179 protein-coding genes, 6 tRNA genes, 1 other RNA gene and 1 pseudogene (1 of these 187 running past the window's edge) are annotated in these 200,234 nt (G+C 47.8%); 25 read left to right on the top strand and 162 right to left on the bottom strand.

The genetic code is table 11. The annotated features are described in order from the left end of the window. Positions 1–155: 155 nt before the first annotated feature. The 3 genes from FYJ59_RS01760 to FYJ59_RS01750 form a co-directional block, all read right to left on the bottom strand. The gene (locus FYJ59_RS01760) at positions 156–572 is read right to left on the bottom strand and encodes a hypothetical protein (protein ID WP_154495009.1); all 417 of its coding nucleotides are present in this window, start codon (positions 570–572) and stop codon (positions 156–158) included. Between the two features lie 41 nt (positions 573–613). Next, positions 614–1,348 (bottom strand): ATP-binding protein, encoded by a 735-nt coding sequence (locus FYJ59_RS01755; RefSeq protein ID WP_154495008.1) that lies wholly within the window; start codon positions 1,346–1,348, stop codon positions 614–616. 211 nt (positions 1,349–1,559) lie between these two features. After that, positions 1,560–1,883, bottom strand: a complete 324-nt coding sequence (locus FYJ59_RS01750; RefSeq protein ID WP_022154036.1) for a cupin domain-containing protein — start codon at positions 1,881–1,883, stop codon at positions 1,560–1,562. A gap of 101 nt (positions 1,884–1,984) precedes the next feature. Here FYJ59_RS01750 and FYJ59_RS01745 point away from each other — a divergent pair, with 101 nt between their 5' ends. Next, positions 1,985–2,632, top strand: a complete 648-nt coding sequence (locus FYJ59_RS01745) for a Crp/Fnr family transcriptional regulator (protein WP_154495007.1) — start codon at positions 1,985–1,987, stop codon at positions 2,630–2,632. On the opposite strand, the gene FYJ59_RS01740 is transcribed toward FYJ59_RS01745, so the two are convergent. From FYJ59_RS01740 to FYJ59_RS01630, 23 genes are all read right to left on the bottom strand, one after another. Continuing rightward, positions 2,629–3,579, bottom strand: coding sequence for an L-lactate dehydrogenase (locus FYJ59_RS01740; RefSeq protein ID WP_154495006.1), 951 nt, complete (start codon positions 3,577–3,579; stop codon positions 2,629–2,631). The genes FYJ59_RS01745 and FYJ59_RS01740 overlap by 4 nt on opposite strands. Before the next feature lie 19 nt (positions 3,580–3,598). Then, positions 3,599–4,222 (bottom strand): flavin reductase, encoded by a 624-nt coding sequence (locus tag FYJ59_RS01735; RefSeq protein WP_148445230.1) that lies wholly within the window; start codon positions 4,220–4,222, stop codon positions 3,599–3,601. A 261-nt stretch (positions 4,223–4,483) separates the two neighbouring features. After that, positions 4,484–5,092, bottom strand: a complete 609-nt coding sequence (locus tag FYJ59_RS01730) for a flagellar basal-body rod protein FlgG (protein ID WP_154495005.1) — start codon at positions 5,090–5,092, stop codon at positions 4,484–4,486. Continuing rightward, the gene (locus FYJ59_RS01725) at positions 5,076–6,431 is read right to left on the bottom strand and encodes a putative glycoside hydrolase (protein ID WP_205839426.1); all 1,356 of its coding nucleotides are present in this window, start codon (positions 6,429–6,431) and stop codon (positions 5,076–5,078) included. Before FYJ59_RS01725 ends, FYJ59_RS01730 begins: the two co-directional genes overlap by 17 nt. Positions 6,432–6,518: 87 nt before the next feature. Then, positions 6,519–7,487 (bottom strand): Gfo/Idh/MocA family protein, encoded by a 969-nt coding sequence (locus FYJ59_RS01720; protein ID WP_154495003.1) that lies wholly within the window; start codon positions 7,485–7,487, stop codon positions 6,519–6,521. After that, positions 7,488–8,612, bottom strand: coding sequence for a GGDEF domain-containing protein (locus tag FYJ59_RS01715; protein ID WP_154495002.1), 1,125 nt, complete (start codon positions 8,610–8,612; stop codon positions 7,488–7,490). It abuts the gene before it with no gap. A 312-nt stretch (positions 8,613–8,924) separates the two neighbouring features. Then, positions 8,925–10,118 carry an MFS transporter gene (locus FYJ59_RS01710; RefSeq protein WP_154495001.1) on the bottom strand — a complete coding sequence of 398 codons (1,194 nt, stop codon included), beginning with the start codon at positions 10,116–10,118 and terminating at the stop codon, positions 8,925–8,927. 27 nt (positions 10,119–10,145) lie between these two features. Beyond that, positions 10,146–11,150, bottom strand: a complete 1,005-nt coding sequence (locus tag FYJ59_RS01705) for a TRAP transporter substrate-binding protein (RefSeq protein ID WP_154495000.1) — start codon at positions 11,148–11,150, stop codon at positions 10,146–10,148. Then, the gene (locus tag FYJ59_RS01700; RefSeq protein ID WP_154494999.1) at positions 11,147–11,929 is read right to left on the bottom strand and encodes a response regulator transcription factor; all 783 of its coding nucleotides are present in this window, start codon (positions 11,927–11,929) and stop codon (positions 11,147–11,149) included. Before FYJ59_RS01700 ends, FYJ59_RS01705 begins: the two co-directional genes overlap by 4 nt. A gap of 25 nt (positions 11,930–11,954) precedes the next feature. After that, positions 11,955–13,340 (bottom strand): sensor histidine kinase, encoded by a 1,386-nt coding sequence (locus FYJ59_RS01695; RefSeq protein WP_328597186.1) that lies wholly within the window; start codon positions 13,338–13,340, stop codon positions 11,955–11,957. 168 nt (positions 13,341–13,508) lie between these two features. Then, a complete protein-coding gene (locus tag FYJ59_RS01690; protein ID WP_205839425.1) occupies positions 13,509–13,988 on the bottom strand; it encodes a YcxB family protein in 480 nt (159 codons plus the stop codon). A 24-nt stretch (positions 13,989–14,012) separates the two neighbouring features. Next, a complete protein-coding gene (locus tag FYJ59_RS01685; RefSeq protein WP_154494997.1) occupies positions 14,013–15,305 on the bottom strand; it encodes a TRAP transporter large permease in 1,293 nt (430 codons plus the stop codon). Next, positions 15,305–15,829: a TRAP transporter small permease gene (locus tag FYJ59_RS01680; RefSeq protein WP_154494996.1), complete on the bottom strand. Its 525-nt coding sequence runs from the start codon at positions 15,827–15,829 to the stop codon at positions 15,305–15,307. The genes FYJ59_RS01685 and FYJ59_RS01680 overlap by 1 nt, the downstream gene beginning before the upstream one ends. Before the next feature lie 125 nt (positions 15,830–15,954). Continuing rightward, a complete protein-coding gene (gene dctP, locus FYJ59_RS01675; RefSeq protein WP_154494995.1) occupies positions 15,955–17,043 on the bottom strand; it encodes a TRAP transporter substrate-binding protein in 1,089 nt (362 codons plus the stop codon). 181 nt (positions 17,044–17,224) lie between these two features. Next, positions 17,225–17,509, bottom strand: a complete 285-nt coding sequence (locus FYJ59_RS01670) for a DUF6171 family protein (protein WP_235897873.1) — start codon at positions 17,507–17,509, stop codon at positions 17,225–17,227. Positions 17,510–17,524: 15 nt separating this feature from the next. Continuing rightward, a complete protein-coding gene (locus tag FYJ59_RS01665; RefSeq protein WP_205839424.1) occupies positions 17,525–19,033 on the bottom strand; it encodes an alpha-N-arabinofuranosidase in 1,509 nt (502 codons plus the stop codon). Between the two features lie 27 nt (positions 19,034–19,060). After that, positions 19,061–20,371, bottom strand: coding sequence for a glycoside hydrolase family 28 protein (locus tag FYJ59_RS01660; protein ID WP_154494993.1), 1,311 nt, complete (start codon positions 20,369–20,371; stop codon positions 19,061–19,063). Positions 20,372–20,442: 71 nt separating this feature from the next. Next, positions 20,443–22,593 carry a 1,3-beta-galactosyl-N-acetylhexosamine phosphorylase gene (gnpA, locus tag FYJ59_RS01655; RefSeq protein ID WP_154494992.1) on the bottom strand — a complete coding sequence of 717 codons (2,151 nt, stop codon included), beginning with the start codon at positions 22,591–22,593 and terminating at the stop codon, positions 20,443–20,445. 66 nt (positions 22,594–22,659) lie between these two features. Next, positions 22,660–24,072 (bottom strand): rhamnogalacturonan acetylesterase, encoded by a 1,413-nt coding sequence (locus FYJ59_RS01650; RefSeq protein WP_154494991.1) that lies wholly within the window; start codon positions 24,070–24,072, stop codon positions 22,660–22,662. Beyond that, positions 24,073–25,125, bottom strand: coding sequence for a glycoside hydrolase family 88 protein (locus tag FYJ59_RS01645; protein WP_118692094.1), 1,053 nt, complete (start codon positions 25,123–25,125; stop codon positions 24,073–24,075). It abuts the gene before it with no gap. Positions 25,126–25,310: 185 nt separating this feature from the next. Further along, a complete protein-coding gene (locus tag FYJ59_RS01640; RefSeq protein ID WP_154494990.1) occupies positions 25,311–27,032 on the bottom strand; it encodes a type 2 periplasmic-binding domain-containing protein in 1,722 nt (573 codons plus the stop codon). Between the two features lie 84 nt (positions 27,033–27,116). Continuing rightward, positions 27,117–28,046: a carbohydrate ABC transporter permease gene (locus FYJ59_RS01635; RefSeq protein WP_154494989.1), complete on the bottom strand. Its 930-nt coding sequence runs from the start codon at positions 28,044–28,046 to the stop codon at positions 27,117–27,119. A 12-nt stretch (positions 28,047–28,058) separates the two neighbouring features. Next, positions 28,059–29,012: an ABC transporter permease gene (locus FYJ59_RS01630; RefSeq protein WP_154494988.1), complete on the bottom strand. Its 954-nt coding sequence runs from the start codon at positions 29,010–29,012 to the stop codon at positions 28,059–28,061. A 427-nt stretch (positions 29,013–29,439) separates the two neighbouring features. Between FYJ59_RS01630 and FYJ59_RS01625 the strand changes: the two genes are divergently transcribed. Then, the gene (locus FYJ59_RS01625) at positions 29,440–30,438 is read left to right on the top strand and encodes an AraC family transcriptional regulator (protein ID WP_154494987.1); all 999 of its coding nucleotides are present in this window, start codon (positions 29,440–29,442) and stop codon (positions 30,436–30,438) included. Positions 30,439–30,468: 30 nt separating this feature from the next. On the opposite strand, the gene FYJ59_RS01620 is transcribed toward FYJ59_RS01625, so the two are convergent. From FYJ59_RS01620 to FYJ59_RS01605, 4 genes are all read right to left on the bottom strand, one after another. After that, positions 30,469–31,803, bottom strand: a complete 1,335-nt coding sequence (locus FYJ59_RS01620; protein WP_154494986.1) for an MATE family efflux transporter — start codon at positions 31,801–31,803, stop codon at positions 30,469–30,471. Positions 31,804–31,864: 61 nt separating this feature from the next. After that, the gene (locus FYJ59_RS01615) at positions 31,865–33,895 is read right to left on the bottom strand and encodes a beta-galactosidase (protein WP_154494985.1); all 2,031 of its coding nucleotides are present in this window, start codon (positions 33,893–33,895) and stop codon (positions 31,865–31,867) included. Positions 33,896–33,950: 55 nt separating this feature from the next. Beyond that, positions 33,951–37,280 carry a DUF5107 domain-containing protein gene (locus FYJ59_RS01610; protein ID WP_154494984.1) on the bottom strand — a complete coding sequence of 1,110 codons (3,330 nt, stop codon included), beginning with the start codon at positions 37,278–37,280 and terminating at the stop codon, positions 33,951–33,953. Between the two features lie 50 nt (positions 37,281–37,330). Then, the gene (locus FYJ59_RS01605) at positions 37,331–40,213 is read right to left on the bottom strand and encodes a glycoside hydrolase family 2 TIM barrel-domain containing protein (protein WP_205839423.1); all 2,883 of its coding nucleotides are present in this window, start codon (positions 40,211–40,213) and stop codon (positions 37,331–37,333) included. A gap of 208 nt (positions 40,214–40,421) precedes the next feature. Between FYJ59_RS01605 and FYJ59_RS01600 the strand changes: the two genes are divergently transcribed. Then, positions 40,422–41,240 carry an AraC family transcriptional regulator gene (locus tag FYJ59_RS01600; protein ID WP_154494982.1) on the top strand — a complete coding sequence of 273 codons (819 nt, stop codon included), beginning with the start codon at positions 40,422–40,424 and terminating at the stop codon, positions 41,238–41,240. A 93-nt stretch (positions 41,241–41,333) separates the two neighbouring features. On the opposite strand, the gene ppdK is transcribed toward FYJ59_RS01600, so the two are convergent. The 3 genes from ppdK to FYJ59_RS01585 all read right to left on the bottom strand — a co-directional run bounded on the left by ppdK (position 41,334) and on the right by FYJ59_RS01585 (position 47,011). Continuing rightward, positions 41,334–43,958 carry a pyruvate, phosphate dikinase gene (ppdK, locus tag FYJ59_RS01595; protein WP_154494981.1) on the bottom strand — a complete coding sequence of 875 codons (2,625 nt, stop codon included), beginning with the start codon at positions 43,956–43,958 and terminating at the stop codon, positions 41,334–41,336. Between the two features lie 341 nt (positions 43,959–44,299). Continuing rightward, complete coding sequence (locus FYJ59_RS01590) at positions 44,300–46,279, bottom strand: oleate hydratase (protein WP_154494980.1); 1,980 nt, start codon at positions 46,277–46,279, stop codon at positions 44,300–44,302. Between the two features lie 162 nt (positions 46,280–46,441). Next, on the bottom strand, positions 46,442–47,011 hold the full coding sequence (locus FYJ59_RS01585; RefSeq protein WP_154494979.1) for a TetR/AcrR family transcriptional regulator: 570 nt from the start codon (positions 47,009–47,011) through the stop codon (positions 46,442–46,444). A 199-nt stretch (positions 47,012–47,210) separates the two neighbouring features. Between FYJ59_RS01585 and FYJ59_RS01580 the strand changes: the two genes are divergently transcribed. Beyond that, a tRNA-Pro gene (locus tag FYJ59_RS01580) sits at positions 47,211–47,285 on the top strand. A gap of 151 nt (positions 47,286–47,436) precedes the next feature. Beyond that, positions 47,437–47,511 (top strand) — tRNA-Pro (locus FYJ59_RS01575). A gap of 116 nt (positions 47,512–47,627) precedes the next feature. On the opposite strand, the gene FYJ59_RS01570 is transcribed toward FYJ59_RS01575, so the two are convergent. The 20 genes from FYJ59_RS01570 to rho all read right to left on the bottom strand — a co-directional run bounded on the left by FYJ59_RS01570 (position 47,628) and on the right by rho (position 63,915). Next, positions 47,628–48,164 carry a BUD32 family EKC/KEOPS complex subunit gene (locus FYJ59_RS01570; protein ID WP_154494978.1) on the bottom strand — a complete coding sequence of 179 codons (537 nt, stop codon included), beginning with the start codon at positions 48,162–48,164 and terminating at the stop codon, positions 47,628–47,630. 179 nt (positions 48,165–48,343) lie between these two features. Further along, positions 48,344–49,387, bottom strand: a complete 1,044-nt coding sequence (locus FYJ59_RS01565; RefSeq protein WP_154494977.1) for a threonine aldolase family protein — start codon at positions 49,385–49,387, stop codon at positions 48,344–48,346. 139 nt (positions 49,388–49,526) lie between these two features. Next, entirely contained in the window at positions 49,527–50,981 is a 1,455-nt protein-coding gene (locus tag FYJ59_RS01560) for an aminoacyl-histidine dipeptidase (RefSeq protein ID WP_154494976.1), read from the bottom strand. Positions 50,982–51,146: 165 nt separating this feature from the next. After that, positions 51,147–51,217, bottom strand: a tRNA-Gly gene (locus tag FYJ59_RS01555). Positions 51,218–51,288: 71 nt separating this feature from the next. Further along, complete coding sequence (locus FYJ59_RS01550; RefSeq protein WP_154494975.1) at positions 51,289–52,077, bottom strand: HAD family hydrolase; 789 nt, start codon at positions 52,075–52,077, stop codon at positions 51,289–51,291. After that, complete coding sequence (locus tag FYJ59_RS01545) at positions 52,074–52,304, bottom strand: hypothetical protein (protein WP_022153563.1); 231 nt, start codon at positions 52,302–52,304, stop codon at positions 52,074–52,076. Before FYJ59_RS01545 ends, FYJ59_RS01550 begins: the two co-directional genes overlap by 4 nt. A gap of 87 nt (positions 52,305–52,391) precedes the next feature. Next, on the bottom strand, positions 52,392–52,748 hold the full coding sequence (gene rplT / locus FYJ59_RS01540) for a 50S ribosomal protein L20 (RefSeq protein WP_022153562.1): 357 nt from the start codon (positions 52,746–52,748) through the stop codon (positions 52,392–52,394). A 23-nt stretch (positions 52,749–52,771) separates the two neighbouring features. Continuing rightward, positions 52,772–52,969 (bottom strand): 50S ribosomal protein L35, encoded by a 198-nt coding sequence (rpmI, locus tag FYJ59_RS01535; RefSeq protein WP_022153561.1) that lies wholly within the window; start codon positions 52,967–52,969, stop codon positions 52,772–52,774. A 66-nt stretch (positions 52,970–53,035) separates the two neighbouring features. Continuing rightward, positions 53,036–53,530, bottom strand: coding sequence for a translation initiation factor IF-3 (gene infC, locus FYJ59_RS01530; RefSeq protein ID WP_022153560.1), 495 nt, complete (start codon positions 53,528–53,530; stop codon positions 53,036–53,038). A gap of 392 nt (positions 53,531–53,922) precedes the next feature. Next, entirely contained in the window at positions 53,923–54,243 is a 321-nt protein-coding gene (locus FYJ59_RS01525) for a DUF1540 domain-containing protein (protein WP_154494974.1), read from the bottom strand. 277 nt (positions 54,244–54,520) lie between these two features. Further along, positions 54,521–56,284, bottom strand: a complete 1,764-nt coding sequence (gene thrS, locus FYJ59_RS01520; RefSeq protein ID WP_154494973.1) for a threonine--tRNA ligase — start codon at positions 56,282–56,284, stop codon at positions 54,521–54,523. 375 nt (positions 56,285–56,659) lie between these two features. Beyond that, a complete protein-coding gene (locus FYJ59_RS01515) occupies positions 56,660–57,163 on the bottom strand; it encodes a CarD family transcriptional regulator (RefSeq protein WP_205839422.1) in 504 nt (167 codons plus the stop codon). Between the two features lie 171 nt (positions 57,164–57,334). Then, positions 57,335–57,817 carry a GNAT family N-acetyltransferase gene (locus FYJ59_RS01510; RefSeq protein WP_154494971.1) on the bottom strand — a complete coding sequence of 161 codons (483 nt, stop codon included), beginning with the start codon at positions 57,815–57,817 and terminating at the stop codon, positions 57,335–57,337. 4 nt (positions 57,818–57,821) lie between these two features. After that, positions 57,822–58,499, bottom strand: coding sequence for a GDSL-type esterase/lipase family protein (locus FYJ59_RS01505; protein ID WP_328597185.1), 678 nt, complete (start codon positions 58,497–58,499; stop codon positions 57,822–57,824). A gap of 52 nt (positions 58,500–58,551) precedes the next feature. Further along, the gene (locus FYJ59_RS01500; protein WP_154494970.1) at positions 58,552–58,800 is read right to left on the bottom strand and encodes a hypothetical protein; all 249 of its coding nucleotides are present in this window, start codon (positions 58,798–58,800) and stop codon (positions 58,552–58,554) included. Between the two features lie 217 nt (positions 58,801–59,017). Further along, complete coding sequence (gene prfA / locus FYJ59_RS01495; protein WP_117465028.1) at positions 59,018–60,094, bottom strand: peptide chain release factor 1; 1,077 nt, start codon at positions 60,092–60,094, stop codon at positions 59,018–59,020. Between the two features lie 2 nt (positions 60,095–60,096). Further along, a complete protein-coding gene (gene prmC / locus FYJ59_RS01490; protein WP_154494969.1) occupies positions 60,097–60,951 on the bottom strand; it encodes a peptide chain release factor N(5)-glutamine methyltransferase in 855 nt (284 codons plus the stop codon). Between the two features lies 1 nt (position 60,952). Further along, entirely contained in the window at positions 60,953–61,948 is a 996-nt protein-coding gene (locus FYJ59_RS01485) for a DUF1385 domain-containing protein (RefSeq protein ID WP_154494968.1), read from the bottom strand. 116 nt (positions 61,949–62,064) lie between these two features. After that, complete coding sequence (gene rpmE, locus FYJ59_RS01480; protein WP_022153877.1) at positions 62,065–62,265, bottom strand: 50S ribosomal protein L31; 201 nt, start codon at positions 62,263–62,265, stop codon at positions 62,065–62,067. A gap of 138 nt (positions 62,266–62,403) precedes the next feature. Continuing rightward, the gene (rho, locus tag FYJ59_RS01475; protein WP_154494967.1) at positions 62,404–63,915 is read right to left on the bottom strand and encodes a transcription termination factor Rho; all 1,512 of its coding nucleotides are present in this window, start codon (positions 63,913–63,915) and stop codon (positions 62,404–62,406) included. A 278-nt stretch (positions 63,916–64,193) separates the two neighbouring features. Here rho and FYJ59_RS01470 point away from each other — a divergent pair, with 278 nt between their 5' ends. Genes FYJ59_RS01470 through FYJ59_RS01460 form a run of 3 tightly spaced genes read left to right on the top strand, consistent with a single transcriptional unit; the run spans position 64,194 to position 66,859 of the window. Continuing rightward, the gene (locus tag FYJ59_RS01470; protein ID WP_154494966.1) at positions 64,194–65,345 is read left to right on the top strand and encodes an NAD(P)-dependent malic enzyme; all 1,152 of its coding nucleotides are present in this window, start codon (positions 64,194–64,196) and stop codon (positions 65,343–65,345) included. Next, positions 65,345–66,301 (top strand): TIGR01212 family radical SAM protein, encoded by a 957-nt coding sequence (locus FYJ59_RS01465; protein WP_154494965.1) that lies wholly within the window; start codon positions 65,345–65,347, stop codon positions 66,299–66,301. Before FYJ59_RS01470 ends, FYJ59_RS01465 begins: the two co-directional genes overlap by 1 nt. Before the next feature lie 42 nt (positions 66,302–66,343). Continuing rightward, positions 66,344–66,859, top strand: a complete 516-nt coding sequence (locus FYJ59_RS01460) for a DUF4364 family protein (RefSeq protein WP_154494964.1) — start codon at positions 66,344–66,346, stop codon at positions 66,857–66,859. Here the strand turns inward: FYJ59_RS01460 and FYJ59_RS01455 are convergent. The 15 genes from FYJ59_RS01455 to FYJ59_RS01385 all read right to left on the bottom strand — a co-directional run bounded on the left by FYJ59_RS01455 (position 66,851) and on the right by FYJ59_RS01385 (position 86,469). After that, positions 66,851–68,185 carry a replication-associated recombination protein A gene (locus FYJ59_RS01455; protein WP_154494963.1) on the bottom strand — a complete coding sequence of 445 codons (1,335 nt, stop codon included), beginning with the start codon at positions 68,183–68,185 and terminating at the stop codon, positions 66,851–66,853. The genes FYJ59_RS01460 and FYJ59_RS01455 overlap by 9 nt on opposite strands. Before the next feature lie 19 nt (positions 68,186–68,204). Then, positions 68,205–68,342, bottom strand: a complete 138-nt coding sequence (locus FYJ59_RS01450; RefSeq protein WP_154494962.1) for a hypothetical protein — start codon at positions 68,340–68,342, stop codon at positions 68,205–68,207. A gap of 63 nt (positions 68,343–68,405) precedes the next feature. Beyond that, complete coding sequence (locus tag FYJ59_RS14020) at positions 68,406–68,897, bottom strand: diguanylate cyclase domain-containing protein (protein ID WP_235897872.1); 492 nt, start codon at positions 68,895–68,897, stop codon at positions 68,406–68,408. 165 nt (positions 68,898–69,062) lie between these two features. Continuing rightward, positions 69,063–69,767, bottom strand: coding sequence for a polysaccharide deacetylase family protein (locus tag FYJ59_RS01440; RefSeq protein ID WP_235897871.1), 705 nt, complete (start codon positions 69,765–69,767; stop codon positions 69,063–69,065). Positions 69,768–69,886: 119 nt separating this feature from the next. Further along, a complete protein-coding gene (locus FYJ59_RS01435) occupies positions 69,887–72,103 on the bottom strand; it encodes a methyl-accepting chemotaxis protein (protein WP_154494961.1) in 2,217 nt (738 codons plus the stop codon). Between the two features lie 101 nt (positions 72,104–72,204). Further along, entirely contained in the window at positions 72,205–73,434 is a 1,230-nt protein-coding gene (locus FYJ59_RS01430) for an ASKHA domain-containing protein (protein ID WP_205839421.1), read from the bottom strand. Further along, positions 73,427–73,600, bottom strand: a complete 174-nt coding sequence (locus FYJ59_RS01425) for a DUF4250 domain-containing protein (protein WP_154494959.1) — start codon at positions 73,598–73,600, stop codon at positions 73,427–73,429. Before FYJ59_RS01425 ends, FYJ59_RS01430 begins: the two co-directional genes overlap by 8 nt. 95 nt (positions 73,601–73,695) lie before the next feature. Then, positions 73,696–76,296, bottom strand: a complete 2,601-nt coding sequence (gene clpB / locus FYJ59_RS01420) for an ATP-dependent chaperone ClpB (protein ID WP_154494958.1) — start codon at positions 76,294–76,296, stop codon at positions 73,696–73,698. A gap of 353 nt (positions 76,297–76,649) precedes the next feature. Further along, positions 76,650–79,544, bottom strand: a complete 2,895-nt coding sequence (locus tag FYJ59_RS01415) for a heavy metal translocating P-type ATPase (RefSeq protein WP_154494957.1) — start codon at positions 79,542–79,544, stop codon at positions 76,650–76,652. Positions 79,545–79,640: 96 nt separating this feature from the next. Beyond that, positions 79,641–79,988: a metal-sensing transcriptional repressor gene (locus FYJ59_RS01410; protein ID WP_235897870.1), complete on the bottom strand. Its 348-nt coding sequence runs from the start codon at positions 79,986–79,988 to the stop codon at positions 79,641–79,643. 205 nt (positions 79,989–80,193) lie between these two features. Continuing rightward, the gene (locus FYJ59_RS01405) at positions 80,194–81,033 is read right to left on the bottom strand and encodes a class I SAM-dependent methyltransferase (protein WP_154494956.1); all 840 of its coding nucleotides are present in this window, start codon (positions 81,031–81,033) and stop codon (positions 80,194–80,196) included. Positions 81,034–81,239: 206 nt separating this feature from the next. Then, positions 81,240–81,800, bottom strand: a complete 561-nt coding sequence (locus FYJ59_RS01400) for a hypothetical protein (protein ID WP_154494955.1) — start codon at positions 81,798–81,800, stop codon at positions 81,240–81,242. 247 nt (positions 81,801–82,047) lie between these two features. Next, positions 82,048–83,352, bottom strand: coding sequence for an O-acetylhomoserine aminocarboxypropyltransferase/cysteine synthase family protein (locus FYJ59_RS01395; protein ID WP_118547921.1), 1,305 nt, complete (start codon positions 83,350–83,352; stop codon positions 82,048–82,050). A gap of 142 nt (positions 83,353–83,494) precedes the next feature. Beyond that, positions 83,495–84,823 carry an MATE family efflux transporter gene (locus FYJ59_RS01390; protein ID WP_235897869.1) on the bottom strand — a complete coding sequence of 443 codons (1,329 nt, stop codon included), beginning with the start codon at positions 84,821–84,823 and terminating at the stop codon, positions 83,495–83,497. A gap of 104 nt (positions 84,824–84,927) precedes the next feature. Then, positions 84,928–86,469 carry a glycoside hydrolase family 43 protein gene (locus FYJ59_RS01385; RefSeq protein ID WP_235897868.1) on the bottom strand — a complete coding sequence of 514 codons (1,542 nt, stop codon included), beginning with the start codon at positions 86,467–86,469 and terminating at the stop codon, positions 84,928–84,930. 162 nt (positions 86,470–86,631) lie between these two features. On the opposite strand from FYJ59_RS01385, the gene FYJ59_RS01380 reads away from it, so the two are divergent. After that, positions 86,632–87,474 (top strand): AraC family transcriptional regulator, encoded by an 843-nt coding sequence (locus FYJ59_RS01380; protein WP_205839420.1) that lies wholly within the window; start codon positions 86,632–86,634, stop codon positions 87,472–87,474. On the opposite strand, the gene FYJ59_RS01375 is transcribed toward FYJ59_RS01380, so the two are convergent. Both FYJ59_RS01375 and FYJ59_RS01370 read right to left on the bottom strand, forming a co-directional pair. Beyond that, positions 87,420–88,049, bottom strand: a complete 630-nt coding sequence (locus tag FYJ59_RS01375; RefSeq protein ID WP_154494952.1) for a PTS glucose transporter subunit IIA — start codon at positions 88,047–88,049, stop codon at positions 87,420–87,422. The two genes, FYJ59_RS01380 and FYJ59_RS01375, sit on opposite strands and share 55 nt — an antisense overlap. 39 nt (positions 88,050–88,088) lie before the next feature. Then, a complete protein-coding gene (locus FYJ59_RS01370; protein ID WP_235897867.1) occupies positions 88,089–88,934 on the bottom strand; it encodes a DUF368 domain-containing protein in 846 nt (281 codons plus the stop codon). A gap of 265 nt (positions 88,935–89,199) precedes the next feature. Between FYJ59_RS01370 and FYJ59_RS01365 the strand changes: the two genes are divergently transcribed. Continuing rightward, positions 89,200–89,415 carry a cold-shock protein gene (locus FYJ59_RS01365; RefSeq protein ID WP_022154211.1) on the top strand — a complete coding sequence of 72 codons (216 nt, stop codon included), beginning with the start codon at positions 89,200–89,202 and terminating at the stop codon, positions 89,413–89,415. A gap of 114 nt (positions 89,416–89,529) precedes the next feature. Here the strand turns inward: FYJ59_RS01365 and FYJ59_RS01360 are convergent, their stop codons facing one another. After that, positions 89,530–90,360: a glycerophosphodiester phosphodiesterase family protein gene (locus tag FYJ59_RS01360; RefSeq protein WP_154494950.1), complete on the bottom strand. Its 831-nt coding sequence runs from the start codon at positions 90,358–90,360 to the stop codon at positions 89,530–89,532. 142 nt (positions 90,361–90,502) lie between these two features. Beyond that, the gene (locus tag FYJ59_RS01355) at positions 90,503–91,891 is read right to left on the bottom strand and encodes an MFS transporter (protein ID WP_154494949.1); all 1,389 of its coding nucleotides are present in this window, start codon (positions 91,889–91,891) and stop codon (positions 90,503–90,505) included. Between the two features lie 159 nt (positions 91,892–92,050). Here FYJ59_RS01355 and FYJ59_RS01350 point away from each other — a divergent pair, with 159 nt between their 5' ends. Both FYJ59_RS01350 and FYJ59_RS01345 read left to right on the top strand, forming a co-directional pair. Next, positions 92,051–93,688 (top strand): ABC-F family ATP-binding cassette domain-containing protein, encoded by a 1,638-nt coding sequence (locus FYJ59_RS01350; RefSeq protein ID WP_148445306.1) that lies wholly within the window; start codon positions 92,051–92,053, stop codon positions 93,686–93,688. 57 nt (positions 93,689–93,745) lie between these two features. Next, a complete protein-coding gene (locus tag FYJ59_RS01345; RefSeq protein WP_154494948.1) occupies positions 93,746–94,627 on the top strand; it encodes a PHP domain-containing protein in 882 nt (293 codons plus the stop codon). Between the two features lie 692 nt (positions 94,628–95,319). On the opposite strand, the gene FYJ59_RS01340 is transcribed toward FYJ59_RS01345, so the two are convergent. The 28 genes from FYJ59_RS01340 to pgmB all read right to left on the bottom strand — a co-directional run bounded on the left by FYJ59_RS01340 (position 95,320) and on the right by pgmB (position 125,542). After that, positions 95,320–96,093: an ABC transporter ATP-binding protein gene (locus FYJ59_RS01340; protein ID WP_154494947.1), complete on the bottom strand. Its 774-nt coding sequence runs from the start codon at positions 96,091–96,093 to the stop codon at positions 95,320–95,322. Beyond that, positions 96,087–96,968, bottom strand: coding sequence for an ABC transporter permease (locus tag FYJ59_RS01335; RefSeq protein ID WP_022154474.1), 882 nt, complete (start codon positions 96,966–96,968; stop codon positions 96,087–96,089). The genes FYJ59_RS01340 and FYJ59_RS01335 overlap by 7 nt, the downstream gene beginning before the upstream one ends. 9 nt (positions 96,969–96,977) lie before the next feature. Continuing rightward, positions 96,978–97,979, bottom strand: a complete 1,002-nt coding sequence (locus FYJ59_RS01330) for an ABC transporter substrate-binding protein (RefSeq protein WP_022154475.1) — start codon at positions 97,977–97,979, stop codon at positions 96,978–96,980. A gap of 514 nt (positions 97,980–98,493) precedes the next feature. Beyond that, entirely contained in the window at positions 98,494–100,926 is a 2,433-nt protein-coding gene (locus tag FYJ59_RS01325) for a sensor histidine kinase (RefSeq protein ID WP_154494946.1), read from the bottom strand. Positions 100,927–100,974: 48 nt separating this feature from the next. Beyond that, complete coding sequence (locus tag FYJ59_RS01320) at positions 100,975–101,667, bottom strand: response regulator transcription factor (protein WP_154494945.1); 693 nt, start codon at positions 101,665–101,667, stop codon at positions 100,975–100,977. A gap of 276 nt (positions 101,668–101,943) precedes the next feature. After that, positions 101,944–102,897, bottom strand: a complete 954-nt coding sequence (locus FYJ59_RS01315; RefSeq protein ID WP_328597184.1) for a putative ABC transporter permease — start codon at positions 102,895–102,897, stop codon at positions 101,944–101,946. Between the two features lie 84 nt (positions 102,898–102,981). Beyond that, a complete protein-coding gene (locus FYJ59_RS01310; RefSeq protein WP_154494944.1) occupies positions 102,982–103,752 on the bottom strand; it encodes a YlmH/Sll1252 family protein in 771 nt (256 codons plus the stop codon). A 58-nt stretch (positions 103,753–103,810) separates the two neighbouring features. Then, positions 103,811–104,587, bottom strand: a complete 777-nt coding sequence (locus FYJ59_RS01305) for a ZIP family metal transporter (RefSeq protein WP_154495022.1) — start codon at positions 104,585–104,587, stop codon at positions 103,811–103,813. 108 nt (positions 104,588–104,695) lie between these two features. Then, entirely contained in the window at positions 104,696–105,970 is a 1,275-nt protein-coding gene (locus FYJ59_RS01300; protein ID WP_154494943.1) for a hypothetical protein, read from the bottom strand. Between the two features lie 14 nt (positions 105,971–105,984). Further along, on the bottom strand, positions 105,985–106,917 hold the full coding sequence (locus tag FYJ59_RS01295; RefSeq protein WP_154494942.1) for a TIGR03943 family putative permease subunit: 933 nt from the start codon (positions 106,915–106,917) through the stop codon (positions 105,985–105,987). Between the two features lie 62 nt (positions 106,918–106,979). Further along, positions 106,980–108,065, bottom strand: a complete 1,086-nt coding sequence (locus tag FYJ59_RS01290; RefSeq protein ID WP_154494941.1) for a CobW family GTP-binding protein — start codon at positions 108,063–108,065, stop codon at positions 106,980–106,982. Positions 108,066–108,120: 55 nt separating this feature from the next. Next, positions 108,121–108,858 carry a S1 family peptidase gene (locus FYJ59_RS01285; RefSeq protein ID WP_205839419.1) on the bottom strand — a complete coding sequence of 246 codons (738 nt, stop codon included), beginning with the start codon at positions 108,856–108,858 and terminating at the stop codon, positions 108,121–108,123. A 58-nt stretch (positions 108,859–108,916) separates the two neighbouring features. After that, an RNA gene (gene rnpB, locus FYJ59_RS01280) (RNase P RNA component class A) lies at positions 108,917–109,255 on the bottom strand. 498 nt (positions 109,256–109,753) lie between these two features. Then, positions 109,754–111,409 carry a nucleoside kinase gene (locus tag FYJ59_RS01275; protein ID WP_154494939.1) on the bottom strand — a complete coding sequence of 552 codons (1,656 nt, stop codon included), beginning with the start codon at positions 111,407–111,409 and terminating at the stop codon, positions 109,754–109,756. A gap of 47 nt (positions 111,410–111,456) precedes the next feature. Next, a complete protein-coding gene (locus FYJ59_RS01270) occupies positions 111,457–112,242 on the bottom strand; it encodes a class I SAM-dependent methyltransferase (protein ID WP_148445343.1) in 786 nt (261 codons plus the stop codon). Next, positions 112,242–113,354: an RNA polymerase sigma factor RpoD gene (gene rpoD / locus FYJ59_RS01265; RefSeq protein WP_118546459.1), complete on the bottom strand. Its 1,113-nt coding sequence runs from the start codon at positions 113,352–113,354 to the stop codon at positions 112,242–112,244. The genes FYJ59_RS01270 and rpoD overlap by 1 nt, the downstream gene beginning before the upstream one ends. An 81-nt stretch (positions 113,355–113,435) precedes the next feature. Continuing rightward, positions 113,436–115,205 (bottom strand): DNA primase, encoded by a 1,770-nt coding sequence (dnaG, locus tag FYJ59_RS01260; protein WP_022153214.1) that lies wholly within the window; start codon positions 115,203–115,205, stop codon positions 113,436–113,438. A gap of 28 nt (positions 115,206–115,233) precedes the next feature. After that, a complete protein-coding gene (locus tag FYJ59_RS01255) occupies positions 115,234–116,238 on the bottom strand; it encodes a deoxyguanosinetriphosphate triphosphohydrolase (protein ID WP_022153215.1) in 1,005 nt (334 codons plus the stop codon). Between the two features lie 90 nt (positions 116,239–116,328). After that, positions 116,329–117,237, bottom strand: a complete 909-nt coding sequence (locus tag FYJ59_RS01250; RefSeq protein WP_154494937.1) for an alpha/beta hydrolase — start codon at positions 117,235–117,237, stop codon at positions 116,329–116,331. Between the two features lie 12 nt (positions 117,238–117,249). Then, entirely contained in the window at positions 117,250–117,954 is a 705-nt protein-coding gene (locus FYJ59_RS01245) for a DUF6320 domain-containing protein (RefSeq protein ID WP_154494936.1), read from the bottom strand. 30 nt (positions 117,955–117,984) lie between these two features. After that, positions 117,985–119,277, bottom strand: a complete 1,293-nt coding sequence (locus FYJ59_RS01240; protein ID WP_118550579.1) for an alcohol acetyltransferase — start codon at positions 119,275–119,277, stop codon at positions 117,985–117,987. A 243-nt stretch (positions 119,278–119,520) separates the two neighbouring features. Continuing rightward, positions 119,521–119,604 (bottom strand) — tRNA-Leu (locus FYJ59_RS01235). 129 nt (positions 119,605–119,733) lie between these two features. Next, positions 119,734–119,817: transfer RNA gene (locus FYJ59_RS01230), tRNA-Leu, on the bottom strand. An 85-nt stretch (positions 119,818–119,902) separates the two neighbouring features. Then, a complete protein-coding gene (fliD, locus tag FYJ59_RS01225) occupies positions 119,903–120,673 on the bottom strand; it encodes a flagellar filament capping protein FliD (RefSeq protein WP_154494935.1) in 771 nt (256 codons plus the stop codon). A gap of 140 nt (positions 120,674–120,813) precedes the next feature. Continuing rightward, a complete protein-coding gene (locus FYJ59_RS01220) occupies positions 120,814–122,625 on the bottom strand; it encodes a bifunctional homocysteine S-methyltransferase/methylenetetrahydrofolate reductase (RefSeq protein WP_154494934.1) in 1,812 nt (603 codons plus the stop codon). Between the two features lie 288 nt (positions 122,626–122,913). Next, entirely contained in the window at positions 122,914–124,059 is a 1,146-nt protein-coding gene (gene fucO, locus FYJ59_RS01215; protein ID WP_154494933.1) for a lactaldehyde reductase, read from the bottom strand. 171 nt (positions 124,060–124,230) lie between these two features. Beyond that, positions 124,231–124,803 carry a TetR/AcrR family transcriptional regulator C-terminal domain-containing protein gene (locus FYJ59_RS01210; RefSeq protein ID WP_154494932.1) on the bottom strand — a complete coding sequence of 191 codons (573 nt, stop codon included), beginning with the start codon at positions 124,801–124,803 and terminating at the stop codon, positions 124,231–124,233. Positions 124,804–124,894: 91 nt separating this feature from the next. Continuing rightward, positions 124,895–125,542, bottom strand: a complete 648-nt coding sequence (gene pgmB, locus FYJ59_RS01205) for a beta-phosphoglucomutase (RefSeq protein WP_154494931.1) — start codon at positions 125,540–125,542, stop codon at positions 124,895–124,897. Positions 125,543–125,625: 83 nt separating this feature from the next. On the opposite strand from pgmB, the gene FYJ59_RS01200 reads away from it, so the two are divergent. Further along, complete coding sequence (locus FYJ59_RS01200) at positions 125,626–125,844, top strand: LacI family DNA-binding transcriptional regulator (RefSeq protein ID WP_154494930.1); 219 nt, start codon at positions 125,626–125,628, stop codon at positions 125,842–125,844. A gap of 15 nt (positions 125,845–125,859) precedes the next feature. Here the strand turns inward: FYJ59_RS01200 and FYJ59_RS01195 are convergent, their stop codons facing one another. Then, positions 125,860–126,249, bottom strand: coding sequence for a C-GCAxxG-C-C family protein (locus FYJ59_RS01195; protein WP_154494929.1), 390 nt, complete (start codon positions 126,247–126,249; stop codon positions 125,860–125,862). A gap of 231 nt (positions 126,250–126,480) precedes the next feature. On the opposite strand from FYJ59_RS01195, the gene FYJ59_RS01190 reads away from it, so the two are divergent. Next, positions 126,481–126,564: transfer RNA gene (locus FYJ59_RS01190), tRNA-Leu, on the top strand. Positions 126,565–126,712: 148 nt separating this feature from the next. On the opposite strand, the gene FYJ59_RS01185 is transcribed toward FYJ59_RS01190, so the two are convergent. From FYJ59_RS01185 to ftsH, 13 genes are all read right to left on the bottom strand, one after another. Beyond that, complete coding sequence (locus FYJ59_RS01185) at positions 126,713–127,135, bottom strand: hypothetical protein (RefSeq protein WP_154494928.1); 423 nt, start codon at positions 127,133–127,135, stop codon at positions 126,713–126,715. Further along, complete coding sequence (locus FYJ59_RS01180) at positions 127,135–127,785, bottom strand: DUF3990 domain-containing protein (RefSeq protein WP_154494927.1); 651 nt, start codon at positions 127,783–127,785, stop codon at positions 127,135–127,137. The genes FYJ59_RS01185 and FYJ59_RS01180 overlap by 1 nt, the downstream gene beginning before the upstream one ends. Positions 127,786–128,135: 350 nt before the next feature. Continuing rightward, the gene (locus FYJ59_RS01175; protein WP_154494926.1) at positions 128,136–129,041 is read right to left on the bottom strand and encodes a DUF6508 domain-containing protein; all 906 of its coding nucleotides are present in this window, start codon (positions 129,039–129,041) and stop codon (positions 128,136–128,138) included. 42 nt (positions 129,042–129,083) lie between these two features. Continuing rightward, positions 129,084–129,302, bottom strand: a complete 219-nt coding sequence (locus tag FYJ59_RS01170) for a hypothetical protein (RefSeq protein WP_022154569.1) — start codon at positions 129,300–129,302, stop codon at positions 129,084–129,086. 74 nt (positions 129,303–129,376) lie between these two features. After that, on the bottom strand, positions 129,377–129,847 hold the full coding sequence (locus FYJ59_RS01165; protein ID WP_154495021.1) for a YaiI/YqxD family protein: 471 nt from the start codon (positions 129,845–129,847) through the stop codon (positions 129,377–129,379). 54 nt (positions 129,848–129,901) lie between these two features. Further along, positions 129,902–131,005 (bottom strand): hypothetical protein, encoded by a 1,104-nt coding sequence (locus FYJ59_RS01160; RefSeq protein ID WP_154494925.1) that lies wholly within the window; start codon positions 131,003–131,005, stop codon positions 129,902–129,904. Positions 131,006–131,017: 12 nt separating this feature from the next. Further along, positions 131,018–131,374: a hypothetical protein gene (locus tag FYJ59_RS01155; protein ID WP_154494924.1), complete on the bottom strand. Its 357-nt coding sequence runs from the start codon at positions 131,372–131,374 to the stop codon at positions 131,018–131,020. Then, the gene (locus FYJ59_RS01150) at positions 131,371–132,156 is read right to left on the bottom strand and encodes a M48 family metallopeptidase (protein WP_154494923.1); all 786 of its coding nucleotides are present in this window, start codon (positions 132,154–132,156) and stop codon (positions 131,371–131,373) included. Before FYJ59_RS01150 ends, FYJ59_RS01155 begins: the two co-directional genes overlap by 4 nt. A gap of 10 nt (positions 132,157–132,166) precedes the next feature. After that, positions 132,167–132,739, bottom strand: a complete 573-nt coding sequence (locus FYJ59_RS01145) for a hypothetical protein (RefSeq protein WP_154494922.1) — start codon at positions 132,737–132,739, stop codon at positions 132,167–132,169. Between the two features lie 3 nt (positions 132,740–132,742). Continuing rightward, entirely contained in the window at positions 132,743–133,864 is a 1,122-nt protein-coding gene (locus tag FYJ59_RS01140) for an ATP-binding protein (protein WP_205839418.1), read from the bottom strand. A 38-nt stretch (positions 133,865–133,902) separates the two neighbouring features. Continuing rightward, on the bottom strand, positions 133,903–134,178 hold the full coding sequence (locus tag FYJ59_RS01135; RefSeq protein WP_154494920.1) for a hypothetical protein: 276 nt from the start codon (positions 134,176–134,178) through the stop codon (positions 133,903–133,905). A 283-nt stretch (positions 134,179–134,461) separates the two neighbouring features. Beyond that, positions 134,462–136,735, bottom strand: a complete 2,274-nt coding sequence (locus FYJ59_RS01130) for an extracellular solute-binding protein (RefSeq protein ID WP_154494919.1) — start codon at positions 136,733–136,735, stop codon at positions 134,462–134,464. Between the two features lie 178 nt (positions 136,736–136,913). Beyond that, positions 136,914–138,737, bottom strand: coding sequence for an ATP-dependent zinc metalloprotease FtsH (ftsH, locus tag FYJ59_RS01125; RefSeq protein ID WP_154494918.1), 1,824 nt, complete (start codon positions 138,735–138,737; stop codon positions 136,914–136,916). A gap of 195 nt (positions 138,738–138,932) precedes the next feature. Here ftsH and FYJ59_RS01120 point away from each other — a divergent pair, with 195 nt between their 5' ends. Next, positions 138,933–140,012: a lysylphosphatidylglycerol synthase transmembrane domain-containing protein gene (locus FYJ59_RS01120; RefSeq protein ID WP_154494917.1), complete on the top strand. Its 1,080-nt coding sequence runs from the start codon at positions 138,933–138,935 to the stop codon at positions 140,010–140,012. Positions 140,013–140,111: 99 nt separating this feature from the next. Here the strand turns inward: FYJ59_RS01120 and ftsZ are convergent, their stop codons facing one another. The 12 genes from ftsZ to pheA form a co-directional block, all read right to left on the bottom strand. Next, positions 140,112–141,308: a cell division protein FtsZ gene (gene ftsZ, locus FYJ59_RS01115; protein ID WP_154494916.1), complete on the bottom strand. Its 1,197-nt coding sequence runs from the start codon at positions 141,306–141,308 to the stop codon at positions 140,112–140,114. Positions 141,309–141,409: 101 nt separating this feature from the next. Then, on the bottom strand, positions 141,410–142,108 hold the full coding sequence (locus FYJ59_RS01110) for a cell division protein FtsQ/DivIB (RefSeq protein ID WP_328597189.1): 699 nt from the start codon (positions 142,106–142,108) through the stop codon (positions 141,410–141,412). A gap of 28 nt (positions 142,109–142,136) precedes the next feature. After that, complete coding sequence (murA, locus tag FYJ59_RS01105; RefSeq protein WP_154494915.1) at positions 142,137–143,414, bottom strand: UDP-N-acetylglucosamine 1-carboxyvinyltransferase; 1,278 nt, start codon at positions 143,412–143,414, stop codon at positions 142,137–142,139. Between the two features lie 69 nt (positions 143,415–143,483). Continuing rightward, positions 143,484–144,650 carry an FtsW/RodA/SpoVE family cell cycle protein gene (locus tag FYJ59_RS01100; RefSeq protein ID WP_022154579.1) on the bottom strand — a complete coding sequence of 389 codons (1,167 nt, stop codon included), beginning with the start codon at positions 144,648–144,650 and terminating at the stop codon, positions 143,484–143,486. 56 nt (positions 144,651–144,706) lie between these two features. Next, positions 144,707–146,074 (bottom strand): UDP-N-acetylmuramoyl-L-alanine--D-glutamate ligase, encoded by a 1,368-nt coding sequence (gene murD, locus FYJ59_RS01095; RefSeq protein ID WP_154494914.1) that lies wholly within the window; start codon positions 146,072–146,074, stop codon positions 144,707–144,709. A 180-nt stretch (positions 146,075–146,254) separates the two neighbouring features. Continuing rightward, complete coding sequence (locus FYJ59_RS01090; protein WP_154494913.1) at positions 146,255–146,518, bottom strand: glyoxalase; 264 nt, start codon at positions 146,516–146,518, stop codon at positions 146,255–146,257. A gap of 103 nt (positions 146,519–146,621) precedes the next feature. Further along, positions 146,622–147,275: an HAD family hydrolase gene (locus FYJ59_RS01085; RefSeq protein ID WP_154494912.1), complete on the bottom strand. Its 654-nt coding sequence runs from the start codon at positions 147,273–147,275 to the stop codon at positions 146,622–146,624. A 9-nt stretch (positions 147,276–147,284) separates the two neighbouring features. Continuing rightward, on the bottom strand, positions 147,285–147,911 hold the full coding sequence (locus tag FYJ59_RS01080; protein ID WP_154494911.1) for a Maf family protein: 627 nt from the start codon (positions 147,909–147,911) through the stop codon (positions 147,285–147,287). After that, the gene (locus tag FYJ59_RS01075) at positions 147,904–150,030 is read right to left on the bottom strand and encodes an RNA degradosome polyphosphate kinase (protein ID WP_154494910.1); all 2,127 of its coding nucleotides are present in this window, start codon (positions 150,028–150,030) and stop codon (positions 147,904–147,906) included. The genes FYJ59_RS01080 and FYJ59_RS01075 overlap by 8 nt, the downstream gene beginning before the upstream one ends. Positions 150,031–150,048: 18 nt before the next feature. Then, positions 150,049–151,599 (bottom strand): Ppx/GppA phosphatase family protein, encoded by a 1,551-nt coding sequence (locus tag FYJ59_RS01070; RefSeq protein WP_154494909.1) that lies wholly within the window; start codon positions 151,597–151,599, stop codon positions 150,049–150,051. Between the two features lie 8 nt (positions 151,600–151,607). Continuing rightward, positions 151,608–152,894: an ATP-binding protein gene (locus FYJ59_RS01065; protein ID WP_118692470.1), complete on the bottom strand. Its 1,287-nt coding sequence runs from the start codon at positions 152,892–152,894 to the stop codon at positions 151,608–151,610. Positions 152,895–152,981: 87 nt separating this feature from the next. Continuing rightward, positions 152,982–154,106: a prephenate dehydratase gene (pheA, locus tag FYJ59_RS01060; protein WP_154494908.1), complete on the bottom strand. Its 1,125-nt coding sequence runs from the start codon at positions 154,104–154,106 to the stop codon at positions 152,982–152,984. A gap of 309 nt (positions 154,107–154,415) precedes the next feature. Between pheA and FYJ59_RS01055 the strand changes: the two genes are divergently transcribed. Then, positions 154,416–155,441 (top strand): DUF5050 domain-containing protein, encoded by a 1,026-nt coding sequence (locus FYJ59_RS01055; protein WP_154494907.1) that lies wholly within the window; start codon positions 154,416–154,418, stop codon positions 155,439–155,441. A 69-nt stretch (positions 155,442–155,510) separates the two neighbouring features. Here the strand turns inward: FYJ59_RS01055 and FYJ59_RS01050 are convergent, their stop codons facing one another. After that, the gene (locus FYJ59_RS01050; protein ID WP_022154707.1) at positions 155,511–155,861 is read right to left on the bottom strand and encodes an ArsR/SmtB family transcription factor; all 351 of its coding nucleotides are present in this window, start codon (positions 155,859–155,861) and stop codon (positions 155,511–155,513) included. A gap of 81 nt (positions 155,862–155,942) precedes the next feature. Next, positions 155,943–157,034 (bottom strand): FAD:protein FMN transferase, encoded by a 1,092-nt coding sequence (locus tag FYJ59_RS01045; protein ID WP_154494906.1) that lies wholly within the window; start codon positions 157,032–157,034, stop codon positions 155,943–155,945. Between the two features lie 65 nt (positions 157,035–157,099). On the opposite strand from FYJ59_RS01045, the gene FYJ59_RS01040 reads away from it, so the two are divergent. Both FYJ59_RS01040 and FYJ59_RS01035 read left to right on the top strand, forming a co-directional pair. Continuing rightward, positions 157,100–157,516, top strand: coding sequence for a NusG domain II-containing protein (locus FYJ59_RS01040; RefSeq protein WP_205839417.1), 417 nt, complete (start codon positions 157,100–157,102; stop codon positions 157,514–157,516). A gap of 67 nt (positions 157,517–157,583) precedes the next feature. Next, the gene (locus FYJ59_RS01035; protein ID WP_022154709.1) at positions 157,584–158,081 is read left to right on the top strand and encodes a Gx transporter family protein; all 498 of its coding nucleotides are present in this window, start codon (positions 157,584–157,586) and stop codon (positions 158,079–158,081) included. On the opposite strand, the gene folK is transcribed toward FYJ59_RS01035, so the two are convergent. Genes folK through FYJ59_RS01010 form a run of 5 tightly spaced genes read right to left on the bottom strand, consistent with a single transcriptional unit; the run spans position 158,059 to position 162,237 of the window. Beyond that, complete coding sequence (folK, locus tag FYJ59_RS01030) at positions 158,059–158,916, bottom strand: 2-amino-4-hydroxy-6-hydroxymethyldihydropteridine diphosphokinase (RefSeq protein WP_154494904.1); 858 nt, start codon at positions 158,914–158,916, stop codon at positions 158,059–158,061. The genes FYJ59_RS01035 and folK overlap by 23 nt on opposite strands. 39 nt (positions 158,917–158,955) lie before the next feature. Then, positions 158,956–159,768, bottom strand: a complete 813-nt coding sequence (gene folP, locus FYJ59_RS01025; RefSeq protein ID WP_154494903.1) for a dihydropteroate synthase — start codon at positions 159,766–159,768, stop codon at positions 158,956–158,958. Positions 159,769–159,819: 51 nt separating this feature from the next. After that, entirely contained in the window at positions 159,820–160,302 is a 483-nt protein-coding gene (locus FYJ59_RS01020) for an HD domain-containing protein (RefSeq protein ID WP_154494902.1), read from the bottom strand. Positions 160,303–160,360: 58 nt separating this feature from the next. Further along, a complete protein-coding gene (gene folE, locus FYJ59_RS01015) occupies positions 160,361–160,918 on the bottom strand; it encodes a GTP cyclohydrolase I FolE (protein WP_154494901.1) in 558 nt (185 codons plus the stop codon). 2 nt (positions 160,919–160,920) lie between these two features. Continuing rightward, complete coding sequence (locus FYJ59_RS01010) at positions 160,921–162,237, bottom strand: bifunctional folylpolyglutamate synthase/dihydrofolate synthase (protein WP_154494900.1); 1,317 nt, start codon at positions 162,235–162,237, stop codon at positions 160,921–160,923. 47 nt (positions 162,238–162,284) lie between these two features. On the opposite strand from FYJ59_RS01010, the gene FYJ59_RS01005 reads away from it, so the two are divergent. After that, positions 162,285–162,707, top strand: coding sequence for a putative ABC transporter permease (locus FYJ59_RS01005; protein WP_235897865.1), 423 nt, complete (start codon positions 162,285–162,287; stop codon positions 162,705–162,707). Between the two features lie 14 nt (positions 162,708–162,721). Here the strand turns inward: FYJ59_RS01005 and FYJ59_RS01000 are convergent, their stop codons facing one another. Next, entirely contained in the window at positions 162,722–164,095 is a 1,374-nt protein-coding gene (locus FYJ59_RS01000; RefSeq protein WP_154494899.1) for an MATE family efflux transporter, read from the bottom strand. Positions 164,096–164,169: 74 nt separating this feature from the next. Then, entirely contained in the window at positions 164,170–164,550 is a 381-nt protein-coding gene (locus tag FYJ59_RS00995) for a PH domain-containing protein (RefSeq protein ID WP_154494898.1), read from the bottom strand. 248 nt (positions 164,551–164,798) lie between these two features. Between FYJ59_RS00995 and FYJ59_RS00990 the strand changes: the two genes are divergently transcribed. The 3 genes from FYJ59_RS00990 (at position 164,799) to FYJ59_RS00980 (ending at position 166,973) form a co-directional block, all read left to right on the top strand. Beyond that, complete coding sequence (locus FYJ59_RS00990) at positions 164,799–165,338, top strand: nitroreductase family protein (RefSeq protein WP_022154718.1); 540 nt, start codon at positions 164,799–164,801, stop codon at positions 165,336–165,338. Between the two features lie 203 nt (positions 165,339–165,541). Next, positions 165,542–166,453, top strand: a complete 912-nt coding sequence (gene pyrB, locus FYJ59_RS00985) for an aspartate carbamoyltransferase (protein WP_154494897.1) — start codon at positions 165,542–165,544, stop codon at positions 166,451–166,453. A 91-nt stretch (positions 166,454–166,544) separates the two neighbouring features. Further along, positions 166,545–166,973, top strand: coding sequence for an aspartate carbamoyltransferase regulatory subunit (locus tag FYJ59_RS00980; RefSeq protein WP_117465826.1), 429 nt, complete (start codon positions 166,545–166,547; stop codon positions 166,971–166,973). A gap of 95 nt (positions 166,974–167,068) precedes the next feature. Here FYJ59_RS00980 and FYJ59_RS00975 read toward each other — a convergent pair whose 3' ends face one another. The 5 genes from FYJ59_RS00975 to kduI form a co-directional block, all read right to left on the bottom strand. Continuing rightward, positions 167,069–168,100, bottom strand: coding sequence for a sugar kinase (locus tag FYJ59_RS00975; protein ID WP_022154725.1), 1,032 nt, complete (start codon positions 168,098–168,100; stop codon positions 167,069–167,071). Positions 168,101–168,392: 292 nt separating this feature from the next. Next, the gene (locus FYJ59_RS00970) at positions 168,393–169,358 is read right to left on the bottom strand and encodes a bifunctional 4-hydroxy-2-oxoglutarate aldolase/2-dehydro-3-deoxy-phosphogluconate aldolase (RefSeq protein WP_154494896.1); all 966 of its coding nucleotides are present in this window, start codon (positions 169,356–169,358) and stop codon (positions 168,393–168,395) included. Positions 169,359–169,454: 96 nt separating this feature from the next. Further along, positions 169,455–170,093 (bottom strand): RpiB/LacA/LacB family sugar-phosphate isomerase, encoded by a 639-nt coding sequence (locus FYJ59_RS00965; RefSeq protein ID WP_118550534.1) that lies wholly within the window; start codon positions 170,091–170,093, stop codon positions 169,455–169,457. A gap of 105 nt (positions 170,094–170,198) precedes the next feature. Further along, positions 170,199–171,002: a gluconate 5-dehydrogenase gene (locus FYJ59_RS00960; protein ID WP_022154728.1), complete on the bottom strand. Its 804-nt coding sequence runs from the start codon at positions 171,000–171,002 to the stop codon at positions 170,199–170,201. Between the two features lie 58 nt (positions 171,003–171,060). After that, positions 171,061–171,921: a 5-dehydro-4-deoxy-D-glucuronate isomerase gene (gene kduI, locus FYJ59_RS00955; RefSeq protein WP_328597183.1), complete on the bottom strand. Its 861-nt coding sequence runs from the start codon at positions 171,919–171,921 to the stop codon at positions 171,061–171,063. A gap of 287 nt (positions 171,922–172,208) precedes the next feature. Here kduI and FYJ59_RS00950 point away from each other — a divergent pair, with 287 nt between their 5' ends. After that, positions 172,209–173,102, top strand: coding sequence for an AraC family transcriptional regulator (locus FYJ59_RS00950; RefSeq protein WP_148445586.1), 894 nt, complete (start codon positions 172,209–172,211; stop codon positions 173,100–173,102). Between the two features lie 32 nt (positions 173,103–173,134). Here the strand turns inward: FYJ59_RS00950 and FYJ59_RS00945 are convergent, their stop codons facing one another. The 10 genes from FYJ59_RS00945 to FYJ59_RS00900 all read right to left on the bottom strand — a co-directional run bounded on the left by FYJ59_RS00945 (position 173,135) and on the right by FYJ59_RS00900 (position 184,996). Next, the gene (locus FYJ59_RS00945; RefSeq protein ID WP_154494894.1) at positions 173,135–173,998 is read right to left on the bottom strand and encodes a YitT family protein; all 864 of its coding nucleotides are present in this window, start codon (positions 173,996–173,998) and stop codon (positions 173,135–173,137) included. Between the two features lie 13 nt (positions 173,999–174,011). After that, the gene (locus tag FYJ59_RS00940) at positions 174,012–176,705 is read right to left on the bottom strand and encodes a YfhO family protein (RefSeq protein ID WP_154494893.1); all 2,694 of its coding nucleotides are present in this window, start codon (positions 176,703–176,705) and stop codon (positions 174,012–174,014) included. Beyond that, positions 176,689–178,551, bottom strand: coding sequence for an LTA synthase family protein (locus tag FYJ59_RS00935; protein WP_154494892.1), 1,863 nt, complete (start codon positions 178,549–178,551; stop codon positions 176,689–176,691). The genes FYJ59_RS00940 and FYJ59_RS00935 overlap by 17 nt, the downstream gene beginning before the upstream one ends. 130 nt (positions 178,552–178,681) lie before the next feature. After that, positions 178,682–179,098, bottom strand: coding sequence for an ATP synthase F1 subunit epsilon (gene atpC / locus FYJ59_RS00930; RefSeq protein WP_022154734.1), 417 nt, complete (start codon positions 179,096–179,098; stop codon positions 178,682–178,684). A gap of 17 nt (positions 179,099–179,115) precedes the next feature. Further along, complete coding sequence (gene atpD / locus FYJ59_RS00925; protein WP_022154735.1) at positions 179,116–180,528, bottom strand: F0F1 ATP synthase subunit beta; 1,413 nt, start codon at positions 180,526–180,528, stop codon at positions 179,116–179,118. After that, a complete protein-coding gene (atpG, locus tag FYJ59_RS00920; protein WP_154494891.1) occupies positions 180,525–181,454 on the bottom strand; it encodes an ATP synthase F1 subunit gamma in 930 nt (309 codons plus the stop codon). The genes atpD and atpG overlap by 4 nt, the downstream gene beginning before the upstream one ends. A gap of 36 nt (positions 181,455–181,490) precedes the next feature. Then, positions 181,491–183,506: a F0F1 ATP synthase subunit alpha gene (atpA, locus tag FYJ59_RS00915; RefSeq protein WP_118550598.1), complete on the bottom strand. Its 2,016-nt coding sequence runs from the start codon at positions 183,504–183,506 to the stop codon at positions 181,491–181,493. Then, the gene (locus tag FYJ59_RS00910; RefSeq protein ID WP_118692485.1) at positions 183,499–183,987 is read right to left on the bottom strand and encodes an ATP synthase F0 subunit B; all 489 of its coding nucleotides are present in this window, start codon (positions 183,985–183,987) and stop codon (positions 183,499–183,501) included. Before FYJ59_RS00910 ends, atpA begins: the two co-directional genes overlap by 8 nt. A 36-nt stretch (positions 183,988–184,023) precedes the next feature. Continuing rightward, positions 184,024–184,239: an ATP synthase F0 subunit C gene (gene atpE, locus FYJ59_RS00905; RefSeq protein ID WP_022154739.1), complete on the bottom strand. Its 216-nt coding sequence runs from the start codon at positions 184,237–184,239 to the stop codon at positions 184,024–184,026. Positions 184,240–184,285: 46 nt separating this feature from the next. Continuing rightward, positions 184,286–184,996 carry a F0F1 ATP synthase subunit A gene (locus tag FYJ59_RS00900; protein ID WP_154494890.1) on the bottom strand — a complete coding sequence of 237 codons (711 nt, stop codon included), beginning with the start codon at positions 184,994–184,996 and terminating at the stop codon, positions 184,286–184,288. Positions 184,997–185,172: 176 nt separating this feature from the next. On the opposite strand from FYJ59_RS00900, the gene FYJ59_RS14015 reads away from it, so the two are divergent. Then, the gene (locus FYJ59_RS14015; protein ID WP_154494889.1) at positions 185,173–185,796 is read left to right on the top strand and encodes a gamma-glutamyl-gamma-aminobutyrate hydrolase family protein; all 624 of its coding nucleotides are present in this window, start codon (positions 185,173–185,175) and stop codon (positions 185,794–185,796) included. Between the two features lie 214 nt (positions 185,797–186,010). On the opposite strand, the pseudogene FYJ59_RS14010 reads toward FYJ59_RS14015, so the two are convergent. Further along, a pseudogene (locus FYJ59_RS14010) lies at positions 186,011–186,709 on the bottom strand (Mbeg1-like protein); the annotation flags it as partial. A gap of 336 nt (positions 186,710–187,045) precedes the next feature. On the opposite strand from FYJ59_RS14010, the gene FYJ59_RS00885 reads away from it, so the two are divergent. Continuing rightward, positions 187,046–187,567, top strand: a complete 522-nt coding sequence (locus FYJ59_RS00885; protein WP_154494887.1) for a TetR/AcrR family transcriptional regulator — start codon at positions 187,046–187,048, stop codon at positions 187,565–187,567. Positions 187,568–187,622: 55 nt separating this feature from the next. Here FYJ59_RS00885 and FYJ59_RS00880 read toward each other — a convergent pair whose 3' ends face one another. From FYJ59_RS00880 to FYJ59_RS00830, 11 genes are all read right to left on the bottom strand, one after another. Continuing rightward, positions 187,623–188,969, bottom strand: coding sequence for a citrate/2-methylcitrate synthase (locus FYJ59_RS00880; protein WP_154494886.1), 1,347 nt, complete (start codon positions 188,967–188,969; stop codon positions 187,623–187,625). Between the two features lie 66 nt (positions 188,970–189,035). Then, positions 189,036–190,436, bottom strand: coding sequence for a glycosyltransferase (locus FYJ59_RS00875; protein WP_154494885.1), 1,401 nt, complete (start codon positions 190,434–190,436; stop codon positions 189,036–189,038). Between the two features lie 53 nt (positions 190,437–190,489). Next, positions 190,490–191,620: a DUF362 domain-containing protein gene (locus FYJ59_RS00870; RefSeq protein ID WP_154494884.1), complete on the bottom strand. Its 1,131-nt coding sequence runs from the start codon at positions 191,618–191,620 to the stop codon at positions 190,490–190,492. A gap of 34 nt (positions 191,621–191,654) precedes the next feature. After that, positions 191,655–193,058, bottom strand: a complete 1,404-nt coding sequence (locus FYJ59_RS00865) for a cobyrinate a,c-diamide synthase (protein WP_154494883.1) — start codon at positions 193,056–193,058, stop codon at positions 191,655–191,657. Further along, complete coding sequence (gene cobK / locus FYJ59_RS00860) at positions 193,055–195,250, bottom strand: precorrin-6A reductase (RefSeq protein WP_154494882.1); 2,196 nt, start codon at positions 195,248–195,250, stop codon at positions 193,055–193,057. Before cobK ends, FYJ59_RS00865 begins: the two co-directional genes overlap by 4 nt. Before the next feature lie 23 nt (positions 195,251–195,273). Next, on the bottom strand, positions 195,274–196,020 hold the full coding sequence (gene cobJ, locus FYJ59_RS00855) for a precorrin-3B C(17)-methyltransferase (RefSeq protein WP_154494881.1): 747 nt from the start codon (positions 196,018–196,020) through the stop codon (positions 195,274–195,276). A 23-nt stretch (positions 196,021–196,043) separates the two neighbouring features. Further along, the gene (locus FYJ59_RS00850; RefSeq protein ID WP_328597182.1) at positions 196,044–197,147 is read right to left on the bottom strand and encodes a cobalt-precorrin 5A hydrolase; all 1,104 of its coding nucleotides are present in this window, start codon (positions 197,145–197,147) and stop codon (positions 196,044–196,046) included. Then, positions 197,137–197,940, bottom strand: a complete 804-nt coding sequence (gene cobM, locus FYJ59_RS00845; RefSeq protein WP_154494880.1) for a precorrin-4 C(11)-methyltransferase — start codon at positions 197,938–197,940, stop codon at positions 197,137–197,139. The genes FYJ59_RS00850 and cobM overlap by 11 nt, the downstream gene beginning before the upstream one ends. Beyond that, on the bottom strand, positions 197,898–199,028 hold the full coding sequence (cbiD, locus tag FYJ59_RS00840) for a cobalt-precorrin-5B (C(1))-methyltransferase CbiD (protein ID WP_154494879.1): 1,131 nt from the start codon (positions 199,026–199,028) through the stop codon (positions 197,898–197,900). The genes cobM and cbiD overlap by 43 nt, the downstream gene beginning before the upstream one ends. 4 nt (positions 199,029–199,032) lie before the next feature. Next, complete coding sequence (locus FYJ59_RS00835; RefSeq protein ID WP_154494878.1) at positions 199,033–199,680, bottom strand: precorrin-8X methylmutase; 648 nt, start codon at positions 199,678–199,680, stop codon at positions 199,033–199,035. 3 nt (positions 199,681–199,683) lie between these two features. Beyond that, positions 199,684–200,234 carry the 3' portion of a pyridoxal phosphate-dependent aminotransferase gene (locus FYJ59_RS00830; protein ID WP_154494877.1) on the bottom strand. The gene runs 514 nt beyond the window's last position, so 551 of the gene's 1,065 nt are visible here — the last part of the coding sequence; its start codon lies beyond the right edge, outside the window; it ends in the stop codon at positions 199,684–199,686.

The following is a 200,234-nucleotide window of genomic DNA, read 5'->3' as shown; positions in this document are numbered from 1 at the left end:
ACGTAAAGGCGGCCCCGTCATGACGAGAAACACTTGGCCACTTTCCTTTAGAAAATCCACAGTTGTAGCTAGCATCCGAGTCCGGGGCGGGCAGTCCTTTCTGCGTGGATTTTAAAGCAACTATTCATTTAATTTTCAATTTACTGAATCAAATCTTAGCACATAATCTTCTGCTGTATCTGCGCATAAGCCTCCGATTCCAGATCATACCCAAGATAGGCAATTCCCTGATAAACATCCTCCGGGACATTTTCCGATGAACCCAGCTTTTTACAAACAGTTTCGACCAAATCCCGCTTCGCAGAGATGACCTTCGCATCTGCTGCATAAAATTGCGCCATGTCATAATCCGAAGTATTGCCGCAGGGATTGAGGCAGGTGGCACAGTCCGGCGCAATGATGAATTTCTCTGCATGTATCTTCTGTACAATTTCTTCCTCACTGTCTGCGTCCTTCAAACACAGAAACGCTTCCCGGATCACGCTGTCGGTCTGCTCTGTTCTTCCATTATTAGATACGGCCCCCACCAGTCCGATCAGGGCACTGATGATGCTGTCTCCCTGCATTTTCATACAATCTCCTTTTTCAGACACTTGCTTTCAGCAAAAACATTTTATTCCAGAATCTCTCCATCAATGGCGATGGTCACAACCTGCCAGGGCAGAAACTTTCCGCTGTCCTGTATAGCCTTTTTTGCCGCCATTTCCAGACCGCCGCAACAGGGTACTTCCATGCGCACAATGGTCACGGACTGAATATCGTTGTTCCGCAGAATCTCCGTCAGCTTCTCACTGTAGTTCACTGCATCCAGTTTCGGACAGCCGATCAAAGTGACTTTTCCGCGAATGAATTCCTTATGAAAATTTGCATAAGCATAGGCGGTACAGTCTGCCGCAATGAGCAGCTTTGCCCCATCAAAATAAGGTGCCTGCAACGGTGCCAGTTTGATCTGGACCGGCCAGTTGCACAGCTGAGATTTGATTGCGTCATTAACGTAACTGTTTTCTGTCACTGCCGCATCTTCCTTCCGGTGCATCTGACGCATACGGCTTCCCGGGCATCCCCCATGTGGAATCTGCATACCCTCCCGCTGCATTTTTTCCTGCTGTTTTAACTGCTGTGCCTGTTTCACCGCCGCCTCATCATAGGCAGGTGCCTCCCGCTCTTCGAAAGTAATGGCTCCCGTCGGACACCCGGGCAGACAGTCGCCAAACCCATCACAGAAATGCTCTCTGACCAGCTTTGCCTTGCCATCAATAATATCTATCGCACCCTCATGACATGCAGACGCACAAATACCGCAGCCATTGCATTTTTCTTCATCAATATGAATGATTTTTCGGATCATATTTTCCTCCTCGGTTTTTCTATGCTCTTAGCTTGTCTCTAAATCATCATTTACTTTTCTAAACATCTGACCTTAATTATTCGTCTTATGTTTCATCACAAGATCAGTATTGCAAAATCCAGAATTTCATTATGTTGTTTTTCCAACAAAGAAATCCAAACAAACGGTATTTTGCACAAACCTCAAAAGAGAACCGCATTTTTTCTACAACTCAGAAAGATACTGTCAGCTGCATCTTGAATCTCTCCTCACCGTATACTGCGTGAGGTATATCCTTGGGCATGATCAGAGTCTCGCCCTCTTCCACGTAGAATACTTCGCCGCCTACGGTGAATCTGCCCTTGCCTTCCAAAACGGTTACCATAGCATCACCGCCTGCTGCATGGGTGGAGATTTCCTCGCCCTTGTCAAAGGAAAAAATCGTCATACTCACATAGTCGTTCTGTACAAGAGTCTTGCTGACTACCTGCCCCTCCTGGTATTTCACCAGCTCCTTCAGATTTAATTTCGTCTGTTTTTCAATATTTTTATACATCGTTATCCTTCCTTTCCTGAACTCTCCTTGACTTTCTGAGGGGATTATACTAGAATCATCCCATCAAGTATGTTGGTTTTCCAACAAAAGGAGATTTTATTATGAGCAATCCTCTTTTTCAGAACATTTTACCCGAAGATATTCCCATTATGCTGAAGCGACTGCACGCCTATACAAAATCCTATCAAAAGGAGGCGTATATCAGGCATGCCGGTGATCCGGCGGATTTTATCGGAATCATTGAATCAGGTTCCATTCACATATTGCAGGATGATTACTACGGCAACCGTAATATCACCGCTTCCATCTCCGAGGGTTCCCTGTTCGGGGAGGCCTTTTCCTGTGCCGGGATTCCTTATCTTCCTGTGGATATCGTGGCTGCGGAGGATTGCAATATTATGTTTTTAAATGGGAAAAAACTGTTAAATACCTGTGACAACGGCTGTGAGTTTCACCATACCCTGATCCGCAATCTCTTGGGGATCGTGGCACAAAACAACATGTATCTGAACCAGAAAATCAAATATACCTCCCGCAAAACCACCAGAGAAAAACTAATGGCGTACCTGACCGATCAGGCAAAAATGAAAGGTTCCAACGATTTCACCATCCCCTTCAACCGTCAAGAACTGGCGGATTATCTGGGAGTAGAAAGAAGCGCCATGTCCGCGGAACTCGGCAAGCTTACAAAGCTTGGGATCCTGCAGACACAGCGCAGTCATTTCACATTATTAAAACCTTCAGACTAATCCGGATAAAATTCCGCTATCACTTTCTTCAATACAGCTGCCGATTGCTGCAGTTTTGACAGTTCTGTCTCATTTAATTCAATAGGAACCACCGTCTCAATACCGTTTTCATCCACCACAGCGGGAATGCTTAACACCACATTCTCCAGTCCGTACTCTCCCGTCATCAGGCTGGATACCGGCAGAATGGACTGCTCATTACGGACAATTGCTGCGCAGATCCTGCATACCGCCATGGCAATTCCGTAATAGGTTGCGTGCTTTCTCGCAATGATCTCATAGGCACTGTTTTTCACGCTGTTAAATATTTTCTCCATGGATGCCTCATGGTCATAATGTCCCCGCAGTTCACAGAAATCGTTGATAGGCATGCCACCGACTCTCGCCTCGCTCCAGGCTGCCAGTTCGCTGTCTCCATGTTCGCCGATAATAAAAGCATGAATACTTCTGCTGTCCACTCCCAGATGTTCTCCCAGTTCATACCGGAATCTGCCGGTATCCAATACCGTTCCTGAACCGATGACCCGGTTTGCCGGATAGCCGGATTCCTTCAGGGCTATATAAGTCAGAATGTCTACCGGATTGGAGACAATGAGCAGGATTCCTTCAAAGGGTCTCTTTTTGATCTCCCCGATAATGGACTTCATAATGGCACTGTTTTTCCGGATCAGATCCAGTCTCGTCTCGTCGGGCTTCTGGTTGGCACCGGCGGTGATCACAATGACTGCGGCGTCCGTAATATCATCATAAGAACCTGCATAGATCTTCATGGGGCTGGCAAATGCCATACCATGACTGATATCCATAGCTTCTCCTTCCGCACGATCATGATCGGCATCGATCAATACCATTTCCGAAAAAAGCTTACTCTGCATCAGGGCAAACGCGGAAGAAGATCCCACAAATCCGCAGCCCACTACAACTACCTTTCTACTGTCAATACTCATAATTCTGACCTCCTGTCATTTACTTTATCACTTTTTCAAAATCAGATGCCGGATGCTTACACAATGGACAGATAAAATCCTCGGGCAGTTCCTCTCCCACATACTCATAGCCACAGATGGTGCAGCGCCATACTGTCTGACCGTCCACAGTCTTCCCTGTATCTACCGGCTTGGGTTTTACATTTTCCTGATAATACTCATAGTTTGCGGATGGCTCTTCACTTAATACTTCCATCTCCGTCACTTCTCCGATGAACATAGTATGAGATCCCAGATCCACGGTCTGAGTAACTTTCACTGCAATATATGCGTTAGTGCCTTCTGTGATATAGGGCACGCCGTTCTCTGCATTTTTATATGCTGTATAATCCGCAAATTTATCCACTTCCCTGCCTGACTGAAAGCCAAACCGCTCATACAGTGGAAACTCTGCCGTCCTGCTGAGTACGGATACATTAAACACACCTGTTTTTAACAGCATATCGTGGGTATAGTTTGCCTTGTTAATGCAGACGCAGATCTGATTCGGAGTGGAAGCCGCCTGGATCGCGGTATTGACGATACAGCCGTTTGCTTTCTCTGCATTTCTCGTAGTTACCACATATAATCCATAACTTAATTTGTACATTGCTTTTTTATCCATAAGATCTCTCCTTTTTCTATTTTCTATCTTCCATACTGCCTACGCTATTTCTATGTAGTATGACACTCCTGATCTGTTTTATTTATTTCTTTATTATGATTATATCGTATTCATAATTATTAGTCAATAATATTAGTAATGATTCTTAATATTATTCATTAAATATTATATATTCTTACAATGCAAACAAAAAAGAACACTGAAATCCTTTTTTTAATAACAGTGTTCCTCTTGATTGATTTTCTCTGAACCATCAAATCTCTAATAAGTCACCACATTGTGATATACTCTGTAATACCCATCCCCGAGATCTACCAGTTGCAGCTGAATCGCAAAGTTGTCCATGCCAAGCTTTTTCAGTACCTCCGACACATATCCCTGCTCATAGGCTCCGGTATTATACGCCTGCTCAATGGTACTCCACAGACTCTTGGGAACCACATTGTCAAAATGCTGATCTCCGCTCCCCAGAATGCTTAACTGTGTAATACAGTTCTCATAATAAGAGTTTAAATCCGTCACAGCGTCACTTCTGGGAGCCGGTGTGACTACAGTACCGCTGTCGGAGCTTCCGGTATTACCGCCGGGATATCGCAGAGGTTCCTGGGGATTCGGATTGATGTAATCGCTCAGACTGTTTTCAGGCTGATCCGGCAGCGTTACCGAAATACTTCCATCTGTACCTATATTGCTGGGATTTCCGATTGCCTCTGCTGTCTCTGTTACAGTCTCCGCATTATTTCCGTTTCCATACAGCCTCTGTGCCAGAGCATCGGTCATATCCGGATTCAGTGCAAATACCAGGATACCGCCACATAACAGCAAACAGATCACTGCAATCCCTATCATGATCTTATTGATTACTTTCATTATCTTCTACCTCATCTGCACCAAGCAATCCCTCCGCGGAGTAGCGATTCGTTGCATTCCACAGGATCCATTCTTCATAACCGGCATCATAAACTGCCTGAATCTGTTCCCTGATCTGTGTTCCGTTATAAGAAATATGCCCCGGAACCCAGGTAGCGGTAAACGCCTGCAGCCAGGGACGCACCACAGCCCGCTCTGCCTCCGGAATCTCCTGCAGTTCTTCGACAGACCCCTGCATTGCCGCCAATACCGTCTCGTAAGGATTCGCATCCGGTACCTTCAGTCCGAATACCCCGTTCGCATAATGAGAAGGATACACCATAGGACTGATGGCATCCACGGTCTGTCCCAGCGCCGTGTAATCCTGCCCTACCGTCTGCACGTCGGTCTCACTTCCGATGATAGTGCCGAAGACATCCGCCGTAACCACGCATCCCTTTTCGTGAAGTCTGTCTCCTGCATAGGCGAGAAAATCCTGTATTGCCTGCCTCTTCGGATAGGCATCCATATCCACACCGTAGTCCGCTGCATTGGCATCTGATCCCACCGGAAAACGCACATAATCGTACTGGATCTCATCGAATCCAAGGTCTGCTGCCATCTCGGCAAGTTCTGTCAGATATTCCCAGACCTCCTGCCTGTATGGATTCACCCATGCCAGGCCGTTGGCATCCGTCACCGGCTTGCCGTCCGGTTTCGTCAATGCCAGTTCCGGTCTCGCCGCCGCCAGAATGGGATCCTTGAAACATACGATCCTCGCAATGGTATAAATATTATGATCCTTCAGTTCCTGCATCAAAGCCTGAATATCCCGGATGTAGCGCACTCCTGCCTGCATTTCGGATATCTGGTCCAGTACGGGAATGTTCTGTGTAATCTCCTCATTCGTCAGCCGGAACGTCACATTTCCTTCATCGTTTTTCACATCAATGACCATAGCATTCAGTTCCGTCTCATCCACCAGTCCGATCAGATCTTCCATTCCGGTGCTGCCGGCCTTGGGACCGGTGACATAGATGCCTTTCACTTTCGTCCGGTCCGCCATGCGGTCCGCAGTAGTAAGCTCCTGCCGAGGCGCCGGGGCAGGAGTCGGTGCCGTTTTATTCGTATCCTCCGCAGTTCCTGTGGATGCAGCATCTCCACCCGTGACATCCGATGCCGTTTCCCCGGCAGCGGTCAACTCAGCAGAATCCACCGTTGCCGCAGCTTCTATTCCATCACTTCCTATTCCATTCCCTGTTAACTCTATCTCATTGTCTGTTCCGCAGCCGCTCATACTAAATATCAGCATAATCCCCGCCGCCAGAAGTCTCTTCCCCAGACTCTTGTTTCGTATCATCAGTATTCTCCCCGCATACCGACGGTTGGTCATATTTTCTTCGGCTCTTTTTACCGCCGGAATACTGTTATCAGATTTTTTCCTGGTCTACTCTTCCTCTGGATAGGTCAGTCCCCACTGTTTTCGGATCTCTGTCATCATGTGCATGACATCTTCCGTATAATTCAACTTCATGACCTCCGGTTGTCCGGCAATTGCCCGCTCCATATCCTCTACCTCATAGGCCAGGGCATCCGCTGTGGCTCCTGCCCGGAGTTCCTCAGTATGACCGTCCTCCGTGTAGGTGATCACTGCCTTCTGTCCTCTGGGATATTCATACATCTCCACATAAGCCTTGTCAAAAGAGAGCATGCCCCGCTTGGGCTGCTTGGCATGCAGAGATAATGTCACTGTCGCCATCTCCTGCTTCGGATTCATTAAAAGGATACCCGCCTGTTCGTCCACTCCCGTAGGTGCAAATTTCACCTGAGAGGCGATCTGATCCGGACAGGAGCTTAAGAACATTCTTACAAAAGAGAGCGCATATACGCCGATATCCAATAATGCACCGCCCGCCAGATTCCGGTTGAAGAACCGGTTCTTCATGTCGTATTCCTTATAGCTTCCGAAGTTCATCTGTATCACACGAAGTTCTCCGAGGTCTCCCGCATCCACTCGCTTTAACAGTTCCTTATAGATTGGCATATGGTAGATTGTCATAGCTTCCGCCAGAACTACGCCATGCTCCTTCGCCAGCTGTATGGCTTCTTCCAGTTCTTCAGAGTTTAACGTAATGGATTTCTCGCACAACACATGCTTACCTGCTGCCAGAGCTTTTCGTAAAAATTGAATATGCGTATTATGAGGCGTAGAGATATAGATGATATCCACTGCCGGATCTTCACAGATTTCCTCAAAACTTGTAAATACATTCTGCACACCGTATTTCTCTGCAAAAGCTACTGCTTTCTCCTGCGTACGGTTCACGACACCATACAGCTTCTGCCCTCTTTTTTCCATAGCCTGTGCCAGTTCATTGGCAATGACACCGCAGCCTGCACTCACCCAGTTTGCCATCTATTCTCTGCCTTCCTTTCCGCGTTTTTTATTCTCATACATCTTCGTATCTGCCTCATTGACGATCTTGCGAATATCCACGCCGCAGCCCTCCGCCCAGCCTACTGCGCTGGAGATCGGTATGTCTCCCTGCCCGTCTTTTTCCATGAGATCGGCTTTTACAGTCTCTAACATGGACTCTATCTCGGTTTCTACCGGATTCTCGATAATCATAACAAACTCATCCCCGCCCACACGATAAACCTTGCGTCTGTCCGTAGACAATTCATACAGTACGGAGGATAATGTCTGAATCAGAACATCCCCGGCGGCGTGACCGTATTTATCATTGACATATTTTAAATTATTCACATCCCAGAAAATAGCAGCCAGTCTGTGTACCTCCGGATAATACGTCTCGATCATTTCCTCATATTTGTTCTTATTGTACACATGCGTTCCCAGGTCAGTCTCTTTGCGATAAGTCAGATCCGCGATTCTTTGTGCATCCTCATGGCTGCTGATACTGATATAACACAGGATGACAGTGAATACCAAAAGGATCACTGCCCGCGGTAGTACTCCATAGAATAATATTACAAATACCGGATCCGGCTCAAGGTCAAACTGCAAAGTTCCTGCACTCCACTGCTCCAGATACCAGCTTCTTGTATGATTGCTTCCAAGCAGCAGGTTCAGATCACATATACCGTGATAAAAGCCTGCCAGCATACTGATCGTCATGGTGATATTATTCACGAAATACGTGATCCACAGACTCCTCTTCTGTCGGTACTGCACCGCCAAAAGCAACGGCAGCACATAGATAAGAACTGCGTGAAAAGATAAAAAAGCAGCAAAAATCGCTGAAATCATGCAGATCAGCGTCAGGAATACATATTTGACCCATTGCTTCGACAAGTCCACTTTCTTATAAATATAAACTATAGGGATTCCTATGACCGCAGACATTCCCACTGCCATTGTAAAAATCCCGGCATCCACGATAAAGATCCGTAGCAGTGTCAGTGCCCAGATCACCAAAATGGTCGCAAAGATCCAAAAAAAACCCTTCAGCGTCTGCAAGTTGGAGTGGATCTCCTGCTGATGTAATTCCTGTTTATACTGTTCCTGATAATTTTCCATTGTAATATCCTATGTATTTCTATTAAGTGTTTCCTGTGCTTAGTACAATAGATACAGTATAACATATTTTCTCTTTTTTGGCATTGTTTCCCTTAAAAAATTACGCCCAGCTCCGACCCCCTGTTAGAGGAAGCCCGTCAGTACGTTGCTACTTACGAACTGAGTGCCGCTCCCAAGGATATGCCAAAGCTGGACGCATTACCTGCCAATCACAAAATATTCGGTGTTAATCTCCACGTCTTCGGCATGGATACATTGGTAAAACAGTATTTTTCAGAATTAAGCTCCGTACTGGGGCCGTGGGTGCAACACTTAAGAAATATGTTCCTTCTGAGATCTGACGGAATACATACACAGGGCAATGATACATACAAAGTCAATGACAAGCACCACTGCCACAGAACTCATCCCCACAGTGATGCCGGCACCTGCCGCGATCTTTCCGATCACGGAAGGCATCAGAATAGACCCGAAGCTCGCTGTGGTCAGGATGAAACTCCAGGCCATAGAATATTTCTGAAGCAATTTTCCCGCAAAGGATACTGTGGTGGGATAAATTCCCGCCATGCTGTATCCGAATCCCACGATTCCAAACATAATCCAAAAAGTCGTTTTACTGAAGATCAAAATAATGAAAAAGACAACCAGTCCCACACCCATTGCCGGCAGCAGCTTTTCCTTGGCAATCCTTAAAGACAAAAATGCCGCAGACAAACGTCCCAGCAGGATCATCAGCCACTGTACACTGGCTGTGATGGTGGACACGGAAGGGCTCAGAAGCTCTGTGTCCTTAAAATAAGTTATCATCCATCCAATGACGCCCTGTTCCGCACACAGATAGAAAAACAGCGTCAGGATCACCAGATAAAAAAGAGGCTCCTTTAAAAATCCCCAGTTGCTCTCCTTTTTCTCTCCTGCCGCAGGAGCCTCTACCACATCCTCATCCTCCGGGATCAGCAGATACAAAATCCAGGTAAGTACCCCCAGTGCTATCATGAGCATACAGGCGTACACCCAGTGGTCCGCATAGGTTCCTGTGATCAGGGTGAGCAGAATCGGGAACACAAAGGCACCGATGGAAAACATGGCATGCAAACCGTTAATGATCCACGCCTTCCCAGGTGCCAGATTGTTGATCTTGGAATTACAATAGTTACTTGCCGCTCCCCTAGCCAGTCCGGTCATGAGAAAAGCTGCAGCCAGTACCAGATTTCCTTTTCCAAACAAAATCATGCAATAAGAAATAGCAAAAGCCGACTGAAAGAGCAGAATACTCTTCTTTTTTCCGATGGCAAGCGGCAGCGTCCCCGCCAAAAAGCTGGAAAACAGATTGCCCACAGAATGAAGGCTAACGATCAATCCACAAAATCCGTAATCAAGTCCTCTGGCGTCCCGTACAAAGGGAAGCAGGGATCCAATGGACAATGCCAGCATACCGTTCATTAAAAATACGGCATAGGTCAGTCCCAGCTGCTTATTCTTCTTCCTGTTTGCAAACACTTTCATAACAACATTCTCCCATTTTTAATTCTATTATTGCTCCATAATTTTTTTGATCAATTCTGCACTGTCCGAACAATATGTTTCATAAAGATTACTCATGGCTTTACGGAACCGTTCTTTTTCTTCCGTAGGAAGGGAAATCACACAGGTTCCGTTGGCAATGGCAGTCTGTCTGGACTGTTCCTCTCTGTCTTTCCAGAGTTCTCTTTCATACTCCGCAGACTCTCTGGCACATTTCCGCAGGATCTCCTGATCCTCCTCTGACAGTTGTTCCCAGATCGACGCAGAACAGATCTGCATCTCTGGCACTCTCGTATGCTCATCTATCGTAAAATACGGTGCCACTTCATAATGATTCATAGCCTCATAAGAGGGCCAGTTGTTCTCCGCCCCGTCAATGGTATGGCGCTGTAATGCAGAATACACTGAGGAATATGCGATCTTTACCGCTTTAGCGCCCAACGCCTCCACCATATCCGCCATCATGTCCGATTCCTGCACACGGATCGTCATTCCCTGAAAATCCTCGAGACAGGTGATGGGCTTCTCCACACTGTAGAAGCTTCTGGCACCGGCATCATACCAGGACAATCCTGTATATCCGTACGCAGAAACCTTCTTCAGAAATTCCTCTCCGATTTCTCCGTCCAATATCCTCCACATGTGCTCCGAGTCTCTGTACAGATAAGGCAATTGCAGTACATTCATTTCCGGTGCCTGTTCCGCAATCTGTGACAGGGAAACTCTTGCAAAAGCAATGCCGCCGTATTTGATCTGTTCCAGTACTTCGCTTTCCGAACCCAGTTTTGCTTCACTCTCCACGATGATGTGGATTCGTCCTCCGGTACGCTCCTGCACCAGTTCGGCAAAACGCAGTGCCCCCAGCGTCGTCGGATAATCCGCCGTCTGATTCTCCGCATAGAACAGTACATATTCCGGTGCTTCTTCCGGTTTTTTTGTAATAAAAAACAAGCACGTCGCTACTATGACCATAATAGCAAAAACGCCCCATGACAATATCAGTTTTTTGTTCATGGCATCTCCTTTTTATTCCGGAACTCACTAGGTGTCATACCCATTTTTTTCTTAAAAATTCTGGTGAAATAGTTGGCATCTCTGTACCCCACTCTCTCACTGATCTCCTTGATGTTGATGGAAATATCTTTCAACAGTTCCACTGCCTTTGTCATACGTAGATCATTCAGGTACATAATAAAGGTCTTGTCAAAACAATTCTTAAACAGTCTACAGAAATACACTTCCGAATATCCCATTCGTCCGGCTACCGATTGCAGGGACAGATCATCCTGGTAATGGGTTTCCAGAAACGAAGCGATTTCCGAGGCAATCGCATTCACCCGGGCATGATCCAAGTCCTCGTCTGCCGCTGCTATCTGTGACGAATTCTCCGGTGCTTCTTCCACTGTTGGTGTCCGGTTGCAGTCGATCAGACTGAAGGCTTCCTCCAGCGTTTCCTGAAGTTCATCATCCCGGCCCGGTTTTAACAGATATTCCAATGCTTTCACTCCGATTGCCTGCTTTGCATAATTAAACTCATCATACGCCGTCAAAAATATAATGATACTGTCTGGATATTTTTCACGGATATATTTCGCTGCCTCCAGTCCGTTGATGCCGGGCATGGAGATATCCAGGATTGCGATCTGACAGTTCTCATGCTCAAAAGTCTCCATTGCCTCCCGACCGTTTTGCGCCGTAAAAATCTCTATCTGTCCGGGAAAATTCTTTTGTATGCGTTTTGACAACACCTGTCGTTCAATTGGTTCATCATCTGCTACCAAAATACGATACATGACCTTCTCCTTCTGCTTTTCTCGTTTATCTCTCCATAGAAGCCTTATCCTTATGGAAAGGAATCACCACTTCTACAGAGGTTCCTTTTCCCTTTTCACTTTCTATATAAAAATTACACTTTCCATACATGGAATGGATTCTTGCATAAATATTGGAAATGCCAATCCCTACACCTTCATTGGTGCCGTTGGCTAGATTCCCTCTTATCAGGATCACTTCCATCTGTGTCATACCGATGCCACTGTCTTCCACTCGGATATGCAGCATATCTTCCTTACGAAAGACCTGCATTTTAATACTTCCGCCTTCTTCCTTCGGTCCCAGACCATGTATGATAGCATTTTCCAATAAAGGCTGTATCGTAAAAGTCGGCATCAGGACATGCTCCGCATCTTCCATACACTCCAGTGTAAAGCTGACTCTGCTGCCAAAGCGCATCTGCTGGAGATACATATAGTCCTTTGCCACTTTGATTTCCTGATTTAAGAACACTTCCGCCTGCTGCGTCTTCAGATTGTAGCGGAACAGAGAACTCAGTGCATTGATCATCTTCTCCGTAGTCGCAGCATCTTCCAGATCCGCCATTCCCGCTATCACATTCAGCGTATTAAATAAAAAGTGGGGCTGTATCTGATTCTTCAACACTTCCAGATTCATGGTTTCCAACTGCTTTTCTGTTGCCAGATTTTCCAGTTCCTGCTGATGCAGCCGGTCCAGCACTTCTCTTTTTTCCTCCAACGCCTTGATATATTCTCCAGTGGCATATTTCATTTTGTTGAAAGCATGTACCAGTTCTCCCAGTTCATCCTCATTGTCGGTCTCCACGTCCTCCACAAAAAACTCATTGGCAGCAATCTGCTTGGAGGCAGCTACAAGTTTAATAATCGGATCCATCATAGAATGGTTCAGCATCTTTGCGATTTCAAACATGGTAAATGCCAATAAAATACTCAGAATTACGGCCAGCACTACAATGCCGGATACAGAGGGCAACAGTTCCTGATAACGGAGATTTCCTTCCTCGATGGTGGCCGACAGAAATCTCTGCATATACTGTTGCAGATAGGTCTGCATGCCATACACCCTGTACAGTTCCTTGATATAGGCATCCCCCTGATATTCCCCCTGTATTACCGCATCTCTTGCCCTGGTATAGATCTCGTAGCTGTTACGGATTGCCTGCAGCTGGGCAAACCGCCGCTCTCCCAGCGCTGCATAATCCAGATCACAGGCATATACCTTTTCTTTGGTTTCCGCTATTCTGCTCTGGAGATCAGAAGCATTTTCTTCGGTATCCAGTCGGGAAAAATTTTCAAAGGAAGTAACTTCCGCTTCCAATGCAGTGATCATCTCTCCGCTGACCACATTGTTTTCCAGGATCCGGTTAAAATCCACCATGAAATATTTCACAATCCAGACATCAAAAAGAACGACAACTGTAAAAAAAGCAATACAGTTCCCACATATACCAGAATCTTATTTTTAATGGATAATTTTTTCCAGACCTTCATAACCCCTCAACCACATCTATAAAGAAACAGCGTCATGCTTTTTGAAAACACAACGCTGTTTTCCTCTTTATCTCTTTTGATTTTTCAATAGTGCCACCAAATCATTGTAGAATGCATCCTTCTGTTCTCCCATGACCCGGTTCATGATCATATAACCGTAAGAATCATCTGTCTTGATGACGATCATAGAGTCCTGACGGATTACTCTGGTGACACGGCTCCAGGGAATCTTCTCCTCTTTGCCATCACAGGTCACCACAATACCGCTATTTAGAAATAGCAGTTCTACACCTTTAGGCTGCTGTTCCACCTGTTTATAGCTTCTGCCCCAAATTGCCAACGGCTGAAACACCGGGAAGATCAGACAGCACAGAATCTCCATTACTCTGAAAAAATCTTCGGAACCCGGCCATAGTTTCACCGTCATGGCTATCATGGACACGGTAAACACAATATTGATCACTCCCAAAAAGGAACGATAGGTCCGCACCATAGACATTTTCCACAGATCCGACGCTTTCACATCGCAATTAAATTTGTATTCCATGCTGTCACACATCCTTTTCTTTCCTTAGCTAAACAAATTTGGCAGGAACATACTGATCTCCGGGATAAAGGTAAGTAAGAGCAGTACTATGATCATGCAGAGATAGAACGGCAGGGTTGCCTTTACCACTCTCTCCATCTTTACTTTGCTGACTGCAGATCCGATAAATAATACCGCACCTACCGGAGGTGTCAGAAGTCCAATACCACAGTTTAAGATCATCATAATACCGAACTGGATTGCATTGATACCGATAGAATTGGCAATAGGAAGCAGGATCGGTGTTGCGATCAGAATGATCGGTGCCATATCCATGATACACCCCAGTACCAGAAGTATCAAGTCCAAAAGCAGCGCGATCAGTACTGGATTTTTTGTCAGACCGATAATGGCATTGGCTGCCAGATCAGGTACATGTAAAGTAGTCAGGCAGTATCCGAAAATGCTGGATGTGGAGATCAGGATCAGTACGATAGACAACGTATCAATACAGGATTCCAGAATTTTCCATACCCCCTTCCAGTCCAGTCCTTTATAAATATACACACTGACGATCAGACTGTAAATAACAGCGATGGCTGCAGACTCGGTTGCGGTGAACCATCCGCCTACGACACCCACCACGACGATAATCACCGCCGCCAGTGCCCAAAAAGAAACAGATAACTGTTTTCCCAATCTCTTGAGGCTGAACTTATCTCCCTTTGGATATTTGCGCTTCTTGGAAATAATGTAAGAACCGATCATCAGGGAAACTGCCAACAATGCTCCGGGTACATATCCTGCCAGGAATAAGCTTCCTACCGACACTCCACCGGCACTCATTGCATAGATTACCATGTTATGGCTGGGAGGAACCAAGAGCCCCTCACAAGAAGATGTAATAGTAACTGCGGTAGAGAAATCATCATCATATCCTTGCTCTACCATCATAGGAATCAGTATGCTTCCCAGCGAAGCAGTATCTGCTGATGCAGAACCGGAAATTCCACCGAAAAAATAAGATGCCACGATATTCACCATGGCCATACCGCCGGTCATCCACCCTACGCAGGCATCCGCCAGTGCGATCAGCTTCTCCGAAATACCGCCCGATCCCATCAGGCATCCCATAGTAATAAAGAAGGGAACCGCCATCAGACTAAAAGAGCTGATACCTTTTACCATCTGCTGGCAAATGGTAGTAAAGGGCAGCTGCTGATACCACAGACATAAGAGGGAAGATAATGCCACTGCATAGGCAATGGGGAATCTTAAAAAGATCATGACCAGAAAGCTGATCAGTAAAATTGCTATTGCTGTACCATTCGCTGTCATTATTTATCACCCTCCTTTACAAAAATATTCTTAATATGGTTGTATAGTGCTTCCAGTTCGAACACGATCATTGCCACACCGGCAATGGGAATCGGAAAATACATCCAGAATCTGGATACGGAAGGCATGCTTACATAGCTTCCCTTGGCTCCCAGGGTAGAAGCATATTTCCAGCCAACCACTACCATTACAATGGCCAGTGCAAATATACAGAAATCAGATAAAATATCCAGTGCCTTGATCGCTGCAGAAGGCAGATATCTGTCAAATGCTGTCATACGGATATGTGCATTTCTGCGGATGGCCAGTGCTGCGGAAAGTACTGCCATATAGGACATCAAAGTAAGTACCACCTCTTCCGACCATGCAGGATCGGGAATAAACGGAACATATCTTCCGAGAACGCTCATGCAGGTAATCAGAATATCTGCGACCAACAATAGTTTGCATAAAAACAGAACGATTTTGTATGCAACATCGTAGACCGGTTTGAACTTATCCACTGCCTTAAAAAAACCTGACATACTCCTTCAACCTCTTTCTGCCGGTATCCACCGGCGTTTTCACATTAATAGGGCACAGGAAGTGAACTTCCCGTGCCCTTCGTCACTCCTCGCTTATTACGAGTCTTACTGCGTTCAGCGTCTGCTTACTGCATATCAACGATCTGCTGATACAGATCTTCCTGACCCTTTATATTCTCAGCGATGACATCCTTAACGGCATCCTGCCAGGGTGTCTTGTCATCTACATCGATTACAGTCACGCCGTCTGCCTTCAGCTCTTCCAGAACCTCGTTCTCCTTCTGCTCGGAGATCTCACGGTTGTACTGGGATGCGGCTGCGCCGGCTTCCATCAGAATGTTCTGCTGCTCTGCGCTTAACTTGTTCCATGCATCATCGGTAATGATGACCTGTACGGCGCCCAGGGTATGTCCGTCTAATATCATATAAGGTGCTACCTCAGGGAATGCGTTGGACTTATAGTTGGCGATCGGCTGTTCTGCACCGTCTACCACGCCGGTCTGCAGTGCGGAGTACAGTTCACCGAAAGATACCACGGTGGGAGATGCGCCTAAACCTTCTACCAGACCGTTCATAACAGGGTCATTGGATACACGAAGTTTCATTCCCTTAAAGGATGTGATATCTTTAATCTCACTCTTGGTAAAGAAATGACGGAAGCCTTCCTCTGCATAGAACAGACCTCTTACACCGCTGCCGTTCTCAGAAGGCTCCAGCAGGAACTCCTTCGCCAGATCAGAGGTTGCAAAGTTCCAGAAATGCTCACGGCTTACAAAGGTGTACGGCAGTGACAGAAGCATGGACTTCTTTCCGCCGTAAGAAGTAAGTGCGAATGCGGAGATACGGGACATATCAATGGTACCGCCACCGCCAAGCATGGTATCCAGAACATCATTCTCGGAACCGAGAACACCGCTGGCCTGCAGGTCAATTATGATAGAGCCGTTGGAACGGGACTCTACTTCTTCCTTGAACTTCTGGTCCGTCATACCTACGATGGTATCCAGAGGATTTACTTCAGCCATTACCAGTGTGATAGCATCTGCTGCCGGTGCCTGTTCCTGTGCCTCTTCCTTGGATTCAGTGGTTGCTGCTGTAGTGCCCTCCTGTGCAGGGGTGCTTGCTGCCGGTGTCTGAGGAGCACTGACGCCGCAGGCTGCCAGTCCGCATACCATGGTTACACATAATAGAGCTGTTAAAATCTTTTTCTTCATTTGGATTTCCCTCCCAATATTTTTGCGACCTTACCGGTCTTTATGTACTTATTATACCGATAATGATTAGGATAGAAAATCGGACATTCTTAAGTTTCCTAGCACGTTCTTAACATCTTTTTAACAGTTTTTTTATATTGTTTTTACAGAATCTTTATTCCCTCAAGGTACCTGACACTTATTACCATTTTTCATAAGGACAAACATTATTTTTCATGACAGCCCTCAGTTCCACAAAGCAGCCACAGGCACCGCACAGGCCCTCATTCAGATATTTACATTCCTTACATACAGCAAGGCGGTCTTCATAGACCGCCTTATCTGCTTTACTATCCTCTTCGATCCTGTCTATGTAGACGTACAAATTCTCCATATAGGCATTTTTGTCCATTTCCCGTAATAGACATTTCCGACAGGAATATTTTCTTGTGACATCCATCGTTTCTATTGTTTGCTTTTCTTCCATAACTATTCTTATCGCTTATTTTATCCGTAACATAACGACGCTGCATGCCGGCATGGTAAATATGATCTTTCCATTTTCAATCTTATAATCTGTAAACACTTCCTCGTGCACCTTGTCGGGATCCTCAAAAGTATTGTAAGCATGCATATCATTGGTAAGAATCGCAGCGGACACGTACTTTGGATTACACTCTGCGAAAGCGATCTCCACCTCTTCTGCCTTATCAATGGACAGGTTGTTCAGGGTGATGGTCACAACACCGTCCTTATCCACGGAAGCGGATTCCTGTAAATGGGGAACCTTGAACTTTTCGTCTTCACCGATCTGTTCCACACCATCGATATAGCTTTCCACCAGATCCGCATCCTGATGGTATTTGTACATATGGAATACATGGTAAGTCGGGGTACGCAGCATCTTCGGTCCCTCGGTCAGGATCACTGCCTGCAGTACGTTGATAAGCTGTGCGATGTTTGCCATCTTCACACGGTCACAGTGCTTGTTGAAAATATTTAAAGACAGTCCGGCCACCAGAGCATCACGCATGGTACTCTGCTGGTATAAAAATCCGGGATTCGTGCCGGGCTCCACATCATACCAGGTGCCCCACTCATCGCAGATCAGGCCGATCTTCTTCTCAGGATCATATTTGTCCATGATCGTAGAATGCTTATGAATCAGTTCATCCAGCTTAAAAGCCTTTGCCAGCGTCTTATACCATGCTGCATCGTCGAAGTCCAGTGCACTTCCCTTGTGAGACCAGTCATCCTCCGGCAGTGTATAGTAATGCAGGGACAGTCCGTCCATAAAGCCATGCATCCATTCCGGTGCATTTTCAAAACAGGTCTTCAGCACATTTTCAGTCCAATAAGTATCTCCCGCATTGGGGCCGCAACAGACTTTGAAAATTGGGTGCTTCTGATCATAATTTCTCACATAGGTCTGGTATCTGCGGTACAGATTGCCATAGTAGGATGGGGTCATATTGCCGCCGCATCCCCAGTTTTCGTTACCGACACCGAAGTAATCCACCTTCCATGCTTTCTCTCTGCCGTTTTTTCTACGCAGGTCTGCCATAGGAGATACCCCGTCGAAAGTCATGTACTCTACCCACTCGGACATCTCCTGTACGGTACCGCTTCCCACATTGCCATTGATGTAGGTCTTACAACCGATCTGTTCACACAGTTCGAAGAACTCATGGGTACCGAAGCTGTTGTCCTCGGTCACACCACCCCAATGAGTGTTGATCATTTTCTTGCGGTTCTCCTTCGGTCCGATACCGTCTTTCCAGTGGTATTCGTCCGCGAAACAACCGCCGGGCCAGCGAAGCACCGGAAGCTTCATCTCCTTGAGTGCTGCCACTACATCGTTACGCATACCATTGGTATTGGGGATCTCGGAATTCTCACCTACATACAGTCCTTCATAGATACATCTGCCCAGATGCTCGGAAAAGTTGCCGTAGAGTTCCGGGTTGATATGTCCCTTCTTGATCTTTTCGTTAATATACACCTTTGCCATATTAATCTCCATTCCTCAAAGCGTTTATTATTGGAAGCCTTTCACTTCATGCCAGCTCTCCGCGGGCTCCGTACTTTCTTCCACATGTACATTCTCATATACTACACTTCTTAACTTGTCTTCTGAAAAATTATCCACTCTTGCCCGGATCCGCAGATCCTTCAGGGTAAAATCTGTAAGAAGATACTGTTCTTCATCCGCGATCACATCAAAAAATGTATCGCAGACGCAATCACAATCCCGCATAGTGATATGATCGGCATAGGACAGCGGCCTGTCCTTTCGGTCCTTCAGATCAAAAAACTGGGTCCATGGATATATCTTAAGGAATTCCTTTACCCTGCCTTCGATCTGTTCCACGGTAATATATTCATAGCGCTGCGGTGTGTCCGGCCGCATTTTCAGCCACAGCAGTCTCGCTGCTCCCTTGATCTTAATTCTGCGCATAAGAATATTCCGGTTATGTACCGATTCCGAACCGCAGGTGAGACACCCATGACAAAAACCGTAGACACAATCCTCCACCAGAATCCGTTCATTGATGCCGTTCTCCGGCTGGGTATCCGCCCAGGGCCCCTTGCCGCCTTTTAATACCACAGAATCGTCATTGACTTCCATATAGCAGCCCTTGACCAGCACATCCGTACAGACATCTATGTCGATGGCATCCGTACTGGGTGCGGGAACCGGTCCTGCCGGGGAATAGATCTGACAATTTAAGTATTTCACATGATCGCATTTATAAATATGTGTAGTCCAGAAATGAGAATTCTGTAAACGCAGATCCGCGATCAGGACATTTTTACAATTCGACAGATAGACAAGGCGGGGGCGCTGTTCCTCCTTGTTGCCGCCACCTCCCCATTGCCAGCGGAGCCAGCAGGCTCTCCATGCCTTAAGACCGTTACCGTCAATCGTACCCGGTCCGCACATGGTAAAACCATCCACCCCGTCTGCATTGATCAGTGCCGTATAGTAAAGGCAGGTCTCTCCCTCGATACGGGTCTCACACAAATCATAATCCCAAATATCATTGCTGCCCTTTAAGGTGGCTCCGGCGGAAACATAGAGCTTCACTCCCTGTTTGAAATAAATTGATCCTGTCAGATAGGTTCCGGGCGGTACCACCAGGACACCGCCGCCTTCCTCTGCCGCCAGATCAATGACCTTCTGGATCTCTTTGGTATAGATCTTTCCATCATCCCAGATCCCGTATTCCGTCAGAACATACTGTTTTCCGAGCTCTGACAGCTGTGGAATCTTCGTCTCATAGAACCAGTCGTCTATCGGGGTCCCGTCTGGAAAATATTCTGTAGGTCTTATTTTTTGGCTATCCATTTCCAGCTCCTTTGCGTTCCGTTCCACAGAATCCGAATGCCGGACTGTGGTCTCTGATCGTTGCTATCTGGTTATCCGATTTCCAAGAAAGTAGTATCGTATGGTGCAATGGTTACCGTATATGCCCCAGCTTCCGTAGGGATTGTGGTGGTCTGCTCGGTATCACTGTTATTGATAACTACCAATTTCCTGCTCTCCGGATAATAAGCACACTCCGTATACAGGTTATCAGTCATATAACTGCCGGAAATACCTTCTCCGCCCGCATAACGGATCAGTTGGTACAGCATTCTGGTATTCCACAGGTTCACCTGGAAGGAAGACAGATAGATCCCCAGTCCCCTGCCGAAACGGTTCACGGTTACTTGCGGCTTCCCGCCGTCTGACAAAAGAACCTGTGCCCTGCCGTCTGTCAGGTAACAATTCTCCTTCGCTTCCACACCGGCACCTTCCGGGATCAGTCTCTCCGGATCCACTGCCTCGAAAGCCCATTTTCCATGGCAGACTCTCGCACCGGTATCTTCATCGATTCCCAGCACATGAGCCATACGGAAATACGTATCGTATCCTTCCACAGCAGAAGGCTCATTCACACCGATAAAACAGCCGCCCTCGTGTACCCACTTTGTAAGTGTGGTAACAAGTTCCTCATCCTTCCAGGCATCCCCGCCGCTCCAGGCGCTTCCGGCCCGGCCTGCATTGATTACCACATCCACGTCTTTCAGTATACCATTTTTCACATCCTCAAAGGAGATAAATTTCACATCCACGGGAAGTCCGGACAGGGCTTCGTTAATGTGGATCAGGTCATGCATATACGTCTCATGGAAATGTCCGGATAATGTCCAGGAACGTAAACTTCCCCAGTAGTGCAGTACTGCCACACGGGTCTTGATACGGTAAGGCTCACCCTCATCGTGGAAGCTGCGGATCAGACGGAATTCGTCTGCCACCTTTTCCATATAATCGCAGAAGTCCGGGAAATCCTCTACCAGATGCAGATATCCGCCGAGACCGATCCGGTCGATCCTGGCCCGTAAAAGTGCGCGTCTTACACTGTTCCAGTATTTTTTCGCATCCAGCGTGGGATCGCCGCCTTCCATGAAGGTCGGTGCTCCGCCCAGTCCCACCGGGAACAGGTACGGATGCAGACGCAGTTCATGTACCGGCACATCCACGCCTGCGCACAGTCTCGCTTCGTAACCGGAGAAGACACATTTGATCAGTCCGTCGAAGCCAAACTCCCCAAATCTTCCGTTGTAAGGCTCCACACCCACCCAGCTGTCATCATAGAAGACATACGCCTTTTTACCGTAGGAATGCACCATATCGATCAGTTTTCTGCCGAAAGAAATAACGAAATCATTGATAAATGCCATCCAATCCGCCTTCTTCGCATTACCCGGCATATGGGTCACATGAAGCTGTCCTTTATTGATGAAATCTTCCGCTGTCATACGGTAACCGTATTGTTTCTCGAATTCCTGCAATGCCGGAACACTGACGGTGAAATCATAAGACCCCCAGTCAGAGAACAGATTCCGATTTCTCTCGTTGCTGCCCCAGATCCACACAAAATTATAGAACATGGAGGTAAAACGTACCACGGTGGTATCCGGATGGGTCTCACACCAGTTCTTCATCCAGCCAAGCAGATACTCCTGATTTTCAGGGTATCTGGGATCGATCTGCATCAGATGCTCTTTGTCCCAATGGTTCGTAGTGTGGTTGTACATGGAGATCTCTTCCCAGATACGATAGGCTAAGAAGCTCACCGTATACTTATGAAAAGGCGTGATGCCGCACAGGATCACACTTCCTTTCTCTTTGTCATAGTTCCAGTGGGAATTGTCGATCTTAACGTTGGCTGTTCTGTCGTACACTTCCCAATATTCCAATGCTGCCGCACTATCATTGATCCGGAACTGCTCCGCAAAAAAGCTGTCCATCAATCCGATGACCACCGTATCAGACTCCGCCACACAAGGAGGGGTACACAGAAAAGTCTGCTGCAATTTGTCCTGATTCTCCTTTGCCCAGGCATTATGATCTCTGATAATACAGATGGTGGAGTAGATGCCGTAGCCGGCATGGGTGATCTCATCGGAAAGCACGGTGCCGTCACTGTCACGGATCACATCTGCGCCCCATTTTCCCGCCATTTTCAGAGTCAGTTCTTCATATCCTGATTCTCCCGGTAAGGTAAAACCACCTTTTCCCATTCTGAGTTCCTCCTCATATTCCTGTTTTTTTCTGGTTATTCTTGCTTATTTTCTTATCTGATCCCATTACAGAAGCTCTTCCTTCAGGCACAGTCTTACCACACGTTCCAACTGCTCTGCCTCAGACAACAATACCTGATCTCCCGCAGGATCCGGAATGTCTTTGTAGATCTCCGGCTTCTTCGGCACTTTTATCTGCCCCACAGGTTCCCATGCGCCGAAGCCTTTCGTCACACACTCTGCCAGATATGCATAAGCTCTCTCAGAATATCCGGAGCATTTTTCACGAATCTCCTCCGCCACATAACCGGCCATTTTGTAAGCGCCGAAGTCATTGGTATGCGTATAATCTCCCGGGAAAAAGATGGGTTTTGCATCCTGTAATCCCTTTTCCAGAACGTATTCCTTACTGTGGGCATGGAGATCCAGCACGGGAATATTGTACTGTGCTCCCAGCTCCAGACACACATCTGCGAATTCCTCCAACAGATCCAGATAGGTCTGGTCCCGCAATCTCCAGGTATTTCTTGCAATGGGTGTTACCAGTACCGGATAGACACCCCTTGCCTGATTCTCTTTGATATAGCGGTGCAGATTCGCCTGATAGCCGTCCTTTGCCTGCAACTTTGGAAGCTTCTGGTCATTGTGACCGAACTGGTAAAATACATAATCGCCGGGTCTGCTGTACTGTTCGATCACCGCATAATGTCCCTCCTTGCGGAACGTATCTGTGGTCAATCCCGAATGAGAATGGTTCGACACGGGAAGTCTGGCATCCAGATATGCCGGAAGCATCTGTCCCCAGCCACAGTAACAGGTACCGGGATAATAGGGATAATCTCCGGGCTGATCCGTCACTGTGGAATCTCCTGCCAGATATACGGTGGGACAATTCATCTCTTCCACCGTAAGAGCACTGATTCTTGGTCTGTCTGCCAATACCGCAATGTCCACTGTCTTATCCGCAAAAATATGCGAATGCCCAACCGGTACAATATCGCAGACATTCACCGCCATGGTATAAGTGAACTCTCCTGCCTGTACGCAGCCGTGAAAAGCAAGACGTCTTCTGCCGGTAAAGATCAATACCTCTCCCATCTCCTCCTCGGAGCGGATAGTCAGAGTAACCCTATAATTGCCCTGTCTGGGTACATCCACTTTGAAGAGTAACGGGATCCGTCTTGGAGAACCCGGCATTTTTTCTCCTGCCTGTGCCTCCAGGGCTGCAACTTCTTCTGCGGAATCCAGATAGCAGCCATTCTCATCTTCTCTAAGGAAGGTCAGATTCTCGTTCTGATACCAGTACATCGGTTCAAAAGACGAATTCAGTTCCCGGATCTGCAGTCCTTCCTGTTCTCTTCTGTTTTTCTCTGTTACAAAGCCATAGCCTTTTCCGGGCTGATAGAGGTCGTCACTGCCCACATCGATCAGATTGGCAGTTCCTCCGTCCTTCCCGAACAGAAAATTTCTGCGAAACATTTATAACGCACCATCCTTCTCAATCTCGTCGGATACTAACAAAGTTGCAAAAAATGATAATGCCAGTCCCTGTCCCCAGCCCTGGATATACGCCTTGGGGATTCCTCGGTAGCCTTCCTTGTCTCTCATAACAGCGGTACCGCCGGAGACATTCATTACCTTACCGTCCTCACTGACGTTGGCAAGCAGCCCTTTGATTGCCTTATTGATGTATTTGCTATGTAAAGGATTACCTCTGGTCAGCATTGCTGCGGCAATTCCTGCGGATGCGGAGATCTCTTCATAAGACTCCGGATCATCCACCACAGTTCTCCACAGCCCGTTCTCTGTCTGGTATACCTTCAGTGCTGCCAGCTGCTCATTCAGAGAACCTGCCACATCAATATACTTGGGATACAGATAGCACTGGGGCAGGATGCCTCCTACCTGTGACATGGTAAATGCTGCCCAGGCATTAGCTCTTCCCCAATAGATACCGGACATATGGTCTCCTGCAATATTGTCATAGCCGTGATACCAGAGCCCACTGCTGGGGTTCTGTAAATATTTGATATGCCAGTAATACTGGTTCAGTGCATCATCAATTAACTCTTCATCGTGTTCCAATACCCCCACACGCAGCATCAGAAACGCCGCCATGAACAAGGTGTCGCACCAGCACTGCTCCGGGAAATCATTGTTGGCAGATACCGTATGCTGTAATACATGATCTCCAAAGCGCAGGGCATCTTTTCTCAGATAAGCGATCTTGCTCATGAGAATATCGTGATACTGCTGCTCTCCCGTTGCCCGGTATAAGGTGATCAGACAATGTCCCATAGCACAGGCATTTACGGTCCATACCTTGGGCAGTCCCAGATCGATCAGTTCGTCAATTCGATCCTTTAACAGTTCCAGATATTCCTTTTTCCCGGTCTTCTCATAAGCATCACTGATGCCGTAATATGCCACACCACAGGGCCAGTCCCAGGTGAGATCCATATTCATGGTCTTTTTCACAATTTTATCAATGACTTCCTCTATTTCTTTCTTATCATATTCCAGCTTTAACATAATTCCTCCGTTTCTGCCTTTTAGCGGTTTATATTCTTTTCCCACATCTGTTTTTATTGTAAAACAGGTCCTCGGAAAAAAACATAAAACATCTTCAACGATTCAAAATAATTGTATTTCTAATATAGCCCCCAAGCCATTCATGCCTGGGGGCCGTATGTACTTACTGTAATAATACTTTTTACTTACTGAAGTCTGGTGGTATTACCTGCATCCAGTGCAGCCTGTCTCTCATCGATAACTTCCTGGTAACCTGCCTCCAGGTACTTCTGGCTCAGTTCGTCATACAGAGCGTCGAACTGATCCTTAGGGCACATGGTCAGCTTATCACGATACTCGGTGTACAGATCATACAGAGTCTGATTGTACTCAGTTACTGCATCGATAGAAGTTGCGAACAGACAGTCGGAGTTAGCCTTGCCTGCTTCGTAGATAGCAACCTGTCCGTTATAGTTAGCCAGAATCTGGTCATAGAAGTCCTGAGGAATACCCTGAGGGGTGATTGCCTTGATGTCCTTCTCGATAGAACCAAGGGTCTTAACTGCGGTTACTGCACACCAGTAGTCTACGTTGTTGTTGTGTCCCTGCTGCTCAGCCAGACCGGTCTGATCTGATACTGCTACGGGATCGCCGTTGTCATCGTAGTTGAAGTTCACGCCTTCAATACCCCACTGCATGGTGAACAGATTCTCGGGCTGGTTCAGCCACTCAAGATACATCATAGCTGCTTTTACTTCATCCTCGGTAGCATCGTTAGCAAAGCCGATCATCATACCGAAGTTGGTTCCAGGTCTGTAAGAAGCGGATGATCCCCAGGTCTCATCCTGTGTCCATGTAGAAGGAGTAACTGCTACTGCCAGCTTGCCATCGGGGTTAGCATCATAGAAAGAGTTCAGCACATTCATGCTGGAAGATACATATCCGGTCCAGGTAAATGCTTCACCGTTGATGAAATCTGCCTCTGCCTCGGAAGCATCTCTTAAGTAGTACTCAGGATTGTAGTAACCATCGTTGTACAGCTCGTTCTCCCATTTTAAGAATCTCTTCTGAGCTTCGGTGGACAGTGAGGGAATCTGATAGTCACCGGTGGTTGCCCATGTAGTCTCATCCTGAGGATAATCTCTGTAACCGTAGTTCTGGTCGATACCTGCACCGCTTACTTTCTTACCGCTTAAGGGATACTTGTGACCATTTTCTACCAGTTTTTCATACAGCTCTAACAGCTTGGTGTTGTCGCCAACAGGATACTCAGAAAATCCTGCTTCCTCCAGCCAGTCCTGACGATAGAAAGTACACCAGGTATAAGTGGTATTGCCGTAAGGTCTGTAACCAAGTACCAGATAATCTTCATCAGAGAGCTTGGTGTAAGCGTCGTTGCCATGCTCTACCATGGTCTCCCAGTAGGTGGGAGCAATCTGCTTGAACTCTTCTACATCGTAGGTCTGCAGATAGCCGTCTGCCTGCCAGCTTGCCAGCTTATCATAGTCATATTCCATACAGATCGTAGGAAGGCTCTGGCTTGCTGCCAGCATAGCGTAATCGGTCATAACGTCGCTACGGGTAATTCCTACATATTCTACAGTGATATTGTACTTGTCACCGAAATTCTCCTGTACCCATTTGGTCCAGTAGTTGTTCTCTACGTCGGAGCATCCGTTTCCGGAAGAGCCACGATCATATACGGGAATCTGTAAAGTAACATTACTTGCGAAAGGCTCCCAGCCATCCATGCCTGCTACTGCTGCAGTTGCTGCATCTGTGCTTGTTGCTGTGCTTACCGCTGCGGTATCCTTTGTGGAAGCATCCGCACCTGCGTCAGTGCTCCCGCCGCATCCGGTCAGAGTCCCCATTGCCATAGCACCAACCAGTGCCGTTGCCATTACCTTGTGAAGAGTATTCTTCTTCATAAATCAATCCTCCTTATTTAAAATACATAGTTTTATGTGTACCCCTGCTTTCGGGGAAAACTAACATGGTTGCTTTTGTTTCTCTTAACCCTTTACCGCTCCGATCATGGTACCCTGTACGAAATACTTCTGCAGGAACGGGTAGATGATAATGATAGGAATTGTTACGAACATGATGCTGGCTGCCTGTAACACTTCGGGAGTGGACTGAATCGCACTACCGGTATCTGCCAGGGAGGAAGTCTGCGCTTCTGCTGCGGATGCCACCAGCTGATATAGCTTGTACTGGATCAGCTTCAAGTTCGCGTTCTTGGTGTAGTACATATTGTCTGCATAGGAGTTCCAACGGCCTACAGCGTAGAACAGAGACAATGTTGCCAGGATCGGTTTGGACAACGGTAATACAATCCTGCTCAAGATCTGGAAGTTACTTGCACCATCCAGGAAAGCAGATTCCTCTAAGCTGTCAGGAATCGTGCTTTGGAAGTAGTTCTTCATGATCAGCATGTTATACGGGGAATAGATCAGAGGTAAGATCAATACCCACATGGTATCCAGCACATGCAGCTTCTGATATAGCAGGTAGCTGGGGATGATGCCGGCACTGAAGTACATCGGTACCATCAACAGGAAGGTCAGTAGCTTTTTACCCTTTAATCTCTTCTTGGAGAGAGGGTAAGCGGCACAGGTACATACCAGCATTCCCAAAGCCGTGAAGATCACGGTAACGATCACCGAGAAGATCATGGAATAGGTCATGGAGCTGTCTGCAAACACCTTCTTATAAGCATCGAAGGTGATATCCTTGGGCCAGAAGTAAACGCTCTTGGACATTACTGCGGTATTGCCGGAAATGGATTTCACTGCTACATGCAGGAAAGGTAATACGCAGCTGGCGCAGAGGATAACGATCACTGCCATCATGACAAAATCACTGATGCGGAATTTGTTGACCGCATGAGCTCCGCCTGTGGAGGCAGATTCTTCGTTGATATTTACTTCTTTTTTCTTCATCGCTCTCACCTCCTACAGTAATCCGTCTTCGCCAAGCTTCTTGGCAAATTTATCAGATAACAGAACCAGGATCAGTCCGATCAGTGACTGGAACAGACCAACCGCGGTCGCCGCACTGAATTTTCCAGCTCCAATACCTTTATTGTATATGTAGACAGCCAGCTGATACTGGAAGTCCTTGACCTGCGAATTTTCTAACGCCGTCAGTCGCTCTAAGTTACTTCCCATGACACGTCCGAGGTTTAGGATCAGTAGTGTTACTACTGTGCTCTTGATACCGGGAAGTGTGATGTGCCACATTCTCTTCCAACGGTTTGCACCGTCGATCATGGCTGCTTCGTACAGTTCTCCGTTGATACCGGTGATCGCTGCCAGGTAGAGGATGGTGCCCCATCCCATTGTCTGCCATACACCAATCAGCAGATAAGTGATTGCCCAGTGCCATTTCTCATTCAGGAACGGAATTCCTTCGGAGATCACTCCCATGTTGGTTAACAGGATATTCACCAGACCGGAGTTGGGGCGGAACATTGTCATCGCTACGCTTCCGATGATTGCCCAGGAGAGGAAGTGCGGCAGATACAGGATCGTCTGGGATACCTTTTTGAATCTGGGATATCTTAATTCATTCAGGATCAGTGCCAGAATGATCGGCATCGGGAAACCAACTAACAGGTCTGCCAGATTGAACACTACGGAGTTGCGGAGTGCTCTCATGAAGTCGGCATCCTTGAATATTTTAATGAATGTCTTCATTCCCACCCATTCACTGCCTGCATATCCCTTCGCCGGTTTGTAATCCATGAAGGCCATCCGCAGTCCCGGGTAAGCACCGTAGCTGAATACAATTACCATGATCAGTGGAAACAATAACAACAGATACAACTGCCAGTCTCTTTTAAAAGCTTGTTTCCAAGTGGTTTTCGTTTTGATACCCGCCACATTGGCTGCATTCTTCTTTGCCATATCGAACCTCCTCAAGTGCCAGTTATATTTCCTCGTCATTTTGTACACTTTCTATAACCTTGTAAGCATATTATCATACATGTTGTCACATTTTTCTAATCAAACGCTATAAAAAACTATGCAAAAACAACCATTATAAATCATGTTCGTTTTTCGTTAGTTTTATTATTTCGTTTATTTTTGTAATTTATAACGTATATTCTTTGAAAAAGAACCGTTTTTTTCAATATTTTTAACTATTTTTAGCCACATTTTCGGAAACGGTTCCAAAAGTGCACTTATTATTTATACAATATAATGGTTGATTTTGTCCAGTTTAATTGTTATATATAATGTATAGGTATTATTTCCATGGCAGTAAGTCGTTTTTTCACAGTGTCATACAGGATGCACAATGGATTTATGCAAGATTCACAGGAGGTTGAAAATGGCGAAAACCAAGCGAGTGGTTACAGAATACAGAAGCTACTATCTGCCCATGCAGTTCCCCGTACTGCTTCTGTCCGGTGATTATTGGAAGATCTCGGATATTCCCAGCGGAAGTCTTCACTTCCATAATTGTCTGGAGATCGGACTCTGTCATTCCGACAGCGGCACGTTAGAGATCAACGCTGAGAAGCAGTCCTTCCATGCCGGTGATGTCACCATCCTGCCCCGTAACGTCCCCCACACCACTTACAGCACTCCCGGTACCAGGAGTCACTGGTCTTATCTGTTTCTGGATCCGAGGGAGCTGTTCCGCAATCTCCTTCCCGCTTCCTGGAAAAATTATGATCTGTCCACAGACGGCTTCCCGGGATTCCGCTATATTTTCAGCAAAGAGGATTTCCCCCATATCAACTATCTGGTGTCCTATATCATTCATGAGCTGGAGGAGCAGAATCCCTGCTACCAGATCAGTGCCAGAAGTCTGTTGTGTTCCCTCTATATCGAGCTGTACCGGATTGAAAGCCTTGGCGGTGTCAACCCCGGCACTGCGAAACCGGGCTCTCCCGAGATCTTAGCCCTACAGGACCGCAAAAAAGAGGGTGAGATCGCCGAAAACTCTCTGGTGATCTCACCCGCTCTGGAATATATTGAGAAAAATTATATGCAACAGTTTACCATCGAATATCTGGCAGAGCTGTGTCATTGGAGTCCCACCCATTTCCGCCGGGTCTTCCACGATATCATGGGCACCTCCCCGTTGGACTATGTGAACAATACCCGGATTCTGAAATCCTGTATCCTGTTACGAAGCACGGAGCATTCCATTCTCGACATCTCCGAAATGGTGGGCTTCCATTCTGTGTCCAGCTTTAACCGCTACTTCGCCAAGCTGATGCAGATGTCTCCCAGAGAATACCGCAAGCAGATGCAGCAGAGCGAGAAAAAAGCGGAAAACCAGTCCATTCTGGAATTCGCCGGATGGATGCGTCCGGAATAACTGCATTCTGTATTCCGGTAGCTCCGGCCATTAAGCCAGGCGTTTGTGTTTCCATTTGCCGGAGTAATACCGGATCACGGGAATGATGCACCCGCAGCTCCAGGACAGAGGTGTGGCGATCCAGATTCCCGTCACGCCTAAGATTCCGGACAACAGATACGCGAACACGATTCTGCCGGTCAGTTCCGTTAAGCCTGCTACCATGCAGGTATTCACATCTCCGGCGCCACGTATCACATTCTGATAGCTCTGCATCACGCCGGCGATCACATAGGCCACGCCGATGATCGTCAGATACGTGCAGCCGATGCCGATAGCTTCTCCCGATTCGTTTGCATCCAAAAACAGCAGCATTAACTGCATCCGGAAAATAAGTACCATGGAGGCAATAAAAATACTTGCTCCCACCATGACACCCAACGTCTTATAGAGAGCTTCCCGGATCCTGTCATACTGATTTTTCGCAATATTCTGCCCGGTAAATACCGAAAGTGCCGTTCCGATAGAGACGATGACCTGAATCGCCACACTGTCCACACGATTTGCCGCCACGTAAGCTGCCATGGTGGATGAGCCAAAGGAATTTACCAGTCTCTGTACGCTCATGCCGCCTAAAGCGATCATGCAGGACTGAAACGCCGCCGGAAATCCGGTCTTTACCACCAGCTGGATATAACCGGCTTCCGGCTTCCACTTCATCAGGGATAATCCGATCTTTTCTCTCACTTTCCACACTTTCGCAAAACAGATCACCGCCGAAGTGCACTGCGCCAGAATCGTCGCATAAGCGGCTCCCGACACTCCCATCTTACACACAATAATGAAAAATAAGTCAAAGGCAATATTCACCACAGAGGAAGCGATCACTGCCCGCAGCGGAGTCTTGGAATCTCCCACACTGTTTAAAATCGCCGCACAGCCATTGTAGATCACGCTGCCAAACACAAAGGTGTAGATGACATGCAGGTACTCTGCGGAATAGCTGATGACATTCTCCGGCACGCTTAAAAGCCGAAGGAAAAATTCCGCACCGAAGATTCCGATGAGTGACATGATGCAGGTCAGCATCCCTGCCACCCAGACAAGTGCCGTCACAGTCTTCGCCAGTCTCTCTTTATTGCCACAGCCAAAGCACTGCGCCACCACCAGTCCGGCACCGTTGCACATGCCGCTGACCAACGCCAGCAGAAAATAGGTCAGCGTTCCTGTGCTTCCCACGCCTGCCAGTGCACTCTCTCCCAAAAATCTTCCCACGATCACTGTGTCTGCCACATTATATATTTGCTGGAATATGTTGCCGATCAACATCGGTATGGCAAACCCAATGATCAGTTTTAATGGTTTACCCTGTGTCATATCTTTCATGTATGTGTCCTCTTTTTTATCCTTCTGTTTCCAAAGTAAGTCCTGTCAGACCGAGTTCCGGTCAACTCAACTGCAGCAGTCTCGCCCCTGCCAGACGGTTCTCCCGCTTCGGAGGCAGATCGTAATAGACATCCATTTTGAACGAATCCAGTTCCAGGGTCAGATGTGTCGGGCAGTCGTAACGCTTCAGAGCCACACGCCATAGTTCACCATTGGAGAACCAGTCGTCAATCAGTTTTCCGTCCTGATACAAGCGTGCGCAGTCCCCGCCGAAATCCAGTTCCAGCCAGACATCACCTGACAGTGCATCCGCCGGGTGATACTCATATTCCAAGGTTAATTCATAGACGTTCGGTTCTGTTTGACCATATACGTTCCAGATACTTTCCACTGCCTGTCTGCCATCCGTGATCCGCACCTTACCGGCTTCCGCAAAGTGCAGATCCGGCAGCAGACTCACCTTGCCCTTTTCATCTGCCCCTTCCTGCACATAACAAAAATGCTCCGCATCGTGTATGGTAAGGATTCTTACCGCTTTCGCATGATCTTTGCCATCACTCCACTCGAAATAAATATCCTCCGGCTTCTCATCCGCATAGAAATAATAAGTTCCGCCGAAGCATCCCAGATAAGAGGCATTGGTTTTTCGAAGTCTTAACTGCTCTCCCCGTATCACCACCGGCAGATTGTAAGGCAGCACCAGAATCGCATCCGTCCGCACATGGATCCGGTCGAAAATAATCTGTCTCTGTGTTCCTTCAACATCTGTCACCGTAAACTGTAATGGCTTTTCCGGTGTGATCTGTTTCTCCGTCATTTTCCGTTTTCTCTGGTGATTATTGATAAATAAGAACCCGCAATCCGCCGTTTTATTATAGCGGAATGCTGCCCGCAATGTCTCCATATCTTCTGCACCCATGGGCTCGGGAATATTATCCGGCAGATACACTTTCGCCGGTGCCAGCAGTTCTTCTGTATTTTTGATAAAAATATGGTGTTTGCGCAGTCGATAATAACTTTCTGACGGCAGACCGTTTTCCCGCAGGCACGTCTGAAAATCATAGCTTTTCACAGGAAGATCATTGGCATAGCCGGTTGCCTTCGACTCCTGCAGGGTGGTATATTGTCCGTCGGGGTTCACGCCGCCGTGGTACATATAATACCCGATCAGATTTGCCCCTGCTCCCAACATGCAGATTGTTTGTGCCTCGATATCCTCCGGGTAAGGGTAGGTGCGTCTGTGCGCCGTCACCTGCAGTCCCCCACCCAGTTCCGCCGTCAGGTATGGGAATTTTGACGTATCAAAGGTAAAACCACTCTGTCCTTCGGCGAAATCCGATGCAATATTTGCATCGTCGTGAAAAGGCTGAAACAGGAAATTCTCGCTTGCCGCAAGTTCGTGGGTATGATTCGCCCACGGAGCATCCACATACCCGCCAAGCACCGGCAGGAAGCTTTCCGGTACATAAGCGCCTCCCCATCCGGTCGCTGAAAAATAGGGAGCGGTCAGTCCCTTTTTCTCCGCCATAGCTCTGAGTGTGCGCATATGCGCCATGCCCTCTTCCCTGTCGGAAGGGCCACCGGCATGCCCGTACTCATTCTCGATCTGAATGCCGATGACGGGACCATCGTCCTTATGCATATACCCATCCGCCTGCTCGGCAATCTTGGTAAAAAAGAGGTCCACATACTTGAGATACTGCGGATCATCTGTTCTAAGAGACAGTTTGCCCCGCTTTTCTTTCTCCACCAGCCAGTCTGGGAAACCGCCGTTCCTGCACTCTCCGTGTGCCCACGGACCGATACGCAGCCATACTTTCATCCCGGTTTCCTGACAGCAGCTCAAAAACGCCTTCAGATTCCTTCTACCGGAGAAATCCCACTCACCTTCCGCTTCCTCATGGTGGATCCAAAACACGTACGTAGCAACGATGTCTACACCGCCCTGTTGCATATTCTTAATTGCTGTTTTCCATTCCCCTTCCGGATAGCGGGAGAAATGGAATTCTCCCATGATGGGCAGGATCGGTCTGTCGTTGCAGGTTAAGTATTGGTTATTATAGCTATATACTTCTTTTTCCATGTTTTTCATTTTGTATTCCTTTCCTCAAAAGCCTTCCTATTCAAGTCTTTCTTTTCAAGCTTTTTTACAGATCATGTACCCGGATTCCCTGATGAGCATTGTCCATAGCAAGTAGTTCTTCCGCACACTTTTCCGCTTCGTCTGTCTGTCCCAGTCCTTTAAGTCCCAGGCTCATCATGAACAGACAATGCTTTCGGTTCCGCTCGTCCAGGTTCTCCTCAAAGATCAGCAGATCCGGCAGGGATACCGCAAAATAATCTATTTTTACATTCTCCTCTATATGCTCTCTGCCATACTCCACCAGCTTTCTAAATCTGCGAACCGCCTGTTCTTCGTTTCCAAGCTTTCTGTACGCCAGACCCTGATAATAGATCATCTCAGGGGGCTGATCATTGTAATACATCATGCCCACCGGCTCCGACTCTCCGTGACAGGCTTTCGTAAGACTTGCGAAAGCTTCCTCTGTCTCTCCCAGCTTTTCCTGCACCAGTCCCAGCAGATAATACAGATTATTCTCCTGTGCAGACTCCAATTTCCCTTCTCCCAGGTTATGAGGATATTCCCCGGCTGCCCGCAGAAGAAGTTCCTTTGCCTCAGCATAATCCTGTTTTGCTGCAGCCGCTTTTGCCAGCTGATACAGGGCGGTCAGGTACTGGGCTGCCACTTTGCCTTCGCCGCCTTCCCACTGATGGAACTTCCTTGCTTTGATCAGATCGAGAGCCTTCGCAGGTTCTCCCAGAGTGTTTAAAAGTGTCACATACTCCAGATACAGATCATCCCTGCTTTCCACCAGGTCAAAATGTCTTTCCATATCACTCCATCGTTCCTTCATGGGAACATTCAGACGCTTTTTCAGCTGATCCAGTTCCAGATACACTCTGGCATCCGTCTCATCCAGTGCAAAAGCTTTCTCCATTTCCTCGTACGCTCTCTGCGGCTGCTTTTTCACATTGTAATATGCCAGTGCCAGATTCCTGTGTACCGTCGGGAAATCCGGGTACCTAAGCGCAGCTTCTTCATAATCCGCTATGGCTTCGCCGTACGCTCTCCTGTCATAGAGCAGGCAGCCCAGATAATAGTAAACCATATCCAGATAATAATCATCTGCCAGACTCTTTAATACGATATAATCTTCCGTTCTGTGAGGGAAACAGCCGTCCGCTACCGCATTTTCTCCCAGTGTCACATACGCTGTCATGTAATGATTTGTCTGTTTCGTATTTTCTTTCCTATGCAGGTTCTGGTATCCGTAAGCAATATAATAATATACCAGCGGATAAATATCCTCTTGCCGTGATACGTTCTGTTGTTCCACCCATTTTTTTGCAAGGGCGATTCCCTGTGCGTAGTTTCCTGCCTCATAGAGATCGATCATCAGCTCCAGCAGGGTGTTATGGTTGATCTTCTCCGGCTGTCTGTCATAGAGCGGATCGATCTTCAGGCTCTCCTTATGTAATTCTTCCGCTTCCAGCACTCTGCCCATTTTTCTTAAAATATTTTCCTTCAATGCCCGGGCTTTCATGCACTGGTACTGTCTGAGAATAGATTCGTTTACATGCTCCAGAGCCTCTGCAAATCTTCCCGCTTTCGCATCCAGGCAGGCAAGTTCATAGAATCCGGGAGCCTGGAAACTGTCGCCCCAGATGGCTTTGTAAAAAGCATCGTAAGCTTCTTTTTCTTTCCCCTGATATTTCAGAGAAAGTCCCAGATTATAGTATGGCTCATAATCGTAAGGGTTCGGATTGGAACGAATAGCCTTCTCCACTGCCTTCCGAAAATACTTTTCCGCCCCGGCAAAATCACACTTTTTAAGCAGACATCTTCCATAGGCATTGTTCAGGCGGATATCAGTGGGATCCCTGCGTAATCCTTCCAGATAATAGTTCTCTGGATGATAAGTGGCATGCCGGTATTGTTCCACATGCAGACCGTAGAGGAACAGATCCTCCGTGGTTTCACAGTCTTCAGGAAGTGGTGCTGCCTTCGCCGGTTCCGGCACTTCTGCTTCAATTTTTTTCGGAAAATGGTAAGAGACCAGTTCTCTCCCATCTGCGGCACAAACACATACCCGTAGGCCGCAGAGTACCTCTGTGCCATTCTGCTCTCCCTCTGTATATGCCGGTATCTGTTGCAATTTTTCACGGTCAATCTTCACTTCATAAGTTTTCTCCGGTGACAGATCTGAGGTTTCCTCATACAGTACCTTTTCCTGTCTTCCGTTTTCTCCCGGCAATGTCAGCAGTATCCGTGCTCCTTTTTGCACGGACGTTGTATAGGCCGATACCGTAAGCTGTCCCTCTGCCTCATCATATTCCGCATTCACCGCCGCATCGATGGTGGCATTTTTCACATACCCGATATTTTTATAGGGCATAAAATACTGTTTGAAATTCTTGGTCTCCTGAGGCCAGATCCATGTAAAATCCGGCTGATTATCCGTAAAACAGCCTGTCATCAGTTCGATATACGGACCATCCTCGTCGGTCAGTGCAAGGTCCCATGCTTTGCCGAATTCTCCGCATCCCCAGGTCCACTGCTTTTTCCCGGGAGCAATATGATGATCCGCCACGTGCAGAAGTCCTGCCTGTTTTCCGTAATCATATTCCCCGATAAAATTATAATCCGAACGGTATGCCATATAGGAGGTGGGCACCGGAATATTTTTATACTGCGCGATATTCACATGATCGTATTTGTGCTTATAGTAGGTTCCCTCCGCATAGGGGAAACTGATAACATCCCGCTTGCCGTGGTCATATACCGCCGTCACATCCTCCGGAAATACGGAGATGGTGTCATCATTTACCGCTACTGCAGGGTTCGCCCACCACAGGAAGGTCTGGGGCATTTTCGTGCGGTTATACAGCTTTGCCGACAATTCGATATATGCCTTATCCGGATACAAAGTCACGCCCAGCACGCCCTCTGTCCGGAACATATTCTCGATCTCTCCCATCCAGACTGTCGCACTTCCGTCCTCATTTTCCGCATAGGTATATTCCACCGGATCAAAGGTACTGGGTCTGTGATGCTGCGGCCAGTTGAACTCAATACCTCCGGAGATCCAGGGTCCCGCCAGTCCCACTAACGCCGGTTTGATGACATGATTGTAATAGATAAAATCGTAGCCATTTGTCTTGTCATAAGCTCTCTGGATCCTGCCTCCCAGCTCCGGCAGCATCATTACTTTCAGATAATCGTTCTCCAGAAAAAGTGCTGTATACTCCTTATCCACTTTCTCATCACTGATCTTTTCGATTACCATGTGTGGATAGATCCTTCCCGAGCTTCCCTGATAGACACGTTTCTCCAAAAACATCGGATTCTTATCCGGTTTTCCTGCTTCGTATGTGGGAATGATCACTTTTTCTTCCCAGACCTGAACCTTATTCATGGTTTCCTCCTTTTATCTACGAACAGCTTCTTTGGGCCGCCCGTATATTTTTAACCTCTCACCAGTGTGCTTAACTCCTCTTCCGTCAATTCCTCCGCCGGTTCAAAACTCTCTCCCGACAGATATGTATAAATTGCCGCCTGCAGTGCCCTCGCCTCCGGATACCGCTGACTCTTATGCAATTCCATGGTGGATAGCAATACTTTTCCCTTCAGGCATCGAAACTCTATCAGTTGTGCCATGGGACGTAAAAAAGCATAGCTGTCCATCTCCGTAATGATCATCTTCATGGGATGCGGCAGAATCACCGCCCGCTTCGTTGCCATGATCCACCATTGCCAGTCCGTGTGAAAATCCGTGGGGAATTCCTTAAAAATCGGATGTTCCGTATCTATGAGCTGCCCCATACCGCCCTCCTGATCCGCGAAAGTTCCCACCGACCAGAAATCTGTCGTAAACTGTGTTTTTATGGAATACGGCAGGCTCTCTTCGTCCGCGTCCGGAGACAGATAGACTCTTCCGCCGTTTTGAAGCACCTCTTTTGTCCGCTCATCAAAAATTCTGGCTTCATATACATTTTCCGGGCAGACCGGGGTTGTCTTCTGATATACCCACACCGGATAGAAGCCGGTGCTGTTGCCGATACTCACCGCAAGGGTGAGTGCTGTATTCTTTGACGTCACATCCAGTGGAATATCCAGAATCCCTATCGTAGTATAGCTGCCCGGAGGACAGCTTTTGGTCTCTGTATCTGCTCCGGCTGCTACCACCGTATTTTCGCATTTTACCGTTGCTTCCTGTTTACTGTTTCCGCCCTCAGATGCACATTTTCTTTCTGTAAGTGTCCAGTGCAATACTCCTGTGATATTTTTCCTGCCGAAATTCGCCACTTCCACTTCCGCGGTCAGCCGTTCTCCTGCCTCATAGGTATAACGTGGGAGTTTCACCAGAATCCTGCACTCTCTGAAAAACTCACGGAATCGTTCCGGTCTGGCAAAATCGTACGGCTTCGGTTCCAAATGGGAATTCATCATGCCCACCAGTGCCGTCCCCTGTCCCGGGAAGTCCTGCAATCCCAGAAGTGAAATCCCGGAAAGTTCTCTCGTCCGCATGGCTGCTTCAATTTCCTCCCGGTATGCCAGTCTGGACAGTTCGCCGGTGGCTTCCACATATTTTTTCCATACGGGTAAAAGTCCCCGTTCCTCAACCCGCTTCCGGATCAGTTTCAGATTCACCGGATCCGATATTCCATGAAAGCTTTCCAGCTCCTCAAAATCCGGCAACACTTCGAACTGCCCCACTTCAAAACTGAATACCGGCTTCTGATACTCTTTTCGTATCTCTGTCATTGCCTCATCATAGGTTCGATCTGCGGAGGGATAGTTTTCATTGAGATACCCCCGCATACCGGAGAAAGTTCCCCGGATCACCGCATCCTTACAGCTTTGGGAAGTATAGAAATCGTTCTCCGGGTCACAACCTTCTTCGCCATAGAACGCATTGGATCCGTCCGCATACAGTCTGGTATGATCCAGTCTTTTCGCTATTCTGACCAGTTCCCGCATCCGCTCTCTGCCCTCGCCCTGAGTCTGCAATTCATTGCCCAGCGTCAGCATTACAAAAGAGGGATGATTGGCATAGGTTTTCAATATTGCTGTGAGCTCTGCCCGGTAATACCGGTAACTTTCCTCCGTTCCAAAGGCATTCTTCGGATCCCAATGAGACAGCTCCGGCTGCAGCAGCATTCCCAGCTCATCCGCTGCCGCAAAAGCTGCTTCCGGCTCACAGTGGGAATGGAATCTTACACAGTTTATTCCATAACTGCGATATTTTAATAACATCTCTTTCCATTCCGGAATCGTCATGGGTGGATGTCCGGTCTCCGGATATTCTGCGCAGTTCGCCTCACCCCGCAGGAAAATTGTCCTGCCATTCAGCGCCAGCCTGCCACTGCCGTTATCGCCAAAGGAGCGGATGCCGAAACGGATCCGGCACTCAGCATCGCTACCAACTTCATCTTCTGTCGACATACCGCTATCCAGGATTGCAACCATCTCATAGAGATTGCCTTCGGCTTCGTCCCACAGCTTCACATTCTCCCGCAGGGGCAGATCGCGGAACCAGATTTCCACTATTTCCGGATTCTCCTGTTTATCTGCTTCGGCTTCCGCTAATTTCTCCCCGGAGCAGCTGAAAATTTCCGTCAACATCTGTGTGTTTTCTAACTTTCCTGCTACCAGAGTCTCTGACTGCAATACGATTTTCGCATCTTTATATATTTCCTTTGCGCCCGGTGCCAGCTCCACACAGACATCTATCACATAGCTATCTGCTTTATTTTTCTCTTCCTTTTTTACCGCTCTCGGATATACTCGGAGACTGTCTATAAAATTCTGCGGTCGGGTATACATGCTGCATTCGCCAAGTATCCCATTCCAGTTCGTCTGTGTCTCATCTGTTGCCGCGGAAGAATAGCAGATAGCAGTTTTTGGCATTCCCGGGTAGCTGTTATCCGAAAGAAACGTAAATTCATGTTCTCCCGGTGTCACTCCGGTCAGTTCAAAAATGTAAGGTGTACTCAGCGTTCCCTGCCGAAAGATGCAGCTTTCTGCTCCATCCACAAACAATCGCAGCGCACGCGCCCGTTCCACTCGTACGAACAGCCGCTCCATGCCATATTCCGTTATTTTTATCCTGCGGCTGATCCGCGCTTTTCCTTCATAGGTATGCCGCCTGGTAAATCTTGTAGCGATCGGTGCATCTATGTCTATCTCTCCCGCAGCATTTCCCAGCGCAGCGTCTGGGTGCCACTGATTGGCTCCCACATCTCGATGTCCGATCCCGTTCTCATCCAATGTTCCCGGCAGATCCATCTGTCCCGTGGTTCCGTCCTCCAGTTCCACGTGCCAGCTTCCATCCAACAATATTTTCATATATGACTCCATCCCACAAGCGCTTTTCGGTACAGAAAAATTCCATAGTAAATCCACAGTAATTTTTCTGATATTTTTCTTCTTCATTACGGAATCATTATATAGCTTACTTTTAGTGTTTTAAATTCATTATCATGAACTATTCTTTATATTTATTGCATTATCCTGAACTTTTTTGATATAATATGTGTGAAGGAGTGAATCAGAAATGACAGATAGAAGAACTTTTTTATATGAAGATTTTGAAATATCCTATGAAGATACAAAAAAAGGGTGGTCCATGCCCTATTCGCATCACCACACCAACTATGAAATCTATATTCTGCTCTCCGGAGAGCGTCTGGTTACCATCGGCGATATCACCTACCGGGTAGAAACCGGCATGGCAAGCCTGTTTGAGAGCAATATCTCTCACCGAAGTGTCGGTGACACGGATTATACCGGGATCTGCATTCATTTTTCAAAAGCCTACCTGGAAAAATACTTTTTACCCGTCGTAATATCTTCCTATCTGACTTGTTTCAAGTCACCGATCATTTTCATACCTGAGGATTACAGACAAAAGCTCCTCGACTGGAACGCAGCTTCCTGCTGCAAATCTCCCACTGCCTACCTGTTATTGGCACAGATTCTTACAGATCTCAACGATTTTCGGCATCAGCATCCGTTAGATAATGAGATTCCCGTCAGTGAAAATAAAGCCTCCGGTTTTCAGCGGATCATTCATTATATTACCACCAACTACACCACGATTCAGACCGTCCGGGATATCGCCGAATCCTGTGGAGTCTCCGAGAGCTATGTCCACCGGGCTGTCCGGCAGACGGAATCTCTCACCGTAAAAGAATATATTAATAAGCTTCGCCTCCGTCACGCCATACACCAGATGGAACAGGGCGGCAATTCCCTCTCTGTCATCAGCAAGACCTGCGGTTTCCAGAGCGTGTCCTATTTTTACCGGGTTTTCAAAAAATACTACGGTATGACACCCACACAATATTTTTCCAAAAAAGAACCCCATTACTGATATTTCTATCAGTAATGAGGTTCTCGTCATATTCTCATATACCCCAATTTATTGCTTGTGTAATACCCTCTCAGATCGTCTTTCCGACTTTCCTTACTTATCAGCAATAGCAGCCTGTGCAGCAGCCAGTCTTGCGATAGGTACACGGAAAGGTGAGCAGGATACATAATCCAGACCGATCTTGTGGCAGAACTCTACGGAAGAAGGATCTCCGCCGTGCTCACCACAGATACCAACGTGCAGCTTAGGATTTACAGGCTTACCAAGCTTGATAGCCATCTCCATCAGCTTGCCGACACCGGTCTGATCCAGCTTAGCGAACGGATCATTCTCGAAGATCTTGGTGTCATAGTAAGCGTTCAGGAACTTACCTGCATCATCACGGGAGAAGCCGAAGGTCATCTGGGTCAGGTCGTTGGTACCGAAGCAGAAGAAATCAGCTTCCTTAGCGATCTCATCGGCAGTCAGAGCTGCTCTGGGGATCTCGATCATGGTACCTACTTCGTACTTCATATCTACACCGGCAGCTGCGATCTCAGCATCAGCGGTCTCGACAACTACCTTCTTAACGAACTTAAGCTCTTTCACTTCACATACCAGAGGAATCATGATCTCGGGCTCTACATTCCAGTCGGGATGTGCCTTCTTAACCTCGATTGCCGCACGGATAACAGCCTTGGTCTGCATCTTGGCAATTTCAGGATAAGTAACAGCCAGACGGCATCCTCTGTGACCCATCATAGGGTTGAACTCATGCAGGGAAGCGATGATGGTCTTGATGGTCTCTACGCTCTTGCCCTGTGCCTTAGCCAGCTTCTCAATGTCAGCTTCCTCGGTAGGAACGAACTCATGCAGAGGCGGATCCAGGAAACGAATGGTAACAGGGTTACCCTCCAGAGCCTCATACAGCTGCTTGAAGTCGTTCTGCTGATAAGGCAGGATCTTCTCCAGTGCTGCTTCTCTCTCCTCTACAGTATCGGAACAGATCATCTCACGGAATGCTGCGATTCTGTCCTCTTCGAAGAACATATGCTCAGTACGGCACAGACCGATTCCTTCAGCGCCCAGCTCACGAGCCTTCTTAGCATCTGCGGGAGTATCTGCATTGGTACGAACTTTTAACTTACGATATTTGTCAGCCCAAGCCATTACACGGCCGAACTCACCTGCGATGGTAGCGTCAACAGTCTTGATCTCGCCATCATAGATGTTGCCGGTAGTACCATCGATAGACAGCCAGTCACCTTCATGGAAGGTCTTGCCAGCCAAAGTGAACTGCTTGTTCTCCTCATCCATAGCGATGTCGCCACAACCGGATACACAGCAGGTACCCATACCACGAGCAACTACTGCTGCGTGAGAGGTCATACCACCACGAACGGTCAGGATACCCTGGGAAACCTTCATACCGGTGATATCTTCGGGAGAGGTCTCCAGACGTACCAGAACAACTCTCTCTCCTCTTGCATGCCATTCTTCTGCATCTTCTGCGGTGAATACGATCTTACCACATGCAGCTCCGGGAGAAGCACCAAGGCCCTTGCCGATAGGAGTTGCAGCCTTCAGAGCAGCGGTGTCGAACTGAGGATGTAACAGAGTATCCAGGTTACGAGGATCGATCATTGCAACTGCCTCTTCCTCGGTTCTCATGCCCTCATCTACCAGATCACAAGCGATCTTCAGAGCTGCCTGAGCGGTTCTCTTACCGTTTCTGGTCTGTAACATGTACAGCTTACCATGCTCAACGGTGAACTCCATATCCTGCATATCTCTGTAGTGATCTTCCAGAGTCTTACATACTTCCTGGAACTGAGCAAATGCCTCAGGGAATTTGTCAGCCATCTCAGCGATCTTCATAGGTGTACGAACACCTGCTACTACGTCCTCGCCCTGTGCGTTGGTCAGGAACTCACCGAACAGTCCCTTAGCGCCGGTAGCCGGATCTCTGGTAAATGCAACACCGGTACCACAGTCATCACCCATGTTACCGAATGCCATAGACTGAACGTTAACAGCAGTACCCCAGGAATAAGGGATATCGTTGTCACGACGATAAACGTTTGCACGAGGGTTGTCCCAGGAACGGAATACAGCCTTGATAGCGCCCATCAGCTGTTCCTTGGGATCATCAGGGAAGTCTACACCGATCTTAGCCTTGTACTCAGCCTTGAACTGACCAGCCAGTTCCTTCAGATCGTCAGCGGTAAGCTCAACGTCCTGCTTAACACCCTTCTTCTCTTTCATTGCATCGATCAGCTGCTCGAAGTACTTCTTACCTACTTCCATAACAACGTCGGAATACATCTGGATAAATCTTCTATAGCAGTCCCAAGCCCAACGGGGGTTGCCGGACTTCTCAGCGATTACGTTAACAACGGTCTCATTCAGACCAAGGTTCAGAATGGTATCCATCATACCGGGCATAGATGCTCTCGCGCCGGAACGAACGGATACTAACAGAGGATTCTCGTGGTCGCCGAACTTTTTGCCGGTGATCTCTTCCATCTTAGTAATGTACTCGTTGATCTGACTCTGGATCTCTTCATTGATCTCGCGTCCATCTTCATAATACTGTGTACATGCCTCTGTTGTAATGGTGAAGCCCTGAGGAACCGGCAGACCAATGTTGGTCATCTCAGCCAGGTTCGCACCCTTACCACCAAGCAGTTCGCGCATGTTTGCATTACCTTCGGTAAACAAATATACCCATTTCTTCATACTTCTTTGTCTCCCTTTTTATAATATTTTTGACAAAACTTTGTAACCCAAACCACTACCGGAGCATTTCGGCTTCGGTTTTTAGTACTTTGATATTGTAACAATCTGCCAAAGGAATATCAAGACGAAATTGATAATTTTTTGACAGAGTACCGATTTTCGTGCACAATGTCGAAAACATGCATAACTTTTTTGTTTGTTTTGTATAGTACTTTAGTATTATGTAAACGCTTACATTTGTTCAACTTTCTTTATATGATTTTTAAAAAAGCTTTTTGCATAAAAAACTCCCACCGGATTTTTCCGATGGGAGTCTTCGCACTTTTATTCCATATACAATTCTAATCCAGCATGCCGTCTTTGATCACATTGTGGTCACGCAGCAGTTTTTCCACTACAGTGCCTTTCACTACGCGAAGCAGCGGCTTCTTCAGTGCATTTAAAGGTCCGGGCAGTTCGATCTCCAGAGGAGACATACCGTCCATCAGCTTCACGCTGCTGTCCAGAAGCTCTCTGATATCATAGACACTGCCCCATACCTCAGGCACACCTCTGTCTACACCCAGCAGTCCGTAGACAGCCTCCATAGCGGTTCTCACGGAATACTCTGTGGTGAATACGGTGTCCCTCGGGGTCTCTGCGAACTGACCTAAGAAAGCGAAGTTCACGCAGCCATCGGGGATGACATTGGGACGGTCACCCTTGGTTCTGGGCATGAAGAATGCGGTAATGTAAGGCATCATGGTAGGAACGCAGACTGCGCTGTGCTCTGCCAGATCCTCAATATCTTCTACGGGCACACCTAAGTGATACAGCCACTCTTCGGTGATCTCCTTACCGGTACAATCCTTCATGGGTTTCTTAATATAATCGCCGGGTACGTCGGTAAACAGACCGTATACCCATACACATACCTGATTCTTGTCCTGCTCCTTGAACTGTCCCTGACGGTTGATGGTCCAGCTCATGAGCCACTTGGAATCCTGGCAGCTTACGATACCACCGGTTACGACTTTACCGGTTCTGGGATCACGCTTACAGATATTGGTGATATAAGGAATGATCTTGTCATCCAGTGTAGTCACAGTAGCGGATTCCCAATTGGTCTTGGAAACATCGGAACAGAACTTCTCGGGATGTCCGAAGGAAGGATCCTGTTTTGCGATATTTTTCCACAGGCTCCATACACCGCTGGTACGAACCTCTGCGTCACCGTTGGGTGCATGGTTCTGGTCGCCGTAGATGGTGCCCTCGGTACAGCTTCCGTTGGTAACGAATACCAGGTCGTTCTCGGTGAGAACAATGCCCTTCTCTACACCTTTTACTTTGCACTCGATAGCCTTTGCTACCTTTTTACCGTCATTGATATCAAAAATAACATTTGTCACTTCGGTGTTGAACTGGAAGTCCACACCTGCTGCCTCCAGATACTTCTTCATGGGAAGGATCAGAGACTCGTACTGGTTGTACTTGGTGAACTTCAGGGCACTGAAGTCAGGCAGTCCGGAAATATGATGGATAAATCTCTGGAAGTAAAGCTTCATTTCCAGTGCGCTGTGCCAGTTCTCGAAAGCGAACATGGTTCTCCAATATAACCAGAAGGTGGAGTTAAATACTTCATCATCGAAAACATCTTCAATGGTCTTGTCATACAGATCCTCGTCCTTTGTCATGAACAGCTTCATGATCTCCATGCAACCCTTCTGGCTTAAATTGAATTTACCATCGGTATGGGCATCCTGTCCACAATCTTTCGTTGCACGGCACAGAGAGTAGTTGGGATCTTCCTTGTTCAGCCAGTAATACTCATCCAGCACGCTGGCTCCGGGTACTTCCAGAGAGGGAATGCTGCGGAATAGATCCCACAGACATTCGAAATGGTTCTCCATCTCACGTCCGCCACGCATGACGTAGCCTCTGGTAGGATCATAGATACCATCACAGGCACCGCCTGCGATATCCATTGCCTCTAAGATATGGATGTGGGAACCGGGCATCTGTCCGTCACGTACCAGGAAGCATGCTGCTGCTAAAGATGCCAGTCCGCTGCCTACGATGTAAGCGTTCTTCTCGTCCACTCCAGCAGGCTTCTTAGGTCTTGCGAAGGCCTCGTAGTTACCATTGGAATAATAGATGCCTTTGCTGTTCTTGTCGTATCTTCCAAGCTCAGTGTTTCGATAATCTTTCTTGGCTGCCTTGACGGCTGCCTTTCTCTCCTCTTTCTTCACCTCTGCCTTATGTCCTTTGGTTACTGCTGCCACTGCGCCTGCACCTACGGCCAGTGCTGCCAGGCCCAGTCCAATATTATTCTTTTTTGCCATAATGATTACCACCTTTCTTTGATGACTCTCAAATGTTTTTCTGTTTACAAATAGTATCCTACTTCTTTTTTATAAGAAAACCAATTTACAAAAGAGGGCAAATGATAAAGTTTTTATCATCCTGCCCTTTTTGTAAAGTACTTATACTATTTCAGTACTATTTCAGAATTTCTTTTCCGTGTGCTCAAAATTCTCGATGGAGCGGCTGATATTTCCGTAAAGAGTGATTGCCAGCTCTTCAACGATCTTATGATAATCGTCCTTCATTCCCCGATCGATCCAGTCTAACATCACACCCACAAAACCGTATTTGTAAAATCCGGCAATGAATTCCTTGTGCTCCTCCGCTATCTGCATGCCGGTGCATTTTTCCTCCACCACGTCCGCAATGAGCTGGTAGGTCAACTTGTTTAAGTAGCTTTCGATCTTCTGACGATCCACGCAGCGGTAGACATTCATAATGAAAGGTTTGTTCTCCTGCACTGCCTCGAAAATCTGACAGAAGCCTTCCTGCCAGTTCTCGTAGGTCTTCTTCCCCTGCAGTGCCTTCGTGCCGTCTTCCACACAAACCCACTCTACCAGATCGTAAATATCTTTGAAATGATAATAGAAAGCCATGCGGCTGATACCGCAGTCCTCTGCAAGTTCGTTAATGGTGATCTTATCCAGAGACTTCGTGAGAAGTTCTTTTTTCAAAGCTGCTTCCAGTGCCAGTTTCGTTGTATTGGTCATAGCCTGTCCTCCACTGTTTTTATGTATTAGCTTCACAGGATATTATTCGCTAAGGTTGTCGTTCGTCAATCATGTAAACATGTTGATTTCCTTATACTCATTATATTGTACGACAATAGACTCAAAATGGGCAAATTAACTTTTTATAAAAAAACTCTTGCTTTTTGTAAAATTCCATGGTATCATCTTACTTGCGTTTCGGGGTGTGGCTCAGCTTGGTTAGAGCGCCGTCTTAGGGAGGCGGAGGTCGCGAGTTCGAATCCCGCCACTCCGATTCATGTATAGGCGTCAAAATCTTTTTACGAGGTTTTGACGTTTTTTGTTTTGTATTTTATTTGCTGCTTTGGAAAATTGTAGAAAAAATTTGAAAAATTTAAAAAATGGCTTGCTTTTTATAAAATTCTATGCTATGATAGTCTTCGTTACGGGGTGTGGCTCAGCTTGGTTAGAGCGCCGTCTTAGGGAGGCGGAGGTCGCGAGTTCGAATCCCGCCACTCCGATTCATTAAAAAAGTCCTTGATTTTCAAGGACTTTTTTTGTGTTACGTTTCATGTTGCAATCCGGTATTCACTTTTTGTAACGCTTCCGGCATAGCTTCTTTACATGGAAAGACATGTCATGAATGTTCTTTCACATACTGCAAAAATTCCGGTGTCTTTGACCAGTATTTTACACCCCAGTTTTCAAAATTCCATTCTTCCATGTAATCATTGCACTCGAAATCCACATAATATATTTCTTCGTTATGTACAACAAAATTCGTTGGAAAATAATCAATATTCGTATTGGCAGCATATAACAGTGCACACATTCTATGCAATTGCTCGATATAGTCAGTTTTCATCTTGTCTTCTAAAACCAACTGATAGATCGTGTCACCGTCAATAAACTCCTTTAAAATGCGTTCATTTTTCACATCTGTTTCAAGCATGACTGGCATTTTTATTCCGATTTCTTTTAATTTCCTGTAATCCCTGATTTCTGCCTCAAGCTTGTTTCCGAACTGATAATAATCACAAGGTTCATGATGTATCTGCTTCAAAACATACCTGTTATTTCCAGACTCTGCCAAGTAAGAATATCCACCTTTCCCCTTTCCCAGCAATTTAATTATTGTATAGCTTTTCCCATTTACGGTCATTTCTTTATTCATGTGTTTTCTCCTCTGTTCTATACCTCATTGATTACGGATTTTTATATTCTAGTTCAATATTACAATAGAAATATAATTTTCACAAAGGTTAAGCGCGTAACCAACCACATTTTTTTAGTAATGGTAATTGCAAAAAAATTCCGCAAACCTTTCCCGGCTTGCGGAATCTTCTAAACATATTATAATTTTTCCACGCACCGGATCAGTGCATCCACATTTTCTTCCCTCGTGGCCCAGCCGGTACAGAATCGCACGCAACTGTGTGTGGCATCGATCCGCTGATCATAGCTGTACCCGAACTGTTCTGAAATCTTTGCCAGGTGTGCATCCGGCACAATGACAAAGATCTGGTTCGTCCGGTTGGGTGCCAGATAAGTGTAACCCTTTGCCGTAAATGCTTCCCGCAGCTTCTCCGCCATGGCAATGGCATGGGCGGAGATCTCCTGATAGAGACCATCAGTGAAAAGAGCGTCAAACTGCAGACCCAGCAGTCTTCCCTTGGCAAGCATGCCGCCGTTCTGCTTGATGAGATATCGGAAATCCTGTGCAAGCTCCGGGTTTTTGATCACTACTGCTTCTCCAAACAATGCGCCGACCTTGGTTCCACCAATGTAAAAGACATCGCAAAGCGCCGCGATATCCGGCAATGTCAGATCATTGTCTGGCGCTGCCAGTCCGTAGCCCAGTCTGGCGCCATCTAAGAACAGATACAGTCCGTATTTGTGGCAGGTCTCGGACAGAGCAGTCAGTTCTGCTTTGCTGTAAATAGTTCCAACCTCCGTGGGATTCGAAATATATATCATTTTCGGCTGTACCATGTGTTCAAAGCTGTCGTTTTGAATATGGGCTTCGTAAGCCTCTGCTACCTGCGCTGCCGTGATCTTACCGTCAGGACTGGGCAGTCCCAGTACCTTATGTCCGCAAGCTTCCACCGCACCGGTCTCATGGACATTGATATGTCCTGTGACAGCGCAAAGCACGCCCTGGTGCTTGCGAAGTGCTGCATTGATCACGGTGACATTGGTCTGGGTTCCGCCTACCAGGAAATGGACTGCCAGACTGTCATCCCCACAGGCCTTACGGATCTTCTCGCGCGCCTCTTCGCAGTATTTATCCTCGCTGTAGCCCGGTGTCTGCTCCATATTGGTCTGCACCAGACGCTCCAGCACCTTCGGATGCGCTCCCTCATTATAGTCACACTGGAATAAAATCTTATCGCTCATTTTTTTATTGACACCGCCGTGACAGTGTATTTCCTCCAACGTTATTTATATTTTAGCTTTTTCTATTTGCTAACTCTTTACATTTTTCGATTGTTTCTATCTTATTTGATTCTCTGGACTTTCTGTTACTCAAATTCAGTCAGTCCTTCGTCTCCAGAACCCTTACCAGATACTCCCACACTCTCTTCGTGGAAGAAATGCTTAAGGTCTCCTCTGTCGTATGAATGTCCTTCATATCCGGTCCCATGGATACACAGTCAAGGTCTGAAATTTTGCTGCCTAACAGTCCGCACTCCAATCCTGCATGGATAGCCTCCACCCTGGGCTCATTGCCGTACATTTCCGCATACAGTTTCACCATTTTTTCCCGCAGTGGAGAATGGACGCGGTACTTCCAACCGGGATAATCTCCGGTCACCACGTAATCGCCGCCTGTCAGTTCCACCAGTGCAGAAAGCTTTGCGATCAGGTTATCCTTCTCACTTTCCACGCTGCTTCTGACAGAATACTCTGCCCGTAAAACTTCCGCATCTGCTTTCAGTATACCCAGATTCAGAGAAGTCTGTACCAGCCCCGGCATATCTGCGCTCATCGCCTGTACACCGTTGGGCGTTGCCTGTAAAAAGGCTGCCACTCTTTTTGTCTCTTCCGGTGCGGCACAGGTGATTGTCTCTATAGCGTCTGTTAACCTTTTCGCAGTTACCTTTACGTCCGGATCCTTGGTGGCAAGTTCGTCAGCCAGTTCTGCTGCCAAAGCTGCTACCTGCTGCGCTAAGCTTTCTGTATCTTTTTCCTCTACTACGACAACCGCTTTCGTCTGTCTGGGAATGGCATTGTCTGCCAGCCCTCCGTCCGCAGATACCAGTCCTACGGGCATTTTCTCAGACAGCTTCCACAGAAGTCTTCCCAGGATACAATTGGAATTGCCTCTTTCCTTGTGGATCTCTCCGCCGGAATGTCCCCCTAAGAGACCTGAGACTTCCAGTTCATAGCACACGCCCGTAAGCTCCTGCTTTTTCATCGGAAAGCGGCAGTTCACTCTGGCACCGCCGGCACAGCTGGTCAGGAAAATGCCTTCATCCTCGGAATCCAGATTGATCATGCGATGTCCCTGTAACATAGACAGGTCGATCTCTCTGGCTCCGTCCATACCGACTTCCTCATCCACTGTAATGATGACTTCCAAACGTGGATGCCTGATGTCCTCAGAATCCAATAATGCGAGTGCATAAGCCACAGCGATACCATCATCGCCGCCGAGGCTGGTATTCTCCGCATAGATGCTGTCTCCGTTGATCCCTACTTTCAGTCCTTCCGTCTTCATATCCATGGTGCAATCCGGTGTCTGCACCGCAACCATGTCCATATGTCCCTGCAGGATCACCACCGGTTCCTTCTCGTATCCGGGAGTTGCCTCCTTGACCATAATGATATTTTTCATAGCATCCTGTATATAGAAAAGCTTATGTGCTTTCGCAAATTCCACCAGGAAATCGCTGATCTGCTCCACATTGCCGGAGCCGTGAGGGATCTTCGTGATCTCTTCAAAATAGTAAAATACTTTCTTCGGTTCTAAGTTCGATAAAACACCCATTTTCATTTCCTCATTTCTGCGCTTTTATAGAGAACAAAGTGCACTTTCAGTATAAGTATTTGTCATTTTTCTGTCAAGGAAACAATCTGGGGCGGACTGTTTTGCAAATTAAAAATGCGCAAAAACCCATTCAACAGGTTTTGCGCATTTTTCATATATACAATAAGCAGATAACGGGAATCGAACCCGCCTTTCCAGCTTGGGAAGCTAGCGTTCTACCGATGAACCATATCTGCAAAGGAACATAAGATATTATACTCCATGTTCCTTTATTTTACCAGTCCTAATTTTTACTATTTTTATCATTCTAATTATCCAGCACTCCCAACCACTTCAGAGCGTTCCAAATGCCGTCTTTATCCACGTCCGTGGTGATATAATCTGCTGTTTCCAACACCTGTTTACTGGAATTACCCATGGCAATGCTGGTGTGGGCATACTTTAACATCGGCAAGTCGTTATTGCTGTCTCCGATGGCCACAGTGTCTTCCATGGAGATCTTCAAATAGTCCGTAATGTAACGGATTGCTGTTGCCTTGGAATATCCTTTGGGAACAATCTCGTAAAACCCTTGTTCTCTGTCGATAAAATCCAGTATTTCCGACAGGTCATGCTTCATTCCGACCATTCCCGCCGGAGTCTCTGCATAAGCATATAATTTATCGTAGTTGCCCGGTGCATTGGCATAACGATCGTATTTCCGATTTTCAATCTCACGTGCCATATGACGGAAAGTCTCGGTAAATACTTCTTCTCCTCTGGGAGCATAGTCTTCCCTGCTGCCTTCCAGGACGGCATCCACATGATACTTTTTCATGGCTGTCAGAATTGCCTTAGACTCCTCCATGGAAAATGTCTTGTGCATCAGCTGTTTTCCATGATATTCAATCTCCGTTCCGCAGCCCAATAACAATCCGTCGAATTCCACCTGTCCGGTAAGATTTTCCCCTACCAGCCGTTTCGTACGCCCGGTGTTGATCATGCAAATATGACCGTTGGATCTGGCGATGCGGATGGCTTCCTTCGTGCTCTCTGACATCAGTTCACTTCCTCCGCATATTAAGGTTCCGTCAATATCAAAAAATATTATCTTCATCTCAGATTCTTAAGCTCCTCTACCAGATCCAGATCGGATTTCTGTACCTTCAGATTCGTGGACACGGGCTCTTCACCGGGTCTTGTGATCGTGATCTCGATAATGGTTCCTTCCGTGATCGCTCCACCCATAAAAAATCTGCTTACAAACGCTGCAAATTTGGGATGATTACTCTCGAAGGTATTCTTCGCATTCATCAGTTTCATCATCATTCCGGGATTTATCATAATGGTCTCCTTCCAAATAGTTACAAAAAAGAAAGGCCGTCCGCACCATCCGAAGATAATGTGTCCAGCCTTAACAGTTGCTATTATTTACGCGATCTTGGACTTAGCCAGCTCTGCAAGAGTCTTGAAACCTTCTGCATCGTTAACTGCCAGGTCTGCCAGCATCTTTCTGTTCATATCAACGCCTGCAAGCTTCAGACCGTACATGAACTTGCTGTAAGATAAACCGTTCATTCTGGCTGCTGCATTGATACGAGCGATCCACAGCTGTCTGAACTGACGCTTTCTCTCTTTTCTACCTGCATAAGAGCTGGTCAGAGCTCTCATAACAGACTGCTTTGCTACTCTGTACTGCTTGCTTCTTGCGCCTCTGTAGCCCTTTGCAAGCTTTAATACTCTATTGTGCTTCTTCTTGGCATTTAAGCCACCTTTAATTCTTGCCATGTCTTATTTCCTCCTCGCCTGAATTATAAATAAGGTAAAATCTTCTTCATATTCTTAACATTAGTTGCATCCGTAATTGCAGGCTTTCTCAGATTACGTTTTCTCTTGGTAGACTTCTTGGTTAAGATATGGCTCTTGTAAGCTTTAGATCTCTTTAACTTACCGGTTCCTGTTGCTTTAAAGCGCTTAGCTGCTGCTCTGCTTGTCTTCATTTTGGGCATAACGAGTTCCTCCTAAACTTTACTTAATCTATCGTGTCGGAATCCGACACTTTTTAACTGTACGAATTAACGCTTCTCAGTTAAAAACATTGTCATGCTTCTGCCTTCTACCTTGGGAGCTTTTTCCACTACCGCAATATCGGACAGGCTCTGCGCGATATCATCTAAGATATGCTTGCTGTTGTTCATGTGTGCCATCTCTCTGCCGCGGAATCTCAGGGTGATCTTCACTCTGTCTCCCTTAGTCAGGAACTTTCTGGCTGCACCGATCTTGGTGTTCAGATCGTTGGTATCGATATTGGGGGAAAGTCTGATCTCCTTGATATCGATGACTTTCTGCTTCTTCTTTGCTTCCTTCTCTTTTCTCACCTGCTCGTATTTGTACTTACCGTAATCCACGATCTTACAAACAGGAGGCTTTGCCGTAGGAGCAATCTTCACCAGGTCGAGTCCGGCTTCCTCTGCCATCTTCAGGGCATCTCTGGAAGAAACGATTCCAAGCTGTTCTCCGTCTTCTCCAATCAGTCGTACTTCTTTGTCTCTGATCTGTTCATTAATCATTAAATCGCTAATGGTTGTGTACCTCCATAAGAAAATGTGTTAAACAATAAAAAAAGCAGGTAGCATAACTATCCACCTGTTCCCTTCACGGACTGCCCTCATTCAAATAAATTCCAAACGAGTTCTCTGTCTATGAAAAATCTGAACGCTTACCAGCCTGCGCCGTAAGGTGAGAGTGGATACTCTGCTTGTTGTATCGTGTTCTTCACACGCTTAAATAGAATACCACGAAGTTTTTCTGATGTCAACCCCGTTTTTACAATAATATTACATTTTTTCAGCTTACTGTATTCTATGTACCGGCGGTCTCCCGCCGAATCCGATTACTTGCTCTATTATCCGCAGTTTCGGAACATTTGTCAAGCCGGAATACTGATTTTCTTTTCCGTGATTTACTTTTCCGAAAAAGTAGCACAGGCGGTCTCTCTGCAGTCGCAGGCTCCGCAGCCCTTGATATCCACATGATCCGCCACGCACTTGTAATTGCTGTTATAAATACATTTTACCGCCTCACAGTCGATGCTGATCGTATGACTTGGATGAGACAGGGAATTACTGAAAGATTCTCTTCCCTCTCTCTTCTGCGCAAAGCTCTCACAGCAGGTGCCGTCACAGTCACAAGCGTGCTTGCCGCCCACCATGATGTCTCCCTTGCTGCACAGACAGTCCTTATTATAGGTACAATTTTCCACAACGCATTTTAAATCTGCCATGTTTCCCTCGCCTTCTGCCGCTTTCTGCGGCGTCTCATCTTCTTTTTTGATTTTAAAATTTTAAAAGAGGACACGCGGCAAAAGAGCAGTTGCAGTCCCACCACGCGTCATGGATAGTCTGTGCAGATTTGAAATTCTTATTCCTTTTACTGGTTTTTTTATAAAATTCGAGATGCCACTGGCTCATCTCGTTGCCCATAAGAAATAAATAAAGCGCCACCCCCATTTCTATGGGAAGTGACGCTTTTTCATGTTTTTCTTTTATCTGACTGCCAAATTACTTGCTCAGCTTCTTGGTTGCGATCTCATCCTTTAGCATGGCAAGGAACTCATCCTTAGATACGGTAGTGGTGTTCTGCTGTCCATGCAGACGATAGCTTACGGTGCCGTCCTGTGCTTCCTGTTTTCCTAAGATGATCAGGTAAGGGATCTTCTTCACCTGTGCTTCTCTTACACGGTAGCCCAGCTTCTCTGCTCGCTCATCGATGTCTACTCTGATGTTATTGTCCAGCAGATAACCGTACAGATCATGCGCATAGGCATTCAGCTCCTCGTCGTCGTTCTTGACCGGCAGGATCATTGCCTGTACGGGAGCCAGCCACAGAGGCAGGTTACCCTTGGTCTCCTCCAGGATATAAGCCATGAATCTGTCCAGAGATCCTAAGATTGCTCTGTGCAGGACCACGGGAGTCTTCTTCTGTCCATCCTTGTCCACATAGGTCAGATTAAACTTAGCAGGCAGGCAGAAATCCAGCTGACAGGTAGACAGGGTGTACTCATTACCTACAGCGGGCTTTACGTTTACATCCAGCTTCGGTCCGTAGAATGCAGCTTCACCGATCTCCTCGGTGTACTCGATGCCCAGATCATTCAGAACCTTACGCAGAGCATTCTCCGCATTGTTCCACATCTCATCATCATCGTGATATTTTACCTTGTCCTCCGGATCTCTCAGAGACAGGACACATCTGTAATCGGTAATACCGAAATCCTTGTAGGTATTGAAGATCAGGTCTACTACCTTGGAGAACTCGGACTCGATCTGCTCCGGTGTTACGAACAGATGGGCATCATTCTGGCAGAAATGTCTGCCTCTCTCGATACCCTTCAGGGTACCGCTGGCTTCAAAACGGAAGTCATGCGCGATCTCACCGATACGGATGGGCAGATCCTTGTAGGAGTGCTGTGTGTTAGCGTAGATCATCATGTGGTGAGGGCAGTTCATGGGACGCAGTACGAAGGACTCTCCTTCTACTTCCATGGGAGGGAACATGTTCTCCTTGTAGTGATCCCAGTGACCTGAGGTCTTGTACAGATTTACAGTACCGACGCAGGGAGTCATAACGTGCAGATATCCCAGTCTTCTCTCTTTGTCCTTAATATAATTCTCCAGCTCCTGCCATACGGTGTAACCCTTGGGAAGGAACATAGGCAGACCACGGCCTACCAGATCATCGGACATGAACAGCTCCATTTCCTTACCGATCTTTCTGTGGTCACGCTCTTTGGCCTCTTCTAACTCCTTCAGATGCGCTTCCAGTTCCTCTGCGGTAGGGAAGCAGACACCGTAGATACGTTGCATCACGTGGTTGCTGGCATCGCCCTTCCAGTAAACGCCGGAGTGTTTTACCAGCTTGAAGTTCTTACACAGCTTGGTGTTGTCTACGTGAGGTCCACGGCACAGATCGGTGAAATCTCCCTGATCGTATACTGTGATGTTGCCGTCTTCCAGATTGCTGATCAGGTCCAGCTTGTACATATCGTCCTTGAACATTTCCATAGCTTCTGCCTTGGAGACTTCTCTTCTGTAGATCTTCTTGCCTTCCTTGCAGATCTTCTTCATCTCTTTTTCGATGGCAGCGATCACTTCATCGTTGACCACATCGTTGCCGAGATCGATATCATAATAGAATCCTTCCTTTACCACAGGTCCTACCCAGAATTTTGCATGAGGGTACAGATGCTTTACTGCCTGTGCCATGACATGGGCGCAGGAATGATTGAGAGTTGACAGTCTTTCGTCTTCCTTAAAATTTACCATTTTCGTTCTCCTTTTTGTTGTTTTCTAAACTATTCAGAACCTCCATTTGCGAAATCGCTCTTTCAGAGCTTTGCTGAATAGTCACAAAAAAGTCCCTTGCAACAATCTGCAAGGGACGTATCACACGCGGTTCCACCCTGATTGCAATTATATAAAATAACTGCCACTCATTTACTCGTAACGGGAGCTGCCGGGCTGTATTAAAGCCACTCGGAGATGGTCTTCGTCCGCATTCGGCAAAACCGCTCACAGCACTTGTACATAATCACAAGGCGGTTCTCTCTGGTACCTTTCTATGCGTCCTACTCTTCTCTTCAACGTTTTCTGATCTTAAAATCTGTTGCTTTAGGACTTATGTTGATATCATAGACCTTTTCACACGGATTGTAAAGAGGTATTTATATAGCTTTCCACATTTTCTCTGGACATATCCAGTGCCACCGCCAGTTCTCCGTACAGATGATCCTCCGCGATGCGGAAATATCTGGCGTCCACTGCTGTCTCCTTGCGTCCGGCTTCCTCTCTGGCACGTTTTCTTAAATAGATCGTCTTGATGATCCGGATCAGGTCCTGGCAGCTGCTGGTCTTTAAGCAATTCTTATATTCCTGCTCTAACAGTTTATCATTGGCAATGGTGATCAGCGGGATCTCCGGGATCCTGTGGATCAGATTCTCCGCTTCCTCGTGCGCAAGCACCTTACGCATGGAACCTTCCGCCGTATCCACCGGAATATATACCGTGCTGGAGGACAGATACAGAGGTTTTAAAATATAATACTCTCTCTTCCTATCCACTCCCGCAATGTCTAATGTCGTGATCTCTTCCACCACACAGACTCCCTTACTGCCGCATACTACACGTTCGCCCTTCTGAAACACCTTAACCTTCCTTTCCTCTGCCCATTGCAGAAAATTGAAAACACAATTTCCGTTTACTACCAATAGTATACCCATATTTTAACAGAAAAAACGCCGAAATGTCAGTATCTTTCGGCGTTTCTGATTATTTTCGTGAATATTGCTCATAGGAAATCGGTCAGGTGTTGTGCATTATTTCTGATAGGCGATGCGTGGATCTCCGTTTTTCAGGTAAATAATGCCTCTGCGTTCAAAGCCGTTCTTCTCCAATAAGTGCTGCATGGTGTGATTATCGAAATGGGTGTCGGCCCGCAGATATTTCACTTTGCTCTCACAAAAAGCAACACATTTTGCAAACAGGCCACTTACTTCCCCGTCTCCTGCCAGGCGATGGATCGTGCCGTAAGGGGTCTCCTCCCGCCAGCTGCCATCCTCAATATAGGCATAGGTTGGTTCCTCCTCCAGCAAAAGCATGAATACCCCATGTATCCTTCCGTCCTTCTTATATACATACAGCCGCTGTTTCTCTATGTCTGTCCGCAGCGTCTCCGGATCCGGGTAGGCACCGTTCCACTGGTTCGGATTGCCGTTTGCCCGCATGTAAGCTTTGGCGATGTCATAGATCTCCAGAATCCGGGGCAGGTCTGCCTCTTTTGCCGTTACGATCTCCTCCATCCCGTCACTCTCTCCTCTCTTCCACTGCCTCCGGTGCCGTTTTCCCAAGAATGTCCCGCACGGCGGTCTCCATCCGCTCTGCCATCTGTCTGTGGCCCTTCGCTGTCAGGTGCACATGATCCGCCTTCGTCAGTTCACAGCCTCCCGCATCTAAGAAATCCGTCCTCTCAGCCACTGCCAGCAAAGCATATTCTCTTGCCAGTGCCCTCGTTGTCTCCACGCTTTTTTCATTAAAATCAGGATAAATCACACCCTCTTCGATGGGAGCCGGCGCCACGATCAGGATCTTCGGTCCGTTCTTCCCCCAGCAGGGAACAGATTTTGCCTCTTCCACAAGGATCTGCATGCCTTTCGTGATCTTCTTCGCATCCGTATTGAATTTCACTTTGGAATCATTGGTACCTAACATCAGGATCAGCAGGTCTAACGGCTCGTGGCTGTTCAACAGGGCATGCAATACCGGTAGCAGATTTACCGAATCCATGTCCGGATCATCATACACACAGGTTCTGCCGCTTAAGCCTTCCTCAATGACCAGATATTCCGCTCCCAGTGCTTTCTGTAACAGACAAGTCCAACGTTCCTCTTCATTATATCTGCTGCCGTGGTCGGCACTCTCCGACGGATCGGTGCAAAGCCCATGGGTATTGGAATCTCCGATGCACAAAATATGTTTTTTCACTGTTTAACTCTCCGTTTTCTATTTCCGTCTGTAAACATCCAGGATCAATACGTCAGGCTTCAATATTAGGGAAAAATACAATAACATCATCCCCCTGGCATTCCACGTACATGCCTTCCAGTTCCATGTTCACATCATCCACATCGTGATCGTCGAAATATCTGGTCAGATCCATGATCGTTTCCATATAGGAATTGTCACCTTTTACCAGAATTCCCAAGCCATTTTCCGGCTCCTGCTCATAGAGCTCCAGACCTTCGGTTTCATTGACATATTCACGTATTGCTTCTGCTATGGTCATTTGATTTTTTCTCCTTCTACTGTTCCTTTGTTCATATTTGCTGCTTCTCTTTATTATATCATGATTCGCACCTACGGTGCTTACCGTTGCTTCGCAACGATCATGATCAAATTCGCCGTTCGCCAATTATGCAAGCATATTGGCTCACTTGCGCTCATTATATCATAAAAGGCGAACCTTGGCACCGCCAAAGTCCGCCCTTCATCATTTTCTTCTCTTATTCCTCATTCATCTTAGCCAGCTTGGCTGCCTGGTCGGCTGCGATGCAGGCGTCGATGATCTCTTCGATATCTCCGTTCATGATCTTGTCTAACTTATACAGGGTCAGACCGATACGATGGTCGGTGACACGACCCTGGGGGAAGTTGTAGGTACGGATTTTTTCGGAGCGGTCTCCGGTACCGATCTGGCTGCGGCGCATCTCTGCTTCCGCGTCGTGTCTCTGCTGCTGCTCGATGTCATACAGCTTGGACTTTAACAGTGCGAACGCTTTCGCCTTGTTCTGGATCTGAGACTTCTCGGTCTGGCTGTATACCACGATTCCGGAAGGATAGTGAGTCAGACGTACTGCGGAGTCGGTAGTGTTGACACACTGACCGCCGTTACCGGATGCTCTCATGACATCAATACGGATATCCTTGTCCTCGATGACGATATCAATATCATCATCCACCTCCGGCATAACAGCTACACTGATGGTGGAGGTGTGGATACGTCCGCCGCTCTCGGTCTCCGGCACACGCTGTACACGATGTACACCGCTCTCATACTTCATCTTGGAGTAAGCACCCTGCCCGCTGATGGTGAACTGTACTTCTTTCATACCGCCGATGCCGATCTCATCCACGTTGATCAGCTCTACCTTCCAACGCTGCTTCTCGGCATAATGCACATACATACGATAAATCTCCGCTGCAAACAGTGCAGCCTCATCACCGCCGGCGCCGGCACGGATCTCCACGATTACATTCTTGTCATCATTAGGATCCTTGGGCAGTAACAGGATCTTCAGCTCCTGCTCCAGCTCTTCTACGCGCTTCTTGCTGTCGTTTAACGTCTCCTTGATCATCTCGCGCATTTCTTCGTCTTTTTCCTCTTCCAGCATGGAAAGAGAATCTTCGATATCCTGTTTGCACTTTTTGTACTCTGTATACGCATCCACGATGGGAGTCAGATCACTCTGCTCCTTCATCAGCTTGCGGAAACGTTCCTGGTTATTCGTGACCGTGGGCTCATGCAGTTCGCCCATGATCTCTTCAAAACGAATCAATAAATCTTCTAACTTGTCAAACATAACTAATTCCTCTCAACATAAGTCCCTAGTACTACCCGGTCCAGACCGGCATAATCCTGCACCACTTGTACCTCGCAGTACCCTTCGGTGCGCATCAGCTCCGATACAGCCTGTCCCTGGTCATATCCGATCTCGAAAAAGAGCATTCCACTGCTCACCAGATGTTTTCCTGCTTCTTCGATGATACGGCGATAAAAATATAAACCATCCTCTGTACCGTCCAGTGCCATCCTGGGTTCATGATCCCGTACCTCCGGCATCAGTTTCTCCACTTCCGCACTGGCGATATAAGGCGGATTCGACACGATGATCTCGAATTTTCCCTCCACCTTTTCAAACAGATCGCTCTGTAAAAAATGCGCATGCTCCGCTTTTTCCGGGGTAAGCACCTTCAAGACATTCCGTCCTGCCACTTCAAGTGCCTCAGCTGACAGATCCACACCCAGTCCTTCACAATCATTGCTGTAATGCAGCAGGCTTAACAGAATGCATCCGGATCCCGTACACATGTCTAACACACGCATCCCGTCATGGAGTTCCTTAAGGACCTCCTCCACCAGAATCTCGGTATCCTGCCTCGGGATCAGCACATGCTCATTGACGTTAAAAGTCAGCCCCATGAAACCCTGTTCACCAGTCAGCTGCTGCAGAGGAATATGCTCCGCGCGCTGACGGATCCAGTTCAGATACTTTTCTTCCGCTTCCGGTGCCACCTGCTGTTCGCCGTGCACCAGCAGATCGTTGCGGTCCGTACCGCACACGGCTTCCAGTAAAAGTCTCGCATCCAGTGCAGCTTCCTCGATTCCCGCTGCCTGTAAGGTGCGGCAGCCCTGTTCGTAACATTCCCGATAGGTCATCTTAATCCTCCGGCTCTACGGAAGCCTCATCTTTCATCCAGCTCTCGTCCACTTCGTAGCCGAAGGTATCCTGTAAATATTTCTTCCAGTCGAATACTGCTTCTACAGATGCAATAGCTACCTCTGCCATGCTCTCATCCGGCTCCTTGGTGGTCATACGCTGGATCCACATACCGGGAGCCGACAGAATCTTAATAAAGATATTGTCCGTGCGCCCTGCCAGGCGGATGATCTCGTAAGAGATTCCTGCCACAACAGGCATCAGCAGAATACGAAGGATCACCTTCTCCGCTACATTGTCCACCTGAATAAAGAAAAACAGCACAATGCTTACCAGCATAACAAAGAAAATAAAGCTGGTTCCGCAACGCTTGTGCAGCCTGGAGCTATGCATCACGTTGTGCACCGTAAGGGGTCTGCCTTTTTCGATACAGTTAATACACTTGTGTTCCGCACCGTGATACTGATACAGTCTGCGGATATCCTTCATGGCACTGATGCCCCATACATACAGTAAAAACAGGGCAATACGGATCACACCCTCGATGATCGACATCAGAGAACGATTGCGGATAAAGCTCTCAAACAGAGATGAAATAAAATAAGGAAGTACAATGAAGAGTCCCACTGCCAGTACGACAGAGATCACCGTCACTATTCCGGATAATAATTTCTCTCCGTTACCGCCGCTCATTTTATCCATTGCTTTATCGAACTTTGTCTCTTTACTGTCCTCCTCTTCATAAAAGGAAGCAGAATAATTTAACGCCCTGGTTCCCAGGAGCAGAGAATCCAGGAAATTAAAAATACCGCGGATAAAGGGAAGCTCCTTGATCTTACTGCCGTGAGCCAGCCCCTGATAAGTCTCAACTTCCACTTCAATCTCGCCGTCTGGCTTACGGACCGCCACCGCGTATTTTTCTTTATTTTTCATCATAACGCCTTCCAGTACAGCCTGACCGCCGATTCCGGAATAACGACTTTTCCTTCTAGCCATAAACTTTGTCCTCGTAATGCAATATAAAACAGAATCCTTTTTGTCGTATAGGAAAGCACTTTCTGTACGACAAGAAACGGTTGAGATAAGAATACCTCAACCGTTCGCTTGCAATCTTATTTAACACCGTATTTCTTATTGAACTTATCAATACGGCCATCGGTTCTTGCAGACTTCTGCTGGCCAGTGTAGAATGAATGACACTTGGAGCAAACTTCTACGTGAAGCTCGGGCTTGGTGGAGCCGGTTACAAATGTGTTACCACAGTTGCAGGTTACAGTTGCCTGGTAGTAAGCGGGATGGATTCCTTCTTTCATTTCTTTCACCTCTCTATAAAAATGTCGTGTATAAGTTCTTGTTCTCATCCTCACTGCTTATGGAACCACAAACAGCGGTATTATTGTACCATAAGAGGAGATACGGTGCAAGACTTATTTTAACATTTTTTGCGATAATTAAATAAAGTGATTTTTCTTCACCATGTTCACAAATTCCACATTATTTCGTGTATGGGCAAACATATCCAGAATCCGGTCGGTTGCCTCATCCGGCTTCAGTCCATTCAGTGCCTTACGCATGATATTGATGGCTTCCATCTCTTCCGGAGTTAACAGCAGGTCTTCTCTTCTGGTGCCGGACTTTGCAAGGTCGATCGCCGGGAAGATACGCTTCTCGGACAGTCTTCTGTCCAGAACCATTTCCATATTACCGGTACCTTTGAATTCCTCATATACCACATCATCCATCTTACTTCCGGTCTCTACCAGTGCGGTCGCCAGAATTGTCAGGCTTCCGCCCTCACGCATATTACGGGCTGCACCGAAAAATCTCTTGGGCATATGGAGTGCTGCAGGATCCAGACCACCGGACAGAGTACGTCCACTGGGAGGAACCACCAGGTTGTATGCACGGGTCAGACGGGTGATACTGTCAAGCAGGATCACGACATCCATTTTATGTTCAACGAGACGCTTTGCACGCTCGATCACCATCTCGGATACTCTCTTGTGATGCTCAGGAAGTTCATCAAAAGTGGAATAGATCACTTCCACATTATCTCCGTGGATCGCTTCCTTAATATCGGTAACTTCCTCGGGACGCTCATCGATCAGCAGGATCAGCATATGCATCTTGGGATTGCCGCGCAGAATAGATTTTGCCACTTCCTTCAACAGCGTTGTCTTACCTGCCTTGGGCGGGGATACGATCATACCACGCTGTCCCTTACCGACGGGACTCACCAGATCCATAACTCTCATAGCAATGCTACAGCCGGGAGTCTCCATTTTGATCCGCTCATCGGGGAAGATCGGAGTCATATCTTCGAATGCCATTCTCTTGGAGGATTCTTCTACGGTATATCCGTTAATGCTCTTAACAAACAAAAGCGCACTGAACTTCTCCTGCTGGGTCTTGATCCGCTTGTTACCCTTCAGAATATCTCCTGTCTTCAGTCCGAAACGGCGGATCTGACTGGGTGCCACATAGACATCATTCTCACCGGGCATATAATTCTCGCAACGGATAAATCCATAGCCATCCGGCATGACTTCCAGAATACCGCTGGCTTCGATACCGCTGTCCAGTTCCTTGGGATACTGACTCTCATCATATGCCACATTATTGGGATTGAAAGTACGTTCTTTGGTGTAGGCTTCGCTCCGCACGCCTACGTTCTCCGCACTCTCCCCACGATAATTGCGATCCGGTCTGTAAATCCTCTCCTGTCTGACAGGACGTTCCGATCTCTCCTGCTTTTGCGGTTCTTCGCTTCTGACGGTCTCTGTCGCAGACTCCTGCTTCTGCTCTGCTGCTTTAGCCTCTTCCTCTTTTTTCAGCCGCTCATCCTCTGCCAGCATAGCTTCTACCAGCTCTGCTTTTTTCATCGTAGAAGTACCCTTCAGACCGCGTACTTTTGCCAGTTCTTTTAACTGAACTAACGGCAATGATTCATATTTTTCTCTCATAAATTCCTCCTCTATTATTTCTTACATTATTGTCCATAAAACTGTTAACTAAGGGGATTTACATCTTGATCTACCTATGATGTATGATGAATTAAAAAGATATAAAAACAACATCTGCGTCTATTATAATAGATTTTTTTTCAAATAGGAAGTCCCAAAATTATTTTTTTACAAATCCTTGCTAAGACATCGATTCTATTATATCATTACTAATAGCTGTCAAACACAGAAATCTGTATGACAGATCAACTATTAATACAATTAAGAGAGGTATTGTCATGACAACCAACGAAAAAGCATTACTGATGCACGAAAAATGGAACGGCAAACTGGAAACCGTCTCCAAGACTCCCGTCAAGACCCGTGAAGATCTTGCGATCGCTTATACTCCCGGTGTTGCGGAACCCTGCAAAGTAATTGCAAAGGACAAAGAAGCCGCTTACAAATATACCATGAAAGCCAACACCGTTGCTGTTGTCTCCGACGGAAGTGCGGTTCTCGGTCTCGGTAATATCGGTCCCTATGCGGCAATGCCCGTTATGGAAGGCAAGGCAGTCCTCTTCAAGGAATTCGGCAATGTCAATGCAGTTCCCATCTGTCTGGATACCCAGGACACCGAAGAGATCATCAAAGCCGTAACTTATCTGGCACCCGGCTTCGGCGGCATCAATCTGGAAGACATCAGCGCTCCCCGCTGCTTTGAGATTGAGGAACGTCTGAAGGAGATTCTGGATATTCCGGTATTTCATGACGATCAGCACGGTACCGCTATCGTTGTTCTCGCCGGTGTGATCAATGCCCTGAAGGTAGTCGGCAAGAAAAAAGAAGACTGCCGTGTCGTGGTAAACGGTGCCGGCAGCGCCGGTGTAGCTATTACGAAGCTGCTTCTGACCTATGGATTCCCCAATATTATCATGTGCGATAAAGTAGGCATTGTCTCCAGGGACACCGAAGGTTTAAACTGGATGCAGAAAAAAATGACGGAAGTAACCAATTTAAACAACGAAACCGGATCTCTGGCAGATGCTCTGAAGGGAGCCGATATCTTTATCGGTGTATCCGCTCCAAACATTGTCACTCCGGAAATGGTGGCTTCCATGAATCACGATTCCATCCTGTTTGCCATGGCGAATCCTGTTCCCGAGATCATGCCGGATGTAGCCAAAGCTGCAGGTGCCCGTGTCGTTGGAACAGGACGCAGTGATTTCCCCAATCAGGTGAACAATGTGGTAGCTTTCCCCGGTATCTTTAAGGGTGCTCTGGAAGGCCGCGCTACCCAGATCACAGAGGAAATGAAACTGGCCGCTGCTGAAGCCATCGCCGGCCTGGTTCCCGCAGACAAGCTGTCTGACGACAATATTATGCCGGAAGCTTTCGATCCTCAGGTAGCCGAAGTTGTGGCTGACGCTGTGAAAAGTCATATTCACTGATGCAACGGACAAACATAGCAAGAGACTGGCACGGTAAACCCTACTACTCTCTGGATTCCTATTGTAAAAATACGTTTCACCATAAATGTTATAAAATAGCCATGAATGCCCGGATGTCCTGTCCCAATCGGGACGGCACCCTGGACACTCGGGGCTGTATCTTCTGTAGTCGCGGCGGCAGCGGCGATTTTGCCGTAGACATCCTCGGCAAATCGATGGAAGAACAGATTGCGGAAGGCATTTCCAACTTCGGCAATAAATCCATCGGACAGGATCTGATCGCTTATTTTCAGGCATATACCAATACTTACGCACCTCTCCCGTATTTAGAAGAGGTCTATCGTTCTGCCCTGGATCATCCGGACATCTGCGGTATCTCCATCGCCACGAGACCGGACTGCCTGGGACCGGAGGTACTGGCACTGCTCTCTCGCCTGAAGGAAGAATACCATGATAAATTTCTCTGGGTCGAGCTTGGTCTTCAGACCATTCATGAAGAGACCGCTTCCTATATCCGCAGAGGCTACCCTTTATCCTGCTTCGAAAAAGCCTGTGCTGATCTGAGGACGCTACAGATTCCCATCATTGTTCACACGATTTTGGGGCTTCCCGGGGAGTCTGATACACAGGTTCTTCAGACCATAAATTATCTGAACCGTATCTCTCCGTTCGGCATCAAGCTGCAATTACTTCATGTTCTGGCAGACACGGACCTGGCCGAGGATTACGTTGCCGGGAAATTTGAGGTTCTGACATTGGATGCCTACCTGGATCTGGTCATCTCCTGTCTGGCTCATCTGTCACCGGAGATTGTGATCCACCGTGTCACCGGTGATGGGCCGAAGGATCTGCTGATCGCTCCGAAATGGAGCCTGGATAAACGTGGGGTGTTAAATGCTTTGCATCATCGCATGAAAAAACAGGGCATCCGTCAGGGTGACCTGTATCAAATATAAGATCGTAATACAAGATTGTATAAGAAAGGCTGTTATGACATTATGTTACAAGATCCGCTTACCCTATATAAACTCATTGTGCTCTATATGCTGAATCGTGTCACCTTCCCTCTCACAGCCGCGCAGGTCAGCGATTTCATTTTAGGAAAAGAATATACCAACTTCCTGACGCTGCAGCAGGTGATCAACGAATTGACCGATGCCGGTATGATCGCCACGCAATCCATCCGTAACCGTACGCATCTGTCCATCACTCCCGAAGGAAAAGAAACTCTGAATTTCTTCGAAAACCGCATCGGCGATACGATCAAGCAGGAAATCGATACCTATTTCCGCGAGAACGAATTCACACTTCGAAATGAAGTATCTGTTCTCGGAGATTATTATAAATCCACTTCCGGCGAATACGAAGCTCACCTCGTGGCAAAAGACAGAGGTATCAGCCTGGTAGACATTACTCTCTCCGTACCTGTGGAAGAAACCGCCGCAGCCATCTGCGACAACTGGCAGAAAAAAAACCAGGAAATCTACAAATACTTGATCAAGGAATTATTTTAATTCCGCGGCTTCTTTTTTAATTCTCGCCATGTGTTCGCGGATCTTCACTTCGTAGCCGTTGCCGGATGGCTGGTAGAACTCTCTGCCGCTCAGTTCATACGGCAGATACTGCTGTTCCACATAATCATTCGGATAATCATGTGCATATTTATATCCTGTGCCATGTCCCAATTTTGCTGCTCCTTTATAATGTGCATCCTGCAAGTGTGTCGGAATCGGCAGATCTCCGGTGGCATGTACCTCCTGCATTGCCTGAGATACCGCTTCATAGCTGCGGTTGCTCTTAGGCGCTGTGGCAACATAGGTTACTGCCTGAGCCAAAATGATCTGTGCCTCCGGCATACCTACCCGTTCCACCGCCAGAGATGCATTTACCGCTACCAGCAGTGCCTGTGGATCTGCATTTCCCACATCCTCCGAAGCACAGATCATGATACGTCTTGCGATAAAAGTCACGCTCTCTCCTGCATTCAACATTCTCGCCAGGTAATATACCGCCGCGTCCGGGTCAGACCCCCGCATACTTTTGATAAATGCGGAAATGGTATCGTAATGATTGTCACCATTTTTATCATATCGTGCTGCTCTCTTCTGAATACACTGTTGTGCCACATCCAGAGTAATGTGAATCTTCCCGTCAGCGGAAGGTTCAGTAGTCATAATTCCCAGTTCAATGGCATTCAGCGCGTGTCTGGCATCTCCACCGGAGATATCCGCGAGAAAATCTAACGCATCTTCATCTATGGTTCCGTTATAGGCACCCATTCCGCGGTCCGTATCGTAGACCGCTTTTTTTAACAGTTCTTTGATCGCTTCCTTTGGAATCGGCTTTAATTCAAAGATCACCGAGCGGGAGATCAGAGCTCCGTTCACTTCAAAATAAGGATTCTCTGTGGTTGCACCAATGAGGATGATCGTACCGTCCTCCACATACGGGAGCAGGTAATCCTGCTGTCCTTTATTAAAACGGTGGATCTCATCGATAAACAGGATCGTACGTTTTCCGTACATTCCCTGCAGTTCCTTAGCCTTTTCCACCACTTCTTCCATGTCCTTTTTACCGGCTACCGTGGCATTGATCTGCCGGAATTCCGCACTGGTGGTATTGGCAATGACCTTCGCCAGCGTCGTCTTGCCAGTGCCGGGCGGTCCGTAGAAAATAATGGAGCTGATCTTGTCTGCTTTGATGGCGCGGTACAACAGCTTATCCTTACCGATGATGTGTTCCTGCCCTACGACCTCATCCAGTGTCCGGGGACGCATTCTCGCCGCCAGAGGAGCCTCTTTTTCCATATTGGTACTTCGCATATATTCAAATAAATCCATATGATTACATCCTCTGTTTCTATTTTTGCGTCCAAATCTTCAACCGCCACTTCAGTACATTTGCCTCCAGAGAGGCCAGCAGCAGATCCTGGATCCCTTCCGTCTCCAACGCACATTTCATCTGTGCAAGATTCCTTTCCTTGCAGATGGCGATCATGGAAAGCGCATGTTCTCTCTGTAATCCTCCAAGCTCCTGCCAGCGTGCCTGTCCTCCGTCCTCTTATTCTGATACATCCACGAACAGGCCCAGAATGTCTTCGCCGGTCTTCTCTCCCATGTTCTCTCTGATCTCTTCCACCGAGATTACTTTCTTCAGATGAACAAACTCCGGCAGTGCAAACTCCAGCATGCTGGTAACATTACGGGAGGATGACCACACAAAAGCCTGTAATTTCTGATCAGGGGTCTGATTTTCCTCACCGATAGTATGACCGTATACATCATTTATGGATTTGAAATTATCGATATCTATCACCATAAGAGCATGCAGACCATCCTCATGTTCTGTCAGAGTCTTCGTGATCATCAAGCTGTTTTCCTTATCTTTGTGGCATTCCGAAAGTACAGAATCCATCAGGCGGTAAAAACTTTCCTGCCAGATAGGCTTCAACTGGTAGAAATAAGCGCCTACCGAATAAGAATCCACAGCATACTCTGCCGAAGATGTCAGATAGATAATCTTTACCGAAGTATCATACTGCCGGATTTCCATGGCCGTACTGATACCGTTCTACCCGATACTTGTCCATCAGCGCACCAAGTTCTCTCAGTACCGACAGAGCATCATCACAAAATGCTATTTTTATCATAGGTTTTCTTTCTCAGTTTCCAAACTCATCTGTAACTTCCATAACAATTATACGCACACTTGAAGCTTTCAGTCAAACAATATTTCCTCCACTGTTACGAATTGGAATCCACGTTTCTGCAAAACATCCACCACTTCCAGTGCAGCAGTCACAGAAGTATCATAATAATCGTGCATTAAAATAATATCACCGTCTCCGGCATTTTCCACCACTTTTGCCGCAATACACTCTGCATTGTGGGAGCACCAGTCCAGTGGATCAATATTCCACAGCACCGGGAACATATTTAATTCTTTTTCAAAACTTTTGTCCCAGCTTCCATAGGGCGGACGAACGAAGCTCACCTTTTCCCCGGTAATATTTTCCAGGATCTCATTGGTCTTTACCAGTTCCTCCCGGAACGTTTCCCTGTTCCCGGAGGTGAGTTGGATATGACTGTACGTATGGTTTCCGACCAGATGTCCTTCCTCCTGTTCTCTCCTAATAATATTGGGATAATTCTGTGCGTTCTCCCCGGTCACAAAAAAAGTTGCCACCACATTTCGTTCTTTTAAACCATCCAAAAGCTGTTCTGTATACCTCGGATGCGGACCGTCATCAAACGTCAGCGCAATCTTTTTCGCCACATCTTCCTCTCCGGTGATCTTCCCGGTCGATACTTCCTGCGAAGCAGGTGCTGTAGTATCCTGACGTTTTCCTCCGGCCCACAGGCATAACATTCCCATGATCATATCAAAGACCAGAATTCCCACCAGCGTTTTTTTCATTTTCATCCATCCGCTTACTGCTTTCACAGAAAATATATGCATCCGGACAACCGGCAATTCCTGGCAGCAAAAAAGGAACTTCGGAGCACAAAACTCCAAAGTTCCTTTCTGTTCTATGTCTGTCATCAAATCTTGAATACAGAAATCTCTTTCTTGAGGCCTTCCATATTCTCATCCAGTACACTTGCCGTATCGCTCAGCTTCTCTACATGCTCAAGCAACTTATTAGCCACATCATTAACAGTCTCGGCACTTCCTGCAGTCTCTTCGATGATATCCGAAATATTCTTCACTGCTGCTACCGCTGCACTACGTTCGCCATCAGCCTTTTCTGTACTTGCTGCAATATCCTTCAATCCCTCGATCAGTTGCCCCATGCGAGCCTGCATCTCACGGAATACTGCAATTACCTCGTCCACTGCCTTGGTCTGAAGCTCTACCATCGCCTGTGCCTGGCTTGCGCTGTCTACACTGTTCTGCGTCTGTGCAGTAATGTTCGCAACATTATTGCTGATCTCACCGGCTGCCTTGGCGGAATCATCTGCCAGCTTGCGGATCTCTTCCGCTACCACAGCGAAACCTCTTCCGGCCTCTCCCGCTCTGGCGGCCTCAATGGAAGCATTCAGGGACAGCAGATTGGTCTGCTCCGTGATCTCCGTGATCGTACCGACAAAGCTGTTGATGATCGCGGATTCCTTACGAAGAGATTCGATACTGTCACTTACCTTTGCAGTCATCTTAGTCGTCTCACCGGCTCTGTCACCCAGTACCTGTACGATCTCCATTCCTTTGTTGATCATACCCTCGGTCTCATCCACCAGTTTCTCAACACGTTCTACCACGCGGCTTACTTCCTGCATTTCATTGGAGAGGACATCTGTCTTCTTCACACATTCCTGTGCGTGTCTGGACTGTTCTTCCATGCCTTCGTTGATCTCTCCGATGGCTCTGGTAATATCCTGGGAATATTCATGGATCAATTCGGAAGCCTGTCCAACATTCTGCGCAGAGACTTCTAATTCTCCAGTGGCATTGCTTACCTGATTTACCAGCTTCTTGGTATTCGTGATCATATTGGTCGCAGATCCTGCCAGATCCTGGAACTCATCATGTCCCTTGGCAGATACCGTCACGGTCAGATCGCCCTGTGCAACATCACCGAACTTTCTGGAGATGCGTTTCATGTTATTCTCAATACCGGCAGTAATAAAGATACCCACGATCACAACGATCACACATGCCAGGAGCACCAGTCCAATGGTCATATTACGGATCTCCATAGCCTGGCTGGTCACCACACGCATAGGCACCAGTGCACAGGTGGTAAAGTCCACTTCCGCACTGCGGCTATAGATAAAGAGGTATTTTTCTCCACGGAACTCCACTTCCGCAGTGCCGGAATCCGATACTGCCTGCTCCATTACCCCATTATAAAATTCCTGATCAACGAACACAGTCCCATCCTCAGCCAGAGTACTCTCTTCACCGTCTTCCAGCTGCTCCACTACCAGTTCTCTTCCACCCGGAGTGATAAATCCAATGATACTGTCATCACCGATATCGATCTCCTTCAAAAAGTTCGTAATAGCCAAAGGCTTCATGTCAATAACAACGCAGGCATTGTTAGACTGGCTCATAATTTGGAAAGACATTATGTAGTCCTGCTGTGTCTCGTTTACCTTTTCATCCAGCACCGGATGACTGTCGATCCACTGCGGGATGCTTCTTCTGCCTTCGCCGGAAGCTACCGACTCCTTATATTCATCCAGGAATCCATCCACACCGGAAGAAAGCTTGGTAGACAAAAGTCCCACACCTTTCTTGGGAATAATGTGCATATGACTTATGAACGGATTCGACGTCTGCACCGATAAAAGATTCGACTTCGTAGCTGTCAGGAAGTTCAGCTTATCTACCGGATTTTCCTCGAACATTCCCAGGAAATATTTCCGAAGATCATCGTCATACGCATACTTTAAGCCCTCGGAACGGATAAAATCACAAGTCATCTCCAGATATTCCGTTGCCATGCGCACAGTCTGTAACGTGGAATCTGTATATTTCTCACTTAAGCCTTCCGCAGACTTCTGGTATGCCGAAATGCCGATAATGATCATGAACACGATCGGCACCAGGAAACATACTACGATCTTATTGCGTATACTGAACAGTTTGGAGCTTTTCCCGCTCCTGCCGGATGTCTTCTTCGGTGTCTTTGTCTTTACAGCCTTCTCCTTCGGTACTTTTGTTACCTTTTTCTCAGGTTTTGGCTTCTTTTTGGAAGCTTTCTCTTTTTTCCCCGCAAAAAGAGATTTTTTTGTTTTGTCAACATTCGTACTCATACAATATCCTCCGGTACATGTAATCATATTAAAAAGTATACCATAATTTTTGCTATAATTAAACAACATTTTATGCGTTTTGTTATATTTTTTGCGCAATTTTAACAAAAATCCATCTTTTTTAAGAATGTTTCTGTGAATTTTACCTGCTCCGCCAAATTCAATATCTGAATCTGTAATTCGTGCCATCTGCGCAGATCATCCCATGCTCGCAGCTGTCCGGTCAGCATCCTGTTTCCCACCAGTGCAGCACCACTAAGTGCCGTGTTGCCGCCGGTCACGGTACGATCTGTAAGTTCCTTCGGAAGCAGTCCGATGGCTGCAGCTGCCTTCGGATCCAGGTAATAGCCAAAGCCTCCTGCCAGCACTACCTTGGAAATATCCGAAAGTCTGATTCCATAGCTTTCCGTCAGGATCTCTATGCCTGCGGCAATGGCTCCCTTCGCCAGTTGTACCGCACGCACGGCTTCTTTCGTGACAAGTACATCTCCGATACGGATCCCCTTAGTAAAATAGGGTTCCTTTAACAGTCCCTGCCGATCCATCAGTCCTTCTTCCAGAAGCTTTTGTAACAATTTCACCATATCCGCGCCCCAAATACCACGGTTTGCCCCGCCCTCGAAGGCAGGTCCGGCCGCCGTGGCACAGGCATACAGCTTCTGTCTATTACCCAGCGCCATCTCACCGTTGGTACCCAGATCGATAAGCAGCATGGGCTCCTCCTGCTCCAACATTTGACAGGCCAGTATTCCTGCTGTGATGTCCCCGCCGACAAAAGCAGACAATCCGGGAATGATATGACAGGAAATGCCTGCGATCTGCGTGTCCACAGCTCCGCAATGACTTACCTGAAAAGGTGCCCTGCCCAGCTCTGCCGGATCCCAGCCCATCAGCAGATAGGTCATAGTGGTATTCGCCGCAATGACCATCTGTATAGACTCCTTCTCCTGTATTTTTTTGGAAAACCGCTGCACTCCCTTTTCAATGAGGCCCAGGACTTTTTTCTGCATATCCGCTGCTTTCCCCGGATCCCTTGCCGCCTCTATCCGTGAGAGTACATCGGCACCGTAGCTGACCTGTGGATTCACACTCGGAAAACTGTCCACTACTTTACCGTCTGCATCATAGAGCTGCATAGCAATGGTAGTCGTTCCGATATCCACTGTCATCAGCCGGATACCTTCCGTATTCTGCAATGATAACGGAGGAAGCTCCAGCTTTTCCGTCACCACCTGCATCCCCCGGATCACTCCGGGACATCTGCCGCAGCCGGTGCAGATCAGACATCTGGTTCCCTTTTTTCCTGTAAGACTGCTGGTTGTATTATACAAACTGATTCCTCTCTTCATTGTAATGATAATCGATGGATGCCAGCTTATCCCTGATCTCGTGTTCATTCACATCAAGATCATCGCAGAGCTGCTCCAGGCTTCCGTAATAGTCACGGAGTTTCAGATTGATAAAGCTTAATAACATGACCGGATCCTGTGGTATCATAAAAAAACCTCGCTTTTAAAATATTATTACTATAACATCTTAAACGAAAAAAGCGAAAATGACAAGTCTGCCACTTTCGCTTTTTGTATTACTGTTTATTTATTTTTAGAGCCTTTCTCACATTTGGCGGAAAGCTTATCACCTTCCACGGTAATGACGATGGTATCGCCCTCCTCCACCTGATCTGCCAGGATCATCTTGGCAGCCAGGGTCTCCACATACTTCTGAATATAACGTTTCAGAGGTCGTGCACCATAGACCGGATCATACGCGTTATCCACGATGTACTGCATAGCCTCGTCCGACAAACGGATCGTCAACTGCTTATCCTCCAGACGCTTGTTCAGATCGGCAATGATCAGATGAATGATACCGCCGATATTATCTTTGGTCAGAGGCTTGAACAGGATCGTCTCATCCAGACGGTTCAGAAATTCCGGACGGAAATGAGCACGCAGATCGTTCATGACTGCTGCCTCTGCCTCCGGCTTGATGGTGCCGTCTTCGTTGATACCGTCCAACAGATAGCTTGCGCCGATGTTGGAGGTCATGATCAGTATGGTATTCTTGAAGTCTACAGTACGACCCTGAGAATCGGTGATGCGCCCATCATCCAGTACCTGTAACAATACATTGAATACATCCGGATGTGCCTTTTCGATCTCATCAAACAATACCACGCTGTAAGGTTTTCTCCGAACAGCTTCTGTCAGCTGACCGCCCTCTTCGTATCCTACGTATCCGGGAGGCGCACCGATCAGACGGGAGACAGAATATTTCTCCATGTATTCACTCATATCGATACGAACCATGTTGTTCTCGTCGTCAAACAGTGCTGCTGCCAGGCTCTTCGCCAGCTCCGTCTTACCTACACCGGTAGGTCCTAAGAACAGGAAGGAACCGATGGGCTTGCTGGGATCCTTGATGCCGGCTTTGGAACGGATGATGGCTTCGGTAACCTTGGTCACACCTTCGTCCTGTCCAACTACACGTTTGTGCAGTTCTTCGTCGAGGTGAAGGGTCTTGTTACGCTCACTCTCGGTCAGTTTTGCTACCGGTATGCCGGTCCAGCGGGAAATGATCCTTGCGATCTCTTCCTCCGATACCTTTTCATGCACCAAAGACATATCCGATTCGCCGACCTTATTTTCCTCCTGCTCCAGCTGTTTCTCCAGTGCAGGAAGTTCACTGTATTTTAATCTGCCCGCATTCTCATAGTCTCCTTCCCGCTCTGCGATCTGGATCTCGTTGTTGATACGGTCTCTCTCCTCACGCAGCTTGGAAAGCTTATCTACGGATGCCTTCTCGTTATCCCACTGTGCTTTTCTCGTATTGAACTGATCCTTTAACTCTGCCAGTTCCTTCTGCAGATCAGCCAGACGTTCCTTACTGATCCGGTCATCCTCTTTTTTCAGAGCAGTCTCCTCGATCTCCAGCTGTGTCACCTTACGTTGCAGTTCATCCAGCTCCGTAGGCATACTGTCCATCTCGGTCTTGATCAGGGCGCAGGCTTCATCCACCAGGTCGATTGCCTTATCCGGCAGGAATCTGTCGGTGATATAACGGTTGGAAAGTACCGCTGCACTTACCAGCGCATTATCCATGATCTTAACACCATGATATACTTCGTAACGATCCTTCAGTCCACGCAGGATAGAAATCGTGTCCTCCACAGTAGGTTCTTCTACCATAACCGGCTGGAAACGCCGTTCCAAAGCGGCATCTTTTTCAATATACTGTCTGTATTCATCCAGTGTGGTAGCACCGATACAGTGCAGTTCACCACGGGCCAGCATAGGTTTTAACATATTGCCTGCATCCAGAGCGCCATCTGTCTTACCGGCACCAACAATGGTATGCAGCTCATCAATGAACAGAATGATCTGTCCGTCGCTGTTCTTCACATCATCCAGTACGGCTTTCAGACGTTCCTCAAATTCACCTCTGTATTTTGCGCCGGCTACCAGTGCACCCATATCCAATGCGAAAATCTTCTTATCCTTCAGTCCCTGCGGTACATCACCTTTTACAATACGTTGTGCCAGCCCTTCCACCACGGCGGTCTTACCGACACCGGGTTCACCGATCAATACAGGGTTGTTCTTCGTTTTACGGGACAGGATACGTACCACGTTACGGATCTCACTGTCTCGTCCGATGACAGGATCCAGCTTCTGGTTTCTCGCTTTCTCCACCAGATCCTGACCGTATTTTTCCAAAGTATCATAAGTAGCCTCCGGATTGTCACTGGTAACTCTCTGGTTGCCTCTTACGGTAGACAGAGCCTGTAAAAAACGCTCTCTTGTGATGCCGTATTCCTTCCAGATCTCGGCAATCTCCTTGTTGGGATTCCTGATCATGGCAAGGAACAGATGCTCAACGGAGACATATTCATCTCCCATCTGCTTTGCCTCATCTGATGCGCTGACCAGTACCTTGTTCAGATACTGACCGACATAAGGCTGACCGCCCTGCACCTTTACTCTTTTCTCCAGAGCCTGTTTTGCACGGTTTACAAAGTGATCCTTTTGGATCTCCATCTTCTCCACAAGCTTTAAGATCAGGCTGTCATCCAACGTCAGCAGACTGTACAGCAGATGCTCCTGCTCGATCTCCTGGTTGCCATATTCCATGGCAAGCTTTTCACAGCCGTTGACGGCTTCTATGGATTTCTGTGTAAATTTATCAATATTCATAATCGTTCGCCTCCTCACATAAGGTTATGCAATTTGCAAGTGTTCAGAGCCATTAAATATTGCCTGCGCTTTGTTGAATGCCTGCATTCATAAAAAGCTTTGACAATATTTATTTGGCATAGAACAGACTCACAGGCTTTCTGTCTCATCTGTTCTATTGTTACTATAACACTTATTCAAAGAAAATCAATTAAGAAATTATAAACTTTATATAGAATCTTTGGAAAATTATTTTTTCCTTCTGCATGGGTCTATACAGGAAAAAACGGCGCTGCCCAGTGTCATGTCTGTAAACATAACATCTGGACAGCGCCATTTTTCCTTTTACGTTGGTAAAAGCTGACGGTAAAACCTTATTTTGTGGTAATTCCCTTCACTTCATATCCTGCGTCCACCACAGCCTTGGTCAGTACCTCATCTGCCACATCGGAAGCCAGTTCCACGACAGCGTTTTTCTGCTCCAGACTCATGGTTACGGCTTTCACACCTTCTACTGCCTCCAGTGCTTTCTGTACGGTTCCGGTGCAGTGGTTGCACATCATTCCTTCGATGCTGATTACTTTTGTCATTGTGTTTGTCCTCTCTTTCTCCTGCTTTACATCTTGTCTGTTATTTTGCTCTGCGGGGGCTTTCAATATGCACTGTTCTTCCTCCGCAGCTGCATGCGCTATCTCTGTTTCCTTATGGGATGCTTTCGGTGTTCCCTTTTTCAGCGGAGTGAATCCGCTCTTAAAACCTCTCAGCCGCAGGGCATTTCCCACGACGAAGATACTGCTTAAGCTCATGGCTGCCGCGCCAAACATGGGATTCAGCCGGATCTGGAACGCCGGATACAACACACCGGCTGCCAGAGGGATGCCGATGCAGTTGTAGAAAAATGCCCAGAACAGGTTTTCCTTAATATTGCGGATCACGGCACGGCTCAGCTTCATGGCTGTTACAGCATCCCGAAGATCGTTTTTCATCAGGATAATGTCGGCACTCTCCATGGCGACATCGGTACCCGCGCCAATGGCCATACCCACATCTGCTGCCGCCAGTGCGGGAGCATCGTTGATACCGTCACCGATCATTGCCACCTTGTGTCCCTGACGCTTTAACTCACTGACCTTTTTCTCCTTATCCTGCGGCAGTACCTCTGCCACGACTTCGGAGATCCCTAACTTCTGCCGTACAGCTTCCGCGGTGCGGCGGTTGTCTCCGGTCAGCATAATGACCCTGACGCCCATTTTCTCCCATGCATTGATTGCTTCATAGGAGGTGGCTTTGACAGTATCTGATACACCGATGATCCCTAAGAATCTTCCTTCCTGCGCCACCAGAAGCGGTGTCATGCCTTTGTCTGCCATCCGGTTCAGACCTTCTGCGGCTCCCTGCGGCAGTGTGATATTTTTCTCCTGTAAAAATGCAAGATTGCCTACATAGAACTTTGTGCCTGCCGGGAATGTCACACTGTCTGCATCTGATCTTGCAATTCCGGTTGCCGGATTCTGTTCTGCGATCTTGCCTGAATTTTCCGGTACATCCGCAGTCCTATCACTTTTCCCTGCATAAAATACCGCCGTGGGACCATCCTTTTTTGCAACTTTCTCTGCATGGAAATCTGCTGCCAGAGCACCTTCCACACCACGGCCGAAGGTTGCCTTGAAATCCACGATCTCCGGAATTGTCAGTTGGAAGCTTTCCGCATATTCCACTACCGCCTCTGCCAGCGGATGCTCACTCTTTTTCTCCAGTGCCGCCGCGATCTGCATCATGGCATCCGCAGGAAAATCACTCTGATAACCGCCTACTTCTTCTACTTTTAACTTGCCGCTTGTGATGGTTCCGGTCTTGTCCAGTACCACGGTGTCGATCTCCTTAGCCTGCTGTAAAGCTTCCCCGGTCTTGATCAGGATGCCATTACCTGCTCCTACGCCGGTCCCTACCATGATAGCCACCGGAGTTGCCAGTCCCAGCGCGCAGGGACAGGAAATCACCAGTACGGCAATGGCTGTGGAAATAGCGAATTCCGCAGTGGCGCCGTTTAGCAGCCATACGACCAGTGTGATCAGTGAAATGGTAATGACCGTAGGCACGAAGACCCCTGCCACTTTATCTGCCAGTTGTGCGATCGGAGCCTTGCTGGCGCTGGCTTCTTCCACCAGGCGGATGATCTGTGCCAGCGTGGTGTCATCACCGACACGATCCGCACGACATTTTAAGAAGCCCGCCTTGTTCACGGTTGCAGAGACCACATGGTCGCCTGCCTGCTTCTCCACAGGGACACTCTCACCGGTGATGGCTGCTTCGTCCACGCTGGAGTTACCCTCCAGCACGATACCATCCACCGGTACCAGACTTCCGGGCTTTACCAGAAATATATCACCCTTTTGCAGACTTTCCGTAGGCACCTCCTTCTCCTGCCCGTCCCCGGTCACGAGGACTGCCACCTTGGGAGCCAGATTCATCAGTTTGGTAATAGCCTCACTGGTCTTGCCCTTGGAACGGCTCTCCAGATATTTTCCGACCGTGATCAGGGTCAGGATCGTACCGGAGGATTCAAAATACAGATCGTGGGAATAATGCTCTACTACTGCCATGTCACCGTAGCCTAAGCCATAGCTGATCCGGTACATGGCGAAAATGCCGTACACAAGCGCCGCGCCGGATCCTAAGGCGATCAGGCTGTCCATGTTCGGGCTGCGGTGCGCCAGGGTTTTAAATCCTACGGAGAAAAACTTCCGGTTCACATACAGAATCGGCAACAACAATAAAAACTGTGTCAGTGCGAAATTCATGGCGTTGGCATTACCATGCATGGTATTCACGATAAATGCGGGGACCGGAATCCCAAACCATTCTTTGAGCATATGGTGCATGGACACATACATTAACGGGATCAGGAACCCGATGGAGATTCCAAGCCGCCATTTCATGGCTCTTGCATCCGCATCCAGCTTCTGCTGCAATTCCTGCTTGCCGTCGGCTACGGACCTTCCTGTACTTCCCGCATTCCCGGAAGTGCTCCGTCCGCCTGCACCTGCCGCACTGCCTTCGGTCATTACCGAAGCACCGTAGCCTGCTTTCACCACAGCATTGATAATTTCCGTCGAAGTGATCTTCGTCTCGTCATAGGTCACATCCATGGTCTCTGTTAACAGATTCACGGATGCTTTTTCCACATTTTCCAGTTTATTGACTGCCTTTTCCACATGCGAAGAGCATGCAGAGCAGGACATTCCCGTAACATGATATCTTTCCTTCATAAAAATAACCCTGCCTTTCCATAACCTGCAAAGTTTCCGTTATTTTCAGTGCCTTACCGCACGAATTTACAGTTTTATCTGCAGTCATGCCTCTACTTATTTCAATTTTTTCACCAGATCCACTGCTTCCTCTACGATAGCAGTATTCCCCTTCCGGATCTCTTCCACCACGCAGGTCTCCATATGCTCCTTCAGAATCGCATAGCCAAAAGCCTGCAGAGCGCTCTCCACCGCAGCTACCTGCGTCAGGATGTCTCCGCAATAGCGGTTCTCTTCCAACATCCGGCTGATACCGTTTAACTGCCCGGCCATGCGGCTTAAACGGTTCTGCAATTGTTTTTTTTCTTTTTCAGAGCGGGGTGTTGCTTTCTGATGACAATGACAACATTCCATGCCCTTCTCTTCTAATTTTTCTTCTATTTTTTCTTCTATTTGTTCTGCCATACTTTCTCCCATTCTGAAGCCGGTTCCTGCTATTTTTTCTAAATGTCCACATATTCTTTATTGTCCTCCGATCACATAACAGCGTTCAATGTATGTAGAAGGACTAATTGTTGCAGCCATACAAAATACCCTACGGGGGTATCTTATCTACAAGATATACCCCCATAGGGTATTTGTCAAGAGTTACTTTCTAATTCCTGCCAGTTCACCTCTGACCAAAGCAGATCCTTACGATCTGCATCTTCATGATTCCGTCGCCGGTTCTGGCAAGGAAGCGGAATAATCCGCTGACGGAAGGGTCTCGAAGATCATTATAGCCCAGCATATAGCCACGGCTTGTAACCTGCAATCTGCTGTCCCACGGGGAAAGCTCACTTTTCGCATCCGAAACCGCAAAATACGCGCCCACATCCTGAATTTTAGCGCTCCTTAGCCATGTCTTTGCTATCATCTTAACCGCTGTCCGGTTCGCCGCGTCGAATACCAGCACACCACCGGGAAAACTGTCAGCCATTGCCTGTACCAGCGTCCTGACTTGCTCCGTCAGAAAATAATAGAATACTCCGGAGGCAAAAAATATCGCCCCTTCGGACGCGTCGATTTTGGTAAACCATTCCGTATCATTCAAATTGCAGGGAATATTTTCCTCACGGTCTCCGGCGGGCAGTAATTGATTGCGTACGGCGATAACATCCGGAAAATCCAGATTGTAATTTTTACAGCTGCCATTGTCATAGGCTCTTCCCGTACTGTCAAGTCCACAACCCAAATTAACCACCGCCGCATCAGGATGATCTGCCAGGTAATTTTGTACCTCACATGCAAAGTCATTCTGCCGCATGGCAACCTCCAGCGAACCGAAACGCTGCATCAGGCCGTGGGATTTTTTCTCCACCTGTGAAAAATCATAGTCGATCTGGTCGATCAGGTGTACCGCCATCTCGTCCCGATATAGGTTCGGATACAACTCCGAGCATAGCTTCCGGGAATAAAGCGGGATGATCAGTGTCTCCTGTACGGTGTTCTTCTCAATCTTGTATTGCATGGACATCTCTCACTTTCTTGCATTTTTGCCATTTCTTTTTGTTAGTTTTGTCTAACCACTGTATAGAGTTATGCGGTTAGCTTATGCTAACTTGTGTGTCTTAGAAAAGCCGCATTACTGCGGCCTTTCAGCTGACTGTTTTTGGTTTTCGTTTATATTATACTGAACTTATTTCTGTTTTGCAAGGTAGATTTCCTAATGCTTTTTTATCCGCGCTTTCTCTGAAGTAAGATTCCCATGGTAATCAGAAGAATTCCCCCAAAAAGTGACATGATCTCCGTTATATAAGTTGCGATGCCTTCTCCCGTCTTCGGTACTACATCCAATTCCTGCGTCACTGCCTGTGTTGTAGCAGGCTGTGCATCAGAACTGTTGTTATCGTTTCCTTTAGAATCCTCGTGAGAGCTTCCACCGGTACTGGTACCTGCGGTCGTCTTTTCCTTTTTCACAATGACATATGTAGAAAACTGATTGGTCTCGAAGGTGACTTTTCCATCGATCACTTTCGTAGGCAATGCAGTGGTAGTTCCGTTATGATCTCTCACTACCACGTAGTCATAATTTGCATCGTAGTTGTTAATTCCAAGACTTAATGTAATCGGATTGGTAAATTCCGTAATCTTTGTTTCCCAGTTCGTGCCATCCCCTTTGGCTACGATCTGGTTCAGATCCAGTTCCACTGCCTGCGCCGATACCGCTCCTGCCACTTTCTGTTGTGCCGCCGTCATATCGTATCCGGTACCCGGTCCCGGCAAACAGCAGTACATATCCTGCAATCACCGGCACCGGCAAGAAGAATCCCGCTGCCTTGAACGCAGTGGGATTCCCGGATTTGCTTTTCCATTTTTCTATCAGAGAATATGCCAGAAAACCCAGTGCACTGACTCCCAGAATATAGCTCTGCGCCAGCACTACTCCTGTGGGATCCGTATATAACGCCATCCGGTTATCAAACAGATACTCTGTTCCTAAAAATACAAAATAGAAAACAGCTAATGAAAGCATGGTCTCTCCTTAAACAGACTGGAAACCGCCTTCCAGATCCTCAATGATATCATCAATATTCTCCGTACCGATAGACAGACGAATCGTATTACTGTAGATTCCCTGCTCATTCAGTTCTTCCTCAGACAGCTGTGCATGGGTGGTGGAAGCCGGATGGATGACCAGAGACTTCACATCTGCCACGTTTGCCAGAAGTGAGAACAGTTCCAGATTATCACAGAACTTTTTCGCTGTCTCCTTGCCGCCCTTGATCTCGAAGGTGAAGATGGAACCGCCTCCATTCGGGAAATATTTTTGATACAATGCCTGCTGCTCCGGATCGGTGGATACGGAAGGATGATGCACACGCTCTACCTGAGGATGATTGTTCAGATACTGTACAACCTTCAGTGCATTCTCCACATGACGCTCCACGCGCAGAGACAGTGTCTCCAGTCCCTGTAAGAAAATAAAAGCATGGAAAGGGGAAATGCAGCCGCCCATATCTCGAAGGAGCATGGCACGGATAGCGGTCACAAAAGCCGCGCCCGGTGCTGCCTTGGTGAAAGTCACACCATGATAGCTGGGATTCGGAGTGCACAGATGAGGGAACTTGCCGCTGCCCTCCCAGTCAAATTTACCATTCTCTACGATCACTCCGCCTAAGCTGGTGCCGTGTCCGCCGATGAATTTGGTTGCAGAATGTACCACGATATCTGCGCCGTACTCAAAAGGACGTACCAGATAAGGGGTAGCAAACGTATTGTCCACTACCAGAGGCACCTTGTGTGCATGGGCGATCTGTGCCAGACGCTCGATGTCTACCACATCAGAATTGGGATTGCCCAGGGTCTCGATGTAGAGCGCCTTGGTGTTCTCCCGGAAGCTTGCTTCGATCCTGTCATAATCGGAAGGAGCCACGAAAGTAGTGGTCACACCGTAGTCCACCAGGGTATGCGCCAGCAGATTGTAGGTTCCGCCGTAAATATTATTTGCAGAAACAATGTGATCTCCCTGTTTTGCCAGGTTCTGGATCGTATAGCAGATAGCTGCCGCTCCGCTGGCTACTGCCAGAGCTGCGGTACCGCCCTCTAATGCTGCAATACGCTGCTCAAAGACACCCTGGGTAGGGTTGCCCAGACGGCCGTAGATCTCACCGGGATCTTCCAGTCCGAAGCGTGCTGCTGCATGGTCGCAGTTGCGGAATACATAAGAAGATGTCTGATAAATGGGAACGGCTCTCGCACCGGTCACGGGATCGGGCTGCTCCTGTCCCACATGTAACTGTAATGTCTCGAATTTTAAATTACGCTCTGCATAGGGCTTTTTGCTCATGTTCTGCCTCATTTCTGCACTTATCTGTGTGCTGTGTGTTAGTCATATAGTAGCTTATCTATTCCTAGGAATCTACTATAAAAACATGCTAAAACACATTCAAAAATATGTCAATGTAAAACTTTAGTGCAGCAGATATTTTTTACTTCACCAGCCGGTCCTTATACTTCAGCCATTTTCCCGTCCGTATCCTGTTAGTAAACAAAAATGCCCGTACGACCCAGTCCATGGTCATAGCGATCCAGACGCCGATAACGCCAAGTCCCAGACCCTGTCCTAAAATATATGCCATGCCCACACGGCAGAGCCACATGGAAGCGATCGCCACGATCATGGTAAATCTCACATCTCCCGCAGCGCGAAGTGCATTGGACTGTGCAAAGGACAACGGATGCACCAGCATACAACATACACAGCTGTAACATAACAGAAAAACAGTTATTTTCATTGTCTCCGGACTCAGATGATAGATTCCGCAGATCGGTCGAGCAAAAATAATCATGGGAATTCCCAACAGGCTCATACAGGCATATGCTACTTTCATCATTTTTTTTAGATAATATAATGCCTGCTCTGTTTCTCCTGCGCCGATGCACTGTCCGATCACAGTGATCATTGCCACACCGATGGCATTGGCAGGGATCTGCTGGAAGCTGGCAATGCTGCCTGTTACGGCATTTGCCGTCGTAGCTGCCATTCCAAATCCGGCGATCAGGCTGGTGGTCAGAAGCTTACCAACCTGGAATATACTGTTCTCCAGACCGTTCGGGACGCCAATATACAGTATTTTTCCCAGAATTTTCGTATCCAGCCTCCAATGATTGCTCATGATGATCTTGTCACTTTTCTTAAGCAGCACTACGATCATCACCGCAGACAATACTCTGGAAAAAAGCGTGGACAGCGCCGCTCCTGCAGCACCGATTCCAACACCGTAGATCAAAATGGCATTTCCCACTACGTTCACCAGATTTGCCACCAGAGATACCTTCATGGACACCTTGGAATCTCCTACCGCACGGAACAGAGCTGCACCACCGTTATAAATTCCCAGAAAAGGAAAGGACACCGCCACAATATAAAAATAAATTCTTGCAGCACTCATGACATCCGCTTCCACATTGCCGTAAAGCAATGCCAGCAGTCCCTTGTTCCAGATCAGCGCTATCGTCATAAACAGAAGGGCCACACCCCCAACCGCTATAAACAGCTGATTGGAGGCCCGGCCTACCATCTCCTTATCTCCGTGTCCCATATATTGCGCCGCCACTACCGCACCGCCGCTTGCCATGGCCGTGAACAGACCGATCAATAACACACAGATACTGTCCACCAGGGAGATTCCGGATACCACGGCTTCTCCACAGCTGGCCGCCATCACTGTGTCAGCCATTCCCATTGCGATTGCCAGAAACTGTTCTATGATCAGCGGCCACAATAATTTTTTCAATGCATCCTGTGAAAATAACATTTTTTTCTCTTCCGGCATGATTTACATCATTCCTTTATCCTTACATTAGCATCTGCCAAAATAGTACATTGTCATTGCATTGTAAATACGGTAAATGGTATTTTCTACAAACTTTGATATACAAAATAATCCGCAGCCACCGAACCGCCAGCCGCACCCTGTTCGTTGATGGCAAACAGTCCGTCCTTGACACCGACCCAGCGGCCCGGAGTTGCTTCCACCATCTGTCCCACAGGCTGTAAATTTTCTTCCGTGGTTCCCACGTAGAACGTGCGATAAGTCTCCTTCTCCACCTTCATCTGGATATAAATGACATCACTGTTCCATTCGCCCAGACCGGTGCGCACCTCATCGTCCTTCGTCCAGTTGCCGGTGCGCTGCTGCAGGCTCATTTTGCCGTGTATTTTCTGAACTGCAAGTGCTGTATAACATCCGCCCAGCGATACCAGTCCTGCCACATCGCCGTCCTTCATCTGCTCCAGATGCAGACAGGTGGTAACAGAAAATTCCGGTGCCGGCCACTTCTGCAATAACAGATTGCTGATGTCGCACAGCTGTGTCTTCGGATCCGCCGCCTGTGCATGGAGAAGGAGCTGACCGTCTTTCAGATCATACCATTCCTTTTTATAATTGGCATTCCACTGCCATTGCAGTCCTAAACGATCTCCTTCGAAGAAATCGCTGTCCTCCGGGGTATCGATGGGATATGCAGCTCCCACTTCCGGCTTCTTGTAACGCAGTACCGGCTCACCACAGCCGTCCACGGCATTTACTCCGATCACCGGCCAGTCATTTTCCCAGTGCATGGGCTGTAAATGTACGATACGTCCCGCATTGCCCACATCCTGGAAATGCAGGAACCAGTCCTGTCCGTCCGGCGTATCCACCCAGGCACCCTGGTGAGGTCCGTTGACGGGGGAATTGCCCTGGTGCAGGACGATTTTCTCTTCCCAGGGACCATAAATATTTTTCGACCGCAGTACGGTCTGCCAGCCGGGCTTCACGCCCCCTGCCGGAGCGAAGATATAGTAATAGCCGTTTCTCTTATACAGCTTCGGACCCTCGATGGTGGGCTGGGTCGCATGACCGTCATAGATGAACTGACCGTCATCCAGCACTACGGAGCAGTCCGGTTCGATGGGAGACATATACAGCATGCTCTTGAAGCCGATACGGCTTCTGGCGAAAGCAGTTACCATATAAGCTTTGCCGTCCTCATCCCAGAAAGGGCAGGGATCGATCCAGCCCACTACCTTTCTGACATAAGCAGGCTCGCTCCATTTGCCCCACGGGTCTGTGGTCTTGCACATCATAATCCCCTCATCCGGCATGGGAATAAATACGTAGTAAGTTCCCTCATGGAAGCGGATGGCAGGTGCCCAGGTACCGCAGCCGTGTACCGGCTTGTCATAATATTCAAAGGGAAGTTTATCCATGATGTAATTGATGACCTTCCAGTTCACAAGATCCTTGGAATGTAACAGAGGAACTGCGGGGGTATTACAGAAGCTGGAAGCGATCATAAAATAATCCTCTCCCACACGAATGGCATCCGGGTCCGAGTAATCCGTATACAGGATCGGGTTGGTATAGGTGCCGTCGCCCTGATCGGCGATCCACATTTTATGTATCTTCGTCTTGTCCATAGTATCTCCATTCCGCAGCCTTTTGCTACTGTTTGTTTATAAAATCAGTATAGCAGATATTCCGTCATATCGCGTGTCAATTTCCCATTAGTTTGTGTCAAATCTTGCATTTCAATAGAATAAATGTCATAATAGTGACAAAAGTTGCAGGAGGAAAACACCTTGAGTTTCTTTTATCAGAATCGCAAAGAACAACTCTATCTGTATCTGTCCAATAATAATCCTTACGCCGTCCATCTTCACAGACAGCTGGAGCTGATCTATGTCTTAAGCGGTTCCACCACGGTCACTGTGGAACAACAGGAATTTCCGCTGACTCCCGGTCAGGGTGTCCTCGTCTTTCCGAACCAGATGCACGGCTTAAAACATGTGGAACCCGGTCAGAATCTGCTCTGTATCTTCGAGCCGGATTTCTGTCATTCCTTCCGACATTTTTTTCAGAATAAAAAACCCTCACGCAATGATTTTGCCGTCTCCACCCTCTCGGAGCACAGCCACATTGCCTTACAGGGACTCGAGGCTCTGGCTTCCACCATGGAAAAAGATCGTCCCACTCCTTCTGATGTGCAGATCTATGCGGAAGGGTATCTGACGCTCCTTTTGGCAGATCTCCTACCCTCTCTCCCCCTGCAGACCCGGAAAAGCACGGAGGATCTGGAGCTGGAGCAGAGGCTGCTTCTCTATCTGGATGCCAACTACACGAAGGAATTGTCCCTGGACAGTCTCTCGAAAGAATTCGGTGTCAGCCGTTTTGTCCTCTCCCGGATATTTACGGAAAAGTTCCACACCACTTTCCCGGATTATGTGAATTCCAGAAGACTTGATTATGCCAGAGACCTTCTGCTGTCCACAGAGCTCTCCGTGACACAGATTGCGCTGGATGCCGGCTTTGGCAGCTCCCGTACCTTTTTCCGTGCCTTTCAGGATACCTTCCATACCACTCCGGGAGCTTACCGCAGGCAGACGGAATCTACCCACAACAGTTCCTCGCCCGCCCGGATATAATCCTTCCAGGTACGAACGATCCGTCCCCGGTCAGGTGTCTGACACATCTCCACTGTCACCGCCGTATCCACGCCTTCTCTCGCCAGCCCTTCCTGATCAAATTCTACGAGAAGCTTGCCTTTTCTCACGATCTCATTGGGCAGGACATTACAGCGGTAATAAGTGCTATGAAGTTCTTCTTTATCCTTACAGATATTCAATAGCAGCTCCACCCCGCTGTCCGTGCGGAAACGGATCCGGTTGCCCATAGGATAAAGCTTCAGCACTTTTCCTGCAGTGGGGGCATAGACTCTGCCGTCCGATGGCAGAATGGTAATGCACTTCGTATTGTCATCCTCCACTTCTTCCGTTGTGTCCTGCAAAGTATCCTGCGATTTTTTCCTGATCTCGCCGTTCACCGGGCTCCCTATGGCGGTGCCTTCCATAACCAGCTGTCTGTTCCCTGTTATTTTTCTCTCTTCCTGTCTGTTGACCGCCTCTTCTGTTTCTTCCATGTTCCAGCGGATGCTCCTGCCCAACCAGAAGCCGATCAGCAGTCCCAGCACTCCCGTTGCCACCACCGCATACATCTGCATGTTTCTACCTTCCTTTTTCCATAATAAGACTCTTACATCTTATTCTGTCTCATTTTCGGGAAAACATGCCAGTTTTTCATTCATAAAATCCAAGAGTATCGCTGTCACGATCCCCGCCGCCATGCAGAACAGATTCCGGGATGCCGCATCCGCCGATGTTGCAAAGCTGCCCCAGGGAACGGTCATCACCGTAGCCGCACCGACGATCCCGAGAATTCCATGAAACATCACCGCATACTGCCTCTCAAACAGCCGGTTTACCAGTCTTGCCAGACAGATGAAAGTCACCACGCACCCTGCTACTCCCGGAAGCAGAACCTCCAATCTCACATGACCGATTCCTTCCACAAAGGGCGTATACAGTCCCAAGGGCATCAATATTGTTGAAAAGCTCATGCCCGGAGCGATCACCGACAGAGCAAAGGCAAAGCCGCAGAACAAAAAGCTGAAAAATCCCGGCTCCACGGTATTTTGGGAATTCTGCAGCCAGAATAACAGACTAAGCATTGCCACTAATGTCACGCAGGATAAGATCACATTTCCCACATTCCTGCCCTGTTCTCCCGCTTCTCTCCACAACGAGGGAAGCATTCCCACGATCAGTCCCACAAACACGCAGACAGAAGGCTCCGGGTAAGTCTCTAGTACATATGATAACAGATTCGCCACCCCTAAAAATCCCGCTGCCGATCCGATCATATAAGGGAACAATTCCGGCAGATGGGTCCGCCACTTATGTACCGGATCCGACAAAAGCTCCATGATCGGTCGATAGACTCCGAACACTACACTTAAAACGCCGCCGGATATCCCCGGGAGTACCGCTCCCAGACCGATCAGCGCCCCTTGTAATACTTTTCCCAAAAATCTAAGATCCATCGTCATTCTCCGCATCCTGTTGCTCTTAAAATCATATGCTTTTTCCATAAGAAAATAGGTCTAAAAATCAAAGATAATTATTGACATTTCGATTGGGGCAATGGTATACTCTAACCGTATTCTAAATGAAAGTCATTGATCTCACATATTTTTGTAAGACATTGCTACTTTTTCACGGATGCTTTACAAAAATATGTGATTTTTTTGTCCTACGTTTTAGAATCATCAAAAGGATCAGGCAAAGCCTGAATTATTAAAGGAGGTACCAATAATGAATAACGGTACAGTTAAGTGGTTCAATGCTCAGAAGGGTTATGGTTTCATCACCAACGATGCTAACGGCGAGGAAGTATTCGTACACTTTTCCGCAATCAATGCTGATGGTTTCAAGTCTCTGGAAGAGGGCCAGAAGGTAACTTTCGATACCGAGTGCGATCCTCAGAACAGCAGCAAGATCCGTGCTACCAACGTTACTGTTGTAGCTTAATAGCAAGACAAACCAAAAGGATCAGTCCCTTAGGACTGATCCTTTTTTGTAACTATTTATAGGGCGAATGCGGTTCTGGTTTCAGATTTTCTTTTGTATACATGATTTTTTCTGCTACTTTCTCACCTCAGGCACGAAACTGTCAAAGATAAAGATATCGAAATGCTTTCTCGCTTCATCCAGCTCCTGCTGGCTCTTGATAGTCCAGGCCGCTGCGGTATTATGATACAGGCCTCTGCAAAGCTTTCTTGACAGGATCTCGGGATAATGATGATTGTATGCCACGAAATCCGGCTTCGTCACGAAGTTCAACAGCAGATTCTGCAGGATAAAATACAATACTCCCACATACTCTCCTTCCTTCAGGAAAGCATCGGACAGCTGTCCGCGCACCAGTTCCGGATGATTCTTACGATACCACCGCACTCCCAGCGGATTAAAGGACTCCATGCAGTACATTCCCTTGTAGGCCCGAAGCATCTTATCCGCAATAGGGCACAGGGACAGGTCGGTACGCTCGATCTTGAACTCCACGATCAGAGGTACTTTTCCGTCCACCATCTTAAGCACATCCTCGAACTTCGGGATCTTCTCCGTGGACTCACACAGATGGAACTGCTGCAATTCCTCATAAGTGTAATCACAGATTTTTCCTTCGCCGCCGCAGACTCTTTTTAAGGTAAAATCATGGAACACCACGGGAATCCTATCCTTCGTCAGCTGAATATCCAGTTCGATACCGAAGCCTGCATCCACTGCCTTGCGGAATGCTGCCATGGAGTTCTCCGGAGCCTCCGTGGCATTGTCATGCAGACCTCTGTGAGCATAGAGCCATTCCTTAAAGCAAGCCGTATCGGGCTTATGTGCCATCCGGGGCATGATCATCAGGAAATAAAGAATCACCAGGATCAAAATACAGAGCACTATAATTCCTAAAATATTCATTACATTAACCTTCTATCTTATGTGTTGATTGGCATGCATACTTTTGCCTGCATCTTACTTTAATCCACTGCCCTGTAATTTTCAAGTAGCTATTTCTAAAGATTTTATAACGATTTATTATCTATTGCATTCATCAGCCGTATCAATCATCTACATCAAAGTTCTCCAGAATACTCTCCTTCTTCTTGGGCTTCACATCGCCGTGACGTACCTGTGTCATAGTAAGGAATGCTATCAGGGAGAAGAACAGGGCATAGGGAAACAGGGTGTTATAGGACACGTTTTCCAACAGGAATCCGGAGAGTACCGGAGTCAGGATCTGCGCTGCCATGGAGAACGTATAATAGGTTCCGGTGAATTTTCCCACATCACTGCCACTGCTCATGGCCACGATCATCGGATAGGAATTCACATTGATGGCGGCCCATGCCACACCGATCAGGGCAAATGCCGCATTGACGATGGGGTGATATTCTCTGGCAAAAATCGCGGATCCATAGCAGGCTGCCATCAGCAGGACACCGCCCATGATAGTCTTCTTACGACCAATCTTCGCAGAGATGTTTCCAATGGGAATATAGCTCAGAATAGCAGCTACCGTCGCTACCATCAGACAGTTGGCGAAGCTTCCGCCCTCCATCTTCCATACTACCTTCGTATAGCGGGAAAAGGCTGTGGTCACGGCATTATAAGCGGTAAACCATAAGAAAATGGACGCCAGCATGAAATACATACTGCGCTTCACTTCCTTGGGCATACCCTTGACTTTTCCGGTTGCACCACTCTGCTCCATATCCGCTACCGCTTCGATCTCTCCGGCAGCTTCCACACCCTCTGCAATCGCTTTTTCTTCTACTTTTTCTGTATTTACCCCCTCTGCCTTCTCTACTTCTTCCCGCAGCTTATTTTCCCGGATAGTGATCACAAGAATTCCCACAGCGATCGCCATGACTGCTGCGATACTTGCGAACAGGGGCAGATAGTCTGGTGTCTCACCTTTTCCCACTAATACCTTGATCATGATCAGAGCATAGACACCGCCCACAGCTCCCATGAGGTTGATCACCGCATTGGCACGGCTGCGCAGATGGTTCGGGGTTACATCCGGCATCAGTGCTACCGCCGGGGAACGATACAGTCCCATGGAAACCAGAGTGAAAAACAGCACCGCCAGGAAGATCACCTGGTTACTGAAGGACTCTCCGGTGCTCCATCTTGCTTTTTCCGCATTGTCGATCATCGGCAACAGCATCATGAAAATTACCGCCAGGATCGTACCTGCCACGATAAAGGGCATTCTTCTGCCAAGCTTCGTATGTACCTTATCTGACAGCATACCGAACACCGGCAACAGAAAGATCGCCAGCACATTGTCAAGTGCCATCACCGCTCCCGTCATGGTTTCACCCAGATGATAGGTATTCTGCAGGATCAGGGGGATGATGTTGTCATACATCTGCCAGAAGGAACAGATGCTAAGAAAAGCCAGTCCGATCAGAAACGTTCTTTTGTAATTTAATTTTGTCTCCATAAGAAAACCTCCCAAGTTAATAATTCTATTTTATCAGAATAGAATGCCACGCGCAATCTCCGGGAGTAAAATCGCACTTTCTCCTTGAAATATGTGGGTTTTTATGTATAATGGAAGAAGTGACTTTGTAACGCATATAAATAAGAAGAGGTTTTTAGAATGATCAGTGCAAACAACGTAACTTACCGTGTGGGTAAGAAAGCATTATTCGAAGATGTCAACATCAAGTTTACCGAGGGCAACTGTTACGGACTCATTGGAGCCAACGGTGCCGGTAAATCCACCTTTTTGAAGATCCTGTCCGGTCAGCTGGACACCACCAAAGGTGATATCGTCATCACCCCCGGTCAGCGTCTCTCCGTGTTGGAGCAGGATCATTTCAAATACGACGAGAATGTGGTTATGGATACCGTTATCATGGGTAACGCGCGTCTCTTCCAGATCATGAAGGAAAAGGATGCCATCTATGCCAAGGAAGATTTCAGTGATGAGGACGGCATCCGTGCCAGCGAACTGGAAGCAGAATTCGCTGAGATGGACGGTTGGGAAGCAGAATCCAATGCCGCCATGCTGTTAAACGGTCTGGGCATCGGCACCGAGTTCCACTACTCTCTCATGAAAGATTTAGACGGCAGTCTGAAGGTGAAGGTCCTGTTAGCCAAAGCACTGTTCGGTAACCCCGACATTCTACTGCTCGACGAGCCTACCAACCATCTGGATCTGGATGCAATCGCATGGCTGGAGGATTTCCTGATCGATTTTGAGAATACCGTTATCGTGGTATCCCATGACCGTTATTTTCTGAACAAGGTATGTACCCAGATCGCCGACATCGACTACGGCAAGATCCAGCTGTATGCCGGTAACTATGACTTCTGGTATGAATCCAGCCAGCTGCTGGTGAAGCAGATGAAAGAAGCCAATAAGAAAAAGGAAGAAAAGATCAAGGAATTACAGGAGTTCATCTCCCGTTTCTCCGCAAATGCTTCCAAATCCAAGCAGGCTACTTCCAGAAAACGTGCCCTGGAAAAAATTGAGTTGGATGACATTAAGCCCTCCAGCAGAAAATATCCCTATATCGACTTCCGCCCCGAGCGTGAGATCGGTAACGAAGTACTGGCTGTGGAGCATCTGTCCAAGACCATCAACGGAGAAAAGGTGTTAGATGACATCTCCTTTACTCTGGGTCGTGAAGACAAGGTGGCTTTCGTAGGAAGCTGCGAACTGGCGAAGACCACTCTGTTCCAGATCCTTGCCGGAGAGATCGAGCCGGACGAGGGAACCTACAAGTGGGGTGTTACCACTTCCCAGTCCTACTTCCCGAAGGATAATACCGCAGAGTTCGACAATGATATGACCATCGCCGACTGGCTGACCGGTTACTCTCCCGTAAAGGATGCCACTTATGTCCGTGGTTTCCTGGGACGTATGCTGTTTGCCGGCGAAGACGGTGTGAAGAAAGTCCGCATCCTCTCCGGTGGTGAGAAGGTTCGCTGCCTGCTGTCCAAGATGATGATCAGCGGCGCCAACTGTCTGATCCTGGATGAGCCCACTAACCATCTGGACATGGAGTCCATCACCGCGCTGAACAACGGTCTGATCAAGTTCCCCGGTGTGGCACTGTTCTCCTGTCATGACCACCAGTTCGTACAGACCACTGCCAACCGTATCATCGAGATTCTGCCGAATGGCAGCCTGGTAGACAAGATCACTACCTACGATGAGTACCTGGCAAGCGATGAAATGGCAAGAAAACGAACCGTATTCACCGCACAGACCGAAGACGACGAGAACTAAGACGAATAAAATGGATGCCGGAATTTCCGACATCCATTTTTTGAAAGGAGCTTTTGTATGGTTGATTTACATGTGCATTCCACCTGCTCCGACGGTACTTACACCCCGGAGGAATTAGTCGATTACGCGATGGAAAGGGGTCTGCGTGCCTTCGCCCTCACGGATCATGATACCGTAAACGGACTGGACCGGGCGATCCGGTATGCTGAAGAACTGCGGCAGGTACAGGCGGCATCCCCGTCTGATGCACCCGTACCCCAGGTGCCTGAGATCATTCCCGGTATTGAACTGTCTACGGAATATCAGGGCAAAGATATCCACATGGTTGGCCTTTTCATTGATTACCGCCAGCCGGAGTTTGCTCATTATTTAGAAGATTTCATTCGTTCCCGCGAGAACCGCAATGAAAAAATGTGTGCGCTTCTAAGAGAGCATGGCATTGACATTACTTACGAGGCACTTCTGGCGGAATTCCCCGGTGCGGTTATCACCAGGGCTCATTTTGCAAGATATCTCCTCTCCCACGGCTATATCCAGAGCATGAAGGAAGCATTTGACCGCTACGTAGGCGATCACTGTCCCTGCTTTGTTCCGAGGGAAAAGGTGACACCCGCTCAGGCTGTGGAACTGATCCTGGGGGCCGGCGGCGTACCGGTGCTGGCACATCCGATCCTCTATCACATGAGCGATGATCGTCTGGATACTCTCGTAGCAGAATTGAAAAAGATCGGCCTCGTGGGCATCGAAGCCATTTACAGCACCTACACTACCGCCGAGGAACGCCAGATCCGCGGACTTGCCGCCAAATATAATCTGAAGATCAGCGGCGGCTCCGACTTCCACGGCGCCAACAAGCCCAAGATCGACCTCGGAACCGGCTGGGGGAAGCTGTATGTACCGGATGAAGTATTAGAAAATCTACGCCCAGAAAAGAAATAAATTGAAAGTTAGTGAAATACCACCCGGATGACTTTGTTGTCTTCCTGGGTGGTATTTTTGTTTTGATGTTCCGATCTTTACTGCCTAAAATCCATTTTGTGCTTTATAAGCAGTAAATTTAATGCGATTTTCTTTTACAGCGACTGGTATTTACTGCCGGAATGGAAGCGTCCTATCCGAAGCAGTAATTTTTAGAACGTTTTCATGGATTCTTCGATAAAAATACCGCTTGGGTTTCTAAAATCACTTTCCGGGCAGTAATATGTTTGTCCTACAACAGAGAGTTAGCGAAACAGCCGCGTAGCGTTCTTTCTATTGCTTTGGTGAAAATCGCATCAAAATAGCAAAATCCGTACAAAAAAACTTCTAAATCAGGAATTTTTGTACGGAATTTCTTCATTTTGCACGCTCAGCGAAAATAACAGCTTTTTACATGGCAAAATCTCCTGTTTTTGTATTTTTTTAGCAGAAAATGGTGTTTTTAATACAAACAGATCTCCCCGGGTGGCAGATGGCATCTGCAATGAGCCACGCTATTCATAAGATTGCCAGCAAAAGACGCTTCTAATCTTATTTCATATCGCGGCGTTCGCCGCATCACGGCAAAAATAAAAACCGTGATTTGTGAGCAAGCTCCCAATCACGGTTCTTATTTTGCCTATGCGCGGCTCATTGCTAGCGTAACTTTCAATTTAGTTACCGCATTCTACACTGATCTTATTGAAGATTCCCATAATCTCTTCCGTGTTAATGCTCTTCTTCTCTTCGCCAGCCTTATCCAGGATTGCTTTTCCTTCATGCATCATGATCAGACGGTTGCCGTACTCCACAGCATAGCGGAGGTTATGAGTGACCATAATGGTGGTCACTTTCTTCTCTTTCACGACCTGGTCGGTGAGTTCCATGATGATCTCCGCAGTCTTAGGATCCAACGCTGCGGTATGCTCATCCAAGATCAGAAAATCAATCGGTGTCATAGTCGCCATGAGCAGTGCCAGCGCCTGTCTCTGTCCTCCAGAGAGGGAACCGACCTGCACGCCCATCTTATCCTCCAGACCTAAATTCAGAGGTCGTAACATCTCACGATAAGTTTCCAGTTTTGCTTTATTTACACCACGTCCCAGATTATACGGCTTGCCCTTATTCTCCGCAATGGACATGTTCTCCAGGATCGTCATGCTGGGGCAGGTTCCCTTGGAGGGATCCTGATAGACTCTGCCGATCCGGCGCTGACGGATATAATCCTTCTGTTTTGTAATATCTTCTCCGTTGATCAGGATCTTGCCGCTATCCACCGCAATGCTTCCGCAGATGATATTCAGCATGGAAGTCTTACCGGAACCATTACTTCCTACGACAGATACGAATTCTCCGTCCTTTACCGTAAGATTGAAATCCTTGAACAGACACAGCTCGTTGACCGAACCGGGATTGTAATTTTTATTGATATTGATAAGCTCTAGCATGCTTTCACCTTCTTTCTGTCCATGCTGATCACGAGAATGATCAGGAACAGGACTGCTGTGATCAGCTTGATGGCGTTGGGGCTGATGCCTGCGAACATGGCAACTGCCACACATGCCTTATACAAAATGGATCCTACCACTACGCTGCTGGTCACACGGAAGAATGTTACCTTCTTGAACAGGCTGGTGCCGATGATCACACTGGCAAGACCAATAACTACCGCACCGGTTCCGATAGAGATCTCAAAGCTTCTCTGCTGCTGTGCATAGATGCAGCCGCTTAAGGATACCAGACCGTTGGCAATAGACAGACCCACGATCTTCACCAGTCCTTTGTCCACGCCGAGGCTGGTAACGATGGTATCATTGTCACCTACGGCACGAAGTAAAAATCCGGACTTGGTGCTCATGTACCAGTCTAACAGATATTTTGCTACCATGGTGATCAGGAAAATAATGATCACATTTTTGAAATTTACCAAAAAGCCCGGGGTAATACTATTCACAAAGCTGTTGTTGAAAATATTTTCCTTATCAAAAATAGCTACATAGCCGGAGCCTGCCACCCACAGATTGATGGTATACAGACCGGTCATCATGATGATACCGGAGAGCAGGTCTCTGACTTTTAATTTCACATGGATCAGTCCGGTACAGATTCCCACCAGTGCTCCGCCGAGGAACGCAATGGGAAGAGTGAGGATCGCCGGTACGCCGAAGCCGTTGATCAGACGCACAGTGATGGCAGCCCCAAAGGGGAAGCTGCCATCGACCGTGAGATCCGGGAAATCCAGTATTTTATAGGTAATGTAAACACCCAGTGCCAGGATGCCGTAAATCATTCCTTGTTCCAGTACGCTTAATAATAGTGCCATAAAAACCTCCTATTGTACCACGATCTCATCAAAGGACTGGTAAGCATCAGTCTTGTAGTTCTCAGGTAATTCCAGACCGATCTTCTCTGCTGCTGCGAAGTTCACATACAGGCTGGGCTCGGAGATCACTTCGAAGTTCAATTCAGAAGCCTTTGCCTCTCCCTTCAGGACTTTCGCTGCCATCTTACCGGTCTGCTTGCCAAGCTCGATATATTCCAGACCCATGGATGCCACGCAGCCTGCCTTAACCTGCTCTACCTCAGAACCGAATACCGGGATGCCTGCTTTATTAGCCTCATCCAGTACGGTCTGCAATGCACTTACTACGGTATTGTCGGTCAGGTTGGTAATGCAGTCTACCTTGGATGCGACATCCGCTGCTGCCAGAGCCACCTCAGACATTGCGGTAACACCGCTGTCCACGATCTCAAATCCGTAGTTGCCTGCCAGAGCCTTGTACTCTGCGATGGTGCTGATGGAGTTTGCTTCGCTGGTAGTGTAGATGATACCAATGGTCTTCGCTTCGGGAAGTACCTCACGGATCATTTTTAACTGTGCATCTACTGCTAACGCATCGGAAGTACCGGTGATGTTGCCTACGGGAGTACCGTCTTCATTGGCAAGACCTGCTTCCACAGGATCGGATACTGCGGTGTAGATCACGGGAATATCTGTATTCATTGTAGCATTATATGCTGCCATGGCGCAAGGAGTTGCAATGGCACAGATCATATCTACTTTCTTACTTACGAAATTGCTGGCTGTCATGGCGGAGGTTCCGTTGTCTGCCTGTGCATTGACATATTCGATCGTCAGGTTCTCACCCTCTACGATGCCTTCTTCGGCAAGTCCCTGTAAAAATCCTTCACGACAGTTATCCAAGGATCCGTGTACGGCGTACTGCATAATACCGATAGTGTAGTTATCCTTGCTTCCAGTGCTGCCACATCCGGTGAGGGCACCCATTGCCATAACTGCGGTTAATACTGCTGCTAAAATTCTCTTCTTCATAATCTTATTCCTCTCTTTCTGCGTATCCACGCAATTGAAATTAGTTTGCTCATAAGATTACTGAACCCCGAATAAAAAAGAAAACCGCCCCAAATGTATATTCCTATACATTTGAGACGGTAATAAGCTCCTGCTCATCATCGTGGTGCCACTCAATTTGACAATTCCTTACGAATTATGTCCACTTTTCTCTGGATACTATCATATCCATCGGCTTGATAACGGGTCCGAATCCCGCTGACGCCTAAAACTGATCTGTTCTCGGGCCAGCCTCGGAAGTCCATTCGGCGAAAGTTCCTTTACCGTGATCCCACCACCCACGGCTCTCTGTAAAATTCCCTAAGGCTTACTACTCTTCCTCACAGGTTTGGTAAACTTATGAATGTTGTTTATGTGTCTAAGAATAATCTTTCTTTTCCGTTTTGTCAATACTATTTTTAGAAAATTTATAATTATTCAGAGTCAGATTAATTTTCTCAGAGTTTCGTCGAGTGCTCGTATTCGTAAAAACAGTTTACACCGTCTCCGGTAGCGTGATCACCACCTTGAACAGGTCACCGTCCGTAACGATCTCCATATCGCCCTTCTGCAGCTCCGTCAGGCTCTTGGCAATGGACAGTCCCAGTCCGTTGCCCTCCATATGGCGGGATCTGTCCCCTCTGGTGAACCGCTCTTCCAGCTCCTCCGGTGACATCTCCAGCGGGTAGGCCGACATGTTCCGGAAAATGATGTTCGCATTCTGTCCGTCATGCTCTACATTCAGATAGACACGGCTTCCTGCCTGGGCATATTTGTAAATATTGTTTAACAGATTGTCGAACACCCTCCACAGATGTCTGCCATCCGCCATGACCTTCACGGTCTCCTCCGGCTGTTTTACGATGGTCTCCAGCTTTTTTTCAGAAAAGCGCTGCTCGTATTCCCCCACCGCCTGTGACAACAATACCGACACATCGCAGACCTCCGGATGGACCTCCAGATTGCCGGTGGTAGCTTTGGATGCCTCCAACAGATCATCCAGTAGCTTTTTCAACTTCTGGGACTGACGCAGCAGGACCTCGGCATACTCCGATATATGCTGTTCTCTCTCCTGTGCAGTCTCTGTACCGGCACCGTCTCCGGTATCCTTCACATCACCGGACACTTCTTTTCCGATGAGATCCGCATAATTGATAATGGAAGTCAGCGGGGTCTTTATGTCATGGGACACATTCGTGATCAGCTCCGTCTTCAGATGTTCACTCTTCATCCTCTGCTCCACGGCTGCGGAAATTCCCTCGCCGATGCGGTTCAGATTCTCTCCGTGCTCCTTGAAGGACAATACCATATGGGAGGTATCCAGCTTATAATTCAGATCTCCGTCCGCCAATGCTTCACTGCCCTCCTGCAGTTCTTTGCACATCAATGCCACAAAAGTAATCGCACCGCACAGAATAAATTTCTCTATGGCCCAGAAAAAGAGTAATACATCTGTATCATTATAAAACAGTATTAAACCGAAAAACTCTACCACGCAGACTGCAAGGCACAAAAGTGCTGTTCTCCATACCATAGGAATCCCACGGATCAATTTCACAATACCGCGGAAAACTCTCTTGCAGAATCTTCCGAAGAACCGGAACACTCTATACAGGATCGTATTCTGCCACCATTTTCCCATTTTCAGGCGGATGGCCAGCTCCATGAAATACAGGGTGCACCATATCACCTCTGCGGCAAACAGTACCACCAGCACGATCAGATTGATCATGCTTGGGTTCATACCGATCCATCCAAAAGCCAGGTACAGACCGGTAAAAGCTCCAATGGCAACGACCACTGTATACACATCCAGGTGGATCTCATGGATCGCACTGGGGGTAATACCCTCCCTGCCATTCTTATGTCCGGCACTGCACAACAGGAAGATAAAGCATAATAATGCCAGTATCGTTCCCGCACAGCATACCACGGGGATCACATTTCGGTTATCATAAAACTGTTCTGCCTGATGATAGATCAGGGCATATTCGTCTTCCTTCGGCAGGCTGGGATTCACTGTCAGGGTAACCACAATACGCAGGTCGCGTTCTGCTAATGTTTTCTCTGCATCCTCCGCCTGCAGCCGTTCTGTCCATTCTGTCTCACTTAAGGCATCCTTGATCATCCATTTTGCATATCGTTCCGCCCGCTCAACCGGCACATAAATCTCTCCACCTAAGGATACGCTGTCCCCCAGATCCAGATATTTCTCCAGATTGCCGGAGGAAAGGGCTTCCTGCTCCGCTGCCGTTATGCTTTCCACATCAGACCCGGTATCAATAGATGGCGCAAGTTCCATGATATCAGAGCTTTCAGAGCTTCCATAACTTTCATAGCCATCAGAGGCAGATGCATCTTCCGTGTTGATATAGGTGTTATCCTTACTATGCCACACCTGGGACTCCAGCCGGTAGGTCAGATCATTTGTCTTGTCTACAAAGTCCTCGTTCTTCCATTCTCCCAGGAATTCATCCGTATCCAGATCGTAGCACTCCACCTTCGCCCAGATGTTCCTCTGTCTGCAATAGGCTTCCATGGTCTGCCAGCTCTCATTCTCATACCAGTCGCGTATCTGATACAGATCCTGGTTGACCTGCCGATACAACAGCTGATCATGGATAAACATCGTTTTACCGGAGGAATACGCTTCACTGTCTGCAAGCATACAGGTACCATAGAGTCCCAACACCCCCACAATTGCGGCAGCGATCATCAGAACAAATGCCACGACCTTGACCAGTGTGCTGCCCAACAGACTGTTTCCCTGTGCCGGCGCATTCTTTTTTTTCTCGGCTTTTTCTCTTTTTTTCCGTTCGCTTTTATTCTCTGACAACGCTGGTTCTACCGTCGTACTCACTGTATTTTCCACCGGATTATCCACTCTGTCCTGTTCTGTGTTCCTGCTATTTTCTTCCTTATTATCCATGCTCCTGTCTCCTTATTTCCCAGAGCAGCTCCGCTGTCCTGCCTGCTTTTATCCCTGTTTCTCGCACTTGTAACCCTGTCCCCAGACCACCTTCAGATATCTGGGTTCCGCCGGGTTGATCTCTAACTTTTCCCTCAAATGCCGGATATGCACTGCCACGGTATTCTCGCTGCCAAGCGGCAGATCATTCCAGATCCTAGAATAAATCTCTCTCGGAGAAAATACCTGCCCCGGATTCTGCATCAACAGCTTTAAAATATCATATTCCGTAGGCGTCAGTGCTACCGGTTCACCGTCCAGCGTCACCCGTTTCTCCTTGTCATCCAGTTCAATACCTCCGACTCTGATCACATCCGGCCGCACACTTCCGCCACCCAGCTGCATATAACGCCGCAGCTGTGATTTCACCCTGGCAGATACCTCGATGGGATTAAACGGCTTCGTGATATAGTCATCCGCTCCTACCGTAAGTCCCAGCACCTTGTCTGAATCCTCACCCTTGGCTGTCAGCAGGATCACCGGCACGTTACTCTTCTCCCGGATCTTTAACATCGCCTGTATGCCGTCCAGCTTCGGCATCATAATGTCCATCAGTACCAGGTGCACCTCTTTCGTCTCTACCACATGCACGGCTTCCTCCCCGTCGAAAGCTTCTAAAAAATAGTAATTGCTGTCATTCAAGTATATCTTTAACGCGTTTACGATATCCTTCTCATCATCACAGATCAATATATTGTACATACTCTCCCTCATTTCTGTGCCGGTGGATGCAGCCCGGACACTTCATGCGCAAGGAGCTTTCCCTTACGCTGCCAGAACATCTGCTTTGTCCACAGATGTCCCGCTGATGAATTTATTGTAACAGATTAACGATTAATAAAAAACAGGAAAAACCTTTAAGATTTGTTTAAGGCTGGCAGTTGCAGAATGTATTTTACAACAGAAAAGCCGGTCACTTTCGGTGCAGAAAGTGATCGGCTCCAGACTTCGTTGTTACGTATTCTGTATTATTCTGTATTAGTTTTTCTTGTTGGAATGCTGTTTTAATTCTTCCAGGGCTTCCTTGAATTTCTCAGAACTCATGGTAGGGTTAGAACGGATCATGTCACGCTGGAAAAAATCTCGTAAGCTGCTGACATTCTCTCTGTCTGCCACGCTTCTGGTGTACTTCTGCCGCAACTCGGCGACCTCGTTCTTCACGCTTTCCAGATACTGGTTGGGAGATTTCTGTGCGGAAGTGCGGAAGCCCTCCAGCTTGCCCTCAATGTTGGACTTCAGGTCCTCCACTCTGGTGGTAATACTTGCAGTAAAGTCTTCCTTCTTCTGTGCCAGACTATCGCTGAAGCCTTCCTTACGATTCTCCAGATCCTCACTGGTCACAGCAATGATGACATCCAGTCTCTTTTGGATACGAAGCATATCTTCCTTGGCCTTCTCCATCTTCTCCAGTACGTCCCGCAGATCCAGGGCTGCCTTGAAGGACAACGCGAAATCCGCACCGATCAGCGCCGTCAGCAGCAGTGTCACCGAAGTGAGGATACTGTCCGGAATGGACAATACCAGATGTTCAATGGGCTTATGGATAAACTCCGTCATCAGGATCGTCAGACCACCCCATGCCAGCGAGGACCCCAGGCAGATATGTCCCTGGAAATTGAACTTATTCTTGGAATAGTCCCAGTATCTGACTTTAAATAATGCCTCCATGGTCACGCCTGTGACATACTCCAGCACCGTGGCCCCGATACATCCGGCGATGTAGACCAGCACCAGATTATCCTTGAACGGCATGGACACGACTAGCATCATGATGGCGCCGCTGCCGTACAGCGGCAGGAACGGTCCGCGCATGAACCCCCTATTAACTAATTTCCTGCTCTTTATGGATACATATGTGGATTCAAAACACCAACCGAAAAAGCAGTAAAAATAAAAGAAAAATAACCATTGAATCGCAGTATAATGATACACTGTTTAACCTCCTTTTGTTCTTCGGTTTTCCTTACAAGCAAGGTAACTATCCTCTCATGACCGAACCGCTACGGAAATACTTCCCTACGGATATACCTCCGCCTCTATGGCAAGCTTCCCCTTCCTCGTGGCATGGGGTTCACCACTTATACGGAATTTACCGTAGCCTCTGGCATTTACCACATCCCCCGCCTCCAGGGACTTGGAATTATTTTCACACAGCCTGCCGTTTACATATACCTTTCCCGCCCGGAACAACTCCAGGCAGTCACTTCTGGATTTATTATATACCTTGGAAATGACAGCATCGACACGTGGACTTGCCACCTGAATGACCTGACGCACCGGTTCTTCCTGCGGTACTTCTGCCGCCGCATCCACCACCTCACACCTCACGTGGGTGTGGCGGATCTGCTCCAGATTATCACAAATAAATTCCGCAATGGTATCCTGACAGAACAAAAAAGCTTCGCCCTCTCCCGGCAGAATATCGCCGATGGTGCTGCGTTCAATACCAAGATTCATCAGTGCCCCCAGATAATCCCTGTGGGACAGCTTGTCTGCAAATTTCGCGGATAGAGGTCTGATCCGGATACAGCAGATAGGAAAGGGCTGTTCATAGCCCAGCTCCGCCTCACTGCCGAAGCGAAGGATCTTCCGCTCTGCCTCTTCCCTGCCGCCGTATAAGGTGATCCCTGCGAACTTCACTTCCCGTTCCACCTGCCACAGGGCATCCTGCTCCGCCAGTCCTAAGAATCCGGTAAAAGTGTACTGGTTCTGGTTGTAGGATTTATCTGCCAGTTCACGGATCCGGTTTTTGAGCTGTTGTATTTCTTTTTCATTTTCCACGGACATTCCCGTACACCCTTCCTACTATTCTTACTTTGCTTTTGCAAATGTTACCCTGTTCACATTATCCCAGTGCCACATCCAACATCATCATCAATGCAAAACCAATCGCAAAGGCAATGGTTCCCAGGTTGGAATGCTCTCCCTCACTGGCTTCCGGAATGAGCTCCTCCACGACCACATAGATCATGGCACCTGCGGCAAATGCCAGCATATACGGAAGAATCGGTGTCACAATGCTTGCCAGTGCAATGGCAAGTATTGCGCCCACCGGTTCCACCGCTCCGGACAGCACGCCCAGTGCGAAGGATCTGCTCCGCTTGTTACCCTCACTGCGAAGGGGCAGGGAGATAATAGCTCCCTCCGGGAAATTCTGAATGGCAATACCGATAGCCAGCGTCAGGGCGCCTGCCATGGTAACCGTTCCGTCACCACTCAGCACGCCGGCAAAAATAGCACCACAAGCCGCACCCTCGGGGAAATTATGAATGGTCACGGCTAACATCAGCATAGCCGTACGGTTCAGGCTGCTCTTATGTCCCTCCGGAGCCTCACTGCCCACATGCAGATGGGGCACCAGACTATCGATGAACAACAAAAAAACAATACCGATCAAAAAGCCGGTCATTGCGGGAAGAAATGCAAGCTTTCCCATCTCTTCACACATATCCATGGCAGGTATCAGTAAAGACCACACCGAAGCTGCCACCATGACACCGGCAGCAAATCCGGTAAATATTCTCTGAATGTTGCCGCTAATCTGTTTTTTCAGGAAAAAGACGCAGGCTGCCCCTGCAGTCGTCCCCAAAAAAGGAATCAGAAGACCGGCTACTATGCTCATACTCATGAAATACTCTCCTTTCTCATAGTATCTTATGTAACTTTTGCATTTTTCGTATCTTGTCTGTCACGATAAGCTTTCTACATGCTCTGCCTTACCCCCCGGCATCTAAAAACCGGCCAGATCATTCCCCATAACAGCATACATCAGGAAATTCACACCACACACCAGATGGTAGAAAAATACCGCGATCTCTCCGATCACGAAGATCACTTTCCAGCTCTTCCACCATTCCCGGATATTTTTCACCATAACGATCAGTGTCATCAGGAATACGAAAAACATACCGTGCATATATCCCCAGGAAAAGTTCGCATGCATCATGCGGAAGCCCTTTTCATAGAAGACTAAGAACATCAAGGTTGATGCAAGATAATTTAACCACGCAAACCAGTAATACCTGTTCTGCTTTATACTTTTCAGATCAAACAGCAGATTCAGGAAAAGGACACCAATAGGCAATGCCATACCCATAACAATACTCAACGGGATACTTTTGGAATAATTACTCCATACTTTGGCAAAGCCGATGGCGATCCCGGTCTCCTCCCCCATGGCATTCGTCCCGGTAAAGATTCCGGAGAACTGATACAGCAGGGCTATCCCCGTAGGTATCATGGTCACACATAGACAGAACGCATTGCGAAAGCTTTTTCCGCGGCTTGCGATCAGCTGCACCAGCAGGATCAGACCGATCAGAGGCACCACCACCATAGTGAAGCTCGGTTTGGTCATGGTCGTCAGCAAGAGGCTGACTGCAAACAGCGTACAGTTCTTCCACTGAAAATCCCTCTGATATTCCGATAATACCTTTACCGTCTCAAAAAAGCAGATAATCGCAAAGGGTCTGGTTGCCAGGTAAGTGGCATTCCAGAAAGGATTCGGTGTATAAATGCCCATGCAGCGGTATGCATAATCAAAGCCGAAAAATGCCGTATTTTTGGGCGAATACAGATTCGACAGCAGAAACAGAGCAAACACAAGCAGTGTCACCACAATGTCGGTCATGACCTGCTTTTTATGTGACAAAGTTTCATAATGACTGTTTTTACGGATCTCACGGTTCATATAGTACTTCGTGATGATCACTGCTGCCAGGTTAAAAAGCGCCGTGGTGACCGCCATTGCAGCCTTCGCTCCGATCAGCCATGCGGAAAGTCTGGCAGTCCAGAACAGGATCGGATAGGGGAATTCATAATTCCCCGCAATGCCTGCCACCTTATTCACATAGTCCGGCATATCCGACTGGAATCCCGGCACCTGATAGCATTCCATCCAGAACAGATATAACATGACCCCGGTATACAAAAACAGCAGGAAAAGAAATGTCACTTTTCCTGCTGTTGTCTCCCGCAGGTCGCTCTTTATGGGATTCTTTTTCATAGAGCTGATCCTTTCTAATTAAAACTGATCACGGGATCCTTGGGAGCCTTTGCCTTCTCCACGCTGATGGCATGAAGTACGGGACCCTCTCCCTTATAGTCTGCAAAGTATTCTTTAGCAACCTTTGCTGTCACCTTGACCCATTCCTTCTGCTTCAGGTCTTTCGTGCCTGCATACTCGCAGGCATAACCTAAGAATGCCATATCCTCGGCACAACAGGTCATTGCCATGCGTCCCGGTACGAAATAACCGTCGGGATATTCCTCGGGCTTTAATACCATGGCAAGGAACTGGATATTTTTACCCACGTAACGCTCCAGGTGATCCATGGAATCCAGATACCAGATGCCGTAGCCCTGGTTGTCCAGTACGATGGGATCCTGGCTCAGATCATAGGGCAGATCCTCCTCGAAGATCTCGTCGATCTCACCGTTAGAGTCCTCGAAGATCACATCTGCGGCAGGATTGACTGCCTTGATGTTACGCTTGTATACATTCAGATCCTGGATGCCGTCGCAACGGTTGAAAATGATCATCTCAGACTTACGGATCATCTCAGCCAGCAACGACTTCATGTTGGTATAGTACATGGGGAAGGTGGAGCCGTCGATGGTCGTGATCTGCTGTTCCACTTTCCAGTACCAGGGAAGCTTCATATTCTTGAAGTTCCACATGCCGTTATACTCAATAATGATACGGGCGGGCTTATACTGCTTCTCCAGTTCGATCAGATGATTCGGATTGAACTCCTCTTCCTCTTCGATCATTACCACATCCGTACGGCTTTTTTTAAGAAGTGCGGGATCGTACTCATTCTCGCCCTCTTCGCAGAGGATGAGCAGGGTCCTGCCCTTGATCTGGAAATACGGCTGTCCTAATGTAAATGTGATAAATTCTGTCTTACCGCTCTCCAGAAAACCATTTATGATATAGACCGGTTTTGTCATAATTCATACCTTTCTCTATTTATCCTACTGTTCCTGCTGCATACAAAATATGTCCTGCCAACTTACTTGCGGAACAATTCTGCCAGCTTGTCCTCGTCCAGTCTGGAACCGATGACACAGATCTTGCCGGTGACTTCCGGCTTACCGCTTCTGATGTCATGTTCTTCGGGAACATAATCATAATATACCCAGGTTCCGTCGGGAGCAGGTACCATACCCTTAGCACGCAGGATAGCACCGTACTCTCCACTGTCCAGAGCGGTAAGGATCTTCTCGATGTCCTCTGCGCTGTAAGTGTTGGGTGTCTCAATACCCCAGCTGGTGAACACTTCGTCTGCATGATGGTGATGATGGTGGTCATGGTCATGACAACCGCAGGTGCAGTTCTCGTCATGTTCATGATGGTGCTCATGGTCATGGTCGTGATGATGATGTTCGTGGTCATGATCGTGATGATGATGTTCGTGGTCATGATCGTGACCGCAGCACTCGTCCTCATCGTGATCGTCATGGATGTGCTCTAACATTTCCTTCATCATATCTTCCAGCTTGTCAGCACCTTCGATGGTCTTGAGTACTTCCTTGCCGTCCAACTGCGCTAACGGTGTGGTGATGATGGTTGCCTTGTCATTATGCTCACGGATCATCTCCACGCAGGCATTCAGCTTCGCCTGGTCAACCTTATCGGTTCTGCTTAAGATAATGGTCCCGGCATATTCGATCTGGTTGCTGAAGAATTCGCCGAAGTTCTTCATATACATCTTGCACTTGGATGCATCTACCACTGCTACTGCACTATTGATCTCCACATCCAGATCACCTGCCACATTCTCCACAGCCTTCAGGACATCGGACAGCTTGCCGACACCGGAAGGCTCGATCAGGATTCGCTCGGGAGCGTAGGTGCTGATGACTTCCTTCAGGGAAGTACCGAAGTCACCTACCAGAGAACAGCAAATACAACCGGAATTCATCTCCTTGATCTCGATACCGGCTTCTTTTAAAAATCCGCCGTCGATACCGATCTCACCGAATTCATTCTCGATCAGAACGGTCTTGCTGCCGTCCAATGCTTCCTTTAATAACTTTTTGATCAGGGTGGTCTTGCCGGCACCCAGGAAACCGGATACTACATCTATTTTCGTCATTGTATTTTCCTCCAATCTGGGTTTAAAACCCATCTTTTTTATTTTCTATCATATTTCACGGATTGTCAAGTCCTGCCCGCTCGCTCTCAATGATACTGTAAGGAACCACAGCCACTTTTCCTTCTTCATCCGCGCCGCACAGGATCCCTAAGAATACTCCGTCCTCCGTGAAGGCACCTCCGCCCGACATTCCGGGCTCCGGCAGTCCCTGCAGGAGAAGCATATACTGTTCGAAGTCTTCCACATAGATCCAGGGATTTACTACAAACGCATAAATCGGTTTGGTATTGTCCCCGCCGTACATCCATACATCCTCATAGACCTCCAGCTGATCAAAACGTTCTCTGTCGGTAGCAACGGTTGGATACTCTCCATCCGGATCCAGTTCCGTCTTATCTACCCGCAGAAAAGCAAGATCACTGTTTACCGCTATTGCACGCAGTGCAGCCCGGTCCTGTGTATCATCCGGAAAAGTCACCAGGATCTCTCCGGTATTTTGGTCCAGCACATGTCCCGCCGTCAGGATCAGAACAGATTCCTCGTCTGCGTCGTAGATGACCCCGCTTCCATAGAGATCTCCAGCCTGAACTTTTACGATGGATCGCATAATCCGCAGGTCGGTCTCCGTCAGCTCCTGCGGAATCTCGTCCGGCATTTCTATCCCGGAGAGATCCGGCAGGATTTCTTCTGTACCGGAAGGAACTTCCGTATCCGTCACAGTATTCTGTTGTGGTGCTGCGCCGCATCCGGTAAATACCAGAACGCAACACAAAATAATGATTATTTTTCTCATATATCCTTCCTGTAAATAAAAGACGGACCGCATCCCGCAGTCCGCATTTTTCTCGAAAAGTGTAAGCAAAATATAAGCCGAGTTCTGTATATGACGATCATCTATCTAGTACGACTGTCACCAGCCGCATCAAGCGACCTACCTGAAAACAGACCGGGCCGGTCTATTGTTCTCTGTTTGGTCTTGCTTCGGATGGGGTTTACATGGCTCCGTCTGTTACCAGCCGGACGGTAGTCTCTTACACTGCCTTTCCACCCTTACCGGCATAAAGCCGGCGGTATATCTCTGTTGCACTAGCCTTGGAGTCACCTCCACCAGACGTTATCTGGCATCCTGCCCTGTGAAGCCCGGACTTTCCTCACCTGCATAAAGCAGCCGCGATCGTCTATCTTACTTACACCTGTTCGATTATAGCTGTTCTACTATGAAAAAGTCAAGGGGGATTCGTGTAAACTATTCAGAACCACATTCGCAAAACCGCATCTCACGATGCTTACTTTTTGCTCATGTGGTTACTTCGTAGCATCAATTCTGCCGCACAGTCTTACGAATGCAAGCATTCGACGCCTGTCAGGGATGTTTGCGCCGGTAGCCGTGTAAACTATTCAGAACCACATTCGCAAAACCGCATCTCACGATGCTTACTTTTTGCTCATGTGGTTACTTCGTAGCATCAATTCTGCCACACAGTCTTACGAATGCAAGCATTCGACGCCTGTCAGGGATGTTTGCGCCGGTAGCCGTGTAAACTATTCAGAACCACATTCGCAAAACCGCATCTCACGATGCTTACTTTTTGCTCATGTGGTTACTTCGTAGCATCAATTCTGCTGCACAGTCTTACGAATGCAAGCATTCGACGCCTGTGCAGCAGAATTGCGCTACTCTGAATAGTTTACACGTTAAAACAGCTACCTCCCACAAATTCTCTGCACAGAGAATTATTGGGAAGGCTTTCACTGGTCACACCCAGGAAATATTCCAGGAACTTCAGAAGTCTCTTGGCCTCGTAATATTCCGGTTCGCCCTTGTTGATCTGGAACAGCAGCGGCTCTGCGAACTGCTTCAATACCGCCAGTTCATAGATCAATACGGAATTGAACATCGCATCCGCATCCTCCTGAAACGGGAAAATATTCTGCTCCTCGCCCCGGCGGACAGATCCCCACATGTCAATCGTCTGTCGGGCTCCTGCGCCTCTGGTTCTGGCATCCCTTATCATACGACGCAACAGTCTGCCGTCCGTAGTGGGAATCCGGTTATGTTCATCAATATTGATATTGGTCAGGGCGCTGATATATATCTTGTATTTGCTTTCCTCGGGAAGTGCATAGGAGGTCTTCTCATTCAGTCCGTGGATTCCTTCAATGACCAGGATATCATCCTTTCCCAGCTGTTTGAAATTGCCCTTATATTCCCGCTTTCCGGTCTTGAAGTTAAAGGAAGGCAGCTCCACACGCTCACCGGCTAACAATCTGCACATGTCGTCATTGAACTGCTTTACATCAATCGCTTCCAGACATTCGAAATTGTAATCACCGTTCTCATCCCTTGGTGTGAATTCTCTGTTCACGAAATAGTCATCCAGTGCAATGGGGTGCGGTGTTTTCCCCAGGGTCTTCAACTGAATGGATAATCTATGGGAAAAACTGGTCTTACCGGAAGAAGAAGGTCCGGCGATCATGACAAATTTCACACCGCCCCTGTCTACGATGCTTTTGGCGATCTCGCCGATCTTACGCTCCTGCTGCGCTTCCTGTACCAGGATCAGTTCACTCAGCGACCCACGGCAGATCTGATCATTCAGATCACCCACAGTCTCAATACCGATCTCCTTCCCCCATTCCTCAGATTCTTTCAACGTCCGGAATAACAGCTTTCTCTCTTGAAACGGCTTAACATGCGTGGGATCTTTTTTATCCGGCAGCAACAGCATAAATCCATCCTCATACGCTATGACGTCGAACCACTTTACATAGCCGGCATTAGGCAGCATGTAGCCGTAATAATAATCGTAATAACCGTCCATTTCATAAATATTTACGAAGGATCCTCTGCGGTAACGGAACAGCTTTTCCTTATCCTTCATCCCCTCTCTTCGAAACAGTTCCATGGCATTATCCAGGGAATAAGATCTCTTCAGAAAAGGTGTCTTTGCCTCCACCAGCTCCCGCATCCGGTTACGGATCTTTGCAGCATTTTCTTCTGTCGCATTAATCTTCCCTTTGGGAGAGATGTAGGAGCCGTTCCCGATAGCAAACTCTACACGACAATTCTGTACCGTTTCTCTTCCGAACACATCAAATACTGCTTTCAAAAAAAGCATGGTGGCAGAACGGACGTAGGTCTTATTCCCCACGTTGTCTTTCAATGTAAAAAAAGTGATCTCACAATCTCTCGTCAGCTTTTTGAACAGTTCTCTGATCTTGCCGTCTCTTGCTACCAATGCGATCAGATTGTCATACTCCTTCTGGTAATCATTGGCTACATCTTCGTAGGTAGCCCCCTGGGGATATTGTCTCTCTTCACCGTTTATCTTCACTGTGATCATTTTTCTCACCCTGTCCTTTTGTAATCTCCTTTTGCAGGTATTATTGTCTAAATGCAATCCGGTTCCTTACCATTATCGTACCACTCCAGTGCCCGGGTAAGCAGCGCAGTCTCCTCTGCGATCTCCTGCCTGCGCCGCATCGTTTTGGGATTCGCTGCATCTGCTTCCTGCTCCAGCCGCTTCGCGATCTTTCTATGTTCCGCAAGCTGCCATTCTACATAATTCAAAAGCAGCGGACACTTACGGTACAACAGTATCGGACCAAGCTGCCCAGCCAGTCCGGATGCAGCGTCATCCGCTTTCCAAGACTCTCGCACCTGTGCTCTCACCGCATCTTCCGACATCTCGCCCAGCCAGCGCACTTTCATCATAAAATAATATTTTCCTTCTTCGTAGATGATATTCTCATCCATCAGAAGATATCCCTCTTCCATCAGAAATGTCCGAAAATGCGGGATCTCCGACTGGGGCTGTAAGATCAGTTCCCGAAACCCTTTCGCCTGTTCTCTTCCTTCGGTAAGAATCTTCTCCATGAGAGGCCCACCCATGCCGGCGCAGATCATCCCGGCAGCCTCTCCGGTCTTCAGGCTGTGCAGGCCGTCAGAAAGTCTTGTCTCTATCCTGTCCTCCAGTCCGTACTCCCTGATATGCTCTCTGGCATGTTCTAACGGTCCGGACCTTACATCCATGGCGATCACTCTCGGGGAAATGCCCTTCTGCACCAGATAGACAGATACAAAACCATGGTCACACCCCACATCTGTTATCACAGTGCCGGGAGTGACCATGTCTGTTAATGCCTGCATTCGATTAGATAATATGATCTCCGCCATTAATCCAGATAATCCTTCAGCTTGCGGCTGCGGCTGGGATGACGCAGTTTACGCAATGCCTTGGCCTCGATCTGACGAATACGTTCACGGGTAACGTTAAATTCCTTACCTACTTCTTCCAACGTACGTGCGCGTCCGTCATCCAGTCCGAAACGAAGACGCAGTACCTTCTGCTCTCTCTCTGTCAGAGTACCCAGTACTTCCACCAGCTGTTCCTTCAGTAACGTAAACGCTGCCGCATCGGAAGGCACCGGTACATTATCATCCTGGATGAAATCGCCCAGGTGGCTGTCTTCCTCTTCACCGATAGGTGTCTCTAAGGATACCGGCTCCTGGCTGATCTTTAAGATCTCACGCACTCTGTCTACCGGCATATTCATCTCCGCTGCGATCTCTTCGGGAGTCGGTTCTCTTCCCAGCTCCTGCAACAGCTGTCTGCTCACGCGGATCAGTTTGTTGATCGTCTCCACCATGTGCACGGGAATACGGATGGTTCTCGCCTGATCTGCGATCGCTCTGGTGATTGCCTGACGGATCCACCAGGTTGCATAGGTAGAGAACTTATATCCCTTACGGTAATCGAATTTTTCCACTGCCTTGATCAGCCCCAGGTTACCTTCCTGGATCAGATCCAGGAACAACATTCCACGGCCCACATATCTTTTGGCAATGCTGACCACCAGACGTAAGTTAGCCTCTGCCAGGCGCTTTTTCGCCTCCTGGTCACCCTCTTCCATCCGCTGTGCCAGCTCGATCTCTTCCTCCGCACTTAACAGGGGAACTTTACCGATCTCTTTCAGATACATACGTACGGGATCTTCGATGCTGACACCTTCCGGTACGGACAAGTCGATATTTTCCACATCCACTTCATCCTCATCGGTCAGAATGATCTCCTCATCGTCCACATCATCGTCATCGGTAATACGCAATACATCCACGTTGTTCTGGTCCAGATATTCCAGAACCTTCTCCATCTGTTCCTCTTCCAGAGGCATGTCCGCGAAGAAGTCACTGATTTCCTGATACTCCAGCACATTCTTTTTCTTTTTCGCCATATTCAGGAGTTCTTTTACCTTCTCCGCAAATTTTGCCTGTGTGTTTTCATCCATTTTCGTGGTTCCATCCTTTCATTGCCATTATTTATAGCCATATTTCGTATCTTTTATAACTATTCGAAAGCCTAAATCCCATTATTCCAGGGAAATATGCGTCCTTTGTAATTCTTCCAGGGCTTTTTTCCCTTCTACTGCCTGTTTCACGGCATTGACGTCCGTCCCCAGCTTTGCCATATAGTATTGATAGCTGTTTTTCTTCACTGCCAGCAGAATATCATGGAAAGCTCTCTCCCTCTCCTGGCGGGTGGACAGCTCGGGGAGCGTGGTATGGAACAGCTCCGCAGCCTCCCTCTGTTCTTCCTCATCTTCAAACATACTGATGATTCCTGCAGGCTGGAACTGATCTCTGTCCAGTTCATCGAATAGCCTCTCCGCTACTTTCCGGTACAGTTCCTCGGTGAAATCCTCCGGGGAAATATATTTCCTTACGATCCGGTACAGGGACGGATCATCGCTGATCCAGGTGATCAGAAGTCGTTGGGACCTGCGCCCATTCTCGGCGGGATCCTTTTTCTGTACACCGCTTCTCGGTCGTTCCAAAGGTCTTGCCAGTCCCGTCTGCGACGCAATCCCGACTACCATTTTGCGCAGATCGTCCGGACGGATCATGTATTTTTCCGCAATTGCCTGCAGATAATTTTCTCTTTCCAGATCTTCCGAGAATTCACACAGCTTCTGTGCAATCTCCCGGTGGAACTTTGTCCTCTGCTCCGGATCGCTCTGATCGTACTGTTCGCTTAAGATACGGATCTCAAAATAAAAGCTGTTCTCCGCCTGATCGATCCGTTCCTGAAAAGCTTCTTTTCCGAGATTCTTGATGAATTCATCCGGGTCTTTATACGGTCGCATATTGATGACCTTGCCGGTAAGTCCGGCCTCTCTCAGGATCCCGATCCCCCGCAGTGCTGCTTTCGTTCCGGCACCGTCGCTATCGTATGCGAGGAGAATATTCTCCGCATAGCGGTGCAGGAGATTCGCCTGCTCTACCGTAAATGCCGTTCCCAGAGATGCCACCGCCTGTGTGAATCCTGCCTGGTGCATGGCAATGACATCCATATATCCCTCGCACAGGATAATGTTGCCCGTCCTGGCGGTCCTTGCGAAATTCAGTCCGTAGAGGTTACGTCTCTTATCGAAGATCATGGTCTCCGGGGAATTCAGGTACTTCGGTTCGCCGTCTCCCATGACCCTGCCTCCGAAGCCGATCACCCGGTGGTTAATATCCTGTATTGGGAACATCACCCGGTTCCAAAACTGACTTCTGAGTCCTCTCTGTTCCGAGAACATCGCAAGTCCGGAATCTTTGATCTCTTCATCGGTAAAGCCTTTTTTACGCAGATACTGGACTACCTGCTCGCCGTTTTTCCCGGCGTAGCCCAGTCCGAAATGATGCATAGTCTCGTCGGTCAGCTTTCGTTCCGTCAGATAACGCATTCCCACTTCTCCGTGAGGACTGCGCAGCATATAATAAAAATATCTGGCTGCCTCCTTATTGACCTCCAGCAGCCGCATCCGCTTGCCGGCCTTTTTCTTCTGTTCCGGTGTCTCTTCCACTTCCGGCAGCTTCACTCCCGCACGATCTGCCAGGATCTTGACTGCCTCCGGAAAAGTATCATTTTCATACTTCATGAGAAATGTATATACATTTCCGCTGGCATGGCATCCGAAGCAGTAATACATCTGCTTATTCGAAGACACCGAAAAAGAAGGTGTTTTCTCGTTATGAAAAGGACAGCAGCCCCAATAGTTGCTTCCCTTTTTTTTCAATGTCACATAACCGGAAATAACATCCACGATATCATTCCTGGCTCTGACTTCTTCTACCAGTTCTTCAGGGTAATACACTCTTTTTACTCCGTTTTGTTGTAATACACTATCGCTGCCAGGATTTCGGTATGTAGATGTCTTCATAGACCGCTATGGCAAAGCGGTCCGTCATGGCTCCCACATAGTCACAGACTACCTTCTCTCTCGGCTCTCCGACAGATAGGAGATTCAGGTATTCCTCCGGCAGATCATCCAGATGTTTCAGGAAATGTTGATATAACGTCTCCATCAGCATCTCCGCCTTTCCCTCTTCACTTTTGGCGATGGGATTTTTATAGACTCTCTCAAACATGAACTGTCGGATCTTCGTCATGGCTTCCGCCACCGGTTCCGACATCAGGATATCATCCTTGTCCATACTGTTGGTTACAATATCATGAATAAAGTGATCCAGTCTCTCAGTGGGGCTGCTGCCGATCACTTCACAAATTTCCTTCGGGACATCTGCCTCCGTGAGAATTCCTCCCCGGATGGCATCATCCATATCATGGTGAATATAGGCGATCTTATCGGAAAGTCTGACGATCTTGCCTTCCAAAGTATGAGGCTTGCCAATGGTCTGATGGTTCCGGATACCGTCACGTACTTCATACGTCAGATTCAGTCCCTTACCGTCCTTTTCCAGAATATCCACGGTGCGGACACTCTGCTCTGCATGCTCGAATCCAAACGGACAGACTCTGTTCAGAGCCCGCTCTCCCGCATGTCCGAACGGTGTATGTCCCAGATCATGCCCCAGTGCAATTGCCTCCACCAGATCCTCGTTCAGCTTCAGAGCCTTTGCTATGGTTCTGGCTGTCTGGGATACCTCCAGTGTATGCGTCAGTCTGGTCCGATAGTGGTCTCCCTCCGGTGTCAGAAACACCTGTGTTTTATCCTTCAGTCTGCGGAATGCCTTGCAGTGGATAATACGGTCTCTGTCCCGTTGAAATACCGGCCGGATATCACACTGTTCCTCAGGCTTCAACCGTCCCTTTGAATTTACACTCAGGGATGCGTACGGACTTAAATAATCCTGTTCCCATTGTTCCAAGCTTTCTCTGATCGTCATAGTTCCTCCTGCCCCTACTTCTAATATTCTGTGCCTGTCCGGAAAATCCTTTTCCCGGGTTCAAAATTTTTAACTAAATTTTGAACCCGGCTATCTGCACACAGAATAAATGAATTCCGCACTTTTATCCATGGCCTCATTGGCCCTTTTGAAGGGTGACATCTGAAAGACATGCCACATCCCGGGGAAACGATCCATATGAGCGGACACGCCGGCCTTGATCAGGTTCTTGTAGAGCCGCAGAGAATCGTCTAATAATATCTCATTCTCTCCAACCTGAATGTAGACGGGCGGGAATCCGCGGAAATCGCCATACAGCGGAGAAATATAAGGATCCGTCAGGTCTCTGTCGGGAGCATAGGCTTTCGTCATGCGGTCGATGTATTCTCTGTCCAGTACAGGATCCACTTCCGCCTTGGTCTGGAACGTCTTGCCTCCGCCGGTGAGATCCGTCCAGGGGGACATCAGTACGATGCCTCTCGGAAGCAGACGCTCCTGCTCCTTTAATTTCAGCACCAGGGACAGTGCCAGATTACCGCCGGCAGAATCTCCTGTAACGATGACGTCTCTCGCTCCGTAGCCCAAAAGCATCAGATAATTCCAGGCCTTCATGGCATCCTGCGTGGCTGCCGGGTAAGGATGCTCCGGAGCCAGCCGGTAGTCAAAGCACAACACATCCATAGAAGTGCCCGATGCCAGCTTGGAGGTCAGAGTTCTGGCATAGATGCTGCTGCCGGTGGAATATCCTCCTCCATGACAATGCAGGATGACATACTTTTTCATATGTGCACGATTCACGCTGACCCATTCCGCATCCATTCCTTCAACATCCACCGGGCGGTATTGAATCTCCTTGCTGTTCCCCAACAGTTCTCCGATATGATCCTGGGATTGTCTGTGCTTTTCCAGATCCGGGTTTTCCACCAGTCCATGTGCCCTGCGGATCAGCTGCATTAGATTCTGATTGTTCTTTTCACTGTTTTTTCCTACCAGTGCCATAAATTCCTCCTGTTAAAAATGAAGCCGTCTGCGTACTGCATTGCGCAGTCTTCTCCGGGACAAAAGTGTCGCGATCGTAATGTCCACGATCACACAGATCGTCAGCACGATCGCCGACCACCGAAGTTCAATGCCAAGTCCCAGGAAGCGGTCGATAAGAATTTCCAGTCCCACACACAATACTGCTACTCCGGAGATCAGGTATAAAGCTCCCGTAAGGAATGACATCGGAAGCTTACGGATACAAAAAGTCACCGCTTCTACCACCGCTATGACAAGCAGCACCACCAGAATGCCCAATCCATAAAACCAGCCACTCTGTCCCGTCAGATAGGTCAGCAGATACAGATACACGATCACCGCCACACCGTCTAACAGAATCGACAGATAAACAGGCTGTCTCGTATAGATGACTACAGGGATCATGATCACCCACAATACCAGGAATACTCCGATCACCGCAAGGGACCATAGACTGCTCCGGAATACAAGTGCGTTCAAAAGTCCGCAGGTCACTGCCGTTGCCAGTACGATCACAGTCAGCAGTACCCCCAGATCTTTTCTTTTTACTACTTCCACCTGACCTTTTTCCTTCGGAAAAGGAGACGGCTGCGTAGACGGTTCCGGTGCTTTCGGATTATAGACCGGAGTATCGCACAGCGGACACTTTGTTGCCGAAGCATCCAGTTCCACACCACAATTCACACAATATGACATAATTGCTTCCTTTCTCTCTGTCAAAGCGATTTATCGATTACTTTCTATTTTTACATGAATGCCATCCTGTACCAGCTTGCGGAAAAACAGCCGCTCTACATCGGTCTCTGCAATACTGCTGGCAAAATTGATCGTCAGAATATCCTCAAAACTGGCAATGGCACAGTTCGTTCTCGTGGAAAAAGGCTGTCCCATATAAATATCAAAGCGTTCAATATATGGCTTCATAGTCTCCGGGACCTTCAGAGCTCCCATGTTGGTCAGGCCTGCCGAAGAATTCTTATCCTGAATCTTGGTATAGAACTGGCGGACCACCAGATCTTTAATAAACAGCGGCACAATACGGATGAAAGGATTCCTCTGGGTCTCCGCGTTCGTAGTGATATCGCCCCGCAGCAGCTTTTCATTCAGATAATAGCGCATGTAGTTATGCACCTGTGTCACAATTTCTTCGAAAGTGTACTCTCCCAGTCTGGGGTCGATCCCCGGGTAGATCATGGTGATAAAATTCCTCAGGGTCCTGGATGGGAAAAAGCGGCGCAGGTTCACCGGCATGGCAATTTTTACCGGTCGGAGCTTCAAATGCCATTCACTCTCCTGCTTCTGCATCAGGGCATAGAGCAGAACCGAATTCAGATATTCGGTAATGGTAGCATTATAGCTTTTCGCTACCTGCATCACCTCCGACACCGACATAATGCCGTCTATAATGTTCAGCGTATAGAAAGGTTCCTTCGTCCCCCTGACACGATAAGTCTTCTCTCCCGGCCTGGGTGGACAGACTTTGGCGTTGGCATATTTCATATAAGCATCTTCCAGCTCTCCCGGGTCCGGGATCCCCAGAATGTCCAATACGAACCCTCCATTTTCAATCTCTGAATGTCCCTTCAGACGCAGATAAGTGGCTGTCAGTGTCTGCAGCACACACATTCCGCCGGTGCCGTCTCCCAGACTGTGATGCGCCTCCAGTGCGATCCGGTTACGATAGTAATAGATTCTTACCAGATACCGGTTATTGCCTTTAAAATGCATGGGCTGGCAGGGGTTCTTTACATCCTCCTGCACAAAAGGGCCTGGTCTGTCATTCGGTTCCAGATATCGCCAGAATACACCCTTCCGAATTGCCGCTTTATACGTCGGAAAACGAGGCATAGTCAGATTCACCGCCCGCTGCAGTATTTCCGGGTCTATATCTTCTTTTAACAGAACAGACAATCGATACACGGAAGAGAAATCTCTCCTCTGCAATGTAGGATATACGATCGCCGACAAGTCCAGTTTGTACCAATCCTTGTGTACCTTCTGTATTTGATCTGTCTTCATTCTGTCTCACCTTCTTAATTCTAGTATAACGGTTTCTAAATAACTACACCATTCACGTAGAATATTTTTCTGAGAGTGCAGGATAAAAAACGTAGGCGTAGCGGGCTACGCTGAGGATTTTTAGCCTGTGCTATCGGGAAAATAGGCAAGTGATATGGGGTAGTTAATTTAAAACTGTTATACTAGATACAGCAAAATTCTATATACAACAAAGGCGGCAACCTTTCGGTCACCGCCATGTGATGCAGAAAGAGGGACTTGAACCCTCATGGTATCACTACCACACGGACCTGAACCGTGCGCGTCTGCCAATTCCGCCATTTCTGCGAACAAGATGTATCTTACAGTATTTGTTTCAAAATGTCAACACTATTTCTCAAATAATTTAAAAAACTTTCGGATATGATCGTAGCCCGAAAAAAAAAAGCGGCGATCTTATGATCACCGCTCATGTGATGCAGAAAGAGGGACTTGAACCCTCATGGTATCACTACCACACGGACCTGAACCGTGCGCGTCTGCCAATTCCGCCATTTCTGCGAACAAGTGTATCTTACAACACTTGTCGGTAAATGTCAATATTATTTTTCAAATAATTTAAAAAATATATAAAATAGCAAATATATTACATATAAGAGCTGAACAGGTTACCTGCATTATAAAGGCCGGTATATCCTGCGCTTCCGGTGTACAGACTGCTTCTGGTGGAAGCATGATCTGCTGCGAAATTGATCATTGAGCTCTGTGCGGATACACGGTAGCCGTAGGAACCATTTCCCTGAAACAGGCTCTTTACCGTAGACATATCCGCTTTCATAAAGGCATCCTTGTCCAGGGATAAGGTGCCGTCATTTTTCATGGTGATACCGATCTTCGCCAGCTGCTTGCTATTGGCAATGGTAGTATTCCCCAGAGATTCCGTGCGGTTGTTCACTGTGGTATCGCTCACATCATCCACAGCAGCCATCACGCTATTGTAATTTGTCACAAAGCTGTTCACCGCACTGTAGATTGCGTCAGTGTCGTACCCCTTGGTAGTACTCTCCACACCATTCTCATCTTTGGTAGTGATATCCTTCTGGGTGAACAGATCCTTTTTACCGGTCGCTAACAATGCATCTGCGGATTCCTTCAGAGCATCTGTCGTGGTCTCTACCTTCGCCAGCGCCTTCTTCGCTGTATCTGTTGCGGTATCTTTCTTCGTAATGGTGGAAGCTGCGGTCTTGCTATCGCCGCTGCCCTTGGCATAGTATGCCTTCATCAGCTTCCCGTAGCTGCCGTTCTTAATACTTGCATAATCTGCCAGCCAGTTGCCGCTTACCGCATTGGATGCAGAGGAACTCAGTCCGGAAAACAGAAAAGAATAATTCGTTTTTGCCTGAATATTAATACTCATCACAGTCACCTCCGTGTTAACTGTTTTGAATCAGCCTTTTGGTCATAAGCTCTTTGCTACTAATTACAGTATACTACTTACATCGGATGATTCCAAGATTTATTAACGCTTTTTTTGATCGGTTTTTGAAAAACATCCCATTAATCCAGTATTTTTTCCAGCATAGTCACCCGATTGAAGGGGAAAGAGAAGTAATAGCCGTCCGCGAAGTCCTCCGTCATGGTGATCACTTCTTTTGCTAACTGTACGCCGGCCTGTTCTCCCTCTTCTCTGGTCATATCCGCACGGTATCTCGCCAGCACTTCGTCCGTCACATCGATGCCAGCCATCTCATTTTTCATAAATGTGGCATTTTTAAGGCTCACAAACGGCATGATGCCACAGAGTATCCTGGCTCCGGTCTCCTCTTTGATCCGGCGCACTCTATCCGCGCTCTCCTTCGTGGATATTGGCTGCGTCAGGAAAAATGTGGCTCCTGCCGCCATTTTCTTCTTCACTCTGCCGATCTCCACTTCCAGATTCCGTCTGCCCTGATTGATGGCACCGCCGTAGCTTACCGGTGCCTGTGCAAACTGCTCTTCGTTCATGTCCGCAAGGATCTGCATGAGACCTACGGAGTCAAAATTGAACACACTCTTTACCGTGGTACGCACCATGGAGGGGATCGGATCACCGGTGATCACAAGGAAATTGTGAATACCATTGATATAAGCTCCTAATAGCTGGGAACGCATAGCGATGGCATTTTTATCACGACAGCAGATATGAGGCATGACACACATACCGGTCTCCCGCGCTACCTTTTCCGCCATGAGAATAGAATCCGCTCTGGTACGTCCCGAGGGAGAATCCGGAAAAGTCAGTACATCTACACCGCTTCTCTGCAACAGATGTGCGGCATCCATCAGCTTTTCATCGTCAATACCCGCAGGGGGTGCCAGTTCGACGGCGATCAGTTTCTTCCTGCCTTCTGCTTCCTTGTTATGGTAAAAAGAGTGATCCTCTGTGCCAGCCTGTTTTTTCTCCGGTTCTGCCTTTTCCTGTGTCTGTGGATACTGGGTAAAGTCCAGCTTTCCCGCAAGATCTGAAATATATTCCGGTGTCGTACCGCAGCAGCCGCCTGCCATATCCACACCAAGAGCTATCATCTGCTGCATTCTGTCTACAAAATATTCTCTGTTATCCCCGGTGAAGATCATGCGTCCGGTGACCATCTGCGGGTAACCGGCATTCGAAAGGGCTGTGAGGAATTTATCTGCGGGCTTATAAAGTGTCTGCAGGATCCGGTACATATGAGAAGGACCCACGCCGCAGTTAAAGCCCACGGCATCAATCTCTTTTATCGCTCCCGCTCTCTGCAACAGCTTTCTGGCACTTAAGCCTGCATTGCTGTAACCGAACTGGTTCACAGAGAATTGTACCGTAATAAATGCCTGTTCCCCGATCATTTTGATCGCAGGCAGGAGCTCTTCCATCTCGGAAAAAGTTTCAAAGACAAAAAAGTCCACGCCTTCTTCCAGAAAAATACGGCAGATCTCTTCGTATTTGCGGCATAAAGTATCCTTCTGTGCCAGCGCATCCCCGGGAATCTGTCCGATATCTCCGGCGATATAGACTTCTTTTGTCTCACCGGTGCGTGCTCTCCACGCAGCCACCGCCTCTCTCGCCAGGCGTACGCCGCTTCGCAGAGTCTCCTCGATCTGTTCTTTGGACCTATCCATGCAGAAGCTGTTGGCTGCGAAGGTGTTGGTACGCAGAATCTGCGCTCCCGCTTCGAGGTACTCCGTATGAATCTCCTTCACCCGTTCCGGGGCTTCCAGATTCGCCAGCTCCGGCAGCTGTTTCGTGTCATATTTTCCTCCGTAATAGGTCCCGAAGGCTCCGTCAAAGAGGAGCTTTTTCTGTTGGATCCTTTCACGGATCTGCTCTTTGGTATGTTTTGTATTGCCCATTATTGTTTCCTTTGTCCTGTTGATTTCGTTCATATTCCTTTAAAAACGAGCAGGTCTGCTCTCGCAAGCCTGCTCGTTATCCAGCATGCCGTAACTATTCAGAACCGCATTCGCAAAACCGCTCTTTCAGAGCTTACTTTTTGCTCATGTGGTTACTTCGCCATATAAATCATGTCAAATGTTCTTACGAATGCAAGCATTTGACGTACATTTGACATGATTTGCATGGCTCTGAATAGTTACAGCATACCATATTATTTTCCGGAAAAACAGTAGCAAATTTAATGATTACATTAACTTGCGGAACAATGCGGTCAGATCCTCTACACTTGCATCCTTGGGGTTACCGGGTGCGCAGGCATCTGCATGTGCGGACTCTGCCAGGAAAGGAAGATCTTCTTCCTTCAGTGCTTCCAGCTTGGAAGGAATACCAACATCCTCAGACAGCTTACGGACAGCATCTACAGCAGCCTTACGGTAGGTAGCCTGATCCATCTGATCTACACCTTCCACACCCATAGCGCGGGCGATCTCACGATACTTTTCACCGGTGCAGTCAGCATTGTATTCCATAACGATAGGAAGCATCATTGCGCAGGCAACACCATGAGGGGTATCATATACGGCACCCAGGGTATGTGCCATGGAATGAGCGATACCGAGTCCTACGTTGGAGAAGCCCATACCGGCAATGTACTGACCCAGAGCCATGCCTTCGCGGCCTTCCTTAGTATTAGCTACCGCGCCTCGCAGGGACTTGGAAATGATCTCGATGGCTTTCAGATGGAACATATCGGTCATCTCCCAGGCTGCCTTGGTGGTGTAACCTTCGATTGCATGGGTCAGTGCATCCATACCGGTGGAAGCGGTCAGACCCTTAGGCATAGAAGACATCATCTCGGGATCTACCACAGCAATGATAGGCATATCATGAGGGTCTACACATACGAACTTACGCTTGCGCTCTACATCGGTGATAACGTAGTTGATGGTAACCTCTGCTGCGGTACCTGCTGTGGTGGGCACTGCGATAATGGGAACGCAGGGCTTCTTGGTAGGTGCTACGCCCTCCAGGCTGCGTACATCTTCGAATTCAGGGTTGGCAATGATGATGCCGATGGCTTTGGAGGTATCCATGGAGGAGCCGCCGCCGATGGCGATGATATAGTCTGCGCCGGATGCCTTGAAAGCAGCCACACCGTTTTTCACATTGTCAATGGTGGGGTTCGCCTTAATATCGGAATAAATTTCATAAGCAAGACCTTCCTTGTCCAGCAGATCGGTTACCTTTCCGGTCACACCGAACTTGATCAGATCCGGATCGGAACATACGAATGCTTTCTGAAAAGCATGAGCCTTTGCTTCGGTTACGATTTCTGCGATTGCTCCGGCACCGTGATAAGATGTCTGGTTGAGCATAATTCTGTTTGCCATGATACATAATCTCCTTTCGACATAAAAACGATCTTATTGATAATTTTATTCTAACTGTAAACATCGCATAAAGAAAGTGACAGTTTGCCTCGACTGTCACTTTTTACAGAAATTTCATATTTTGTCCATTGCTTTTGTTGATTTTTCACAAATGTTTTTGGTCATTTTTCCTCAACGTAATACGCCTAACTGCTGAAATAATTCTGTCACCGGTGCCGGAAATGCACTTACCAACAGCGCCGCCATCTGCTCCGGGGTTTTCTCCTTCGGAGCGAAGATCCATTCCACGGTCATATCAATGGAACCTCTGCAATAGAGCCGCAAGGGGAATAAAATATTCTCTTCGGGCTGTCTGCCGGTCTTACGCCTGATCAGCTGTGTATAAAAATCCAGGATCAGTTCGTAGTCATGTTCCCTCAGGGAATTATGATCGTCCGAGCGGAATGCCCCCGCGAAAAAGACCCTCTCCTTCTGAATAAATTCAAACTTTCTGGTTAAACCTTCGTATACGGTAAGCCCATCCCCCATCTGTGCAAAAGATTCCAGTAAGAGCTTATCAAAATACCAGTTGATCAGGTCGTATTTGTCCTGGAAGTTCCGATAAAAAGTCTGTCTCGTCACACCGCAGGTCTGCACGATCTGTGTCACGGTCATGGCATCGGTGCCGGAAGCCGCCATACACTTTTTTGCTGCTTCCGCCAGGCGGTATTTTGTTTTATCCGCTGAAGTTTCTTTTGTATTCATTTCGTCTCTTATTCCTTTTGGGGCTTTCTGTAATTGAACTTATTATAGCACAAAAGCTCCCCTGAAAAAAGGGAGCTTTCACAAATCATTTTCACTTTAGAATCTCGTCCCAGTTCTGCACTTCGCACAGCATAGGTGCTTCATAGTCTGCATGAAGTAACCGGTAAAAAGGTCCTACCCCCAGAGACTTCATGCCGCCGGCTGCAGCTGCCTCAATTCCCGCTGCTGAGTCTTCCACCACCAGGCATTGTCCGGGAGAAAGTTCCAGTTTACGTGCTGCGACAAGAAACACCTCCGGATCCGGTTTGGACTTTGTCGTATCCAGTCCGCAGCTGATCTTATCCAGATATGGCAGTAATCCGGTCTTCTCCAATATGACCGGTGCATTTTTGCTGGCAGAGCCCACTGCCAGCAGAAGCCCTCTTTCTTTTAATCCTGCCAGTACCTCTTTCACGTTCTTAAGTACCGCCGATTCATCCATATGCTCCAGCAGTTCCAGATAATAATTGTTCTTCCGCTCCGCCAGTTCTGCTTTTTCTTCCTCTGTATACACACGATCCGCTTTTTCCAACACGATCTCCAGCGATGCCATCCGGCTGACTCCCCTCTGTCTTCTATTGTCCTCTCTCGTAAATCCTGTGATCTGCAATTCGTCCGCCAGACGTTTCCATGCCAGATAGTGCATCTCATCGGTGGATACCAGCACACCATCCAGATCAAATATAATTCCTTTTATCATAGTTCTTGCTCCCGTTTCTTTTTCGTATTACACTGAATTCAGTTAATGGTTTAAGGTTAAACCTACCGTGCAAAGGAGATATTATGGTTACTATTCGAGATATTGCACAAGCCACCGGTGTCAGTGCAACAACAGTATCTAATGTAATCCACGGCAGGAACAAACGTGTCTCTGCCGAAACGATTCAAAGCATCAACGATGCCATCAAAGAACTGGTTGCCTTTCTCCAGAACCGGAATATGGACGGTCTGTTCTTCACCGGAATTTTCAAAGATAAATTCTTCGATTCCGTTGCCGGATAGCCGCGATAGGGCTGATTACATATCCGCTAATTCCGCTTCCAGAAAAGCCGCAGCATCCCTGACGCAATCCACGCATTCTCTCTTCACGACACCGTCGGTAATACCCTTTAATTCCTTACAGATCAATGTCCCGTTCTGTCCCTTGAAGCGATTGATGATCTTCCGGGATCCTTGCATTGTCCGCTGGGGATTCTTGTTGATCAGTCCCAGAATATTGACCGCTCCGATGACGGCTCCACAGGTGGCTTCCATGCTGCCACCGATACCTGCCGCGAAGCCCTGGGTAAGATTCCTCACTGTCTCCTCGTCAATTCCCGCCAGATCACAGTACGTGCACGCCACTGCCTGCGCACAGTTGTAACCACACATTTTTCTCTCTGCTGCCTGTTCCACTCTTGATTCCATAATTGTTGTTCCTTTTCGTTTGTATTTTCCGATAGCCGTCTATGCCATATTTCTTATTAATTATTATAACAGAAACAAAAAATAGGTAAAAGGAAATAATGCTCATTATCCCAAACTGTCTTAAGTGTATAAAAAATTCCTACAAATTTTAAAATCATGTTGACATTGCTGTGGGAAGATGTTATTATCATTCTTGCGTGATGCGAGATGATTATTATTTTGTATCGCTATGCGGAAGTGTCGGAATTGGCAGACGAGCAAGACTAAGGATCTTGTGGTAGCAATACCGTGTGGGTTCAAGTCCCATCTTCCGCATTAATTAATAAAGCGGGAAGCCTGATAATTCAAGGCTTCCTGTTTTTTTGTTTGTAGCCAGTTTGGGGGTACAGTTGGGTTACAACTTTTACTCTCTGAAACACCCACTGGGATGTGGGTGTCATTAGATATGGAGTTAACTCTGTTTCTATTTACTCTGCTTTTCATTGTATATGTTTTTCAATTCTCTAATCGCATCTTCAAATGATAAAACGTGTAATCCTTGGTATTCAAGTGTCAAAACATCTACGGATGCCTGTTCAATCATATCTTTTGGGGTATCATCCTTATATGTGAAGTTCCAACACGCAAACAGATATCCAATCCACGACATTAAATCCTCTGGATATAATTTTCCCTTTTTAATCTGTACCTCTTGTTCTAATGTCTCTATTATATAATTTGAGCCCAGCCACATCTGCGTATCTGTCTTGTTATACAGATGCTTTGCCGTTTCTGACTTCATTAGCTTTTCTATAAAATCTTTTGAATCATAACCTTTTTTAACAGACTGTACAAATAAATCTGCTGACATTTCACATATCCCAATGTTAAACGTTGTTGCATCCATTATTTATCCCACTCCTCTATTATTTCATCAAAGAATTTTATATCTTGTGCTCGCCTATATTTCCTTTGAATTTGGTTTATCATGCTGCTTAGCTGTCCAGTTCTATTTGTATTCTGTGCTATGATTATTTTTTTATCTGCATCTGTAAGTTTATATGCTTTTATTATGTCAAAACGCTCTTTCTTACATGCTTCAGCTGTTTTCAATACATACTGTTTACCTAATCTGACATATTGCATTGCCTCAATAAATGCCTTATCGCACATTTGTCCATTAAAAAATAATTGCATTACCTGTGTCATCTTATCATCTGCAATTACGCCAACAATCATGTCATACAATTCATTGTATGTCTTATATCTCATACATAGTTGGCTATACTCTGATAATTTTTCCGGCTGTCTGTTATATGCAATGAATAATGCCCAATCTATTTGACTTATATAATTATCTTCAAATGTTTTTATTTTTAGTTTATCTGTATCATACTCTATCTCATAGAACATGTTATTTTCATACGATGCGATCAAACCTTTGGGTTGGTCTGGTTTATCTCCCATATAGAACCCACAACCAAAATCACATGATGCTCTGCTTTTCGGTTTAATATCTCCTTGTATTCCGCTTTTTGAACCATGATACAATAACATATTTTAACCACCTTTCCATTAAATTTATTATACCGCTGAATCAAGGGATTTACAAAGCAATCCTTTAAAAATGTAAATTTTCAATCAAGCTCAATCTTCTGACCAATACTGCATTGGAATAGGTTCTATTACAACTGCAATTATATTGTTATTTTGATCTACCCTAAATCTAAATGCATACTTGTACGGATTCAACGGCAGTGGGGATGGCTTCTGCCGTAGCTGTAGTTCCCTGTTTTCCGCAGGAAACAAAAGATAAAATACATATTGTCATCAGTGCTAAATTATTTTTTCTTTTCACAGTCTATTCCTCGCTTTATTAAAATCAATTACGCTTCTATACCACCGCACTATTCACTTTCTTCAAATGCATCAGACAATTTTTTCAGCCTTTTAAGCCATTTGATTATCGATCCGTTCTGAAGAAACCCTTCCAGTGCTCCACTGCAGAATCTTTCCGCCCTAACTGCCCCTATAATCAAAGCCAGTACAGCCTGTCCGTTCAATTCATCTATATTAACATTAGTCATTGCATTCTCATCCCATTGTATACCATAGTACTGCAAGATAAATACATATCTGGATAACTGATACTCCGGGTGACTTCTTTCAAAAGCATATACATCTTTAACAAAGTCTTCAATTTCTCTCGAATATGTTCTATACGGAAGCTGATACGGATGCTCCATTGTACCATCACCAATATTATTTTCCGGCATCACCTTACTCTGGGGGGGATTACTAAATTTAGATATGTACCTGGTCAGTGATGAATAAATTCCGTTTTCTACCTTGCCATCATCTATAAGTTCCATCTTTAGCAGTTCCCATTGATCCAAATAGCTATCTTCCAAATCATAGAATTCTCTTATATTTGTATTGTTATGTTTCTGTCCCTTCTTTCCGGGAGTATTAAGCCATTTCTCATGATTTTTACGAATCGTATCTGCAACAATTTTGCTCGGAACAATATGATATTCCGGTGCTTCTAATTCATTCAGAGATACAAATATATAGAATATATTATCTCCAAGTAATGTTTCATTTTTCTTTGATAATGTCCACTTTTTCTGCTTATATCCTGTGGTCTTTACCTGTATTGCAATCTGTCTATGTGTATCCCGTTCAATCGCCAGCAAATCAAAATCTTTCACGTTCGACATTGGAACCGCAACAGTATATCCTCTTCTCTCTAATTCACCGGCAACAAAATATTCTCCGGAATTTCCAATATTAACATTTGTATCGTTTCCCATAGCAGATCTCCATTCGTAGCTATCTATTTGAAGCGAGGCCCCTCAGTATTCCTTCGTAATCTCTCCCTCAATCCCATACATCGTCTTAAATGTCTCAAGGTCTTCCGCCCGGCGGATCAGCATGACTTCTTCAATTTTTCCCGTGTGGATATCCTTGAATCCCGCCACCTGTTCACCGTTGCAGATGCTGGCTTTGATGACAGGTTTTTGATTGCTTCTGTCGTAAGTCTTCTTTTCGGTTCTCTTAGAAAATAATCCCATTACACGACCCTCTCTTATACTCCCTTGTCCGTCTCTTCAGATCCTTTATATTTATGCTTATACAAACTGCTTTCCTATGGAATATAAGTCTTTACGGTTTCCTTCAGCGCCGCTTTTATCAGCTGCTCGAAGGACTGTGCAAACCTCTCGTCATCCTCTTCTGTTCGCTTCTTCGGACCTTTTAAATGATTTTTATGAGAAGCTCTTCTTGCCTTTTTATTCAGATGTCGTTCCATGAGCATCTGGTCGATGTTCTCATCCGTGTACCATTTACCGGACTGGTGGATGGCGTAGGCACTCTTGCCCAGCGCCATGGCTGCCACGCCATAGTCCTGAGTTACCACGATATCACCCCTGCGACAGAGACTGATCAGCTTATAATCCACTGCATCTGCCCCTGCTCCTACGACCACTACCTCGCTGTAACCGGAAGTCAGCACATGGTTGGTGTCACACAGAAGTGTCACCGGAATCTGATACTTCCGTGCTGTTTTTTCCACAATGTCCACCACCGGACAGGCATCCGCATCCACATAAATATGCATAAATAAGTTTCCCATCACCTTTTTCTGTAATTGAAATCATAGTAACTAAAATTTCTAATCTATCTCCCAGGTTCCGTCAGCATAATATTTTCCCACTCTACCATCTTCCAGTACAGCAACCAGGTAATCCGCAGCTCCACCATAATCATCTACATATTCATACAGAACCGCATTCTGTCCCTCCAGTGTAGTCTCTCCATAGTAATACAAATTGCTACTGTCATATCCAAGCACATCTTCGAACCGTTTCCCGACATCCACAGTTTTCTCTCCTGTTTTCTCTTCCACAGAAAAATCCCACACACTGTCAGGCTCCTCTGATCTCTGTGCTAAAGTGTCCCACTCCCTCTGCTTTCTCCAGTCATAGGAAACCTCCGACAAGCAGTTCAATGCCATACCAATTGCCACGATCATCACACCGATTCTGACTACTTTACTGAGTTTATAGAGCAGTCCCGTTTTCTTTTTCAGCACCAGTCTCTGTACATCCGTGATATATCGATTAAAATAGATAAGCGCAATCACCAGGCTCACGATTCCGCTGATCAGTTCCAGCAATTTCCATGCTGTATTTTCTTCGATTATGGTTAATAATGTATTTACCCCGGAATTCATATACACCATGAACATATTGACTACAACCACAACAAAGAAGAACAATGCCCCGAAGATTCCTTTTCCGACCAATTTCCCGTTTTCTCCTCTTGCAGCATAGACAAACTGAGTATGCGGTTTTAACGCATAATAGGCACCGCCGATAAAGAAGGCAAAAAACATAATCAGTACAAACAGCAGTCCCTGTGTTAGTCCGGCGTATGCCAGACACCCACAGACCGCCATGGAGACAAAATCATACTCATACTTTCGATACGCTTTATAGATTTTGTCCGCTTTCTTCTCATAGCCCTTTTGCCGGGTTGCATAATAAAATTTCATTAACTCATCGATATATTCTGTCTTCATTCTGGACAGTCTGGCTGCTTCCAGATATTCTTTCTCCGCAGCCTTATAATCCTTTTTTTCAAAAAAAATCTTTCCGCGCTCTACATAAATATCAGGATTGGTGTCCTTTACCCTCTCATGAGATACTACTTTGACATTATCTTCGCTGTTTTTACCGCTTTCATTACTTTCGCTGACCTTTTCCCAATGTGCCATTTTTATCTGTTCCTATCCGCAATATTTCATTTCCTGTGCAATGGATCCTTTTTCTCTGATCTTGTCGATCACTTCTTCATCAAATTCATATACTGGAGCCTCCGCTTCCAATACGACTTTATCCATATAGGTATCCAGACGATCTTTTTTATAAAAGACCGTGGATCTGGTACGGATCTTATTCACCACTCTGTCAGCTACACATACTGCTCTCTGCATGGCTTTTCTGGCATTATATCCGATATACTTCTGAACCGTGTCTGCCGCCACATTGTTCAGCCAGTCTCTCACATCGTTCCAAAAGGCCAGAAGCACTCCCGTAAGGATTGCTCCCACCAAAACAAAACCCGCTGCAAATAATAAACTCATACTCTCTTCCACCTTTCCATTGTCTCTCTCGCCCGAAGTCCTCGTTCCGATATTGCATACGCCATAAGATTCTGAATCCGATGCGGTGCATAGGGAACCGGTTCATCCGCCTTTGTATAATTAAATACGTCATCATCCAGCCTATTAATCTCTGAAGCCTGTCCGATAAACTCTCTGATATCCACCTGATCTGCCAGACCGATACTGTTTAATACCATTTTCAGAATGGCATTCACTGCTGTATGTATGTTACCGCACTGAAGATATCCGTAATTATCCGCAGAATAATTAGTAATCCGATACCAATGATAAAAAGAAATCCTCGATGCCTGTTCCAGCTGGTTCGGCGCCATCTGACGGATCATGCGAAACCTCTCCTCCATCATGGTCTTCTGTCCGGTCACCCCATCTGCAATTTTGTAGATTTCTCTGCCAAGGACAAATCCCAGTTCCTCTTCCGAAAAGTCCTGAATTGTCTTGGCTGACAATTCTATCCACGGCTTACGAATACCATAACTCTCCGCCCCGTAATAGTAATCTTCGTATACATATACCGGCGGACATTCCATCTGCTCATATTCACAGATGCTCTTAACCAGTTTATTTACTGTCGGGAACTGGTGCGCTGTCACCTGAACTGTCTTGCCCAGCAAATCCGGCCTACGGATTTTATAATCAATCTCTTCATAGGTCTTCTCTATTTCCTTCTGTAGTAAAATACCTCCACGATATTGTTCAAACGCCTGATTTTGTCTGCAGTGTATATATTCTTCCCGATACATTTTCTTCTCCTCAGTCAAACATTTCAAGTATTTCTTCCACCACTTTTTTCCCCGTAACATTGTTTTGCTGTTCATAGCATTTTTTCAATGTCTTCAGGCATTCTTCATCATCCGGCTTCAGTTGTAATGCATAGGTCAGAAAGGGGATTGCTTTCTGACCAAATCCTTTCTCCGCCCAAAGTAATCCGAATACTTTGTTTACCAGAAAATGTCCCTCCACACTTTTATATTTGCGATAATGAGCTTCCAAAAGTTCCAGCGCTCTGTCGTCGTGTCCGGCATGATATTCCTTCAGAGCTTCCACGCATTCCATAAAAGGAAAATCATACCCCTCTGCCAGCTTTTCACAGTCATCCAACCCCGCAAAACTGTTTGACATCCAGAAAATCAGATGGAAAAACAGCTTCTGATGTTGTTCTGCCGGCGCTGTGCGAAGTTCCTTCTGAATCCTCTTTACCTGAGATTGTACATATCCGGCATCGTAAAACCCGGTTTCCTCTGCAATGGCATCATCTATCCCGGCCAGGCAGCTGACAATCTCCATCTGCGCCTTACGGTAAATCGTCACAATTGTGTCATCCATCTGTTATTCCTCCGAACCTTTTATCTCCTGTCGGTATTGTTCTTCCGTAATTCTCTCGGTGCTTACTACTTTCACATTTTGTTTTTCCCTGTTGCAATACCGTTCCTTTATTACTTCATATGCCTGATTCCATGTCTCCCGGTCTATAACTTCCTTCTTTTCCTGCAATGTATGCAGTGCTGCATAAAATACCATATCTTTAATATCCGCACCAGAGACTCCCTCATATTTTGCCGCCAGGTACTCGGGGGTGCTCATCTCATCCACCGGTAATTTATCTCCCAGGTGTAGTTTCCAGATCTGTGTTCTGGCAGCTTCATCCGGCAGATCAAAATAGATACTCAGAAGAATTCTTCTTTTGAAAGCTTCATCATAATTCTCCAGAAGATTGGTTGTAAATACTACAACGCCATCATATTTTTCAAGTTCCATCAGCATTACACTGCGTGCAATATTCACCCCGTAATCTGCTGATTGCGTTACCGACGACAATCGTTTCCCCAAAAAGGAATCTGCCTCATCAAATATCAGCACCGCCTTATCTTTAGCTGCAGTTGCAAATACACTCCGAATATTTTTAGGAGTATCGCCGACATATTTGGATTCCAGATCTGCATAATTAATGCGGTATACTTTCTTGCCCAATTCCTTTGCCACAGCCTCCGCAGTCATGCTTTTACCGGTACCCGGTTTCCCGTAAAAGTTCAGAATAATTGCACGGCTTCCGTCAAAATACTGGGACATTCCCCATTCTCCGATCATTTTATTCCGATAGGTTACTGCTGCAATTGCCGTACGAATCTGTTCCTTCGTAGTCTCATTCAAAGCAATCTGATCAAGGGAGAATCTGGGTTCGCAACACTCAAATATCTGTCCTGCTCTATCTTCCGCTTCTCTTCCATCCGCCCGGGATGTTTCCGGGATTGCCCGAATCACAACCTCACTTGGAACCGGATTATAGGCAGAGCTGTTATCCTTCAATACTTTTGCTATCTGTTCCAGCATATGGTCAATCAATACTTCATCTAAGATTTCTTCATGAGCGTCGACTTCTCCGGTCAGAGCGTCCTGTAATCGAAAACAGATTCTCTTATCTCCCGCTATGACCGTTTTCGTAATTTCCATCTTTTTAATATTCTGTACTTTTCCTGCTTTATGCCACATTATTTTGTACCCTGATCTTTCGTAATCACTTTCAATATGAGATTGGGATTCCCGGCAAAGTATCCGATATCTCTGTTTAAATCGGTATTGCCATCTCCGTCACGCCAGAATCCCTTTACAAAAGTACCATCCTTTTTTGTGTAAGAACTCACATCATGAGGATGTACATAATGTTCTGATTTCATCGGTGTAAAAGAACTGAACTGAGGAAAAGGCAGGCCTTGTTTACTGAATGTATTTCCTGCGTATTCCCGATAAGTGCCATCGCCAATCATAAAGAAGCCTCCATTCTTTCCACTGTCTTTCCTATTTTTAAAATTATAGCGACTTTACCCTATGTTTACAAGATACTTTATAAACCTGATCCTGCGAAATATACTTCTTTTTTTCGACTTCCCGTACACTTTCATATCAATATTTATCATCCAAAAAAGAGAATAATTAGTGTCAGCTCACTTGCCATTCTCCTAATTATTCCCTTCTTGAAGAGAATTTCTCTTTTCAATTATATTATACAAAAATCGTACAGTAATCGACTATTGAATGCCGGGCAGAGCGCTACTCCGCCAGATACATCTTCAAGCTTCCTTCCACAGCATCCATGGCTTCCTCCACACTCGCCTGCCCGTTTAGGTATGCCTGTAAACTCTCAGTCAGGGAAGTCTCGATCTGAGTGTCTTCCTTGAGGCACAGGGTGGCTGCCTTGCACAGCTCCATCAGATGGTTAGCGGTCTCCTCAGAGTAGGCTTTGATGGCGAATTCCACGCTGCTGCCGTCGATATCATAGGTGGTATAGGCTTCCGCCTTGCTGTGGTCTGCTGCAGCCTGCGTCTCCAACGCTTTTGCATTGACAGGGAATCCCTCATAGGTATCCACGCTCTGTAATTCTTCGGACAGGGCAAAACGCAGGAAGTCTTTTGCAGTCTCCACATGCTCACTCCGGCTGTTGATTCCAATGACCATCTTCGGATAAAATGCATTTTCCATAGATACCACATTGGCATTCAAAAGCTCCGCCACTGCATAAGGCATCATTGCCTCATTAAAGCCGTCGGTCTCCTGAAGTACCAGCTTCACATCAGCCCCCAGATCCCAGATATTCGCTGCACGGCCTTCTTTTCTGGAAGGCAGGATACCGCAGTTATCCGCAATCTTCTTCAAATCTTCCAGCCAGGGACGTAAGGTATCACGATTCACCTGACGGTTCTGTAAAATATCATCCACGATCAACGGATAGAACGCTTCCACCAGTTCGCCGCAGGTACGGTCTCCCATATAGCTCTCCGTCTTTCCGGATACCGCCTTTGCAATAGCGTCCATGCTGCTCATTTCCTCCGGCTGCACGTCCCTGCCGACAGCTAACAATAATCCGAATCGCAGCGGCACCGCATACCGGGTTCCATCCGCCTCTTTATACGCTGTTGTAATATTGGAAAGCAGGGTTCCGTCCTCTTCCATGGGCTGCAATACCTCCTGCAGATTAAACAGCAAGCCCTTAGAGGCATACGTGTCCAGTTTCAGATGGTCCATCACCATGAGATCCGGTCCGTTGCCGGAGGTCAGGGAAGTGTTCAGATCCTGATATATCTGCTGATAATCCGCATTTCCGCTGTATTTATCCGTCATGGAGATTGCCGCATCCACATGGATCAGCACCTCCGGATGCTGCTTATGATACTGCACCGCAGCCTGCTGTAAAAAGAAGCTCTCCTCCACGGTATACAGCGTCAGTTCCTCGGTCACCTCTGTCACCGCATCGGGATCATATCGATAAATCATTATTTTGTCCCCGCTCTCACTTCCAAACCATGCGTATACACTGCCGTCAGACAGTGCCACAATATCCCGGCACCACTGATCCGACAGAGAAAAACCTGTATCGATTCCCTGAAGCAGCTTCTGCCAGTTGGTATCTCCAGCATCACAGTGGAAGAATCCGTCTGCATCCGCCGCATAGACTGTCCCGTCCTCCAGTACACTGAAATAAGCAGAGCTATAGCTGTCCTGGGAAAAGGGAATCACTCCCTTAGCTTTTGCCCCGTTATTTCCATCCAGCTGCATCTGTAACAATCCGTTCACAGAGCCCTGTTCATCTGCCTGTGCCAGATACAACGTGTCTCCCACAGCGCTGACCCACTTATTATCCGCCAGAGTTCCGCTATCGATCAGACTGTCGCTCTCCTGACTGCTTACCAGACTTCCGTCCTGTGCCAGTACAACATCCAGGGAAAAATAAGACAGTCCCACTAACAATCCGTCCTCCGTCATTGTCACATACTGTGGCGTATCATAGAACCGATAGCCATCCATATCCATAGGCTCCAGCCACTTCTGTGGTGTAATATCCAGCGCACTGCCGTCCGCTTCCTTCCACAGATGTGCGGAAGAGTTCTCCTCGTCCCGGTAACAGTTGCCGTACAGGCACTGATTCCCCTCCGCATCCTGCAACAATGTAAAACTGTCACTACTCTCCAGATTCTTTCCCTCGGGAAGCGCCTTCAGCCAGTCCTTCGTCACTTCCGTCAGAGTATCTCCTTCTCCCAGCTTCCATTCCTCCAGAGTGGTCTGTCCTTCCGATCCGCCTGCCACGAGAAAATGTAATTCATCACCCGAACGGAAGATCTGGCTGATATTTTTGTCCTTCCATTCCTCCGGAAGTGAGAGTTCCGTCTCTACATATCGCCCTTTCTGCACTTCATCAGGTGACGCTGCAATCTGCAGATCGTTCTTCTTCCCGCACCCGGTGAACAGTCCCATGACGATTGCCATGCAGGTCGCCAGTGCAATTCCTTTTTGCATGTTATTGTTATTCAAATAGTTTCTGTTTTGCATCCTTCTCTCCCATTCTGCTGTGTTGTTTCACAACTTTTTCTTACAGGAAAAGTATAGCGGTTTCTTTTTTAAGATAACAGCAGGCACGGTTTAAGATGCCTTTACCTTTTGTTTAAGATTTCCTTAACGCAAAACGGAACCGGCACAAACGCCGATTCCGTCTTCTCCGGGAACCCTTTTAGGAATTCAATATCTTCATAAATTCTTCTCCGGTAATGGTCTCTTTTTCATATAAATACTGAGACAGTTCATCCAGTTTAGCACGATTTTCCATCAGGATCTGTCCTGCCTTCTCATGCTGTTTTTTCACCAGCTCCACGACTTCTCTGTCGATGGCCGTCTGGGTCTCCATGGAACAGGTCAGGGAGGAATCTCCACCCAGATACTGGTTCGTCACAGTCTCCATGGCTACCATATCAAAATCTTTACTCATACCGTAGCGGGTGATCATACCTCTGGCAAGCTTGGTGGCCTGTTCGATATCGTTGGAAGCTCCTGTGGTCACAGACCCGAAAGCAATCTCTTCCGCAGCACGTCCACCGGTCAATGTAGCGATCTTGTTCTCCATCTCTTCCTTGGTCATGAGGTAATGATTGCCTTCCTCTTCCACCTGCATGGTATAACCCAGTGCACCGGAGGTACGGGGCACAATGGTGATCTTCTGCACCGGTGCGGAATTAGTCTGCTTCGCTGCTACCAGTGCGTGTCCGATCTCATGGTATGCCACGATCCGTTTTTCTTTATCTGTAAGAATAGCATTCTTTTTCTGATAACCGGCAATAACTACCTCGATGCTCTCTTCTAAGTCTGCCTGGGTTGCGAACTTCCGTCCGTCTCTGACTGCCCGAAGAGCTGACTCATTGACGATATTGGCAAGCTCTGCACCGGAAGCGCCGGATGCCATACGGGCGATCTTATTGAAGTCTACATTATCTGCGACTTTGATCTTGCGGGCATGCACTTTCAGGATTTCTTCTCTTCCTTTCAGGTCGGGAAGTTCTACCGGCACCCGTCTGTCAAAACGTCCGGGACGTAACAGTGCGGGATCCAGACTCTCCGGACGGTTAGTGGCCGCCAGAATGATGACACCGTTGTTGCCTTCAAAGCCATCCATCTCCGTTAACAGCTGGTTCAGGGTCTGTTCTCTCTCATCGTTACCGCCCACCTGTCCGTCACGCTTTTTACCAATAGCATCGATCTCGTCGATAAATACGATACAGGGAGCCTTTTCCTTCGCCTGCCTGAACAGGTCTCTGACCTTGGAGGCACCCATACCTACGAACATCTCCACGAATTCCGAACCTGACATAGAGAAAAAGGGAACATTGGCTTCTCCGGCTACTGCCTTGGCTAACATCGTCTTACCGGTTCCGGGAGGGCCTACTAAGAGGATGCCCTTCGGCATGGATGCACCGATCTCTTTGTATTTGTCGGGGTCATGCAGGTATTCCACGATCTCTGTCAGATTTTCCTTCGCCTCGTCCTCACCTGCCACATCGGTGAACTTGATACCATTGGAAGACTTCACATAGACTTTCGCATTGCTCTTGCCCATGCCTCCCATGCCGAACATCATGGAGTCGCCGCCGGCCTTTTTCGCCATCTGACGGTACATCAATTGTCCGAAGCCAATAATGATGATCAAAGGCAGCAGCCAGCTGATCAGAAAGCTTAAGAGTGGTGAAGCTTCCTCCACGATCTCACTGGAGAATTTGGCCCCGCTGTCATACAGTCTCTGCGTTCTGTCCGGATCATCCATCAGACCGGTCTTGTAGATGGTCTTGTCATTTTTGGCCGTGAATACGATCTGATTGTCCTGGACCTGTACCTCATCAATCTGTTTATCATAAGTCATCTGCATAAAAGTGTTGTAATCCACTTCCTTCACTGCCCGCTGTACGATCTGCGGTACCAGAAGACTGTTGATCAGCATGATCGCCACCAACGCGATCAGATAGTAAAAGATAAACGGTTTTTTATTAGGTTGTTTTACTTCCTGCATATAGGATTCCTTCCTCATTCTTGTAAGATGGTCTAAAACTGTTGTAATAAAACAATCATAGCTATTTTGTGCCGGACAATCAATATTTAATCTGTTACCTTATTCTAAAAAAAGAATAAACTTCAGCGTGAAAAAGGCTACGTTTTCTCAGATTTGTTTCTTTTCCTTCTCCCTAAAAAGAGAGACAATGAGACTATGATAAAGGAGGGAGCGATGATGCGTCATGATTCCGGTAAAGTGTTGAGCTCTATATTGAAATATCTTTTGAAATTACTGTTTGTCTGCCTGTTGCTGGGCATTCTGTATTATAGCTTCAAGGATTCCATGGAAGATATGATCACAGAGCTTTCCAAAGTCTCCCCACAGGTCACCCTTGTTCTATTCCTCAGTGTGATTCTCTATCACCTTTGCGAAGGGCACATCACCTGGCTGATCGTGCATAATACACACCCGGAATACACCGGCTTACAGGGATTCTGCAATGCTTTCTACTGCTCTTTCTATAAGACGGCCACTCTGGGTAGCGGTTCCGGCATCGCAGGAATCTATTACCTGAACAAATCCGGCATTCCCGTGCCCAGCGCTACCGGCATGTACTTTTTCCAATATATCGTCCACAAGGTCTCTATGGCAGTCTATAGTCTGCTATTGTTTTTGATGACCTACGGATTTATTCATGCTTCATTTGCCGATTATCAGGGTTATATTCTGCTGGGATTTGCAGGTGTCTGTGTGATTGCAGGAGTTCTGTTAGCAGTGGCTACCGTTCCCTGGATGCAGACTGCCTGTAATCTGCTGGCCAACCACCTCCGTGCAAAACATCCCTCCTGGGAGGAAAAACTCACCGGCGCCGGGCATAAGCTTGCCCAGCTGCAGGCGGAAAGCCGGTCTCTGTTAAAGGATCCTCTGCTGCTCCTTCGCCTGTTCCTGTGCAATCTGTTAAAATTCACTACCTGGTATATCATTCCCTGGATGGTATTCTGCAATTCTCCTGGGGATGGATCCGGCGATCTGCCCTTTTCTTTCCTGCAATGCTTTGCTCTGACCTCCCTCAGCCAGTCGCTGGCGGGTGTCATCCCCACCCCGGCGGGGATCGGATCCGTAGAAGCTGTCTTCACATTGCTGTTCCGGCGTCTCCTGCCGGAAGCCAAAGCCCTGTCTGCCGTGCTTCTCTACCGTTTCGCCACCATGCTTTTACCCTGTGTCATCGGCGCCTTCTTTGTACTGGGGGAGAGGATTATTTCTCTGCACAGGAAAAAGAGAACGGCAGACTAATATGCTTTTCTAAAATCTCCACACAAAACAAGCCACAACACAGTATTCTGTGTCGTGGCTCTTATTATGTTCCGTTATTATAAAAACAAATGCTAAGTATTACTTTCTCTGTAAGAAATCAGGAATCTTCAGAGATTTCTCTTCTACAGAGCTTCTGATATCTGTAGGCTTATGAATACCGGGCACCGGCTGTATGGGTCTCGGAGCCTGTCCTCCCTGTCCCTGGGATGTCGTAGGGGCGGTAGACTGTATATTCATTCCCTTCAGAGAACTGGGAGTCATATGGGAAGCAGGCTGTCTGAAAGCAACACCGCCGCCCAGACGATTCTGTACCACACTGTTGGCCTTATCTTCCAGACCGGTAGCAATCACGGTGATCGTACAGCTATCGGACTTGGACTCATCGTACATAGCGCCGAAGATGATATTGACATCATCTCCTGCCAGTTCCTGTACATAGCTTGCTGCATCGGATGCATCTGCCAGAGTGATATCTCCGGAGATATTGATAATGACATGGGTTGCACCGGAAATGGTAGTCTCCAGAAGGGGACTCTCTACTGCCATCTTCACAGCTTCCATTGCCTTATCATCGCCCTTGCCCTCACCGATACCGATGTGAGCAATACCCTTGTCCTTCATAACGGTCTGTACATCTGCAAAGTCCAGATTAATGACAGCGGGAACATTGATCAGATCCGTGATTCCCTGTACTGCCTGCTGCAGAACTTCATCTGCCTTCTTCAAAGCTTCCGGCATTGTGGTACGTCTGTCCACGATCTCCAACAGCTTATCATTGGGTATCACAATAAGGGTATCCACATTCTCTTTGATACGCTCGATACCGTTTAAAGCATTTACCATACGTGCCTTTGCCTCAAAACGGAAAGGCTTCGTCACAACACCGACGGTTAAAATGCCCATTTCCTTTGCCAGCTTGGCCACCACCGGAGCAGCTCCGGTTCCGGTACCGCCACCCATACCACAGGTTACGAATACCATATCTGCACCCTTCAGAGCTGCGGAAATCTCCTCCGTACTCTCTTCAGCTGCCTTCTCACCGATCTCGGGCTTGGCTCCCGCACCGAGTCCCTTGGTCAGCTTCTCACCGATCTGTAATAACTTCGGAGCTTTGCAGAGCTGCAATGCCTGCTTATCGGTATTCACCCCGATAAAATCCACTCCGGTAATTTTCTCATCCACCATTCTATTTACAGCGTTATTTCCCGCGCCGCCTACACCGACTACGATGATCTTGGCAGCTGTATCCGCGTCATTCGTCTTAATCTCCAGCAAGGTTAGTTCCTCCTTTTAACCTTTTTCAACTTCACATAGACTATCATATAATCATTTTACAAATTTAGCAACCTATTTTTTCAAAATGTTTCACAAATGTTTCACGCATCCGGCTTGAACGTAAATTTCCCTTTTCCTTCCTCATAATTTTCCATCTGCAGTGTTCCGCTTTTCCCTTCCAGTTTCTCCAAAAATCCCGGCAACAGCTGCAGCTTGTCCTCTAAATGGCTGTGATCACTGCCCATGGCTACTTTGATCTGTCCGAAGTAGATGGTGATCTCTCCGGAAGAATGGAAATAAATCTTGTCCGCAGTCAGCTGATATTTATTCAGAAGCTTTGTCATGTCCATGATCCCGGCAAACACTTCCGGATTCTCCACCGGAAGCTGTTCTCCCAGGACGATATGATCAAAAGTCAGTCCTGTGATCTGCGGTACTCCCTGGGTCCGGATTCCGGAACTCTCCACCACGTAACCATCCTTGTCAAAATACATATAAGTGTCCAGATATTTCACGTATCCTGCCAGTGCCTTTTCATACACTGTGATTTTAATGGTATCCGGAGCCAGAATCGATACGTTCATGACATCCACAAAGGGAACATCCTGAATTCCTCTGTCACGGTACTTCAGCGACAGATACAGGGAATTATTCCCCAGCGGTCCCGACATCACGATCTCTTTGATCTCATCCTCTGTATAATGCACATTGCCCTCCACATATACAGTACGGACTGTATATACGGAGTGCAATGCGAAAATGCCTCCGCTCAATATTAGCAGCAAAGCGCTTATGATCACTATTTTTCTGATAACGGTACTTCGGTCTCTATACACTGGTAATACGTGCTCCTAATTCTCTGAAATCTCTGCAGATGTTTTCATATCCGCGTTCTATAAAATGTTGTCCCGTCACGAAGCTTTCACCCTCTGCCGCAAGTCCTGCTAAAACCAGTGCTGCCCCACCGCGAAGTTCACAGGCGTCCATCTGCTCTCCATGAAGGTGTTCCACTCCGGTGATCACCGCGTGCTGTCCGTCTTTTAAGACAATCTGTGCACCCATAAGGTTTAAGGGTTCTGCAATTCGAAAACGGTTCTCGAAAATATTCTCTTCAATATAACTGATTCCCTCTGCCATGGTCAGTACCGCCATCGCCGCCGACTGCAGATCTGTGGGGAATTCCGGGTACGGTCCGGTCTTCAGATGCCCGATACTCTTGGGTCTCACCGGTGCCTGTACGAACAATCCCTCTTCGGAGACGGTACATTGTGCCCCCATTCTCTCCGCAGCCACAGTCACTGCTTCCATCTGGCTCCAGGGTGCCTGATTTAACAGTACACTCCCGCCGCAGCCGATACAGCCAAACAGATACGTTCCTGCCACGATCCGGTCCGTCGGAACTGTATACCGGGTTCCGTGAAGATCTCCGCCGCCATGGATGATAAGTTCCGGACTTCCCATCCCTTCGATCGAAGCCCCACATGCCGTCAGAAATTCACAAAGTGCAATCACTTCCGGCTCTCTGGCTGCACCGGTGATCACAGTATCTCCGGTGGCTTTTACCGCTGCCAGCAAAATATTCTCCGTGGCGCCAACGCTTGGGAATTTCAGTGTAATCTGGGCACCGTGCAGATTTTTTGCCCGTGCGGACAAAAGTCCGTCCTCTTCGAGGAATTCAACACCCATCTGTTCCAGTGCATGAATATGCAGATCAATGGGTCTGTCGCCGATGACACATCCTCCCGGATGTTCCATGGTCACATAACCGCATTTGCCGAGCAATGCTCCCAGCAGACACAGCGATGAGCGCATACCGGTAATGGCTTCTCCGCGCATTCTTCTTGCCTCTGCTCTCTCACAGGGCAGGTCATCTCTGCCTCCCGGCTGTACCCGGATCCCATTCTCCTGCCAGTGTACCATACATCCCAGTTCCCGTAACAGATGTACGAACCGATGCACATCCTCGATCCTCGGGCAATTCTGAATATATGATACTTCATTGGTAAGAAGCGTTGCTGCCAAAATCGGGAGTGCCGCATTTTTAGACCCTTGTATGCGTACCTTTCCCTGTAGCGGCATGCCGCCCTGTATGCGGATTCCCTTCATACAGCACCATCCCCATTACATAAGATATTCTTATCTTATGCCCCGGGATGCGGTTTCGTACCATGTCTTTTATAGTTCTTTTAACTGGATCCTCCGGGCCACACTTAAGACCAGCCCGATCTCCGCCAAAAGGAACAGCGCCGAAGAACCACCGTAACTGATAAACGGCAGGGAGATTCCGGTATTCGGAATGGAGTTGGTCACAACCGCAATGTTCAGGATCGCCTGGATCGCGATGTGTCCCATAACCCCCACTACCAGCATGGCACCGAACAGATCCGGTGCATTATTGGCAATGACCATCATCCGCCATAACAGCATAATGAACATCAGAATAATGGCAACCGCTCCGAACAATCCCAGTTCCTCACAGATAATGGAGAAGATCATATCGTTCTGTGCCTCGGGCAGGAAGCTTAACTTCTGCATGCTCTGTCCCAGTCCCTTGCCCCAGATGCCACCGCTTCCAATGGCATACAGTGCCTGTAATGTCTGGAATCCTTTGTCCTGCGCCTGACTCTCCGGATTCAGCCACGCCTGGATTCTCGCCAGACGGAAGGTTCCGATCTTATCTCCCATCTGTACTACCACAAATACCAGCAATGCCGCTGCTGCCACCACGCTTAATCCCATGATGACGAATTTTTTGTAATCGGGACTTGCCACAAATACCATCAGGACGGCAATACCCATAATAATGATGGCAGAACTTAAGTTATCCGTAATAAGATATACACATGCTGCGATTGGCAGCGGTGCGCCCATCATAATGAAAAAGCCTTTCATGGTACGTACGCTTTTTCCCATCTTGCACACCAGACTTGCCAGGAACAGGATCATACATAATTTAGCTACCTCAGCCGGCTGAAGATTGAAGCCCGTATGGGGAATACCGATCCATCTTGTAGCACCGTGGGAGCTGATGCCGAGTGGAGTCTTCACCAGGAAGATCAGGATCATCGACACCACATATCCCAGCATAGCGAACCGTTCCCAGAAATGATACGGGATATTAGCAATGATGATCATTCCCACCAGACCGATGATATTGGCAACCAGCTGTTTCTTCATATAAAAGGCTGCATCTCCATAGGTATCATAAGCCTCATAGGAGCTGGCGGAATAGATCATGATCAGACCAAATCCCAGTAAAAACAGCACAATAAAAAGCAGACTGTAGTCAAAAAAGTATTCCGATTGTTGTTTCTTTTTACGCCTTCTGCGAGCTTCTGCCATGCCTGCTTTTACTCCTTATTTCTATTTTCTATAACATTATTGCTTTTTATTACTTTTTAATCTGCCAGTCCACGGACATATTCCTTGAAAAGCTGTCCTCTGACCTCATAGTTCGGGAACATGCCCCAGCTTGCACAGGCCGGAGACAGAAGAACCGCATCTCCCGGTTCTGCCAGTTCCGTACACAGCTTCAGGCATTCCTCATAAGTGTCCGCGAAACGGATCTTATCGAAGCCATGCTTTCTGGCACACTCGGCAATCTTCTCTCTGGTCTGTCCGATGAGGACAAGGCATTTTACCTTGCCGTCAAAGCTGTCGATCCACTCGTCATATTCGCTCTGCTTGTCATAACCTCCGCCGATGAGAACCGTAGGCCTGCTCATGGCTTTGATGCCCTGAATAGCGGCATCGGGATTGGTTCCCTTGGAATCGTTGTAATAATCCACACCGCCCTTGGTGGCTACGAACTCAATTCTGTGCTCCACTGCGTGGAAACCGCGGATCACCGTAAGGATCGTCTCCATGGGTACCTGCATACCCTCTGCGATGGCAATGGCTGCCATAACATTTTCCACATTGCACAGGCCTACCAGATTCATATCCTTATGAATATCCATCAGCTCGTGCTCTTCGCCGTTTACGCTCTTGATGATCTTGTCACCCCGCAGAAAATAACCGTTTTCCAGTTCCTGATGGGAGGAAAACAATACCGGAGTGGCAGGGCATCTTCCTGCGAAGTCTCTGGTGTAATCATTGTCATAATTCAGTACGCAGATATCTGCCTTCGTCTGCTGGGAAGCCACTGCTTCCTTAGCTGCCACATAGGCTTCCATGGTATGATGTCTGTTCAGGTGATCCGGTGTGATATTCAGGATCGCCGATACCACCGGATGGAATGTATGTATGGTCTCTAACTGGAAAGAACTGATCTCTCCCACAGTAACACTGTCCTTCGAAGTCTTATCTGCTTCCAGGGTATAGGGATTACCGATGTTACCCACCACGAAAGTCTTATCCTTACCGAAGTGTGCCTTCATGATCTCACCGGTGAGTGTGGTGGTCGTCGTCTTACCATTGGTGCCGGTAATGGCGATCACTCTACCCTGTTCTGCCAGAAATCCCAGTTCGATCTCTCCCAGAATCTGAACGCCTCTGTCTCTCATACGGTTCACCAGCGGAATATCCGTAGGTACCCCGGGGCTTAATACTGCTGCCTGAATACTCAGCTCCACATTTTCAGGAAGTTCTCCGGCGATGCAGGCCGCCCGGCTTCCCTCCGGGAGCTTTGCCTTCAGATCTTCCCCTGTCAATTTATCACTGCTGTCATACAGAACCACGTCTGCATGGTTTTTCTCCAATAATACTGCTGCACCGATCCCGCTGATGCCGGAGCCGATGACCAGACATTTTTTTCCTTCTAACATTTTCCTACCATACCTTTCTGTACTTTCTGTAAAAGTCCATCAGTTCATTATAACGCATTCGCGGCGAATGGGGAAGAGAAAAATAGAAGCCCTCCAACATATATATGTCAGAGAGCTCCGGTTCATTCCACTGTTTTATAACAAATCGCATATGTAGCATACCGATCCAATAATCATGCCTTATGCTTCCACGATCAGATATCTGCCGTCTCCGATATCGAATACTTCATCCGCTTCCAGGATCTCATCATCCACAGCGCCGTCCACGTCCATGCCGGCTTCATCGAAATACTCGATGACATCCCCCACAGAATCTACCACGACTGCCATGCATTCCTCCAGGAAATCTTCTGCTTCATCCAGTGTCTCTGCTACCGGTTCCGGGAAAAGCTGGAGCTGTTTGTCCAGGAAGCATTCCAGTACCGCATCATCATATTCACGCATACAATAACCTCCAAATACTTACGAAAATGTCATATTTACCATCATAATAATATGGATAGGAAGATACGTCAATTAGTAATTCGATATAGATATAAATTGAGCGTTACGAGCAATACTTCAGCAGGTCCAGCGGCTGCGCGATAATAGCGTCCGCGTGGCCTTCTTCCAATTCCGCACGGTCACGGAAGCCCCAGAGGACACCTACGGTGAAGGCGCCTGCTGCCTTGCCGGTCTTCATGTCGGTGGCGGTATCTCCCATGTAGAGTACTTCGTCTGCGGTGAGACCGAACTGGTCTAAGATGCGGAAGACTCCGGCGGGATCGGGTTTAATGGGCACGCCGTCCACCTGTCCCTGCACCACATCAAAATAGTCCTTGCCAAACAGGCTCTCAATGACATCCAAGGTGGCATGGTGGGGCTTGTTGGAAAGTACCGCGATCTTCATACCACGTTTCTTCAACTCTTCCAGCAGCTTGGGGATTCCTTCATAGGGCTTCACCTGATACATACAGTTCGCCTGGAAGATCTCCCTGTATCTGGCATAGGCTGCCTCAAAATGGGTAAGTTCCGTATCGCCACCCTTGATCAGTGCCCGCTTTACCAGATTGGCGGCACCGTCTCCCACAAAATATTTATAATCCTGTACAGAGAAGGGTCCATAGCCAAATTCCGCCATGGTCTTGTCTCCGCTGTATTTCATGCTCATGATAGAATCGGATAAGGTTCCATCCAGATCAAAAATTACTGCTTTCTTCATTCTGTTCTCCTACACTAATCTCAATTCATGCAGTTCCTGATAGACTCTTCCCACGGGAAGCCCTACCACATTATTGTAATCGCCCTCGATACCGCGGATATATCTGGCGCAGAATCCCTGGATACCGTAGGAGCCCGCCTTGTCCATCGGATCCCCGGTAGCCACATATTCCCGGATCTGTGCATCGGTCATAGGATAAAAATGCACTGTGGTCTTCTCATGGAAAGTCAGCGTCTTCCTCTCACCGTTTTCCTCATAGAGGACCGTCACGCCTGTGTATACCTCATGTCCTCTGCCCTGCAGCATAGTAAGCATGGCTGCCGCAGCTTCCGTATCCGCAGGCTTACCCAGGATCTTACCGTCGCAGGCGACCACGGTATCGGCTCCCAGCACAAGGGTGTCTGTCATAGTAGTTTCTCCACTTTTCTGTTCCGGTTCACAGACACCATTTACCGCAAACTTCTCCCACACAGCTTCCGCCTTCTGCGCTGACAGTTCTTCCACCACTTTTGCAGGCTCTGTGGATGTGATCTTTTCCTCGGTCTCGCTGACCACTACATCGAAATCCAGTCCGATCTGTGTCAGAAGCTCCCGCCTCCTGGGGGAGGCAGATGCCAGTATGATCTTCTTATTCATGATGTGTCTCCGGGATAAACGTTCTGCTTTCGATGGCAGGCTCTCCCGCAGCCTCCTTTGCTTTTTGAATGGCCTCCAAGCAGAAAGCATCCTGAGAGTTGAACAGCTGCTTTCCTCTCTTGTCCTGCTTCTCATAGCTGCCATCCGGCTGTAAAATCGAAGCCTTCACATTATCCTTCAGCTGACTGTTCAGGATATGTAGCAATTCCTCCTTCAGCTCCGGGCGATCTACCGGGAAGAGGATCTCCACACGACGCTCCAGATTACGGGGCATCCAGTCGGCACTTCCACAGTAGATCTCATAATGATCATCATTTGCAAAATAGAAAATGCGGCTGTGCTCCAGGAAATTACCAACGATGGAGCGGACACTGATATTCTCGCTGACACCCGGGATACCCACCTTCAGGCAGCAGATACCTCGAACGATCAGTTCGATCTTCACGCCTGCCGCACTTGCCTCATACAGAGCACGGATAATATCCTTGTCGCAGAGAGAGTTCATTTTCGCAATGATATGGGCATTCTTGCCCTCCAGCGCATAATTTTTCTCCCGCTCGATCAGATGCAGGAACTTATCCTTCAGCCATAACGGTGCCAATGCCAGTTTGTTCCAGAACAACGGCTCGGAATAACCGGACAGCATGTTGAACACTGCCGTGGCATCCTCTCCGATGCGTTCCGCACAGGTCAACATTCCCACATCCGTATACAGCTTTGCCGTAGCATCATTATAGTTACCGGTACCCAGATGCACGTATCTGCGGATGCCGTCCTCTTCTCTGCGAACTACAAGTGTGATCTTGGAATGGGTCTTTAATCCCACCAGTCCGTAAATAACGTGGCAGCCTGCCTTTTCCAGCATTCTCGCCCAGACAATATTGTTCTCTTCATCGAAACGGGCTTTCAGTTCCACCAGAACCGTAACCTGCTTACCGTTCTCCGCCGCCTGTGCCAGTGCCGCTATGATCGGAGAATTGCCGCTGACACGATACAACGTCTGCTTGATGGCCAGTACTTCCGGGTCTCTCGCCGCCTGACGGATGAAATCCACCACCGGCGTAAAGCTCTGGAACGGATGATGTAACAGAATATCACCCTTGCGGATCTCCTCGAAAATATTACAGCCTGCGGGAAGTGCCGGCGACTGCTGAGGTTCATACTTCGGCGTCTTTAAATGGTCAAAACCATCCAATCCGTAGATTTTCATCAGTACCGTCAGATCTAAGGGGCCGTCGATCTCATAAATATTCTGTGTCTCAATGTTGAGTTCCTTTTTAATGATCTTCAGCAACCGTTTATCCATACCGCTTTCCACTTCCAGGCGGATGGCTTCGCCCCACTGACGCTTCTTTAACTGCTTCTCGATCTCTTTTAACAGATCTGCTGCCTCATCCTCGTCAATGCTTAAGTCCGCATTACGCATGATCCGGAAAGGATGGGCACAGACAATATCATAATTCAGGAACAGTTTATCCATGTTCCGTTCGATGATCTCTTCTAACAGAATGATCTTGCAGGTCTTGCCCTTGGACGGGATCCGCACTACACGGCTTAAGACGCTGGGTACCTGTACGGTGGCGAATTCCAGTTCCTCGTCGCTGTTTTTCTTCCGCACCATGGCTCCGATGTTCAGAGACTTGTTGCGGATCAGAGGAAACGGTCTGGAAGAATCCACTGCCATGGGGGTCAATACAGGATACACATTTTCCTGAAAATACTGATCCACATACACAACTTCCTCCGCTGTCAGCTGTTCATGCTCTCTGATGATATGCAGACCGTTTTTCTCCAAAAGAGGGAGTAAGGAACGGTTATAAGTGGAATATTGCAGATCCACCAGTTCATGGATCGCCACATGCAGCGCTTTTAGCTGCTCTGTGGGAGTCATGCCGGCAATATCCTTTTTGGTATAGCCTGCATTTTCCATATCCTTTAAGGATGCCACCCGGATCATGAAAAATTCATCCAGGTTAGATGCTGTAATACTTAAAAATTTCAACCGTTCAAACAGAGGGATGTTTTTATCCCTGGCTTCATTCAATACTCTGTGGTCAAAAAGCACCCAGCTGAGTTCCCGGTTGGTATAATACTTGGGATCACTGAAATTGATTTCCATATCGTCCTGCTGCCTCCCTTAAAATTTCTTCTTCTGCCGGATCACCGGTGTGATGCTGTATACTTCTTTGAAAAATTCTGTGTTCGTCTGGAAGAATCCTCTTTCCAGAGTAATATCTTCCTGGCTATCTATTTTCAGGATCAGTTCGTTATCCTGCAGTACGGCCTTCACACCCTTCATTTTCTGTTTGTGGCTGCGGTCCAGACTGTTTGCCAGTCGCAATATAGCTGTCAGTTTCGCTACCGTTAAATAGCTCTCCTTATCCAGTCCCTGGGGACGATCCTGTGCCTGCCCATAATACACGAAATTACTGTGATTAAAACGCACCACATTAGCTACGATCTCACGCTCCATATGGGAAAGTCCGATCATCTCCGTCGCCATGATAATATCATAGGACGCTTCTCCGATGTTGATCATGCTGATATATTTTCCACAGTCATGCAAGATTGCAGCCAGGCGCAGATACAAACGCTCTCTCTGGCCCATGCCGTGGACTTTTTTCATACTGTCAAAAATCGTGGTGGTGATATGTTCCAGGGTATCCGCTCTCCTGGTACTACCGTTGTAGCGTTTGCTGATATTCATTGCGCAGGCGATAATATCCTCCGCAAAATCATGCTCTCCCCGGAGTAATTTATTCTGCTCCGCATATTCATAAGCGATACCATCGCACAATGTGACACCCGGTGCCCAGATCAGCGCCGCTCCCATCAGCTCGGCAATGCGTTTGGTCAGGACCGCACTGATATACACAAGAGGGACTTTTTCCTCCGCAATATCCATCCGCTTTGCAAGCTCCGTGGTTCCTCTGGTCCGAAGTGCCTCCATCAGCTGGTAAAACGCCTTACTGTCCACCATGGCATTTCCGTCTCCCCGCTCATGTGCCTTCCGCACTGCCCAGGGTGACAGATAATCATCCACGATAATGATATTTTTGATCTCACGATCCTTAAGATACAGCTTTTTATAATCATCCAGCTGTGCCGTAGCCAGTTCGTCCACCAGCTGCTCCATCTGGGTACTGCCCGCATTCAGATGATTCAACAGCTCCTGTAAACGTAATACACCAAGGCGTAAGTTCTGGGTCGATACCAGAGTATCCTTGTCAAACAGGGAGATCTGAATACTTCCGCCTCCAATGTCCAAAATCGCCGTCTTCTCCTCGATGATCCTGCGGAACGTCTCCCCTTTGGAGGCAATCGACTTGTAATCCAGGAATCTCTGCTCGGAGTTGCTTAAGATCTCTACCCGGATGCCGGTACGCTGCTCAATTTGATCCTGCAGGATCAGGGTATTCTCCGTCTCACGGATGGCACTGGTGCCGTATGCCTTATAAGCGATCACTTTATAAGCTTCCATGATCTGTGAGAATTCTTTCAGGGTATGGCACAGATCATCCATTTTTTCATTGCTGATCTTCCCATTGGCATAGGTATCCGATCCCAGATCGATTCTCTGACGGATACAGTCGATCTCCCGCATGGTATTTTTCCCCGAAAAATCAAATATTTTCATGGTGAGTTCGAAACTGCCCACATCGATGGCAGCGAAAGTTTTTACACTCATAGGGTTCCTCACTTTCCTAACAGGTAATCAATGAACTGCTGGGCACTTCTTCCGGACAATCCGCCGTGGGATAGTTCCCATTTATTAGCCTCCTGTAAAAGCTCCTCTTCCGGCATCTCCACATGATATCGCTCCGCCAGTGTCTTTACGATATTCTGGAATTCCTTTTTATTGGGAGCGCCGAAGTAAATAGTCACGCCGAAACGATATACCAGCGACAGCTTCTCCTGTACGGTATCACTGGTGTGCATATCCTCGCGGGTCTCTTCCTTGTCACTGTAATTTTCGCGGATGAGATGACGGCGGTTGGATGTCGCATAGATCAGAACATTCTCCGGCTTCTTCTCCAGTCCGCCCTCGATGACTGCCTTGAGGTATTTGTACTCGATCTCAAATTCCTCAAAGCTTAGGTCATCCATGTAAATAATGAATTTATAATTGCGGTTCTTGATCTGACTGATGACCGCATTCAGATCCTGGAACTGATGCTTGTAGACTTCGATGATCCGCAGTCCCCTGTCATAATATTCATTGGCAATCGCTTTGATGCTTGAGGATTTACCGGTGCCCGCATCGCCAAACAGCAGACAGTTGTTGGCCTTTTTTCCATTCACAAATGCCTCTGTGTTGTCCACCAGCTTTTTCTTGGGAAGCTCGTAGCCTACCAGATCATCCAGCTTCACGTGGGCAATATTTAAAATCGGAACGATATGTACTCCTTCCTCATCATGGGTGATACGGAAAGACTTGTGCAGGCCAAATTTACCGACACCGTATTCTTTATAGAACTGGGTCAGTGTGGATTTCATATCTTCTGCGGTTCCGTCTGCGCAGAACTTCTCCGCCAGCTCACAGATTCTGGCGCAGATCCGTTTATTATAGACCTTGCTCTCCTGCATGCTGCTGGCATAATTTTCTATTAAGGAAAATTCCGGTACCTTAAGTATCTCCATCATGGGAGCAAAATCAAAATCATAGAATTCCTTGAAAATGCAGATATCATGCAGCGCCGCATCGTTGATGGAGCCGGCAATCTCTCCGCGGATCTCACAGCCGCAGCTGTAGCTGTTCTCGTTGTTCACCAAAAGATTTGCCAGGTAACAGTGCCACAGATTCCCATGAAATCCGTAATTACCCGCCAGGTCGATCAGGTCATGGATACACTCGTAAAACAGTGCCGCCATGTCCTCTGTATTGTAATATTCATCATCGTAATGGGACATGAGAAATGCCATGTCATACAGCAGTTCCCCATCCTCAAAATCACGATATACGATCAGTTCTTTTTCTCTCATATGTCTAACCTTCTTGTCTTATGTTTTAACTGTTCAGAGCCATGTAACGATTATCGAATGGTCGTCGGATGCTTGTATTCGTAATACTTAGTAATTGCCCAGGATCTTCATGCTGCGGGCTTCTTCCCGAAGTCCCCGCAGTGCGTTTTTCACTGCGCTGTCCGCAAGGTTCCCCTCAAAATCGATGAAGAAACGATACTCCCAGTTCCGGTCGGGAATGGGGCGGCTCTCGATCTTGGTCATGTTTAGATTGTTGTAAATAAAATGGGACAGAATGTGATACAGGGATCCGCTCTCGTGGGGAATCTCCAGGCACAGGCTGATCTTGTTGGCATTTTTACGGAAGATCTTCTGGTTTGTCACAATGATGAAACGGGTGGAATTGCTGTCGGAATCATTGATCCCTTTTTTCAGAATTTCCAGTCCGTAGGTCTCTCCCGCATATTCGCTGGCGATGGCTGCCTGGGTTTTATCCTTTTCCTTCGCTACTTTTAACGCTGCGAAAGCGTTGTTCTGCATACTGATCTGCTGCCAGTCATGCTCCGCCAGATATCTGGCACTCTGCATCAGGGACTGGGGATGGGAATAGACTCTTTTGATCTCTTCCATCTTCGTCCCGGGCAGTGCCAGCAGACAATGCTCGATGGGAATGACCTGCTCTCCTACGATATAATTCTCGAATTCTACCAGCAGATCATAGATCTCATTCACGATTCCGGCGGTGGAATTCTCAATGGGAAGTACCGCGAAATCCGCGCTGCCTTCATCAATAGCACTCATGGCATCCCGGAAAGTTTCCACATGGAAGGCATTGACATTTTCCCCGAAAAATCTGTGCATGGCAGCCTGGGAATAAGATCCCTCCGCTCCCTGGTAGACCACTCTGGCGCAGTCGGTTTCCAGTTCTTCCACGCCGATAAAAGGAAGCCTTCCCTCACTTCCGTGGGCGGCTAACAGCTGGTACTGAAGCTTCCGGCTCATGGACATGATCTGTTCAAACAGTTCTTCCACTCCGTGGCTGTTGAAATCGTTGTGGGTCAGTGCCTTGACACCGGCGATCTTCTCCTGCTCACGCTGCTTGTCGAATACTTTTTTCCCCGTCTCTATTTTATATTCCGCCACCTGTCTGCTGACATCCATGCGCTCCTCATAGAGATTTACGATCTGTCTGTCAATGGTGTCGATCTGTTGTCTTAACTGTGATAAATCCATGCTGTTCTCCTTAACTTAACTGATATCTACGAATTGCTCCGCTGCGAAGCAGCTATCGCAATTCTCAAGCATTCGGAATCCGCTGATTCCAAACGTAACTATTCAGAACCCCATTCGCAAAACCGCCTCTGCAAGGCTTTTCTGAATAACATGCTTGCATGTTATTTGCTCATAGTGGTTACTTCGCCCATTGGCTCTGAATAGTTACATTCTATATCAATTTCACCTTGTTCGCAAGCAAGAAGCACGGTATAATATTAGATATTACACAAACTTTACATTCCATTTTGTTGGAAAGAAGGTTAACACATGAAAGATAAAAAAGCCTTGTTCATTTTAATTCCTTTTCTTCTGTTCGTGATCATCGTTGGCGCACTTGCCATCGTGGGCGACCGGATCCCCGACAATCCCCCGGAGACGGTAGGCAATACTGCGGGCAATCTGAACAATTCCGGTTACTTCTGTGAGTACGACGGAAAAGTTTATTTTGCCAATGCTTACGACAGCAACACCTTGTACTCCATGGATCCTTCGGAGCAGAATATCAAAAAACTGGGCAATGCTTCCGCAAAAAATATTCTGGCCGGGGGAAAATATCTTTACTACTACCAGACCGGAGCTTCCGGGGATGCCGGTATCGGTGCCCTGCGTACCGTTCGTTCCTTTAACCGCTGTAAATTAAACGGTACGGATGTGACCGGACTTACCAGAGATCCCATCGTTTCCGCCCAGTTGGTGGGAAGTAACCTCTACATCATGACCTCAGGCGATAACGGACCTTTATTTTACCGCATGGGCATCGACAAATCCGGCAAAACGGATCTGGCAGATTACGAGATCAATCCCGCCTGTGCCGTGAACGGTACCATCTATTACAACGGTACTCAGGAAAATCATTATCTCTATGCGCTGAATACCTCGACGGACAGCATCTCCACTCTATGGGACGGCAATCTGTGGTACCCTATCGCACAGGGTGACTATATCTACTATATGGATGTGGAAAATAATTACAGACTCTGCCGCTACTCTTTGTCCCGGAATGAGGTGGAAGTCCTGACCGAAGAGCGGACCGACTGCTTCAATGTAGGATACGGCTATGTATACTATCAGGTGAACGGCGGAGAGGCATGCCTGAAATGCATGCGGGATGATGGCAGTGATTCCTGGGTCATTGCAGAGGGCAATTATACTGCCATCCATATGACTTCCCAGTATGTTTATTTCCAGATGTTCGGAGAGACTTCCACCTGGTATCACTCCCCTTTGGGCAGTCAGAGCTACAGCGGATTTGATGCAGCCAGACAGGCAGCACTGGATGCATTGAAAAAATAATGACAGGCAGCAAGAGCCGCAGACATTCCGCCTGCGGCTCTTATTTTTCGTTCCTGTTGCAAATTATTTTCAGCCTTCTTCGATATGATTCAGACCCTGATTCAGGATCGTGATGATATGGTCATCTGCCAACGCATAAAAAATCGTCTTGCCATCTCTGCGGTTTTTCACCAGATCCATCTGCTTCAATACCCGCAGCTGATGAGAAATAGCAGACTGAGACATGCCCAGCAGCGTGGCAATATCATACACACACATCTCAGAGCACAATAGTACCGACAAAATTTTTAATCTCGTTGCATCTCCAAACACTTTGAAAAACTCTGCCAGATCCTGAAGTTCCTCTTCCGGCGGCATCTTCTCATCGATCTGTCTTATGGTCTCCGGATCAGCGGAGAGATAACTATTCTTCTCTTCCATCGTAATCTCCATTATCATTGCTGTATCAGCGGATGCCTGCCGCACCTGCTGTTATCTACGGTTGACTATATTTACTATACACTATTTCTGAGAATTCGACAAATGGAAATATTGCTGCAGTCCCTCTGTCATGGTAATCGTTCCCTCATGGTCGATGAACAATGCTTCTGCATCGTATTTTTCCAGGAGCTTCTGTCCTTCCTCCGATCCCAATACAAAGCAGGCGGTAGACAGCGCATCACTTAAAAATCCGTCCTTGGTCACGATGGTAACTCCCGCCACATCGCTGCGTGTGGGGAAACCGGTCCTGGGATCCAGTATATGATGATATCTGACACCATCCACTTCCACGTACCGCTCATAATCTCCAGAAGTGGATACACAGTACCCGCCATCCAGCGTTAGCACTCCTACACTTTGCGAAGGCTCCAGCGGATCTGTCACCGCAATCTGCCAGGTGCCGCCCTCCGGCTTATTTCCGTAGGTTAAAATGCTGCCTCCCACAGAGATCACGGCTCCGCTTACCTCCGGATATTCCTCCAGGATCTTCCGGATCTCATCCAGTGCCACCCCTTTTCCCACTGCTCCGAGATCTATCTGCATTCCCGCCGGAATACTCACCACTGTACTGTTCGTCCGCTGTTCCAATATCATCTGCTTCCAGCCTGCCAAAGCGCATGCCTGTTCTATTTCCTCCAGCTCCGGAAGTTCATAGTCCTGCGGGTCATCTGCTGCCGCCCAGGTATCAATGTCCCACAGTCGGCTGAGCTTACCGATGCTCACATCGAAAGCCCCACCTGTCTGTTCCGAGATCTGCAGGCATCGTTTCAGCCAGCCTGCCATCGCGGCGGAGACCTGTATCGGTCCCTTTCCGGCGGCTGCATTAATCTTCGCCACTTCCGCACTATCCAACCGCCAAGAAAGTTCCTGTTGTTCCAGGTCGTTTAGTTTCTGCAATACAACGTCCGTTACCTTTTCATCTGTTTTTCCGTTCGTTGCAGTCGGGGAATTTCCGGTCACGTAAACGGTCTGGGAGATCACGGTTCCCATGGCGGTATCTATGCTTTTTTCGCATTTGGTCTGCTGTCCGCAGCCTCCCAGAAAAAGTGCCGGGATCATTGCAAAAAGCGCTGCCAGACGCACCGCCCACGGCATTTTCAAATACTTCTTCATTTTTTACATTCCTTTTGCTATACTGTTCTCATCGAAAGGAGTTCCTTATTCCTATGAATGCTTCCATGAATGATCGAAAAAAAGCAGTTCTCCTTGCAGCAGTTCTGCTTGTAATAGCCATCCTTTGCGGAATCCGGATCTATGCGGTCTCCCACAGTTCCACCGGAAACGGTCAGGCGCTCTATGCTGACATTTATCAAAGCGGTGAATTACTTGAGACCATCCGTCTGGACACAGTGACTGACGAATATACCTTTGAAGTTCCGGGAGCGAACGGTGCCTCGAACACTGTCTGCGTCCGTCCGGGCAACATCGCCATTATCTCTGCCAATTGTCCGGATCAGATCTGTGTGCATCAGGGATTTATCAGCACCTCACTGCTTCCCATCACCTGTCTGCCCAACCGGCTGGTGATCCGGGTAAGGGAAGAGGCTGCCTGTTTGGATGACACGACGCTCGTCCCGGACGGCGTGACCTATTGATAGAAGATCCTTTTGCCTGCACCGCGTTTATGAATTGCAAAAACACGGAGATGATACGGAGATGATTATGAAACCACCCTTAGCTACCAAAAAACTAACGACGCTTTCCCTGCTCTCTGCCATTGCGTTGGCGCTGTATGCCGTGGAAAGTGCTCTGCCCCCCATTGTTCCGATCCCCGGCATTAAGCTGGGGCTTGCCAATATAATAACACTTGTTGTTCTATGGAAATATTCCGCAAAAGATGCTTTTTTCGTGCTTCTGGTGCGGATTCTTTTAGCGACCCTGTTCTTCGGTCAGGTCATCAGTCTCCTGTACAGTCTCTCCGGCGGTCTCCTGTGCCTTCTGGCAATGGTATTTGTGCAACGGCTGTTGCATGGACATTATCTGTTCCTTGCAAGTATGACCGGAGCTGTTTTTCATAATCTGGGGCAGATCGGTGTTGCGTTTTTACTGACTTCTGTTCCCGCTGTGCTGGTCTATCTGCCGTTTTTACTGTTAAGCGGTCTGGTGACCGGTCTGTTCATCGGTCTCTGTGCCCGTTTTACGCTTCGTTTCCTTCCGTAAGATCCACAGGAAGCTCCGACAACATCTGTGTTACGGTCTTGTGCGTAATGGGATGACGGAAATTCGGTGCCAGCTCACTCAAAGGCTTCAGTACAAAATAACGATTCTCCATATCGATATGTGGGATCACCAGATCCTCGGAAGCATACACCAGATCATCATAGAAGATAATATCCAGATCCAGAGTCCGGGGCCCCCAGTGAATCTTACGTTCTCTTCCTTCCATCTGCTCAATACGGTGCAGCTCCTGTAATAATTCTTCCGGTGCAAGCAACGTTCGGATCTCAAACATTCCATTTACGAAATTATCCTGCTCTACGACGCCATAAGGCAATGTCTCCAACAGCTCCGACACCTTTTCCACTCTGATGTCTTTGTTCTTCTGAAGCTGTCCCAAAGCCTGCGCGATATGCTCTCTGCTGTCTCCCATATTGGAACCCACGGCAATATAGGCTTCATGCCATTCCCTGTGAATCGCCACAGATACACTGCCAAAGGGTAATGGGATCGGAGCCTCGGGCTTGCGGATCTCCAGATCCAGTCCCTGTACCAGTGGAAAATGCTGTAATACTTCGTAAGCAGTCCGCTCCGCCACCGTTTCGATCAGTTGAAAAGTATGCTGCTGCATGAACTCCGTGATAAACTGACAGACCTCTCCGTAATTGGTGGAGAGACTTAAGTCATCCGCCAGTCCTGCCGGACGGGTATTCGTATATAACGTGGCATTCACATAAAAATGCTGTCCTTTTTCATTTTCTTCCGGATATACGCCGTGATGCGCGTATACTTCCAATTCTTCGATACGGATCTGGTCCTCATAAGTGCCTTTTTTCATTTGCCGACTCCGCCTTTCCCAACGCTTCTTCGCAAAATATCAGTTACTGCTGTTTAAAATGGCTTCACACATTTTAATGGTGCGAACATTTTCCTTCACATCATGCACACGGACGAACATGCATCCCTTCTGCACACCGAACATGGTGGTCACAAGCGTCCCCTCTACTCTCTCTGTCACCGGCAGATCCAGTGTCAGTCCGATCACGGATTTGCGGCTGCATCCTAAAAGCAACGGATAACCGAACATATTCAGTTCTTCCAGACAGTTGATGATCTCCAGATTGTTCTCATAGGTCTTGCCGAAGCCCACCCCGGGGTCTAAGATGATCTTCTCATCCGCGATGCCTGCCGCTTCCGCCAAATGGATCGTGTCCGCCAGATCCGCTGCCACATCCTGCATGAAATCCCGATAATCCGCTTCCTTACGGTTATGCATCAGACAGCAGGGCAGACCGCTCTTCGCAATGACCTCTGCCATACGGTTATCATATTTCAGTCCCCAGATATCATTGATGAGATCTGCTCCTGCACGGATTCCCGCCTCTGCCACACCGCTTTTGTAGGTGTCCAGGGAAATGGGAATGTCAAAATTTGCCTTCACCGCCTCGATCATCGGTACGACTCTGGCAATCTCCTCCTCATCAGATAACAGGGTATAACCCGGTCTGGTGGATTCTCCGCCGATATCCACAATATCCATCCCCTCAGCGATCATTTCTTCCACATGCTTCAATGCCCGGTCTCTGTCATTCCACTTTCCTCCGTCGGAAAAAGAATCCGGGGTCACATTCAGGATTCCCATTACATAAGTATGTCCCTTAGTCTGAAATTCTCTGTTGCCAATCTTCATTTGTCTTCTCCCCACGTTTCTAAATATTATTTATGATGTTCCCGACACCAATCAATACTTAATTGTCAGGTTCTTCTTGCCGTCTTTCCAGTTGCAATCCTTCTCCGCATCGCACGCAAAGCAGGCACGGCTTGCCTTATCCGCCCGATACAGGATGCCATTTAGATTCTTCTCCTTCGCCGCCTCAGGATCCCGGTGTCTGGAGATCGCCGTTACAATAACACCCGTTTCTTCATCGTTGAATCCACACGCCTTCAGAATCTCCGGTGCGATCCGTGCACTGGCCTGCTCATGCGGAATGCCATTCTCGTACTGTTCATGTTTCCCACAATCGTGGAGCAGTGCCGCCGCATAGATCCATTCCCGGTTGATCTTAAGCCCTTCCTCCAGCGCTATGATCGTACCGATCCTGGCTACATCCAGAAAATGCACCATACTATGACGGCAGAAGCGTCTGTCTGCTTCTGCCGCATTGTTTCGTCCTAAATGATATAAAAACAAATCGTGATTTAATATTTTATCAATTCTATCCATCGGAGTCTCCATCATTTCATCCCGTTCGCTTAGCAGCTTTCTTCCGCATCCGTAATCTCTACCGGTTCACCAACTGTAAAAATCTGTCCTGCAATTCCTTATTCTCCGCAAAGACTCCCCTTGTCACCATGGTAACGGTCCGACTGCCGGGCTTTTTGATCCCGCGCATGGTCATGCACATATGCTCCGCTTCCAACATTACCATAACTCCCTGAGGCGCCAGATATTTCATGATATCATCGGCGATCTGTGCCGTCATGCGCTCCTGGATCTGTAATCTTCTGGCATATACCTCCACAGTCCTGGCAAGCTTACTCAGACCCACAACCTTGCCATCGGGGATATACGCAACATGAGCTTTGCCGTAAAAAGGCATCAGATGATGCTCACACATAGAATAGAAGGTAATATCCTTCTCCAGTACCATCTCGTTATTGTCTACGGAGAAGACCTTCGACAGATGTTCTCCCGCATCCTGATCCATACCACCGCAGATTTCTTCATACATCCTGCCGATCCGCTCCGGTGTCTCCTTCAGTCCTTCTCTATCGGTATCTTCCCCGATTCCTTCCAGTAAAAGCTTTATTGCTTCCTGTACTTTCTTCTGATCTACCATTTTCACCGCTTCGCTTTCCGTTTATTCCCTGCTGTCTGTCTCTTCTCCATGAGCTTCAGGATTCTTCCCAGATAAGAGAGAGAACCGAAGCACAATATCACATCATCCCGTCCTGCCAGCAGGTGACTAAGTTCCACTGCCTCTTCCAGGCTGTCCACCGCCGTCACATTGGGGTGTACCTTTGCCACCTCTGTTGCCAGATCATAGGCATGCATGGCTCTGGGATTGTTCGGAGGTGTCACCGTGAGAATCTGATCCGCATACTTCTCTGTCAGTGCGATCACGCGGTCCACTTCCTTATCCTTTAACATTCCCATTATATAGATAATTCTTTTATTTGTAAAATAGAATTCTATGGAATCCGCAAGTTTTGCGGCTGCATCCTCGTTATGTGCACCGTCTACTATAAATAACGGGTGTTCTTCCAGTATTTGCAACCGTCCGTTCCAGCCAGTCTCCTTTAGGCCTTTTCGAATGGCAGTCTCTTTGATCTCGTAACCGCATTTTTCCAGAGCCTGCACCGCTTCCAGCGCCAGCACAGCATTTGCCACCTGGAATTTCCCCGCAAGGGTGATCTCCAGCTTTTTATAATTTCCATAATCGAAGGTCTGCTTTTTCAGTCCGTATTTCACATGTTTTGCATTTGCCGCATCTGCGATGGTCAGTATACAGCCAAGCGCTGCCGCCGTCTGCTCCACAACCTTTTGTGCCGCTTCTTTTTGCCGCATGGAGACCACCTGACATCCCGGCTTACAGATTCCGGTCTTGTGTGCTGCAATCTCCTCCAGACTGTTACCTAAGAATTTCATATGATCCATACCGATGGAAGCCAGTACCGCCACCTGCGTGGTCGTGATCAGATTTGTAGCATCCTCCCTGCCGCCCATACCGGTCTCCAGTACGACGATATCACACTGTTTTTCCCGGAAATACCAAAAAGCCAACGCCGTCTCAATCTCAAAAGGCGTCGGATGATGGAAGCCGTCACTTACCATAGCATCACAATGTTTTTTTATGATCTCCAGTCCTTCACACAGATCCTTATGCGTGATCTTCTGCTTTCCGATCTGGATTTTTTCACAATATTCAATAATAACGGGTGATATATATTTTCCCACACGGTATCCGGCAGCCTGTAAGATGCTGGAAATGTAGGCAAGTGTGGATCCTTTTCCGTTGGTTCCCGCAATATGCACAAATTTTAATTCATCCTGCGGATTTCCCAGTCTCCTGCACAGTTCCCGGATGCTGTCCAGCCCCGGAACGATGCCGTAAGTTCCCACTTTTTCCATATATTCCATTGCTTCCTGATAATTCATAGCAATCTCTCCCGTATCATACGTTGAAAATTTCATATACTATGTCCATGAAAATGACAAAATCCATCGCAAACTCTTTTAAAACCTTCGGCAGGAGCTTTCTCCTGTGCGGACTGTGTGGCTGGTGCATGGAGATCCTGTTCACAGCGCTACACTCCCTTCGGCGCAGGGATCTGCGTCTTACCGGTAATACTTCCCTGTGGATGTTCCCGATCTACGGCTCCGCCTGCCTGCTTGCACCCTTCAAACGGCTATTTGCACACCTGCACATCAGTCGTCCCAGACGCGGGCTGTTCTATATGGCAATGATCTTCACCGTGGAATATCTCAGTGGGCGCCTATTGTGGAAGCATGGTCTCTGCCCCTGGGATTACGGCAAAAGCCGTTTCCACATCCACCGGATCATCCGGCTGGACTATGCTCCCTGGTGGTTCCTGGCAGGACTGTTTTTTGAAAAGATCCTGCCCTGAGCCGTTTTACAGCATTACTGCATTGCTTCTGCCAGCATCCGTTCCTCATGAACCTTTTTTTCCCGCACCATCTTCTTCATGAGGAAATGATAAGCGATCCAGAGGAAAATACCTGCGGTCAGCCAGGCTGAGGCATTGGCAAAGCACACACCCACATAACTCATCAGATACGCTGCCGCAAAAGCCACGATACCACGGCTCAACAGTTCCACCACACCGCCCATCATGGGCATGAAGCCAAAGCCACATCCCTGCAGCGCATTTCGGAAGATAAATATCATTCCCAGCGGAATGAAGAACATGCCACAGATCGTAATATACGTTCTGGCATAGCCGCATACCATCTCAATCTGTTCGGAGATGAACAGCGGTACAATATAAGGAAGCGCTATATATACCAGTCCGTAGACAAGCACCGCATAGACACCGGACATGATATTGGCAGCTTTCACGCCCTTCCGGATACGGTCCAGATCATTGATACCGCGGTTCTGCGCACAGTAAGTTGCCATAGTCACACCCATTGCAGCAAAGGGCTGTGTCACCAGCTGCTCCACCTTGCAGGAGACAGAATAAGATGCCACCACCGTAGAACCCAGCAGATTCAGTGCTGCCTGTACCAGAATGGTACCGATAGCAGTAATGGAAAACTGCAGTGCCATGGGAATTCCCACGGTCAGCTGATTTTTCACACACTGACTTTCCAGTCTGCAATGCTCCGGACGGATATGCAGTGCAGGTACGCTCTTAATAATATAAATCAGACACAGTACACCGGATAATCCCTGAGAAATGATAGTCGCATAAGCTGCACCGCCCACTCCCATATGACCGTAAACGATCAGTACATAGTCCAGGACAATATTCGTCACCGAAGCGATCACCAGCAATACTAACGGCACCACACTGTTGCCGATGGCACGCAGGATACTGGACAACAGGTTATACAATACATTGCAGGCAATTCCCGCACAGATGATCATAATGTATTCCTTCGTCATATCGAAAATATCTTCCGGAGTATTCATCACCCGAAGCAGACTGTCCATGCTGGCCATACTGACTGCCGTCATCACGATTGTCACGATCACCGACAGGATGGCTGCGCTTCCGATACTTTTGCGCATACCCTCCCGGTCCCTGGCTCCGAAGCGTTGTGCCGTCAGCACAGTAAATCCGGTGGTCAGTCCCTGGGTAAATCCCAGGATCAGGAAGCTTACCGACCCGGTGGCTCCTACTGCCGCCAATGCATCTACACCTACGAACCGACCCACGATAATGGTATCCACCATGCTGTATAACTGCTGGAAAATATTACCTATGATAATAGGAATGATAAATTTTGTAATCAGCTTAGAAGGGCTGCCCTTCGTCATATCAAGTTCCATAAATCTCTTCTCCCGAAAAAACAGGACCCCGGAAGGTCCCGTCTCTTATACACATGTATACTTGTTTCTCAATATTACTGTAAATCGTCAATATCCCCGATCTCTCCGGAACCGATATCCAGCATGTTCACGGTTCTGCGCTTCAATCTGGCTTCCTCTGACTCCTTCAAAATAAATTCCTTGATCTGCTTGGAGTTGCGGATATGCTCGATCAACAGTTTGGGATGAGTGGTATCACCGGTATAACAGACAATGGTGCCAAGTCCTACCATTCTCTCCCAGATACTTGCCGTATGCTCCACATCCTGTACCTTGTACATATAGCAGTCATTCTCTACCTTGGTGAACACACCTGTATCCACAGTAATCATATCCTCTTTGATCATATACCTGGTAAAAGTAAAAGGTAATCCCAAAAATAACCAGCGCTTCTTTTCCACAAATTCTACAGACATAATGCCCTCCTTTTATTGCCTGGTCCGGTATTCCACAGCCGCCTGTAACGTACAGTAGAACCGTCTTTTACACAACCGGATTCATAGATATAGTTCTCTTTGCCTCATTATATGATATCCTATCCGGGAATGCAAAACCTTTCTATCATATCCACACAAATTTTCTATATTTTTCACTTTTTCCTGCTTGATTCTCCTACAGAGAAATGGTATTATGTTACAAATATAAAAATACAGGAGGATAAACAATGACCGCAAAAGAATGTATCACAGGCCGCAGAAGTATCCGTCAGTATACGGATCAACCCGTATCTCATGAGCTTCTGGCTCAGATCGTAGAGACAGCTTCTTATGCTCCCAGCTGGAAGCATACGCAAATCGTTCGTTATATCGCTGTTGAAGGCGAAAAGAAAGCGAAACTGGCAGCATGTACTTCCTCCTTCCCGGGTAATGGCAAGATCATGGAGAACGCTCCCATGGTCGTTGCAGTAACCGTGATAAAGGGCAGAAGCGGTTTCGAGAGAGACGGCTCCTTCACTACCGCCAGAGGCGATGCATGGCAGATGTTCGATGCCGGTGTTGCCAGCGAAGCCTTTTGCCTGGCTGCTTACGAACAGGGCCTTGGCACCGTGATCATGGGTATTTTCGATCAGCAGGAAGCTGCTGATCTCCTTGAGATTCCTGAAAATCAGGATCTGATCGCACTGATCCCCATCGGTTATCCCGCAGAAGCACCCGTTGCTCCCAAACGGAAACCCGTAACGGATCTATTATCTTATCAACAGTAATTTTAAAGTCGAAGAGTTTTTCCTCTTCGACTTTTTTCTGGTCAGGGTATGAGCTGTCCGCTTCCTGCGAGCTCCGTTTCTACCCGCATCATAAGAAAAGCGCTGTATTCTTATGATGTCGCATACACAAGCGAGCACGGATTCTCCTATTCCGTACAGTCACTGTGTCGAAAATAGCAGCGCAGAAATGAGGAAATGAAAAAATGAGACACTTGATGAACCCACTTGACTTCTCTGTTGAGGAACTGGACAAGCTGTTCGCTCTGGCAGACGACATTAAGAAGGATCCCGCCAAATACGCCCACAAATGCGACGGCAAGATCCTCGCCACCTGCTTCTACGAGCCCAGCACCCGCACACGTTTAAGCTTTGAATCCGCCATGACACGTTTAGGCGGCAGAGTCATCGGCTTCTCCGATGCGGCTTCCTCTTCTGCTTCTAAAGGAGAAAGTGTATCCGATACCATCCGCATCATCTCCTGCTATGCGGACATCTGCGCTATGCGCCATCCCAAGGAAGGTGCTCCCATGGTAGCCGCAGAGAAATCCCTGATCCCCGTGATCAATGCCGGTGACGGTGGACATCAGCATCCCACCCAGACTCTGACCGACCTGCAGACCATCCGCAGCCTCCACGGCGATCTGAATAATTTTACCATCGGTCTGTGCGGTGACCTGAAATTCGGCCGTACCGTACACTCCCTGATCAACGCACTGGTGCGCTATGAAGGCATCAAATTCATCTTCATCTCTCCCGAGGAACTGAAGATCCCCGACTATGTCACCGACATGCTCCGTGAGAAAGGCATTCCTTTCCAGGAAGTTATCCGTCTCGAAGATGTGATGCCGGAGTTGGATCTCTTATACATGACCCGTGTACAGAAGGAACGTTTCTTCAACGAAGAGGATTACGTCCGCCTGAAAGATTTCTATGTATTGACCCCGGAAAAAATGGAACTGGCGAAGCCCGACATGCTGGTGCTGCATCCCCTTCCCAGAGTCAATGAGATCTCCGTGGAGATCGATGACGACCCCAGAGCCGCCTATTTCAAACAGGCACAGTTCGGTGTCTATGTCCGTATGGCTCTGATCCTGACTTTGCTGGGTCTGGCATAATTTTCCGGCATCTGACCGCAAAATTATCTTATGAATTCGTATATTAAAGTTAACATACGCAGCACTCTGTGCCTGCAGAATGGAGATTACTATGTTAAATGTAGGAAAAATCGAAGAGGGCTTCGTCCTCGATCATATCAAAGCCGGAAAAAGTCTCTCGATCTATGAGCACCTTCAGCTGGATAAGTTAGACTGCACCGTTGCTATCATCAAAAACGCCCGCAGCGGAAAAATGGGCAAAAAGGATATTCTGAAAGTAGAATGTGACATCGATATGCTGGATCTGGATGTGCTGGCATTCATCGACCACAACATCACCGTCAACGTCATCAAAAACGGTGAGATCGTAGAGAAGAAGGAACTGGTACTTCCCAAACAGATCAAAAACGTCATCAAATGCCGCAACCCCAGATGCATCACTTCCATCGAGCAGGGACTGCCCCACGTATTCGTCCTCTCCGATGAGAAAAAAGAGATCTACCGCTGCAAATACTGCGAAGAGAAATACAGCGAAAGCTAAATCTTCAGATCATAAGATGTCAAAACAAAAAACTCACCTGCATGTTACCACGCAGGTGAATTTTTTTATTTTTACACTATTCTGTTTCCAGAAGATTATCTCTGTACACGTCCGGAAGCATCGCCGCCAGCCAGGGTCTCAACTTCTTTTCTGGATACCAGGTTGAAGTCGCCGGGGATGGTGTGCTTCAGAGCAGATGCAGCTACGCCGTACTCAAGAGCATCCTTGAAGTTCTTGCCATCCAGCATACCGCAGATCACGCCGCCTGCGAAGGAGTCACCGCCGCCTACACGGTCAACGATGGGATGGATGCTGTACTCTTTGGAGTGATAGAACTCCTTGGTATCTCTGGAGTAGATACAAGCAGACCAACCGTTATCGGAAGCGGAATGGCTTACACGCAGAGAGGATACGCAGTACTCGAAGTTGAACTTGTCAACCATCTGCTCGAAGATGGACTTGTAACCAGCCAGCTCCAGCTCACCGCTGGTAACATCGGTATCGCCGGGCTTGAAGCCAAGTACCAGCTCAGCATCTTCTTCGTTACCGATACATACATCAACGTACTTCATCAGGTTGGTCATAACCTTCTGAGCCTTCTCAGAGCTCCACAGCTTCTTACGGAAGTTCAGGTCTACGGATACCTTTACGCCGTGCTTCTTAGCAGCGATCAGAGCCTTCTCGGTCAGCTCTGCTGCAGCGTCGGATACAGCGGGGGTAATACCGGTGAAGTGGAACCAGTCAGCGCCTTCGAAGATCTCATCGAAGTTGAAATCAGCCTCGGTTGCGGTGGAGATAGAGGAATGTGCTCTATCGTATACAACCTTGGAAGGTCTCATGGAAGAACCGCTCTCCAGGTAGTAGATACCCAGTCTCTCACCGCATCTTGCGATGTGCTTGGTCTCTACGTTGTACTTTCTCAGAGCTGCTACTGCGCACTCACCGATCTCGTTGTCAGGAACCGCGGTAACGAACTCAGCGTCATGACCGTAGTTAGCCAGAGATACTGCTACGTTAGCTTCACCGCCGCCGTAGTTTACATCGAACTCGTCTGCCTGGATAAATTTCTCGTTGTTGGGGGTGGACAGTCTCAGCATGATCTCACCCATGGTAATTACTTTTGCCATTTTGGTATATTCCTTTCTCACTAAAAATTGTCTATTATCTCCGGTTGGATGGCTGCATATTCCATCACGGACCCGCTCTCGCTTCGGCCCTCCTGTAGCGGTACGTAAGATACTAAAATACAGCATCTAAGTACCGACGGTCGGTTAGAGTCCGTGTCGGAACACGCAACCGTCCAACCTGATTATTCTAAATCCTATTCATTCCACCGTGTAATCGCTATATTACAGCGGAAGCGGGTCCGTGACTGAAATATGCAGTCGACGGAGCCGTCCGGTTTTCGGAATCCTATTCTTATTTCTGTACCAGATGAACTGCAAATCCGCCGATCTCTTCCTTCAGGTAGATAGCCTTCAGGTTGCCCTTGGCATCTCTCTTAGCGGACTCTTCGTTGAACTCAACGCCCAGAACAGTGCTCAGGTAGTTGACAGCTCTCTCGATGTAGTTGGTCTTAACAGCGATGTGGCCGTTCTTGCCCAGGTAAGGAGTCTTCATAACTTCCAGAGCAGAGCCTGCGAATACGGAGCTGTTGCCAACCTTAGCGGGCATACCGAAGATGAATGCGAAACGGTTCGCAGCCTTAACAGCCTCTTCCTCGTTCTCTGCATTGACACCAACATGAGCCAGTTCGAAGCCCAGCATGGTCTGTACTGCTTCTCTGGTCAGCTGCTCGATCTTGTCCCACTCACCGGCATTGATCAGGTCACCGGGAACCATCCAGGAACCACCGCAAGCGATGATCTTGGGGAAGTCAAGGTAAGAAGTCAGGTTCTTAGCGTTTACGCCACCGGTAGGCATGAACTTCATGTTTACATAAGGAGCTGCCATAGCCTTGATCTTAGCCAGACCGCCGGACTGCTCAGCAGGGAAGAACTTAACTACATCCAGGCCAAGCTCGATAGCCTGCTCGATGTCGCTGGGGCTGGAAGTACCGGGAGTGATAGGGATATTCTTCTCTACACAATACTTAACGGTTCTGGGATTTAAGCCGGGGCTTACGATAAACTTAGCGCCTGCTGCTACTGCTGCGTCAACCTGCTCTGCGTTCAGAACGGTACCTGCACCAACACACATGCTGGGGAAGTTTTCGGTCATGATCTTGATAGCTTCTGCTGCTGCGCTGGTACGGAAGGTAACCTCTGCACAGGGAAGTCCACCTGCGCAAAGTGCCTTTGCCAGAGGAAGTGCATCTGCTGCGTTGTCAATTTTTACAACCGGTACGATACCGATTTTGCTGATTTGCTCTAATACTGCGTTCATAAAAAACACCTTTCTGTCTTATAGACTAATAGTTATGTGAAAAATCTTCGCAGGAGATCCTGCCGAAAATATTTCTGCAAAATTAAGCCAGTAATTTTATGCCAATACTTCCTTCACTGCCGCAGCGATCTTGTCGCACTTGCAGTTTGCGAAGAAATACTCCTTAAACTTGTCACCGGATAAAGCACCCTTTACCAGTTCTCGATCCAGATTCTTCAGGATAGTAACCATATCGGTATGAGTTACTTCCTTTACCTGATCCAGGATCTTCTTGTTGCGCTGCTCGGGAACAACTCTCTCAGGGGGATATCCACCGCCACCGGGAGCACAGAACAGCTTTTCAAAGGTATACTGTAAGTTCAGTTCACCGCCCCAGCCGAAGTTCTCAGCAAAAGGAAGTGCTACACAGTTACCGTCGTTTACCTGAGAGAACAGGTAAGCATCCAGAGGGGACTCAATATGTCCGCACAGAACCTTAGGGAAGGAATTGCATGCAAGCATGGCACCTTCGCCGGTTCCGCATCCGGTGATCACGAAATCCGCTGCACCGGAGTTCAGAAGAACTGCTGCCAGAATACCATTCTGTACGTAGGTCAGGGAATTGGGATCCTCTGCGCCGCACATACCGTAGTTGAATACTTCATGACCCATGGGCTCTACTACTTTTTTAAGAGTAGCACAGATCATTTCATTCTTGGCAGCCTGACTGTTTTCATTGATCAAAGCTATCTTCATGAGATACTCCTTTTCTAATCTAAACGCCACAACAGTCAGCCGCCGAAATTCTTCTGCGACTGACCTGGTGTGGGTAATTTATTTTGTTTTCCTTTTGCGCCGGTTCTACTGGGGCTGTTTGCCGATGTAAGCAAGGATACCGCCATCTACATAGAGGATGTGTCCATTGACTGCATTGGATGCCTCAGAAGCAAGGAATACAGCGGGACCGGTCAGCTCTTCGGGCTTTAACCATCTGTTAGCAGGGGTCTTAGCGCAGATGAACTGGTCGAAAGGATGTCTGCTGCCATCGGGCTGGATCTCACGAAGAGGAGCCGTCTGAGGAGTCTCGATGTAACCGGGTCCAAGGCCGTTACACTGAATGTTGTACTGGCCGTACTCGGAGCAGATGTTCTTGGTCAGCATCTTTAAGCCGCCCTTAGCTGCTGCATATGCAGATACAGTCTCACGACCCAGCTCGGACATCATGGAACAGATGTTAATGATCTTACCATGACCCTTCTTGATCATTGCAGGGATAACTGCTTTCGATACGATGAAAGGTGCATTCAGGTCTACGTCGATTACCTGACGGAACTGATCTGCGGTCATCTCGGTCATAGGGATTCTCTTGATGATGCCTGCGTTGTTAACCAGGATATCGATGGTGCCTACTTCCTTCTCGATCTGAGCTACCATAGCATTAACTGCTTCTTCGTTGGTAACGTCACATACATAGCCGTGAGCCTTGATGCCTTTCTCAGCGTATGCAGCGATTCCCTTGTCTACCAGCTCCTGCTTGATATCGTTGAAGCAGATGGTAGCGCCGCACTCAGCATATGCGGAAGCGATAGCGAAGCCAATACCGTAAGATGCGCCGGTAACCAGTGCGACCTTACCTTCCAGTGAGAAATTAGTGAATTCAGACATTGTTTTTTCTCCTTTTCTTTATTAAAACTGTTATTTTAGTTACATTTCCACAAGGATCTTATTTCAGATCTCTGTTGTCGACACCGTCCATGTCATCAAAGTCCTGATTCTCGCCGACCATACCCCAGATAAAGGTGTATGCTCTGGAACCGCATCCGGAATGGATGGACCAGCTGGGGGAGATGACTGCCTCTTCGTTACGCATTACGATGTGGCGGGTCTCATCGGGTTCTCCCATAAAGTGCATTACAAATGCATCCTCGGGAATATCAAAATACAGATATACTTCCATACGTCTGTCATGTGTATGACAGGGCATGGTATTCCATACACTGCCGGGCTCTAACTTCGTCATACCCATCTCCAGCTGACAGCTCTCTACCTGTCCTGGAAGGATATATTTGCAGATAACTCTGTGGTTGGCATCCTCCAGAGTACCCAGCTCTACTTTATTCTCATCCTTTACAATGACTACACCCTCTTCGGGAGTACCCTCCGGCTTGATCAGCACGGTCGGATAAGTCCTATGTGCGGGAGCGGAATTCAGATAAAATTTAGCGGGCTGCTTCTCATCCTCACTTGCGAAAATGATCTCCCTGGAGCCCATTCCTATGTACATAGCTTCCTTGTAGCCCACCTTGTACACTTTGCCATCAACGGTAATCATACCTGCTCCACCGATATTGATCACACCCAGTTCTCTTCTCTGGCAGAAATATTCTGCACGGAGTTCATCTCCGGCGGTCAGAGTGATAGGGCTTACAGGAACTGCTGCTCCTGTAATGATTCTGTCGATGTGGCTGTACACCAGCTTGATCTCGCCGGGTACAAACAGATTCTGGATCAGAAACTCTTCTCTCAGACGCTCTGTGGTGTAATGCTTCACATCTCTTGGTGATACTGCTGTTCTAAGTTCCACCTTACGCCTCTCTTTCCTCAACGGGCGGCCTGCGTGCCGCTATTGAATGTTACCTTTTTATGAAAGCACTTACATTATAACATATCATTGTAACTATTTCCAACACCTTTTTACACATTTTTATAAAATTTATAAAAAGGCGGAAGGGCTGTAAATGCTTTTCTCTTTTGTATGACTTAAGTATACTCGAAAAAATTCTCAATGTCTTTTCATTTTTTGGTCTAAACATTGCAAATTTTGAACTTTTGATGTTTAATAGAAATATCGAGAGAAAGGAACACATGAAAATGGAAGAACTTACTTCTTGTAAAACAGCCATAGAAAATTGTAAAGTCTCAGGGACCTTTGCCATTGCCCACTTATATAAAGAAGAAAAAGCCATGGACATGCACATCCATGACTGCTATGAGATCTATTATTCCATCTGCGGCGGCAAACAGTTCCTGATCGACAATTGTTTCTATACGATTGCCCCGGGGGATCTCTTTATCATCAATCAGTATGAAAGTCACAAGCTGACCCAGATCGACAATTCCGTCCATGAGCGGATCGTCCTGTCGGTAGCACCGGACTTCATGAAACAGATTTCCACAGAGCAGACAGATCTGAGCTTCTGTTTCACCCACCGCAGTACCCCTTTTTCCCATAAGCTGTCATTAAATAAGGAACAACAGAAGCGATTTCTCTATTATATCAACAAAATCACCTCTGCGGAGGGCTTCGCCCATGACATTACGGAATATGCCGCTTTCATGGAACTGATGGTCATGCTCAACACTCTGTTCGTCAGGAACACGGAACAGACCTCCACCGGAGAAAACACCGCAGATGCCGCGGAATACAAGGACAGCTCCTACCGCTACAACCATCAGGTGGACGATATTTTAACCTTCATCAACCAGAATATCTCCCAGCCCATTACCATAGAACAGTTAGCCGGACAGTTTTACTTAAGTGAATCCTATATCTGCAGGATCTTCAAATCCGCCACCGGCACCACGATCAACAAATACATCACCGCCCGCCGCATCAGTATCGCCAAAGCCGTATTGAACGAAAACGGTAATGTCATGGAAGCCTTCGAACGCAGTGGTTTCACAGACTACAGCAATTTTTTCAAAGCTTTCACCAAAGCCGTAGGCATCTCCCCGAAAAAATACGCAAGCCTGAGTGTCAGTTAAACTGCTGACTCTCAGGCTCTTTTTTACAACTCTTAATCATTCGGTCTCTGATAAAATCTTCCCGCCAGGTTCTCCGTGCGGATCATATTGACGAAGGCCTGGGGATCGGTCTTACGCACCGTATTCACGACCTTATTCACTTCATCGCGTCCTACCACGGAGTACAGCACATCACATTCCTGTTTGGAATAACAGCCCTCTCCCTTGATCAGTGTGGCATCATGGTGCGTGATCTCCGCAATGGCTTCGTAGACATCCTCCGGTCGTTTGGTCACGATGATCAGTGTCTGCTTCTGATACCGCTTGTATAATATATGCAGCACCTGGGTGGAGGTGTACTGGAAAATAATGGAATACAGCGCCTTGTCCCATCCGAACAGTGCTCCAGCGATCCCAAGGATCACCACATTTCCGGCGAAAATATAATTCCAGGAGTCAATGCCGTATTTCTCCGACAGGAAAATTGCGATAAAATCCGTACCTCCGCTGGTGGCATTGGCAAACAGGCACAGACTGATAGCTAATGCATTGATCAATCCACCGAAGATAGAGATCAGCAGAATATCCTCCGTCATGGGAAATGACGGCACAATATCTGTCAGGATACCACTCACCACGATCATCAGGCAGGAATAGCCGGTAAATTTTTTCCCGATAAATTTGAAACTAATGGCAGCCGGAATCGCATTCAGGATAAAATTGATCACCGAGAAGGGCGGCTCCCAGTGCCACAGCAGTGCACTGATCTCCTGTATCAGACGAGTCAGACCGTTGAATCCACCGGGGATCAGTCCTCCGGTGCGGGCAAAGCTTTTTAAATTCACAGCCATAATAAGGGATCCCGCCAGGATCAGGCAGGTACGCCGCAAGGTATCACAAATACTCTTCTTCGTCATAATTCGCTCCTTCTTACATCCTTCCTGCCTCTTCCTTCACAGGACCTTCCTCTGTGTGCGTTTTCTCCGCATTCCCGTTTTTCATTGTTTCGTCTGCTGCCTTTTGCGAAGACTCATTCTCCGCACAGTCTTTCCTTTTCCTGTCATACCTCTGGCACAGCACGTATCCCAACAGGATCAGTACACTTCCCGCGCTTACTAAAATACCGATATTCCGTCCTTCCGGTACATAGTGCATCTGTATCGTATGCTCTCCCGCTTCCAGATCAAATGCCATGAGGGCATCGCCGAACTGCTCAGGCTCCGCATTTTCTCCGTCGATCTGCACCGTCCAGCCCTCCTCATAAGGCACGGACAGGATCAGTCTGCCGGCTTCTTCCAGACTTAAGGTTCCGGAAATATGAGTGCTGTCCATCGCTACATTTTCAAGATGTTCTTTTGACAATATCTCCACTGCCTGTGCAAACACTTCTTCATTCAGTACATAGGCTTCCGCCGATACCTTCTGCGTCTCATCCGCATCATCCCCGTTGGTCAGCGTCACGCGCTCTCCCTCCAACAGATATCCCAGATACAGAATGGATCCGTCCTTCAGATCACTGTAATCCTGCGTCTCCAGCGTTCCCCCAAGCACCTGAACCTTTTTCGTCCCTGTGGCATTGATCCTCGCGTAATAATAGCCTGCCCGGTCCGCCGTAATACATACATTATCTCCGCTAGTCTCACTGGTCGCCCGCTCCAGTAAGGGCTCTGCGATTCCCAGATCCTCGGTCAGCTGATTCTGCACTCTCACACCGGTGCTGATCTCGTCCGTAACATTCCAGCCCGTCGGTGCCACATAGCCAAAGGGCAGCGTATATTTACAATGATATAAATAAACATCTCCACTGTTATTCACGATCTCATACAGACCGTTTTCGTATTTATCCGATCCGCCGAACATGTAATCCACATTCAGGAGTGCCGAAACGAAAGCTGTCGCTCCGTCGAAGCCGTAATAAACCTTACTGTGGCGCATGCCAAGCTTCTTATACAGATCCATGACCCGGGAATTCATGGTGGAGGAAAATACCGAAGCCGTAGGGTACCCGGTCAGGGTTCCGTCATTTTTCGTCTTGCGGGTAAACTTCTCGATACGGAAGAAGTCATCCCCCTCCTGTTCCCGCGCTAGGGTGTACAACGCCTTATAATCCTCCTGGTCTCCCAGATAAGCGCTTCGTCCGGTAGTGCCCAGACTTGTATTAAATGTATTGATGCTCAGCTCCGCCACTATGCACGCCAGCACCAGAATCCCCAGCACCTGCCTCGTCAGTTCGCTCTTCCTCGTCCGGTACAGATACAGGATCACCCCGTAGATCGTAACGAACACCAACGTCAGCACTTCAATACCCGTGTCGAAATCCTCGCTCTCCACGAATTTTTCACAGGCAAGTAAAAATACCACCGCTGCCAGATACCCATAGATGATCTGCCTGGGAGAAGTGCCTTCCACATTCCGAAAAGCATCGTAGCACATGACAAGGATCAGAAAAATATATAGAAAAGACTGTCTCGCCGGCAGGGAATCCGGATAATTCAGACCGTGCCATAAAAAATCCAGGACATTGGTTCCGAAGCTGAGCAGCAAAAATCCCGCCAGTGCCAGATTGCAGAACCGTTTTCTCACCGATATTTTTTCATTCAGTGCATACATGGGCACCAGTAAAAATACTGCCACACCACAGTAAATGTTCGGCCAGTGTTCCAGTCCCCTCTCTGTGGTCACGCACAAGCAGTGTCTCGCCAGCATATCAAACACGGAAAAATAGGACTCCAGCGTACCGGGGAAATCCGAATTGCCAAAATCCGTCCGTAAGATAGCGCAGACCTCCGGAATCAGCAGTACTGCAGCCAGCCCTCCTGCCAGCAGCGATGCAAATGCAAATCTTCCGATCCTGCCGAATACCGTTTTTACTTTTTGGCTCTGTCCTTCCGTCATGGTATAATATTCCGTGATCAGCAGCATTCCGAAATACAGCACCAGGAAGATACAGATCATAATGGAAATATAGTAATTGGTCAGGATGCAAAGCCCCAGAGTCACAGTGTACATGATCCATCTGCCCTCTCTGGCCAGCCGCTCCGCTCCCAAAAGGATCAGCGGTAACAGGATCAGGCAGTCCAGCCACATCACATTCCAGTTATAGGCTGCCAGATAGCCGGACAGGGCATAGCAGGTGGAAAAAAGGATCACCGCCGGATCCGCCTTGCCAAACGTCTTCCGCAGATAAATACTGAACGTAAGTCCCATAAGACCGATCCGCAGGATCACGAGATAACTCATGAATTCCATGATCAGACTCTCCGGAAGCAAAAATACCAGCCAGTTAAAAGGACTTGCCACATAATAGACATATAATGCCAGGAAATTCGATCCGATCCCCACGTTGTAAGAATAAGACAGTCCCTCTCCCTCTTTGATCTTGTGTACGAATTCACTTAAAAAAGGCATATACTGATGGTACATGTCAGAGAACAGAAAACTCCGGTCACCAAAAGGATATATGCCCCGTATGATAAAAAGGATCAGCATAATAAATGCAGGCACAAAGAACGCAAGCACAGAGATTCCTCTCTGCGTCCTGCGTTCTGCACTTATTGCTGTCGTCTTGTTGCCATTCATCTTAGTCTTCTCCGTGATCTCTAATGTTTTACCTTTCGTAATCAAACAGCAGATAATACTCCAGGCTCCGGTAATCGTTGAATGCTTCCCCACATTGCTTCACCGTCGTAAGAGTGCCGTCCGCCTCTCTCACACCTGCTGCACTGATCACCGGGTATTCCTTCCGAAGCCCGGTCAGACTGCTCTGCAGGGCAGGCAGTGGCAGATCACAGTTCTCCAGCACATCCATTGCCAGATAATTAGCACTGGTCTCTCCGTCCGTCTGCTCCTCGATGTCAAAGTTGCTCCAGATCACATAAGGTACTTTATATTTTAACAGATTTTCCTCGTCTGTTAAAGTCTCCGGATTCACTTTATTATTTCTTAAGATCGGATTGCTCACATAAGTCGTAGGCTGATGATCCCCGAAGAATACGATCATGGTATCCTCATCCGCCTGAGAGAAATAATCGATCAGACCCTGCAGAGCGGAATCCGTCTGTTTTACCAGAGACAGATACATGGACAATGCTTTGGAGTCAATTCCATCCACGGTAATATCCGGGGTAAAGTTATGGAATTCCTCTTCGTAACCGCTGTGGTTCTGCATGGTTACGTTAAAGACAAACAGAGGCTCTCCCTCTTTTTTATTCTCATACAGTTCGATGATCTTGGCGAAACTACTCTCATCGGAGATATAATTACGGATCCGTTTCGGATTCGTGAAATCATCCTGGGATAAAAACTCATCAAAACCAAGTAACGGATAGACTCTGTCTCTGTCCCAGCCGCTGGCATAATACGGATGGATCGCCACGGTATGATAGTCCAGCTCCTTCAGGTAGGATGCCAGAGACGGCGTCTCTTTCTGCACATACTGCTGGTAAGCCACACTGCCCTGGGGCAGGAATCCGATGGTATTGCCTGTGAGGAATTCGAACTCCGTATTGGCAGTATTTCCACCCAGCACGGAAACATTCAGATAACCGGTTCTGGTATTCTCCGCGCCCTGCTGTAATCTGTGAATAAAGGGCATATAGTCCTCGTTGGTGGTGAAATCGCCTCTCACCGCCAGATCGGAAAAGGCCTCATCCATGATGACAATGATATTCGGGCGCTTCACGCTCTCCGGATCTTCCACGGCTGCCGTAAGCCCTGCGGAATCCTGTCCTGCCTGTGTATACTTACTGCCGGTCTCCTCCGGAGAATATCCTGACGGCTTCTCCACATCCATATACTCCAGTTCCATCAGAAATGCCACGATATTGCCGTCTCTTTTGTTCATGACGGTAGGGGTAAACAGCTTATCATACAGACCAAAGTTTCTCACAAAGCTCTCACTCTGCACCATACCGGTATAGCCGTAGATCAATGCCATGCTAAGCAGTATGAGTGCCGCTCTTTTCGCCACTCTCGCCGGAGCATTCATATGAAAACGGCTCTCGATCAACAGCAATATCAGAAATCCTATAATGACCAGCACCGTGCTGCCCTTCAGTGTATAGTTAAAATTCCCTGCCACACTGGCAGCCGTACCAATGGAATAAATATCCCAGGGCATAATAGGTGCTGACCGGAAATTCAACACATAATAATTCGCCAGACCCGCCGCCATGAAAAATGCTGTCTGCAGCATCAGAGCTGCCCGGACATATTTAACGATTCCGAATAACAGAAGTGCGGTCAGTACATAAAACGCCATGTTCAATATCTGTGTCTTGAAATGCATCGTTGTGAAAGGATTGTGGGTATACATTTCAAACAGATAAAATGTCACCAGCGGACATACCGCAAGTGCTATGCAGGAAGGAAGCTTCTCTCTGGTGATTCCTATTTTCCGAACGCAGTGACGCAAAAAGCCTGCAATGGCAGCTGTGACACTTCGTATTGATTTTTTCTGTAAATAATCCATCGATTAATTCTCCTTACGATTCTGAAGAGATTTTATCGCAATGACAGAAAAATAACAATTTCCGAATTGCACACATTTGCTAACATTACAGGCTTATTTTTGTTACTTTTTACATATGTTTTACGTATTACTACTTGACTTCGTATTTTCCGGCTTCTTTCAGGCGCAGCATTGCTCTCGCCATGGATGCCTGGGATACATGATACTCCTGGATACTCTGCTTCTGACGCAGCTGTTCCTGCGCACGCTCCAGGGCAGCCTCCGCACGGACTCTGTCGATATCCTCCGGGCGTTCTGCCGTATCCACCAGCATGATCACACGGTTATGAGAAATGTAGACACAGCCCACACCGACTACGGCTTTGGTCCAGTCATCCTCCTCTTTTTCCTTGAAGCGTACCTCGCCCTCTCTCGTGGCAATGACCATATCCTCGTGGTGAGACATAATAGCCTGCTCACCGTCCAGAGCCGGTACGATAATAATGCCGCATTTTCCATCGAAAAATACTTTATCACTGGCAATGACCTTCAAACTAAAGGTGTTCATATGCACACCGCCTTTCCTTACTGTGCCATGAGCTTCTTAGCCTTTTCCACTGCCTCATCAATGGTACCTACATTGAAGAATGCAGCTTCCGGATACTCATCCATCTCACCGTCGATGATCGCACGGAATCCGCGGATAGTCTCCTTCACAGGCACATACTTACCGGGTACACCGGTGAAGTTCTCTGCCACATGGAAGGGTTGGGACAGGAAACGCTGGATCTTACGGGCACGATATACGGTTACCTTATCCTCATCGGACAGTTCCTCCATACCCAGGATGGCGATGATATCCTGCAGTTCCTTGTACTTCTGCAGCATTGCCTGCACCTGGCGTGCGGTTTCATAATGTTCCTTACCTACCACATCCTCTTCCAAAATACGGGAAGTGGATTCCAAAGGATCCACTGCGGGGTAAATACCCTGTTCCACGATCTTACGGGACAAAACGGTGGTGGCATCCAGATGTGCGAATGTAGTCGCGGGTGCAGGGTCAGTCAGGTCATCCGCAGGCACATAAACAGCCTGAACGGAAGTGACACTACCCTTGTTCGTGGAAGCAATACGCTCCTGTAACTCACCGACCTCGGTAGCCAGTGTGGGCTGATATCCTACTGCGGAAGGCATACGGCCTAACAGTGCGGATACCTCACTACCTGCCTGCACAAAACGGAAGATGTTATCAATGAACAGCAGCACATTCTGGTGCTCTTCATCACGGAAATACTCTGCCATGGTCAGTCCTGTCTCGGCGACACGCATACGTGCTCCGGGGGGCTCATTCATCTGACCGAAGACTAGCGCGGTCTTCTCTAATACTCCGGACTCCTTCATCTCACTCCACAGATCATTGCCCTCACGGGAACGTTCGCCGACACCGGTGAAAATAGAATAGCCACCGTGCTCCGTAGCAATATTTCGGATCAGCTCCTGGATCAGCACAGTCTTGCCAACACCGGCACCACCGAACAGACCGATCTTACCACCCTTTGCATAGGGTGCCAGCAGATCAATAACTTTAATACCGGTCTCCAGCATCTCTACGACCGGGCTCTGCTCTTCGAAGGAAGGCGGATCTCTGTGGATGACCCAATGCTCCTCTCCCTCCAGGGATTCTCCACCATCGATGGTCTCTCCCAATACGTTGAACAATCTTCCCAGTGTCTTTTTACCTACCGGAACCTGAATTCCTTTACCGGTAGCAATGACATCCATATCCTTGCAGAGTCCTTCACTGGCACCTAACATAATACAGCGGACGGTATTGTTGCCGATATGCTGTGCCACTTCCATGACCAGACGTTTACCTTCGCTGTATACTTCCAGAGCATCCTTGATAAAAGGAAGGTCATTGTTCTCGAACTCTACGTCTACAACAGGTCCCATGACCTGAACGATCTTACCATGATTTTTTTCACTTACGTTACTCAATTGCTCAGGACCTCCTTTCTTGCCTTTTTCTTCTTTTTCTGAGCCTTGGCACCGGCAATGACCTCAGTGATCTCCTGTGTGATCATAGCCTGCCGTACCCGGTTGTACTGAATGGACAGATCATGGATCATGGCGGATGCATTTTTATTTGCAGCCTCCATGGCCATCATTCTGGCGTTCTGTTCACTGCAGAACGATTCTACTAATGCGCCGTATACATATCCCATGACAAAATCGGGAACAATGTTATCAAGCACCGCCTTCGGGGACGGTGTCATGACAAGCGGCTCCTGATACATACTCAGATCCTGTCCGTCTTTGGTAATAAACCGTTCTTTTATGATAGGTAACAGACGCATCATCTGCGGTTCGGTTGTCACGCTGTTTACCATATTGGTATAAATAATATATACCTCATCCAGCTGCTCTGCCTGAAACTGCTCCAGGATCGTCTCCGTAATGATCCGGGCACGATGCAGGGTCGGGTTCTGTGCAGTATAATGAAACTGCTCTGCCACCTCGATGCCTCTGTGTCCGAAATACTGACGTCCCAGCTCACCCACGACAAACAGCTTATATTTTCCTGTCTGTCCGGCTTTCTGCATCTGCTCTTCCGCCATCTTCAGTACATTATGGTTATAGGCTCCGGCCAGTCCCTTATCTGCGGTGACTACTACCAGTCCCGTAGTCTTCTCCTCGGCCGGTTTGTCCTTACGCTCATCGAAGTACTTATTGTCGATCTCCGGTAAGTGACGGACGATTCTGCTGACCATAGTCTGCAGAGTATAGAAGTAAGGCTCCGTCTCTTCCAAATTCTTCTTGGCTTTCCGAAGCTTTGTAGAAGAGATCATATACATGGCATTGGTGATCTTCATAGTATCCTGAATGCTTTTCATACGACTTTGTATTTCTCGCGTATTTGCCATGTTAACCTCCTATATTACTATCACTGTTTGCAAATATTATTTTTGCAAAAATTCCTTTTTAAATTCCTCAGCTGCATCGCAGATCTGCTTATTCAGCTCATCATCCAGCGCCTTGGTGGTCTCTAACTGACGAACGATGTCACTGTGCTGCTCCTTCATGTAACTTAAGAACTGCATCTGGAAATCCTTCACATGATCTACAGGCACGTCCAGCATTACTCTGCCGTTGGCTGCACACAGGGTCATAACCTGCTCTGCCATGCTTAAAGGTCTGCACAGAGGCTGCTTTAACAGCTCCATCAATACATGACCGTGCTGTAACTGCTCCTTGGTGGCATTGTCCAGATCGGATGCAAACTGTGTGAACACTTCCATCTCACGGAACTGTGCCAGGTCGATACGGATACTTCCGGCTGCCTTCTTCATTGCCTTGGTCTGTGCTGCACCGCCGACACGGGATACAGACAGACCTACATTGACTGCGGGTCTCATACCGGAGAAGAACAGATCACTCTCCAGGAAAATCTGACCGTCCGTGATGGAGATAACGTTGGTCGGAATGTATGCGGATACATCGCCTGCCTGAGTTTCAATGATAGGCAGTGCGGTAATGGAACCGCCGCCCTTGTCTGCGCTCAGTCTTGCGGAACGCTCCAGCAGTCTGGAATGTAAATAGAATACGTCTCCGGGATATGCCTCACGTCCGGGAGAACGCTCCAGTAACAGGGACAGTGCACGGTAAGCTACCGCATGCTTGGACAGATCATCATATACGATGAGGACATCCTTGCCCTGATACATGAAATACTCAGCCAGTGCTGTACCGGAATAAGGTGCGATGTACTGCAGAGGTGCAGGATCGCTGGCGGTTGCGGATACGATAATAGTGTAATCCATGGCATCGTTCTTCTTCAGGGTTCCTACCAGCTTTGCAATGGTGGATGCCTTCTGACCGATGGCTACATAAATACATACCACATCCTTACCCTTCTGGTTCAGGATGGCGTCGATGGCGATGGAGGTCTTACCGGTCTGACGGTCACCGATGATCAGCTCACGCTGTCCACGACCGATGGGGAACATGGAATCGATTGCCAGAATACCGGTCTCCATAGGTACACCTACGGACTGTCTGTCCACGATGGAAGGAGCAGGCTGCTCGATGGGACGATACCCCTCTTCCTTAATGGGACCTGCGCCGTCGATGGGTGCTCCCAGAGCATCCACGATCCTGCCCTTGAATCCGTCACCTACGGGGATACCGGCTCTCTTACCGGTACGAACGACTCTGGTACCCTCACGGATCTCGGTATCATGACCGAACAGGATACATCCGATCTCATCTCTGCGGACATCCTGTACCATTCCCTTGACACCGGAATCAAAGATAACGATCTCACCGTACTCAGCATGGTCGATACCATTGACATTGGCGATACCGTCACCTACCCAGCTGACGGAACCGATCTCATGCTCCTGTGCCTGCAGGTGGAAATCTTCGATCTCACCCTTCAGGATAGAGATGATCCCCTGCTCGCTGGCAGTCTTACCTACCTGGGAAAGCTTGTCTGCGAACTGCTTCATACGGCCATTGGTACTCCAGTCATAGACTTCGTTACCGGCACGGATGATGAAACCGCCGCCCAAAGCCGGGTCTTCCTTCGTCTCGAAGACCATATCGTCTCTGTGATATTTCTTCTGTACAAAATCACGGATATTCTGTAACTGCTCCTCTGTCGGTGCTGTCACATAGGACAGGGTCACAACGAACTCACCCTTTTTCTCGGGAGAGAGTTCTCTGTAGGCAGTACAGATATCATCCCACAGATAGATATCTCCGTTATCACACAGGACCTTCAGGAAATCTCTGATCTGTAAGGGGAATACTTTTTCTATTACATTGTGCTTGGCAGACAGTGCCACGGCAGGAGATTCGAAATCCAGCTTCACCTGCGGTACGGCTTTAAAGATATCGCCTGTCTGACCTACAATGTCTCCGGGGATATTCAGTTCACGCAATCTTTTTGCGTATTCTAAAGCTGTACTAATCAATCTCTTCACCTGTCTTTGCTATAAATTGGTTGTAAAGTTCTCTGTCTGAATCTGCATTCTGTTTGGCTGCCACCAGCTTTGCAGTAGCTTCCACTACCAGACCGGCGATCTGCTCCTGTGCCTGTTCAATACGCTTCTGCTCTTCCAGTGCAGCATTTTTATCGGCATTGTCCAGGATCTTTTTTGCCTCGGTCTGGGCATCTGCCACGATACGGTCATACTCGTTGCTGGCCTTGCCTCTTGCCTCGTTCAGGATGCCTTCCTTTTCTGCCTGGACACCGCTTAAGGATGCCTCGTACTTAGTCTTGAGTTCCTCGGCACTGTCCTGTGCGGCTTTTGCATCTGCATATTGCTTATCGATCTCTGCCTGTCTTGCATCCAGGATCTTGTGGATGGGCTTGATCAGGAAGATCTTCACAATGGCAAATATGATCAACAGATTCAGGATGGTCCATACAATATTAATATCTAATCTCAGCATGTGCTTTCATCCTTTCTTACGTCGTTATACCGTTCCTTATGCCATGAATAAGATGATCAGGATACCGATAACGAATCCGTAAATAGCGGTTGCCTCTGCCAGCGCACCACCTAACAGTAAGATCTTGGTGATCTTGCTCTCTGCTTCCGGCTGTCTTGCCACAGCCTCTGCTGCCTTACTTGTTGCGATACCGATACCGATACCTGCTCCGATACATGCCAGTGCTGCAATACCTGCTCCAATAGCTATCATAATGAATCCTCCTAGTTTTAAAAAAGTGTTGTTAGTGAATAGTTACTTATTCAATGGCTTCCTTAATGTACATAGATGTCAGGAATACGAATACATACGCCTGGATCAGTCCATCAAAAACATCAAAGTAAAAGCTGAAGGGTACCGGCAATGCTACCGGAACCAGAAGCTTCAACAGCTCCATGATAACGAATGCTCCCAAAACGTTACCAAACAATCGCATACACAAAGACAGGGGCTTGATGAACACCTCCAGGATATTGATGGGTGTTACGATCGCGATAGGCTCGGTGAAGCTCTTGATCCATCCGCCCACGCCTTTTTTGCGGATGCCTGCTACTTCCACCAGGATGATACTCATCAGTGCCAGTGCCGCCGTTACGTTCAGATCCTTGGTAGGGGGCTTCATGCCGAACAATCCGATGATATTGGATATGCCCAGGTATAACAGTACACTTACCAGATACGGTACATACCGTTTCCCTTCCTCTCCGATCATTCCCGTAACAATGCCTTCCAGCTTCGTCACGATCGTCTCTGCCACCAGCTGTCGTCTGCTGACATTGTGTACTTTGAGGTTGCTTGTAAGGATAATCGACAAGATCAGAATGACTGCCATGACTACCCATGTGATCACTACCGATTCCGCAATATCCAGCTGTACTCCGCCAATCAGTGGAAGACCTGCCGGAAGCTTGATCGAAAACGCCGTATCACAGTTCAGTTCTTTGAGCAGTTCTGATGCCAATTCCTCCATAATACCACTTCCTTTCCGTAAACATCCCTGAAGGAGTTTCCGCTCCCTCATGGTCGTTGCTATTTTACTCCTATTTATAAAAAAGCGTAACATACATTTTTGCTAATTTGTCCTATGCAAAAATCAAAAGTTATGTCATATATTAACTATAAAAAAATGAGGTATCAGAAAATTATATGACAAAATTAGTCATTTTGGGGCGCAAGTCCAAAACAGGAAATTATGAAGCCTTTTTCCGTGCACTTCCCGCGCAGATCGTGACTACTCTGGTTCCCGGAGAGGTCATTTCCTGCGACGCTCTGATCCTGCCGGGCGGCGGAGATATCACTCCGGCTTTTTTCGGGGAAAAAAACAAAGGTTCCCGCACTGTTGACACCGAACTGGACATCCTGCAATTCCAGGCTCTCGACATAGCGATTGCCGCCGGAATCCCTGTCATCGGGATCTGCAAGGGCATGCAGGTCATCAATGTTGCCTTCGGCGGTACGATCACACAGGATATGCCTGAAGACTGCCTGCACAGTTCCCCTTCCGGCGATGTGTTTCATGATACTATTATGGTAGATGATTCCCGTCTTTTCAAGTTTTTTCCTGCCAAAATGCGCGTCAACAGTGCTCATCACCAACGGATCGGCCGCTTAGGTCAGCACCTTAAGATCATCCAGGTCTGCCCTGACGATGGCTGCCCCGAAGCTTTGGAGCATGACGAGCTGCCGATCCTTGGGTTACAGTGGCATCCGGAGAGGCTGCCGGGGTGTGTCGGGGAACCTCTCCTTTCTCTTCTTTCTTCTTATTTTTAAACCGGTGTCGCGGTCTTTTCAACGGAACCAATTCCTCCCTGACTTTAACCTTCGCAATCTCGAACAGGGAACGGATGATCCCCCGCAGCATCTCTGCGGTCTGATCGTCCACTTCCTTCAATGCGGTAACTACTGCATTCATACTCTTTTTCCAATCTGCGGCAAAAGTGATCAGATTGTCCGCCTGTGATGCGGAGATTACCTGATAAAGTGTGTCTACAAAAGTACGGACCTGCTCCTCGTTCAGGGACAGGATCCATTCATTCAGAGCCTCGTTCATGATCTTCTGGCTCTCATAGATATCGCCTACATCCACGAAATGATCATCCTTCACCAGCCAGGAGAAAGGATCATGCTGCAGCAGACCGTGGTTTTTACTCTCCACTACGCGATAATGAATATCCCGCTCGAAGATCATCCCGATCATAGAAGAATGCGGAAGCAGCTTTACCACCTTGTCTTCTATCGCATTGTAATGACATTCCTTCAGCACCTCCGGCCGGAATCCCGGTCCGTCCAGACTGTATATCTTCTGGATCCGCTTCTGTACAAAGGGCGCACATTTCATGGCACTGTACACCGCCAGGTTGCCGCCCTTGGAATGTCCTCCGATGTAAAAGGGCTGATGCAGCCATCCGGTGACCATATTTACATATTTGACACTGTATTCCTGCCCCGGTACCGGATTCAGGAATGCCATATTAAAGTCTTCCTTCCACCCCACAATAGTCTCATCCGTGCCGCGGAATGCCAAAAACAGCGTTCCGTCATCCAGGATAAAGGTAATCGCAGAGAACTGGGTCTCCCACTCCTTTTCCACCAGGTTAATATAACAATTCAGCTTCATATTCCGGAAGCGTCTGCCGCTAAGCAGCCCTTCAAACAGTGCCCGGTTCTCCTTTTCAAAACGCATATCTCCGAACAGCTGCTCCACATCCGGCCGTTTGGCGATCTCCTGCAGCGTCACAGAAGGACCGTTGTGACGTACGTCACTGACCATTCCGTCGAACTTCAGATAAGAGAGCTGGCATAAGGCCAGACTGTCCACATCATTCAGAGGTTTTTCGCGAAATGGAATATCTCCGTATTTTTTTAAATATTCTATGACTGTTCCCGCCATATACCGCTCCTTTCCGCGAGGAACTTTCCTTGCGTATTTTTCCGGATTGTGTTAGGTTTTATGTAATGATGATCCCACAATATGCGAATCATTTACTGTCAGTAGAAAACATTAAGAAGGTGATCTGCCATGTCCACGAATCATTCCAAACAATTTTCCAGAGATTGCATGGTGCAGGCTTTGATACAGCTGCTTCAGACAAAATCTCTGTCCAATATTACCATCTCAGAGCTGACCGAGCGGGCCGGAGTCTCCCGTATGACTTATTACCGCAATTACAGCTCCATGGACGAGATCTTCATCAGTTATCTGAAGGATCTGGTAGATGCCTACCGTCAGGATGTCGCTGACTGGCCGGATAAAGGCAATTATAACGACTACCGCAATATGCTGCACTGCTATGAATACTTTGATCATTACAGAGAATTCATTGCCTGTCTGGTAAAAACAGGTCTGGGGCATCTGCTGCTGCAGGCCCTGGACAGTTATATCCTCGATACCTATTATACGGAAGATAAAGGCCGGGATTTCTATTACACACTTCGTGCGTTCTCCGGTTCCCTCTATAATATCTACGTCACCTGGATCATGGAAAATTCCATGGAATCCGCTGAAGAGATCGTATCCATTATCTGTAAGATCTATTCCTGATCATTAAACAATCATCAAAGGACTGCGCAAAAATACGCAGTCCCTTTTATTTTTCTTATCTCTGATCCAACGGAACATATTCCAGTTCCTGCATCACGCTCTTATAAGCGGGACGGATGATCTTGTCCATGTTGATCAATTCTTCAATACGATGCGCACTCCATCCGACGATTCTTGCAATGGCAAAAATCGGTGTATATAACTCCAGCGGGATCTCCAGCATGCTGTATACGAATCCGCTGTAGAAATCCACATTGGCGCTGACGCCCTTATAGATCCTGGACTTCTGGGAGATGACCTCCGGTGCCATCCGCTCGATCAGGGAGTACAATGCGAAATCCTTGTCTCTGCCCTTGGCTACTGCCAGCTTCTCCACGAAGCTCTTAAATACCTGGGCTCTGGGGTCGGACAGAGAGTAGACAGCATGACCCATACCATAGATCAGTCCCTTGCCGTCAAAGGCTTCCTTATTCAAAATCTTGTTCAGATAAGCTCTTACCGCATCCTCATCAGTCCAGTCGGACACATGGGCTTCGATATCCCGCATCATCTCTACGACCTTGATATTGGCACCACCATGCTTGGGTCCCTTCAGAGAAGAAAGCGCTGCTGCCACTACGGAATAAGTGTCGGATCCGGAAGAGGTTACGACTCTGGTAGTGAAGGTGGAGTTGTTACCGCCGCCGTGCTCCATATGCAGCACCAGTGCGGTATCCAGTACTTTGGCCTCCAGTTCGGTATATTGTTTGTCGGGACGAAGCATCATCAACAGATTCTCTGCTGTGGAAAGCTTCTTCTGCGGACGATGTATGTACATACTCTCATCATTGGAATAGTGATTATATGCATGGTAGCCGTAGACTGCCAGCATAGGGAACACAGCGATCAGCCCAAGACACTGTCTTAATACATTTTCAATGGAAGTATCGCTGCAATTTTTATCATAGGAAGCCAGTGTCAGAACACTCCTGGTCAGGGAATTCATGATGTCACTGCTGGGAGCTTTCATGATGACATCTCTGGTGAAGTTGGTAGGCAAAGTTCTGCTGGATGCCAGAATATCGTTAAAATGCTTCAGTTCGTCACGATTCGGCAGCTTACCGAACAAAAGTAAATAAGCCACTTCTTCGAATCCGAAATGATCCCCGCGGAATCCGTTGACCAGTTCGATACAGTCATAACCACGATACCACAGCTTACCTTCACAGGGTATCTTTTTGCCATCCTCCATTTTGAAGGATTCGATCCGGGAGATATTGGTAAGGCCTGCGACTACGCCGTTACCGTTCTTATCACGCAACCCCCTCTGCACGCCATACTCATCGAACATCTGGGGTTCCAATCTATCTGCCGCTCTGCACAGACCGGCATGTTCCAACATATACTCTGCGTTTTTCTTCATCCAAATACCTTCCTTTCCCTCACATCATATATACCTACTTATCATAGCTTTTTAGAAAGTACGATGTCAATTAAGAAAATATAAAATATTCTTTGTATTCTCTTTGATCTTCTCAGACAGCTCAGCATATTTAATGAGTTCTTCCTCTGTGAAGCCGGCGAATCTGGCAGCATCATAATCCCTCTGTGCCATCTCCAGTTCTTTCATAACGGCATCTGCTGCCGGAAGAATCGTCACGGCGATCCTGCCTCCCCGTTCCTTCCGCTTCGTTTCTGCCATCTCCGCTGTTTTCGTTTTATATTTTCCGGTCGTCTTATCTTTTTTGGATGGCTTGGGTTCCTTCACCTCTTCTACTTTCAGGAATCCCTTCATGATCAGGCGCTGCAATCCGCTGGTCAGATTCGTCCGGGTGATTCCGGCGAAATCCGCCAGTTCCCGTCTGCTGTCCCATTCGTGCTTTTCACACAGACACAAAAGCAGACGCACATCCATGACCTTCAGATCTCCTTTTAACGCCACCGGCTCCAGATAATGTTCTAATAACTTTCTCCTACGGTAATCCTCTCCTGCAGGTCCTTCCGCCTGTAAGATCTCTGTATTGACAAAGACTCTCTCGTCTCCCAGCTTCTTGGAACCGGGCAGGATCGAAGGCGGAACGGTGCCGTCCCCCGCAGCATCGATAAAGAAACGGTATACCTGCAGACGGTTCTTCTCATAATCTTCCTCTTCCAGAACATGTTTGTAGAAGTTATTGTAGTACTCAAATACATTCAACTTCATCTTCACAGTCTTCGAGATATTAATGCCCTGACTGGCAAGAGAGCCTTTCCTCTTCACATAATAATAAATGGGCGCATGCAGGGCATAGAATACTTTCGCATAGCGGATATATTCCAGATTGAACATAAAATCCTCACACCAGCTGATATCCGTATCCATGCGTAGTTTATGCTCTTCCACAATATCCCTGCGGTACAGCTTGTTCCACAACACACCGTAATAAAAATCCGCCGGATTCTCCATCATATGTGCTGCGAACTCTTCTCTGGTGAGGACGCCCTCCTCTTCGATGTCTCCCTTGGGGGACAGACGCTCTCCCACCACGCGGTAAAAGTCAGAAATGACCATGTCACAGCCATACTCTTCAGCTGCCCGCACGAACAGTCTGGTGGCATCCGGTGTGATCCAGTCGTCACTGTCGAGGAACTGCAGATATTTTCCCCGGGCACGGTCAAGCGCCCGGTTTCTACTGTCGGAGACTCCGGTGTTCTCCTTTTGGATCACAATGACTCTAGGATCTCTGTCTCCGTACTCTTCACAAATATCGCCGGAAGCATCCGTACTGCCATCATTGACCAGCAGCAGTTCATAATCCGTATATTCCTGGTTCAAAATGCTGTCGACACAGCGTCGTAAATATTGTTCCGCATTGTATATCGGAACAATGATGCTTACCATTGGCCGCATAAGTTCATCCTCTCCAAAAATTACTTCATAAACGATTTCTTCGCTTTTCAAGCTTACGAAATCGTGATCAGTTCATAGTCTCTGCTGCCGATGCCGATCTTCTCCGCATGCTCCAGGCAGGTCTTGTACTCCGCATTGGGAGTGGTATTTTCAAAATGATCATGATGATCGCAAAATCCCTCTTTTGCCATGGCATCCGTCAGCTGGCTGTTCGGCAGCGGTGTCTGCTTCAGGCAGGCATCCACACAGGCCTGATCCAGCGCCAGGGGATCAAAGGATGCAAACATACCGATATTAGGCAGAATAGGAGCATCGTTCTCACAGTGGCAGTCACAGTTCGGAGAGATATCCACTACCAGAGAGATATGGAAATTCGGTCTGCCGTCCACGACAGCCTTCGCATATTCTGCCATACGGCAGTTGAAATCCTTCGTTGCCGCACCATAGCCGCTGTGGATCGCATCAAAATTGCAAGCACCAATGCAGCGTCCGCAGCCCAGACACTTCTCATGATCAATGTGCATCTTATGTGTGGTCTCATCATATACCAGTCCATCATTGGCACATTCCTTCATGCAGCGCTTACAGCCCCGGCACAGACTCTCGTCGATCTCCGGCTTGCCCTGCGCATGCTGCTCCATTTTGCCCGCTCTGGAGCCGCAGCCCATACCGATATTTTTAATTGCACCGCCAAACCCCGCCGTCTCATGTCCTTTGAAATGATTCAGGGAAATAAACACATCCGCATCCATGATGGCACGACCGATCTTCGCATTCTTCACATATTCGCCGCCTTCTACCGGTACCTCGATGTCATCCGTTCCTTTGAGTCCATCGCCAATGATCACGGGACAACCCACCGTCAGAGGCGTGAAACCATTCTCCCAGGCACAATACATATGCTCGATGGCATTCTTACGGCTGCCGGGGTACAGGGTGTTGCAGTCGGTCAGAAAAGGCACACCGCCCAGCTCCTTTACCACATCCGCTACCGCTTTCGCATAATTCGGACGTAAGAAACCCAGGTTGCCCAGTTCTCCAAAGTGCAGCTTGATAGCAACAAATTTGTGATCCATATCAATATTCTGAAGCCCCGCCGCCTTCATCAGACGCTTTAACTTACTGGGAAGTCCCTCTCCCAGACGGGTCCTGAAATCTGTAAAATATACCTTTGATTTTTCCATTGATTTATCCTCCGCGCAAAAAATGATACTACGATTATAACATATCTTTTCCGCTTTTTGAGAATTTTTTTGCATTCTCCACGAAGCGCTCCGCGAACTCCGGGCAGGATGGATAATAGAGGTGGGGAAAACCGTACCAGTGACTCTCTCCCACGTGGATACAGGGATAATTTCGTCCAGTGGAGGGTTTGGTAGCGATGCAGTCTGCGCCGTTGTCTTCACTGTCATAATAGTGGAATTCGTGGGCACGGATGCGGCTGCCACGAGGCATAAAATGTCCGCTGTTCTCTTCCAGTTCAATGTATCCGAAGCGCACCAGGTGTCCGGTGTCGAAGCATTTACCGGGCAGGACTCCCGCCATGGGATAGGAATGTCTTTCCCGGTCCGTCAGGGTCGTATGCAGGTATAGAAAACCGCCGCACTCTGCCACCGTGGGCAGGCCGTCTGTGACTGCCTTCCGGATTGCTGTGCGCATGGCATCATTCTCGCTTAACTGTCCGGCATACAGTTCCGGATATCCACCGCCCAGTAACAATCCGTGAATGTTTTCCGGTAAGTTTCTGTCATGCAGCGGGGAAAAATACACCGGTTCCGCGCCCGCCTGTTCCAGCAGCCGCAGGTTCTCTTCGTAATAAAAACAAAAAGCTTCATCCCGGGCTACAGCGATCCTCGGGCGCATTGCTTCGCTGGTTTCTACGGAATCCTCCACTACCGTCTCTTCCTCCAACGGCTCCGCTTCCTCTGCGATCTGCAACAGTTTTGAAATGTCTGCGGTCTCCCGTAATCTCTCTGCTGTCATACGGATCTGTCCCTGCAAGTCTTCCAGTTCTCCCGGCATGCACAAGCCTAAGTGTCTGCTGGCGATCTGCAGGTCCTTATTTTCCGGAAAATACCCCAGTACCGCAATGCCCAGTTCATCTTCTGCCAAGGGCTTAAGTATCTCATAATAGGCTGCGGACATCCGGTTGAAGATCACGCCACGGATCAGATGTGCCTTATCGTAAGCCAGGAATCCGGCAATCAGAGGGATCACCGATCTCCCCATGCCTTTTGCATCCACCACCAGCAGGATGGGGGTCTGCGTCACCTTTGCCAGATGATAGGAGGATCCTTCCTCACGGATGCCGCCCAGCCCGTCATACAATCCCATAACACCTTCCATGACCACAAGCTCGCCTTCTCTGCGATCCTTCAAAAACAGCTTACGGGTGCCCTCTTCTCCGGTAAAAAAGGTATCCAGATTCCGAGAGTGCACCCCCAGCACCTGTCTGTGGAACATTGGATCAATATAATCCGGGCCGCATTTACAGGAAGAAATATCCTCACCGTTTTCTTTAAAAATCTGCAATAATCCACAGGTGATCGTAGTCTTGCCGCTGCCGCTCTTCGGTGCAGCGATCATAATGCGGCGTATCTTCTTTTTCTGTGCTCCGGTCATCTCTGTACTTCTCCATTCCTACCGTTTCCGGTCTCCCCTGCGTCCTGTTTTGTTTTCTTCGCGTTATCCATAGGATCCGTTCCTGTCTCCCGGAACGTAAACGAGCAGATCCACACCGGATTTTCCGCCTGGGGCAGATGATAGCTTAAGAGCTTCTTCACCCGGCTTACCTGCATCTGCAGGATCTCCTCTTCCTCCACCGGAAAAGTATCCAGCACTTCCTTAAGTTCTGCAATGGTCTCCATGCTGATGGCATTGATCACAATACGCATATGGGGATTCTTCCGGTACAGGGTCTGTAAAATATCCAGCAATCTGCCGCCGCTGCCGCCGATAAAGGCATGGGTCGGCACTGGTAATTCTTCCAGTCCTTCCGGTGCCGAGGCTTCAATGATCTGTATATTATCCATGTGAAAATGCTCTCTGTTCTTTCGAAGCAGTTCCACCGCCTCCGGCTTTCTCTCAATGGCATAGACCTGCACCCCTCCGGGCACCCCGGCGATCTCTATGGCAACGGATCCAGTGCCGCTGCCGATGTCATAGACCACGGCGTTTTGTGTCAGGTGTAGCTTGCAGATGCTGACCTCGCGGACTTCTTCTTTTGTCATTGGCGTTCTGCGGATTTTTCCCTCGGTTTCCGAAGTATCCCGCAGAAAACAGATATCGGCTCTTCCATGGGTCAGGCGTTCCGGTTGCCTGTGAGGATTGCGGATCAGGCAGGTATACAGCCCTTCCTCCGTAATCTCTTCACATTGCCCCGGGGTCAGGATCCGGATGCTTTCCTCCGGATAGGACAGCTGATATCCTACGATCACTTCACAGTCTGTCAGTCCCGCTTCTGCAAGCAAATGTCCGATCTTGCGGATGTCCTCACTTCCTGAGGTCAGTAAAAATACCTTTTCATGGCTCTCCACCGTTGTCGAAAGCCGGTTCAGCTTCTTGCCGTGCATGCTCAAAATGGCGGCATCTTCATAACTTTCTCCCACTCGGGCCGCCAGTGTGGCCACGGAAGAAATTCCCGGCAGGATCCGTACTCCTGCGTTCAACGCTCCTGCGGCAACGGTTTCCTGCAATGCCACATACAGCTTCCTGCATCCGCTGTAGAATCCGGTATCCCCGGAAAAAAGGACCGTTACCTGAAGGGGATCTTTCTGTTCTGTAAGACCGTTTTTCTGTAATTGCTCCAGATACGGCAGAATCTGCTCCGTCATGTAGTAGGGTCTTTTTTCGATTTTAGCAGAATATCTTTCGATCATGCGCTCTGCACCCAGCAAAATATCCGCAGTCTCGATCGCATGCTGCACTTCTTGTGTCTGACCGTCTTTGCTGCCCATGCCGATTCCGGCGAGGCAGATCTCCATGCTGCCCTGCCCGGAGAGCTTACAGTCACAGAGCTGTTCCAGTTTTCCACAGATTTCCGCAAAAGAATACGTATCTACAGCCTTCTTGGCAGGCTGTATCACATACACCGGGATCCCCAGAATTTTCGCAGCTTCCATTTTCTCCTGATACCCTCCGGTGCGTCCGCTGTTTTTCGTGACCATGTGATGGATATCGTATTGCTTCAGGATAGCGGCGTTCATCTCTGTGGAAAAAGGTCCCTGCAATGCCAGGATCTGTCTGCCTTTGATTCCCTGCTCCATGCACAGTTCCAGGCTCTCTCTGCCCGGAAGGATGCGCACATACAGGCGGTCATGGAGTCTTCCGGAGGCACAATACGTCGGCAGTTCCTTGCTCCCTGTGGTCAGCAGAATATTGCCCTCTGTATTCTCCAGCGCTTTGGCACAGTCAGCATTGCTTTCAAAATACCGGATACTTACGGCAGGATTCTCTGCTTCCGGAGTCTCCGAAATTTCCCGTTCCAGACGCAGGTAAATGGGAGACTGTGTTTTCACAGCGTCCCGTATGTTCTCTGTAACGACCTGGGCATAAGGGTGGGTGGCATCCACTACGATCTCATAACCCTCGTTACGCAGAAATTCTTCCATCTGCTGCCGATCCATTCTGCCACGGTGAAGAGATACGAGTGGCTGCCCCTTTGTCCCTGCCGCCTCCGCATCCGTCTGTTCCCGCATCACGATCTCACCATATTCCGTTGCCACGCATACGGTATGCGCGATTCCGGCATCTGCCAGGATTTCCGACAGCCGCCGTCCTTCTGTGCTTCCCGCAAAAATTACTATTTTTTTCATCCTGCTCTCCTCCCAAAGAGAACTTAATGTATGTTGTTCTCCACATGATATCCGCGCTTTGTGATCAGCTTGTCCCTAAGGATCTCCGTCTCCGAATTGCCGATAAATACCGTGGTGAACATATTGACTTTCCGGTCCCTTAATTCCCGCAGCGTACAGGTCACCGCCCGGGTGCCTTCTCTGCCGATGTTTTCCACATAGCCGCAGGGGCGCTCCCCTTCTATGGTTTCCAGTAAAATATCACAGGCTCTTTGCAGATAATCCTTTCGCCTGTGGCTGGAAGGGTTGTAAATTGCCATGGCAAAATCTCCCATTGCTGCCGCCCGCAGTCTCTTTTCAATCTTCTCCCAGGGAGTCAGGAGGTCGCTTAAGCTGATCGCACAGAAATCATGGTTTAAGGGTGCTCCCAGTACCGCCGCCCCACTGCTTGCCGCTGTAATACCGGGGATCACGATCAGTTCCGTCTGGAGATGTTCTTCTCCAAGCTCATACATCAGCGATGCCAGGCCGTAGATACCGGCGTCGCCGCTGCAGATCAATGCCACCCGCTTCCCGGCTTCCGCCTCCCTAAAACACAGTTCGCAGCGTTCTGTCTCCTGCCGCATAGGGGTGGTCAGCAGTTTTTTCCCTGCAAAACGTTCTCCCAATAATTTGACATATACGGTATAACCCACGATCACATCTGCCTGCTCCAGCGCAGCGATGGCTTCTCCTGTCATCATTTCTTCTCTGCCGGGACCTATTCCCACGATATAGATTCTGTTACTCATCCGTTTTGCCTCTTTCTATCCTTTTAAAGCCACATCCGAATCCGCTCTTTCCATGTTTTCTCTGCAACTGCCACAGTCATGCCATCCTGTGCCTGCTTGCCTAAGAAGATCCATCCGCCTGTCCCGGCTGCTTTCAGGGCGGCGCGCTCGCATACATTGTCCACGCCCACCTGTGTCTTTACGAACCCAGAACCGTGAAATTCTCCCGGCACTGCCTGTAATTCCTGTGCTGTATACGTCCAAAACGGTATCCTGTATTTTTCACTGAATTCCAGCAGGCATCGTTCCTCTTTTTTCACGTCAATAGAAGCCAATGCTGCAACCTGCTCTATGACAATGCCCTGTTCTTCCAGTATTTTTGTCAAAAATAGATCCAACTTTGCGCTGTCCGTATCCTTCTTGCAGCCCACGCCCAGAATATATTTTTTCGGCTGCAGCAGTAGTTCTGCTGACTCTTTTCGAAATGTTTCTTCCGTGTCGTCCGCAATCAGGACATCCACTTTTTCCGCAGGAGGATACGCACACAGCCGGATCCCTGACGGAATGGTCTCATCCACTGCCAGATGCCCTGTCTGTACGGACATGGTAATTTCCTCGCCTGCCAGTACTTTTGCCGACACTTTGGCGATCCCCTCCCGATTGCAGATCCGCAGATCATTCCTTTTGGCAAAGATATCCACCGCAAAACTGTCATGTAAGTCTGTGGCTGTGGTGATCACCGGTATGGCACCCAATGCTCCCGCCAGACGGACCGCCAGTTCGTTGGCTCCACCCACATGTCCGGACAACAAGGGAATCACATACTTCCCCATCTCGTCTGCCATCAGTACCGGACTGTCGTGCAGTTTATCCATGATCCAGGGGGCAATGGCACGGACCGCGATCCCACAGGCACCGATGAATATAAGTGCATGGCGGGCCGCCATCTGCTCTCCCGCCCACGCTGACAGGCTGTTCCTGACGCAGATTGTGTCTGCATCGCTGTCATCCACAGCCGGTACCGTCTTTTTTTCCAGTCGGGAGCATTTGGTATAGAGCGTGACCGCAGCTTCCCCGTCCATGCTCTCCCGGATCCGCTCCGCCAGCTGTTGTCCTGTTTCCGTAAAGCTGATCACACTAATCTTCACGCCGCCCCTCCTGCGTTTCCTCTGCCTGTATGGCACAGCATTTTGCCTGACGAAATTCTGTGGTAAAATCCGCCGCATACAGCCTCGACTTCTGATAATTTCCATGGGTGATAACATCCCCCACCAGTACCAGTGCTGTCTTTTTGATGCCATGTTCTTCCGCTACCTGTGCCAGTGTCTCCACCGTACAGATATAAGCCTCTTCCTCCGGCCAGGTTGCCTTGTAGACAAGGGCTGCGGGGGTGTCCTTCGCATAACCGCCTGAGATCAGTCTGTGGCTCAGTTCCCGTAGCATTCCCGTGCTTAAATAGATCGCCATGGAAGCATGATGGGCTGCCAGACTTTCGATGCTCTCCTTCTGCGGCACTCCGGTCCGCCCTTCCATACGGGTGATGATCAGGGTCTGGGAAACACCGGGCAGGGTATATTCCAGATTTAACGATGCCGCCGCACCAAAGCAGGCACTGACTCCCGGACAGCTCTCATAAGGGATTCCCAGCTCGTCCAGTGCATCCATCTGCTCCCGCACCGCACCATAGATGCTGGGTTCTCCGGTGTGCAGACGCACCAGCATTTTCCCCTGTGTCTGTGCCTCCTGCATGAGCTTAAGCACTTCTTCTAAGGTCAGGTGCGCACTGTTATGGATCTCACAGTCTGCTCTGGCATATTCTAACAGCTCCGGGTTCACCAGCGATCCCGCATAGATGATGACATCCGCCTGTTGCAGCATGTGCATGCCCCGCACCGTGATCAGATCTGCTGCTCCGCTCCCTGCGCCAACAAAGTAAACCATTCCTCCGCCTCCTTACTTTTCGCCAATGCACCGAAATCATTGGCATACATGATACATTCGATCGCAAGCTTTCCCTGCGCCCGCTTCTCAAGATAAAATAAAATACGCTCCATGGCATAATCCATGACTTCCTGTCTCCTGCCGCACTCATCCAGGATCCGCACGGCTTCCTCTGTGGTGACACAGGACAGGAGCTTTGCAGCATCCACTGCCGCCACACCACATTTTACGGCAAAGGCTGTCAACAGCTCCATCCGGCAGTCACCCTCTCTGGAATGGGTATTCATAATACCGCCCGCCACTTTAATGAGTTTTCCGATATGTCCTGCAAGAAGCAGACGTTTGAAGCCCTCTTCCACCGCCATATCGATCGTCAGACCGATAAAGTTACTGCATTTTACACTTTTATCCAGATCATAGTCATATGTATTTTTCAAAAAATCCAGTCCATAATTGCCCGGAGAGATCACCACGTCTTCTCTTCCCAGTGCCCGCTGCTGCCTAAGTTCCACACGGATCGTATCTAAAATGGCCTGGGTACTCATGGGTTCCACGACACCGCTGGTACCAAGGATCGAAATGCCGCCCACGATGCCAAGTCTCGGATTAAATGTCCGCTCTGCCAGATGTTCGCCCTCCGGCACAGAGATCTCCACTGACAGGCTTCCACAATAATCCAGTACCTGACACACCTGCAATACTTCCCGTTCGATCATCTCTCTTGGGACGTGATTAATAGCTGCATTTCCCACGGGCTGATCCAGTCCCGGTTTCGTCACACGTCCGACACCGAAGCCGCCGTCGATCACGACCCGGGTCAGGGCTTCCTCGCCTGTTTCTTCCGGGAACGAAACTTTCGCGCAAATCAATGCCCCGGTGGTAATATCGGGATCATCCCCACCGTCTTTTTCCACGGCGCAGCTGACCTCCCGCTCCTTACGACAGATCCTAAGGATCTGTGCCGTATAGGGGATGCCTTTGGGTGTCTCTATGGTGATCTTAGTTTTCTCCCTGCCGGTCAACAGCATATAAGCAGCCGCCTTCGCCGCTGCTGCCGCACAGCTTCCTGTGGTAAATCCATACCGCATGCCTCTACCTTTCCTTCCTCAGCTCATACAACAATGCATTACAGATGGCGGCTGCCACATTGCTGCCGCCCTTTCTTCCGCGGTTGATAATATAGGGCACCTCCGTCTGAAGGATCAGTTCCTTGGCGGCTTCCACATTCACGAAGCCCACGGGAACCCCGATGACGAATGCCGGACGCCAGTTGCTCTCCTGCATCATCTCGTAAATCTGTATCAGTGCCGTAGGTGCATTTCCCACAGCGAAGATCACCGGCTTTTCCCGTTTTGCTGCCAGTTCCATGCTGATCGCTGCCCGGGTGGTCCTGCGTTCCTTCGCCATTGCTGCCACCTCTGCGTCTGCCATGTAGCAATGGGCTTCGCCGCCAAAAGAAGCCAGCACCTTTTTGTTGATCCCCGCCAGTGCCATATTCGTATCCGTCACAATGTCCGCACCGTTTTTTATCAGGTTTTTGGCGATATCCACTGCATTTTCCGAATAGGTCATCGTCTCCGCATAATCGAAATCCGCACTGGTATGGATCACCCGTCTGGTGATCATATCCTGCTCCGCAGGTAACGTGATTCCCCTCTCTGTCAGTTCCGCCTCAATGATCTCAAAGCTTCGCATCTCGATCTCTTCCGGCAATACATATTCGATGTTCGTTTTATCCATAAATCAGTCTCCCATAGCAAGTTCTCGTAACAGCACTTCATTCTCTTCCTGCTTCTTCACCGCGATCCGGTAATAGCCCTCTCCCAGTCCCCTGAAATTCTCACAGTTGCGGATCAGGATGCCTTTTGCAAGCAATCTGTCATAGATGGGCTGTGTGGTGTAGAGCAGCAGAAAATCCGCTTCTCCGGACACTACCCGGATGCCCAGTGCCTCCAGCCCTTCCCTAAGATACGCCCGCTTTGTTTTCACATATTCCACGGTATCCTGCAGATATTGCTCCGCCTGCTCCGCACAGACGATGCCTGCTCTCTGGGCGAACACCGACAGATTCCATTCCGGCAGCTGTCTGCGGATTTTCTCCCGAAGCCCCTCATTACTGCACACCAAATATCCCAGACGCACCCCCGGCATGGCAAAGCTTTTCGTAAACGCCCGTACCAGCAACAGATTCTCATACTGGTCTATCTTCCCAAGCAGGGACCTGGGCTGCTCTCTATCAGTCTCACAGAACTCTATAAAACATTCATCCAGTACTACGATGATTTCCTGCTGTC

The organism is Waltera intestinalis (assembly GCF_009695995.1).
GTDB lineage: Bacteria > Bacillota > Clostridia > Lachnospirales > Lachnospiraceae > Acetatifactor > Acetatifactor intestinalis.
Note: the sequence above shows the minus strand (reverse complement) of the source record. Positions and strands in the feature narration are given on the sequence as shown.

Bases quoted from the DNA above. Each gene is read 5' to 3' on its own strand.
- FYJ59_RS01760 (WP_154495009.1), bottom strand. From the start codon at position 572: ATGAAAATGCAGGGAGACAGCATCATCAGTGCCCTGATCGGACTGGTG.
- FYJ59_RS01755 (WP_154495008.1), bottom strand. From the start codon at position 1,348: ATGATCCGAAAAATCATTCATATTGATGAAGAAAAATGCAATGGCTGC.
- FYJ59_RS01750 (WP_022154036.1), bottom strand. From the start codon at position 1,883: ATGTATAAAAATATTGAAAAACAGACGAAATTAAATCTGAAGGAGCTG.
- FYJ59_RS01745 (WP_154495007.1), top strand. From the start codon at position 1,985: ATGAGCAATCCTCTTTTTCAGAACATTTTACCCGAAGATATTCCCATT.
- FYJ59_RS01740 (WP_154495006.1), bottom strand. From the start codon at position 3,579: ATGAGTATTGACAGTAGAAAGGTAGTTGTAGTGGGCTGCGGATTTGTG.
- FYJ59_RS01735 (WP_148445230.1), bottom strand. From the start codon at position 4,222: ATGGATAAAAAAGCAATGTACAAATTAAGTTATGGATTATATGTGGTA.
- FYJ59_RS01730 (WP_154495005.1), bottom strand. From the start codon at position 5,092: ATGAAAGTAATCAATAAGATCATGATAGGGATTGCAGTGATCTGTTTG.
- FYJ59_RS01725 (WP_205839426.1), bottom strand. From the start codon at position 6,431: ATGATACGAAACAAGAGTCTGGGGAAGAGACTTCTGGCGGCGGGGATT.
- FYJ59_RS01720 (WP_154495003.1), bottom strand. From the start codon at position 7,487: ATGGCAAACTGGGTGAGTGCAGGCTGCGGTGTCATTGCCAATGAACTG.
- FYJ59_RS01715 (WP_154495002.1), bottom strand. From the start codon at position 8,612: ATGGAAAATTATCAGGAACAGTATAAACAGGAATTACATCAGCAGGAG.
- FYJ59_RS01710 (WP_154495001.1), bottom strand. From the start codon at position 10,118: ATGAAAGTGTTTGCAAACAGGAAGAAGAATAAGCAGCTGGGACTGACC.
- FYJ59_RS01705 (WP_154495000.1), bottom strand. From the start codon at position 11,150: ATGAACAAAAAACTGATATTGTCATGGGGCGTTTTTGCTATTATGGTC.
- FYJ59_RS01700 (WP_154494999.1), bottom strand. From the start codon at position 11,929: ATGTATCGTATTTTGGTAGCAGATGATGAACCAATTGAACGACAGGTG.
- FYJ59_RS01690 (WP_205839425.1), bottom strand. From the start codon at position 13,988: ATGGAATACAAATTTAATTGCGATGTGAAAGCGTCGGATCTGTGGAAA.
- FYJ59_RS01685 (WP_154494997.1), bottom strand. From the start codon at position 15,305: ATGACAGCGAATGGTACAGCAATAGCAATTTTACTGATCAGCTTTCTG.
- FYJ59_RS01680 (WP_154494996.1), bottom strand. From the start codon at position 15,829: ATGTCAGGTTTTTTTAAGGCAGTGGATAAGTTCAAACCGGTCTACGAT.
- dctP (WP_154494995.1), bottom strand. From the start codon at position 17,043: ATGAAGAAAAAGATTTTAACAGCTCTATTATGTGTAACCATGGTATGC.
- FYJ59_RS01670 (WP_235897873.1), bottom strand. From the start codon at position 17,509: ATGGAAGAAAAGCAAACAATAGAAACGATGGATGTCACAAGAAAATAT.
- FYJ59_RS01665 (WP_205839424.1), bottom strand. From the start codon at position 19,033: ATGGCAAAGGTGTATATTAACGAAAAGATCAAGAAGGGACATATCAAC.
- FYJ59_RS01660 (WP_154494993.1), bottom strand. From the start codon at position 20,371: ATGGATAGCCAAAAAATAAGACCTACAGAATATTTTCCAGACGGGACC.
- gnpA (WP_154494992.1), bottom strand. From the start codon at position 22,593: ATGGGAAAAGGTGGTTTTACCTTACCGGGAGAATCAGGATATGAAGAA.
- FYJ59_RS01650 (WP_154494991.1), bottom strand. From the start codon at position 24,072: ATGTTTCGCAGAAATTTTCTGTTCGGGAAGGACGGAGGAACTGCCAAT.
- FYJ59_RS01645 (WP_118692094.1), bottom strand. From the start codon at position 25,125: ATGTTAAAGCTGGAATATGATAAGAAAGAAATAGAGGAAGTCATTGAT.
- FYJ59_RS01640 (WP_154494990.1), bottom strand. From the start codon at position 27,032: ATGAAGAAGAATACTCTTCACAAGGTAATGGCAACGGCACTGGTTGGT.
- FYJ59_RS01635 (WP_154494989.1), bottom strand. From the start codon at position 28,046: ATGAAGAAAAAAGAAGTAAATATCAACGAAGAATCTGCCTCCACAGGC.
- FYJ59_RS01630 (WP_154494988.1), bottom strand. From the start codon at position 29,012: ATGGCAAAGAAGAATGCAGCCAATGTGGCGGGTATCAAAACGAAAACC.
- FYJ59_RS01625 (WP_154494987.1), top strand. From the start codon at position 29,440: ATGGCGAAAACCAAGCGAGTGGTTACAGAATACAGAAGCTACTATCTG.
- FYJ59_RS01620 (WP_154494986.1), bottom strand. From the start codon at position 31,803: ATGAAAGATATGACACAGGGTAAACCATTAAAACTGATCATTGGGTTT.
- FYJ59_RS01615 (WP_154494985.1), bottom strand. From the start codon at position 33,895: ATGAAAAACATGGAAAAAGAAGTATATAGCTATAATAACCAATACTTA.
- FYJ59_RS01610 (WP_154494984.1), bottom strand. From the start codon at position 37,280: ATGAATAAGGTTCAGGTCTGGGAAGAAAAAGTGATCATTCCCACATAC.
- FYJ59_RS01605 (WP_205839423.1), bottom strand. From the start codon at position 40,213: ATGAAAATATTGTTGGATGGAAGCTGGCACGTGGAACTGGAGGACGGA.
- FYJ59_RS01600 (WP_154494982.1), top strand. From the start codon at position 40,422: ATGACAGATAGAAGAACTTTTTTATATGAAGATTTTGAAATATCCTAT.
- ppdK (WP_154494981.1), bottom strand. From the start codon at position 43,958: ATGAAGAAATGGGTATATTTGTTTACCGAAGGTAATGCAAACATGCGC.
- FYJ59_RS01590 (WP_154494980.1), bottom strand. From the start codon at position 46,279: ATGGCAAAAAAGAATAATATTGGACTGGGCCTGGCAGCACTGGCCGTA.
- FYJ59_RS01585 (WP_154494979.1), bottom strand. From the start codon at position 47,011: ATGACCAATACAACGAAACTGGCACTGGAAGCAGCTTTGAAAAAAGAA.
- FYJ59_RS01570 (WP_154494978.1), bottom strand. From the start codon at position 48,164: ATGAATAAAGAAATGACCGTAAATGGGAAAAGCTATACAATAATTAAA.
- FYJ59_RS01565 (WP_154494977.1), bottom strand. From the start codon at position 49,387: ATGAGCGATAAGATTTTATTCCAGTGTGACTATAATGAGGGAGCGCAT.
- FYJ59_RS01560 (WP_154494976.1), bottom strand. From the start codon at position 50,981: ATGGGTGTTTTATCGAACTTAGAACCGAAGAAAGTATTTTACTATTTT.
- FYJ59_RS01550 (WP_154494975.1), bottom strand. From the start codon at position 52,077: ATGAAGATAATATTTTTTGATATTGACGGAACCTTAATATGCGGAGGA.
- FYJ59_RS01545 (WP_022153563.1), bottom strand. From the start codon at position 52,304: ATGATAAATCCCGGAATGATGATGAAACTGATGAATGCGAAGAATACC.
- rplT (WP_022153562.1), bottom strand. From the start codon at position 52,748: ATGGCAAGAATTAAAGGTGGCTTAAATGCCAAGAAGAAGCACAATAGA.
- rpmI (WP_022153561.1), bottom strand. From the start codon at position 52,969: ATGCCCAAAATGAAGACAAGCAGAGCAGCAGCTAAGCGCTTTAAAGCA.
- infC (WP_022153560.1), bottom strand. From the start codon at position 53,530: ATGATTAATGAACAGATCAGAGACAAAGAAGTACGACTGATTGGAGAA.
- FYJ59_RS01525 (WP_154494974.1), bottom strand. From the start codon at position 54,243: ATGGCAGATTTAAAATGCGTTGTGGAAAATTGTACCTATAATAAGGAC.
- thrS (WP_154494973.1), bottom strand. From the start codon at position 56,284: ATGGTAAATTTTAAGGAAGACGAAAGACTGTCAACTCTCAATCATTCC.
- FYJ59_RS01510 (WP_154494971.1), bottom strand. From the start codon at position 57,817: ATGGAGGAGATCGTAACGGCAAAAGAGGCAGACCTGCCCCGGATTCTG.
- FYJ59_RS01500 (WP_154494970.1), bottom strand. From the start codon at position 58,800: ATGACCATAGCAGAAGCAATACGTGAATATGTCAATGAAACCGAAGGT.
- prfA (WP_117465028.1), bottom strand. From the start codon at position 60,094: ATGTTTGACAAGTTAGAAGATTTATTGATTCGTTTTGAAGAGATCATG.
- prmC (WP_154494969.1), bottom strand. From the start codon at position 60,951: ATGACCTATCGGGAATGTTACGAACAGGGCTGCCGCACCTTACAGGCA.
- FYJ59_RS01485 (WP_154494968.1), bottom strand. From the start codon at position 61,948: ATGGCTAGAAGGAAAAGTCGTTATTCCGGAATCGGCGGTCAGGCTGTA.
- rpmE (WP_022153877.1), bottom strand. From the start codon at position 62,265: ATGAAAGAAGGAATCCATCCCGCTTACTACCAGGCAACTGTAACCTGC.
- rho (WP_154494967.1), bottom strand. From the start codon at position 63,915: ATGAGAGAAAAATATGAATCATTGCCGTTAGTTCAGTTAAAAGAACTG.
- FYJ59_RS01470 (WP_154494966.1), top strand. From the start codon at position 64,194: ATGACAACCAACGAAAAAGCATTACTGATGCACGAAAAATGGAACGGC.
- FYJ59_RS01465 (WP_154494965.1), top strand. From the start codon at position 65,345: ATGCAACGGACAAACATAGCAAGAGACTGGCACGGTAAACCCTACTAC.
- FYJ59_RS01460 (WP_154494964.1), top strand. From the start codon at position 66,344: ATGTTACAAGATCCGCTTACCCTATATAAACTCATTGTGCTCTATATG.
- FYJ59_RS01455 (WP_154494963.1), bottom strand. From the start codon at position 68,185: ATGGATTTATTTGAATATATGCGAAGTACCAATATGGAAAAAGAGGCT.
- FYJ59_RS01450 (WP_154494962.1), bottom strand. From the start codon at position 68,342: ATGATCGCCATCTGCAAGGAAAGGAATCTTGCACAGATGAAATGTGCG.
- FYJ59_RS14020 (WP_235897872.1), bottom strand. From the start codon at position 68,897: ATGGAAATCCGGCAGTATGATACTTCGGTAAAGATTATCTATCTGACA.
- FYJ59_RS01440 (WP_235897871.1), bottom strand. From the start codon at position 69,767: ATGAAAATGAAAAAAACGCTGGTGGGAATTCTGGTCTTTGATATGATC.
- FYJ59_RS01435 (WP_154494961.1), bottom strand. From the start codon at position 72,103: ATGAGTACGAATGTTGACAAAACAAAAAAATCTCTTTTTGCGGGGAAA.
- FYJ59_RS01425 (WP_154494959.1), bottom strand. From the start codon at position 73,600: ATGATACCACAGGATCCGGTCATGTTATTAAGCTTTATCAATCTGAAA.
- clpB (WP_154494958.1), bottom strand. From the start codon at position 76,296: ATGAATATTGATAAATTTACACAGAAATCCATAGAAGCCGTCAACGGC.
- FYJ59_RS01415 (WP_154494957.1), bottom strand. From the start codon at position 79,544: ATGAAGGAAAGATATCATGTTACGGGAATGTCCTGCTCTGCATGCTCT.
- FYJ59_RS01410 (WP_235897870.1), bottom strand. From the start codon at position 79,988: ATGGCAGAACAAATAGAAGAAAAAATAGAAGAAAAATTAGAAGAGAAG.
- FYJ59_RS01405 (WP_154494956.1), bottom strand. From the start codon at position 81,033: ATGCAATACAAGATTGAGAAGAACACCGTACAGGAGACACTGATCATC.
- FYJ59_RS01400 (WP_154494955.1), bottom strand. From the start codon at position 81,800: ATGTACTGCTGTTTGCCGGGACCGGGTACCGGATACGATATGACGGCG.
- FYJ59_RS01395 (WP_118547921.1), bottom strand. From the start codon at position 83,352: ATGAGCAAAAAGCCCTATGCAGAGCGTAATTTAAAATTCGAGACATTA.
- FYJ59_RS01390 (WP_235897869.1), bottom strand. From the start codon at position 84,823: ATGTTATTTTCACAGGATGCATTGAAAAAATTATTGTGGCCGCTGATC.
- FYJ59_RS01385 (WP_235897868.1), bottom strand. From the start codon at position 86,469: ATGGACAAGACGAAGATACATAAAATGTGGATCGCCGATCAGGGCGAC.
- FYJ59_RS01375 (WP_154494952.1), bottom strand. From the start codon at position 88,049: ATGCAGATGTATGCGGTGGTGGCAACGGGAGTGCTGGGACTGCTGATC.
- FYJ59_RS01370 (WP_235897867.1), bottom strand. From the start codon at position 88,934: ATGACGATGGATCTTAGATTTTTGGGAAAAGTATTACAAGGGGCGCTG.
- FYJ59_RS01365 (WP_022154211.1), top strand. From the start codon at position 89,200: ATGAATAACGGTACAGTTAAGTGGTTCAATGCTCAGAAGGGTTATGGT.
- FYJ59_RS01360 (WP_154494950.1), bottom strand. From the start codon at position 90,360: ATGAATATTTTAGGAATTATAGTGCTCTGTATTTTGATCCTGGTGATT.
- FYJ59_RS01355 (WP_154494949.1), bottom strand. From the start codon at position 91,891: ATGGAGACAAAATTAAATTACAAAAGAACGTTTCTGATCGGACTGGCT.
- FYJ59_RS01350 (WP_148445306.1), top strand. From the start codon at position 92,051: ATGATCAGTGCAAACAACGTAACTTACCGTGTGGGTAAGAAAGCATTA.
- FYJ59_RS01345 (WP_154494948.1), top strand. From the start codon at position 93,746: ATGGTTGATTTACATGTGCATTCCACCTGCTCCGACGGTACTTACACC.
- FYJ59_RS01340 (WP_154494947.1), bottom strand. From the start codon at position 96,093: ATGCTAGAGCTTATCAATATCAATAAAAATTACAATCCCGGTTCGGTC.
- FYJ59_RS01335 (WP_022154474.1), bottom strand. From the start codon at position 96,968: ATGGCACTATTATTAAGCGTACTGGAACAAGGAATGATTTACGGCATC.
- FYJ59_RS01330 (WP_022154475.1), bottom strand. From the start codon at position 97,979: ATGAAGAAGAGAATTTTAGCAGCAGTATTAACCGCAGTTATGGCAATG.
- FYJ59_RS01325 (WP_154494946.1), bottom strand. From the start codon at position 100,926: ATGGATAATAAGGAAGAAAATAGCAGGAACACAGAACAGGACAGAGTG.
- FYJ59_RS01320 (WP_154494945.1), bottom strand. From the start codon at position 101,667: ATGTACAATATATTGATCTGTGATGATGAGAAGGATATCGTAAACGCG.
- FYJ59_RS01310 (WP_154494944.1), bottom strand. From the start codon at position 103,752: ATGTCCGTGGAAAATGAAAAAGAAATACAACAGCTCAAAAACCGGATC.
- FYJ59_RS01305 (WP_154495022.1), bottom strand. From the start codon at position 104,587: ATGAGCATAGTAGCCGGTCTTCTGATTCCTTTTTTGGGGACGACTGCA.
- FYJ59_RS01300 (WP_154494943.1), bottom strand. From the start codon at position 105,970: ATGAAAAAGAATCCCATAAAGAGCGACCTGCGGGAGACAACAGCAGGA.
- FYJ59_RS01295 (WP_154494942.1), bottom strand. From the start codon at position 106,917: ATGACAAAACCGGTCTATATCATAAATGGTTTTCTGGAGAGCGGTAAG.
- FYJ59_RS01290 (WP_154494941.1), bottom strand. From the start codon at position 108,065: ATGACGAAAATAGATGTAGTATCCGGTTTCCTGGGTGCCGGCAAGACC.
- FYJ59_RS01285 (WP_205839419.1), bottom strand. From the start codon at position 108,858: ATGAGAAAAATAATCATTATTTTGTGTTGCGTTCTGGTATTTACCGGA.
- FYJ59_RS01275 (WP_154494939.1), bottom strand. From the start codon at position 111,409: ATGATCACAGTGAAGATAAACGGTGAAGAGAGACAATATCCCCAGGGG.
- FYJ59_RS01270 (WP_148445343.1), bottom strand. From the start codon at position 112,242: ATGGCGGAGATCATATTATCTAATCGAATGCAGGCATTAACAGACATG.
- rpoD (WP_118546459.1), bottom strand. From the start codon at position 113,354: ATGGATGAAAACACACAGGCAAAATTTGCGGAGAAGGTAAAAGAACTC.
- FYJ59_RS01255 (WP_022153215.1), bottom strand. From the start codon at position 116,238: ATGACGATCAGAGAAAGCTTGGAACAATGGGAACAGGATTATTTAAGT.
- FYJ59_RS01250 (WP_154494937.1), bottom strand. From the start codon at position 117,237: ATGGCACTGGTAGGAAAAAACAGTGAAAAGAACAATCAGAATCTAATG.
- FYJ59_RS01245 (WP_154494936.1), bottom strand. From the start codon at position 117,954: ATGTCATATTGTGTGAATTGTGGTGTGGAACTGGATGCTTCGGCAACA.
- FYJ59_RS01240 (WP_118550579.1), bottom strand. From the start codon at position 119,277: ATGAAGACAGATCAAATACAGAAGGTACACAAGGATTGGTACAAACTG.
- fliD (WP_154494935.1), bottom strand. From the start codon at position 120,673: ATGAGTATTAATATTCAGGCAAAAACGAATTATTCTTTTCTGTTTTCC.
- FYJ59_RS01220 (WP_154494934.1), bottom strand. From the start codon at position 122,625: ATGGGCAATACAAAACATACCAAAGAGCAGATCCGTGAAAGGATCCAA.
- fucO (WP_154494933.1), bottom strand. From the start codon at position 124,059: ATGGCAAACAGAATTATGCTCAACCAGACATCTTATCACGGTGCCGGA.
- FYJ59_RS01210 (WP_154494932.1), bottom strand. From the start codon at position 124,803: ATGAATACAAAAGAAACTTCAGCGGATAAAACAAAATACCGCCTGGCG.
- pgmB (WP_154494931.1), bottom strand. From the start codon at position 125,542: ATGATAAAAGGAATTATATTTGATCTGGATGGTGTGCTGGTATCCACC.
- FYJ59_RS01200 (WP_154494930.1), top strand. From the start codon at position 125,626: ATGGTTACTATTCGAGATATTGCACAAGCCACCGGTGTCAGTGCAACA.
- FYJ59_RS01195 (WP_154494929.1), bottom strand. From the start codon at position 126,249: ATGGAATCAAGAGTGGAACAGGCAGCAGAGAGAAAAATGTGTGGTTAC.
- FYJ59_RS01185 (WP_154494928.1), bottom strand. From the start codon at position 127,135: ATGGATGCAACAACGTTTAACATTGGGATATGTGAAATGTCAGCAGAT.
- FYJ59_RS01180 (WP_154494927.1), bottom strand. From the start codon at position 127,785: ATGTTATTGTATCATGGTTCAAAAAGCGGAATACAAGGAGATATTAAA.
- FYJ59_RS01175 (WP_154494926.1), bottom strand. From the start codon at position 129,041: ATGGGAAACGATACAAATGTTAATATTGGAAATTCCGGAGAATATTTT.
- FYJ59_RS01170 (WP_022154569.1), bottom strand. From the start codon at position 129,302: ATGGGATTATTTTCTAAGAGAACCGAAAAGAAGACTTACGACAGAAGC.
- FYJ59_RS01165 (WP_154495021.1), bottom strand. From the start codon at position 129,847: ATGCATATTTATGTGGATGCGGATGCCTGTCCGGTGGTGGACATTGTG.
- FYJ59_RS01160 (WP_154494925.1), bottom strand. From the start codon at position 131,005: ATGGCACATTGGGAAAAGGTCAGCGAAAGTAATGAAAGCGGTAAAAAC.
- FYJ59_RS01155 (WP_154494924.1), bottom strand. From the start codon at position 131,374: ATGAGTTTATTATTTGCAGCGGGTTTTGTTTTGGTGGGAGCAATCCTT.
- FYJ59_RS01150 (WP_154494923.1), bottom strand. From the start codon at position 132,156: ATGTATCGGGAAGAATATATACACTGCAGACAAAATCAGGCGTTTGAA.
- FYJ59_RS01145 (WP_154494922.1), bottom strand. From the start codon at position 132,739: ATGGATGACACAATTGTGACGATTTACCGTAAGGCGCAGATGGAGATT.
- FYJ59_RS01140 (WP_205839418.1), bottom strand. From the start codon at position 133,864: ATGGAAATTACGAAAACGGTCATAGCGGGAGATAAGAGAATCTGTTTT.
- FYJ59_RS01135 (WP_154494920.1), bottom strand. From the start codon at position 134,178: ATGATTGGCGATGGCACTTATCGGGAATACGCAGGAAATACATTCAGT.
- FYJ59_RS01130 (WP_154494919.1), bottom strand. From the start codon at position 136,735: ATGCAAAACAGAAACTATTTGAATAACAATAACATGCAAAAAGGAATT.
- ftsH (WP_154494918.1), bottom strand. From the start codon at position 138,737: ATGCAGGAAGTAAAACAACCTAATAAAAAACCGTTTATCTTTTACTAT.
- FYJ59_RS01120 (WP_154494917.1), top strand. From the start codon at position 138,933: ATGATAAAGGAGGGAGCGATGATGCGTCATGATTCCGGTAAAGTGTTG.
- murA (WP_154494915.1), bottom strand. From the start codon at position 143,414: ATGAAGGGAATCCGCATACAGGGCGGCATGCCGCTACAGGGAAAGGTA.
- FYJ59_RS01100 (WP_022154579.1), bottom strand. From the start codon at position 144,650: ATGGCAGAAGCTCGCAGAAGGCGTAAAAAGAAACAACAATCGGAATAC.
- murD (WP_154494914.1), bottom strand. From the start codon at position 146,074: ATGTTAGAAGGAAAAAAATGTCTGGTCATCGGCTCCGGCATCAGCGGG.
- FYJ59_RS01090 (WP_154494913.1), bottom strand. From the start codon at position 146,518: ATGCGTGAATATGATGATGCGGTACTGGAATGCTTCCTGGACAAACAG.
- FYJ59_RS01085 (WP_154494912.1), bottom strand. From the start codon at position 147,275: ATGAAGAAAGCAGTAATTTTTGATCTGGATGGAACCTTATCCGATTCT.
- FYJ59_RS01080 (WP_154494911.1), bottom strand. From the start codon at position 147,911: ATGAATAAGAAGATCATACTGGCATCTGCCTCCCCCAGGAGGCGGGAG.
- FYJ59_RS01075 (WP_154494910.1), bottom strand. From the start codon at position 150,030: ATGGAAATCAATTTCAGTGATCCCAAGTATTATACCAACCGGGAACTC.
- FYJ59_RS01070 (WP_154494909.1), bottom strand. From the start codon at position 151,599: ATGAGTGTAAAAACTTTCGCTGCCATCGATGTGGGCAGTTTCGAACTC.
- FYJ59_RS01065 (WP_118692470.1), bottom strand. From the start codon at position 152,894: ATGAGAGAAAAAGAACTGATCGTATATCGTGATTTTGAGGATGGGGAA.
- pheA (WP_154494908.1), bottom strand. From the start codon at position 154,106: ATGGATTTATCACAGTTAAGACAACAGATCGACACCATTGACAGACAG.
- FYJ59_RS01055 (WP_154494907.1), top strand. From the start codon at position 154,416: ATGAAAGATAAAAAAGCCTTGTTCATTTTAATTCCTTTTCTTCTGTTC.
- FYJ59_RS01050 (WP_022154707.1), bottom strand. From the start codon at position 155,861: ATGGAAGAGAAGAATAGTTATCTCTCCGCTGATCCGGAGACCATAAGA.
- FYJ59_RS01045 (WP_154494906.1), bottom strand. From the start codon at position 157,034: ATGAAGAAGTATTTGAAAATGCCGTGGGCGGTGCGTCTGGCAGCGCTT.
- FYJ59_RS01040 (WP_205839417.1), top strand. From the start codon at position 157,100: ATGAATGATCGAAAAAAAGCAGTTCTCCTTGCAGCAGTTCTGCTTGTA.
- FYJ59_RS01035 (WP_022154709.1), top strand. From the start codon at position 157,584: ATGAAACCACCCTTAGCTACCAAAAAACTAACGACGCTTTCCCTGCTC.
- folK (WP_154494904.1), bottom strand. From the start codon at position 158,916: ATGAAAAAAGGCACTTATGAGGACCAGATCCGTATCGAAGAATTGGAA.
- folP (WP_154494903.1), bottom strand. From the start codon at position 159,768: ATGAAGATTGGCAACAGAGAATTTCAGACTAAGGGACATACTTATGTA.
- FYJ59_RS01020 (WP_154494902.1), bottom strand. From the start codon at position 160,302: ATGGATAGAATTGATAAAATATTAAATCACGATTTGTTTTTATATCAT.
- folE (WP_154494901.1), bottom strand. From the start codon at position 160,918: ATGGTAGATCAGAAGAAAGTACAGGAAGCAATAAAGCTTTTACTGGAA.
- FYJ59_RS01010 (WP_154494900.1), bottom strand. From the start codon at position 162,237: ATGAATTATCAGGAAGCAATGGAATATATGGAAAAAGTGGGAACTTAC.
- FYJ59_RS01005 (WP_235897865.1), top strand. From the start codon at position 162,285: ATGAAAATGACAAAATCCATCGCAAACTCTTTTAAAACCTTCGGCAGG.
- FYJ59_RS01000 (WP_154494899.1), bottom strand. From the start codon at position 164,095: ATGGAACTTGATATGACGAAGGGCAGCCCTTCTAAGCTGATTACAAAA.
- FYJ59_RS00995 (WP_154494898.1), bottom strand. From the start codon at position 164,550: ATGTCTGTAGAATTTGTGGAAAAGAAGCGCTGGTTATTTTTGGGATTA.
- FYJ59_RS00990 (WP_022154718.1), top strand. From the start codon at position 164,799: ATGACCGCAAAAGAATGTATCACAGGCCGCAGAAGTATCCGTCAGTAT.
- pyrB (WP_154494897.1), top strand. From the start codon at position 165,542: ATGAGACACTTGATGAACCCACTTGACTTCTCTGTTGAGGAACTGGAC.
- FYJ59_RS00980 (WP_117465826.1), top strand. From the start codon at position 166,545: ATGTTAAATGTAGGAAAAATCGAAGAGGGCTTCGTCCTCGATCATATC.
- FYJ59_RS00975 (WP_022154725.1), bottom strand. From the start codon at position 168,100: ATGGCAAAAGTAATTACCATGGGTGAGATCATGCTGAGACTGTCCACC.
- FYJ59_RS00970 (WP_154494896.1), bottom strand. From the start codon at position 169,358: ATGAACGCAGTATTAGAGCAAATCAGCAAAATCGGTATCGTACCGGTT.
- FYJ59_RS00965 (WP_118550534.1), bottom strand. From the start codon at position 170,093: ATGAAGATAGCTTTGATCAATGAAAACAGTCAGGCTGCCAAGAATGAA.
- FYJ59_RS00960 (WP_022154728.1), bottom strand. From the start codon at position 171,002: ATGTCTGAATTCACTAATTTCTCACTGGAAGGTAAGGTCGCACTGGTT.
- FYJ59_RS00950 (WP_148445586.1), top strand. From the start codon at position 172,209: ATGGAAGAACTTACTTCTTGTAAAACAGCCATAGAAAATTGTAAAGTC.
- FYJ59_RS00945 (WP_154494894.1), bottom strand. From the start codon at position 173,998: ATGACGAAGAAGAGTATTTGTGATACCTTGCGGCGTACCTGCCTGATC.
- FYJ59_RS00935 (WP_154494892.1), bottom strand. From the start codon at position 178,551: ATGGATTATTTACAGAAAAAATCAATACGAAGTGTCACAGCTGCCATT.
- atpC (WP_022154734.1), bottom strand. From the start codon at position 179,098: ATGAACACCTTTAGTTTGAAGGTCATTGCCAGTGATAAAGTATTTTTC.
- atpG (WP_154494891.1), bottom strand. From the start codon at position 181,454: ATGGCAAATACGCGAGAAATACAAAGTCGTATGAAAAGCATTCAGGAT.
- FYJ59_RS00910 (WP_118692485.1), bottom strand. From the start codon at position 183,987: ATGCTGAGATTAGATATTAATATTGTATGGACCATCCTGAATCTGTTG.
- atpE (WP_022154739.1), bottom strand. From the start codon at position 184,239: ATGATAGCTATTGGAGCAGGTATTGCAGCACTGGCATGTATCGGAGCA.
- FYJ59_RS00900 (WP_154494890.1), bottom strand. From the start codon at position 184,996: ATGGAGGAATTGGCATCAGAACTGCTCAAAGAACTGAACTGTGATACG.
- FYJ59_RS14015 (WP_154494889.1), top strand. From the start codon at position 185,173: ATGACAAAATTAGTCATTTTGGGGCGCAAGTCCAAAACAGGAAATTAT.
- FYJ59_RS00885 (WP_154494887.1), top strand. From the start codon at position 187,046: ATGTCCACGAATCATTCCAAACAATTTTCCAGAGATTGCATGGTGCAG.
- FYJ59_RS00880 (WP_154494886.1), bottom strand. From the start codon at position 188,969: ATGAAGAAAAACGCAGAGTATATGTTGGAACATGCCGGTCTGTGCAGA.
- FYJ59_RS00875 (WP_154494885.1), bottom strand. From the start codon at position 190,436: ATGCGGCCAATGGTAAGCATCATTGTTCCGATATACAATGCGGAACAA.
- FYJ59_RS00870 (WP_154494884.1), bottom strand. From the start codon at position 191,620: ATGGAAAAATCAAAGGTATATTTTACAGATTTCAGGACCCGTCTGGGA.
- FYJ59_RS00865 (WP_154494883.1), bottom strand. From the start codon at position 193,058: ATGACCGGAGCACAGAAAAAGAAGATACGCCGCATTATGATCGCTGCA.
- cobK (WP_154494882.1), bottom strand. From the start codon at position 195,250: ATGAAAAAAATAGTAATTTTTGCGGGAAGCACAGAAGGACGGCGGCTG.
- cobJ (WP_154494881.1), bottom strand. From the start codon at position 196,020: ATGAGTAACAGAATCTATATCGTGGGAATAGGTCCCGGCAGAGAAGAA.
- cobM (WP_154494880.1), bottom strand. From the start codon at position 197,940: ATGGTTTACTTTGTTGGCGCAGGGAGCGGAGCAGCAGATCTGATCACG.
- cbiD (WP_154494879.1), bottom strand. From the start codon at position 199,028: ATGCGGTATGGATTTACCACAGGAAGCTGTGCGGCAGCAGCGGCGAAG.
- FYJ59_RS00835 (WP_154494878.1), bottom strand. From the start codon at position 199,680: ATGGATAAAACGAACATCGAATATGTATTGCCGGAAGAGATCGAGATG.